Origin of the sequence: Variovorax boronicumulans (assembly GCF_019352895.1) — a bacterium.
Classification (GTDB): domain Bacteria; phylum Pseudomonadota; class Gammaproteobacteria; order Burkholderiales; family Burkholderiaceae_C; genus Variovorax; species Variovorax boronicumulans_A.
The window spans coordinates 56,219-274,607 of record NZ_JAAAFX010000004.1; the positions used below are offsets into that span (position 1 = coordinate 56,219).

The 218,389-nt window shown below is 68.5% G+C and carries 234 protein-coding genes and 1 other RNA gene (2 of these 235 cut by a window edge); 112 read left to right on the plus strand and 123 right to left on the minus strand.

Features of this window, described 5'->3' with window-relative positions:
- The 22 genes from K0H49_RS01820 to K0H49_RS01920 all read right to left on the minus strand — a co-directional run.
- On the minus strand, nucleotides 1-362 hold the 5' end (the start) of the coding sequence (locus K0H49_RS01820) for a hypothetical protein (protein ID WP_219209446.1). The gene continues 559 nt to the left of window position 1, outside the view; the window shows 362 of its 921 coding nt (coding positions 1-362); its start codon is at nucleotides 360-362; its stop codon lies beyond the left edge, outside the window.
- Nucleotides 359-2,854: a hypothetical protein gene (locus K0H49_RS01825; protein ID WP_219209447.1), complete on the minus strand. Its 2,496-nt coding sequence runs from the start codon at nucleotides 2,852-2,854 to the stop codon at nucleotides 359-361. Before K0H49_RS01825 ends, K0H49_RS01820 begins: the two co-directional genes overlap by 4 nt.
- On the minus strand, nucleotides 2,855-3,085 hold the full coding sequence (locus tag K0H49_RS01830; RefSeq protein WP_219209448.1) for a hypothetical protein: 231 nt from the start codon (nucleotides 3,083-3,085) through the stop codon (nucleotides 2,855-2,857).
- Nucleotides 3,086-3,162: 77 nt separating this feature from the next.
- Entirely contained in the window at nucleotides 3,163-3,507 is a 345-nt protein-coding gene (locus tag K0H49_RS01835) for a hypothetical protein (RefSeq protein ID WP_219209449.1), read from the minus strand.
- Nucleotides 3,504-4,163: a phage tail tube protein gene (locus tag K0H49_RS01840; protein WP_219209450.1), complete on the minus strand. Its 660-nt coding sequence runs from the start codon at nucleotides 4,161-4,163 to the stop codon at nucleotides 3,504-3,506. The genes K0H49_RS01835 and K0H49_RS01840 overlap by 4 nt, the downstream gene beginning before the upstream one ends.
- Before the next feature lie 67 nt (nucleotides 4,164-4,230).
- The gene (locus K0H49_RS01845) at nucleotides 4,231-4,623 is read right to left on the minus strand and encodes a DUF3168 domain-containing protein (RefSeq protein WP_219209451.1); all 393 of its coding nucleotides are present in this window, start codon (nucleotides 4,621-4,623) and stop codon (nucleotides 4,231-4,233) included.
- Nucleotides 4,620-5,051 (minus strand): HK97-gp10 family putative phage morphogenesis protein, encoded by a 432-nt coding sequence (locus tag K0H49_RS01850; RefSeq protein WP_219209452.1) that lies wholly within the window; start codon nucleotides 5,049-5,051, stop codon nucleotides 4,620-4,622. Before K0H49_RS01850 ends, K0H49_RS01845 begins: the two co-directional genes overlap by 4 nt.
- Nucleotides 5,044-5,370, minus strand: coding sequence for a phage head closure protein (locus K0H49_RS01855; RefSeq protein WP_219209453.1), 327 nt, complete (start codon nucleotides 5,368-5,370; stop codon nucleotides 5,044-5,046). The genes K0H49_RS01850 and K0H49_RS01855 overlap by 8 nt, the downstream gene beginning before the upstream one ends.
- Nucleotides 5,371-5,850 carry a head-tail connector protein gene (locus K0H49_RS01860; RefSeq protein WP_219209454.1) on the minus strand — a complete coding sequence of 160 codons (480 nt, stop codon included), beginning with the start codon at nucleotides 5,848-5,850 and terminating at the stop codon, nucleotides 5,371-5,373.
- A gap of 24 nt (nucleotides 5,851-5,874) precedes the next feature.
- The gene (locus K0H49_RS01865) at nucleotides 5,875-6,066 is read right to left on the minus strand and encodes a hypothetical protein (RefSeq protein WP_219209455.1); all 192 of its coding nucleotides are present in this window, start codon (nucleotides 6,064-6,066) and stop codon (nucleotides 5,875-5,877) included.
- A 44-nt stretch (nucleotides 6,067-6,110) separates the two neighbouring features.
- Complete coding sequence (locus tag K0H49_RS01870; RefSeq protein ID WP_219209456.1) at nucleotides 6,111-7,397, minus strand: phage major capsid protein; 1,287 nt, start codon at nucleotides 7,395-7,397, stop codon at nucleotides 6,111-6,113.
- Between the two features lie 64 nt (nucleotides 7,398-7,461).
- Nucleotides 7,462-8,127 (minus strand): HK97 family phage prohead protease, encoded by a 666-nt coding sequence (locus tag K0H49_RS01875; RefSeq protein ID WP_219209457.1) that lies wholly within the window; start codon nucleotides 8,125-8,127, stop codon nucleotides 7,462-7,464.
- Nucleotides 8,124-9,425 carry a phage portal protein gene (locus K0H49_RS01880; RefSeq protein WP_219209458.1) on the minus strand — a complete coding sequence of 434 codons (1,302 nt, stop codon included), beginning with the start codon at nucleotides 9,423-9,425 and terminating at the stop codon, nucleotides 8,124-8,126. The genes K0H49_RS01875 and K0H49_RS01880 overlap by 4 nt, the downstream gene beginning before the upstream one ends.
- Nucleotides 9,422-11,083, minus strand: a complete 1,662-nt coding sequence (locus K0H49_RS01885; RefSeq protein ID WP_374122295.1) for a terminase large subunit — start codon at nucleotides 11,081-11,083, stop codon at nucleotides 9,422-9,424. The genes K0H49_RS01880 and K0H49_RS01885 overlap by 4 nt, the downstream gene beginning before the upstream one ends.
- 44 nt (nucleotides 11,084-11,127) lie before the next feature.
- Nucleotides 11,128-11,613 (minus strand): hypothetical protein, encoded by a 486-nt coding sequence (locus K0H49_RS30445; protein ID WP_257624557.1) that lies wholly within the window; start codon nucleotides 11,611-11,613, stop codon nucleotides 11,128-11,130.
- A 212-nt stretch (nucleotides 11,614-11,825) separates the two neighbouring features.
- A complete protein-coding gene (locus K0H49_RS30880) occupies nucleotides 11,826-12,185 on the minus strand; it encodes an HNH endonuclease (RefSeq protein WP_219209460.1) in 360 nt (119 codons plus the stop codon).
- Nucleotides 12,186-12,363: 178 nt separating this feature from the next.
- Nucleotides 12,364-12,741: a hypothetical protein gene (locus K0H49_RS01895; RefSeq protein WP_219209461.1), complete on the minus strand. Its 378-nt coding sequence runs from the start codon at nucleotides 12,739-12,741 to the stop codon at nucleotides 12,364-12,366.
- Nucleotides 12,732-12,965: a hypothetical protein gene (locus tag K0H49_RS01900; RefSeq protein ID WP_219209462.1), complete on the minus strand. Its 234-nt coding sequence runs from the start codon at nucleotides 12,963-12,965 to the stop codon at nucleotides 12,732-12,734. Before K0H49_RS01900 ends, K0H49_RS01895 begins: the two co-directional genes overlap by 10 nt.
- Entirely contained in the window at nucleotides 12,962-13,873 is a 912-nt protein-coding gene (locus K0H49_RS01905) for a helix-turn-helix domain-containing protein (RefSeq protein WP_219209463.1), read from the minus strand. Before K0H49_RS01905 ends, K0H49_RS01900 begins: the two co-directional genes overlap by 4 nt.
- Entirely contained in the window at nucleotides 13,870-14,352 is a 483-nt protein-coding gene (locus tag K0H49_RS01910) for a phage regulatory CII family protein (RefSeq protein WP_219209464.1), read from the minus strand. Before K0H49_RS01910 ends, K0H49_RS01905 begins: the two co-directional genes overlap by 4 nt.
- Before the next feature lie 198 nt (nucleotides 14,353-14,550).
- Nucleotides 14,551-14,691, minus strand: a complete 141-nt coding sequence (locus K0H49_RS01915; RefSeq protein WP_219209465.1) for a hypothetical protein — start codon at nucleotides 14,689-14,691, stop codon at nucleotides 14,551-14,553.
- 3 nt (nucleotides 14,692-14,694) lie between these two features.
- Nucleotides 14,695-14,931: a helix-turn-helix domain-containing protein gene (locus tag K0H49_RS01920; protein ID WP_219209466.1), complete on the minus strand. Its 237-nt coding sequence runs from the start codon at nucleotides 14,929-14,931 to the stop codon at nucleotides 14,695-14,697.
- 83 nt (nucleotides 14,932-15,014) lie between these two features.
- Between K0H49_RS01920 and K0H49_RS01925 the strand changes: the two genes are divergently transcribed.
- Nucleotides 15,015-15,746, plus strand: a complete 732-nt coding sequence (locus K0H49_RS01925; protein ID WP_219209467.1) for a S24 family peptidase — start codon at nucleotides 15,015-15,017, stop codon at nucleotides 15,744-15,746.
- Between the two features lie 47 nt (nucleotides 15,747-15,793).
- Here the strand turns inward: K0H49_RS01925 and K0H49_RS01930 are convergent, their stop codons facing one another.
- Nucleotides 15,794-16,279 carry a pilin gene (locus K0H49_RS01930; protein WP_219209468.1) on the minus strand — a complete coding sequence of 162 codons (486 nt, stop codon included), beginning with the start codon at nucleotides 16,277-16,279 and terminating at the stop codon, nucleotides 15,794-15,796.
- Between the two features lie 167 nt (nucleotides 16,280-16,446).
- Between K0H49_RS01930 and K0H49_RS01935 the strand changes: the two genes are divergently transcribed.
- The 22 genes from K0H49_RS01935 (at nucleotide 16,447) to K0H49_RS02035 (ending at nucleotide 28,834) form a co-directional block, all read left to right on the plus strand.
- Complete coding sequence (locus K0H49_RS01935; protein ID WP_219209469.1) at nucleotides 16,447-16,932, plus strand: tetratricopeptide repeat protein; 486 nt, start codon at nucleotides 16,447-16,449, stop codon at nucleotides 16,930-16,932.
- Nucleotides 16,920-17,225 carry a hypothetical protein gene (locus K0H49_RS01940; protein WP_219209470.1) on the plus strand — a complete coding sequence of 102 codons (306 nt, stop codon included), beginning with the start codon at nucleotides 16,920-16,922 and terminating at the stop codon, nucleotides 17,223-17,225. Before K0H49_RS01935 ends, K0H49_RS01940 begins: the two co-directional genes overlap by 13 nt.
- Nucleotides 17,226-17,472: 247 nt before the next feature.
- On the plus strand, nucleotides 17,473-17,832 hold the full coding sequence (locus tag K0H49_RS01945) for a hypothetical protein (protein ID WP_219209471.1): 360 nt from the start codon (nucleotides 17,473-17,475) through the stop codon (nucleotides 17,830-17,832).
- Nucleotides 17,829-17,951 carry a hypothetical protein gene (locus K0H49_RS30455; RefSeq protein WP_257624559.1) on the plus strand — a complete coding sequence of 41 codons (123 nt, stop codon included), beginning with the start codon at nucleotides 17,829-17,831 and terminating at the stop codon, nucleotides 17,949-17,951. The genes K0H49_RS01945 and K0H49_RS30455 overlap by 4 nt, the downstream gene beginning before the upstream one ends.
- 363 nt (nucleotides 17,952-18,314) lie before the next feature.
- Complete coding sequence (locus K0H49_RS01950) at nucleotides 18,315-18,491, plus strand: hypothetical protein (RefSeq protein ID WP_219209472.1); 177 nt, start codon at nucleotides 18,315-18,317, stop codon at nucleotides 18,489-18,491.
- A complete protein-coding gene (locus tag K0H49_RS01955) occupies nucleotides 18,488-18,763 on the plus strand; it encodes a hypothetical protein (RefSeq protein ID WP_219209473.1) in 276 nt (91 codons plus the stop codon). Before K0H49_RS01950 ends, K0H49_RS01955 begins: the two co-directional genes overlap by 4 nt.
- A gap of 1 nt (nucleotide 18,764) precedes the next feature.
- Entirely contained in the window at nucleotides 18,765-19,118 is a 354-nt protein-coding gene (locus K0H49_RS01960) for a hypothetical protein (RefSeq protein ID WP_219209474.1), read from the plus strand.
- Nucleotides 19,119-19,122: 4 nt separating this feature from the next.
- Nucleotides 19,123-19,308, plus strand: a complete 186-nt coding sequence (locus K0H49_RS01965) for a hypothetical protein (RefSeq protein WP_219209475.1) — start codon at nucleotides 19,123-19,125, stop codon at nucleotides 19,306-19,308.
- Nucleotides 19,305-19,973 (plus strand): hypothetical protein, encoded by a 669-nt coding sequence (locus K0H49_RS01970; protein ID WP_219209476.1) that lies wholly within the window; start codon nucleotides 19,305-19,307, stop codon nucleotides 19,971-19,973. Before K0H49_RS01965 ends, K0H49_RS01970 begins: the two co-directional genes overlap by 4 nt.
- A complete protein-coding gene (locus K0H49_RS01975; protein WP_219209477.1) occupies nucleotides 19,970-20,395 on the plus strand; it encodes a hypothetical protein in 426 nt (141 codons plus the stop codon). Before K0H49_RS01970 ends, K0H49_RS01975 begins: the two co-directional genes overlap by 4 nt.
- Nucleotides 20,396-20,434: 39 nt before the next feature.
- Nucleotides 20,435-21,037, plus strand: a complete 603-nt coding sequence (locus K0H49_RS01980) for a DUF1566 domain-containing protein (protein ID WP_219209478.1) — start codon at nucleotides 20,435-20,437, stop codon at nucleotides 21,035-21,037.
- A 64-nt stretch (nucleotides 21,038-21,101) separates the two neighbouring features.
- A complete protein-coding gene (locus tag K0H49_RS01985; protein WP_219209479.1) occupies nucleotides 21,102-21,614 on the plus strand; it encodes a DUF1566 domain-containing protein in 513 nt (170 codons plus the stop codon).
- A 50-nt stretch (nucleotides 21,615-21,664) separates the two neighbouring features.
- The gene (locus tag K0H49_RS01990; protein ID WP_219209480.1) at nucleotides 21,665-22,336 is read left to right on the plus strand and encodes a DUF1566 domain-containing protein; all 672 of its coding nucleotides are present in this window, start codon (nucleotides 21,665-21,667) and stop codon (nucleotides 22,334-22,336) included.
- 52 nt (nucleotides 22,337-22,388) lie between these two features.
- Nucleotides 22,389-22,763, plus strand: a complete 375-nt coding sequence (locus K0H49_RS01995; RefSeq protein ID WP_219209481.1) for a four helix bundle protein — start codon at nucleotides 22,389-22,391, stop codon at nucleotides 22,761-22,763.
- Entirely contained in the window at nucleotides 22,760-24,175 is a 1,416-nt protein-coding gene (locus K0H49_RS02000) for an RNA-directed DNA polymerase (RefSeq protein WP_307885925.1), read from the plus strand. Before K0H49_RS01995 ends, K0H49_RS02000 begins: the two co-directional genes overlap by 4 nt.
- 16 nt (nucleotides 24,176-24,191) lie before the next feature.
- Nucleotides 24,192-25,646, plus strand: coding sequence for a hypothetical protein (locus K0H49_RS02005; protein WP_219209482.1), 1,455 nt, complete (start codon nucleotides 24,192-24,194; stop codon nucleotides 25,644-25,646).
- The gene (locus tag K0H49_RS02010; protein WP_219209483.1) at nucleotides 25,643-25,894 is read left to right on the plus strand and encodes a DUF7446 family protein; all 252 of its coding nucleotides are present in this window, start codon (nucleotides 25,643-25,645) and stop codon (nucleotides 25,892-25,894) included. Before K0H49_RS02005 ends, K0H49_RS02010 begins: the two co-directional genes overlap by 4 nt.
- Nucleotides 25,891-26,415: a hypothetical protein gene (locus tag K0H49_RS02015; protein ID WP_219209484.1), complete on the plus strand. Its 525-nt coding sequence runs from the start codon at nucleotides 25,891-25,893 to the stop codon at nucleotides 26,413-26,415. The genes K0H49_RS02010 and K0H49_RS02015 overlap by 4 nt, the downstream gene beginning before the upstream one ends.
- A gap of 47 nt (nucleotides 26,416-26,462) precedes the next feature.
- Nucleotides 26,463-27,164: a hypothetical protein gene (locus K0H49_RS02020; protein ID WP_219212963.1), complete on the plus strand. Its 702-nt coding sequence runs from the start codon at nucleotides 26,463-26,465 to the stop codon at nucleotides 27,162-27,164.
- A 35-nt stretch (nucleotides 27,165-27,199) separates the two neighbouring features.
- Nucleotides 27,200-27,385, plus strand: coding sequence for a helix-turn-helix transcriptional regulator (locus K0H49_RS02025; RefSeq protein WP_219209485.1), 186 nt, complete (start codon nucleotides 27,200-27,202; stop codon nucleotides 27,383-27,385).
- A gap of 131 nt (nucleotides 27,386-27,516) precedes the next feature.
- On the plus strand, nucleotides 27,517-28,302 hold the full coding sequence (gene xth, locus K0H49_RS02030) for an exodeoxyribonuclease III (protein WP_219209486.1): 786 nt from the start codon (nucleotides 27,517-27,519) through the stop codon (nucleotides 28,300-28,302).
- Nucleotides 28,303-28,306: 4 nt separating this feature from the next.
- Nucleotides 28,307-28,834 (plus strand): hypothetical protein, encoded by a 528-nt coding sequence (locus K0H49_RS02035; protein ID WP_219209487.1) that lies wholly within the window; start codon nucleotides 28,307-28,309, stop codon nucleotides 28,832-28,834.
- A 331-nt stretch (nucleotides 28,835-29,165) separates the two neighbouring features.
- Here K0H49_RS02035 and ntrC read toward each other — a convergent pair whose 3' ends face one another.
- The 12 genes from ntrC to K0H49_RS02095 form a co-directional block, all read right to left on the minus strand.
- Nucleotides 29,166-30,704: a nitrogen regulation protein NR(I) gene (gene ntrC / locus K0H49_RS02040; protein WP_219209488.1), complete on the minus strand. Its 1,539-nt coding sequence runs from the start codon at nucleotides 30,702-30,704 to the stop codon at nucleotides 29,166-29,168.
- A gap of 22 nt (nucleotides 30,705-30,726) precedes the next feature.
- A complete protein-coding gene (glnL, locus tag K0H49_RS02045; protein ID WP_219209489.1) occupies nucleotides 30,727-31,803 on the minus strand; it encodes a nitrogen regulation protein NR(II) in 1,077 nt (358 codons plus the stop codon).
- 1 nt (nucleotide 31,804) lies between these two features.
- Nucleotides 31,805-32,308, minus strand: coding sequence for a hypothetical protein (locus K0H49_RS02050; RefSeq protein WP_219209490.1), 504 nt, complete (start codon nucleotides 32,306-32,308; stop codon nucleotides 31,805-31,807).
- Nucleotides 32,309-32,556: 248 nt separating this feature from the next.
- Entirely contained in the window at nucleotides 32,557-33,972 is a 1,416-nt protein-coding gene (gene glnA / locus K0H49_RS02055; protein WP_219209491.1) for a type I glutamate--ammonia ligase, read from the minus strand.
- 150 nt (nucleotides 33,973-34,122) lie between these two features.
- Entirely contained in the window at nucleotides 34,123-34,923 is an 801-nt protein-coding gene (locus tag K0H49_RS02060; protein ID WP_219209492.1) for a competence/damage-inducible protein A, read from the minus strand.
- Between the two features lie 13 nt (nucleotides 34,924-34,936).
- Nucleotides 34,937-35,797, minus strand: coding sequence for an EI24 domain-containing protein (locus tag K0H49_RS02065; protein ID WP_219209493.1), 861 nt, complete (start codon nucleotides 35,795-35,797; stop codon nucleotides 34,937-34,939).
- Between the two features lie 58 nt (nucleotides 35,798-35,855).
- Entirely contained in the window at nucleotides 35,856-36,827 is a 972-nt protein-coding gene (locus tag K0H49_RS02070; protein ID WP_219209494.1) for a sterol desaturase family protein, read from the minus strand.
- A 28-nt stretch (nucleotides 36,828-36,855) separates the two neighbouring features.
- Nucleotides 36,856-37,662: a polysaccharide deacetylase family protein gene (locus K0H49_RS02075; RefSeq protein ID WP_219209495.1), complete on the minus strand. Its 807-nt coding sequence runs from the start codon at nucleotides 37,660-37,662 to the stop codon at nucleotides 36,856-36,858.
- The gene (locus tag K0H49_RS02080; protein ID WP_219209496.1) at nucleotides 37,649-38,647 is read right to left on the minus strand and encodes a YncE family protein; all 999 of its coding nucleotides are present in this window, start codon (nucleotides 38,645-38,647) and stop codon (nucleotides 37,649-37,651) included. The genes K0H49_RS02075 and K0H49_RS02080 overlap by 14 nt, the downstream gene beginning before the upstream one ends.
- A 110-nt stretch (nucleotides 38,648-38,757) precedes the next feature.
- Nucleotides 38,758-39,498: a pseudouridine synthase gene (locus K0H49_RS02085; RefSeq protein WP_219209497.1), complete on the minus strand. Its 741-nt coding sequence runs from the start codon at nucleotides 39,496-39,498 to the stop codon at nucleotides 38,758-38,760.
- Nucleotides 39,499-39,550: 52 nt separating this feature from the next.
- Entirely contained in the window at nucleotides 39,551-41,170 is a 1,620-nt protein-coding gene (gene ggt / locus K0H49_RS02090; RefSeq protein ID WP_257624701.1) for a gamma-glutamyltransferase, read from the minus strand.
- Nucleotides 41,171-41,327: 157 nt separating this feature from the next.
- Nucleotides 41,328-42,923 carry a methyltransferase regulatory domain-containing protein gene (locus K0H49_RS02095; RefSeq protein WP_219209499.1) on the minus strand — a complete coding sequence of 532 codons (1,596 nt, stop codon included), beginning with the start codon at nucleotides 42,921-42,923 and terminating at the stop codon, nucleotides 41,328-41,330.
- Between the two features lie 235 nt (nucleotides 42,924-43,158).
- Between K0H49_RS02095 and K0H49_RS30460 the strand changes: the two genes are divergently transcribed.
- Nucleotides 43,159-43,737: a hypothetical protein gene (locus K0H49_RS30460; RefSeq protein WP_257624561.1), complete on the plus strand. Its 579-nt coding sequence runs from the start codon at nucleotides 43,159-43,161 to the stop codon at nucleotides 43,735-43,737.
- 42 nt (nucleotides 43,738-43,779) lie between these two features.
- On the opposite strand, the gene K0H49_RS02105 is transcribed toward K0H49_RS30460, so the two are convergent.
- The 9 genes from K0H49_RS02105 to K0H49_RS02145 form a co-directional block, all read right to left on the minus strand.
- Nucleotides 43,780-44,283: a GNAT family N-acetyltransferase gene (locus K0H49_RS02105; RefSeq protein WP_219209500.1), complete on the minus strand. Its 504-nt coding sequence runs from the start codon at nucleotides 44,281-44,283 to the stop codon at nucleotides 43,780-43,782.
- Between the two features lie 32 nt (nucleotides 44,284-44,315).
- Entirely contained in the window at nucleotides 44,316-45,515 is a 1,200-nt protein-coding gene (locus K0H49_RS02110) for a PP2C family protein-serine/threonine phosphatase (RefSeq protein WP_219209501.1), read from the minus strand.
- A gap of 31 nt (nucleotides 45,516-45,546) precedes the next feature.
- Nucleotides 45,547-46,434 carry a patatin-like phospholipase family protein gene (locus K0H49_RS02115; RefSeq protein WP_219209502.1) on the minus strand — a complete coding sequence of 296 codons (888 nt, stop codon included), beginning with the start codon at nucleotides 46,432-46,434 and terminating at the stop codon, nucleotides 45,547-45,549.
- Nucleotides 46,431-46,775 carry an STAS domain-containing protein gene (locus K0H49_RS02120; RefSeq protein WP_219209503.1) on the minus strand — a complete coding sequence of 115 codons (345 nt, stop codon included), beginning with the start codon at nucleotides 46,773-46,775 and terminating at the stop codon, nucleotides 46,431-46,433. The genes K0H49_RS02115 and K0H49_RS02120 overlap by 4 nt, the downstream gene beginning before the upstream one ends.
- Nucleotides 46,776-46,801: 26 nt before the next feature.
- The gene (locus K0H49_RS02125) at nucleotides 46,802-47,272 is read right to left on the minus strand and encodes an ATP-binding protein (protein WP_219209504.1); all 471 of its coding nucleotides are present in this window, start codon (nucleotides 47,270-47,272) and stop codon (nucleotides 46,802-46,804) included.
- The gene (locus tag K0H49_RS02130; protein WP_219209505.1) at nucleotides 47,269-48,582 is read right to left on the minus strand and encodes an ATP-binding protein; all 1,314 of its coding nucleotides are present in this window, start codon (nucleotides 48,580-48,582) and stop codon (nucleotides 47,269-47,271) included. The genes K0H49_RS02125 and K0H49_RS02130 overlap by 4 nt, the downstream gene beginning before the upstream one ends.
- A 107-nt stretch (nucleotides 48,583-48,689) precedes the next feature.
- Nucleotides 48,690-49,049: a response regulator gene (locus K0H49_RS02135; protein WP_219209506.1), complete on the minus strand. Its 360-nt coding sequence runs from the start codon at nucleotides 49,047-49,049 to the stop codon at nucleotides 48,690-48,692.
- 1 nt (nucleotide 49,050) lies between these two features.
- Nucleotides 49,051-50,460 carry an ATP-binding protein gene (locus tag K0H49_RS02140; protein WP_219209507.1) on the minus strand — a complete coding sequence of 470 codons (1,410 nt, stop codon included), beginning with the start codon at nucleotides 50,458-50,460 and terminating at the stop codon, nucleotides 49,051-49,053.
- 390 nt (nucleotides 50,461-50,850) lie between these two features.
- The gene (locus K0H49_RS02145) at nucleotides 50,851-51,840 is read right to left on the minus strand and encodes a Bug family tripartite tricarboxylate transporter substrate binding protein (protein ID WP_219209508.1); all 990 of its coding nucleotides are present in this window, start codon (nucleotides 51,838-51,840) and stop codon (nucleotides 50,851-50,853) included.
- A gap of 94 nt (nucleotides 51,841-51,934) precedes the next feature.
- On the opposite strand from K0H49_RS02145, the gene K0H49_RS02150 reads away from it, so the two are divergent.
- Together K0H49_RS02150 and K0H49_RS02155 are read left to right on the plus strand one after the other, a co-directional pair.
- Nucleotides 51,935-53,029, plus strand: coding sequence for a LacI family DNA-binding transcriptional regulator (locus K0H49_RS02150; protein ID WP_219209509.1), 1,095 nt, complete (start codon nucleotides 51,935-51,937; stop codon nucleotides 53,027-53,029).
- A 193-nt stretch (nucleotides 53,030-53,222) separates the two neighbouring features.
- Nucleotides 53,223-53,687 (plus strand): hypothetical protein, encoded by a 465-nt coding sequence (locus K0H49_RS02155; RefSeq protein ID WP_219209510.1) that lies wholly within the window; start codon nucleotides 53,223-53,225, stop codon nucleotides 53,685-53,687.
- A 73-nt stretch (nucleotides 53,688-53,760) separates the two neighbouring features.
- On the opposite strand, the gene K0H49_RS02160 is transcribed toward K0H49_RS02155, so the two are convergent.
- Nucleotides 53,761-54,654 (minus strand): LysR substrate-binding domain-containing protein, encoded by an 894-nt coding sequence (locus K0H49_RS02160; protein ID WP_219209511.1) that lies wholly within the window; start codon nucleotides 54,652-54,654, stop codon nucleotides 53,761-53,763.
- 158 nt (nucleotides 54,655-54,812) lie between these two features.
- Here K0H49_RS02160 and argH point away from each other — a divergent pair, with 158 nt between their 5' ends.
- From argH to hmpA, 4 genes are all read left to right on the plus strand, one after another.
- Nucleotides 54,813-56,357 (plus strand): argininosuccinate lyase, encoded by a 1,545-nt coding sequence (argH, locus tag K0H49_RS02165; RefSeq protein ID WP_219209512.1) that lies wholly within the window; start codon nucleotides 54,813-54,815, stop codon nucleotides 56,355-56,357.
- Between the two features lie 16 nt (nucleotides 56,358-56,373).
- Nucleotides 56,374-57,336, plus strand: coding sequence for a Bug family tripartite tricarboxylate transporter substrate binding protein (locus K0H49_RS02170; RefSeq protein ID WP_219209513.1), 963 nt, complete (start codon nucleotides 56,374-56,376; stop codon nucleotides 57,334-57,336).
- 134 nt (nucleotides 57,337-57,470) lie between these two features.
- On the plus strand, nucleotides 57,471-58,601 hold the full coding sequence (locus tag K0H49_RS02175) for a porin (protein WP_219209514.1): 1,131 nt from the start codon (nucleotides 57,471-57,473) through the stop codon (nucleotides 58,599-58,601).
- 180 nt (nucleotides 58,602-58,781) lie between these two features.
- Complete coding sequence (gene hmpA, locus K0H49_RS02180) at nucleotides 58,782-59,969, plus strand: NO-inducible flavohemoprotein (protein WP_219209515.1); 1,188 nt, start codon at nucleotides 58,782-58,784, stop codon at nucleotides 59,967-59,969.
- 18 nt (nucleotides 59,970-59,987) lie between these two features.
- On the opposite strand, the gene norR is transcribed toward hmpA, so the two are convergent.
- Complete coding sequence (gene norR, locus K0H49_RS02185; protein WP_219209516.1) at nucleotides 59,988-61,550, minus strand: nitric oxide reductase transcriptional regulator NorR; 1,563 nt, start codon at nucleotides 61,548-61,550, stop codon at nucleotides 59,988-59,990.
- Between the two features lie 104 nt (nucleotides 61,551-61,654).
- Nucleotides 61,655-62,080: an ABC transporter substrate-binding protein gene (locus K0H49_RS02190; protein ID WP_219209517.1), complete on the minus strand. Its 426-nt coding sequence runs from the start codon at nucleotides 62,078-62,080 to the stop codon at nucleotides 61,655-61,657.
- Nucleotides 62,081-62,577: 497 nt separating this feature from the next.
- Between K0H49_RS02190 and K0H49_RS02195 the strand changes: the two genes are divergently transcribed.
- The 3 genes from K0H49_RS02195 (at nucleotide 62,578) to K0H49_RS02205 (ending at nucleotide 64,066) form a co-directional block, all read left to right on the plus strand.
- Nucleotides 62,578-63,267, plus strand: a complete 690-nt coding sequence (locus K0H49_RS02195) for a LexA family protein (RefSeq protein WP_219209518.1) — start codon at nucleotides 62,578-62,580, stop codon at nucleotides 63,265-63,267.
- Between the two features lie 193 nt (nucleotides 63,268-63,460).
- The gene (locus K0H49_RS02200; protein ID WP_219209519.1) at nucleotides 63,461-63,700 is read left to right on the plus strand and encodes a hypothetical protein; all 240 of its coding nucleotides are present in this window, start codon (nucleotides 63,461-63,463) and stop codon (nucleotides 63,698-63,700) included.
- A gap of 117 nt (nucleotides 63,701-63,817) precedes the next feature.
- Nucleotides 63,818-64,066, plus strand: a complete 249-nt coding sequence (locus K0H49_RS02205; RefSeq protein WP_219209520.1) for a hypothetical protein — start codon at nucleotides 63,818-63,820, stop codon at nucleotides 64,064-64,066.
- 91 nt (nucleotides 64,067-64,157) lie between these two features.
- On the opposite strand, the gene K0H49_RS02210 is transcribed toward K0H49_RS02205, so the two are convergent.
- Complete coding sequence (locus tag K0H49_RS02210; protein ID WP_219209521.1) at nucleotides 64,158-64,625, minus strand: GAF domain-containing protein; 468 nt, start codon at nucleotides 64,623-64,625, stop codon at nucleotides 64,158-64,160.
- Between the two features lie 261 nt (nucleotides 64,626-64,886).
- On the opposite strand from K0H49_RS02210, the gene K0H49_RS02215 reads away from it, so the two are divergent.
- Nucleotides 64,887-65,360 carry a hypothetical protein gene (locus K0H49_RS02215; protein WP_219209522.1) on the plus strand — a complete coding sequence of 158 codons (474 nt, stop codon included), beginning with the start codon at nucleotides 64,887-64,889 and terminating at the stop codon, nucleotides 65,358-65,360.
- Between the two features lie 401 nt (nucleotides 65,361-65,761).
- Here K0H49_RS02215 and ssrA read toward each other — a convergent pair.
- The 4 genes from ssrA to ompA all read right to left on the minus strand — a co-directional run bounded on the left by ssrA (nucleotide 65,762) and on the right by ompA (nucleotide 68,269).
- Nucleotides 65,762-66,148: a transfer-messenger RNA gene (ssrA, locus tag K0H49_RS02220) on the minus strand.
- Between the two features lie 12 nt (nucleotides 66,149-66,160).
- Nucleotides 66,161-66,829: a phosphoglycolate phosphatase gene (gph, locus tag K0H49_RS02225; protein ID WP_219209523.1), complete on the minus strand. Its 669-nt coding sequence runs from the start codon at nucleotides 66,827-66,829 to the stop codon at nucleotides 66,161-66,163.
- Entirely contained in the window at nucleotides 66,829-67,539 is a 711-nt protein-coding gene (ubiG, locus tag K0H49_RS02230; RefSeq protein WP_219209524.1) for a bifunctional 2-polyprenyl-6-hydroxyphenol methylase/3-demethylubiquinol 3-O-methyltransferase UbiG, read from the minus strand. Before ubiG ends, gph begins: the two co-directional genes overlap by 1 nt.
- Before the next feature lie 70 nt (nucleotides 67,540-67,609).
- A complete protein-coding gene (ompA, locus tag K0H49_RS02235) occupies nucleotides 67,610-68,269 on the minus strand; it encodes an outer membrane protein OmpA (RefSeq protein WP_219209525.1) in 660 nt (219 codons plus the stop codon).
- Between the two features lie 222 nt (nucleotides 68,270-68,491).
- Here ompA and gyrA point away from each other — a divergent pair, with 222 nt between their 5' ends.
- From gyrA to K0H49_RS02350, 23 genes are all read left to right on the plus strand, one after another.
- Complete coding sequence (gene gyrA, locus K0H49_RS02240) at nucleotides 68,492-71,143, plus strand: DNA gyrase subunit A (RefSeq protein ID WP_219209526.1); 2,652 nt, start codon at nucleotides 68,492-68,494, stop codon at nucleotides 71,141-71,143.
- The gene (locus tag K0H49_RS02245; protein ID WP_219209527.1) at nucleotides 71,140-71,730 is read left to right on the plus strand and encodes a DUF2059 domain-containing protein; all 591 of its coding nucleotides are present in this window, start codon (nucleotides 71,140-71,142) and stop codon (nucleotides 71,728-71,730) included. Before gyrA ends, K0H49_RS02245 begins: the two co-directional genes overlap by 4 nt.
- A gap of 50 nt (nucleotides 71,731-71,780) precedes the next feature.
- Nucleotides 71,781-72,848: a 3-phosphoserine/phosphohydroxythreonine transaminase gene (serC, locus tag K0H49_RS02250; RefSeq protein ID WP_219212965.1), complete on the plus strand. Its 1,068-nt coding sequence runs from the start codon at nucleotides 71,781-71,783 to the stop codon at nucleotides 72,846-72,848.
- 36 nt (nucleotides 72,849-72,884) lie between these two features.
- Entirely contained in the window at nucleotides 72,885-73,997 is a 1,113-nt protein-coding gene (pheA, locus tag K0H49_RS02255) for a prephenate dehydratase (protein WP_219209528.1), read from the plus strand.
- An 8-nt stretch (nucleotides 73,998-74,005) separates the two neighbouring features.
- Entirely contained in the window at nucleotides 74,006-74,872 is an 867-nt protein-coding gene (locus K0H49_RS02260; protein ID WP_219209529.1) for a prephenate dehydrogenase, read from the plus strand.
- A gap of 2 nt (nucleotides 74,873-74,874) precedes the next feature.
- Complete coding sequence (locus K0H49_RS02265) at nucleotides 74,875-76,872, plus strand: bifunctional 3-phosphoshikimate 1-carboxyvinyltransferase/cytidylate kinase (protein WP_219209530.1); 1,998 nt, start codon at nucleotides 74,875-74,877, stop codon at nucleotides 76,870-76,872.
- Nucleotides 76,873-77,031: 159 nt separating this feature from the next.
- Entirely contained in the window at nucleotides 77,032-78,717 is a 1,686-nt protein-coding gene (gene rpsA, locus K0H49_RS02270) for a 30S ribosomal protein S1 (protein ID WP_183026287.1), read from the plus strand.
- Between the two features lie 73 nt (nucleotides 78,718-78,790).
- The gene (locus tag K0H49_RS02275) at nucleotides 78,791-79,102 is read left to right on the plus strand and encodes an integration host factor subunit beta (protein WP_183026286.1); all 312 of its coding nucleotides are present in this window, start codon (nucleotides 78,791-78,793) and stop codon (nucleotides 79,100-79,102) included.
- 48 nt (nucleotides 79,103-79,150) lie between these two features.
- Nucleotides 79,151-79,468: a LapA family protein gene (locus K0H49_RS02280; protein WP_219209531.1), complete on the plus strand. Its 318-nt coding sequence runs from the start codon at nucleotides 79,151-79,153 to the stop codon at nucleotides 79,466-79,468.
- Nucleotides 79,458-80,636: a lipopolysaccharide assembly protein LapB gene (lapB, locus tag K0H49_RS02285; protein ID WP_219209532.1), complete on the plus strand. Its 1,179-nt coding sequence runs from the start codon at nucleotides 79,458-79,460 to the stop codon at nucleotides 80,634-80,636. Before K0H49_RS02280 ends, lapB begins: the two co-directional genes overlap by 11 nt.
- 149 nt (nucleotides 80,637-80,785) lie before the next feature.
- A complete protein-coding gene (locus K0H49_RS02290) occupies nucleotides 80,786-81,127 on the plus strand; it encodes a ComEA family DNA-binding protein (protein WP_219209533.1) in 342 nt (113 codons plus the stop codon).
- Between the two features lie 129 nt (nucleotides 81,128-81,256).
- On the plus strand, nucleotides 81,257-81,634 hold the full coding sequence (gene crcB / locus K0H49_RS02295; RefSeq protein WP_219209534.1) for a fluoride efflux transporter CrcB: 378 nt from the start codon (nucleotides 81,257-81,259) through the stop codon (nucleotides 81,632-81,634).
- Between the two features lie 40 nt (nucleotides 81,635-81,674).
- On the plus strand, nucleotides 81,675-84,632 hold the full coding sequence (locus tag K0H49_RS02300) for a monovalent cation/H+ antiporter subunit A (RefSeq protein WP_219209535.1): 2,958 nt from the start codon (nucleotides 81,675-81,677) through the stop codon (nucleotides 84,630-84,632).
- Nucleotides 84,632-84,985, plus strand: coding sequence for a Na+/H+ antiporter subunit C (locus K0H49_RS02305; protein WP_183026277.1), 354 nt, complete (start codon nucleotides 84,632-84,634; stop codon nucleotides 84,983-84,985). The genes K0H49_RS02300 and K0H49_RS02305 overlap by 1 nt, the downstream gene beginning before the upstream one ends.
- On the plus strand, nucleotides 84,982-86,679 hold the full coding sequence (locus K0H49_RS02310) for a monovalent cation/H+ antiporter subunit D (RefSeq protein WP_219209536.1): 1,698 nt from the start codon (nucleotides 84,982-84,984) through the stop codon (nucleotides 86,677-86,679). The genes K0H49_RS02305 and K0H49_RS02310 overlap by 4 nt, the downstream gene beginning before the upstream one ends.
- The gene (locus K0H49_RS02315; protein ID WP_219212967.1) at nucleotides 86,679-87,170 is read left to right on the plus strand and encodes a Na+/H+ antiporter subunit E; all 492 of its coding nucleotides are present in this window, start codon (nucleotides 86,679-86,681) and stop codon (nucleotides 87,168-87,170) included. Before K0H49_RS02310 ends, K0H49_RS02315 begins: the two co-directional genes overlap by 1 nt.
- Entirely contained in the window at nucleotides 87,167-87,445 is a 279-nt protein-coding gene (locus K0H49_RS02320) for a K+/H+ antiporter subunit F (protein WP_219209537.1), read from the plus strand. Before K0H49_RS02315 ends, K0H49_RS02320 begins: the two co-directional genes overlap by 4 nt.
- Nucleotides 87,442-87,798 carry a monovalent cation/H(+) antiporter subunit G gene (mnhG, locus tag K0H49_RS02325; RefSeq protein ID WP_219209538.1) on the plus strand — a complete coding sequence of 119 codons (357 nt, stop codon included), beginning with the start codon at nucleotides 87,442-87,444 and terminating at the stop codon, nucleotides 87,796-87,798. Before K0H49_RS02320 ends, mnhG begins: the two co-directional genes overlap by 4 nt.
- 176 nt (nucleotides 87,799-87,974) lie before the next feature.
- A complete protein-coding gene (locus K0H49_RS02330) occupies nucleotides 87,975-88,715 on the plus strand; it encodes an SDR family oxidoreductase (RefSeq protein WP_219209539.1) in 741 nt (246 codons plus the stop codon).
- A gap of 29 nt (nucleotides 88,716-88,744) precedes the next feature.
- Entirely contained in the window at nucleotides 88,745-89,644 is a 900-nt protein-coding gene (locus K0H49_RS02335) for an SDR family oxidoreductase (RefSeq protein ID WP_219209540.1), read from the plus strand.
- A gap of 61 nt (nucleotides 89,645-89,705) precedes the next feature.
- Nucleotides 89,706-90,617 (plus strand): CoA transferase, encoded by a 912-nt coding sequence (locus K0H49_RS02340; RefSeq protein ID WP_219209541.1) that lies wholly within the window; start codon nucleotides 89,706-89,708, stop codon nucleotides 90,615-90,617.
- Between the two features lie 15 nt (nucleotides 90,618-90,632).
- On the plus strand, nucleotides 90,633-91,259 hold the full coding sequence (locus tag K0H49_RS02345; RefSeq protein ID WP_219209542.1) for a DUF1294 domain-containing protein: 627 nt from the start codon (nucleotides 90,633-90,635) through the stop codon (nucleotides 91,257-91,259).
- 160 nt (nucleotides 91,260-91,419) lie between these two features.
- Entirely contained in the window at nucleotides 91,420-91,671 is a 252-nt protein-coding gene (locus K0H49_RS02350) for a hypothetical protein (RefSeq protein ID WP_183026271.1), read from the plus strand.
- A 31-nt stretch (nucleotides 91,672-91,702) separates the two neighbouring features.
- Here the strand turns inward: K0H49_RS02350 and K0H49_RS02355 are convergent, their stop codons facing one another.
- Entirely contained in the window at nucleotides 91,703-94,123 is a 2,421-nt protein-coding gene (locus tag K0H49_RS02355; protein WP_219209543.1) for a YgiQ family radical SAM protein, read from the minus strand.
- 164 nt (nucleotides 94,124-94,287) lie between these two features.
- On the opposite strand from K0H49_RS02355, the gene K0H49_RS02360 reads away from it, so the two are divergent.
- The gene (locus K0H49_RS02360; RefSeq protein WP_219209544.1) at nucleotides 94,288-95,217 is read left to right on the plus strand and encodes a bifunctional helix-turn-helix transcriptional regulator/GNAT family N-acetyltransferase; all 930 of its coding nucleotides are present in this window, start codon (nucleotides 94,288-94,290) and stop codon (nucleotides 95,215-95,217) included.
- Between the two features lie 106 nt (nucleotides 95,218-95,323).
- On the opposite strand, the gene K0H49_RS02365 is transcribed toward K0H49_RS02360, so the two are convergent.
- The 3 genes from K0H49_RS02365 to K0H49_RS02375 all read right to left on the minus strand — a co-directional run bounded on the left by K0H49_RS02365 (nucleotide 95,324) and on the right by K0H49_RS02375 (nucleotide 98,221).
- The gene (locus K0H49_RS02365) at nucleotides 95,324-96,106 is read right to left on the minus strand and encodes a 3-hydroxybutyrate dehydrogenase (RefSeq protein ID WP_116907322.1); all 783 of its coding nucleotides are present in this window, start codon (nucleotides 96,104-96,106) and stop codon (nucleotides 95,324-95,326) included.
- Between the two features lie 93 nt (nucleotides 96,107-96,199).
- Nucleotides 96,200-96,949: an acetoacetate decarboxylase gene (locus K0H49_RS02370; protein WP_219209545.1), complete on the minus strand. Its 750-nt coding sequence runs from the start codon at nucleotides 96,947-96,949 to the stop codon at nucleotides 96,200-96,202.
- Between the two features lie 75 nt (nucleotides 96,950-97,024).
- Nucleotides 97,025-98,221: a patatin-like phospholipase family protein gene (locus K0H49_RS02375; RefSeq protein ID WP_257624563.1), complete on the minus strand. Its 1,197-nt coding sequence runs from the start codon at nucleotides 98,219-98,221 to the stop codon at nucleotides 97,025-97,027.
- A gap of 109 nt (nucleotides 98,222-98,330) precedes the next feature.
- Here K0H49_RS02375 and K0H49_RS02380 point away from each other — a divergent pair, with 109 nt between their 5' ends.
- Nucleotides 98,331-98,888 (plus strand): DUF924 family protein, encoded by a 558-nt coding sequence (locus K0H49_RS02380; protein ID WP_219209546.1) that lies wholly within the window; start codon nucleotides 98,331-98,333, stop codon nucleotides 98,886-98,888.
- 7 nt (nucleotides 98,889-98,895) lie between these two features.
- Here K0H49_RS02380 and K0H49_RS02385 read toward each other — a convergent pair whose 3' ends face one another.
- Nucleotides 98,896-99,795: a YihY/virulence factor BrkB family protein gene (locus K0H49_RS02385; RefSeq protein ID WP_219209547.1), complete on the minus strand. Its 900-nt coding sequence runs from the start codon at nucleotides 99,793-99,795 to the stop codon at nucleotides 98,896-98,898.
- 100 nt (nucleotides 99,796-99,895) lie between these two features.
- Here K0H49_RS02385 and K0H49_RS02390 point away from each other — a divergent pair, with 100 nt between their 5' ends.
- The 4 genes from K0H49_RS02390 to K0H49_RS02405 all read left to right on the plus strand — a co-directional run bounded on the left by K0H49_RS02390 (nucleotide 99,896) and on the right by K0H49_RS02405 (nucleotide 102,338).
- Nucleotides 99,896-100,486, plus strand: coding sequence for a chromate transporter (locus K0H49_RS02390; RefSeq protein WP_219209548.1), 591 nt, complete (start codon nucleotides 99,896-99,898; stop codon nucleotides 100,484-100,486).
- Nucleotides 100,483-101,082, plus strand: coding sequence for a chromate transporter (locus K0H49_RS02395; RefSeq protein ID WP_219209549.1), 600 nt, complete (start codon nucleotides 100,483-100,485; stop codon nucleotides 101,080-101,082). The genes K0H49_RS02390 and K0H49_RS02395 overlap by 4 nt, the downstream gene beginning before the upstream one ends.
- 21 nt (nucleotides 101,083-101,103) lie before the next feature.
- Nucleotides 101,104-102,078: an aldo/keto reductase gene (locus K0H49_RS02400; protein ID WP_219209550.1), complete on the plus strand. Its 975-nt coding sequence runs from the start codon at nucleotides 101,104-101,106 to the stop codon at nucleotides 102,076-102,078.
- Nucleotides 102,079-102,167: 89 nt separating this feature from the next.
- Nucleotides 102,168-102,338, plus strand: a complete 171-nt coding sequence (locus K0H49_RS02405) for a hypothetical protein (protein WP_219209551.1) — start codon at nucleotides 102,168-102,170, stop codon at nucleotides 102,336-102,338.
- A 68-nt stretch (nucleotides 102,339-102,406) separates the two neighbouring features.
- Here the strand turns inward: K0H49_RS02405 and K0H49_RS02410 are convergent, their stop codons facing one another.
- From K0H49_RS02410 to K0H49_RS02420, 3 genes are all read right to left on the minus strand, one after another.
- Nucleotides 102,407-102,685 carry a hypothetical protein gene (locus K0H49_RS02410; RefSeq protein WP_219212971.1) on the minus strand — a complete coding sequence of 93 codons (279 nt, stop codon included), beginning with the start codon at nucleotides 102,683-102,685 and terminating at the stop codon, nucleotides 102,407-102,409.
- A gap of 75 nt (nucleotides 102,686-102,760) precedes the next feature.
- Nucleotides 102,761-103,255 (minus strand): hypothetical protein, encoded by a 495-nt coding sequence (locus K0H49_RS02415; protein ID WP_219209552.1) that lies wholly within the window; start codon nucleotides 103,253-103,255, stop codon nucleotides 102,761-102,763.
- A complete protein-coding gene (locus K0H49_RS02420) occupies nucleotides 103,245-104,375 on the minus strand; it encodes a JmjC domain-containing protein (RefSeq protein WP_219209553.1) in 1,131 nt (376 codons plus the stop codon). The genes K0H49_RS02415 and K0H49_RS02420 overlap by 11 nt, the downstream gene beginning before the upstream one ends.
- A 14-nt stretch (nucleotides 104,376-104,389) precedes the next feature.
- Between K0H49_RS02420 and K0H49_RS02425 the strand changes: the two genes are divergently transcribed.
- Nucleotides 104,390-104,914: an FKBP-type peptidyl-prolyl cis-trans isomerase gene (locus K0H49_RS02425; protein WP_219209554.1), complete on the plus strand. Its 525-nt coding sequence runs from the start codon at nucleotides 104,390-104,392 to the stop codon at nucleotides 104,912-104,914.
- Nucleotides 104,915-105,062: 148 nt separating this feature from the next.
- Here the strand turns inward: K0H49_RS02425 and K0H49_RS02430 are convergent, their stop codons facing one another.
- The 4 genes from K0H49_RS02430 to coaBC form a co-directional block, all read right to left on the minus strand.
- Nucleotides 105,063-105,563 carry an outer membrane lipoprotein gene (locus tag K0H49_RS02430; protein WP_219209555.1) on the minus strand — a complete coding sequence of 167 codons (501 nt, stop codon included), beginning with the start codon at nucleotides 105,561-105,563 and terminating at the stop codon, nucleotides 105,063-105,065.
- A gap of 211 nt (nucleotides 105,564-105,774) precedes the next feature.
- On the minus strand, nucleotides 105,775-106,221 hold the full coding sequence (gene dut, locus K0H49_RS02435) for a dUTP diphosphatase (protein ID WP_219209556.1): 447 nt from the start codon (nucleotides 106,219-106,221) through the stop codon (nucleotides 105,775-105,777).
- A 4-nt stretch (nucleotides 106,222-106,225) separates the two neighbouring features.
- A complete protein-coding gene (locus K0H49_RS02440) occupies nucleotides 106,226-106,717 on the minus strand; it encodes a hypothetical protein (protein ID WP_219209557.1) in 492 nt (163 codons plus the stop codon).
- The gene (coaBC, locus tag K0H49_RS02445; RefSeq protein ID WP_219209558.1) at nucleotides 106,714-107,940 is read right to left on the minus strand and encodes a bifunctional phosphopantothenoylcysteine decarboxylase/phosphopantothenate--cysteine ligase CoaBC; all 1,227 of its coding nucleotides are present in this window, start codon (nucleotides 107,938-107,940) and stop codon (nucleotides 106,714-106,716) included. Before coaBC ends, K0H49_RS02440 begins: the two co-directional genes overlap by 4 nt.
- A gap of 136 nt (nucleotides 107,941-108,076) precedes the next feature.
- Here coaBC and K0H49_RS02450 point away from each other — a divergent pair, with 136 nt between their 5' ends.
- The 7 genes from K0H49_RS02450 (at nucleotide 108,077) to K0H49_RS02480 (ending at nucleotide 114,119) form a co-directional block, all read left to right on the plus strand.
- Complete coding sequence (locus K0H49_RS02450; protein WP_219209559.1) at nucleotides 108,077-109,747, plus strand: CTP synthase; 1,671 nt, start codon at nucleotides 108,077-108,079, stop codon at nucleotides 109,745-109,747.
- Between the two features lie 14 nt (nucleotides 109,748-109,761).
- Nucleotides 109,762-110,619, plus strand: coding sequence for a 3-deoxy-8-phosphooctulonate synthase (gene kdsA / locus K0H49_RS02455; protein WP_219209560.1), 858 nt, complete (start codon nucleotides 109,762-109,764; stop codon nucleotides 110,617-110,619).
- The gene (locus tag K0H49_RS02460; protein ID WP_219212973.1) at nucleotides 110,613-110,906 is read left to right on the plus strand and encodes a DUF1330 domain-containing protein; all 294 of its coding nucleotides are present in this window, start codon (nucleotides 110,613-110,615) and stop codon (nucleotides 110,904-110,906) included. Before kdsA ends, K0H49_RS02460 begins: the two co-directional genes overlap by 7 nt.
- A gap of 90 nt (nucleotides 110,907-110,996) precedes the next feature.
- Nucleotides 110,997-112,280 (plus strand): phosphopyruvate hydratase, encoded by a 1,284-nt coding sequence (gene eno, locus K0H49_RS02465; RefSeq protein WP_219209561.1) that lies wholly within the window; start codon nucleotides 110,997-110,999, stop codon nucleotides 112,278-112,280.
- Nucleotides 112,281-112,301: 21 nt separating this feature from the next.
- The gene (locus K0H49_RS02470) at nucleotides 112,302-112,577 is read left to right on the plus strand and encodes a septum formation initiator family protein (RefSeq protein WP_219209562.1); all 276 of its coding nucleotides are present in this window, start codon (nucleotides 112,302-112,304) and stop codon (nucleotides 112,575-112,577) included.
- 256 nt (nucleotides 112,578-112,833) lie between these two features.
- Complete coding sequence (gene pnuC / locus K0H49_RS02475; protein ID WP_219209563.1) at nucleotides 112,834-113,451, plus strand: nicotinamide riboside transporter PnuC; 618 nt, start codon at nucleotides 112,834-112,836, stop codon at nucleotides 113,449-113,451.
- On the plus strand, nucleotides 113,448-114,119 hold the full coding sequence (locus K0H49_RS02480; protein ID WP_219209564.1) for an AAA family ATPase: 672 nt from the start codon (nucleotides 113,448-113,450) through the stop codon (nucleotides 114,117-114,119). The genes pnuC and K0H49_RS02480 overlap by 4 nt, the downstream gene beginning before the upstream one ends.
- Nucleotides 114,120-114,140: 21 nt before the next feature.
- On the opposite strand, the gene hslO is transcribed toward K0H49_RS02480, so the two are convergent.
- Both hslO and K0H49_RS02490 read right to left on the minus strand, forming a co-directional pair.
- The gene (gene hslO / locus K0H49_RS02485) at nucleotides 114,141-115,139 is read right to left on the minus strand and encodes an Hsp33 family molecular chaperone HslO (RefSeq protein WP_219209565.1); all 999 of its coding nucleotides are present in this window, start codon (nucleotides 115,137-115,139) and stop codon (nucleotides 114,141-114,143) included.
- Nucleotides 115,140-115,158: 19 nt separating this feature from the next.
- A complete protein-coding gene (locus tag K0H49_RS02490) occupies nucleotides 115,159-115,683 on the minus strand; it encodes a gamma carbonic anhydrase family protein (protein ID WP_219209566.1) in 525 nt (174 codons plus the stop codon).
- 43 nt (nucleotides 115,684-115,726) lie between these two features.
- On the opposite strand from K0H49_RS02490, the gene K0H49_RS02495 reads away from it, so the two are divergent.
- Nucleotides 115,727-116,530 (plus strand): ferritin-like domain-containing protein, encoded by an 804-nt coding sequence (locus tag K0H49_RS02495; RefSeq protein ID WP_219209567.1) that lies wholly within the window; start codon nucleotides 115,727-115,729, stop codon nucleotides 116,528-116,530.
- Nucleotides 116,531-116,536: 6 nt separating this feature from the next.
- Here the strand turns inward: K0H49_RS02495 and K0H49_RS02500 are convergent, their stop codons facing one another.
- The 8 genes from K0H49_RS02500 to K0H49_RS02535 form a co-directional block, all read right to left on the minus strand.
- Nucleotides 116,537-116,986 (minus strand): MaoC family dehydratase, encoded by a 450-nt coding sequence (locus K0H49_RS02500; protein ID WP_219209568.1) that lies wholly within the window; start codon nucleotides 116,984-116,986, stop codon nucleotides 116,537-116,539.
- A 47-nt stretch (nucleotides 116,987-117,033) separates the two neighbouring features.
- Nucleotides 117,034-118,167, minus strand: coding sequence for a thiolase family protein (locus tag K0H49_RS02505; RefSeq protein ID WP_219209569.1), 1,134 nt, complete (start codon nucleotides 118,165-118,167; stop codon nucleotides 117,034-117,036).
- Between the two features lie 94 nt (nucleotides 118,168-118,261).
- Nucleotides 118,262-118,837 (minus strand): TetR/AcrR family transcriptional regulator, encoded by a 576-nt coding sequence (locus K0H49_RS02510; protein ID WP_219209570.1) that lies wholly within the window; start codon nucleotides 118,835-118,837, stop codon nucleotides 118,262-118,264.
- A gap of 62 nt (nucleotides 118,838-118,899) precedes the next feature.
- Complete coding sequence (locus K0H49_RS02515) at nucleotides 118,900-119,892, minus strand: Bug family tripartite tricarboxylate transporter substrate binding protein (protein WP_219209571.1); 993 nt, start codon at nucleotides 119,890-119,892, stop codon at nucleotides 118,900-118,902.
- Nucleotides 119,893-119,923: 31 nt separating this feature from the next.
- Nucleotides 119,924-120,895, minus strand: coding sequence for a Bug family tripartite tricarboxylate transporter substrate binding protein (locus K0H49_RS02520; protein WP_219209572.1), 972 nt, complete (start codon nucleotides 120,893-120,895; stop codon nucleotides 119,924-119,926).
- Complete coding sequence (locus K0H49_RS02525; RefSeq protein WP_219209573.1) at nucleotides 120,892-121,674, minus strand: DUF72 domain-containing protein; 783 nt, start codon at nucleotides 121,672-121,674, stop codon at nucleotides 120,892-120,894. Before K0H49_RS02525 ends, K0H49_RS02520 begins: the two co-directional genes overlap by 4 nt.
- Nucleotides 121,671-122,612, minus strand: a complete 942-nt coding sequence (gene xerD, locus K0H49_RS02530) for a site-specific tyrosine recombinase XerD (protein ID WP_219209574.1) — start codon at nucleotides 122,610-122,612, stop codon at nucleotides 121,671-121,673. Before xerD ends, K0H49_RS02525 begins: the two co-directional genes overlap by 4 nt.
- 63 nt (nucleotides 122,613-122,675) lie before the next feature.
- Complete coding sequence (locus tag K0H49_RS02535) at nucleotides 122,676-123,650, minus strand: tripartite tricarboxylate transporter substrate binding protein BugE (protein WP_219209575.1); 975 nt, start codon at nucleotides 123,648-123,650, stop codon at nucleotides 122,676-122,678.
- 82 nt (nucleotides 123,651-123,732) lie between these two features.
- Here K0H49_RS02535 and K0H49_RS02540 point away from each other — a divergent pair, with 82 nt between their 5' ends.
- The gene (locus K0H49_RS02540) at nucleotides 123,733-124,665 is read left to right on the plus strand and encodes an AEC family transporter (RefSeq protein ID WP_219209576.1); all 933 of its coding nucleotides are present in this window, start codon (nucleotides 123,733-123,735) and stop codon (nucleotides 124,663-124,665) included.
- Nucleotides 124,666-124,791: 126 nt separating this feature from the next.
- Nucleotides 124,792-125,310 (plus strand): hypothetical protein, encoded by a 519-nt coding sequence (locus K0H49_RS02545; protein ID WP_219209577.1) that lies wholly within the window; start codon nucleotides 124,792-124,794, stop codon nucleotides 125,308-125,310.
- On the opposite strand, the gene K0H49_RS02550 is transcribed toward K0H49_RS02545, so the two are convergent.
- The 8 genes from K0H49_RS02550 to K0H49_RS02585 form a co-directional block, all read right to left on the minus strand.
- Nucleotides 125,307-126,335, minus strand: a complete 1,029-nt coding sequence (locus K0H49_RS02550) for an LLM class flavin-dependent oxidoreductase (RefSeq protein WP_219212975.1) — start codon at nucleotides 126,333-126,335, stop codon at nucleotides 125,307-125,309. The genes K0H49_RS02545 and K0H49_RS02550 overlap by 4 nt on opposite strands.
- Complete coding sequence (locus tag K0H49_RS02555; protein ID WP_219209578.1) at nucleotides 126,323-127,270, minus strand: ABC transporter substrate-binding protein; 948 nt, start codon at nucleotides 127,268-127,270, stop codon at nucleotides 126,323-126,325. Before K0H49_RS02555 ends, K0H49_RS02550 begins: the two co-directional genes overlap by 13 nt.
- Before the next feature lie 5 nt (nucleotides 127,271-127,275).
- On the minus strand, nucleotides 127,276-128,196 hold the full coding sequence (locus tag K0H49_RS02560) for an ABC transporter substrate-binding protein (RefSeq protein ID WP_219209579.1): 921 nt from the start codon (nucleotides 128,194-128,196) through the stop codon (nucleotides 127,276-127,278).
- 34 nt (nucleotides 128,197-128,230) lie between these two features.
- Nucleotides 128,231-130,039 (minus strand): amino acid ABC transporter permease/ATP-binding protein, encoded by a 1,809-nt coding sequence (locus K0H49_RS30885; protein ID WP_219209580.1) that lies wholly within the window; start codon nucleotides 130,037-130,039, stop codon nucleotides 128,231-128,233.
- Nucleotides 130,036-130,572, minus strand: a complete 537-nt coding sequence (locus K0H49_RS02570; RefSeq protein ID WP_219209581.1) for a GNAT family N-acetyltransferase — start codon at nucleotides 130,570-130,572, stop codon at nucleotides 130,036-130,038. The genes K0H49_RS30885 and K0H49_RS02570 overlap by 4 nt, the downstream gene beginning before the upstream one ends.
- Nucleotides 130,572-131,918, minus strand: coding sequence for an LLM class flavin-dependent oxidoreductase (locus tag K0H49_RS02575; RefSeq protein WP_219209582.1), 1,347 nt, complete (start codon nucleotides 131,916-131,918; stop codon nucleotides 130,572-130,574). The genes K0H49_RS02570 and K0H49_RS02575 overlap by 1 nt, the downstream gene beginning before the upstream one ends.
- A 38-nt stretch (nucleotides 131,919-131,956) precedes the next feature.
- Entirely contained in the window at nucleotides 131,957-132,961 is a 1,005-nt protein-coding gene (locus K0H49_RS02580) for an MsnO8 family LLM class oxidoreductase (RefSeq protein WP_219209583.1), read from the minus strand.
- A gap of 127 nt (nucleotides 132,962-133,088) precedes the next feature.
- On the minus strand, nucleotides 133,089-133,892 hold the full coding sequence (locus K0H49_RS02585; protein WP_219209584.1) for a hypothetical protein: 804 nt from the start codon (nucleotides 133,890-133,892) through the stop codon (nucleotides 133,089-133,091).
- 364 nt (nucleotides 133,893-134,256) lie between these two features.
- On the opposite strand from K0H49_RS02585, the gene K0H49_RS02590 reads away from it, so the two are divergent.
- The 3 genes from K0H49_RS02590 to K0H49_RS02600 are packed head-to-tail and all read left to right on the plus strand — an operon-like array spanning nucleotide 134,257 to nucleotide 136,558.
- Nucleotides 134,257-134,553 (plus strand): iron uptake protein, encoded by a 297-nt coding sequence (locus tag K0H49_RS02590; protein ID WP_219209585.1) that lies wholly within the window; start codon nucleotides 134,257-134,259, stop codon nucleotides 134,551-134,553.
- A gap of 12 nt (nucleotides 134,554-134,565) precedes the next feature.
- A complete protein-coding gene (locus K0H49_RS02595) occupies nucleotides 134,566-136,248 on the plus strand; it encodes a PepSY-associated TM helix domain-containing protein (RefSeq protein ID WP_219209586.1) in 1,683 nt (560 codons plus the stop codon).
- Complete coding sequence (locus K0H49_RS02600) at nucleotides 136,241-136,558, plus strand: DUF3325 domain-containing protein (protein WP_219209587.1); 318 nt, start codon at nucleotides 136,241-136,243, stop codon at nucleotides 136,556-136,558. The genes K0H49_RS02595 and K0H49_RS02600 overlap by 8 nt, the downstream gene beginning before the upstream one ends.
- Here the strand turns inward: K0H49_RS02600 and K0H49_RS02605 are convergent.
- Both K0H49_RS02605 and K0H49_RS02610 read right to left on the minus strand, forming a co-directional pair.
- Nucleotides 136,555-137,502: a succinylglutamate desuccinylase/aspartoacylase domain-containing protein gene (locus tag K0H49_RS02605; RefSeq protein WP_219209588.1), complete on the minus strand. Its 948-nt coding sequence runs from the start codon at nucleotides 137,500-137,502 to the stop codon at nucleotides 136,555-136,557. The genes K0H49_RS02600 and K0H49_RS02605 overlap by 4 nt on opposite strands.
- Before the next feature lie 4 nt (nucleotides 137,503-137,506).
- On the minus strand, nucleotides 137,507-138,502 hold the full coding sequence (locus tag K0H49_RS02610; RefSeq protein ID WP_219209589.1) for a Bug family tripartite tricarboxylate transporter substrate binding protein: 996 nt from the start codon (nucleotides 138,500-138,502) through the stop codon (nucleotides 137,507-137,509).
- 126 nt (nucleotides 138,503-138,628) lie between these two features.
- Here K0H49_RS02610 and K0H49_RS02615 point away from each other — a divergent pair, with 126 nt between their 5' ends.
- The 5 genes from K0H49_RS02615 (at nucleotide 138,629) to K0H49_RS02635 (ending at nucleotide 144,810) form a co-directional block, all read left to right on the plus strand.
- A complete protein-coding gene (locus K0H49_RS02615) occupies nucleotides 138,629-139,498 on the plus strand; it encodes a MurR/RpiR family transcriptional regulator (RefSeq protein WP_219209590.1) in 870 nt (289 codons plus the stop codon).
- A 323-nt stretch (nucleotides 139,499-139,821) separates the two neighbouring features.
- Nucleotides 139,822-142,419, plus strand: coding sequence for a DNA mismatch repair protein MutS (gene mutS, locus K0H49_RS02620; protein WP_219212977.1), 2,598 nt, complete (start codon nucleotides 139,822-139,824; stop codon nucleotides 142,417-142,419).
- 26 nt (nucleotides 142,420-142,445) lie between these two features.
- The gene (locus K0H49_RS02625) at nucleotides 142,446-143,285 is read left to right on the plus strand and encodes a proteasome-type protease (RefSeq protein ID WP_219209591.1); all 840 of its coding nucleotides are present in this window, start codon (nucleotides 142,446-142,448) and stop codon (nucleotides 143,283-143,285) included.
- A gap of 23 nt (nucleotides 143,286-143,308) precedes the next feature.
- Nucleotides 143,309-144,127, plus strand: a complete 819-nt coding sequence (locus K0H49_RS02630) for an alpha/beta hydrolase (protein WP_219209592.1) — start codon at nucleotides 143,309-143,311, stop codon at nucleotides 144,125-144,127.
- Nucleotides 144,128-144,198: 71 nt separating this feature from the next.
- Nucleotides 144,199-144,810: a GNAT family N-acetyltransferase gene (locus K0H49_RS02635; RefSeq protein ID WP_219209593.1), complete on the plus strand. Its 612-nt coding sequence runs from the start codon at nucleotides 144,199-144,201 to the stop codon at nucleotides 144,808-144,810.
- Here K0H49_RS02635 and K0H49_RS02640 read toward each other — a convergent pair.
- The gene (locus K0H49_RS02640) at nucleotides 144,800-147,826 is read right to left on the minus strand and encodes an autotransporter domain-containing protein (protein ID WP_219209594.1); all 3,027 of its coding nucleotides are present in this window, start codon (nucleotides 147,824-147,826) and stop codon (nucleotides 144,800-144,802) included. The genes K0H49_RS02635 and K0H49_RS02640 overlap by 11 nt on opposite strands.
- 138 nt (nucleotides 147,827-147,964) lie before the next feature.
- Here K0H49_RS02640 and K0H49_RS02645 point away from each other — a divergent pair, with 138 nt between their 5' ends.
- Nucleotides 147,965-148,672, plus strand: a complete 708-nt coding sequence (locus tag K0H49_RS02645; protein ID WP_219209595.1) for a response regulator — start codon at nucleotides 147,965-147,967, stop codon at nucleotides 148,670-148,672.
- A 5-nt stretch (nucleotides 148,673-148,677) separates the two neighbouring features.
- Entirely contained in the window at nucleotides 148,678-150,552 is a 1,875-nt protein-coding gene (locus K0H49_RS02650) for a sensor histidine kinase (RefSeq protein WP_219209596.1), read from the plus strand.
- 10 nt (nucleotides 150,553-150,562) lie between these two features.
- Here the strand turns inward: K0H49_RS02650 and K0H49_RS02655 are convergent, their stop codons facing one another.
- Together K0H49_RS02655 and K0H49_RS02660 are read right to left on the minus strand one after the other, a co-directional pair.
- Entirely contained in the window at nucleotides 150,563-152,911 is a 2,349-nt protein-coding gene (locus K0H49_RS02655; RefSeq protein WP_219209597.1) for a cytochrome P450/oxidoreductase, read from the minus strand.
- A gap of 10 nt (nucleotides 152,912-152,921) precedes the next feature.
- Nucleotides 152,922-153,890, minus strand: coding sequence for a Bug family tripartite tricarboxylate transporter substrate binding protein (locus tag K0H49_RS02660; protein ID WP_219209598.1), 969 nt, complete (start codon nucleotides 153,888-153,890; stop codon nucleotides 152,922-152,924).
- 130 nt (nucleotides 153,891-154,020) lie between these two features.
- On the opposite strand from K0H49_RS02660, the gene K0H49_RS02665 reads away from it, so the two are divergent.
- The gene (locus K0H49_RS02665) at nucleotides 154,021-154,830 is read left to right on the plus strand and encodes an IclR family transcriptional regulator (RefSeq protein ID WP_219209599.1); all 810 of its coding nucleotides are present in this window, start codon (nucleotides 154,021-154,023) and stop codon (nucleotides 154,828-154,830) included.
- Between the two features lie 12 nt (nucleotides 154,831-154,842).
- Here K0H49_RS02665 and K0H49_RS02670 read toward each other — a convergent pair whose 3' ends face one another.
- Genes K0H49_RS02670 through K0H49_RS02700 form a run of 7 tightly spaced genes read right to left on the minus strand, consistent with a single transcriptional unit; the run spans nucleotide 154,843 to nucleotide 162,531 of the window.
- On the minus strand, nucleotides 154,843-156,315 hold the full coding sequence (locus K0H49_RS02670) for an amidase (protein ID WP_219209600.1): 1,473 nt from the start codon (nucleotides 156,313-156,315) through the stop codon (nucleotides 154,843-154,845).
- Between the two features lie 39 nt (nucleotides 156,316-156,354).
- On the minus strand, nucleotides 156,355-156,699 hold the full coding sequence (locus tag K0H49_RS02675) for an AzlD domain-containing protein (protein WP_219209601.1): 345 nt from the start codon (nucleotides 156,697-156,699) through the stop codon (nucleotides 156,355-156,357).
- Nucleotides 156,699-157,439: an AzlC family ABC transporter permease gene (locus K0H49_RS02680; RefSeq protein WP_374122296.1), complete on the minus strand. Its 741-nt coding sequence runs from the start codon at nucleotides 157,437-157,439 to the stop codon at nucleotides 156,699-156,701. The genes K0H49_RS02675 and K0H49_RS02680 overlap by 1 nt, the downstream gene beginning before the upstream one ends.
- A complete protein-coding gene (locus tag K0H49_RS02685) occupies nucleotides 157,436-159,076 on the minus strand; it encodes a dipeptide ABC transporter ATP-binding protein (protein WP_219209602.1) in 1,641 nt (546 codons plus the stop codon). The genes K0H49_RS02680 and K0H49_RS02685 overlap by 4 nt, the downstream gene beginning before the upstream one ends.
- Before the next feature lie 12 nt (nucleotides 159,077-159,088).
- Entirely contained in the window at nucleotides 159,089-159,961 is an 873-nt protein-coding gene (locus K0H49_RS02690) for an ABC transporter permease (RefSeq protein ID WP_219209603.1), read from the minus strand.
- A 1-nt stretch (nucleotide 159,962) separates the two neighbouring features.
- Nucleotides 159,963-160,904 carry an ABC transporter permease gene (locus K0H49_RS02695; RefSeq protein ID WP_219209604.1) on the minus strand — a complete coding sequence of 314 codons (942 nt, stop codon included), beginning with the start codon at nucleotides 160,902-160,904 and terminating at the stop codon, nucleotides 159,963-159,965.
- Nucleotides 160,905-160,908: 4 nt separating this feature from the next.
- Nucleotides 160,909-162,531, minus strand: a complete 1,623-nt coding sequence (locus K0H49_RS02700) for an ABC transporter substrate-binding protein (RefSeq protein WP_219209605.1) — start codon at nucleotides 162,529-162,531, stop codon at nucleotides 160,909-160,911.
- Nucleotides 162,532-162,734: 203 nt separating this feature from the next.
- On the opposite strand from K0H49_RS02700, the gene K0H49_RS02705 reads away from it, so the two are divergent.
- A complete protein-coding gene (locus K0H49_RS02705) occupies nucleotides 162,735-164,153 on the plus strand; it encodes an aminotransferase-like domain-containing protein (protein WP_374122297.1) in 1,419 nt (472 codons plus the stop codon).
- A 7-nt stretch (nucleotides 164,154-164,160) separates the two neighbouring features.
- On the opposite strand, the gene K0H49_RS02710 is transcribed toward K0H49_RS02705, so the two are convergent.
- The 4 genes from K0H49_RS02710 to K0H49_RS02725 all read right to left on the minus strand — a co-directional run bounded on the left by K0H49_RS02710 (nucleotide 164,161) and on the right by K0H49_RS02725 (nucleotide 168,044).
- Nucleotides 164,161-164,985, minus strand: coding sequence for an undecaprenyl-diphosphate phosphatase (locus K0H49_RS02710; protein WP_219209607.1), 825 nt, complete (start codon nucleotides 164,983-164,985; stop codon nucleotides 164,161-164,163).
- An 80-nt stretch (nucleotides 164,986-165,065) separates the two neighbouring features.
- On the minus strand, nucleotides 165,066-165,707 hold the full coding sequence (locus tag K0H49_RS02715) for an aspartate/glutamate racemase family protein (protein WP_219209608.1): 642 nt from the start codon (nucleotides 165,705-165,707) through the stop codon (nucleotides 165,066-165,068).
- A gap of 23 nt (nucleotides 165,708-165,730) precedes the next feature.
- Complete coding sequence (locus K0H49_RS02720; RefSeq protein ID WP_219209609.1) at nucleotides 165,731-166,648, minus strand: transporter substrate-binding domain-containing protein; 918 nt, start codon at nucleotides 166,646-166,648, stop codon at nucleotides 165,731-165,733.
- A gap of 49 nt (nucleotides 166,649-166,697) precedes the next feature.
- Nucleotides 166,698-168,044 carry an aspartate aminotransferase family protein gene (locus K0H49_RS02725; RefSeq protein WP_219209610.1) on the minus strand — a complete coding sequence of 449 codons (1,347 nt, stop codon included), beginning with the start codon at nucleotides 168,042-168,044 and terminating at the stop codon, nucleotides 166,698-166,700.
- Between the two features lie 125 nt (nucleotides 168,045-168,169).
- On the opposite strand from K0H49_RS02725, the gene K0H49_RS02730 reads away from it, so the two are divergent.
- Nucleotides 168,170-169,036 carry a MurR/RpiR family transcriptional regulator gene (locus tag K0H49_RS02730; RefSeq protein WP_219209611.1) on the plus strand — a complete coding sequence of 289 codons (867 nt, stop codon included), beginning with the start codon at nucleotides 168,170-168,172 and terminating at the stop codon, nucleotides 169,034-169,036.
- Here the strand turns inward: K0H49_RS02730 and K0H49_RS02735 are convergent.
- The 8 genes from K0H49_RS02735 to K0H49_RS02770 form a co-directional block, all read right to left on the minus strand.
- Nucleotides 169,033-169,866, minus strand: coding sequence for an IclR family transcriptional regulator (locus K0H49_RS02735; RefSeq protein WP_219209612.1), 834 nt, complete (start codon nucleotides 169,864-169,866; stop codon nucleotides 169,033-169,035). The genes K0H49_RS02730 and K0H49_RS02735 overlap by 4 nt on opposite strands.
- A gap of 184 nt (nucleotides 169,867-170,050) precedes the next feature.
- Nucleotides 170,051-170,770 (minus strand): SDR family NAD(P)-dependent oxidoreductase, encoded by a 720-nt coding sequence (locus K0H49_RS02740; RefSeq protein WP_219209613.1) that lies wholly within the window; start codon nucleotides 170,768-170,770, stop codon nucleotides 170,051-170,053.
- 25 nt (nucleotides 170,771-170,795) lie between these two features.
- Nucleotides 170,796-171,530, minus strand: coding sequence for an SDR family NAD(P)-dependent oxidoreductase (locus K0H49_RS02745; protein WP_219209614.1), 735 nt, complete (start codon nucleotides 171,528-171,530; stop codon nucleotides 170,796-170,798).
- On the minus strand, nucleotides 171,527-172,054 hold the full coding sequence (locus K0H49_RS02750) for a 2,4'-dihydroxyacetophenone dioxygenase family protein (protein WP_219209615.1): 528 nt from the start codon (nucleotides 172,052-172,054) through the stop codon (nucleotides 171,527-171,529). Before K0H49_RS02750 ends, K0H49_RS02745 begins: the two co-directional genes overlap by 4 nt.
- Nucleotides 172,055-172,127: 73 nt before the next feature.
- Nucleotides 172,128-173,537, minus strand: coding sequence for an efflux transporter outer membrane subunit (locus K0H49_RS02755; protein WP_219209616.1), 1,410 nt, complete (start codon nucleotides 173,535-173,537; stop codon nucleotides 172,128-172,130).
- Nucleotides 173,538-173,557: 20 nt separating this feature from the next.
- Nucleotides 173,558-176,761: an efflux RND transporter permease subunit gene (locus K0H49_RS02760; RefSeq protein ID WP_219209617.1), complete on the minus strand. Its 3,204-nt coding sequence runs from the start codon at nucleotides 176,759-176,761 to the stop codon at nucleotides 173,558-173,560.
- Nucleotides 176,762-177,176: 415 nt separating this feature from the next.
- Entirely contained in the window at nucleotides 177,177-180,272 is a 3,096-nt protein-coding gene (locus K0H49_RS02765; RefSeq protein WP_219209618.1) for an efflux RND transporter permease subunit, read from the minus strand.
- A gap of 13 nt (nucleotides 180,273-180,285) precedes the next feature.
- Nucleotides 180,286-181,635 carry an efflux RND transporter periplasmic adaptor subunit gene (locus K0H49_RS02770; RefSeq protein WP_219209619.1) on the minus strand — a complete coding sequence of 450 codons (1,350 nt, stop codon included), beginning with the start codon at nucleotides 181,633-181,635 and terminating at the stop codon, nucleotides 180,286-180,288.
- Between the two features lie 303 nt (nucleotides 181,636-181,938).
- Here K0H49_RS02770 and K0H49_RS02775 point away from each other — a divergent pair, with 303 nt between their 5' ends.
- The 6 genes from K0H49_RS02775 (at nucleotide 181,939) to K0H49_RS02800 (ending at nucleotide 186,279) form a co-directional block, all read left to right on the plus strand.
- Nucleotides 181,939-182,460 (plus strand): DUF6622 family protein, encoded by a 522-nt coding sequence (locus tag K0H49_RS02775; RefSeq protein ID WP_219209620.1) that lies wholly within the window; start codon nucleotides 181,939-181,941, stop codon nucleotides 182,458-182,460.
- Between the two features lie 34 nt (nucleotides 182,461-182,494).
- Nucleotides 182,495-183,442: a sterol desaturase family protein gene (locus K0H49_RS02780; protein ID WP_257624568.1), complete on the plus strand. Its 948-nt coding sequence runs from the start codon at nucleotides 182,495-182,497 to the stop codon at nucleotides 183,440-183,442.
- 25 nt (nucleotides 183,443-183,467) lie between these two features.
- On the plus strand, nucleotides 183,468-184,061 hold the full coding sequence (locus K0H49_RS02785; protein ID WP_219209621.1) for a protein-S-isoprenylcysteine O-methyltransferase: 594 nt from the start codon (nucleotides 183,468-183,470) through the stop codon (nucleotides 184,059-184,061).
- A 24-nt stretch (nucleotides 184,062-184,085) separates the two neighbouring features.
- Nucleotides 184,086-184,382: a 2TM domain-containing protein gene (locus K0H49_RS02790; protein ID WP_219209622.1), complete on the plus strand. Its 297-nt coding sequence runs from the start codon at nucleotides 184,086-184,088 to the stop codon at nucleotides 184,380-184,382.
- Nucleotides 184,383-184,447: 65 nt separating this feature from the next.
- A complete protein-coding gene (locus K0H49_RS02795; protein WP_219209623.1) occupies nucleotides 184,448-185,464 on the plus strand; it encodes a sensor histidine kinase in 1,017 nt (338 codons plus the stop codon).
- A complete protein-coding gene (locus tag K0H49_RS02800; protein ID WP_219209624.1) occupies nucleotides 185,461-186,279 on the plus strand; it encodes a LytR/AlgR family response regulator transcription factor in 819 nt (272 codons plus the stop codon). Before K0H49_RS02795 ends, K0H49_RS02800 begins: the two co-directional genes overlap by 4 nt.
- Nucleotides 186,280-186,364: 85 nt before the next feature.
- On the opposite strand, the gene K0H49_RS02805 is transcribed toward K0H49_RS02800, so the two are convergent.
- Complete coding sequence (locus K0H49_RS02805; RefSeq protein ID WP_219209625.1) at nucleotides 186,365-186,709, minus strand: hypothetical protein; 345 nt, start codon at nucleotides 186,707-186,709, stop codon at nucleotides 186,365-186,367.
- Nucleotides 186,710-186,876: 167 nt separating this feature from the next.
- On the opposite strand from K0H49_RS02805, the gene K0H49_RS02810 reads away from it, so the two are divergent.
- From K0H49_RS02810 to K0H49_RS02820, 3 genes are all read left to right on the plus strand, one after another.
- Nucleotides 186,877-188,694, plus strand: coding sequence for a glutamine--tRNA ligase/YqeY domain fusion protein (locus K0H49_RS02810; protein ID WP_219209626.1), 1,818 nt, complete (start codon nucleotides 186,877-186,879; stop codon nucleotides 188,692-188,694).
- A gap of 69 nt (nucleotides 188,695-188,763) precedes the next feature.
- Nucleotides 188,764-189,072, plus strand: coding sequence for a nucleotidyltransferase family protein (locus tag K0H49_RS02815; RefSeq protein WP_219209627.1), 309 nt, complete (start codon nucleotides 188,764-188,766; stop codon nucleotides 189,070-189,072).
- A 43-nt stretch (nucleotides 189,073-189,115) separates the two neighbouring features.
- Nucleotides 189,116-189,415 carry a HepT-like ribonuclease domain-containing protein gene (locus K0H49_RS02820; protein WP_374122346.1) on the plus strand — a complete coding sequence of 100 codons (300 nt, stop codon included), beginning with the start codon at nucleotides 189,116-189,118 and terminating at the stop codon, nucleotides 189,413-189,415.
- A 42-nt stretch (nucleotides 189,416-189,457) separates the two neighbouring features.
- Here the strand turns inward: K0H49_RS02820 and K0H49_RS02825 are convergent, their stop codons facing one another.
- The 3 genes from K0H49_RS02825 to K0H49_RS02835 all read right to left on the minus strand — a co-directional run bounded on the left by K0H49_RS02825 (nucleotide 189,458) and on the right by K0H49_RS02835 (nucleotide 191,154).
- Complete coding sequence (locus tag K0H49_RS02825; protein ID WP_219209629.1) at nucleotides 189,458-190,087, minus strand: FMN-dependent NADH-azoreductase; 630 nt, start codon at nucleotides 190,085-190,087, stop codon at nucleotides 189,458-189,460.
- On the minus strand, nucleotides 190,084-190,575 hold the full coding sequence (locus K0H49_RS02830; protein WP_219209630.1) for a GNAT family N-acetyltransferase: 492 nt from the start codon (nucleotides 190,573-190,575) through the stop codon (nucleotides 190,084-190,086). Before K0H49_RS02830 ends, K0H49_RS02825 begins: the two co-directional genes overlap by 4 nt.
- A 168-nt stretch (nucleotides 190,576-190,743) precedes the next feature.
- Entirely contained in the window at nucleotides 190,744-191,154 is a 411-nt protein-coding gene (locus K0H49_RS02835) for a DUF1801 domain-containing protein (RefSeq protein WP_257624569.1), read from the minus strand.
- Nucleotides 191,155-191,369: 215 nt separating this feature from the next.
- Between K0H49_RS02835 and K0H49_RS02840 the strand changes: the two genes are divergently transcribed.
- Nucleotides 191,370-192,077 (plus strand): glutathione S-transferase N-terminal domain-containing protein, encoded by a 708-nt coding sequence (locus K0H49_RS02840; protein ID WP_219209632.1) that lies wholly within the window; start codon nucleotides 191,370-191,372, stop codon nucleotides 192,075-192,077.
- A 72-nt stretch (nucleotides 192,078-192,149) separates the two neighbouring features.
- Here K0H49_RS02840 and katE read toward each other — a convergent pair whose 3' ends face one another.
- Nucleotides 192,150-194,327, minus strand: a complete 2,178-nt coding sequence (gene katE, locus K0H49_RS02845; RefSeq protein WP_219209633.1) for a catalase HPII — start codon at nucleotides 194,325-194,327, stop codon at nucleotides 192,150-192,152.
- Nucleotides 194,328-194,374: 47 nt separating this feature from the next.
- The gene (locus tag K0H49_RS02850) at nucleotides 194,375-194,521 is read right to left on the minus strand and encodes a hypothetical protein (RefSeq protein ID WP_219209634.1); all 147 of its coding nucleotides are present in this window, start codon (nucleotides 194,519-194,521) and stop codon (nucleotides 194,375-194,377) included.
- 303 nt (nucleotides 194,522-194,824) lie between these two features.
- On the opposite strand from K0H49_RS02850, the gene K0H49_RS02855 reads away from it, so the two are divergent.
- Nucleotides 194,825-195,643 (plus strand): transglutaminase-like domain-containing protein, encoded by an 819-nt coding sequence (locus K0H49_RS02855; protein WP_219209635.1) that lies wholly within the window; start codon nucleotides 194,825-194,827, stop codon nucleotides 195,641-195,643.
- Between the two features lie 3 nt (nucleotides 195,644-195,646).
- On the opposite strand, the gene ligD is transcribed toward K0H49_RS02855, so the two are convergent.
- The 3 genes from ligD to K0H49_RS02870 form a co-directional block, all read right to left on the minus strand.
- On the minus strand, nucleotides 195,647-198,067 hold the full coding sequence (ligD, locus tag K0H49_RS02860; protein WP_219209636.1) for a DNA ligase D: 2,421 nt from the start codon (nucleotides 198,065-198,067) through the stop codon (nucleotides 195,647-195,649).
- A gap of 14 nt (nucleotides 198,068-198,081) precedes the next feature.
- Complete coding sequence (ku, locus tag K0H49_RS02865; protein WP_219209637.1) at nucleotides 198,082-199,035, minus strand: non-homologous end joining protein Ku; 954 nt, start codon at nucleotides 199,033-199,035, stop codon at nucleotides 198,082-198,084.
- 92 nt (nucleotides 199,036-199,127) lie between these two features.
- A complete protein-coding gene (locus tag K0H49_RS02870; RefSeq protein ID WP_257624712.1) occupies nucleotides 199,128-200,093 on the minus strand; it encodes a succinylglutamate desuccinylase/aspartoacylase family protein in 966 nt (321 codons plus the stop codon).
- Between the two features lie 91 nt (nucleotides 200,094-200,184).
- Here K0H49_RS02870 and K0H49_RS02875 point away from each other — a divergent pair, with 91 nt between their 5' ends.
- A complete protein-coding gene (locus K0H49_RS02875; protein ID WP_257624570.1) occupies nucleotides 200,185-200,427 on the plus strand; it encodes a hypothetical protein in 243 nt (80 codons plus the stop codon).
- On the opposite strand, the gene K0H49_RS02880 is transcribed toward K0H49_RS02875, so the two are convergent.
- Entirely contained in the window at nucleotides 200,417-201,229 is an 813-nt protein-coding gene (locus K0H49_RS02880; protein WP_219209639.1) for an SDR family NAD(P)-dependent oxidoreductase, read from the minus strand. The two genes, K0H49_RS02875 and K0H49_RS02880, sit on opposite strands and share 11 nt — an antisense overlap.
- A gap of 94 nt (nucleotides 201,230-201,323) precedes the next feature.
- Here K0H49_RS02880 and K0H49_RS02885 point away from each other — a divergent pair, with 94 nt between their 5' ends.
- Complete coding sequence (locus tag K0H49_RS02885; RefSeq protein WP_219209640.1) at nucleotides 201,324-202,268, plus strand: GlxA family transcriptional regulator; 945 nt, start codon at nucleotides 201,324-201,326, stop codon at nucleotides 202,266-202,268.
- 4 nt (nucleotides 202,269-202,272) lie between these two features.
- On the opposite strand, the gene rpe is transcribed toward K0H49_RS02885, so the two are convergent.
- Nucleotides 202,273-202,959, minus strand: coding sequence for a ribulose-phosphate 3-epimerase (gene rpe / locus K0H49_RS02890; protein ID WP_219209641.1), 687 nt, complete (start codon nucleotides 202,957-202,959; stop codon nucleotides 202,273-202,275).
- A 50-nt stretch (nucleotides 202,960-203,009) separates the two neighbouring features.
- Between rpe and apaG the strand changes: the two genes are divergently transcribed.
- From apaG to thiL, 5 genes are read left to right on the plus strand one after another with little or no spacing between them, the layout of a single operon-like run.
- Nucleotides 203,010-203,405: a Co2+/Mg2+ efflux protein ApaG gene (apaG, locus tag K0H49_RS02895; protein ID WP_183022932.1), complete on the plus strand. Its 396-nt coding sequence runs from the start codon at nucleotides 203,010-203,012 to the stop codon at nucleotides 203,403-203,405.
- A 21-nt stretch (nucleotides 203,406-203,426) separates the two neighbouring features.
- On the plus strand, nucleotides 203,427-205,406 hold the full coding sequence (locus K0H49_RS02900; protein ID WP_219209642.1) for a site-specific recombinase: 1,980 nt from the start codon (nucleotides 203,427-203,429) through the stop codon (nucleotides 205,404-205,406).
- A complete protein-coding gene (locus tag K0H49_RS02905) occupies nucleotides 205,403-206,686 on the plus strand; it encodes a cation:proton antiporter (RefSeq protein ID WP_219209643.1) in 1,284 nt (427 codons plus the stop codon). Before K0H49_RS02900 ends, K0H49_RS02905 begins: the two co-directional genes overlap by 4 nt.
- Complete coding sequence (locus tag K0H49_RS02910; RefSeq protein WP_219209644.1) at nucleotides 206,683-207,870, plus strand: YbdK family carboxylate-amine ligase; 1,188 nt, start codon at nucleotides 206,683-206,685, stop codon at nucleotides 207,868-207,870. The genes K0H49_RS02905 and K0H49_RS02910 overlap by 4 nt, the downstream gene beginning before the upstream one ends.
- Complete coding sequence (gene thiL / locus K0H49_RS02915; protein ID WP_219212980.1) at nucleotides 207,870-208,862, plus strand: thiamine-phosphate kinase; 993 nt, start codon at nucleotides 207,870-207,872, stop codon at nucleotides 208,860-208,862. The genes K0H49_RS02910 and thiL overlap by 1 nt, the downstream gene beginning before the upstream one ends.
- Here the strand turns inward: thiL and K0H49_RS02920 are convergent.
- Genes K0H49_RS02920 through K0H49_RS02930 form a run of 3 tightly spaced genes read right to left on the minus strand, consistent with a single transcriptional unit; the run spans nucleotide 208,850 to nucleotide 211,139 of the window.
- A complete protein-coding gene (locus K0H49_RS02920; RefSeq protein ID WP_219209645.1) occupies nucleotides 208,850-209,197 on the minus strand; it encodes a tetratricopeptide repeat protein in 348 nt (115 codons plus the stop codon). The genes thiL and K0H49_RS02920 overlap by 13 nt on opposite strands.
- Nucleotides 209,194-209,679: a DUF2165 family protein gene (locus tag K0H49_RS02925; protein WP_219209646.1), complete on the minus strand. Its 486-nt coding sequence runs from the start codon at nucleotides 209,677-209,679 to the stop codon at nucleotides 209,194-209,196. Before K0H49_RS02925 ends, K0H49_RS02920 begins: the two co-directional genes overlap by 4 nt.
- Nucleotides 209,676-211,139: an MFS transporter gene (locus K0H49_RS02930; protein WP_219209647.1), complete on the minus strand. Its 1,464-nt coding sequence runs from the start codon at nucleotides 211,137-211,139 to the stop codon at nucleotides 209,676-209,678. Before K0H49_RS02930 ends, K0H49_RS02925 begins: the two co-directional genes overlap by 4 nt.
- Before the next feature lie 93 nt (nucleotides 211,140-211,232).
- Here K0H49_RS02930 and K0H49_RS02935 point away from each other — a divergent pair, with 93 nt between their 5' ends.
- From K0H49_RS02935 to K0H49_RS02955, 5 genes are read left to right on the plus strand one after another with little or no spacing between them, the layout of a single operon-like run.
- Entirely contained in the window at nucleotides 211,233-211,919 is a 687-nt protein-coding gene (locus tag K0H49_RS02935) for a helix-turn-helix transcriptional regulator (RefSeq protein WP_219209648.1), read from the plus strand.
- Nucleotides 211,919-212,512 carry a phosphatidylglycerophosphatase A family protein gene (locus tag K0H49_RS02940; RefSeq protein ID WP_219209649.1) on the plus strand — a complete coding sequence of 198 codons (594 nt, stop codon included), beginning with the start codon at nucleotides 211,919-211,921 and terminating at the stop codon, nucleotides 212,510-212,512. The genes K0H49_RS02935 and K0H49_RS02940 overlap by 1 nt, the downstream gene beginning before the upstream one ends.
- Before the next feature lie 32 nt (nucleotides 212,513-212,544).
- A complete protein-coding gene (locus tag K0H49_RS02945; RefSeq protein ID WP_219209650.1) occupies nucleotides 212,545-213,057 on the plus strand; it encodes a CinA family protein in 513 nt (170 codons plus the stop codon).
- Nucleotides 213,054-213,545: a nuclear transport factor 2 family protein gene (locus tag K0H49_RS02950; protein WP_219209651.1), complete on the plus strand. Its 492-nt coding sequence runs from the start codon at nucleotides 213,054-213,056 to the stop codon at nucleotides 213,543-213,545. The genes K0H49_RS02945 and K0H49_RS02950 overlap by 4 nt, the downstream gene beginning before the upstream one ends.
- Before the next feature lie 19 nt (nucleotides 213,546-213,564).
- Entirely contained in the window at nucleotides 213,565-213,873 is a 309-nt protein-coding gene (locus K0H49_RS02955) for a GNAT family N-acetyltransferase (RefSeq protein WP_219209652.1), read from the plus strand.
- Between the two features lie 142 nt (nucleotides 213,874-214,015).
- Here the strand turns inward: K0H49_RS02955 and K0H49_RS02960 are convergent, their stop codons facing one another.
- Nucleotides 214,016-214,831, minus strand: coding sequence for a UPF0149 family protein (locus K0H49_RS02960; RefSeq protein ID WP_219209653.1), 816 nt, complete (start codon nucleotides 214,829-214,831; stop codon nucleotides 214,016-214,018).
- On the opposite strand from K0H49_RS02960, the gene K0H49_RS02965 reads away from it, so the two are divergent.
- Nucleotides 214,830-216,581, plus strand: coding sequence for an FMN-binding glutamate synthase family protein (locus K0H49_RS02965; RefSeq protein WP_219209654.1), 1,752 nt, complete (start codon nucleotides 214,830-214,832; stop codon nucleotides 216,579-216,581). The two genes, K0H49_RS02960 and K0H49_RS02965, sit on opposite strands and share 2 nt — an antisense overlap.
- Complete coding sequence (locus K0H49_RS02970; RefSeq protein ID WP_219209655.1) at nucleotides 216,578-217,483, plus strand: hypothetical protein; 906 nt, start codon at nucleotides 216,578-216,580, stop codon at nucleotides 217,481-217,483. Before K0H49_RS02965 ends, K0H49_RS02970 begins: the two co-directional genes overlap by 4 nt.
- A 57-nt stretch (nucleotides 217,484-217,540) precedes the next feature.
- Here K0H49_RS02970 and K0H49_RS02975 read toward each other — a convergent pair whose 3' ends face one another.
- Both K0H49_RS02975 and K0H49_RS02980 read right to left on the minus strand, forming a co-directional pair.
- Nucleotides 217,541-218,086, minus strand: a complete 546-nt coding sequence (locus K0H49_RS02975; protein WP_219209656.1) for a glutathione peroxidase — start codon at nucleotides 218,084-218,086, stop codon at nucleotides 217,541-217,543.
- Between the two features lie 66 nt (nucleotides 218,087-218,152).
- Nucleotides 218,153-218,389, minus strand: the 3' portion of a protein-coding gene (locus K0H49_RS02980; protein ID WP_374122298.1) for a PIN domain-containing protein. 213 nt of this gene lie beyond the right edge of the window; the window shows 237 of its 450 coding nt (coding positions 214-450); its start codon lies off the right edge, out of view; the stop codon is at nucleotides 218,153-218,155.

The window sequence follows — 218,389 nt, forward strand, 5'->3', positions numbered from 1 at the left end:
CGCAGGCCGTAGAGCGGCGTGCCATTGCCGAAGCCAGGCGCCCCAAACTCGACGCCGGACATATAGCCCTGTAGGCCGCTGTCGGCAACGGTCACGACCGAGTCCTTCGGGTCTTCGAGCAACATCCCGAACGCGCCTGCATCCGTGATCTCGTAGAGGCCTTCGATCTCGGACCAGTAGTTGAGCGGCATGGGTTTGATGCCGATCGCATACTCACGCATGGTGGCATCACGCACGACATTGGCGCTCGCGTACCCGCCTTGGTTCGACGTGCGATCGTTCTGCCGCGTTTGGCGTCCAGCGACGCCAGCCATGATCACGCAGTTGGGCACGATCACATCGTCTAGAACTTGGATGGTCATGCGTTCCTCTGCGCTCGCTGAATGACACGGCTTGCCTGTAGGGCCGCCTGATCGGTGGTCTTTCGATCCGTGCCCGCGGCGAAACTCTGCTGGATCACGACCGAGACGCCGCCGCCGCCCGTGCGCGGGTTCGGATCAATGTTTCCACGCTGCTTTCCCATCATGAGGAAGCTGCGCCCGTTCACATCAAGCATTTCAGGACGGTTCTCTGCGACCTCATAGAGGCCGCCTGCGTTTACACCACCGCCTATCGCTTTCCCGCCACCGAAGATGCCGGACAGCAGACCACCAACATTGAAACCACTTCCGCTTGCGCCACTGAAGAGCTGCTTGAACAGATCCTTGGCGATCAGATTGGTGAGCTCACTGAAGATGGTCGTCGTGAAGCTCTTGAACGCCTCCGATGCCGACTTGGTGCCAGTGATGAAGTCGGCGAAAGCGCCCCCCGCTGCATCCGAGAACATGTTGTTGAACTTGTCGGCCAGGGGGTCGGCGGACGCCGCTAGCGAGTCGAGGGCTAGCCGCGCCTGCTCCGCCTGAAGGATGAGCGCCGGGTTGCCGGAGGCGCGCGCAATGGCTTCCTGCGCCTCGACGATCGTCTTCATCTGAGCGACCGCTGCCTTGCGCGCTTCACCCAGCTTGGCGAGCGACTCGAGTTCGCCGGTAGCGCCGAGCTGGCGCGACAGACCGATGCGATCTTCCTCGATCTGCAAGCGGGCGGTGATCTGGCTCGCGGACGTCGCCTCCTGGTTGTACTTGGACTGGGCGATCGTCTGCTGCTTGAGCGTCTCGATCAGCTTCTGGCCGGCGGTGTCGTTCTGGGCGATGGACCTGGCCAGAAGGTCGCGATACTGGATCTCGACGCGCAGCGCGGCCGCGGCACCGCTGTCGCCGGACATCTCCAGCAGCGATGCACGCACGCCGTCGAGCGAGTCCTTGTACTGGCGCAGCGCCTGCGCCTTCTTGAACGACTGCTCGAGCGCCGTCTCGCCGGCCGCGCGCTGGAGCTTCGCCTCCTCGTCGATCAACGCATTGATCTTTCCCTGGGCATCCGCGCGCTCCGTGTCCTTCTTGGCCGCGGCCTTGTACTTCTCCAGCGCCTCGATCTGCTGGTCGATCAGCGCGACTTCCTTGGTCGTGGCTTCTTCCTGATTCGCCAGGCGCGCTGCGTAATAGTCCTCGATCGAAACGAGGTTCTCGCCGTAATACAGGTCGATGATCTTGTTGCGCGACTGCAGCAGCTCCTGCTCCTGCTTGATGGCGCGCTGGTACTCCTTGAGCTGGTTGTCGAGGAGCTTTTTGGTGGGGTCGTCCTTGGAGCCGCCCGACTTCGCAGCCTTCGGGTTGAACCCATCGAGCGAGGGTTTCGATGCCCCGGCATCCAGCCGCCGCGGATCGACGGCAGCGAAGCGCGCACGCTTGATGCCTGCCAGTTGCTCGTCGAACTTCTGCACGTAGGTCTTGCCGTCCGACTCGCCGATCTGAGCGACCTTACGCCCCATCGCATCGAGGCCATACCGGGAGCGGAAATCCTCCCCCACCTTCCGGCCGCCAGAGAAATCGCCGGAGGCATACTTCCCCAGCGCCTCAGCGCTTGAGCCGACGAAGTCGACCAGCACCTTCAACTCCTTGGTTGACTGCGTGATGTAGTCGATCAGGCCAGCGAGCGAACGACCAGCACCTTCAGCGAACCGCTCGACACCCGTGCTGGAGCCCAGATCCGACACGCCGCCGCCAAGGCTCACGACGTCATTGAGTGCCGTCTTCAGTACGCCGCTGAACGCGGTCATCGCGTCAATTGACTGGACTACAAAGAGCTGGATGACTGATTCGACCTCAGATCGGAGTCGAGCTTGCGCCTTCTGGTGTGCGTCGATGGCCGCGATCTGTTCGTTTGTCAGACGGATCTGCGTCTGCCCAGCATCGGCCAGATCGTTCAGGAACGGGATCAGATCGGCGCCGGATTTCCCTAGAAGAGCTACCGCTACAGCAGTCTTCCCAGCGCCGTTCTCGAAGCCTGCCAGGGCTTGGGCCACCTCCTCCAACTGCTTGGTCGGCGTGAGCGCCTTGAAGTCTTTGAGGTTCAAGCCGAGCGCCGCCAGCGCCTTCCCTGCGTTCTTGGTTTCGTCGCCGGTCCCGCTCAGGGTCGCAGTCAACTTCACTGAGGCCGCAGCCACCGAGTCCAAGGAAACGCCGCTCAAGTCGGATGCCAGCTTCAGGCCTTGAACAGCCGACGCTGTGTCGCCGATCTTCTCGCTCAGCCCCTGGAAGCTAGCGATCTGATCGACCTGGCGGCCCAGGTACGCAACTGCCTGGCCGGCAAGGTCCATCCCTTTGGTGAACGCTTCCACTTCAAGATAGGCCCTGCGCAGCGCGCCGCCAATGCGCTCACCGAACGCGCGCGCATCCTTCTCAGCCTTCGTCAGGCCACGGGTGTAGTCGGCAGCATCAAGCCCCAACATGACCGTCAACGCGCCCAGGTTTGCAGCCATTTATTTCTCTCGGGTCATGGTTGGGGCAAAGCCGAAGAAATCGGCCGCTTCGTCTTCGGGCACCTCGACCTCGTCGGCGTGCTCGAACAGGTAGTCGGTGAGCTGCACATTCTTTGCGCCGCCCATGGTCTGGTCGATCAGCATCGCGATCCGCGCCAGCTGCAGAGATGCGCGGCGGCTCGGCAGCAGGCGCTTCGCGGCGTAATGCTGGTAGAGCACCAGGTCGCGCATCGGCAGCCTGGCGGCCAGCTCATGGGCCGGCACGCCAAGCTCGAAAGACAGGTCAATCAGGAATTCCTGATGACCTGTCAGCCGTTTTTTGCTTCGTCTCGCGCCTTCTCGCTGGTGGCGTTGAACGCCTCAGAGCCCTCCAGCACATAGCGCAGCAGTGCCCAGGGCTGCGAGGCCAGCAAGTTCACCTCGTCCTGGTTGTCTGGGTCGATGAGGCGGTTGCCGTCGACGTCGCACATGACGCGCGCGGCGCCGCGCGCGATGCGGTGCTTGTCGTCCTTGTTCGCCGTGTCCTCGGCCTGGGCCTCGACTTCGGCCACCGTGATGGCGCGCACGTAGACGGTGGGCCAGCCCGGGACGTCGACCTCCTTCGGCTTGACTGCTGCGGTGGCCTGCAGCGCGGCGAGGAACTCGGCCTTCATGGCGCAACGGCAGCGATGTCGAAGCGCTCGCCGGTGTTCTTGATGGTCAGGGAGCCGGTCCACAGGCCACCCACGGATGCCTGCTCGCTGGTCTGCTGCACGGTGCCGAGTTGGACCATGTAGCCGCCGTCCTTCGGCAGCGTGACGCGCACCGGCAGGAGCGCGCCTGCGGCGTAGGCCGCCTTGATCGCGACCTGGATGGTGGTGCGCGGAGCGAAGTTGAAGTCGAGCTGCGTGGTGCCGTAGTCGGGCAGGCCAGTTTCAGACTCGGCCGCGGTCGAGCAGATGGTCGTCGCATCGATCTCCGGCGACGTGCCGCCCTGGCGGTTGTAGCCCGTCAGTTCGCACATGTTGGAGAAGGTCACAGGCGCCACGGTGCCGCCGCTGACGTAGGTGCCGTAGCCCGTCGAATCGACGCCTAGCAGCTCGAAGGTGTTGGCGGTCAGGACGTTGATGACGGCGGTCTGGCCATTCAGCTCGGTCATGCCGAGGATCGCCGCGGGCTTGACCACGTCGCCACTGGCGAGACCGTGGGCCGTGGCGGTCACGACGGCGGGGCTCGCCTTCGAGATCGCCGTGATGACTTTGGTGGCTCCGGTGCCGACGGCAACCTCGATCTTGGAACCTGCGAATTTGAAGCGAACGCCTCCGGCCATGATGTCTCTCCTTAGAAACGAAAAAACCGCCCGAAGGCGGCTTGATTGCAATGCCCAGAGGGCGGGGTTAAGAACTCGGGTAGCTGATGAAGTCCAAGCTGCAGCGATACAGCTTCAGCTCGGGGTCGTAGTCGTCGAAGCCGCCGGCGAACCGCGTCGGCGTTGCCAGCGAGCCCATGGCTGCAATGACCTGCAACCGCAGCGCGCGCGCCAGCGGAAAGGTCCGCTCGAGCAGATCGATCTGCGTGCGCGTGTTTGGCGTGTTGTCACCGTCATCGCCGCAGAGGTCTTCGATGACCTCGCTGCTGACGAAGACATATCGGATCGCCGGGACGTCTGGCACGGCCGGCGCCTGCGGGAAGGTAAGCGGGTAGACGCGCCACTGCGGCGGGTCGGGCGGCACCACAGGCACAGGCACCAATCCTTTCAGCGCGACGAAGATCTCTTTTTCCAGGCTCATTTGCCCCTCGCGATTCGGTCGCTGATGACGCTCTTCATCGTCTCGATTGCGCGCTGCACGTTCTCATCGAACGCTGGCCGCAGGAAGGGCTGTGGCGTGTTCCGGATGGACCCGAACTCCACGAACTGCCCGTAGTACGCTGACAGCTCGCCGCTTGCCTTCTGACCTTTCGTGCGCTTGCGGCGCACCGTCACGATGTGCTCGCTGGTCAAAGTGCTTTGCGACTTGCCCAGACGCTTGGTGATGATGTTCTTGGCCAGGTTGCCGGTGCGCTTCGGCGCTTTCTCTTGCGCCGACTTCTTCACAACGTTCGCCGCCGCACCCGTGGCGCCGCGGGCGATCTTCACAGTCATCTCCTCGCCCATTGCCTGCAGCTTCTGGCCGAGCGCCTGCAGCCCCTCGACCTTGAATCGGACGGCGTCAACCAAGGTTCGCTCCGGTCTCGCAGGCCAGGTCCAACCGCTCCCGGCTTTCTTCATCGGGCAGCACCGCCTTGATGTCGAAGATCGTCGACCCGAAAACGACGCGCATGTTCGCGGACACGTCGGTGCGCCGGCGGATCCGGATCGATGCGCGCGCCACGCTCACGGGCGCCTCGCTCTTCACCGTCTCAACGCCCGACAGATAGCGCACGTTCGCCCACACCGACGCGACATCAGCCCAGGCCTGCGAAGGCTGGCCAACGTCGTCCTGGCCGAGCTGGAGGCGCTGGATCGTGATGCGGCTGCTCAATGGACCGATCAGCATTTACACCCCCAGTCCGATGCGGTAAGGAAACAGGAGATGTTGTGCGCCGAGCTTCAGCTCAGCAACGATGGTGCCAACCACGTTCTCCTGCCTGTTCTCGAAGAGGTGGCCCAGGATCAGTAGGATGCCGGCCTGGATCATCGAGTTGACGACGATGCCGCAGCGCGTTTCCAGCGCCTTGGCTTGCGCCTCGGTGTAGACCCTGCACGCGAAGTCGCGGGCAGCGCAGCGCGCCACAGGGTTGCCAATCTCATTCGCGACCAGCATGGCGGCGTCGTAGACCTCGCCCGCGGCGATGAGCGCAGCAGGCACAGCGGCCACAGCCTCGTCGAGTTCACCCTGCGTGGCGAAGACCGCACGGTTGAGGAACGTCGAAGCGCTGAGCTCAGCGGCGTCGAGGTATGGCTGCACTTGGTCGTCCGGGTAGTCGTCGTCGAGCCGAAGGTGCGCCTTGGCCGCGGGAAGTTCGATCAGGGCCATCAAGGTTCCTTGGGCGCAGAGCGCTTACTTCTTGCTCTTGTTCTCGGGATCGGCGGCCTTCTTGTTCGACGCGGCGGGTGCCTTCTTGGCGCCCGCCTCCTCGACGAAGCCAGCCTTATGCAGATCCGAGGCGATGCCATCGGGGATCTCGCGCTCTTCGCCGCGGTGCATTGAATAGATGCCGTGGACGAAAGAGGTTTTCGCTTTGACTTTCATGTGATGCTCCTTGAGAGAGCCCCGGCCGAAGCCGGGGCGGAACGTTACGGTGCGGGAGTGATGTCGCCCTTGATGAAGGCTTCCGGCCGGTAGACGGCCAGGCCCAGGCGCTCTTCCGCCAGGATCGTGACCATGTTCTTGATGAAGTCGTCCTCGTTCTCGGTCGCGATCATCACGTTGGCCTGCATGCGGTCGAACAGCTGGGCGCCGAGCTTGAACGCACCCACCAGGAACGTGTCGACGGTCATTGCCTGCGTGCCCACCACCGGGCGGCCCCACAGCGTAGGCTGTGCCAGCGCTTGCGGGTTCGCGAAGATGTAGGCGCCGGTCGAGTCCTTGGTCAGCTCGATCGCAGCCCAGTCGGACGGATGCAGCACGATGCCGGTCGAGGGGTATTCGGCGAGCTCGGCCTGCAGCATGGCCAGGCGCAGCACGTCGATGCGCGTCGGCGCCGCCACGGTGATCGGGGCCGCGTAGGCAGTCGCCTGCGTGTAGATACCGTTCAGGTTGTTGCCCACGCCCGAGCCCTTGAGCAGCTGGCCCTCCTCGACGTACGACAGCATGTAGCGCAGGCGACCGTCGATGTACGACTGCAGCATGGCGGCATCGGCCAGGATTTCGGTCGAGGCCTTGACGTAGGTCGCGATCTTTACCACGGCGCTCGAGACCAGGTCAAAGGTGATGTCGGACTTGGGCTTCGCCGCACCTTCGGCGACGGTCGCCGCCATGTTCTGGAAACCCGTCTCCTTCACGTACTGGATCAGGTTCGAGCTCGTGCGGCCAGGCGTGAGCAGGTCGCGCACCGTCATGCGGCGATCCGGCGCGGCGACGATGCCCGCGAGACGATCAGGAGCCACCGTGTCGCCAGCGCTGGCCGGGTCGGACGTGATGCTGACGATGGCCTTGACGGGCATGTTGAAGCCCTTCTTGTAGTTGCCCTCGGCGACGTACTTCTTGAACTCTTCCGAGTTCACGACTTCGGCGCCGGCCGTCTTGATCTGCTCGGCATTGCCGCCGGCACGGCGGTCGAGCTTCTGTTCGGCTTCGGTGAGGCGCGCTTGCAGCTCGCCCTGCTTCACGAGCATCTCGTCGACCTTGCCCTTCGTCTCCAGCGACATGTCGCCCGACTTCCTGGCCTCGGCTAGGGCCTTCTCGCCGAGCTCCTTGGTCTGGTCGCTGATCTTGTCGAGAGCCTTCTTGATCTCGAACGGACTGTCGTCGGCCGCGCGCAGCACCATGCCCACGCGGGTCATGTGGCTGAAGAGGATGTCGTGCAGCATGGCACCGATGGCGGCCAGAGCGACGAAGAGGTTGTGCTTGATGCGGGTCATGGAATACCTTTCGGGAATAAAAAAACCGCCCGAAGGCGGCAGGAGAAAGAAGAGACGTGGACTGCTACAGCGTGAACTCGGTCAGCAGCTGCAGCGCTTCGCTGGTTTCGGCCACGCACTCCCGTGCCTGCCAGTTCTTGAAGCCGTGCACAGCGATATGCTCGGCGTCAGTCCGACTGAATCCCTTCTCCCGAAGGAACTCTTCGAATTCGCGGATGGTGGGCTTGTCGCCCGCCAGCAATTTGGACTTCACGGCATCGATCTGCGCCTCGGCGTTCGCCGGGAACGTGACGATGCTGATCTCCTGCAGGTCGAGCTTGGTCAGCGTGCGGATGCCGGTCTTCTCGTCCATCGAGGAGCCCTCGACGTAGTAGCCAATCGACAAGCCCTTCACGACGCGGCGCTTCATCAGCACGTGCGCCTCGGCCGCGCGCGGGATCTCGTTCTTGAGCAGCCAGCCCTCCACCTTCAGGCCGCGCGCATCCTCCTCGAGTACGTCGTATCCGCCGATTGGCTCGCTCGAGTTGTGCTGCCAGAGCGCCGGCAAAGGGTCGCCAGACGCCTTGATCAGCTTCAGGCTGTCAGTGAACGCGCCCGGCGCCACGATCTCGCGGTAGCTGTCGAGGTTGCCGAACACCGAGCCGTAGCCCTTGAACGTGCCGTCATCGGCGACGGTCTCGGCCTTGAAGGCGAACTGCTTGTGCTTCAGCGCCATGTCTTTGCGGTTCATTCGTTTTCCTTGTCGGTGATTCCCAAGAATGTCTTCAGTGCGTCCTGCGCTGTCACGGCAGCGCCGCCCTGGCCGAGCTTGTCGATCGGGAGCATGTTGGCCTGCACCGTGAGCTCGTCGGCATTTCCACCCTTCGGCTCGAGGTTCTCCAGCCGACGGCATTCGTCGCGCGTCATGATCCCGTTCTGGGTCATCGAGCTGTAGAACGAGGCGCGCGAGCCGCTGTCTCCGCGCAGCAGGCCCTCGAGGGCAAACTCCGCGGAGTAGGTCAGGCGTTCGACCGGCGTCAGCAGGCTCTTGCGGATCGACTGTTCGATGCGCACCGCCCAGGGCCGCAACACGAAGGTCACGAAGCCGATCATTTGCTGCTCGATGCCTGTGCCCCAGCTCGTCGACTTCTCCGAATGCCCGACCATGAAGGGCGGCACACGGAACCAGCGGCAGATCTCCTCCACGTTGAAGGCACGCGTCGAGAGCAACTCCGCGTCCTGCGGATTCATGGACAGCTGCTGGAAGCCCGCGCCCTTCTCCAGGACCATCACGCCGCCCTCGCGGGAGACCTTCCCGACGTGCCCACGGATCTCGTCGCGCTGGCCGGACTTGAGGATGGCATCCATCGTGATCAGACCGCTCGACTTCATGCCGTTCTTGAACGTCTCGGCGCTGGCCTCGTCCGCGGCCTGCGCACCGCCGAACACGTTGGCGCCCATGCGGATCGGGGACAACCCTTCGAAGCCGTCGACGGTAAAGGCAGGAGTGAACCACATCGACCGCTCGGCGATGGTGCGCAAGCGCTTGGTGATCGGATCGTTGTAGCGCCACAGCACTTCGCCGGTATCCGACACGGTCCAGTTGATGCAGTCGGGCTGCAGGAACTCCAAGGAGGTGATCACGCCGGCTGAGCGGTGGATCTCGACATAGGACGCACCCCAGAGCAGCATGCTCGCGAGGTAGGTCTGCCAAAACACCGCCGCCGACATCTTGTCGTTCGGCTGGCTGTGCAGCAGGCCGTAGAGGTTGTGCTGCTTCGCGAGCACCTTCGCGTCGCCGCGATCCTGGTACACGTTCATCGGCAGAGTCGAGAGCGTCTCGGAGATCAGCCGCACGCAGGCCCATGCGGTGCTCAGCTGCAGCGCCGAGTTGACCGTCACCGACTTGCCGCTGAAGTTGCTGGCGCCGTACCACGACGACCAGAACTTCCCGTCGCCGAGCGTGATGGGTCGACCCAGCCAGCCGGCAAACGCGCCAGCGAGGGCGGACTTGAACCGTCCCGGCTGCTCTTGCTTGCTTTGGGTCATACGATGATTGGCTCCTTCAAAAACTCGCCCATGTCCGGCTCTCCGTCGCTGTGCACGCAGCGGCTCAGCGCCATGACCGCGGCAACGACACCGTCGATGCGGCCATTCAAATTGCTCTTCTTCTTGTCCGGCCGGAAGTTGCCGTTCGTGTCGAACAGCAGCGCGACGTTCATCGCGCACCAGCGCAGCACCGGATTTCCGCCGTGCGCCAGTCTCTTGCCGTAGACCAGCTCTTCCAGCGTCTTCGATCCGGGGTACATCCCGCCAGTGTTCTGCGGCACCTCGACGAGTGGCACGCCCGCCTCCATCATTTCGTTGCACAGCTGCTGCGCGTTCCATCGGTCAAAGCCGATGTCGACCACATCGAAGTCTTCAAGCGCCTTCATCACGGCGCGCCGCACGGGCCCGTAGTCGGTCACGTCACCCTCAGTGCCATTCAGCCAGCCTTCGGTCTGCCAGCGCTTGTACGGCGCGGCATCGTCATGCTCCTGTGAATCGATCTTTCCTTGCGGGCACCAGAACTGCACAAGGACGTGCCACTTTTCCCCAACCTCGTCCGGCGGGAAGACCAATGCAAACGCAGTCAAGTCGCGTGTGCTGCCCAGGTCCAAGCCACCAAAGCAGCGACGGCCGCGCAGCGATTCGACGTCGAACTTCTTCGCACCCTTGTCCCAGACGTTCATGTCGAACCAGCCATCGGCGCTGTTGCACCAGATGTTCAGGTCCTTCGTCAGGAAATTGGCCATCGCACCAGGCAGCGCGGCGGCCTTTCGAGCCATACCGCGCATGTACTCGAGCGTCTTCGACTTCCCCAAGCCAGGGTTCGCCTTGATCCAGTTCTTCTCCAGAAAGGGATCGTCGTCCACGTCCAGCGTGTAGATGTAGCCGAAGAAGGCGTCATCGACGCGCTTCCCTTCCAGCACCGAGATCAGGTAGCCTCGCACCTCGGTGCAGATGCCATCGAGGATGAAGCCAGCCGTCGTGATCGCCGACAGCAGAGGCTGCGACCGCGCGCCGAGCGCCGACTCCATCACGTCCCACACGTCGCGCGTCTTCTGCGCGTGCAGCTCATCGAACAGGATCGCTGACGGGTTCCGACCGTCCTGGTTCTCTGCATTGCTGGGCAGCGGCTCGAAGACGCTGCCATCCATCTCTATCTTCTCCTGGTTCAACCCGGAGAACACCTTGAACGATCGCGCCACGCCAGCCGACCGCCGCACCCAACGCTTGATGTTGTCGAACGCCGGCTTGAACACCGTCATGGCCTGGGCACGCGTCGTGGCCACGGCATAGACCTCGGCCCCGATCTCCCCATCCATCGCGAACAGGTACGCGCCCTGCGGCCCCTTCCACGTGCTCTTGCCGTTTTTCCGCGCGACCTCTTCATAGCCGCGCGTGAAGCGCCTGAAGTTCGTCTCACGCCAACGCCAGCCGTACAGCACCGCCGTCCAGAACTTCTGCCACGGATCCAGCAGGATAGGCCTGCCTGCCAGCGGGCCCTTGATGTGCACGAAGAACTTCTCGATGAAGTCGATCACGTGCCAAGAATGTTCCACGCGAAACGCAAGGCCCCGCGCAGGCCCGTCTTTCAAGTCACGGTAGTGCCGCAGCACCGCCATGTAGACCAGCTTGCCGGCGACGATCTCGCCGCGCAGCACAGGCAGGCCGTAGCCCTCGTCCCACTCCTCCAGCTGTGGCGGCGTCAGTGCCGCGACTGCGGCCCTGGTAAGGACGTGCCGTGCTTTACGAGATCGCCGAACAGGTCGTCCTGCTTGCCCGCCTCGCCCGTGTCCTTTCGAACCCGAGCCAGCGACGGGATAGTGAGACATGCTTTTGGCAGCCATTGGCCTAACTCCATCTTCAGCCGCTTCTCGTCTTCAGCCCAAGGCGTCGACGCGACCCAGCCGTTCTTCGACGCCTGCGTGCGGCCCTCCCGCTCGCAGCGCTCATTCGCCGCGAGGTACTGCGCGACCGTGCGCACGATGAAGGAGATGGCCAGGCCCGACGTGGTGTGCTCGATGCCGGCCTTGCGCAGCGCTTCGCAGATTTCCTCGTAGAGGCCCTGCTCGACCTCCGTCAGCTGCATTGCTTTGGGCGGCGGCGGCGATTCGATCGCCTCGGCGTTGCCGACAACGTGAGCTCCGCCGACGGCGGGCAATGCTGCGGCGAAGTTGACTTTGTCGTTCATAGGCCTCATCGCTTACCCCCCAGGGGGGTAGTTTTCGCTCTCCATAAATTCGCAGGTAGGGCGTCGGTTTCCAGTGGGGCCGAACTCGACTTTTCGACCCCCCTCTCCCCTCAAATACGAATAATTCGCATTTGATGATGAAAATGAGAGAAATTCGCGTTTGGCGCCCCAAATCGAGACACATTCGCACTGACGCCGCCCAATGGCCGGCATCACACCGATCGGCCCCTTCCACGCCCTCTCATCGCCTCGGCCAGGGACTTCGATTCATGGCAAAGGTCGCACAGACCCTGCGTGTTGTCGTCGTCATCGCTGCCACCCTCGGCGAGTGGCACGATGTGATCACGTTGAGTGGCGAGCACCACCAGGCCGACTGCCTGGCAATGGACACACAGAGGCGCATGCGCAAAGAGCGCGGCCCTCATAGCTTGGAGGCGCCTGCCTGTGATCCGCTTCGTCGCCTTCGGGCTCTTGACCCATGCATCACGCTCGTGCTCAGCACAACGCCCACCGCTCACTGCGAGCGATCTACAGCAGGGGAAGTTGCAGGGACGCGGAGCAGCAGAGGGCATGATTCACATGCTGAGCCGATCCAGAAACAAGAAAGCCCTCCATTGCGGAGGGCTCGTTCTCTGAGCCTTACCGGCACCGCCGCCTCCGTCATGGATGGGCGACCCTTATGCCAGTGCTCAGTCGTTGCGTGGATTCTAGATGACAGTTTCCGAAACATGCAACAGAAACTTCAGCACATCAAACCTGGCGATTGATCAGCATCTGTCGTCCATCGCGGAGCAGCATGGCGAGGCCCTGCATCGAAGTCCCCAACGCAGAGCACGCGCGATGCGGGCTCACAGGCTTCACGTAGGCCCAGTTCACAGCAGCCCGGTGAGGCGCGGGAAGCGCGGCCACGGCCTTCGCCACAGTTGCTGCATCCATCCGATCTACTGCAACACCATTGGCATTGAGGTCACCGCGCACGCGCGGCGGCGATGGCGTGAGCCTGAACATTGGCGAGCATTGGGGCGACGCCGTGCCATTGCACCAGCGCGCCCAGTTGCTGAGCCTCAGGTCGATCGCGCGCTGATGCTCCTCGACCACGTGGAAATCGACCTTGACCTTCATGAGCATGTGGTGCCTTGCGTGTGAGTTTGTAGAACGGCGCGAGCGTCGATCGCTCGGCACCTATAGAAACGGAAGCCCGCGGCATTGATCCAGCTGACTTGCCTCGATGCGACCAGCGACTCCAGTTCGGACTTCAGTTCGTCGAAGGGCCAGCCGCAGATGTCGAACAGCTCAGGCAGGCGCAAGTCGCCGAGCGCGAGCAGCTTGAGCAGAGCTTCGGCGCGCGTCATGCAGCACATCTCTCGGACCAAACGCCATCACCAGCTGCGAGAAGGACTGCGCTCCGGTACTTGCGCCAATGCGCGGTGTGCTGGTCGTCGGTGTAGGCATTCCCCAATGCAGCGAGTGAGAACACCATGCCGAGCCTCTCACCCATAGCCTTGACTCCGTCCGTCGTGCCCCACCAATCCGCAGCGACCTGCGGACCCGTGTCATCGCGCCAACACGAGTTGCGCAGCCAGGTGGCAAGCTCAGGCACGAACTGCCCGTCGTCCTTCCGCCACTTCGGCGTGCGGCTCTGCGCCTCGATCGCAGCGAGCATGCGCTGCTGTAGCGCTTCGTCCGGCCGCAAGCGCATCCATCGGCGCTCTGCCTTGCCGCGGTTCGCCTTGTTCGGGTAGGCCGATGCGATCCGCTCAAACCCGACCGCCCCCCCATCGGGGGGTAGGGGGGAATTGGTTCTTGATGGTTCTGAAGATTCGGGTGTCATAGCTATGACACCCTTCTTGTCCTGGGTGACACCCTTCTTGTCGTAGATGACACCCTTTTGCGCTCCAAGAAGGGTGTCAATCTGACCTGCTTGTGGATAAGTGCAATCCACGTCTGTAACAAGCGTCGGGGCCAGCTGGGAAGGCAAAAGCTCACCCCGAATCCAGGCGGCAGAGATGCAGTATTCGTTCACGTAGCCGCGGCCGGTTTTCGAGCCGACACGCTCCAGCCAACCTATCGAGATCATCTTCGCGATCTGCCGCTGCACTGTGCTGCGGCTCTGCATCGTCTTGCTCGCGAGGGTATCCAGTGCCGGGTAAATGTGCGTCCCGTCGTCGTGCGCATGGTCGGCGATTGCCAACGCCAGCAGGCGCTCGCTGCCACCCACCGGGTAGCGGTCGAACACCATGGTCATGATCTTGATGCTCACGCGACCCTCAGTGCTGGCTTCGCTCCCACGTGCTTCGCCTTCAGTTCACAGAACGTCTGCACGCTGGCGGCGATACCTTCGATCAGCTCGCGCTGCAGGATCATCAGGCCGTTGTCCGAGAGACTGGGCGCCGAGTTGGCCGCGGACGCTGCCTGAAGCCACTCGCCGAGCTCCTTGAAGGTCGCAGAGAGGCTCGGTGCCAGGTCGCGCGTCGACGCGGTGTGCATCGGCATGGGCAGGTAGCCCAGTTCCATCGCCATGGCCAGGAACGCCGAGTGATCACCGGTGGTCTTGCACACCGTGACGAACTCGGCCGGGCTAAGGTGCGACACAGGGTCGTTGGGGCTGACCTTGCGGCTCAAGCTGCCGTTGGACAGCCCCATCAGCTTCGACAGGCCCAGAGAGCCATTCGAGCCGTTGCTGTCGGGACTGCGGTAGTTAGTCACTGCGGTCTGAAGGAGAGGTGTTAGGTCGTCCATGGAGGCTCCTGTCAATTCGGTTCAGCTGTTGACGTTGTTCGTCGCGTCCGAAGCGGCGACAGTCAAGTCATGCACAAGGGAGAAAGAAAAAGGGAGGACGGAGCGCAGGCCGCTGGGGGGCTGGCCTGCGCTACCGTTTTGTGCGGCGATTGCGACGGATGGAAGTCCTTGCATGAGCTGGCACTCGAGTGGCTGGCTTCAGCTGCGCAACAGCGAGCACAGCGCCGCGATGGCAGCACCGGCGAAGACCACCGCGGCAATGAGCGAGCCGGCGGCGAAGGCCTCTGCGGTGAACCACAGCAGGCCGACGATCAGCAGGACGCCAATGAGGGTGGACATGGGTCAGGCGCCGGCCTTGGCCTCGACCGCTTCGGGCAGCACGGCAGAGCCGTACACGTGATCAAAGGTGATGTGCACACCACGCCCGGCAGCGAAGTCGATCAGCTGCTTGGCGGCGTCCGGCGGGAGGGTCTGACCGTTCTCGTAGTGGTAGACATTCCCCTGCGTGCAGCCCATGCCATCAGCGAGGGCCTTCTGAGTCACACCGAGGAGTTTGCGGATGGCTTTGAGGTTGTGCATGACGAGATACTAGCGGCCCTAGTCATCTCGGTCAATAGGCGCCCTAGTTGCTCGTCCAACTAGCCGCGCTAATGATCGATGCTATGGAAAGCGCCGCGAAAAAGTCCAAGCAAGGCACCCTCACACCCGAGAACCTTGAGGAGTCGAAGAGGCTCAAGGCGCTCTACCTCTCGGCCCGGCACGGGCTGTCGCAAGAGAACTTCGGGCAGAAGTACGGCATCGGCAACCAGGGCGCCGTCTGGCAGTGCCTGAATGGCAAGGGGATGCCGATCAGCCTCAAGGCCGCTCGTGGGTTCGCGGAGGGCCTGCAGGTCGACATCGAAGCCTTCAGCCCGCGCCTGGCCGCCGAGGCTCTCAAGAACGCAGCGTTCGCTTCGACAGAGGATGAGTTCGCCCAGATCCCACGCGCCGACGTGACCTTCTCTCAGGGCCACGGGACGATCGTCTACGACGAGGGCCAGAAGGCGCCCCTCACGTTCCGCAAAGACTTCCTCCAGAAACTCGGCGTCACCGAGCGCTCAGCTGTGATCGTGGACTCGATCGGACGGAGCAACGAGCCAGAGATTCCTAGCGGTGCGGTGCTGCTGGTGCACACGGCCCACGCTGCCAAGGAGCGCATCCAGGACAGCAAGTTCTACGCGTTCCGCTGCGATGGGAAGCTGTTCGTGAAGAAGCTCTACCGAGGCACAGACGGCGCGCTGTTGGCTGTAAGCGCGAACCCAGACAAGTCGCTCTACCCCGACTCGCGCATCGATGAGAAGACTGACGACTTCGAGCTCATAGGTCGCGCCATGTGGATGGGCGCCGAGCTCTAGACGTGAAAAAGCCGCCCGAAGGCGGCCTTGATGGCGAAGGCGAATTCTTAAACGCCAGGACATCCTGCGGGAGCGTACTTGGACGGTGCAGTGGTGCCGCAGGTCCAGGCGCCAGTTGCGGTACGCGTCCACGTAAGAGTCTTGGCAGTGGCAGCCTTAAGGGTTTCAGCAGCGCCACCAGCAAAAGTCGCAACGATGGTGCCAGTCTCCGAAAGTGCCGCGGAATTGGTCGTTGTCGTCAGAGCGGTGCCGGCGGTCGACACGAAGGGCACCGAATAGCTGGCGATGCTGGAACTGGTAGCACCCAGATCACAAGCGCCTGCAATAGTCTTGCCTTCGTTCAAGCATGTCTCGTAGGCGGTTTTCAATGCGCCGGTTTCACCCATCACCCGAGCCACCTGCGACTTCGCCACGTAGGTTTGATACTGCGGAAGCGCCACTGCAGCCAGAATACCGATGATCGCGACAACGATCATCAGTTCGATGAGGGTGAAGCCGGCTTGTGCGCGGCGAGCGATGGAACGACGGTTCATGGAAAACTCCTGGGTTGTTGAACCGGAGACCCTCCCCGGCATGCCAATTTAACTGCAGCTTGCGTGCCAGTTCCTCGAACACCGAAAGTGTGCCGAATAGTTCACAATCACTTCAGTCCATGACATGCAACAACGTGTGACATGCCCTCATGTCACCCCTTCCAACCATGACAGTCACACCGCGCAGCACGACAACGGCGATCTCGCTCGACACCGCAGCCATAATCTCGGAACGCAGCAAGCGAACATGGCAGCGGCGCTTGGCTGAAGGCGAAGTCATACGACTCGCTGACGACGCTCGCGGACGATCAATGGTGTGCCTGACGGATGTCGCGGCATTGATCTGCATCCCGCTGCAGGGAGACGATGTCGATCTCCTACTTGAAGCTGACGCCGGCTCGGCCGCGGCGCAACGTGATCTTGGCCAGCTCTTCGCGTCTCATGAAAAGTACGAGATCGCAGTGCACTGGCTCCGCCAAGCTGCCGAGCAGGGAGATGCTGACGCGATGCAATGCCTCGGCGCCGCGCATGCTGCTGGCGAAGGGGTGGCCCAGGACAACGACCTTGCCCTCATGTGGGTGGCACGGTCGGCCGCCCAGGGCCACGTCATCGCGCGCGCGCAGACGCGGGGCCTGTTATCGTGCGGCAGCTGATCGTCGCATGCGCTCTGGCAGCCCCGTCGCTTGGCCTGGCGGTCGAGCCCCTGGAACTCGCGGGCAAGGAAGCCGCGTTGAAGTGCAAGGCTGCCGGCGTCGAAACCTTTGGCGATTGCGCCAATCTTCAGGGCAAGGGTGAGGCGCGCTCTGCAGCCCGAAAGGCCGTGATCCGCGCCCTAACCTTGCGGTCGTCGTTCATCCAAACATGCGAATCGAGATCCACTTCGCAGCAGTGCGCCCATGAGGCCGACTGGCTGCTCGCTTCTGGGCTCTCATCAGCATCGAATTGACACACCGCCGCTCTATCTAAGCCCGCCCTGCGCGGGCTTTTTTTGCGCCCGAGAACTCGCCGGGCCAGCCCGCCGACCCGACTGGAACCATCCCAAGCGACCCCTATGGGGATTTCCCGCTGCACTAGCGGCACTGTTACAAAATAGTTGTCATCTTCACTAGCGGCCCTATTTACATCAATCACTAGCGGCCCTATTATTCACTCCACACCGCAGCCACCCCGGCAGCGGATGAGGAGAGAACGACATGCCAGCAGGAACCCCAGCAGCCTCCGCTCAGGTGCTGCGCCCTCTCGATGGAGCCAAGGCCGCCCCCACTTGCGAGATCTGGATTCGCACGGTCGGCTCGCGCCGCCAGGCATTCGCCCGGCCGATACAGCCCACCGGCCAGCGCACCCGCAACTGGCACGGCATGCAGGTCGCGCACGCTGAGAAGGCGCTGCGCACCGGCAAGCTGACGGTGGGCGAGTTCGCCGGTTCAGCCGTTGTCGAACGCGCACCGTCCGCTGAGGACGAGCACCCGGCCGCCGCAGCGTTCCGCGAGAACGCGCAGTTGCTGAATCGCGACATCGACTCCCTCAACGCTGCCGCGCGAGGCGCGGCATGACGCGCCGTCAATCCCTTGACGCCCTGCTGCGGCGCGAAGCCACCACTGTGGTCATCACACTGGCGGGCATTGCCGCGGCCGGCGGCATCGTGATCCTGGCCTTGAGGGCTTGGGCATGAGCGCCGCGAAGCACACGCCGGGGCCCTGGGAGCCCGTGAGCCTTTTGCGCGGGCCTGGCGAAGCGCATGCGCGGCTGGTTGTGCGTCGGCTTGCCTGGGAAGGCGATACACCCAGGTCGGAATATTTGCCTGGAAGTTTCGATTCTCTGGACAGTGCGCGTGCTGCTATAGCCATGAGCAACGGAAGCATGACCTGCTGCCGCTTCAACCCATGCAAGCACCCCGGCATCGGGCCGTGCGACATGCCTGCCAAGGCCACCGGGACCGCATCGTGAGCACGCTCAAAACCTTCGCCATGCTGTCCGTGCCCGTGCTGCTGCCGGTCGTGTTCGCCGCAATGATCGCCTTCGGCTGGAGCACGCCATGACCATCGTCGTGCTCAAGCCCCAGCGCGTGCGCCGCGCGCCGCAGCAGATGCCCACTGGCCCTGTGGGCGGCCTCACCGACCCGCGCTTCCGCTACGTGCCTCAGCTCGAGACGGACATCGCCAAGACCTTCCGACGCGTGCGCGCCGAGATGGCCAGAGGAGAGCGCCTGTGAACACCGCCGACCGCGGCGCGCGCGGCCTGCGCGACAACTCGCCCGAGCAGCTCGAAGCCATGCTGCACGTCGCACGCGAGTGCAGCGACATGGAGCGCGCCCTGCGCCCCCTGCCGCCGCTCACGGCAGACGAAGCAGAAGAGCTGCTCATGGAGCAACTGCGCTCGCGAGTGCGCCCCCTCTCCCCCTGGGCGGTCGCAGCCGTATGGCTCGTCATCGTGGCGAGCGCTGTCGCGCTGGCCTTTGCGCCCGTCAGCTTCGTGAGGTTCTGACATGCCCACCACTGCAACCGGCCTCTTCTTCGTTGGCAAAGGCTCCGCGGCGCGCCCGGCCACCAGCACGCACAAGGACCCCGAGAAGGGCTTCATCCTGAAGATGCGCGTCGTCGACAACCAGGGCCAGCACGCCATCGAGCCATGGGTCGTGCGCTGGATCGGCCCCGAGGCCGAAGCCTGGTGGCGCACGCACGGCGAGCTCAAGGCCGGCGACGCCCTCTCGCTCGAACTGATCAATCCCCGCGCCTTCCCCGGCGTGCGCACCCACGAGATTCACGCCCAGGTGCGCGCTTGTCGCCTGCTGCCGCCCCGCTCCACAACGCAGCAGCAACCCGCTGCGCAAGCCTCCTGAGCCCATGTCTTTTCCCATCGTCTCCATCGACGCCGTGAAGGAGGCCGCCCACGCGGCAGCCGAGCGCGGCGAATCACTCAACGACTCCTGCCCTTGGCCCTTCTACAGCGATGCCGGCCGCCAGTTCAAGCAGTTCTTCATCCTCCGCAAGGCCGCACTCCAAGCAGCGGCCGCAGAAAGCCTCTCATGAGTTTCATGGTCACCGCCACCGGCATCGAGTACCACTTCACGGGCCCCGACTCGGTCACCGAGAAGGGCCGCCACTTCCGCATCGAAGACATCGCGCACCACCTGGCGCAGCTCAACCGCTTCACCGGCGCGTGCAAGCGCCCGTACAGCGTGGCCGAACACAGCCTGCTGTGCAGCGAGATCGCGCAACGCGGCAAGGCATCGGTTCACGTGCAGCTCGCCGCCCTGATGCACGACGCCCACGAGGCCTACACCGCCGACCTGAGCAGCCCAGCGAAGCGCGCCGTGAACCAGCGCAGCGTCGCTGCCGGCGGCACCAACGCATGGACCGTGTTCGAGACCGAGCACGAGAAGGCCCTGCGCTCGCACTTCGGCATCTCCACCGCCTTCACTTCGTATCGCGGCCTGCTGCGCGACATCGACCTGCGCGCGCTGGCAACCGAGCGCCGCGACCTGACCGCCTGGCGCGACCTGACGCATTCGGGGTGGGAGATCCTCGGCGACGGCGCTGTGCTCGCGAGCGACCGCATCGAATCCATCGACTGGCTCTCGCTGGACACGTCCGAGCGCGAGGCCATGACGTGGAAGGACTGGCGCGCGGCGTTCCTCGACCGCTTCGCACTGCTGACCGCCAGCATCGTGGCCAGCCGCGGGAGCCGCGCATGAAGGCCCGCGCTGACCGCTCGCCGCTCGCGCTGACCGAAGGCGCCGCCGCGGCAATCGCTCTGCTGGCCGCCACGCCGCTGCTCGATGGTGCATCGATCTTCAACCACAGCGGCCAGGCCAACGACGTGGTTTCGTCGCTGTGCGATCGCGGCCTGCTGAAGCAGCAAGGAGGGCAGCGCCGCGACGGCGTGCAGGCCACGCTGTACAGCGTCACTCGCAGAGGCTTCTCCGCGCTCGACCGCTACAAGAGCCGCCGCAGCGCGCGCCCTGCCACCCACGTCGAGTACGCGCCTGCGCCCACCACCAAGGGCTACACGTGCCCTGAGCTGGGCCGCACCTGTCACCGCCCGGGCGCCTACGACGCCTTCTCGCTTCCCAGCCGCTTCGGCAACGAGTGGCGCATGCCGCGCGGCGCTGCCTGACCGCCTTCCGCCCACCACCAGATCACCACAGGAGCCACCGTGCAAATCATCATCACCGGCGACACCCTTCACCTGCATCTGCCCACCGGCGGCACGCAGGGCGCCATCAGCATCGACACGCGCGCCGCGGCAGCAGCACCGCCCGCGCCCAGCCCCAAGGCCACTGCGCTGCAGCCGCCTGCGGCGGGCGAGTACTGGGCCGACCAGGGTGGCTACTTCATCTGCACGCAGCCCGCGCTGCTCGGACTGCCCGCGCGCCACCTGATCTTCGGCGACCTTGAGCACGACGAGCTTGCCTATGGCCCGTACGAGGACATCGAGGGCGCACGCAGCCAGCTCGACGGCGCAGCCAACACGCGCGCCCTGTTGGCCGCCAGCGATGAGCACCAGGCCGCCAAGTGGGCCGCCACGTACACCGCCGACGGCCACACCGATTTCCACCTGCCGAGCCGCGTCGATCTGCTGATGGCCTACGTGTGCGCACCGCAGCTTTTCAAGAAGAGCGGCTGGTATTGGTCAAGCACGCAGACCTCGCGCTACAACGCCTTCGTCCAGGCCTTCGAGGACGGCGGCAGCAACTGGGACGACAAGGACGACCGGCATCGTGCTCGGGCCTGCCGCTGGATTCCCTTGACCGCTTGAACCCTTCACCCCTTCACCGACGTGAGCGTCGGTCGACGAATTTTTTTACAGAACGGAGCTCCTCATGATCGCATCCACCTTCACGCTGCCGGCCTTCGGCACCGTCATCGCAGGCCAAGGCGGCATCTTCGCCGCCATCCTGCGCGCACCGCTGATCGACGGCGTCGAGCAGCCGCCCTTCGCCCTGATCGCGTCGGACGCAGCCGAAGGCGAGGTCAAGTGTGCATGGGGCGAGTACGGCAAGGACGTGCCGGGCACTAGCAGCCGCACCGATGGCCAAGCCAACACCGATGCGATGGTGAAGGCCGAATGCCCCGCTGCGCTGCAGCTGCGCGCGCTTGCCATCGGCGGCCACACCGATTGGTATCTGCCCAGCCTGGGCGAACTCAACTCTGCCGCAGCCAATGTGCCCGAGATCTTCAGCAAAGACGGCTGGTATTGGACCAGCACGCAGCGCTCGCGCTACGGCGCCTTCGTCCAGGACTTCGAGGACGGCGACAGCGGCTGGCTCGACAAGGACAGCCGGCATCGTGCTCGGGCCTGCCGCCGGATTCAGCTTGACGCCTTGAACGCTTGAACCCTTCACCGACGTGCGCGTCGGTCGACGAATTTTTTCAAAGGACCAACATGACCAGCCTGGCAACAACCTCCACAAGCCTCACCCTCCATCGCGCGACCGCAGCCTTCGAGAACTGGGAAAACAACTTCCGCGCCAACCCCGAGGTCTTCATGACCCAAGAGGAGACGGCAGCGATGGCCGTAGCCACCCTTTCCGAAGGCCGCGGCATCCACTTCATGGCACTGCTGCGCGACCTGCCTGCGCTGGAGCTGCCGCCTGCCGCCGGCGAGATCTGGCCCGGCCAAGGCGGCCGCTTCATCTGCACGATCGCAGCGTCCGCAGGCCTGCCAGCGCGCCACCTGGTGTTCGGCGTCGACGAGGCCGAGGAACTCGCCTTCGGCCCCTACGAAAGCATCGCAGGCGCCGACAGCCACCTCGACGGTTCCGCGAACACCAAGGCGCTGATCGCCAGCGGCAAGGAGCACCCCGCCGCGGCCTGGGCTGCTGCGTACACGGCCGACGGCCACAGCGACTTCCACCTGCCGAGCCGTCACGACCTCCTGCTCGCATACATCCACGCGAAGGAGCACTTCGACACGGATGACTGGTATTGGTCGAGCACGCAGGGCTCGCGCGGCCTCGCCTTCGTCCAGGACTTCGAGGACGGCAACAGCTACTGGGCCGACAAGGACTACCGGCATCGTGCTCGGGCCTGCCGCTGGATTCCCTTGACCGCTTGAACCCTTCACCCCTTCACCGGTGAGCAGCACCGGTCAAAGTTTTTTTTAAGCCATGGCCCTCTACAGCGATCTCCCCATCTACAAGCACGGTTGCGACCTGCTCTCGCTCTCTGTCGACGTGCAGACGCAGATGCCGCGCATGTTCAAGCGCTCGCTCGGCGAGAAGATTCACGACCTGTGCGTCGAGATGCTCGAGGCCATGGCCATGGCAAATGCCACCCGCGGCGAAGCGCGCATGGAGCAGATCGAGAAGCTGCTCAAGTACCTGCGCGCCGCCACCGCGATGCTGCGCATCAGCCATGACAAACGACTGATCTCGCCCAAGCTCTGGGCGCAGTCCGTCGAGCTGCTTGACGCTGTCGGCTCCCAAGCTGGCGGCTGGCGCAAGCACACGCTCGGTACCCTTTCCGCAGCGCCTGCTGCATGACGGTCAAGGCCATCATGCCCGTGCGTTTTATGAATCCGGTCAAGCCGCTGGGCCACAAGCCCACCGCTATGCGCACCACGGATACCGGCGAGCAGCAGCTCGATCTATGGTCCGGCGCAGTTCCCGAGCCGATCGGCGCAAGCCTTCGACCCGGCGACGTAGATAGCTCGACATCACGCAGAACTCGCGCAACAACGCCTTCGTCCAGGACTTCGAGAACGGCAACAGCAACTGGAACGACAAGGACAACCGGCATCGTGCTCGGGCCTGCCGCGGATTCATCCGCCTCCCTCGTGGAGGCCCCTTTTTCAATGGCCGAGCTGGTGCAAGCCTGGCTCGACTGCCGGCGCAACAAGCGCCAGAGCGCGAGCGCGCAGGCCTTCGAGGCCGACGCCGAGCGCAACCTCTGCGCACTGCGCGCCGAGATGCTCGGCGGCAGCTACCAGCCCGGCCGCAGCATCTGCTTCGTGGTCACGCGCCCGAAGCCACGCGAGGTGTGGGCCGCTGACTTCCGCGATCGCATCGTGCACCACCTGCTCTACAACAAGGTCGCACCGCGCTTTCACGCCAGCTTCATCGCTGCGAGCTGCGCGTGCATCCCCGGCCGCGGCACGCTCTACGCCGCGCAGCACCTGGCGCACGACATCCGCTCGATCACGCAGAACTGGAGCCGCCCGGCCTTCTACCTGAAGTGCGACCTCGCGAACTTCTTCGTCGCGATCGACAAGCAGGTGCTGGCCCAACAGCTGGCCGCGCGCATCACCGAGCCATGGTGGCTCGCCCTTGCGCGCCTGGTGCTGCTGCATGACCCCCGCGCGAATGTCGACGTGCGCAGCTCGCCCGCCCTGCTCGCACAGGTCGCGCCGCACAAGAGCCTATTCAACGCCCCGACAGACGTGGGCCTGCCGATCGGCAACCTGAGCAGCCAGTTCTTTGCCAACGTCTACCTCGACGCGCTCGACCAGTTCGCGAAGCATCAGATCCGCGCTCGGCGCTACGTGCGCTACGTCGATGACTTCATCCTGCTGCACGAGTCAGCGCAGTGGCTCAACGACGCGCACGCACGCATCAACGCCTTCCTGCCCGAGCGCCTGCATGCGCGCCTGAATCCGAAGAAGACCGTGCTGCAGCCCATCGCGCGCGGCATCGACTTTGTGGGCCACGTCATCAAGCCCTGGCAGCACACCACTCGACCGAGAACGATGCGCACCGCGCTGCGCCGCCTCGAGGTCATGCCCGCAGCCGACGTGCACACGGCCGGCAACAGCTATCTCGGGCTGGTGCGCCAGACCGAGAACAGCCACCAGGACCAGGTCGCCATCGCGCGCGCGCTTCTGAAGCGCGGGCATGCGGTAGATGGCGGCCTGACTCGCGCGTTTCGGAGCCGACAAGCAGCGCCCACGAGCAAATAGCAACCCGAGGATCACCATGCCCCAGACCAACCAACGAGATACGCTGATCGCGGCCGAACGCACGCCGCAGGACTACGCCCTTGAACACGCCGGCTATCTGGTCGACGCCGCCGAGCGGTTCATTGCTGCAGTCTGCGTCGACGCCCAGGCCGCGCTGGACCACGATGAGCAAGACGTCATGGAGACCGCCAAAGCTGCCGACAAGGCCAGGGAGGATTCGGGCAAACACATGACCAGCCTTCGGGCCGCCATTCACGACTTCCGCGTCCATCGCAACCGCGCTCTCGCTGCCACCGCCCCCAATGCCGGGGCTCCGCTGGCGGGAAAATATTTCGACGCCTTCCTGTGCCGCGCGTGGGGCGAAACCGATCTGCCGAGCGCCGAGATTGTTTCGGGCTGGGAGGGTGTGCGGCGCTTCATGGCGCGCGAGTGGTTGGGCGAAGAAGGCGCGACCGACGATGACGGCGAACCGACGCTGGACCGATTCAAGGCTGATTTCGATGAGCACGAAGAGGACAAGCGCGGCGGGCCCTACGTGTGCGAATTCGAGATTGGCGGCGTCAGCGTCGAGCGCATCACTGGCTGGTCCGCCGCACCCGCGCAACAGGCCGGGGCTCCGCTGCCACTGGCGCCCAGCGAGGCGGTGGCATGGGGCATCCGGCAGAAAGGTAGGACCCGGCCGCACATGATTACGCTGGTCAAGAAGACAGCCGAAGATGACATGCGAGCCAACGAGCGGCGCGCACTGCATACCGGCTTGGAAACCTGCTTTGAGCTGGTGCACCTGTTCGACCACCCCACCCCGCAGCAGGCGCTGCCACTGGCGCCCAGCGCCGAGCTGATGAAGCTGTCGCAGTTCGCGCACACCGCCGCGCACATGAGCGAGGACCACATGCGCAACAACCTGCTCACCATCGCCGACAAGCTGATCGCTCTCGCCACCCCACCCCAGGCGCTGCCACTGGCGCCCAGCGAGGCACCGGGGTTGGCGAGCGCTGACACGAAAGGCTGGCTTGCGGCTTTGTCGGATGCCCGCTACGCGGCAAAGGCCAACGGCAATTCCTGGCTTGTCACAAAGCTCGCAGAATTGCACGTTGCCCTTGCCACTCTCCCCGCCAGTGAGGCGGAAATGCGCGCCATCCTGCAAGAGCTGCACGACAAGTTCAACACGCGCGTTTACGGGACGGGCAGCTACATCAAGCGGGACATGCGCGACCGAATCGCCTCCATTCTCAACGCCACCCGCGCCCAGCCCCAGGCAGATGCGGCAGAGCCGGTGCCCTTTGCGGCGCGAGCAATGCAGCGCATGAGGGATATGGACGACGCAGCGCGGTATCGAATGGTTCGTCGCGGCCAGCACTGGAGCGTAATCGACGGCGCTGGGAACGACCTCAGGGCTGAGGCCCTCGACGCGGCTGTCAATGCGGTCATCGCTGCACAGGCACCGGGTCCGCGGGGAGAGCAGGCATGAGTACCCGAATCGCCTGCACCGCGCTCACCGGGCGCATCGTCCAGGGGCGTGTGAACGCCGCCGGCAACACCTTCACCGGCGTGAAGAAGGACATCACTAGCGACGTGCTCAAGGCCGTGATCGACAAGGCCGCATTTCATGGCGGCACGTTTGAAATCGTCGGCGACGGCAAGAAGTGGGACGTCACGGTCACAGAGGTCGCCGCCACTCAGGCACCCAGCGCAGCGAAGAAAGAAGGCCAGCCATGAGCGCAGCACACGACACCCAGGCGCTGATCGAAGAGCTTGACGCCGCAGCCGAGCGCATTACGCGCTACTCAAACAACCCGCTCGATGGCCTCCTCAGCGCGGCGGCTCGAAAGCTGGAGAAACTCGCCGCTATCGCCTCCCGCCTCCAGGAGCAGGAGGGGCAGCCCGCGCTGAGTGAGCGCGAGCAGTTCGAGGCGTGGGTCAAGGAGGACCGCGGCGACCTCAGAACGTTCGGCAGCGGCTCCAACATGCACTATCGCAACAGTGCCGTGAACCAGGCATGGACTGGCTGGCACCGCCGCGCCACCCTTGCCGCAGGCTCTCAAGCTGTGCATGTGCCCGGGTGGAAGAACGTCCCAACGAAGCCCACCGACGCAATGCTGATGGCCGGCCGAGCCGTGGACGTGGAGTCGCCGGGATGGGCCACGAACCTCAGCATCACCAACGTGGGCAACATCTACCGAGCAATGCTCGATGCCGCCCCTCTACAGCCTCTGGCTGGCGGGGAGGTGCAAGCATGATGCCGCCCGAGATCATCAGCACCACGCCCTTCCCTGCCGCGCCCGCGGTGCGCGAGCGGCCCATCCTCTTCAGCGCGCCGATGGTGGGCGCGCTGCTGGCCGGCACGAAGACGCAGACGCGGCGCGTGGTGAAGCACGCCGAACACATCGAGCAGTTCGAACGCAACGCGGACGGCAGCTTTTACTACGACTATCTGGACGAGCTGGACCCCGCCTATGTGCGGTCTCGCGAAGTACCTTGCCCCTACGGCCAGCCCGGCGACCGGCTGTGGGTGCGCGAGAACGGGTGGCAACGCCCGGCTGATCGCGCCGAGCAGGGCTGGCCCTACGCATATGACGCTGACGCTCCCTTCGGGATAGGTGCCGCTAACGAGGCCTATCGAGAAGAGGGCTGGAAGCGTCGTCCCAGCATCCACATGCCTCGCTGGGCCAGCCGCATCCTGCTGGAGGTGACCGACGTGCGCGTCGAGCGCCTGCAGGACATCAGCGAGACCGATGCGATCGCCGAAGGCATCGAACGCTCGCCCTCGATGGGCAAGCCTGGCGCATTTCAGTGGTGCGACTACCGCATCCCGCACGACGCTGCGGAGTGGTTCAACAGCCCCATCCATAGCTATGAAACGCTGTGGGACCAGATCAACGGCGCCGGCGCCTGGGCCGCCAACCCCTGGGTGTGGGCCGTTTCGTTCCGCCGCGTACCACCCACGGGTGGTATTTCCCAAACACCACCTGGAGGTAGTACGGCATGACCGAGACCACGACCCCACAACTTCAAGAACGCACCATGACGACCCAGACTGCCATCGCCTTCCAGATCAACCGCGTGGCGCAGATGCTCGACGTCTCACGGTCGACCGTCTACCGCCTGATCCGCGACAAGCACCTGACGCTGGTCAAGGTTGGCAAGCGCAGCAGCCGCATCACGGCGGCCAGCGTGAACGACTTCGTCAAGGCGCGCGAAACCGCCTAGGACCGCTACCATGACCGGGTGCCCCGCGCCCGCCTAGGCCTCGTATTTTGGGTAGCCAGGCGGGTAGCTAGGGTAGCTTTCGAGGTGTCATCCACCTCCAAGCCATTGATTTAAAACACCTTTTCTGTCACATGAAAATCGCCACCTGGAACGTCAATTCGCTCACCGCCCGCCTGCAGCACGTGCTCGACTGGCTGATCGCCAACCCTGTCGACGTGCTCTGCCTGCAGGAGCTCAAGATGAGCGACGACAAGTTCCCGCTCGACGTGCTGCAGTCGGCCGGCTACCAGGCCGCCTACTTCGGCCAGAAAACCTACAACGGCGTGGCGATCCTGAGCCGCGCGCCGGTGAGCAACGTGGCGAAGAACATCGGCGGCTTCACCGACGAGCATTCGCGCGTGATCAGCGCCACCGTCGACACCGCCCACGGCCCGCTGCGCGTCGTCAATGGCTACTTCGTCAACGGCCAGGCGCCGGGCAGCGACAAGTTCGCCTACAAGATGCGCTGGCTCAGCGCCCTGCGCGACTGGCTCGCCGCCGAGATGGCGGCGCATCCCGACCTCGTGCTGCTGGGCGACTTCAACATCGTGCTCGAGGACCGCGACAGCTTCGACCCGATCGGCCTGAAGGAAACCATCCACCACACGACCGAGGAACGCGATCATTTCCGCGCACTGCTCGCGCTCGGGCTGACCGATGCGTTCCGCCTGTTCGAGCAGCCCGAGAAGAGCTTCTCTTGGTGGGACTACCGCATGCTGGGCTACCAGAAGAACCGCGGCCTGCGCATCGATCACATCCTGGTGAGCGCGCCGCTGGTGCCGCGCGCCGTGGCCTGCAGCATCGACCGCGTGCCGCGCAAGTGGGAGAAGCCCAGCGACCATGCGCCGGTGGTACTGACGCTCGACCAGGCGGACTGACACCATGCGTGCCACGCACGGCCGGCACCTTGCAGCAGTCGTTGCGATCGTGGCCGCCTTGCTGGCCGGCTGCGCGCCGCTGAAGCCCACGGCGGCGCCCGATGCGACCGCCACGCCGGGCGCGGCCGCCGAGGCCGAGACACCCATCGCGCCGACCTCCGCGGTCGAGCCCGTGCGGCTGATCACCAACCAGACCCCGGCCGTGCGCGCCTACCGCAAGCTGGGCTCGGGCCAGATCTACAAGACCTATCCGACGCGCATCTACAAGGGCAAGATCCCGCCGCTGGTCTATGCGGTGGTGGTGGTCGAGACCGACATCGACGCCACGGGCAAGGTGATCAACGTGGGCTTCAGCCGCCGGCCCAGCCATGCGCCCGAGGTGCCGGACATGATCGCCGAGCTGATCCGCAAGGCCTCGCCCCTGCCCCCGCCGGGCCGGCTGGGTGCGCACACCTATGTCGACACCTGGCTCTGGGACAAGAGCGGCAACTTCCAGCTCGACTCGCGCACGCTGGGTCAGAGAAGCCGCTGACCTTGCCCCACCCCCCGAAGGCTTCGCGCACTGCGTGTCGCTTAGCCCTCCCCCCTCAAGGGGGCCACACCGGCGGACCGGCGGAGCCGGTTCCGCAGCATCGCCCCACCCCCGAAGGCTTCGCGCACTGCGTGTCGCTTCGCCCTTCCCCCTCAAGGGGGCAACACCGGCGGCCCGGCGAAGCCGGTTCCGCAGCATCGCCCCACCCCCGAAGGCTTCGCGCACTGCGTGTCGCTTCGCCCTTCCCCCTCAAGGGGGCAACACCGGCGGCCCGGCGAAGCCGGTTCCGCGGTGTTCCGCGCGCAGACAGAGGTGGCTAGGAGATAGCGGATTACTCCAGGCCCAGTTCCTGGATCTTGCGGGTGATGGTGTTGCGGCCGATGCCGAGCTTCTGCGCGGCCTCGATGCGGCGACCGCGCGTGCTGGCCAGCGCCGTGAGGATCAGGCGCGATTCGAAGCGGCGCGACAGCACCTCCCAGACATCGGTGCGACCCGCGGACAGCAGGCTCTGCGCCTCGCTCTCGAGGCCGTTTTCCCAGGCCGAGACCGCGCCCGACTCGCTCGTGGCGCCGGTCGCCATGCCCACCGACGTGGCGGCAGCGGTCGACAGAAAATCGGCCTCGCCCGGCTCGGCGGCGAGCGCTGGCGACGGCAGCACAGGCGCATGGGCCGACGCCGCCGCAGCCACTTCCACCTGCGGCCCCGCCATCACTTCCGGCGGCAGGTCCTTGGTTTCGATGACTTGCGCCGGCGCCATCACGGTCAGCCAGTGGCAGATGTTCTCGAGCTGGCGCACGTTGCCCGGAAAGCCGAAGGTCGCAAGCTGCGTCAGGGCGGCATCGGAGATGCGCTTGGGCTCGACGCCCAGCTGCTTGGCGCTCTGCTGCAGGAAATGGCGCGTGAGCGCGGGCACGTCCTCGCCGCGCTCGCGCAGCGCGGGCAGCCGCAAGCGGATCACGTTGAGCCGATGGAACAAGTCTTCGCGGAAGCCGCCGAGCTTGACGCGCTGCTCGAGGTCCTGGTGGGTGGCGGCGATCACGCGCACGTTGGCCTTGACCGAGTTGTGGCCGCCCACGCGATAGAAGTGCCCGTCGCTCAGCACGCGCAGCAGACGCGTCTGCAGGTCGAAGGGCATGTCGCCGATCTCGTCGAGGAACAGCGTGCCGCCCTCGGCCTGCTCGAAGCGGCCGCGGCGCATGGTCTGCGCGCCGGTGAACGCGCCGCGCTCGTGGCCGAAGAGTTCGCTCTCGAGCAGGTCCTTGGGGATCGCCGCGGTGTTGATGGCCACGAAGGGACCGCTGGCGCGCGGCGAGTGCTTGTGCAGCGCGCGTGCGACCAGTTCCTTGCCCGAGCCCGATTCGCCGGTGATCAGCACCGTCACGTTGCTCTGCGCCAGCCGGCCGATGGCGCGGAACACATCCTGCATTGCGGGCGCCTGCCCCAGCATCTCGGGGGCGGCCGCCATGCGCTCCTCGGCCACCTCCTCGCGCTGGCTCTCGCCGACAGCGCGGCGGATGAGTTCGACCGCGCGCGGCAGGTCGAAGGGCTTGGGCAGGTACTCGAAGGCACCGCCCTGGAAGGCCGAAACCGCACTGTCGAGGTCGGAGAAGGCCGTCATGATGATGACGGGCAGGCCGGGGTGCTTGGCCTTGATCTTGTCGAGCAGGTCGAGCCCCGAGCCGCCCGGCATGCGGATGTCGCTCACCAGCACCTGCGGGCCCTGCTGTTCGTCGTCGTCGGCGAGCTCGAGCGCGGCCAGCACTTCGCGTGCGTTGGTGAAGCTGCGCGTGGGCAGGTCTTCGCGCAGCAATGCCTTCTCCAGCACGAAGCGGATCGATTGGTCGTCATCTACTATCCAGATCGGCTTCATGCAACTCCTTGTCGTCTTGCTGCTACGGCAGCGGTATCAATATCTTGAAATCGGTCCGGCCGGGCACGCTGTCGCACTCGATGACCCCATGGTGCTGTTGCACGAAGGTCTGCGCCAGCGTCAATCCGAGGCCTGTTCCGCCATCCCTGCCCGACACCAGCGGATAGAAGATGCGGTCCTTGATGGCATCGGGTACACCCGGTCCGTTGTCGATGACATGCAATTCCAATGCCAGTCGATACCACTGCTTGTTGAAGATGACCTGGCGCGCGATCCGGGTCTTGAAAGTGATGCACGCATCGCCGGCCGCGCGGCGCTCGACCAGGGCCTGCGCGGCGTTGTGGACGATGTTGAGCGTGGCCTGGATCAGTTGCTCGCGGTCGCCTCGGAACTCGGGGATCGACACGTCGAAATCCCGCTCGATGTGCAGGTCGCGCGGGAACTCCGCCAGGATCACCGAGCGCACGCGCTCGCAGACCTCGTGAATGTTGACGTCGCCCACCACGTGCGGGCGGCGGTGCGGCGCGAGCAGCCGGTCGACCAGCGTCTGGAGCCGGTCGGCCTCGTGGATGATGACCTGCGTGTATTCGATGAGGTCGCGCGACTCGACCTCCATCTGCAGCAGCTGCGCCGCGCCGCGGATGCCGCCCAGCGGGTTCTTGATCTCGTGGGCCAGGTTGCGGATCAGTTCCTTGTTGGCCTGCGCCTGGTCGATCAGCCGCTCCTCGCGGTCCTGGCGGACCTGCTGCTCGAGCGGCGAAAGTTCGATGATCAGCTCGCCCGGCTTGTCGCCCTGCGCAAGCGTGACCTGCACCGGCATCAGCTCATGGTTGACGCGCCGCAGGAAGGCTTCGTAGCGCAAGGTCGCGAAGTCGTTGCTGCGGGCGCCGTCGATGGCGGTGCGCAGCACCTGCGGCTCCTGGAAGCAGGCGCCGAACTGCGAGCCCTCGAGCGTGCGGCGCGAGGTGCCCAGCGCATCCTCGAGCGCGGCGTTGGCGAACAGCACCGAGCCGTCGTCCTTGACCACCGCGATGAGCGTGGCCAGCAGGTCGAAGGGCTGGAAGCGCTTGAGCGAAGAGGCTGTCTTGCCGAAAGCCATGTCAGTTGGCCGCCGCGGGCAGACGCCCGATCTCGCGGCGGATGCCGGCGATGTCACTCTCGTTGCGGGCGATCTCGGCCTTCATCTCGGCCACGCGGTCGAGGTACTTCTGATAGTTGCGCGCCTCGCCACCCTGCTTCTCGGGCTCGCCGTTGTTGTAGTCCTTGAGCAGTTCGGCCTGGCGCGACTCCGCCTTGCGCAGCTCCGACTGGAGCACCGAGCGGGCCTCGCCATCGCGCGCGCGCTGCTCCGTGCCTTCCACGCGCGGGCTGCCGGCCGGGGCACGGGCGGCACCGCCGCCACCCGACGAAGCGGCTGCGCCCGGGGGCCGCGCCCCCTGAACGATGGTGACGTTGCCGCCTTCCATGACCTTGCAGCCGCGCTTCTGCGCATCGGCGGCGTTGTTGGTGTATTCGTTGCCGCAGCGCCAGACGCGCTCCTGGGCCTGGGCCGGCAACAGGGCGGGCGGAAGAATCAACAGCAGTGGGAAAAGTAGTTTCTTCATGGTCCTGGGAAGTCTGGGCGCGAAGCAAAGGGCATTTTGATGCAATTCGAGCAAGGCCCTGCCCTGGTGTTCCCCTCCAATGAAAAAGGACGGCCGGGGCCGTCCTTTCAAATCACCAGCGCTGCGTCCACCTGGCGCAAGCTCCCTTCGTGAAACACCGAGGAACCGGCTACGCCGGTCCTCAGGTGTCGCCCCCGGCAGGGGGCGGGAGAAGCGACACGCAGCGCGCGAAGCCTGGGGCGAGCCTCTTACAGCGAGTAGTACATGTCGAATTCGACCGGGTGCGTGGCCATGCGCAGGCGCGTGACTTCCTGCATCTTCAGGTCGATGTAGGCATCGATGTACGAGTCGGTGAACACGCCACCCTTGGTCAGGAAGGCGCGGTCCTTGTCGAGTGCTTCCAGCGCCTGGTCGAGGCTGTGGCAGACGGTCGGGATCAGCGCGTCTTCTTCCGGCGGCAGATGGTACAGGTCCTTGGTGGCGGCTTCGCCCGGATCGATCTTGTTCTCGACGCCGTCGAGACCGGCCATCAGCAGCGCGGCGAAACCGAGGTACGGGTTCATCAGCGGATCGGGGAAGCGTGCCTCGACGCGACGGCCCTTGGGGTTGGCCACGAACGGGATGCGGATCGATGCCGAACGGTTCTTGGCCGAGTAGGCCAGCTTCACCGGGGCTTCGAAGCCGGGCACCAGGCGCTTGTAGCTGTTGGTGCCGGGGTTCGTGATGGCGTTCAGGGCACGGGCGTGCTTGATGATGCCGCCGATGTAGTGCAGCGCGAATTCCGACAGGCCTGCGTAGCCGTCACCGGCGAACAGGTTCTTGCCGTCCTTCCAGACCGACTGGTGCACGTGCATGCCCGAGCCGTTGTCGCCGACGATGGGCTTGGGCATGAAGGTGGCGGTCTTGCCGTAGGCATGGGCCACGTTCTGGATCACGTACTTCTGCAGCTGGACCCAGTCGGCGCGCTGGACCAGCGTGCTGAACTTGGTGCCGAGTTCCATCTGGCCGGCGTTGGCCACTTCGTGGTGATGCACTTCGACCGGGATGCCCAGGGCTTCGAGCACCAGGCACATTTCCGAGCGCATGTCCTGGAAGCTGTCGACCGGCGGCACCGGGAAGTAGCCGCCCTTGACGGCCGGGCGATGACCCGTGTTGCCGTGCTCGTATTCCTTGTCGGTGTTCCAGGAGGCTTCTTCGGAGTCGATCTTGACGAAGCAACCCGACATGTCGTTCTTCCAGCGAACGCTGTCGAACACGAAGAATTCGGGTTCCGGTCCGAAGAAGGCGGTGTCGCCCAGGCCCGAGGCCTTCATGTACGCCTCGGCGCGCTTGGCCAGCGAGCGCGGATCGCGATCGTAGGCCTTGCCGTCGGCGGGATCGATCACGTCGCAGGTCAGGATCAGCGTCGTCTCTTCAAAGAAGGGATCGATGTTGGCGGTGTTCGGGTCGGGCATGAGCTGCATGTCCGAAGCCTCGATGCCCTTCCAACCTGCGATCGACGAACCGTCGAACGCATGACCCGAAGTGAACTTGTCTTCATCGAAATGCGACACCGGCACAGTCACGTGCTGCTCTTTGCCGCGGGTGTCGGTGAATCGGAAGTCGATGAACTTGACCTCGTTTTCCTTGACGAGCTTCAGTACATCGGCGACGGTCTTTGCCATCAATTTCTCCTGGTTGAAAGGGTAGGGGTTGGAAATACGTACGCAAGGGAATGCAGGTTCTGTGCCATTGCGGGGCATCCCGAATGCGGCTCTTTCGGGCCTTGCGCCCCGTCAGAGAGAGAAAAACACGCTAATTTGGTGCAAGGCATCCTAACGCACCATTTCAGGGCCAAGCCGTGCATCAAAAGCGTGCAGGCCGTCGATCAGCTGGCGATAGGCCGCCTCGAGGCGCACCGATTCGCCCTTGACGCCCAGTTCGATGTGCCGCCCGTACTCGGGATGGTCGACGCTCGGCAGGCTGAACACCTTGACGCCCGCATGGGTCGCCTCGATGGCCAGCATCAGCGGCGTGAGGGTCGCCTCCATGGCGCCGAACACGATCACCGACTTCTCGGCCGCCTGGCCCTGTGCGAACAGCGGCGCATAGCGCTCGTCGAGCACCGATTCGATCATCGGCCAGGCCATGACCGGAAAACCCGGCACGAAGTGCACGTCGCCCACGCTGAAGCCCGGGATCTTGTTGTAGGGGTTGCGGATGATCTCGGCGGTGGCCGGGAACACGCCCATGTTCAGGCGATGGATGTTGTCCGGGCGCTCGGGTTCGTAGACCGTGCCCTGCTCGCGCGCCGTGTCCTGCATGCGCTCGCGGATCAGCTGCTCGGCCTCGGGATGCAGCACCAGCGGCACGCCCAGCGCGGCGGCCGCGCACTGGCGCGTGTGGTCGTCGGGCGTCGCGCCGATGCCGCCGGTCGAGAACACGATGTCGCCCGAGGCGAAGGCCCGCGCCAGCGCGGCCGTGATGCGCTCGGGCACATCGCCGACGTACTCGGCCCAGGCCAGCGAGAGGCCGCGTGCGGCCAGCAGCTCGATGACCTTGGGCATGTGCTTGTCCAGGCGCTTGCCGGAGAGGATTTCGTCGCCGACGACGATCAGGCCGAAATTGCGGCTCATGGTGGGTGTCCGATCAGGAAGAAGGGCCGGGCACTGGCGCGGCCTCTTCGGAGGAAAGAAGGGGCGCCGCGGCGCTCGCGCGCTCGAGCCGCAGCTGGGCCAGCGCGTCGAGGCTGTAGTGCGCGAACCACAGGGCGGAGAAGGCGAACACCAGCGTGTAGATCCAGATCGCCAGCGGCACCAGCACGAAGAAGGCGGCGGCGAACAGCAGGCCCGACGCCCAGACGATGCTGGGCGCCGCGCCCAGGTAGCCGCACAGCACGCCGATGGTCAGCAGCGGCAGCCGGTGCCGGCTCAGCAGTGCCTGGCGTTCCTCGGGATTGGCATGCTCGGCCAGCGCATCGAAGCTCATCACGCGGTAGGTGAGCCAGCCCCAGATCAGCGGCGGCAGGATCAGCACCAGCGGCGGGATCAGCCACAGCGGCATCGACACCACCAGTGCCAGCAGCGCCAGCACGGTGAAGGCCAGCGAGCGCAGCACGCTGCCGATGAAGGACGCGCCCTTCTTGCGCTCCAGGGTCGGGAAGCGGCGCTCGGCCACCAGCCGCGTGAGCGGCCCGGCCATCATGCCGGCGACGATCAGCAGCGACACCAGCACGATCAGCGGCGTGGCGGCGAAGATCACCACCAGCGGCGCCAGCATCGACGGCACGTCGCTGGAGAACAGTCCGCCGATCCAGCCCCAGAAACTCGACAGCATCGGCCAGGCGTCGAGCGCCTCGCGCGTCCAGGCCACGCTGGCGCTCCAGAAGAAGTAGCCGAAACCCGCCGCCAGCAGCACCATCAGGGCCAGCGGCAGCAGCGACAGCAGGATCACCCGGGGCCGCATGCAGTAGGCGACGGCACGCCAGAAGGAGTCGAGAAGAAGTGGCATGGGGTGCCGAGGATAACGCCGTCGCGCGACGGCGTGTCGAACGCGGGCCGGCGTGGCCTCAGCCGCGCCCGACCAGCCGGCGCAAGCCGTGCCACTGCTGCGACCAGAAGCCGCTGCCGTAGTCGCGCAGGCGCCCCTGCGCATCGGGCTCGACCTGGTCGCGGATGCCGGTGGCGTCGTAGCGCGGCTCGAAGTTCACGGTGCGAAACAGCATGTCCCACCAGGGCAGCAGCACGCCGAAGTTGTGGCCCCCGAGCGTCTGCGGGCCCTTCGATTCGTGGCCGATGCCGATCGCATGGTGCAGCCGATGGAAGCGCGGGCTGATCCACAGCCGCTCGCCGATCGCGCCGAAGCTCCAGCGCAGGTTGGCATGCTGCAGGCTTTCGCTGAGCTGGGTGAAGGCCACGATGGCGATGAACTGCCCGGGCGCCACGCCGATCAGCTGCGCGACGATGACGATGATCACGTCGTGGATCACGTCGTCGAGCAGGTGGTTGCGGTTGTCGCTCCACATGGTCATCTGGCGCTGCGAATGGTGCAGCGAATGCAGGCTCCACCACCAGTTGAAGCGATGCTGGCCGCGGTGGATCAGGTACTCGACGAAGTCCAGCACCACCAGGTACACCGCGAACGCGACCCAGGGCACGTCGGTGATGCCGGGCCAGAGCTCGTCCAGGTGCAGCGAGCCCCAGCCGGCGCCGCGCAGCAGCCCCAGGCCGTCGTCGAACACCGGCTGCAGCAAGAAGAAGATGCCCAGGCGGAACAGCCCGAGCCGATGGACCAGCGTGTAGAGCACGTCGGTGCGGATCGCGCGCCGGTCCACCACCGGCTCGACCGGCTTCCAGCGCTGCAGCGGCCCGATCACCGCGATCAGGATGGCGACCTGGATCAGGCCGACCAGCAGCCAGCCGGTGGCGTCGAAGGCGTCCTCGACCCAGCCACCCAGCCCGACCGCATAGACCAGCGGCTGCACCACGGCCTCGAAAAGCCATTGCTGGCAGCCGGCAAAAAGATCAGTCAACCATTCCATACCGTGTCCACGCGGGCGTTCAGGGGCGTCAGGGGTGGGAGGCGATCCAGGCAGCGTACTGCGGATGCTGGCGCAGCGTCTGGAAGCAGAAGCCCTTGGCCTTGAGGCCGACGATCAGCGGTTCCAGCACGGCCGGCGCCCAGGGGTCCTTGCGCGACCAGATGCCCAGGTGCGCCAGCAGGATGTCGCCGCTGCGGATCTTGTCGAGCGCCTGCTGCAGCAGTTTGTCGTTGCTGAAGGTCTCGCTGGGCAGTTCGTCGCCCAGGAAGCCCGCGGGCGCCCAGCCCACGTATGCGTAACCGCAGGCCTTGGCGGCCGCCAGCAGCTTGGGCGAGGTCTTGCCGCCCGGCGCGCGGAACAGCGGCAGCGGCTTCTTGCCCGTGATGTGCTGCAGCCGCTCGCTGGCCTTGGCGATGTTCTCGCAGTACTTGGCTGCGCTCCAGGTGAACTCGCGCCCGGCCAGGGCGCCCGCCGAGGGCCGGACGCGGAACTGGGGCTCGGTGCCGCGCACGTCGCCGCGCCAGTAGACGTGGTCGTAGGTGTGCGAGGCGAATTCGTTGCCCTCGGCCGCCCTCGCCTTCCACCAGGGCGCCCAGTGGTTGTCGAGGCTGTCGCCGTCGGTCTGCGTGCGCTCGGCCGCGCCGAAGAAGGTCACGCGCACGTCCTGGCGCTTGAGCACCTCGGCAATCAGCGGCGCCACGCCCATGTGGCCGGTGTCGAAGGTCAGGTACAGCGGCTTTTCGCACCTGGCCTGGGCCACCGCGCCACCCGCCACGCTCAGGGCCAGCAGCCCGGCGACGAGACGGCGGCGCGCCAGGCGCTCAGCGCTTGGCATGGTCCAGGGTCCACACGCCATGCGGCGAGCGCCCGACATTGACCTGCCGCACGACCTTTCGACTCACCAGGTCGATCACGCTGAGCTTCTTGGCCCAGCGCGAGGTGACGTAGAGCGTCTTGCCGTCGGCCGACAGGTCCATGCAGTCGGGGCCGCCGGGCACGGCGTAGCTCTCGATCACCTGCAGGGTCTTGAGGTCGATGCGGCTCACGGTGTTGGCCACGCGGTTGCTCACGAACACGCTCAGGCCGTCGCCGGCCGAGCGGAAGGCATGCGCGCCCTTGCCGGTCGGGATCTTGCCGACGATCTTGGGCTGCGGGCCGGCCACGTCGAACACCTGGACGCCGTCGCTGCCGGTCAGGCCGACCAGCAGCGTGCGGTCGTTGTGGACGCCGAAGATGTCCGCCGGCATCGGGCCGGTGGCGGTGCGCCACTTGATGGTCTGCGTGGGCAGGTCGACCGCGATGAGCTCGTCGCTGTCCTGCATGGTCACGTAGGCGATGGTGCTGGTGGCGTCGATCCAGATGTGGCTGGGCGTCTTGCCGGTGACGATGCGCTTGGCGAGCTTGAGGTCCTTGCCGTCCCAGCGGTAGATGTCGACGTGGTTCAGGCGGTTGGCCGCCGTGACGAACCACTTCATGTCGCGCGAGAACTGCAGCTGGTACGGATCGATGATGCCGTAGACCACGCGCTGCACTTCGGCCGTGCGCGGGTTCAGGAAGGTCAGCGAGTCGCCGGCGGAATTGGCCACGATGACCGACTTCTCGTCGGGCGTCATGTAGATGTGGTGCGGCTCCTTGCCGGTCGGGATGCGCTGCTTCTCGGTCCAGGTGAGCGGATCCACCACGCTGACCGTGGCGTCCAGCGAATTCAGGACGAACAGCGGGGGCGGCGATGGCGGGGCGGCCGCGGCGGGCAGCACCTGGAAGGCGCAGGCCAGGAAAAAGGCCGCGAGGCGGCCGGTCGGGGGTGCAATGAATCGCAAGGGAAAGCTTCCGTGACAGCAGTCTGAACGATAACGTACCAGCCTTGCCTGTGGCTGACCGCGCGCACGCAAAAAGCTGCCGCGCCCCCTATTCCGTCACCCTTTGCGCGTCACCCTTTGGATCGGGCGGTGCGCAGGGCCTCCACTTCCTCGGCCGTGAGCCAGCGCCACTGGCCCGGCGCCATGGCCTCGGGCAGCGCCAGGCCGCCGATGCGCGAACGGTGCAGCGCCTCGACCCGGTTGCCCACGGCCGCGACCATGCGCTTGACCTGGTGGTACTTGCCTTCGGTCAGGGTCAGGCGCAGGTGCAGCGGCCCGACCGCCTCGCAGGCCGCGGCGCGCACCGGCTTCGGATCGTCGTCGAGCACCACGCCGTCGAGCAGCTTCTGCACCTGGGCCTCGTCCAGCGGATGCTTGACCGTGACCTCGTACACCTTGGGCACATGGTGCTTGGGCGATCCCATGCGGTGGATGAACTGGCCGTCGTCGGTCAGCAGCAGCAGGCCGGTGGTGTCCTGGTCGAGCCGGCCGATGGCCTGCACGCCCTGCACCGCGCCCTTGTTGGGGCGCAGCCGCAGCGGCGAGGGCAGCAGGGTGTAGATGCTGGGCCAGGTCGAGGGCTTCTGCGAGCACTCGGTGCCGGCCGGCTTGTGCAGCAGCACATAGGCCTTGTCGTGGTATTCCCAGGCCGTGCCCTGTACGGTGAAGGGCATGCCCTCGGTCACGGCGATGTCCTGGCCGGCGTCGGTGACGGGTTCGCCCGCCACCGTCACGAAACCTTGCTGGACCAGGCCGGCGCAGACGCGTCGCGTGCCGAAGCCCTGGGTGTAGAGGATGTCCTGCAGATGCATCGAAAGAAAAGCGGCCGCGCGGGGCGGCCGTCGAGAAGTTGAAAAAGAAGGGTCAGTAACCGAGCGCCAGGCCCGAATTGCGCCGCGGATCGTTGGCGCCGTAGAAGCGATTGTTGCCGACCGGCTTGCCGCCCAGCGAGGGCGCCCCCACGATGATCGCCGCCAGATGGTTGGCCGGCTGCGGCACGCCCAGGTTGTGGCCCATGTCGACCAGGATCTTGCGCGTATCGGGCGACAGCGCAAAGGTCTCGACGTTGGTCACGTCGGGCAGCCATTGCTGGTGGAAGCGCGGCGCGTCGACCGCCTCCTGCACGTTCATGCCGTAGTCGACCACGTTCAGGATGGTGTGCAGCACCGCCGTGATGATCCGGCTGCCGCCCGGCGTGCCGACCACGAACACCGGCTTGCCGTCCTTGCTCACGATGGTCGGGCTCATCGAGCTCAGCGGGCGCTTGCCCGGGGCGATGGCGTTGGCCTCGCCCTGCACCAGGCCGTACATGTTGGGCACGCCGATCTTCGAGGTGAAGTCGTCCATCTCGTTGTTGAGCAGCACGCCGGTCTTGGCCGCCGTGACCTTGGCGCCGAACCAGTCGTTGAGCGTGTAGGTCACCGAGGCCGCGTTGCCCCACTGGTCGGTGATCGAGTAGTGGGTGGTGTTGCTGCCTTCATGCGGCGCGACGCCCGGCTTGATGTCCTTCGACACGCCGGCCTTGTTCGGATCGATCACGGCGCGGATCTTCTCGGCGTAGCCCTTGTCGAGCAGGCGGTCGAGCGGGTTCTTCACGAAATCGGGGTCGCCCAGGTAGCTGTTGCGATCGACGTAGGCATGGCGCATGGCCTCGATCTGGTAGTGCACCGACTGCGCCGAGCGGAAGCCCAGGTCCTTGAGCGGGTAGCCCTCGAGGATGTTGAGCATCTCGCAGATCACCACGCCGCCCGAGCTCGGCGGCGGCGCCGAGACCACGCGGTAGCCGCGGTAGTCGCATTCCACCGGCGCCAGCTCGCGCGTCTTGTACTGGTCGAGGTCGGCCTGTGTGAGGATGCCCTTGCCGGCCTGGCTCGACGCCACGATGGCGCTGCCGACCCAGCCCTTGTAGAAGCCGTCGGTGCCCTTGGCGCTGATCGCCTTCAAGGTCTTGGCCAGGTCCTTCTGCACCAGCTTCTGGCCGACCGCGAAGGGCTGGCCCTTGTTGAGGAAGATCGCCCCCGACACCGGATCCTTCTGAAAATCGGCGGTGGCGGTCTGGAACATGTCGATGTCGCCCTGGTCGAGCGCGAAGCCCTTCTCGGCCAGTGCGATCGAGGGCGCGATCAGCGCGGCGCGCGACAGGGTGCCGTATTTCTCGCGTGCGTACTCCATGCCCGACACCGTGCCGGGCACGCCCACGGCCAGGTGGCCATTGGTGCTCAGGCCCTTGATGACGTTGCCCTCCTTGTCGAGGTACATGTTGGCCGTGGCCGCCAGCGGTGCCTTCTCGCGGAAATCGAGGAAGGTCTTGCGGCCGTCGGCCAACTGCAGCGTCATGAAGCCGCCGCCGCCGAGGTTGCCCGCGGCCGGGTAGACCACGGCCAGCGCGTAGCCCACGGCGACCGCCGCGTCGACCGCGTTGCCGCCCTTTCGGAGCACATCGACACCGACCTGCGAGGCCAGGTGCTGCGCCGTCACGACCATGCCGTTGGGCGCCGCGACCGGCGCGACCGAGGCGGCATGCAGGGGCGCCGCGGCGGCCAGCACGACCGCGGCCGCAACCGTGAGGCGCAGCGGGGAAGTCCATAGGCGTGTCGTCATGTTGTCTCTTCCTTCTGGTTGGATCAAAAAAACGGGGACTTCAGGCGGTGAGCAGGCCCTTGCGCCGCAGTTCCTCGAGCGCGCGCGCCACCTGCTCATCGGCGAAGGGGCGCAGGGCACCGGGGTCGCGCAGCGGCGCGCCGTCCGCATGGAAGCTCAGGCGGTCCGCCCTCGCCTCGCCGACCAGGTGCTCGGCCAGCGCCGCATGGTCGTGCGCGCCGTCGAGCAGCGGCAGCAGACAGCGTTCGACCGGCGACAGCGCGACCTGCTCGTGCCAGAGGTTGCAGACGATGGCCGAGGGCCCCGCCGCGAGCGGCAGGCCCGGGTCCAGCCGCACCGCGGGCAGCGCGCGCGGCCGCGCCGAGACCTGCGCCGCCAGTTCGATCGGGCTGAGCCGAATGCGCACCGCGCCCAGGATCAGCAGCTCCTCGAGCAGCGCCATCACCAGCGCCTCGACCTGGGCCGCCGGCGCACCGGTGTGGCGGCACGCCTCGGCGACCAGCACTTCGGGCGGCACCGCAGCGGGATAGTGCCGGTCGAGCACCTGCGCCACGACCTTGTGCAGCGGCACCCGCAAGCTGACCTTGATGTTGCGGATCGCGGTGCAGCGCTGCTCGGGCCCGTCGAGCGCGATGGCCGCGCCGTCGTCGGGCCGGAACACGCCCGCATAGGACAGCGCACGCAGGCGCGCGGCGTCGATGCCGTAGCGGATGCCGCCGGCGCGCGCCTGCTTGACCAGCAGCGTCTGGCGGAAGGTGCGGTTGACCAGGAAGTCGAGGTACTGCTCGATCATGAGCTGGCTGCCGCCGCATTCGCGCAGCAAGGGCTCGCGCACCTTCTCTGCGTAGTTCTGCACGAACATGGTCGAGGGCTCGGCATCGGCAAGGTAGGCCAGTCCGTGGTGCTCGGCGCGCTCGACGAACTGCTTGAAGTAGCACGGCGCGTTGCAGGGCTCGAGGAACTCGTGAATGAGATAGGAGCTGTTCTGCGTGCGCACGATCGGCATCGTCTCCTCGAGCGTCTTCTTGAGCACGCTGTCGGGGCGCGCCGATGCCTCGAGGAAGTCGAGCATGCCGCGTGCGTAGGCCAGCTTCTCCGCCGGCAGTTCGCGCGGCCCGCCGCGCAGGATCATCGCGTCGCGCACGATCTCGCGCGCCTTCCAGCCCGGGTAGACGTTGTAGCTGACGTAGGCCACGCCGTGGGGTGCGAGGTTCTCGGAGCACACGCGCAGGATCGCGTCCTGCACCGACGGCGGCACCCAGCTGTAGACGCCATGGCAGATGATGTAGTCGAACTGGCCGAAGGAGGCATCGATCTCGGAGATGTCGAAGGCCCGCAACTCGACATTGCCGAGCCGAGCCCGGCCGATCGCCTGCACGCCCTGGGCCACCTGCACGCTGGAGAGGTCCACGCCCAGGGCACTGCTTTGTGGATGGCGCGCGGCGAAGGGCAGCAGATTGCCGCCCGACGCACAGCCCAGCTCCAGCACCCGCGCCTGCGCCGGCGGCCGGCTCTCGAGCCCGAACAGGAAGGCCAGCGCTTCCAGATGCTCCGCCGCGGTCTGCGGAAACGGATGGGAGTCGTAGGGCACCGCATCGTAGTAGTCGGTGAGCACGGTGGTCAGGTCGTCCGGCATGGGTCTCCTCCGTTGAATGAATCAATCTGGAATCCGCGCACTATAGCGGCAGCCCCCCGCCGTCGCGAGGCCCGCTGCGTCACCAACCGATGCTTTCGTTTACAGCCCATTTACCGCGCGGACAACTTCAGGCGCCCGCCCGGTGGCCCACTCTCTGCATGCACGAAAGCCCACACGCGCCCCGTGCCCTGGCGGGGTGGCCCGACGCATTCCGACACCGCCTTGCGAGCCGGCCATGCTGAGCAGCACGAACGCCACCATCTTCACGGAGTTCCGCTTCTGGGCGCTCGTCTCGTTCTCGCTCGTGCTGCCGAGCGCCATCTTCTTCACGCTGTTCGTGCGGCGCGCGTTCTCGAAGACGACCGTGCTCGTCTTCGGCCTGCTGCTGGTGGCGATGGCCAGCGTGGACCTGGTGCTGCTGCGCGCGCTGTCGAGCGCCGCCCTGGCCACGCCCTCGCTGGCCGACGATCGGGTCTTCGCATCGGAACTCTCGATTGCGCTCTACATCCTGCCGGCCGCCTTCGGCACCCTGGGCATCAACATGGCCTCGCATGTGCTCATGCACTACCTGCGCAAGAAGGAACAGCGCTTCGAGGCGGCGCATCCCGCTGCGGCCCTGCCGATCGTCGTGCGGGCGGTGCGCCGCGGGAGCCGACCGATCGGCACGGCTCTGGCGGCCGAGGCCCGAAGCCAGGCCTTGCAGGTCGGCCTGCGCGACACACCGCGGCTCAGGACAGGCGTGACGCCCTCCCCTCGTCCGCCACAGCGGGCCGGCGTCACGAGGCGGGCCGGAAGACGCGCACGGCGCTGGTAGGCGGGCCACTGCGGCGCGTTGCCAGCGGGCGTCCATGGCCGCTCAGTTCAGCCGGCAACTGACCCGCTCGACACCCCGGTCGGGCGGCTCGTCGAATCCGGCCTCCAGCCCGTGCTTGCGCATGAAGGCCAGCATCCGCAGGTTGACGTCGAGCACGTCGCCGTAGAGATGGCGCAGGCCGGCATTGCGCGCGCCGGCCACGAGCACCGCCATCAAGCGGTTCGCGACCCCCGAGCCCTGCCATCCGTCGAGCACGCTCAGGGCCAGTTCGGCGCTGCCGCGCTCGGGGTCCGCGACGAACCAGCCGGCCTCGCCGACGATCTCCTCGCCGTGGCGGCCCCAGGTGCAGGCCACCCAGGCCGCATGCCGGATGCCATCGGCGTTGACCAGGTAGGCCACCAGCTTGGGCGACGCGCCGCTCACGCCGCCATGGAAGCGATTTCGCCGCGACGGCGCGCTCAGCCCCAGCAGGAATTCCTGCATGGTCTGCGCGTCTTCCGAGCGCACGCGACGGACGAAGACGATGGGTCGAACGGGTGATTTCATGGTGGCGCACTCGGGGTGAATTCTCGAAAAGGTCAGGGCCCGGCAACGCCAGGCGGTTCATGCACCAGGCAGAGCAGCGTCACGTCGTCGTGCGGCTCGAACACGCCCACATGCACCGCCAGCTGCGTGCACACGGCGTCGACCACGGCCTGCGCGGACGCGGCCGGCCGCGCCAGCGCCTGCCCGAGCGCCTCTTCGCCATACGGCCCCGAAGCGCCCTGCGCCTCGGTCACGCCGTCGGTGTACAGCAGCAGCCGGGCGCCCGGCGGCAGCGTCAGGGTCTGCACGGCGCAACGCTTGCCGGGCAGCAGGCCCACGGCCGGCCCGGTGATGCCGAGCCGCAGCGCGCCGCCGCCGTCCGCCGCCTGGACAAAGGGTGCTTCATGGCCGGCATTGAGGTAGTGCATGCGCCCGCTTCCGGGTGCCAGGATGGCGAAGAACAAGGTGGCGAACATGTTTTCATGGCCGTGCACCGTGGCGATGTAGTCGTTGACGAAAGCCACGCTGCGCACCAGCGTGGCGGGCAGCGCCTCGTCGGGCGTCGCCTGGCTGGCCATGGCCCGCAGCAGCGTACGGAACAGCGCCATGTAGAGCGCCGCGCCGACCCCCTTGTCGCAGACGTCGGCGACCACGAAGGCCAGCGCCCCGCCCGGCAAGGCATAGGCGTCGTAGAAGTCGCCGCCGACCTGCCGGGCCGGCGTGCAGCAGGCGCCCAGCGACCACCCCGCCAGGCTCGGCAACGCGGCCGGCAGGAAGCCCTGCTGGATGCGCTGGCCGATCTGCAGTTCGCGCGACAACGCCTGCAGCAGCTGGCTCTTGTGGTCCTGCAGCCGTTTCTTCGCCAGCGACGATTCGATGCGCGCCTGCAGCACCACCGGGTTGAAGGGCTTGGGCAGGTAGTCGTCGGCGCCGAGTTCCAGACAACGCACCACGCTGTCGCTCTCGTCGATGGCCGAGACCATCACCACCGGCAGTTGCGCCGACGCGGGCGCAGCGCGGATGTGCCGCAGCGTCTCGTAGCCGTCCATCTCGGGCATGGTGATGTCGAGCAGCACCAGGTCCCAAGCCTGCTCGCGCAGCTTCTCCAGCGCATCGCGTCCGTTGACGGCCAGGCCGGCCTCGTGGCCCAGACGCTGGACGCGGCGCGACAGCAGATCGCGATTGATCTCCAGATCGTCCACCACCAGGATGCGCATCGGGCGCTCTGCAGGCGCCATGGGCGTGGGCATCATGCGATGGGTCCCCTCGTTGCCGGCCACGCGCTCACGCCGCGACCGCGTTGAGGCGTTCGCGGTCCGCGTCGAGCAGCGCGCGCAGGTAGGGCAGCTGCTGCAGGGCGGCCTGCTCGCCTTCCTCGATGATGTAGGGCACCTTGTCGGTGTCGAACAGGCGCACGCGCTGCTTGAACTGCGGCAGGATCAGGATCATCTCGGAATGGTGTGCCGCGCTCTGGAAAGCCAGGCGCGAGTGCAGCAGGTTGTTCGCCAGGATCGCGCTGAGCTGGGCCGCGAAGCGACCGGCACTGCGGATGTTCTCCTGGTAAGGGCTGTCGAAGCCGACCGCGACGATCACGCGGCTGCCGTTCTTCATCGCCACGCTGACCGGCAGCGGGTCGGCCATGTAGCCGTCGACCAGCAGCCGGCCGCCCAGCTTCACCGGCGCGAAGGCCAGCGGCAGCGAGACGCTGGCGCGGATCGCATCGACCATGTCGCCGCGCGTGATGTCGACCAGCTCGCCGTTCATGAAGTCGGTGGCCGTGATGTGCAGCGGAATCGGTGTGTCCTCGATGCGCCGCTGCCCGAAGACCTCGTGGAAGGCGGCGACCATCGGCGCATCGTCGCGCAGGCCGAAGTTGTCCGCGCGCAAACCGAACAGCCGGGGCGCCAGCAGCCGCAGGAAGCCCATGTGGTTGCGCTTCGAGGTCATCTTGCGGGTCCAGGTGCGCAGCGTGATGTCCGTCATCCGGGGCGCGTCGAAGCCGAGCGCGACGCCGGCCGCGAACAGCGCACCGCCGCTGCAACCGACCACGCGATCGATGCCGATGCCGGCCTCGGTCAGCGCCTTGACCACGCCGATGGAGGCCGCGCACTTGACACTGCCCGAGCCGATCACCAGCGTCACCGCCGGCCCCTGGAGCGGTTCGCGCTTCATGCGAGCTCCGTGAAGCTCTCCACCGCGTGGCGCACGTCGGGGAAGAGCTGGAGGATGCTGGTGAAGCCCGCGATCTCGAGCACGCGCCGGACCTGCGGCTGCACCGCGGCGATGCGCAGATCGCCCCCGGCCAGACGGCAGCTCTTGACGGTGCCCAGCAAGGACCGCAGCCCGGCGCTGCTGGTGTAGTTCACCAGCGCGAAGTCGGCGACCAGGCGCACCTGGCCCTGGGCGATCGATTCCGCGAAGCGTTGGGTCAGCTCGTCGGCGTTGAGGCTGTCCACGCTGCCGGTGATGGCCAGGACGAGGATGGTGCCGTGGGGGGTGGTGGCGATTTGCAAGCGCGTTCTCCTGGAGTCCATGGGTGTCAACGGGATGCCGGCGGCATCAGGTATTTCTCGACGGTGAGGACGTTGCCGCGCAGCGGATGGCGCTGGTAGTGCTGGCGGTCGGACAGCTGCCGGATCAGGTGCACGCCCAGGCCGCCCGGCACCCTTGCCTCGGCCGCCGCGGCGGTCTCGACCGGGGCGACCGACAGCGGGTCGAAGGGTCGTCCCTGGTCCTCGACGCTCAGCACGATGCGGCGCGGGCCGCCGTCGCGCACCATGCGGACCTCGAGCGCCATCGGGCCGCCCTGACCTGCCGGATAGGCGTGGTGCATGACGTTGACGCAGGCTTCCTCGGCGATGAGCCGAAGGTCGTGGCGCGCCGGCTCGTCGATCTGCTCGCGACGGCACACGGCGGCCACCAGGCCCAGCAGCAAGGGCAGCCTGGCCAGCGTCGCGTCGCAGGCGATGCGATCGGACGCGCCCGCGGGTCCGGTGCGGGGGGCCGTCATGCGACGCCTCCGGATCGGGGGCCGGACGCGTCGTCTCTCGGCCTGCCGGGCTGCGGCAGCCAGACGCTGAAGCAGGAGCCCGCGCCGGGCGTGCTGCGGACCGTGATGTCGCCGCCCATCAGGCGGCACAGGCGGCGGCTGATCGCCAGGCCCAGGCCGCTGCCGCCGAAGGCACGCGTGCTGCCCTCGTCGGCCTGCAGGAAGGGCTGGAACAGCCGGTCGATCTCCCCGGACGTGAGGCCGATGCCGGTGTCCTCGACATCGAAGCGCACGTCCCGATCGCCGGCTGGCCGCTCATGCACCGACACATGCAGCCGCACGTGGCCGTGGGTCGTGAACTTGGCCGCGTTCGACACCAGCGCGATCAGCACCTGCCGCAGGCGCTGCGCATCCACATGGATCAGCGCCAGGCCCGGCGCCACGTCGACCTGCAGGCGATTGCCGTTGGCGCCCAGCAGCGGCTGCACGGCGGCCTCGACCGAGGCCAGCAGGCCGCGCAGGTCGCAGTCCTCGGGGTGGAGCTGGAGCTTGTCGGCGTCGAGCCGGGTCAGGTCCAGCACGGCGTTGATCATCGACAGCAGTTCCTTCGCCGCATGCTTGATGCGCCCCAGATCGGCCCGCGCCGCCGGGGGCGTGCTGTCGGCCAGTTCCTCGTCGAGCAGTTCGGCATAGCCGATCACGGCATTGAGCGGCGTTCGCAGCTCGTGGCTCATGTTCGCCAGGAAGGCGCTCTTGGCCTTGTGGGCCTGCTCCGCCAGCTGCCGCGCCTGTTCGAGATGCACGGCCTGGGCCTCGATCTCGCGGTTGCGCTCCTCCAATGCGGCGCGCGCCCTGGCGGTGCGCAGCGATTCGGAGTGCACCGCGTGGCCGAAGAGCGACAGGTAGAGCATCGCCGCCGCGGCCGACAGCGCGATGGTCAGCAGCGAGGTGTCGGGTCGCACTTCGAAGCCGGTGGCGGCGGCCCCCGCCACCACCCCCAGGCCCATGGCCAGCAGGCCGCGCAACGCATGCCGCACACCACCCGACCCGACGTTGGAGGCGTGCATCGCGCCGCCCAGCGCGACGATGATCCAGAGATTGAAGCCCGAGAGGCCGCCGTAGGCACCGATGAGGAATGAATCGACGAGCAGCGCGCGCATCTCGCTGCGCCGGCTGTCGACGGCCCGGCAGCTCAGCCGGTAGGCCACATGCGGCCAGGCCAGCATGACCACCAGCGCACACCACAGCGCCGCCGGCGGGCGCGTGGTGAAGACCGAGCCGAGCAGCAGCGCGGCGGCCAGGTGGGCGCCGATGCGCACCGGGTAGTTCACCCGGACCCCGCCGTAGAGATGTCGTTGCCTGGGTGACGCCCTGCCGTCCGCGCCCGGCGCTTCCGGCACCCTGTCGACGCCCGCCACAGGCAGGCCAGGCGACGCCGTCACAGCAGTCCTTCGATCTTCGCCACCAGGCGCTCGAGGTCGATCGGCTTGGTGTCGAAATCGTCGCAGCCTGCGTCCAGCGCGCGCTGGCGGTCGCCCTCCATCGCGTGGGCGGTGAGCGCGATCACCGGGATCGATCGCAGATCCGGGATGGCCTTCAACCGGCGCGTGGCCTCCCAGCCGTCCATGATCGGCAGGCTCATGTCCATCAGGATCAGTGCCGGCCCGGCGCTCGCGGCCAGGCTCAGGGCTTGCGCGCCGTCGAGTGCCATCACCACCTCGTAGCCGCGCCGCCACAGCCGGCGGGACAGCATGTCCCGGTTGAGTTCGTTGTCCTCGACCAGCAGGATCTTCGGCATGTCAATCCACGCGCTCTCTGGCGACGACCGGCAGTTGCGCGCGCACCGTCGCGCAGAACAGGCTGCCCGTGCCCGGCGTGCTGATGGCGCTCACGTCGCCGCCCAGCAGCCGACACAGGCGCCGGCTGATGGCCAGTCCCAACCCCGTGCCGCCGTACTTGCGCGTCGTCTCGGCATCGGCCTGCACGAAAGGCTGGAACAGCCGGCCCAGCTGCGAGGGCGTCATGCCGATCCCGGTGTCGCTGACCTCGAAGACCACCGTGGGCTCGCCACGCGCGTCGAGACCGCCGGCGGCCGCGATCACGATCGCGCCGTCGCTGGTGAACTTGGCCGCATTCGACACCAGGTTGATCAGCACCTGGCGCAGCTTCGTCAGGTCGGACTGCAGCGGGCCCAGGCCCGGCGCGCGGTAGACCTGCAGGCTGTTGCGGTTGACGGCCACCAGCGGCTGGGTGGTCGAGACCACCTGGTCCAGCAGTTCGGCCAGGTCGAAGGACTCGACGTGCAGCTCCATCCTGTCGGCCTCGATCTTTGAGAGGTCGAGCACGTCGTTGATCATCTGCAGCAGATGCCGCGCGGCCCCCTTGATGCGGCCCAGGTCGGCCAGCGGGGCGGCGTGGTCGCCGCGCGCCGCGAAGTCCTCCTCCAGCATCTCGGTGTAGCCGATCACCGCATTGAGCGGCGTGCGCAACTCGTGACTCATGTTGGCCAGAAAGGTGCTTTTGGTGAGGTTGGCCGTCTCGGCCTGCTCACGGGCCCGCTCGGCGATCGTCCGGGCCTGCTCCGCGGCGACCCTGGCCAGCTCGAGGTCGGCCTTCTGCTGCTCGATGACCTGGTTGCGCGCGTGAACGGCGCGCTTGGCGCGGATGGCCTGGCGCGTCTGGAAATGGGAGGCCAGGCCGAAGGCGGCCGTGTAGGTGACGACGGCCAGCGCCGTCATCGCCTGCGCCAGCAGCGGAACCGGCAACACCTCGAAGCCGGTGTGCAGTCCCGCGCCCAGGATGCCCAGCACGAAGCACCCGGCCCCCATCAGGCCCAGCCGCAGCCCGCCGATGCTCAGATTGGCGGCGTTGATGGCGGTGAAGGACACCACGCAGATCCACGGGTCCAGGCCGGTCAGCGACGTGAACACGCCCATGAGGACGCTGTCGACCAGCAGGTTGCGCCGCTCGGCCGCCTTGCTGTCGCGCGCACGGCTCGCGACCTGATAGGCCAGGTGCGGCCACAGCAAGGCGATGCCGCACATCAGCACCACGACGCCGATGGGCATGGCCCGCAGTTGCAGCACCGCCAGCGCCACGGCGCCGAAGAATCCGTGCCCGACCACGCGCAGCCCGTAGTCCAGGCGCACGGTCGGGTGCACGCGCTGCGGTGCGCGCGGGAAAGGCAGGTCGTGCGAGGCGGTGTTCAAGAAAAAACTCTGTGCGGATCGGCGGGATGGCGTCTTGGGGGTGCCGCTCAGAACCTGCGAATGCGGTTCGTCCGGCGCTCACTCTCCCCTCGAGCCCACGCAATTGCGACCCGGCATGGCCCTGGGCGTGTGGTGGGGCGGCCGGATTTTAATACGTATTACTTTTGGTTGGCAAAGTTGTTTTTTTCGGCTTGAAGCACGCGGGAAGGGCTGGCGCAAAACGCGCCGGACAAGACCGGTCGGCCGCATGCATCGGCTCTCGGGGGGCGCGCAGCGCAAGGGGTATCGGCTGGAGCGCGGACACGCGGACATAGGGGCGTCGCAGGCCGCGAAAAGCGGCATGCGATGGCGGCTGCGGTGGCCCCGACAGCGCCGAGCCTGGCCCGTCGCCTACAGCGGCTCGATGCGCGCGGCCGCTGCCAAGGCCTGCAGCTTCACGACGTCCGTCGCGTAGAAGCGTGCAGCGTCGGCGAGGGACATCGGTGACGGGACGCTCCCCCCCGCGACATCGATGGCCTTGCGGACGTCCGGGTGATCCAGCGCGTCCGCGACCACCTTGTGCAGCTGCTGGCTGACACCTTCGCTCGTTACAGCCGGGATCAGCAGGCCGACCCAGATGCCGGGCCGGCCGAAGGCGGGGGCCGACCGGCTTTCGTCGAAGGTCGGGGCGACAGGGAAGCGCCCGAGGCGCCGCGCGGACGTGACGCCCAGCACCTTCATCCGGCCGCCGGCGACCATGCTGCCCAGCAGCGCATCCACGGGCAGCATGGTGAAGTCGATCACCCCGCCCTGCAGGTCCGTCAGCAGCGGCACGCCGCCGCGGTAGGGCACGTGCATGGCCCGCGCACCCGTGGCCCAGAGCAGCTTCTGCGTCACCAGGTGGAACAGGGAACCCTGCCCCGTGCTGCCGTAGCTCAGCGGCCGGCCGACGCCCTCGCGCGACAAGGCGACGAGTTCGTCCAGGTTGTCGGCGGGCAGGTCGCTGCGCGCATACAGCGCCAGCGGCGAATCGTTGAGCAAACCCAGGAGCCGGAAATCGCTGGCCTTGTACCGGACCGCGCGCAGGGTCAGCGGCGCCAGCACGGTCTCGGAGGGCGATCCGACGAAGAGCGTGGAACCATCGGGCGCGGCCGCCAGCAGCCGATGGGCGGCAATGGAGCCGCTGGCCCCGGCGATGTTCTCGACCACCGCGACGCGCCCCAAGCCGCGCCCGAGCGCGGGCGCGACGGCGCGCGCAAAGACATCCGTGATGCCACCGGCGGGCTGCGCGACAAGAAGGGTGAGGTGGCCGGCACGGGATTGGGCATGAAGGGACGGCGTGGCCACGAGCGACGATGCGCTCAGCCCCGACAGGGTGAACGCACGACGTGAGATGTTCATGGAGAAATCCTCGTTCTTGCGGGCATCATCCCATCCGAGGCCACGACGCTCACATCGAGCGCACCATAATGCGAATTATGGATTGATATTCAGCATGAAGAATCCAAAAACCAGCACCCCCAAGGCCGCCGCGCCCCCTGCTGCGCCGGCCGCTACCGGCGGCAAGCCCAAGCCGCCGCGCACGCCGACCCGACGTCCCACGCAGCGCGACATCGCCGTCGCCACGGGCATGTCGCAGACCGCCGTGTCCCTGGTGCTCAATCGCGTGGAGCCCTGCACGGTGTCCGAAGACGCGCGCCAACGCATCCTGCAGGCCGCGCAACGGCTCGGCTATGTGCCCAACCGGATGGCCCGCAATCTGCAGTCCGCGCGCACGCACACGCTGGCCTGCATCGTGCCGGACATCACGAACCCGACCTATCCGGCGCTGATACGGGGCTTCCAGTCCGCCGCCGATGCGGCCGGATACGACACCATGATCTTCGACACCGACGGCACGCCCGAGCGCGAACGCCGGGCGCTCCAGTGGCTCGCGCAGGGACATGTCGACGGCGTGCTGGCGACGTTCTTCCACGTCGACGAAGCCGAGTTGCTCGAGACCGTGCGCGGCGGCATGGCCATCGTCCAGGTGGTGAGCCAGGCCTACAAGCCGTCGGGCGAGATCGACAAGGTCTACATCGACAACGCGGCGGCGGCGAAGGCCATGACGCAGGTGCTGATCGACAAGGGGCACGAGCGCATCGCCATGCTGTCCTGCCCGATGGGGCCGGGTGCGGAGCGCCAACGCGGCTTCCAGGCAGCGATGCGAAAGGCCAGGCTGTCCCCCTGCTTCATCGCGGTCGACGATTTCACGCAGGCCGCGGGCGCGCGCGCCATGGCGGCCGAACTCGCCGGCGACTTTCCCTACAGCGCGGTGTTCGCGGCCAACGACCTGCTGGCCATCGGTGCCATGGCCGCGCTGCGCACGGCGGGACGACGCATTCCCGAGGACGTCGCGGTGGCCGGCTTCGACGACATCCCGGCCGCGCAGTTGCTGCTTCCGGCACTGACCACCGTGCGCCGATCCGAGCAGGCCATGGGCCGCTTCGCGGCCGATCTGCTGATCGCCCGCCTGGACGGCCCCGATGCGAACCGGCCCGGCCGTGGCTTCGAACAGCCGTTCCAGCTGGTCCTGCGCGATTCAGCCTGAGCCTCCGCCGCGTCGCCTGGCGACGGAGGCGGCGTGGCAGCGCCTTCGTCCCCGCAACACATCCGATTGCGTAAAGTCACCGAGGCTTTACAGCGCTGTCATCAAGACGGCCGCCTTGCCGGGCGAACATCTGTCGTCATCCTCGGTATTCGGCCGGCACGCGCCGGCGGATGTCGCAAGAACAGGAGAGCGCATGACATCCATTGCAACACCCCTGGGGGCCCCATCGCCTGCAGGCCAGGCGCCGGCGTCCGACATGGCGATTCCCGCGCTGGTGGCGCAGGTCTATGAATCGGCGCCGATGGAAGCGCGCTGCCACCTGCTCGAAACGCTGCTCAAGCCGCTGGGCATCCTGTCTCTGGTGGCGATCGCCAACGGCGTCTTCGCGAAGATCCGCTTTCGCACGGCGGGGCACGAGCTCCGCGTGCGCGCCGACGACCTTCAGAACGTCCATCCGGCCGACCTGGTGGCGCTGGTCCATCATGCCCAGCAGGTCAGCGTCGAGACCGTCGACAGCCTGGTGTCCCTGCTCACCAGCTCGGGCAGCGTGGCGAGCTCCTCGGCGGCAGCGCTGCTGATCGGTCTGCTGGTGCAACGCGCCTGGTCGCGGCGCAACGGGCGCGCCACATCGCTCGATACCTCCCTCGACCCGGAGTGAGCGGGCCGCGTCACGCCGAGCTGGCCCGGCGCCGGCTTCGCGCGCGCGTCCCCGTACCTTCCTGCTTGCATCTTCAGCGTCGCAATGCACCGAGTGTTTTGAAGGCGTCCCGCACGCAGTCCGCCATCCGGTTCGCAAGGAAGCCGGCCGGAAAATGGTCGGACTTCACGCAGTAGCTGTGGAACTCCGTCTTCGCGGAGAACGCGATCTCACGCACGCCCGGCATGCGAAGCGAGCGTGACACCAGCGGGTTCACGATCGAGACGCCAAGCCCCTTCCCCACCATGGCGCAGATGGTCGCGGCGTAGGGCGTCTCGATGGAAAGAACCCGCGTGTCGTTGACGAAATGGCGATCGATCGTGGCCCGGTTGAAGCTGCCCGAGGGCAGGGAGATGAAGTTCTCGCCGTCGAAATCGGCGGGCTTGAGCGTCTTGCGCGCGGCCAGCCGGTGCGCGCTGCCGACGATCGCCACGCCGCGCGCGGTGTGGATGCGTTCGTAGCGCAGGCCCGGCAGATCGGTGGGGATCGAGCAGAAGCCGATGTCGCAGAAGCCGCTCGCCGACCATTTGGCAACCACGTCGGAGCCGCCCATCTTGACCACGATCCGCACGTCCGGGAACGCGGCCCTGAACAGCCGGATGGCCTCCGGCAGCACGAACTCGGTGATCGACCCCACGGCCCCCACCCGCAGCAGCCCCGTGCCGCGCTGCAGGATCGACTCCGCGCTGCTGCCCAGCGACTCCAGGCCGATGAAGGCGCGCTCCACCTCTGTGTAGAAGGCCTCCGCCTCGGGGGTCGGGATCAGCCGGGTCCCGTTGCGCTGGAACAGCCCGAAGCCCACCTGGCGCTCCAGCAGTGCGATCCAGCGGCTCACGTTGGGCTGCGAGGTGTGAAGAAGACCCGCCGCCGTGGTCATGGAACGCGTCTTCATGACCGCACGGAAGGCCTCGACCTGCTTGAAGTTCATCTCTGTCTCTCTGTGCCGGGGCGTTGGCTCGAACGCCGACCGATGGGCTTTCTCGATGCCCGACCAGCATATCAAAAATGCATCCGTCAAAGAGAAATGCTGATTTGACGCATGGCAGGCCCGGCAGGAGACTGAGGCCTTCTATACGAGACATAGCCATGGAATCCAAGATCAGCCGACGCCTGAAGCAGCCTCTTGCCAAAGAGGTCATCCAACACATTTTCCTGCCGCGCTTGAACCGGGAGTTCTTCGCCAACTTCGATCTGCTCAATGAGATCAACCTGGCGCACCTGCTCATGCTCCACGAGCAGGAGATTCTCGATGCGCGTGCTTCACTGCCTCTGGCCGAAGCCCTGCTCCAGATGCAGGCGGACGGGCCCCACGCGGTGGAACTCGACCCCGCGCGCGAAGAGGCCTACTTCAACTATGAAGCGCATCTCATCAGGATGGTCGGTCCGGACCTCGGTGGCCGCCTGCACACGGCCCGCAGCCGCAACGACATCGGCGCCACCATCGACCGCATGCGGGCACGGGATTTCACGACGCGCATCGGCCAGGCCCTGATCGGTCTGGCCGACGCCGCCCTGACCCGGGCCGGCGAATTCGCGAACTGCGTGATGCCCGGCTACACCCACATGCAGGCCGCGCAGCCCATCACCTATGGCTACTACCTGTCGGCGCTGGCCGATGCCTGGACGCGCGACGTCGACCGGCTGCTGCATGTGCTCGACAGCACGGACGGCTCGCCGCTCGGCGCCTGTGCGCTTGCGGGCACGTCCTTTCCCATCGATCGCGTCGGCCCCAGTGCATGGCTGGGTTTCACGCGGCCGCTGGCCAATGCGCTGGACGGCGTCGCCTCGCGCGACTTCGCATTGGAGCTGAGCGCCACGCTCTCGATCATGATGATCACCTGCAGCCGGATGGTGCAGGACTTCTACATCTGGTCGACGGCGGAGTTCGGCTACCTGTCCTTTCCCGACAGCGTCGCGAGCACTTCGAGCATCATGCCGCAGAAGAAGAATCCGGTCGTGCTGGAGTACCTGCGCGGCAAGACCGGCCACCTGATCGGCCTGACCTCGGCCGCCTTCTCGACCGTCAAGTCGACCCATTTCACCCACTCGGGCGACAGCAGCCGCGAAAGCACCCGGACCTGCTGGGAAAGCTGCGAGGAAGCGTTGAAGGCGCTCGAACTCATGCGGCTGCTGGTGGAACAGGTCGAGCCCGACCGCCAGCGCATGCTGTCGCGCGCCGCGCAGGACTTCTCGGCCGTCACGGACCTGGCCGACCTGCTGGTGCGCAAGGGCGACATCTCGTTTCGCGATGCGCACCACGTGATCGGCGCGGTGGTGCGCCATGCGCTCGATCTCGGCATCCCTGCGCATGAGATCAGCGCCGAGACGATCAACGCGATGGCTTCCGAGCAGCTCGGCCGGCCGGTGCGGCTGCAGCAGGCGGACGTGAGCCAATGCCTGGACCCGGCGTCGAACGTCGCCGCGCGCCAGTCGTACGGCGGGCCGGCGCCACAGCAGGTGCTGCGGCATGTCGAAGCGCAACGGCTTGCACTGGCCGAGAAGGCCAGGCGCTTCGATGCCACCGCGCAGCGCGTGAGCGAAGCCCGCCAGGCCCTGCAGCGGCGCATCCAAGCGCTCGTCTCGCCCGCCACCGGATCGGCCACACCCACCGCCGGCGCCCTTGCCGGCTGAACCCAGGAGTAAAGCGATGCTGAAATATGTCGCGGCCCTTGCCGTCACCCTCGGATCCTGCCTGGGCGCCAGTGCCCAGACCTACCCCACCAGGCCCATCACGCTGGTCGTGCCCTTCGCGCCCGGCGGCACCGTCAACCTGATGGGCCGCATCCTGGCGACCCGCATGTCCGAGCTGCTGGGCCAGACCGTCATCGTTGACAACAAGGCCGGCGCAGGCGGGAGCATCGGGGCATCGTTCGTGGCCAAGGCGCCGGCGGACGGGTACACGCTGATCTTCGCGACCCAAGGCCAGCAATCGATCCAGCCCCTGCTGTCGAAGAAGCTGCCTTACGACGCGCTCAAGGACTTCGCGCCGATCGCGCTGTTCTCGACGGTGCCGAACGTGCTGGCCGTGTCGCCGGACACCCCGGCGAAGAACGTGGCCGAGCTGCTGCAATACGCCAAGGCCCATCCCGGCGAACTGAACATGGCCTCGGCCGGCATCGGCTCGGTGAACCACCTGACGGGCGAGCTGTTCATGCTGCGCACCGGCGTCAACTTCACGCACACGCCCTACCGCGGCGCGGGGCCCGCCACGGCCGACCTGCTCGCGGGCCAGGCGCAAGTCATGTTCGCCAACCTGCCGAACGTGCTGCCGTACATCGCATCCGGCCGGGTCAGGGTGCTGGCGATCGCCAGCGACAAGCGCAACGCGGCGATACCGGACGTGCCCACGCTGGCCGAAGCGGGGATCAAGGACGCGACGGTCGAGTCGTGGTACGGGGTCATGGCGCCTGCGCGCACCGACCCGAAGATCATCAAGAAGCTGCAGGACACGGTGATCGCGATCGCCAACGAGAAACCCATGATTGCGCATCTGGCCGACCAGGGCGCACGCCCCTTTCCTGGCACCAGCGAGGACATGGCGAAGCTTTCCAACGACGAGACCCGGCGCTGGGCCGATGTCATCAAGCACGCCAGGATCCAGCTGAACTGAGCGCAGGCGAGACACCTGCGCCCCGGGGCGCCACCGCAGCGCCCACCCCCTCCCCTCACCGCGCCAAAGGATGCGGATCGCCGAGCGATCCACGCAAGCGCCGCCCTGCGCCCCAAGAATCTCGGAGACACACGATGAAAAACAAGATCCTCTCGGCCGTTTCACTGCTGGCCTGCGGCGTGGCAGGCGCCCAATCCTCTTCCGCGACGCTGTTCGGCGTGATCGATGCCGGCATCGCCCGATTCAGCGCCTCGGGCGGTGCGCATGCCACCGGCCTGGGATCGGGCGGCAACGGCACCTCCCGCCTGGGATTTCGCGGCATCGAGGATCTGGGCGGCGGCTTCAGCGCGGGCTTCTGGCTCGAGGGCCAGCTGAACAACGACGTGGGAGCGGGTGCCACGCAGAACACGGGGCTCGACTTCGCGCGCCGCGCCACGGTGAGCCTCGGCGGCAGCTTCGGCGAGTTGCGGCTGGGCCGCGACTACGCGCCCACCTACCTCAACATGAACCAGTTCGACGCCTGGGGCCAGCGCGGCCTGGGCACGGTGGAAACCACCGGTTCCTCACGCGGCGGTGTGGGCAGCTACACGCGAAGCTCCAACGGCATCGCCTATTTCCTGCCCGCCGACCTGGGCGGGCTGTACGGCACGGTGCAATACGCCTTCGGCGAGCAGCTGTCGAACAAGACCGCGGTCGCCAATGCGGCGGGCCTCTCGAACAGCGCCGCCAACGCAAGCACCGAACGCACCGGCAGCTACCGCGGCGGGCGCATCGGCTATGCCCGCGGTCCCTTCGACGTGTCGGCCTCGTACGGCGTGTTCCAGGACGCGGTGCGCAACGCGGGGGCGGCCTTCTACGCCGGCGACTACCGGATCGCCAACCTCGGTGCGTCCTTCGATGCCGGCTTCGTCAAGGCGCTCTTCCTCTACCAGCGCGAGACGATCGGGGGTCGCGACGCGGTTCCGGATTTCGGCTTCCAGACCGTGGCGCTCGGCGCCACCGCACCGGTGGGCGCCGGTCTGTGGCGGGCCCAGGTGGCGCGCTACAGCCAGTCGAACAGCCGCAACGACTTCGACAAGTACAGCGTGGGCTATGTGCACTACCTGTCGAAACGGACCCAGCTCTACGGCGACCTGGCCCGGCTGCGCAACAAGGGCGCAGGCACCGTGGCGTTGACGAACCTCAGCGCATCGGTCAACGCGCCGGTGCCGACCGCGGGCGGCAGCTCGACGGGCTACATGCTCGGCGTCAAGCACAGCTTCTGAGCCCCCCGCAGGCGCAGGTCGATTCGACCCGACACAAGTCGAATCGACAACAACACAGGCAATGTCGATTCGACCCGATCCACCCCCAAGTCGTTGATTTCAATCAGCTCGCCGCGCGGCACGGCCATTGCGATGGACAAGACCTCCATTCCATCGGCCTCAGCGCCCCATCGAGCTTTCATGATCACTCCCGCCCAACGCGCCATCGTCTCGTCCACCGTGCCCCTTCTCGAACGGGGCGGCGAGGCGCTGACCACGCATTTCTACCGGCTGCTGCTGGCCGAGCACCCCGAGCTTCGCCCCTTCTTCAACGAGGCCCATCAGGCCAGCGGCGAGCAGCCGCGCGCGCTGGCCAACGGCGTGCTGATGTACGCGAAGAACATCGACCGCCTGGAAGCCATGGGCGCGCTGGCCACGCAGATCGTCCACAAGCATGTGGCGCTGCAGGTGATGCCCGCCCACTACCCGATCGTCGGTGCCTGCCTGCTGCGTGCGATCCGCGAGGTGCTGGGTGCCGAGCTCGCGACCGACGAGGTGATCGACGCCTGGGCCGCGGCCTACGGACAACTCGCCGAGATCCTCATCGGCGCCGAGAAGCAGCTGTACGACGCACAGGCCGCCGCCCCCGGCGGCTGGCACGGCACGCGCGAATTCACCGTGCTGCGCAAGGTGCCCGAAAGCGCCGAGATCACTTCGTTCCATCTGGCGCCCACCGACGGCGGCGCGCTGATGGACTTCGCGCCCGGCCAGTACATCGGCCTGCGGCTCGAGGTCGGCGGCAAAAGCCTTCGCCGCCACTACTCGCTGTCGGCTGCGCCCAACGGCAAGAGCTACCGCATCAGCGTGAAGCGCGAGCCGGGCGGCGTGGCGTCCAACCATCTGCACGACCAGGTGCAGGTGAGCGACACGCTGCAATTGCTGCCGCCGTCGGGCGAATTCGTGCTGGCCGAGAGCGAACGTCCGCTGGTGCTGATCAGCGGCGGCGTCGGCATCACGCCCACGCTGGCGATGCTCGAGCAGGCGCTGGCAGGCGGCCGGGAGGTGGTGTTCATCCACTGTGCGCGCCATGCCGAGGTGCATGCCTTCCGCGAGCAGGTCGAATCGGCCGCTGCGCGGCATCCACGGCTGCAGCGCTTCTACTGCTACGACGAACCGAGCATCGGCGCCGCGCCGGCGCCTCACGCGACCGGCCGGCTCGACGTCGAACGCCTGAACGCCTGGCTGCCCGCGCACACGCGCGACATCGACGCCTACTTTCTGGGGCCCAAGCCCTTCATGCAACTGGTGCGACGCGGGCTGCGTGCCTGGGGCGTGCCGGATGCGCAGTCGCGCTTCGAGTTCTTCGGGCCGGCTTCGGCGCTGGAGTGAAGAAAGAAAGCGCGGGCTTCAGCCGCGCGCAATGCCCAGCCGCTTCGCCATGCGCGCGAGGTTGGCCGGATCGATGCGCAAGGCACGCGCTGCAGCGGCCCATTGCTGGCCATGCTGCTCCAGCGCCTGCAGCACCATGCGGCGCTCCAGGTCGGCCACGGCGTCGCGCAGGCCAAGGCCTGGAAGCGACGCGTCGGCGGCAAGGTCGCGGGCGAAGACCTGCGCGGGTGCAGCGGCCACGGTGCCGAGCCCGAGATCGTCGGCACCCAGCGTCAGGATGCGCGGGCGCTGCGCATGCCGCCCGAGGGCCTTGACCACGCTGCGGCCCAGCAGGTGCTCGAGTTCGCGCACGTTGCCGGGCCAGTCGTAGGCCAGCAACGCAGCCTGGGCACCGGCGTCGAGCCGTACCGCGCCCAGGCCCATGCGCGAGCGTGCCTCCTCCAGAAAGAAGCCGCCGATCGGCAGCACGTCGCGCCCACGCTCGCGCAGCGTCGGCACCTGCAGCGGGTACACGCTGAGCCGGTGGTAGAAGTCGGCGCGCAGCCGGCCCGCGCGCACTTCCTCGGCCAGGTCGCGATTGCTCGCCGCGATCACGCGCACGTCGACGCGGTGCTCGCGATCGGAGCCCAGGCGCTGCAAGTGGCCGCCCTGCAGCACGCGCAAGAGCTTGGCCTGCACCTGCAGCGGCAGCTCGGCCACTTCGTCGAGGAACAACGTGCCGCCGTCGGCCAGTTCGAACTTGCCGCGCCGGTCGCCGACCGCACCGGTGAACGCGCCTCGCACGTGGCCGAACAGTTCGCTCTCGACCAGGCTGTCGGGCAGCGCCGCGCAGTTGATGCTGACCAGCGGCCGCTTCGCGCGCGCCGAGGCTGCATGCAGCGCCTGCGCCACCAGTTCCTTGCCGGTGCCGGTCTCGCCCTGGATCAGCACACAGAGTTCGGTCGGCCCGGCCAGCGCGATGTCCTTCATCAAGCGTTTGTGCGCCGCGCTGTGGCCGATCAACTGGCGCGGCCCGTGTGCCGGGGACTGCGCGTAGCTGTCGGCACGCAGCCGCTCGTCTTCGGCGCGCTCGGCCAGGCCCTGCATGCGCCCGGCCGCCGCAACCGTTGCAGCGGCCAGGCTCGCAAAGGCTTGCAGCACCTGGAGGTCCGCGCGCGAGAAGCGCCCGACATCGAGTGCATCGAGCGTGAGCACGCCCCAGGGCCGGCCATCGACACGCAGCGCGCAACCCATGCAGTCGTGCACCGGCAGGTGGCCCTGCACCGCCTCCACCAGACCGTCGAAGGGATCGGGCAGACCGCAATCGGCCGCAAAGCGCACCGGTGCGCTCGCCTCGAGCAGTTGCACGAAACGCGGATGCTCGGTCACGCGAAAGCGTCGGCCCAGCGTGTCGCGGCTCAGCCCGTCGACGGCCAGCGGGACCAGCCAGTCGCCGTCGAGTCGCAGCATGGCGGCAGCGTCGCAGGGCAACAGAACGCGCAGCGTTTCCAGAAGCCGTCGATGGCGCTCGGCCTCGGGCAGATCCTGCGCGAGGTCGGCCATCAAGGGGAGCAGAGCGGTCAGCAGGCTGGGCGGGTTCATGGGGTCGGTCATTCTGACCGGAGGCCCAATCCCGCACACGGGGACGGTGCTCGCCAGGGCGGCACGCACGCCGCGCCCACGCGGTGGCCGCAGCCCCGGGCGCCTTACCTGGCGGAAGCGCGCGCGGCGTCTGCCTTCGCCTTCGCCGCATCGGCCTTCTTCTGCAGGTCGGCGGCTTCCTTCTCGGCGGCCTTGGCTTCGGCCTCCTTCGCGTCCTTGTTCGGCGACGCCATGGCGTTGCCGGCCATGGAGCCCACCGCGCCGCCGACCACCGCCGCGCCAGCGATGCCCATCAGGCCGGGGCCGCGCGCGGCCGGCGCGGCAGCCGCTGCCGGTGCCGCCGCCGCGGGTGCCGCCGCTGCGGGCGCAGGCGTTGCCGGTCGTGCCGCCGGCGCGGCCGGTGTGGTGCGCCCGAAGCTCTTGCCGCCGCCCATGCGCTTGGCATGCGCCAGGTTCGGAACGGCCAGTGAGGCGAAGGTCAAGGCGATGACGGCTGCAGCGGTGGAACGAAGGGAAATGGAACGGCGCATGGGTGGTCCTGGGGAATTCTTTCGCCGCGCACACCGCGCGACGTTGGACCGATCCTAGAACGGCACCTTCCGCGCGGTTCTGGAAATACGCACTTTCTGGACGGGATTGCGGCGAGCGAGACAGCGCACCGCGGGTTCTCATCGACCGCACCGGCGTCGGGCCCACCATCGGAAAGCCGTTCAAGCCGCGGCGCAGCGGCTCGACACGGGGCACTGAACGACCTCTTCCCCGTGCGAATTCCCTCGAGCCAGGAGCAAGCGCGTGGCGGATCGCCTCGCCAACGCGATCCTTCGGGCCCGAAGAACGAAAGGCTTGCCGAAGGTCTCGCACGGCAGGCGCCGCCATCCGGGGTGGTGCTCGGTAAATCCAAGCTCCAAGCGCCGACGCGAATCTCAAGAGGGGCTTTGTCCATGCGGTTTCAAAGGCTCACCCAGGCAAAGGCGTGAGCAGCGAGTGAAGGCAAAACCCGGCGCAGCGGCAAAGCGCACAATGGCCAATGAATATTCTGGCCGACGACTTCATTTGCCCTGCATGCTTTGCGCGCGTGGAGTGGGGTGCGCCGGGCACGGTGGACATGCGAACGCTGATCACCGTGGGCCGAAAGCGGCTCGGTCTTTCCGTCACGGCTTTTGCGCTGGCCCTGGGCGTGACCCGGGGCGCCGTGCAGCAATGGGAGCGTCCCGACGGCACCGCGCCAAAGCGCTCTCGAATGGCACGCATCGCGGCGCTGCTGAGCATCTCAGCGGGGGAATTGCAGTTCGGAGGGCCGCCGGATCGACCCCTCATCTCGAGCCGGCAGCGCGTCCGGGTGACCTCCGAAGTCGAGGCCGGAGGCTTCTCCAACATCGACAACTTCGCGGATGGCAAGCCGTTCGAGACAGTGGCCGTGACCGTCGAGGTCAAGCGCCACACCTTCGCGCTCAAGGTTCACGGCAACAGCATGTGCAGCCCTATCGGCGAGTCGTTTCCCGAGGGAACCTTGATTGTGGTGGAGCCTGAGATGACCGCAGAGCCGGGCGATTACGTCATCGCCCTGAACCACAACGACCAGGGGACCTTCAAACAGCTGCTGCTGCGGGACGGCGTGCTGTATTTGCACCCGCTGAACAAGCGCTTCAAACCGGTTCCGCTGGGCACCTCCAAGATCATCGGCGTGGTACGCGAGGCGATCCGGCGATTCCGCTGAGACCCAGCATCCGCCCACTCGAGTGCCTCCGGCCGACACGAAGCGCTAGTCAATCTAGCGGATAGAGTGCCTGCTCAAATTCCCGTCGGGCAGATGTTCTGTCTACCATGAGGGCTGGTTCTCCTCTTCCTCGCTTTCGTCGTGCACGCCTTTTGGCTGCCCCATGCCATGGAAAGAGGACTGGAGGGCGCGCATGAAATTTGTCATCATCCCCGAGCTGAAGGGCTGCTGGATCTGGGAACTCAGAGGGCCCGACGGCGTCCCTGTATCGAGGAGCCCGCGGCGCTTCACCGACAAGGCAGAGGTCATCTCCGAGATCAGGAAGGTGCGGCTCGCAGCAGGACGCGCCCAGATCTTCGACCTTGTCGGCGAACTCCAGGAAGAGGTTCTGGCGCCGACCCCAATCGGCCTGGCGCGCCCCCTGCCCAAATAGAAGGCGCCGGACACACCCGGCGCGAGATCAGGGCCGTCGCGGCTTCTTTACGCTTTCGATCGTAGGACGTCGACTCCTGTGCGCGGCGGCCTGTCAGCAGGACTTCAGAATCTCTGCATGATCGAGCCGACCCAACTGCAAGACGAAGAGTTGAGCCAACTGGCCACACTGTGGCGCAGCCATGCGCTCCGGGGGGACCTGAATGCACGCGGCATCGCGCACCAACTGGAGACCGAGCTGCGGCGGCGCAACGGAGCGCCCTTCCCGGCATTCGACACCCTCGACATGCGCTCGCTGGAGAGCCGACAGAGGCGCCCGATGCAGTGGCGATTCTGGCGGCGCGCCAACGACCAGCACCTGGGATAGATGCGCCGGGTCGCCAGGCCAAAGGCTCCGCCTCCAACACCGTTCGGCCCAGCGCTTCCGATCTGGCGCAGTGCCCGGCGAGCACGCCGAATCAACCCCTGATCATGGCGGGGCGAATCAGCTTGGCGGCTTGCTGAAGAAGCTCAAACTCCGCTGCTTCCAACCGCTGGGAACACGAATCGAAATGGCACAAGGTCCCGATGACCTCGCCCGCGCCAAATTGTTCGGTGATCGGCACACCCGTGTATGCCACCACCACGCCCTGGTAGGGATGACCGGCGAGTCGACCGTCGGACCCACTGTCTGAAGTGCTGAACACCCCGTCTCGCAGTACAAATTGGCAGAAGCTGATGCCCAACGGAACCGAGGCCAGATCATCCGGCAGCACGGCTCCGAGCTTGTCGAAGAGCGAGTGGTTGTGCAGCATCGCGTCTTCGAGCCGGTACACAGCGGTGTACCGATGGGGAACATTCCGGTTCAACACTGCAAGTGCCTGCGAGAGCCCCTCATCGGCCAGAGCGGCATAGAACGCGTCGAAACGGGCGGAGCGGGTGGGCATGGCGCACTCACTCTATCCCTCTTCCAGAAAAAAGATAGATTTACTATCTATTTGCGGAATTTCATCCGGCGGCCCCGCCATCGCACACTTTGAACCCTCCGCGCCGAACACCTGCGCACCCGAGCACGCCCCTGATAGAGAGCGAGGAGGAACGGCTCCCCCGACCCAGGCCGCGCCGACGAGAGCGGCCCAGGGCCTGCTCATTTGCGACGTTACGTGCGCTTCGCTCTCGCCTGCGAGACATCGTGTGCAGAATGGGAGATGACCACCGCACCCTTTGCTCCCCTTGCCCCAGACCATCTGGCCGTTCTTCGCACCGTTGCACGCATGGACCTGTCGCTTGGCGCATCCATCGGCCAGAACCTGGGCAGACCGGTGTCGGACGATCTGGCGGCGTTGCGCGCACAAGGCTACATCCGGGAGATTTCCAGCCCTCGGACAGACGGAACGCCAAACCATCTGCACACGATCACCGACAAGGGGAACGAGGCGCTGCAGCGGCAGGCGGAGCAGAGCCCTTCCGCGCCCGTGCCGACGATCGGCCCGAGGGCTCCGCTGCGCCGCGAAACGTACACCGGCACCGAGATGCATCCCTTCACGGGGCGAGCGGGCTCGATGGATGCACTGAAGTATCCGAGCCGAGTCGGCGACCAACTCCGCTATCGCGACGATGCCAGCGCACCTGCCGCAGAGCAGGCAGCACCGGCTGCAGCCAAGGCACCCAAGCGACGCTGAAGGCGGGCTCGACTCCAAGCATGCTTCGATCGAAGGCATGGCAGCCCCCTGTTGCCGGGACGCGCAATTCGGTTGCAGGCTCGCGCAACGGTGCGCTGACCGCCCGGTCGTGGACAGGTCAAGAGTTGCAAGACCGAGGGCGTGCATCGCGCCATCGAGGAGCAGGAGATGGCCACCAGGACCGGCATCCGCGACCCGATGCCGCGGCGGCGAACCCTGTCATCGAAGCGCGACGCCGCATACAGGCTGCTCAGGGCCGGGCGTGAGGCGCCTCTGCCGCGTGCGAATTTCCCCCGTTCCACGAGCGAAAACGGTGCGAATCGCCTGCCAAAACGTGACCCTCCGGGCCCGGAAAACACAACGCCTGCCAGTGGTCTCCCATTGGCAGGCGTCGTCATGAGTGGTGGAGCTGGGGGGATTTGAACCCCCGTCCGCAAGCCTTCATCGCACAGATCTACATGTTTAGCGGTCTGATTTAGATCTCGCTTCCGGAGTCGCGCAGTCGCACGCTACACCGGACGCCAGTACCCTATTTTCTTGCCTCGACCCAAGGTACCCGGATCGAGACCAGCCCATGTAATTATCCTTGCAGCCGGGAGGCGTCAGATTGCTCTGTCACCCCCTTGCCCAGCCCATCGGCCAACTGTTGCAAGGCTCACTGGCAATTAAGCAGCGAGTGCGAAACGTTCGTCGTTTGCAGTTAGTTTTTTTGAATCTGTTTTACGAGCGCATTCAGCTCGACATGCACCGCTGCGATTCCGAACCCACGTCGAAACCAGTGCAGCCCCAAGCGGCCTATTTTAGGCCCTATTCAGCCATTGCAAGAGCGCCATCGGAGAATCGATGGCGCCATCGGCCTGCCACAGCGCGGCATCGGCCTGTGCGCCCATGTAGCCGTAGGTGGCGGCCACCGTCCGCATGCCCGCGGCGCGCCCGGCCACGATGTCGCGTTCGTCATCGCCCACGTAGATGCACTGCGCCGGCGCCAGCCCCAGCCGGCGCGCGGCCTCGAACAAGGGTTCGGGATGCGGCTTGGCGTGCGGCGTGGTGTCGCCGCTCACCACCGCACCGGCGCTGGCGAAGACCGGGATCGAACGGGCCAGGGGATCGGTGAAACGTTTCGACTTGTTGGTCACGATGCCCCAGGCCAGCCCGCGCCGGGTCAGGCTGTCGATCAGTTCCGCCACCCCGTCGAAGACATGGGTGTTGAGCAGCATCCGGGCTTCGTAGTTCACGAAAAACTCTTCGCGCAACGCCTCGAAGCCGGGGGATTGCGGCGTGATGTCGAACGCGATGCCCAGCATGCCGCGCGCGCCGGCACCGGCCATCGGTCGGTAGCGCGCCAGCGGGAGCGAGGGCAGACCGCGGTCGGTGCGCATCTTGTCGGCCGCGGCGCCCAGTTCGGGCGCACTGTCGACCAGCGTGCCGTCGAGATCGAAGAGCACGGCGCGGAGCATGTCGTCGGCCATCAACCCGGCTTCCTGGTGGCGAACATGTAGTTGACGCTGGTGTCGGCGCTGAGCCAGTAGCGCCGCGTCAGCGGATTGTGTTCGAGCCCCCGCGTGTGCCGCAGGTCCAGGCCCGCCGCGCGGCAATGCGCGGCCAACTCGCTCGGGCGGATCATCTTCTGGTATTCATGGGTGCCGCGTGGCAGCATGCCCAGCACGTACTCGGCGCCGACGATCGCAAGCAGGAAGGCCTTGGCGTTCCTGTTGATGGTGGAAAAGAACACCCAGCCCCCCGGCTTGACCAGCTCCGCGCAGGCGCGGACCACCGATGCAGGCTGCGGCACGTGCTCCAGCATCTCCATGCAGGTCACCACATCGAAACTGCCCGGCTGTTCGGCGGCCAGCGTCTCGACGCTGACCTCGCGGTACTTCACCCCTTGGGTGGACGCTTCGAGCGCGTGCAATTGCGCGACCTTGAGCGCCTTGTCGGCCAGGTCGATCCCCAGAACCTCGGCGCCCTTGCGCGCCATCGAATCGGCCAGGATGCCGCCGCCGCAGCCCACATCCAGCACCCGCTTGCCGGCGATGGGCGCCAGGCCCTCGATCCACTCGAGGCGCAGCGGGTTGATTTCGTGCAGGGGGCGGAACTCGCTTTCCAGGTCCCACCAGCGGTGGGCCAGCTCGGAGAATTTGGCGAGTTCGGCCGGGTCGGCGTTCACTTGATCTGTCATGGCAGCCATTATGGAAGAGCCCATAAAAAAACCCCGCCGAGGCGGGGTTTCATTCGAAGATTCTTTCGAATCAACGGTTGGCGCGGGTGCCGACCACTTCGATTTCCACGCGACGGTTCTTCGCGCGGCCTTCCTTGGTGCGGTTGTCAGCCACTGGCTGCTTCTCGCCCTTGCCTTCGGTGTAGACGCGATTGCGTTCGATACCCTTGGTCACCAGGTAGGCCTTGACGGCTTCTGCACGGCGAACCGACAGGCGCTGGTTGTAGGCATCGGTGCCGACCGAGTCGGTGTGACCCACGGCGATGATGACTTCCAGGTTCACGTCACGGATCTTCGACACGAGGTCGTCGAGCTTGGCGCGGCCTTCAGGCTTCAGAACCGACTTGTCGAAGTCGAAGAAAGCGTCAGCAGCGAAGGTCACCTTCGAAGCCACGGGCGGTGCCGGGGGTGCCACAGGCACGACCGGAGCGGGCGTAGCAACGGGAGCGACAGGAGCAGCAGCCGGAACCAGAGCACCGTCGCAACCCGCAGCAGCGGTAGCAGGCGTCCAGTTGGCATCGCGCCAGCACAGTTCGTTGGTGCCGTTCTTCCAGACCAGCTCGCCAGTACCGTTTTGCCAGTTGTCGATCACGGGACCGCCATTTGCTGCGGTGACACGGTTCTGCGCGCCGGCGGCAGTGGCGAGCGCAGCGACTGCAAACATCATCGCCACTTTATTCAGTTTCTTCATGGTTCTCCTCTTGGGGAAAAAGCCGCAGCCGCGCTGCGAATCAAGGACGCTTTAAGTGACCACCACCCAAAACGTTGAGGCGATTGTGCCATAGGGTCTTTGGCAAACAGCCCGCCAGAGGGGTACGAAGCGTAGGACGGCGGCGGAATACGGGCCTTGTGTTGCTGTGGCACGACACCGCCAGAAGCGTAAAATTCGCTCCTTGCCGTCTCCCTGCTGCCCATGACCTCGTTCGCCAAAGAAACACTCCCCATCAGCCTCGAAGAGGAAATGCGTCGCAGTTATCTCGACTACGCCATGAGCGTGATCGTGGGCCGCGCGCTGCCGGACGCGCGTGACGGGCTCAAGCCCGTGCATCGCCGCGTGCTGTTCGCGATGCACGAACTGAACAACGACTGGAACCGGCCGTACAAGAAGTCGGCCCGTATCGTGGGCGACGTGATCGGCAAGTACCACCCGCACGGCGACCAGTCGGTCTACGACACGATCGTGCGGCTGGCGCAGAACTTCTCGATGCGTCACATGCTCGTCGACGGGCAGGGCAATTTCGGCTCGGTCGACGGCGATATGGCCGCAGCAATGCGGTATACCGAAATTCGACTGTCGAAAATCGCCCACGAAATGCTTGGTGATATCGACAAGGAAACAGTCGATTTTCAAGACAATTACGACGGCTCGGAAAGAGAGCCCGCCGTGCTGCCGAGCAAATTGCCGAATTTGCTGGTGAATGGCTCCGGCGGCATTGCCGTCGGGATGGCCACCAACATCCCGCCGCACAACCTGAACGAAGTCGTCGACGCCTGCCTGCACCTGCTGCGGCACCCCGAGGCCAGCATCGATGAGCTGATGGAGATCATCCCGGCGCCCGACTTCCCCACGGCCGGCATCATCTACGGCATCAACGGCATCAAGGACGGCTACCGCACCGGGCGCGGCAAGGTCGTGATGCGCGCGCGCTGCCACTTCGAGGACATCGACCGCGGCCAGCGCCAGGCGATCATCGTCGACGAGCTGCCCTACCAGGTCAACAAGAAGACGCTCCAGGAGCGCATGGCCGAGCTGGTGCACGAGAAGAAGATCGAGGGCATCAGCCACATCCAGGACGAGTCCGACAAGTCGGGCATGCGCCTGGTGATCGAGCTCAAGCGCGGCGAAGTGCCCGAGGTCGTGCTCAACAACCTCTACAAGCAGACGCAGCTGCAGGACACCTTCGGCATCAACATGGTGGCGCTGGTCAACGGCCAGCCGAAGCTGTGCAACCTGAAGGACCTGATCCAGGTCTTCCTGCAGCATCGCCGCGAAGTCGTGACGCGCCGCACCGTTTACACGCTGCGCAAGGCGCGCGAACGCGGCCACGTGCTCGAAGGCCTGGCCGTCGCGCTGGCGAACATCGACGAGTTCATCCGGATCATCCGTGAATCGCCCACGCCGCCGGTAGCCAAGGCCGAGCTCATGACCCGCCCCTGGGACAGCAAGCTGGTGCGCGAGATGCTCACCCGCACGCGCGCCGACGGCGGCGTGATCAATGCCGACGACTACCGTCCCGACGGGCTCGAGCGCGAGTACGGCATGGGCTCCGACGGCCTCTATCGCCTGTCCGAAACGCAGGCCCAGGAAATCCTGCAGATGCGCCTGCAGCGCCTGACCGGCCTGGAGCAGGACAAGATCGTCGCCGAGTACAAGGAAGTGATGGCGGAGATCGACGACCTGCTCGACATCCTCGCCAAGCCCGAGCGCGTCTCGGTGATCATCGGCGACGAACTTGGCGTCATCAAGCAGGAATTCGGCCAGACCAAGCTCGGCGCCCGTCGCAGCCAGGTCGAGCACAGCGCCTTCGACCTGTCGACCGAGGACCTGATCACGCCCACCGACATGGTGGTCACGCTCTCGCACAGCGGCTACATCAAGAGCCAGCCGCTCGGCGAGTACCGCGCACAGAAGCGCGGCGGACGCGGCAAGCAGGCCACGTCCACCAAGGACGACGACTGGATCGACCAGCTCTTCATCGCCAACACGCACGACTACATCCTGTGCTTCTCCAACCGCGGCCGGCTCTACTGGCTCAAGGTGTGGGAAGTGCCCGCGGGTTCGCGTGGTTCGCGTGGCCGGCCGATCGTCAACATGTTCCCGCTGCAGGAAGGCGAGAAGATCAACGTCGTGCTGGCGCTGACCGGCGAGAAGCGCACCTTCCCGGCCGACCAGTACATCTTCATGGCGACCTCGATGGGCACCGTCAAGAAAACCGCGCTCGACGAGTTCAGCAACCCGCGCAAGGGCGGCATCATCGCCGTCAACCTGGACGACGGCGACTACCTGGTGGGCGCGGCGCTGACCGACGGCAAGCACGATGTGATGCTGTTCAGCGACGGCGGCAAGGCCGTGCGCTTCGACGAGGAAGACGTGCGTCCGCTGGGCCGCAATGCGCGCGGCGTGCGCGGCATGTCGCTCGAGGCCGGCCAGGGCGTGATCGCCATGCTGGTGGCCGAAGACGAACTGCAGAGCGTGCTGACCGCCACCGAAAACGGTTACGGAAAACGCACCAGCATTACCGAGTACACCCGCCATGGCCGGGGAACCAAAGGCATGATTGCCATTCAACAGAGTGAGCGCAACGGCAAGGTCGTCGCGGCGACGCTGGTGCATGCCGATGACGAGATCATGCTGATCACCGACAAGGGCGTGCTCGTGCGCACCCGAGTCGCCGAAATTCGCGAGCTGGGTCGCGCCACGCAGGGCGTCACGCTCATCGGGCTCGATGAAGGCGCCAAGCTCAGCGGGCTGCAACGCATTGTCGAGAACGACGCGATCGTCGAGAGCGAGCCGGAGTCCGGCGCCGACGATACTTCCACACCTTCAACGGAGAATCCTCAGTGAAAAAATTCAAGCTTGCGGTCCTGACGGTCGCACTGGCAGCCAGTTCGATCGCCATGGCCCAGGACAAGGCCGCGCTGGTCAAGCAACTGCTCGAAGTCCAGCGTCCGGCCATCGACGGCATGGCCCGCATCCTGGTCAACGACTCCGTGGCACCGATTCTCCAGGCCGGCGGCGAATACCTGCAGACGCAGGTCCCGCCAGAAAAGCGCGAAGCGCTGGGCAAGGCAGCCGAAGCCGAAGTGCAGAAGTACGTGCAGGAAGCCTTCCCCATCGTGCGCGACAAGGCCGTACAACTGGCACCCAGCACCGTGGGCCCACTGCTGGAGCAGAACTTCAATGAAGACGAACTGCGCCAGCTCATCACCTGGCTCAGCTCGCCGCTGAACAAGAAGTTCGCCGAACTGAACCCGCAGCTGGGCTCGGCGCTCACGCAGAAGCTGGTGACCGACGTTCGCCCGACCATCGATCCGAAGCTGCAGGCGCTCAACGTGAGCGTGGCCAAGGCCCTCGGCGCTCCCACCGACGGCCAGCCGCCGGCAGCGCAACCGGCGGCCAAGCCCGCAGCCAAAGCCCCTGCCAAGAAGTGACCCGGCCGGCGGGCGCGCGCCCTTACAACTTCTCCGCCGGTCCGGCCGCGATGCCGGAGGCGGTGCTGCGCGAAGCAGCGGCCGAAATGCTCGACTGGCACGGCAGCGGCATGAGCGTGATGGAGATGAGCCACCGCGGCAAGGAATTCGGCGCCATCTACGCGAAGGCCGAAGCCGACCTGCGCGCGCTGCTCGCCGTCCCGTCGAACTTCCAGATCCTGTTCATGCAGGGCGGCGGCCTCGGCGAGAACGCCATCGTGCCGATGAACCTGTCGCGCGGCGGCGTGGCCGACTTCGTCGTGACCGGCAGCTGGAGCATCAAGTCGCACAAGGAAGCCAAGCGCTACTGCGATGCGCGCATCGTGGCGAGCAACGCCGACGACCAGCACACGCAGCTGCCCGACCCGTCGAGCTGGCAGCTGACGCCCGGCGCCGCCTACGTGCACGTGTGCACCAACGAGACCATCAACGGCATCGAGTTCCAGACGCTGCCCGACCTGGCCGCGCTGGGTTCGGACGCGCCGCTGGTGATCGATTTCTCGTCGCATGTGGCGTCGCGCAGCGTCGACTGGTCGCGCGTGGGCCTGGCCTTCGGCGGCGCGCAGAAAAACCTCGGCCCGGCCGGCCTGACGATCGTGGTGGTGCGCGACGATCTGCTGGGCCATGCGCTCGAGATCTGCCCGAGCGCCTTCAACTACAAGACGGTGGCCGACAACCAGTCGATGTACAACACCCCGCCGACCTGGGGCATCTACATGGCCGGCCTGACCTTCGACTGGCTGCGCAAGCAGACCGAGGGCGAACTGACCGGCGTGGCGGCGATGGAGCAGCGCAACATCGCGAAGGCGAAACTGCTCTACGACTTCATCGACGCCTCCGACTTCTATGCCAACCGGATCAGCGCCGACTGCCGCTCGCGCATGAACGTGCCCTTCTTCCTGGCCGACGAGGGCCGCAACGAGGCGTTCCTGGCCGGCGCACGCGAGGCGGGCCTGCTGCAGCTCAAGGGCCACAAGTCGGTCGGCGGCATGCGCGCGAGCATCTACAACGCCATGCCGTTGGAAGGCGTGCAGGCGCTGGTGGGCTACATGCGAGAATTCGAGCGATCGCGCGCCTAGCGTAGTGCCAGGGCCGCCCGCTTTTTTTCTCGCACGATGTCCGACCTCCCCACCTCGCCTTCCGACAATTCCGCCAGCCTGGCCGATCTGCGCGTGCAGATCGACTCGCTCGACCAACGCCTGATCGACCTGCTGAACCAGCGCGCCCATGTGGCCGAACTGGTCGGCGAGGTCAAGAAGCGCGAAGGCACGCCCTTCTTCCGGCCGGACCGGGTGGCGCAGGTCATCGACAAGATGCAGAAGGCCAACGCCGGCCCGCTCAAGGGCCTGCATATCGCGGCCATCTGGCGCGAGATCATGTCGGCCTGCCTGGCGCTCGAGTCGCCTCAGCGCGTGGCCGTGCTCGGCCCCGAAGGCACCTTCTGCGAGCAGGCCGCGGTCGAGTATTTCGGCGGCGCCGCCGACCTGGTCTACTGCGCCAGCTTCGACGAAGTCTTCCATGCCACCGCCGCGGGCAGCGCGCAATACGGCGTGGTGGGCGTCGAGAACTCGACCGAAGGCGTGGTCACGCGCTCGCTCGACCTGTTCCTGCATTCGCCGACCCATGTGGTGGGCGAGGTCAGCCTGCTGGTGCGCCACCACCTGCTGCGCACCACCAATTCGCTGGGCGAGATCGAGGCCGTGCTGGCCCACCCGCAGGCGCTGGCCCAGTGCCAGACCTGGCTGTCCAAGCACCTGCCGAACGCCGAGCGCCGCGCGGTCTCGAGCAACGCCGAAGGCGCACGCCTGGCCGCCGGCAACCCGGCCTGGGCGGCATTGGCCAGCGACCGTGCCGCGACCCGCTTCGGCCTGCACATCGTGGCGCACGCGATCCAGGACGACTCCTACAACCGCACGCGCTTCGCCATCATCTGCCTGCCGCAGACGCTGGCCATGCCGCCGGCGTCGGGCCGCGACTGCACCAGCCTGGTGGTCTCGGTGCCGAACCAGCCGGGCGCGGTGCACGACCTGCTGATGCCGCTCAAGGCCAACAACGTCTCGATGACGCGCTTCGAGTCGCGTCCCGCGCGCACCGGTCAGTGGGAGTACTACTTCTACATCGACCTCGACGGCCATCCGTCGCAGCCCAACGTGGCGGCCGCGCTGGCCGAGCTCCGGACGCTGTGCGCCTTCTACAAGGTGCTGGGCGCCTACCCCGTCACCGCGTGAGCGGCCCGATGTTCGAGCAGCTCGGCCTGATCGGCTGCGGCCTGATCGGTGGCTCCTTCGCACTCGCGCTCAAGCGCGCCAAGCTGGTCAAGCGCGTGGTGGGCTACAGCAAGTCGCCCTCCACCACCGAGCGCGCACGCCAGCTGGGCGTGATCGACGTGGCGGCGCCCTCGGCGCTGCTGGCCGTCTCGGGCGCCGACCTGGTGCTGGTGGCGGTGCCCGTGGCCGCCTCGGAAGCCACCTTCAAGGCGATCCGCCACGGCGTCTCGGCCGACACGCTGGTGATGGACGTCGGCTCGACCAAGGGCGACGTGATCGAGGCCGCGCGCCGCGGCCTGCAGACGCAGTTCGCGAGCTTCGTGCCGGCCCATCCGATCGCCGGCAAGGAAGTCGCGGGCGTGGAGCATGCCGAGGCCGCGCTGTTCGACGGCCGCCAGGTGATCCTGACCCCCACCAAGACGACGCTGCGCTCCAACGTGCAGCGCGCCTCGCAGCTCTGGTCGGCCGTCGGCGCGCAGGTGCTGACCATGACGCCCGAGGCCCACGACAGCGCCTTCGCCGCCGTGAGCCACCTGCCGCACATGCTGGCCTTCGCCTTCATCAACGGTCTCGCGGGGCAGCCCGACGGCGCCCGTTTCCTCGAGCTCGCGGGGCCGGGCTTTCGCGACTTCACCCGCATCGCCGCCAGCGACCCGGCCGTCTGGCGCGATGTGCTGCTGGCCAACCGCGAGCAGGTGCTCCACCAGTCGCAGGCCTTCCGCGACCAGCTGCTCGCCTTCGAGGCGATGTTGAGCGCCGGTGACGCACAGGCGCTGGAAAACGCCATCGCGCAGGCACGACAGACCCGCTCCGAGTGGCGCAAGCCGGCCAACTGAACATGTTCGCTTCACCCTTCCTCGACCTCCCGTCCTTCGTTTCCGCGGCCGGCACGGTCAGCCTGCCCGGCTCCAAGAGCATCTCGAACCGCGTGCTGCTGCTGGCCGCACTGGCCGAAGGCCGCACCACGGTCCACGACCTGCTCGACTCCGACGACACCCGCGTCATGCTCGACGCCCTGCGCGCGCTGGGCTGCGGCGTCGAAACCGCGGGCGCCGCGCTGCGCATCGACGGGCTGGGCGGCCGCCTGCGCACACCGCAGGCCGCGCTCTTCCTCGGCAATGCCGGCACCGCCATGCGGCCGCTCACCGCCGCGCTGGCGCTGCTGGGCGGCGACTTCGAACTCAGCGGCGTGCCGCGCATGCACGAGCGCCCGATCGGTGACCTGGTCGACGCGCTCACGCAGCTCGGCTGCCGCATCGACTACCTGGGCAACCCCGGCTATCCGCCGCTGCGCATCCACCCGGTGCCGGCCGACACGCTCACGCTCGACACGCCGATCCGCGTGCGCGGCGACGTGTCCAGCCAGTTCCTGACCGCGCTGCTGCTGGCGCTGCCGCTGGTGGCCACGCGCGACATCACGATCGACGTGGTCGGCGAACTGATCTCCAAGCCCTACATCGAGATCACGCTCAACCTGCTCGCACGCTTCGGCATCGCGGTGCAACGCGAAGGCTGGCAGCGCTTCACGATTCCGGCCGGCAGCCGCTACCGCTCGCCCGGCGACATCCACGTCGAGGCCGATGCCTCCTCGGCCAGCTACTTCATCGCGCTGGGCGCGCTGGCGGCCACCGGCGACGGCCTGCGCATCGAAGGCGTCGGTGCCGACTCGATCCAGGGCGACATCCGCTTCATCGAGGCTGCGCGCGAGATGGGCGCAGAGGTCGAGAGCGGCCCCAACTGGCTGCGCGTGGCGCGTGGCGCGTGGCCGCTCAAGGCCATCGACCTCGATGCCAACCACATCCCCGATGCGGCGATGGTGCTGGCCGTGATGGCGCTCTACGCTGACGGCCCGAGCACGCTGCGCAACATCGCCAGCTGGCGCGTCAAGGAAACCGACCGCATCGACGCCATGGCCTGCGAACTGCGCAAACTGGGCGCCACGGTGGAAGACGGCCCCGACTTCATCCGCGTGCATCCGCTGGCCCAGGCCGGCTGGCGCGCCGCCAGCATCAAGACCTACGACGACCATCGCATCGCGATGTGCTTCTCGCTGGCCGCTTTCAACCCGGCCCGCCTGCCGGTGCGCATCCTCGATCCGCACTGCGTCGCCAAGACCTTCCCCGACTACTTCGAGACGCTGTTCGAGGTGATCGAGCCGACCGCAATCCCGGTGATCTGCATCGACGGCCCGACGGCCTCGGGCAAGGGCACGCTGGCCGTGGAAGTCGCACATGCGCTGGGCTACCACTACCTCGACTCCGGCACGCTGTACCGCGTGACCGGCCTGGTCACGCGCCGCGCCGGGCTGGAGCCCGTGCCGGCCCACGAGGCACAGATCGCGGCCCTGGCCCGCGACCTGCCGCTGCAGTTCGTCAAGGGCAAGGTGATGCTGGCCGGCGAAGACGTCAGCGATGCGATCCGCACCGAAGCGGCCGGCATGGACGCCTCGCGCGTCTCGGCGCTGCCGGGCGTGCGGACCGCCCTGCTGGCGCTCCAGCAGCGCTTCCGCCAGCTGCCCGGCTTGGTGGCCGACGGCCGCGACATGGGCACCGTGATCTTCCCCGACGCCCCCCTGAAAGTCTTCCTCACGGCCAGTGCCGCGCAGCGTGCCGAGCGCCGGCATAAGCAGTTGATTTCAAAGGGTATTTCGACTACACTCGACAGTCTTCGCTCCGACCTGGAAGCACGTGACGCCCGGGACTCCTCCCGCAGTGTCGCGCCTTTGAAGCCGGCGAAGGATGCCCGCCACCTGGACAACTCCCAGCTGTCGATCGCGCAATCGATCGATCAGGTGCTGGACTGGTGGCAGGTCCTACAGCCCTTCAAGAAGTCTTGAGGGGTGTTTTCCGTCCGGCAGGTCCCCGCCGCGCGTCAGCGCACCGATCTGCTGGTTTTTGCAACCAACCGGGCCCCAAGCCCACAACCGCCGTCGCCAGACCCCAGTGCAGTCGCAATCGTGCCGCTGCCAACCCTGCGTGACGGAAGGAAATGACACATGTCTGAATCTTTTGCCGACCTATTCGAAGAGTCCCTGAAGCGTTCCGAAATGCGCACCGGCGAGGTCATCACGGCCGAAGTCGTGCGCGTCGAGCACAACCACGTGGTGGTCAACGCCGGTCTGAAGTCCGAAGCGTATGTGCCAATCGAAGAGTTCAAGAACGACAAGGGCGAACTCGAAGTTCAGGCCGGCGATTTCGTTTCCGTTGCCATCGGCAGCGTTGAAAACGGCTACGGCGACACCATCCTCTCGCGCGACACCGCCAAGCGTCTGGCTTCGTGGCTCGCTCTGGAGAAGGCCCTGGAATCGGGCGACTTCGTCACCGGCACCACCAGCGGCAAGGTCAAGGGCGGCCTGACCGTTCTGGTCAACGGCATCCGCGCGTTCCTGCCGGGTTCGCTGATCGACACGCGTCCGATCAAGGACCTGACCCCGTACGAAAACAAGACCCTGGAATTCAAGGTCATCAAGCTCGACCGCAAGCGCAACAACGTCGTGCTGTCGCGTCGTGCCGTGGTCGAAGCCAGCATGGGCGAAGAACGCGCCAAGCTGATGGAAACCCTGAAGGAAGGCGCTGTTGTCCGTGGCGTGGTCAAGAACATCACCGAATACGGTGCGTTCGTGGACCTCGGCGGCATCGACGGTCTGCTGCACATCACCGACATGGCATGGCGCCGTGTCCGCCACCCGAGCGAAGTCGTTCAGGCCGGCCAGGAAATCACCGCCAAGATCCTCAAGTTCGACACCGAAAAGAACCGTGTCTCGCTGGGTCTCAAGCAAATGGGTGACGACCCGTGGATGGGCGTTTCGCGCCGCTACCCGCAATCGACCCGCCTGTTCGGCAAGGTCACGAACATCGCCGACTACGGCGCGTTCGTCGAACTCGAACCCGGCATCGAAGGCCTGGTGCACGTCTCCGAAATGGACTGGACCAACAAGAACATCGCTCCGAACAAGATCGTCTCGCTGGGCGACGAAGTCGAAGTCATGGTCCTGGAAATCGACGAAGACAAGCGCCGCATCAGCCTGGGCATGAAGCAGTGCAAGGCCAACCCGTGGCAAGAGTTCGCTCAGAACACGAAGCGTGGCGACCGCGTCAAGGGCCCGATCAAGTCGATCACCGACTTCGGCGTGTTCGTGGGTCTGGCTGCCGGCATCGACGGCCTGGTTCACCTGTCCGACCTCTCGTGGAACGAAACCGGCGAAGCCGCGGTTCGCAACTACAAGAAGGGCCAGGAAGTCGAGGCTCTGGTGCTCGCAGTCGACGTCGACCGCGAACGCATCAGCCTGGGCATCAAGCAGCTCGACAGCGATCCTTTCACCACGTTCACCACCGTGAACGACAAGGGCCAGATCGTGACCGGCAAGGTCAAGACCGTGGACGCCCGTGGTGCTGAGATCGACCTCGGCGAAGACATCATCGGCTACCTGCGTGCTTCGGAAATCTCGCGCGACCGCGTCGAAGATGCCCGCAACGTGCTCAAGGAAGGCGACGAAGTCACGGCAGTGGTGGTGAACGTGGATCGCAAGACCCGCAACATCCAGCTGTCGATCAAGCAGAAGGACATGGTCGACGAACAAGGCGCCATGGCCAGCCTGAGCCAGCAGTCGGCACGCGAGAACGCGGGCACGACGAGCCTGGGCGCCCTGCTGCGCGCCAAGCTGGACAACAGCGACAAGTAAGCTGTCCCAGGAGACAGAGCCGGCCTTCGGGCCGCTCTGTCTTTTTTTTCGTCTTCGTTTTTTTCGCAGGCCCATGACACGTTCCGACCTCGTTGAAGAACTCGCAGCCCGCTTCTCGCAGCTGACGCACCGCGATGCCGAGTACGCCGTCAAGACCATCCTCGATGCGATGGGCGACGCGCTGGTGCGTGGTCACCGCATCGAGATCCGCGGTTTCGGCAGCTTCTCGGTCAACCGGCGGCCGCCGCGCATCGGACGCAATCCGCGTTCGGGCGAAAGCGTTCAGATTCCGGAAAAGCGCGTGCCGCATTTCAAGCCGGGCAAGGCCCTGCGCGAAGCGGTCGACGCACGCACCGCCGAACTGGATGCCGCCGACAAGGCCTGAAACCGGGCCCGACGACGCCCTAGAATCGTCCCGCCACCGGTGACGATCATGAAATACCTCCTGTGGCTGCTCAAGGCAGCCATTTTTTTTACCCTCTTCGCCTTCGCGCTGAACAACCAGCACGACGCGACCGTCTACTTCTTCTTCGGCACCTCGTGGCGCGCGCCGCTGGTGCTGGTGGTACTGGCCGCCTTCGCGGGCGGCCTGGTGGTGGGCGCGCTGGGCATGCTGCCCGGCTGGTGGAAGCACCGTGCAGCCGCCGCGCAACGGCCGGCCGTTGCGCCTGAAGACCTCGCCATCCCCGCTGCGCCCGTCCCGGCCGCGCCTCCGACCGACCTGCCCGCCGTCAGACAACATGGACTTTGATTTCAGCTGGCTGCTGTTCAGCCTGCCCGTGGCCTTCGTGCTGGGATGGCTGGCCTCGCGCTTCGACATCCGTCAGCTGAAGCTGGAGAACCGGCAGGCACCCAAGGCCTACTTCCGCGGCCTGAACTTCCTGCTCAACGAACAGCAGGACCAAGCCATCGACGCCTTCATCGAGGCCGTACAGAACGATCCCGACACGCAGGAACTGCACTTCGCGCTGGGCAACCTGTTCCGCCGCCGTGGGGAGTACCAGCGCGCGGTGCGCGTGCACGAGCACCTGCTGGGCCGCGGCGACCTGTCGCGCACCGACCGTGAACGGGCGCAGCATGCGCTGGCACAGGATTTCCTGCGCGCCGGCCTGCTCGACCGCGCCGAAGCCGCGCTGCAGAAGCTCGAGGGCACGCGCTACGAGAACGAATCGCGGCTGGCCCTGCTGGCCATCTACGAACGCTCGCGCGAATGGACGCAGGCCGCGGCCGTCGCGCAGAAGCTCGATGACGCCGAGCAAGCCAGCTACAGCACACGGCGCGCGCACCACCTCTGCGAGCAGGCCGCCGAGCAGGTGGCCATGGGCGACGCCGCAGCGGCCGGCGCGCTGCTGCGCCAGGCCGTGACGCTCGCGCCCGACGCGCCACGCCCGGCCATCGACACGGCGACGCTGCAACTGCGCAATGGCGACGCGGCCAGCGCCTTCGACACGCTGGTCGCGCTCAGCGAGCACGCCCCGCTGGCCCTGCCGCTCTACGCCGCCACGCTGCAGCAGGCGGCCGTGGGTGCACAGCGCACCGGTGAAGCGCTGGCCCTGCTGCAGGCGCGCTATGCCCAGACGCCGTCGATCGACGTGCTCGAGGCCATCATCGCGCTCGGCGGCACGCCGGTGCCGCGGGCCGAGGCGACCGGCGATGCGCCCGCCGAGCCACGCGATGGCTACATCGCCCATCTGTCCAAGCAGCCCTCGCTGGTGGCCGCCTCGCGCTGGCTGGCGGGCGAGACCTTCGCCCACGAGCAGTTCCACCCGCAGGTGCAACGCGCGCTCGACCTGGCCACCCGGCCGCTGATGCGCTACCGCTGCGCGGCCTGCGGCTTCGAGGCGCATCAGTACTTCTGGCACTGCCCGGGCTGCCAGGCCTGGGACAGCTATCCGCCGCGCCGCGTCGAAGAACTCTGAACGCCTTCGGTCGTGCGCCGTAGGCCATTCGCATTGCGGGGAATCCCTGCCTTGCCCCCGAGCTTGAAGAGCACCTAAGCTGTGTCCGCACGCCCCGCCTGCGCGGGACGTGCTGTGCTTCTTCACATCCAAAAACTCAGGGAGAGTTCATGTTCAAGAAAATTCTGGCCGTCACGGCCTTGCTGTACGCCTGCGCGTCCTTTGCCGCCGTCGATGCCAACAAAGGCAGCCCGGCCGATCTCGATGCACTCAAGGGGGTCGGCCCCGCCATGTCCAAACGCATCGTCGACGCGCGACAGCAAGGCGCGTTCAAGGACTGGCCCGACTTCATGCAACGCGTGAAGGGCGTGAAAGAGAAGACGGCCGCCAAGCTCTCGGGGCAGGGCCTGACCGTCAACGGCGAGGCCTTCACGGGAGCGCCCGCTGCCCCTGTCGCGCGTGTGTCGGGCCAGCCCAAGCCGGCCAAGACACCGGCCACCGCAACGAAGTGACGCACACCCGCCATCCTGTTTCGCACGCGGCGTGAACCGCCGCAGCGACAGTCGACACCGAATGCCCGCCAGGCCTCGCCGCGGCGGGCATTCCTTCTTGGCGCGACGGTGAACCGCTAAAGTCACGCCATGCTGATGAACGTACTCGCCATCTGTGCCGCGGCCTGTGTCGGCGCCCTGCTGCGCTGGGGCTTCGCCCTCTGGCTCAATCCGGGCGGGCTGCTGCCCTGGGGCACGCTGGCGGTCAACCTGATCGGCGGCTACCTGATCGGCATCGCGATCGGCGTGTTCGACGGCCTGCCCGCCATCGATCCGGTCTGGCGGCTGATGGTGATCACCGGCTTCCTGGGCACCTTCACCACCTTCTCGAGCTTCTCGGCCGAGACGGTCGGCATGCTGCTGAACGGCCGCGCGGCACTGGCCTTCGGCACCATCGCACTGCACCTGTGCGGATCGCTGTGCCTGACCTGGCTCGGCTTCAAAACGGTCCAGGCGTTTACGGGTTAATAGGCCATCAGTCAAGGGACGGCCGATAGAATCGCCGGCAATGTCCCTTGTACTCCTCGTCGCACTCCCTTTCGTTGCCAGCGTTCTTGCGGCCCTGTTGCCGGCCAACGCGCGAAATCGGGAGTCGACGCTTGCGGGTCTGGTGGCGCTGGGCTGCGCCGTGCAGGCCGGCTGGATGTTTCCGCAGCTGGCCAACGGCAATGTGATCCGCCAGGAGTTCGAGTGGCTGCCCGCCCTGGGTCTCGATCTCTCGTTCCGCATGGACGGCTTCGCCTGGCTGTTCTGCATGCTGGTGCTGGGCATCGGCGCGCTGGTGGTGCTGTACGCGCGCTACTACATGTCGGCCTCCGATCCGGTGCCGCGCTTCTTCTCCTTCTTCCTCGCCTTCATGGGCGCGATGATGGGCGTGGTGCTCTCGGGCAATCTGATCCAGATGGTGCTGTTCTGGGAACTCACCAGCCTGTTCTCCTTCCTGCTGATCGGCTACTGGCACCACCGCCGTGATGCGCGCCGCGGCGCGCGCATGGCACTCACCGTGACCGGCGCGGGCGGGCTGTGCCTGCTGGCCGGCGTGCTGGTGCTGGGCCGCATCGTCGGCAGCTACGAGCTCGACGTGGTGCTGGCCTCGGGCGACATCATCCGCGCGCATGCGCTGTACCCGACGGTGCTGGTGCTGGTGCTGCTCGGCGCCTTCACCAAGAGCGCGCAGTTTCCCTTCCACTTCTGGCTGCCGCGCGCCATGGCCGCGCCCACGCCGGTGTCGGCCTACCTGCACTCGGCCACCATGGTGAAGCTGGGCGTGTTCCTGATGGCACGCCTGTGGCCCGCGCTGTCGGGCACCGAGCAATGGTTCTGGCTGGTCGGGGGCGCCGGCGCGATCACGCTGCTGCTGGGCGGCTTCATCGCGATGTTCCAGCGCGACCTCAAGGGCCTGCTGGCCTATTCCACGATCTCGCACCTCGGCCTGATCACGCTGCTGCTGGGTCTCAACAGCCCCCTGGCCGCGGTCGCGGCGGTCTTCCACATCATGAACCACGCGACCTTCAAGGCCTCGCTGTTCATGGCCGCCGGCATCATCGACCACGAGACCGGCACGCGCGACATCCGCAAGCTCAGCGGCCTGATGCGGCTGATGCCCATCACGGGCACGCTGGCCATCATCGCCAGCGCCTCGATGGCCGGCGTGCCCCTGCTCAACGGCTTCCTCTCGAAGGAAATGTTCTTCGCCGAGACGGTGTTCATCCAGGCCACGCCCTGGATCGACTTCAGCCTGCCGGTGATCGCCACCGTGGCCGGCATCTTCAGCGTGGCCTATTCGGCGCGCTTCGTGTTCGACGTGTTCTTCGGCCCGCCCTGCGGCAACGATGTGCCCAAGACACCGCACGAGCCGCCGCACTGGATGCGCGTGCCGGTCGAACTGCTGGTGCTGATCTGCCTGGTGGTGGGTGTGGCACCGGCCTGGTCGGTCGGTCCCTTGCTGGCCGCAGCAGCGATGCCGGTGGTGGGCGGCGTGCTGCCCGAGTACAGCCTGGCGGTGTGGCACGGCTTCAACCTGCCCTTGCTGATGAGCTTCGTCGCGCTCGCGGGCGGGGCCGGGCTCTACCTGCTGCAACGCCGCGCCCGTGCACACGGACGGCTCGAACACACGCCGCTGCTGCATCGTTTCGACGGCCAGCGCATCTTCGAGAACCTGCTGGCGCGCCTGAGCGAAGCCGGCCGGCGCAGCCGCCGCCTGTTCGGCACGCGCCGCCTGCAGACGCAACTGCTGATCCTGGTGCTGGTGGCGGTCGCGGGCGCCGCGGCCTCGCTGTGGTTCACGCCCAGCGAGCGCGGCACGCGCGCGCTCACGCCCTTCTCGCCGATGTTCGCCATGACCTGGCTGATCGGCGCGGTCTGCGCGCTCGCTGCGGCCTGGCAGGCCAAATTCCACCGGCTGGCGTCCATGATGCTGGCGGCCGCCGCGGGCCTGGTTTGCTGCATCACCTACATCTGGTTCTCGGCGCCCGACCTGGCGCTCACGCAACTGGTGGTGGAGGCCATCACCACGGTGCTGATCCTGCTGGGCCTGCGCTGGCTGCCGATGCGCAGCAAGGATGCGGTGCAGCCGGCCTCGGCGCGCATCCGTCCCTGGGGTCGGCGCGGGCGCGACCTGCTGGTCGCCGCCACCGCCGGCACCGGCATGGCCGCATTGGCCTGGACCATGATGACGCGCGACTTCCCGCAGAGCATCTCGCCCTTCTTCCTCGACCGCGCACTCAGCGAAGGCGGCGGCACCAACGTCGTCAACGTGATGCTGGTGGACTTCCGCGGCTTCGACACCTTTGGCGAGATCACCGTGCTGGGCGTGGTGGCACTCACCGTCTACGCACTGTTGCGACGCTTCCGGCCCGCGCCCGAATCGATGGCCCTGCCGGCCCAGCAGCGCCAGCAGAAGGACGACGGCAGCAGCGACCTGCTCAACCCGCGCCGCGCCACCGACAGCGCCATCGGCTACCTGATGGTGCCGGCCGTGCTGGTGCGCCTGCTGCTGCCGCTGGCGGTGCTGGTCTCGATCTACTTCTTCATGCGCGGCCACAACGCGCCCGGCGGCGGCTTCGTCGCGGGCCTGGTGATGTCGGTGGCGCTGGTGCTGCAGTTCATCGTCTCGGGCACCGAGTGGGTGGAAGAGCACCTGCGCATCTACCCGCGCCGCTGGATCGCGATCGGCCTGCTGCTGGCGCTCGCCACCGGCGGCGGCGCGGTCGCGCTGGGCTACCCCTTCATGACCACCCACACCGCCCACCTGCACCTGCCGCTGCTCGGCGAGATCCACGTCCCGAGCGCGCTCTTCTTCGACATGGGCGTGTTCGCCCTGGTGCTGGGCGCCACCATGCTGATCCTCACGGCGCTGGCCCACCAGTCGGTGCGCAGCCATCGCTGGTCCGACGAGCAGCGTGAAAAGGAAAACGAGGCCGAGGCCGCGGCCGCCTCGACCGTGGTGCTGGGGGGCGCGCGCTGATGGAAGCCGTTCTCGCCATCGCCATCGGCATCCTGACGGGCTCGGGCGTCTACCTGCTGCTGCGTCCCCGCACCTTCCAGGTCATCATGGGCCTGACGCTGATCTCCTACGCGGTCAACCTGTTCATCTTCAGCATGGGCCGGCTCACCGTCGACAGCGAACCCGTGCTGATCCCCGGCTTCGAGGCCACGCTGGCCAACACCGCCGACCCGATGCCGCAGGCCCTGGTGCTGACCGCCATCGTGATCGGCTTCGCCATGACCGCGCTGTTCCTGGTCGTGATGCTGGCTTCGCGCGGCCTGAGCGGCACCGACCATGTGGACGGTGAAGAGCGCAAGGAGGCTGCGGAATGAACGAGTTCGTCCGCTTCCTCGACCGCCTGCTCGAGTTCACCATGCCGCACCTGGTGGCGGTGCCCATCCTGGTGCCCATGCTGACGGCCGCGCTGATGCTGCTGCTCGACGAGAAGCAGCGCCGGCTCAAGTCCACGCTCAGCGTGATCTCCGGCCTGATCGGCCTGCTGGCCGCGCTGGCGCTGCTGCGCTGGGTCAATGCGGCCGACACCGGCAGCGGGCCGGGCTCCATCGGCGTTTACCTGGCCGGCAACTGGCGCGCGCCCTTCGGCATTGTGCTGGTGGCCGACCGGCTGTCGACGCTGATGCTCGCGCTCACCGGCGTGGTGGCCTTTGCGGCATCGATCTATTCCACCTCGCGCTGGGACAAGGCCGGCGTGCATTTCCATCCGCTGCTGCAGTTGCAGCTGATGGGGCTCAATGGTGCCTTCCTCACCGGCGACCTGTTCAACCTGTTCGTGTTCTTCGAGGTCATGCTGGCCGCGTCCTATGGCCTGCTGCTGCACGGCTCGGGCCGGCTGCGGGTCTCGGCCGGGCTGCACTACATCGCGATCAACCTCGCGGCCTCCTCGCTGTTCCTGATCGGCGCCGCCCTGCTCTACGGCGTGACCGGCACGCTCAACATGGCCGACCTGGGCGCGCGCATCGCGCAGCTCGACGCAGGCGACCGCGGCCTGGTGCATGCGGCCGCCGCCATCCTCGCCACCGCCTTTTTCGCCAAGGCCGGCGCTTGGCCGCTCAACTTCTGGCTGGTGCCGGCCTACAGCGCGGCGGTGTCGCCGGTCAGCGCCGTGTTCGCGCTGCTGACCAAGCTGGGCATCTACACGATCCTGCGCCTGTGGACCGTGCTGTTCGCGCCCGACACCGGGATGTCGGCCCAGTTCGGCCAGGGCGTGCTGATCGCCATCGGCCTGTCGACGCTGTTCGTGGGCGCGATCGGTATCGTGGGCACGCAGCGGCTGTCGAACCTGGCCGGCTTCACCGTGCTGATCTCGGCCGGCACGCTGCTCACCGCCATCGGCCTGGGCCAGCCCGCGATCTGGGCCGGCGCGCTGTACTACATGCTGAGCTCGACGCTGGCCGTCAGCGCCTTCTTCCTGCTGATCGACATGATCGAGCGCTGGCGCAATGCCGGTGCCAGCATCGCGCCGCACGAGAGCGCGGGCAACGCGCCCTTCCTGTCGGAAGACCTGACCGCGCTCGACGACGTGAACCTCGACGACGAACAGCAGGCCCTCTACGGCCGCGCGATTCCCGCGGGCGTGGCCTTCCTCGGCCTGGGCTTCCTGGGTTGCACGTTGCTGCTCGCCGGCCTGCCGCCCCTGTCGGGCTTCGTCGGCAAGTTCGCGATGCTCAGCGGCCTGCTCGACGCGCCCGTGCTGAGCAACGCCAGCTGGGCCTTCCTCGCATTGCTGCTGGTCTCGGGCTTTCTCACGCTGGTGGCGCTGAGCCGCACCGGCATCCGCCATTTCTGGACCCAGCCGCTGAGCGCGATGCCCAGCCTGCGCGCCGTGGAGGTGCTGCCCGTGGCGGCGCTGCTCGCGGCCTGCGTCGCGCTCACCATCGAGGCCGGGCCCGTGATGCAGCACGCCAGCGCGACCGCCGAGGGCCTGTTCGCACCCACCGCCTACCGCGATGCCGTGTTCGGAGCGCAGCAGATTCCCAACCCTGCCGCCAAGGGAGCGCTGCCATGATCAAGCGCTGGATGCCCTCGCCGCCTCTGTCGCTGGCGCTCTTCGTGGTGTGGCTGCTGCTCAACCAGTCGCTGCACCTCGCCACCGTGCTGTTCGCGGCGGTGCTCGCGATCGTGGTGCCGTTGATCACCAAGGGTCTGCGCCCGGCCACGGTGCGCATGCGCAAGCCCGGCGTGGCCCTGCGCCTGACGGGTGTGGCGCTGCGCGACATGCTGCACTCGGCCCTGACCGTCGGCAGGCTGCTGCTGACCCGGCGCAACAGCGCCATGGCACCGGCCTTCGTCACAGTGCCGCTCGACGTGCGCGACCCCAACGCCCTCGCAGTGCTGTCGATGATCTGCTGCCTGACGCCCGGCACGGCCTGGGCCGAAGTGGCCTTCGACCGTTCCGCGCTGCTGATCCACGTGTTCGACCTGATCGACGAGCAGGCCTTCATCGACCTCATCAAGAACCGCTACGAGAAGCCGCTGATGGAGATCTTCGAGTCATGACCCCGATCCTGTTCTGGGCCCTCAAGGGCGCCCTCTTCCTGCTGGCAGTGGCCATGCTGTGCGCCGTGTGGCGCCTGCTGATCGGCCCTTCCGCGCAGGACCGCGTGATGGCCCTCGACTGCCTCTACATCAACGGCATGCTGATGATGCTGGTGCTGGGCATCAACTACAGCAGCAACGTCTACTTCGAGGCCGCGATGCTGATCGCGCTGTTCGGCTTCGTGAGCTCGACGGCGCTGGCCAAGTTCCTGCTGCGCGGGGAGGTGATCGAATGACGCCCGATTTCATCGTCGGCCCGCTGCCGATCTGGGCCGAGATCCTGACCGGCTTCTTCGCGGTGCTGGGCGCCGCCTTCGCGGCCGTGGGCTCCTTCGGCCTGGTGCGGCTGCCCACCTTCTTCAGCCGCATCCATGCGCCCACGCTGGGCGCGACGGCGGGCGTCTGGTGCCTGACCATCGCCACCATCGTCTACTTCTCGGTGCAGGGCTACAGCCTGTTCCTGCACGCGGTACTGATCACGCTGTTCGTCGCGCTCACCGCACCGGTCACCACCATCTTCCTGATGCGTGCCGCCTTGTTCCGCGAGCGGCAAAAGGGTGGCGACGTGCCGCCGGCCGCCGACGACTGAGCACTCCCGCACGGGCCGCGTTGCCCGTTTTATTGTTAGCGGCTGTTGCACAGTGATGGCCGATTCACCTCATTTATCGCGGGCACGATCAATAGAACAATTCATGCACTGAGCCGCGAAGCCCTCGACGGACCCACGGTTCAGACCTTCGTCCCATTTTTCTCGAGGAACCCAGCATGAACACATCCCCCGTCGCCATCGTCACCGGCGCATCCCGCGGCATCGGTGCCGCCATCGCCACCCGCCTGGCGCAGGACGGCCACGCGGTCGTCGTCAACTACGCAGGCAACGCCGCCGAAGCCGCCAAGGTGGTCGACGCCATCACCGCGGCCGGTGGCCGGGCGCTCGCGGTGCAGGCCGACGTGGCCGACCCGGCCGCGGTGCGCCGCCTGTTCGACGAAACCGTCGCGGCCTTCGGCCATGTCGACGTGCTGGTGAACAACGCCGGCATCATGCCGCCGGCCTTGCCCATGCTGGCCGACACCGACGACCGCACCTTCGACGCGCTGTTCTCGGTCAACGTCAAGGGCAGCTTCAACACCATGCGCGAAGCCGCGACCCGGCTGCGCAGCGGCGGCCACATCGTCAACTTCTCGACCAGCGTGATCGGCCTCGCGCTGCCCGGCTACGCGGTGTATGCGGCCACCAAGGGCGCGATCGAGGTGATGACCAACATCCTGGCCAAGGAGCTGCGCGGCCGGAACATCACGGTCAATGCCGTCGCCCCCGGCCCCACGGCCACCGCGCTGTTCCTCGACGGCAAGACGCCCGAACTGATCGAACGCATGTCGAAGATGGCGCCGCTGGAGCGCCTGGGCCAGCCCGAGGACATCGCCAGCACGGTCGCGATGCTGGTGGGCAAGGACGCGGGCTGGGTCAACGGCCAGACGCTGCGCGCCAACGGCGGGCTGGTCTGAACCGCGTGACGACACTGAAGGACACCGCCATGCCATCCGTCATCCTCGTCACCGGTGCCGCCACCGGCATCGGCCACCTCACGGCCCGCACGCTGGCAGCCGCCGGCCACACCGTCTACGCGAGCATGCGCGACATCGCGGGCCGCAACGCCGGGCGCGTGCGCGAACTGCGCGCGTGGAGCGCAGCCCACGGGCACAACCTGCGCGCGGTCGAACTCGACGTGCTGTCGCAGGCCTCGGCCGATGCGGCGGTGCAGACCGTCCTCGCCGACCACGGCCGGCTCGACGTCATCGTGCACAACGCGGGCCACCTGGTGGTCGGCCCGACCGAAGCCTTCACGCCCGAGGAGATCGCGCGCGTGTTCGACACCAACGTGCTGGGCACGCAGCGCGTCAACAAGGCGGTGCTGCCGGTGATGCGCGCGCAGCAGTCGGGCCTGGTGCTGTGGGTCGGCAGCACCACCACACGCGGCGGCTTCCCGCCCTTCATCGGTCCGTACGCGGCGGCCAAGGCCGCGATGGATTCGCTGGCGGTCACGCTGTCGTACGAGCTCGCGCGCTTCGGCATCGAGACCTCCATCGTGGTGCCGGGCGCCTTCACGCAGGGCACCGCGCACTTCCCCAACGCGGGCCGGCCCGCGGACGCCACGACCGTCGCCGCCTATGCGCGCTACAACGGCCTGATGGACCAGATCGGGGCGAAGCTCGGCGCGCTGATGCCGCCCGATGCCGACCCGCAGGCGGTGGCCGACGACATCGCGCGCATCGTCGGCCTGCCGACGGGCACGCGGCCCTTCCGCTCGGTCACCGACTTCCTCGACGATGGCGCCGGCGCCGTGACCGAGGTGGCGGAACGCGTGCGCGAGGAATTCGCGGCCCGCATCGGCATCGCGGACCTGCTCAAGCCCTCGCTGCCCGCGCTGGCCTGAGCCGATCGCCCGCACGGGCGGCAGACGAGAATGTGGCGCTTCGCCTTCACCTTCTCACGCCATGCCGAGTCCTGCCGCCCCCGTGTTCTCACCCCTCGCCGGCACGCGCGTGCTGAGCCTGGCCCTCAACCTGCCGGGCCCGGCCGCGCTGATGCGCTGCCATGCGATGGGCGCGCAGTGCGTGAAGTTCGAGCCGCTGGCACCGCGGGGCGGGTCGGCCGACCCGATGAGCGTCTACGCGCCCGAGGCCTATGACGCGATGCATGACGGCATCGGCTGTCTGCAGGGCGACCTCAAGACCGATGAAGGCCAGGCGCTGCTGCAGATCGAACTCGCCTGTGCGGACGTGCTGATCACCTCGTTCCGGCCGTCGGCGCTGGCCAAGCTGGGTCTGGGCTGGGATGCGCTGCATGCGCGCTACCCACGGCTGTCGATGGTGGCCATCGTCGGCGCGCCCGGCGCGCAGGCCGAAGCGCCAGGCCATGACCTCAGCTACATGGCCGAAAGCGGACTGGTCACGGGCGCCGAACTGCCGCCCACGCTGTATGCCGACATGGGCGGCTCGCTGATGGCCAGCGAAGCCGTGCTGCAGGCCCTGCTGCACCGTGCCACGCACGGCAGCGGCGTGCGCATCGAGGTGGCGCTGTCCGAGGCTGCGCATTACCTCGCGCTGCCGCGGCACTGGGGCCTGACCACGCCCGGCGGCACGGTCGGCGGTGCGCATGCGGGCTACCGCGTCTATCCCTGCCGCGACGGACGCGTGGCACTGGCCGCGCTCGAGCCGCACTTCGCGCAGCGCCTGTGTGCCGCGGCCGGGCTCGACGCCGAAGCGGCCCAGGCCATGTTCCGCTCGTCGACCCACGCGGCCATCGCCGCCTTCGTGGCCACCCAGGACTGCGCCGCGCTCGAGGCGCTCGCGCTCGCGCACGACGTGCCCCTGCATGCGATGCGCGACGCGGTCTCGGCCGACTGAGACCCGGAGACGCGCATGAAGAAGACAGGTGTGGTGCGCCGCTGGGACGCGGCGCGCGGCTTCGGCTTCATCCACAGTCCCGGCCAGGCCGACGTGTTCTTTCACATCCGCGATTTCCGCGGCACGGGCGCCCCGAGCGAAGGGATGGCCGTGGGCTTCGACGAGATCCACGTGGGCGGCAAGGGGCCGCGCGGGATGGCCGTGCATCCGGTCGCCAGCGCAGGCACGGCACGCGCTGCATCGCCGCGTCGTCCCGCGGCGCGCCGCGCCTCAGCGCCCGCCGGCGCGCCATGGGTGCTGTGGCTGCTGCCCCTCTGGATCGGATTGCTCGGCCTCGGCCTGTGGCTGCAGCGCCTGCCCTGGTGGGGCCTCGCGGCCATCGTGGCGCTCAACGCGGTGACGCTGTTCGCCTACGCCTTCGACAAGGACGCGGCGCAGAACGGCCGCTGGCGCACCCAGGAACAGACGCTGCACCTGTTCGCACTGCTGGGCGGCTGGCCCGCGGCCGGACTGGCGCAACGGATGCTGCGACACAAGTCCAGCAAGGCGGCTTTTCTGCAGGTCTACGCCGCCACCGCGGTGCTCCATTGCATCGCCCTGGGCGGCTGGCTATTCTGGGTGGCACCGCGTATCGGCCTCTGAGACACGGTGGACCCCAGGCCGGCAAGGACTGTCACAAATTTGTCATATGAAGGTTGCGACAATCCCCGTGCAGACTCGGATTTCAGCCTTGCGCATCCGGGTTGACCCGTATGCCACGGGCCCGGCCACCGCCCCTCCCAGAGGCACCCAAAGGACCATCGTGAACGCCATCAAATCAGCCCGCAAATTCATCGTCGCCAATCCGGCGAGCGAATCGGCTCGAACGCTTGCACAACTGGTGCTGGCACTCGAGTCCGACACGCATTTCAACGTCGCGGAACTCTACAAGCTGGAGCTCGAGACCTTCGAGATCGCCATCGACATCCTCAAGGAATGGCGCATCGACCGCTACTACGCCGGCAAGGCCAAGCTGTTCGACCTGTCGGTGCAGGTGAGCGGCCTGCCGGCCTGAGAGCCGACTGAGCGGCCGGCTTCCGAGGCGCTCAGCGCGCCTTGCGGAAGCCCTTGCCCGGCACGCCCGCCGGGCCACGCGCCGCACCGCCGCTGCCCGTCTCGCGCGGCGGCAGGCCGGTGTGCTGCGTGAGGATGCGGCCCTTGGAGGGCTTCACGGGCGCCAGCCGCACCGGTGCCGAGGCCTTCGCGGTCTTGACCGCCGGCACCACGGTCGAGTTCTTGCGCCGCGCACTGGTGTATCCGCCATCGGTCAGCGGCTGCCACGTGGGGATCAGGTGGTGCTTGCCATTGCCGATCAGGTCGGCGCGGCCCATGTTCTTCAAGGCCTCGCGCAGCAGCGGCCAGTTGTTGGCATCGTGGTAGCGCAGGAAGGCCTTGTGCAAGCGGCGGCGCTTGTCGCCGCGCACGATGTCCACCGTCTCGCTCTCGCGCGTGATCTTGCGCAGCGGGTTCCTGTTGGTGTGGTACATCGTCGTGGCCGTGGCCATGGGCGATGGGTAGAAGGTCTGCACCTGGTCGGCGCGGAAGCCGTTCTTCTTGAGCCAGATCGCGAGGTTCATCATGTCCTCGTCGCTGGTGCCCGGATGCGCGGCGATGAAGTATGGAATCAGGTACTGCTTCTTGCCCGCTTCGGCGCTGAACTTCTCGAACATCTGCTTGAACTTGTCATAGCTGCCGATGCCCGGCTTCATCATCTTGGTGAGCGGGCCCTGCTCGGTGTGCTCGGGCGCGATCTTGAGGTAGCCGCCCACGTGGTGCTGCACCAGTTCCTTGACGTACTCGGGCGATTGCACCGCCAGGTCGTAGCGCAGGCCGGAGCCGATCAGGATCTTCTTGATGCCCTTGAGCGCCCGCGCGCGGCGGTAGATCTTGATCAGCGGATCGTGGTTGGTGCCCAGGTTCGAGCAGATGCCCGGGTACACGCAGCTGGGCTTGCGGCACGCCGCCTCGATCTCGGGGCTCTTGCAGCCCAGGCGGTACATGTTGGCCGTGGGGCCGCCCAGGTCGGAGATGGTGCCGGTGAAGCCGCTCACGCTGTCGCGGATGGCCTCGACCTCCTTGATGATCGAATCTTCCGAGCGGCTCTGGATGATCCGGCCTTCATGCTCGGTGATCGAGCAGAAGGTGCAGCCGCCGAAGCAGCCGCGCATGATGTTCACGCTGAATCGGATCATCTCCCAGGCCGGGATCTTGGTCGCGCCGTCGTGGCTGCCGTTTTCGTCGGCATAGCGCGGATGCGGGCTGCGCGCATAGGCCAGGTCGAACACATGGTCCATCTCGGCCGTGGTCAACGGGATGGGCGGCGGGTTGATCCACACATCGCGCGCGGTCGTGCCTTCGCCATGCGCCTGCACCAGCGCGCGTGCGTTGCCGGGATTGGTCTCGAGGTGCAGCACGCGGTTGGCGTGGGCGTAGAGCACCGGGTCGCTGCGCACCTGCTCGTACGAAGGCAGGCGGATCACGCTGCGGTCGCGCGGCGGCACCTTGAGCTTGACCGAGGGGTTGGCCACGAAGGTGATCGGCTTGATCGCCGGGTTCACGTCGGCCGAGCGCGCGCGCACCGCCGCCAGGGCCTTGGCGCCGGCCGCTTCGGCCGTCGACGCCACGACCTGGGCTTCGTCTTCCTTGGCGCAGGTGGCGCCGTTGGCCTTGGCCTGGTCCGAGACCATCAGGTAGGGATTGACGTGGGCCTCGACGCGGCCGGGCTCGTCGACGCTGGTCGAGTTGATCTCGAACCAGGCCTCGGGCGTTTCGCGGCGCACGAAGGCCGTGCCGCGCACGTCGGTGATCTGCTGCACCGGCTCCTTGGCGGCCAGACGGTGCGCGATCTCGACGATGGCGCGCTCGGCGTTGCCGTACAGCAGCAGGTCGCACTTCGAGTCGACCACCACCGAGCGGCGCACCTTGTCCGACCAGTAGTCGTAGTGCGCGATGCGGCGCAGGCTGCCTTCGATGCCGCCCAGGATGATCGGCACATCGCTCCAGGCTTCCTTGCAGCGCTGCGAGTAGACGATGGCCGCGCGGTCGGGGCGCGAGCCGCCGACGTCGCCGGGCGTGTAGGCGTCGTCGCTGCGGATCTTGCGATCGGCCGTGTAGCGGTTGATCATCGAATCCATGTTGCCGGCGGTCACGCCGAAGAACAGGTTCGGCTTGCCCAGCACCTTGAACGGGTCGGCGCTCTGCCAGTCGGGCTGGGCGATGATGCCCACGCGGAAGCCCTGCGCCTCGAGCATGCGGCCGATCACCGCCATGCCGAAGCTCGGGTGGTCCACATAGGCATCGCCCGTGACCACGATGATGTCGCAGCTGTCCCAGCCGAGCGCGGCCATCTCCTCGCGCGAGGTCGGCAGGAACTTGGCCGTGCCGAAGCGGGCCGCCCAGTACTTGCGGTAGCTGGTCAGCGGCTTGGCGGCGCGCGCGAAAAAGGAGACGTCGACGGGGGCGTTCATCGGGGGAATGTTGGAGGCCGGGCCTGGCCGTGGGCCCGTGGCGGGCAACCCGCGATTGTAGGTGCTGCGCCTCTTCCTGTCGCCCCTGCGTCCCAGTGACCTGTGCAGCCCCAGGTCTTGGGTTTTGTTGACTTAGTCAACTACTTGGCGGCAAAATTCTGGCCATGCCCTTTTCTCCCGCCGTCTCGCCCGAGGCCGTCAAGGCCCTGCGCCGTTTCAACCGCTTCTTCACGCAGCGCATCGGCGTGCTCGATCCCTACCTGGGCAGCGACCTGTCGCTGACCGACGTGCGCGTGCTCTACGAACTCGCGCACCGGCAGGCGCCGGTGGCGCGCGACCTGCAGCAGGACCTGGGACTGGACGCGGGCTACCTCAGCCGCATCCTCAAGCGCTTCGAGGCCGCCGGCTGGCTCGCGCGCACGCCCGATCCGCAGGATGCCCGGCAGAGCCGGCTCGCGCTGACCGACGCCGGCCACACGATGTTCGCGCCGCTGCAGCAGGCCTCGCGCGACCACGCGGCCACCCTGCTCGCGCCCCTGGCTGCGGCGCAACAACAACAGCTGGTGGCAGCCATGGCCCGCATCGAGACGCTGATGGATGCGCGGGCGCCGGCCCCTCCGGTCGTTCTGCGCGACCCGGCGCCCGGCGACATGGGCTGGGTGATACAGCAGCACGGCGAGGTCTATGCGCGCGAGTACGGCTGGAACCAGGACTTTGAAGTGCTGGTCGCGGGCATCGCGGCCGACTTCATCCGCAAGTTCCAGCCCGGCCGCGAGAAGGGCTGGATCGCCGAACGCGAGGGCGAACGCCTGGGCGCGATCTTCCTGGTGCGCAAGTCGGCGACCGTCGCGCAGCTGCGCATGCTGATCGTCTCGCCGGCAGCGCGCGGCCTGGGCCTGGGCGCGCGCCTGAGCGACGAATGCCTGGCCTTCGCGCGCGCCGCGGGCTACAAGAAGGTGGTGCTGTGGACCAACAGCTGCCTCACGGCGGCACGCGACATCTATGCGAAGCGCGGCTTCGTTCTCAAGCAGTCGGAGCCGCATCAGAGCTATGGCGCCTCGCTCGTGGGCGAGACCTGGGAACTCAAGCTCTGACCCCTTCCCCCTCTGGGGGAAGGCGGGGATGGGGGCCTGCACCCCAACGCGCGTTTCGCCAGAACAAAGGCCGCCGAGCCCACACCCCGACCCTCCCGATGCAGCGTTACTGCATGAACCAGCCGTGGCTCACGACCAGCGACTGGCCCGTGAGCGCATTGGTCGGGAAACCCGCGAACAGCAATGCCACGCGCGCCACGTCCTCGGTGGTCGTGAACTCGCCATCCACCGTCTCCTTGAGCATCACGTTCTTGATGACTTCCTCTTCGCTGATGCCCAGCGTCTTGGCCTGCTCAGGAATCTGTTTCTCGACCAGCGGCGTGCGCACGAAGCCCGGGCAGATCACGTTGGCGCGCACGCCGTGCTTGGCGCCTTCCTTGGCGACCGTCTTGGCCAGGCCGATCAGGCCATGCTTGGCCGTCACGTAGGGCGCCTTGAGCAGCGAAGCTTCCTTGGAATGCACCGAGCCCATGTAGATCACGCTGCCGCCGCGGCCCTGCGCGTACATGTGCTTGAGGCAGGCCTTGGTGGTGAGGAAGGCGCCGTCGAGGTGGATCGCGAGCATCTTCTTCCAGTCGGCGAAGCTGAACTCCTCGACCGGATGCACGATCTGGATGCCGGCGTTGCTGATCAGGATGTCGATGCCGCCGAAGGCCTTGGCGCCCTCTTCGACCGAGGCGTTGACCTGGTCTTCGTTGGTCACGTCGACCGCCACGCCGATGGCCTGTGCGCCCGTGGCCTTGAGTTCGGCGGCCGTCGCATCGGCCGCTTCCTTGTTGAGGTCGGCAATGATGATCTTCGCGCCTTCCTGCGCGAACAGGATGGCGATTTCCTTGCCGATGCCGCTGGCCGAGCCGGTGATGTAGGCGACCTTGTCCTTGAGTTGCATGGTGAGTCCTTGAGGTTGTGAGAAAAGGGAGCGATCCGGGCTACGCCGGGATCCGTTCGGGGAACGTGGCACGCGCGCTGCCTGGCGGCGTGCTCATTTCAGGTAATCGTGTTCGACCGTGCCCAGCGCCAGCGTCATGTCCGCGACGTAGTGCACCGCCGATTCGATCTTCAGCACCGGCAGGTCGGCCACCGGCGCCAGCGCATGCGGGTGCAGTTCGAGCGAGGTCGGCCCGGTCCAGGCGCCATGCAGCGTCACGTCGACCATGTGGTAGCGCACCAGTTCGCAGATGCGCGCCGTGCCATCGACATGGGGAATGATCTTGAGCAGGAAATTGGGTTGCGCGATGCCCGCGAGGATCGGCCCCGGGTCGAGCGCGCGGTGCTTGAAGCCCATCGTGGCCTGCGCCACGCGCACCTTGCCGTAATCGAGCGTGCCCACCACCACGTCGGTCTCGTAGTCGAGCACCGGCGAGGCCAGCTTCTTCGGAAAGCCCCAGAGCTCGCGCCCGCCGGCGATGGGCGGATGGTCGTTGAGGTACATCGCATGCGTGTAGCTGCCCTGCTCCAGGCCCTTGTCGGTGCGGATCTGCACCGGGATCACCTGGCCCGACTCGGTGTAGTCGCCGAAGCCGGTGGAGTCGGGCATGCGGATGAACTCGTACTTGACCAGCGGCTCGACCACTTCGAGCGGCTCGGGCACCACGGCGCGCAGCGCCTCCATGTCGGTGCGGTAGGTGACGATCAGGAATTCCCGTCGCATGAACCGGTAGGGCCCCGGAGGAAAGGCCGGGCTGGTGAGCGGCATGGCGAAGGCCCGGCGCCGTACTTCTTCGATGTTCATGAGCAAGTCCTGCGGTTGAAGTGACTGACGCCCCCAGTCTCACGCTGCTTTCTTAGTCCAGGCTGAGGCGCGGCTTCATGCCGTCAGGCCCGGGCGCTTGATGCGCTCCGCGCCGTGCTCGCCCAGGTCGAAGGTGGTCACGCCGTTGACCGTGGCGTCGGCGCGCAGCGTCTCGGGGTGCGCCAGGGTCGTGCGCATGTCGCGCGCGCCCGAATCCCAGTGCTCCTCGACCGCCGCACGCGAGAACTCGTAGTCCTTCGACTCGAGCTCGTAGGGCTTGTCGCGGTAGATCAGGTGAAAGATGTCGATGGGCTCGTGCGTGAGCTGCGACTGCACCGCCAGCACGCTCGGGTCCTTGCGCAGGCTGGGCGGCAGCTTGGAGATCAGGTCGGCGATGGCCTGCTGCAGGTTCATGTTGGCGGCCAGCGCATCGGTGTTCATGCGCGTGCGGCTCGAGTAGGTGATGTCCTTCTGCCGCTCGGTCACGCCGGCCAGCGTGTGCGGCATCTCGCCGCGTGCGTTGAACAGGTCGACCTGCAGCACCACCAGCGGCTCGTTGCGCGGGTGCTGGTCGAGCACGTACTGCAGCGGCGTGTTCGACACGATGCCGCCGTCCCAGTAGTCCTCGCCCTCGATGGACACCGGCGCGAAGCCCGGCGGCAAGGCGCCGCTGGCCATGATGTGCTCGGGGCCGATGCGCTGCTGCGTGTTGTCGAAGTACACCGAGTTGCCGGAGCGCACGTTGACCGCGCCCACGCTGAAACGCGCCTCGCAATCGTTGATGCGGTCGAAGTCGATGAGCCGCTCGAGCGTGGCCTTGAGCGGCGCGGTGTCGTAGTAGCTCAGCAGCGGCGCGGCACCCCCCATCAGCAGGGCCGGCGAATGGCGCGGCTCGAAGAAGCCCGGGATGCCGACCAGCGCGGCCATGGTGGCGCTCCACTGGTTCTGCTGGGCCCGATCGCCGAACCATGCGGGCAGCTGCTGCGCGGGCGCGGAGGACACCAGGTGCCAGAACTCGCGCAGGCGATCGACCCGCTGGCCGGGTGCATTGCCCGCGATCAGCGCGGCATTGATGGCGCCGATCGACACGCCGGCGATCCAGTCCGGTTTCATGCGGGTCTCGCTGAGCGCGGCGTACACGCCGGCCTGGTAGGCGCCGAGCGCGCCGCCGCCCTGCAGCACCAGCGCCTTGCGCGCATTGCGCATGTCTTCACGACGGGCCTCGAAAGGATGAAGAGCGGGCGGGGCCGCGCGGGGTTTCTTCGTCGTCATGGATTCATTGGACACCAGCCCCGCGACAGCCGCCGGACAGGGGCTTTGATCGCCGGGAAAAAATCACGGTCTCGGTGGCAGCGGCGGCAGGGGCTGCAAGAATGGCGCGATGACCTCTCAGCCTCTTTCCACCCCCACCGCCCGCGAGGTGGTCGACTTCTGGCGCGATGCCGGTCCCGCCCGCTGGTTTGCCAAGAGCGACGACTTCGACGCCGCCTTCATCGCGCTCTGCGCGGACGCCCACCAGGCCGCGGCCCGCTGCGAACGCGATGCCTGGGCGAACGATGCCGAAGGCGCGCTGGCCCTGCTGATCCTGCTCGACCAGTTCCCGCGCAACGCCTGGCGCCACAACCCGCACATGCTGGCCACCGACGGGCAGGCGCTGGTGATCGCGAAGCGTGCGGTGGCGGCGGGCTTCGACCGGCAGGTCGACGCCGCACTGCGGCCCTTCTTCTATCTGCCCTTCATGCATTCCGAGCTGCCGGCCGACCAGGAGCGTTCGGTCGAGCTGAATGCGGCGCTCGATGCGAATACCCAGCGCTTCGCCAGGCTGCATCAGGACATCGTGCTGCGCTTCGGCCGCTTCCCGCACCGCAACCGCTTGCTGGGCCGCGCATCGACGGCGCAGGAGCAGGCCTTTCTCGACAGCGGCGGCTTCGCCGGCTGAGCATCGCTCAGGCGTCGTCGCGCGTGGGCGTGGCCGGCGCCGCATCGACGCCCGGCAGGTTCTTCATCGAGCCGTAGCGGCGCGCATAGACCCAGGTGAACTCGGCGCCGAGCAGGAAGATCTGCGCCGAGTAATAGACCCAGACCAGCACCACCACCAGCGAGCCCGCGGCGCCGTAGCCCGACGCCACGCTGCTCTTGCCGATGTACAGGCCGATCAGGTGCTTGCCCACAGTGAACAGCAGCGCCGTGACGCCCGCCCCCACCCACACGTCGCGCCACTCGACGTTCACGCGTGGCATGAGCTTGTAGATCATCGCGAAGATGACGGTCACCATGCCGAAGCTGAAGACGAAGTTCACGCCCTGCGCCAGCGTGGCCCAGCCGCCGAACACCGGCGACCACCACTTGCCCAGGGCCGCCAGGGCCGCACTGGCCACCAGCGACACCATCAGCAGGAAGCCGATGCCCATGATCATGCTGAAGGACAGCAGCCGCACCCGCAGCAGGCTCAGCACGCCACCGCGCTTGTCGCGCGCCGGGGCGCGCCAGATGCGGTCCATCGCGTCCTGCAGTTCGCCGAACACCGTGGTCGCGCCCACCACCAGCAGGCCGATGCCGATCACGGTGGCGATGATGCCTTCGCGCGGCTTGTTGACGGCCTCCAGCATGCCCTGCACCGCCAGCGCGCCCTGTGCGCCCATCAGCCCCGAGAGCTGCGCGAAGATCTCGCCGCGCGCCGCCTCCTGGCCGAACACCAGGCCGGCCACCGAGATCACGATCAGCAGCAGCGGCGCCACCGAAAACACCGTGTAGTAGGCCAGGGCCGCGCCCATGCTCGGGGCGTAGTCGCTCTTCCACGAGAGGAAGGCCTGCTTGGAGAGCTCGAGGAGTGCGCGCAGTTGCATGGCGTCAGTATTGCAGGCCGCCGGCCCGCGGCGTGTCGGTGCAAAGCCTGAGATGGCGCCTCGCCTGCAGCATCCCGCGCCCGCGCAGATAATCGCCGCCATGCACCCGCCCTCACCGGTCGCGGCCACGGCACCCGACCGCCCCCGACCGCACTCTCCGCGCGACCTCTTCCTGTCCTTCACCTGGCTGGCGCTGCAAGGCTTCGGCGGCGTGCTGACCATCGTGCAGCGCGAACTGGTGGAGAAGAAGCAGTGGCTCACGCCCGACGAGTTCCTCGAGGACTGGGCCGTGGCCCAGGTGCTGCCGGGCCCCAACGTGATCAACCTGGCGGTGATGATCGGCGACCGCTACTTCGGCCTGCGCGGTGCCGCCGCGGCGCTGGCGGGCATGCTGGCCGTGCCGCTGTGCGTGATCCTCACGCTCGCCGTGCTCTATGCGCACTTCGCGGGCAACCCGCAGGTCGCGGGTGCGCTGCGCGGCATGGGCGCGGTGGCCGGCGGGCTGATCGCGGCCACCGGCATCAAGCTGATCGCCCCGCTGCGCCGCAACCCGCTGGGCTTCGGCCTGTGCCTGGCCATCGTCGGCATCGTGTTCGCGGCCATCGCGCTGGCACGCATCCCGCTGGGCTGGGTGCTGATCGTCGTGGGCGGCATCGCCTGCGGCGAAACCTGGCGGCGGATCGGCAGATGACCATCGCGATGCAATGGCACGACTGGCTCGCGCTGTTCGCGCAGTACCTGATGCTGTCGATGCTCTCGATCAGCGGCGCCATCACCACGGTGCCCGACATGCACCGCTACCTGGTCGAGCAGCACCGCTGGCTCACCGATGCGCAGTTCACCTCGTCGGTCGCCATCGCGCAGGCCGCGCCCGGCCCCAACGTGCTCTTCGTCGCCCTCATGGGCTGGAACGTCGGCCTCAACGCGGCCGGCGGCATCGAGGCCGGCCTGCACGCCTGGGTGCTGGGCCTGTTCGGGCTGGCCGTGACGATGCTGGGCATCATGCTGCCCAGCACGACACTGACCTACTTCGCCACACGCTGGGGCCATCGCAACCGCGACCGGCGTGCGGTACGGGCCTTCAAGCAGGGCATGGCACCGGTGGTGGTGGGCCTGCTGATCGCCACCGGCTGGGTGCTGGCCTCGGGCAACAGCTCCGGCGCGGTACCGGCCTGGCACCTCTGGCTGCTCGCCGGTGTCGCGGCCTTGATCGTCTGGCGCACGCGCCTTCATCTGCTGTGGCTGCTGGGCGCGGGTGCGCTGCTCGGTGCCATCGGCTTCGTTTGATTCCACTCCAGGAGAAATCCCATGCAACTTCGCCCACTCGGCCGCTCCGGCCTGCAGGTTTCGCCGCTGGCCTTCGGCGGCAACGTCTTCGGCTGGACCGTGGACGAGACCCAGTCCTTCCGCCTGCTCGACGCCTGGCTCGACGCCGGCTTCAACTTCGTCGACACCGCCGACGTGTATTCGCGCTGGGTGCCGGGCCACACCGGCGGCGAGTCCGAGACGATCATCGGCAAGTGGTTCCGCCAGAGCGGCAAGCGCAACCGCGTGGTGCTCGCGACCAAGGTCGGCAAGCCGATGGGCGACGACAAGGTGGGCCTGTCGGCCGCCTACATCCGCGAGGCGGTCGACGCGTCGCTGCTGCGGCTCAAGACCGACCACATCGACCTCTACCAGTCGCACGACGACGATGCGGACACGCCGCTGGAAGAAACACTCGAGGCCTTCGCCGCGCTGATCAAGGCCGGCAAGGTGCGCGCGATCGGCGCCTCGAACTTCACGGCGCCGCGCCTGGCCGAGGCACTGGACGTGTCCGAGCGGCTCGGCCTGCCACGCTACGAGAGCCTGCAGCCGCTCTACAACCTCTACGACCGCGCGGTGTTCGAAGAGGCGCTGGAGCCGCTGTGCCTCGAGCGCGGCGTGGGCGTGATCAACTTCTACGCGCTCGCGGCCGGCTTCCTCACCGGCAAGTACCGCAGCGAGGCCGATGCGGCCAAGAGCGCGCGCGGCGCCAACACGACCAAGAAGTACCTCAACGAACGCGGCCTGCGCATCCTGGCCGCGCTCGATGGCGTGGCCAAGACGCACGGCGTCACGCCGGCGCAGGCGGCCGTCGCCTGGCAGATCGCACGCCCGGGCATCACGGCGCCGATCGCCAGCGCGACCTCGGTCGCACAGCTCGACGAGCTCACGCGCGCGGCCACCCTGAGGCTCGATGCGGCCTCGATCGCGCTGCTCGACGCGGCCAGCGAGGAAGCCGGCGCGACGGCTTCGCGGTAAGCAGGCTCCCACACGGATTGGCGACGATGGCGCCGGTCCGTGGCAGGCCGCGGCAGGCAGGCTGGCTCACCTATTAAGGAGAGAGAACCATGTCCTTCGCGCTCTACATGATCGGGTTTCTGATCTTCATGGCCGGCCTCATCTGGGGTGCCTCGGTGGCCGGCGTGCCCACGCTGTACATCGGCATCGGCGCCCTCATCGTGCTGGGGATCGGCATCTTCAGCGCGGTCGGCCGCACGCGGGGCAAGGACCCGTCCTGAGCCACCTTCGGCGCCCATGAAAAAGCCCGCCCGGTTCGCACCGGGCGGGCTTTTTCATGCGAGGTGGATCACTTGGGCGCGGAGGCGGCGTTGCGTGCGGCTTCGGTCGCGGCGTTGGCGGCATCGAGGGCCGAGGACGCCGACGGCGACGGCGTGGCGGCGGCCGGGTCGGAGGGCGCGGGGGCCATCGTGCCGGCAGGCGGCTCGCTGGGCGATGCCGGTGCGGGCGTCACGGCTGCGGGCGGTGGGGTCACGACCGCGGGCGCCGGCTCCTCTTTCTTGCCGCAGGCGCTGAGGGCCGCGGCAGCGATCACGGCGGCGAGCAGGACGGACTTGTTCATTGCTATCTCCTTTGGAACGATGGACAGGAATAAAAATTCTAGGCCTGCATCGGTGCTTCCAAATGTGAGCGCGGCCTCGGCTTACAAGCCCAGCGTCGAGGCGGCGAAGGCCGGCCGCGCCTGCCGCAGGCACTCGTCGAGGCGCTCGCGCAGCGCGCGCCGGCTCTCGGCTTGGTGGCTGCACACGCCCCGGCTGCGCTCGGGGTCGATGCGGTGCAGCGACCAGCTCGGCGTCCAGACCGCACTGGGCACCGCGGGCGCAGCGCTGCCGCTGCAGGCCCGGGCCTCGACGATGTGGCTCCAGAGCCGGCGCCATTCGACGAATCGCGCATGCGCGCGATCGAAGACGCCGAAGCCTTCGGCCAACAGGATCAGGCTGCGCCCGCTCGCGGCCCAGGCCTGCAGCGCGGCGATGCTGGTGCGCTCGCCCAGGGGCCAGTCGGCGAAGTCGGGATCGCTCAAGACGATCTCGCGCCAGCCCTTGCGGGCGGCCGCGTCCAGCGCCGCCCTCAGCGCCGCGTCGAAGGCCAGCCGGCCATCGAACGGCCCCTCGGGCAAGGCGGTTTCAGACGGCATGGGCCCACCCGGCTTCGCACCAGTCGCCGAGCAGCGCCAACGCATCCTCGCTGGCACGCGCCAGATCGCGCGCATCGAGCCCGCGCTGGTCGGCCAGCCGGCGCATCAGCGTCGCATCGCGCCCGCCCGCTCGGAAGCTCTCGCCGTTGATGTACAGGTGGCGCGTGTCGTAGAGCATGCGCGTGCGCCGGTCGAGCCGCACGCCTTCGAGCCGCTCGGGCAGTTCGCCCGCATCGAACCACACGTTGGACTTGGGCTCGGTCATCGACTCGCCCAGTGCGCGGTCGATCGCATCGGGGTCGCGCAGCGCGGCCTCGACGGCCTTGCGCGCGAAGGTCTGCAGGTCGGCCGGCATCGCCGCGGGGCGCTCGACCGCTTCCTGCGAGGGGTCGCGGTAGTGCACCGCCGGGATGTCCTGCAGTTCGTCGGCCTGGGCCTCGGCGATGCGCGCCAGCAGGTCGGCGCCCAGCGGCGCGGCGGCCGGCGAGCGCAGGCCGATGGAGCAGGTCATGCAGTCGTCGCCCACGGCCACGCCGTCGTGCGCATAGCGCGGCGGCAGGTAGAGCATGTCGCCGACCTCGAGCACGAAGCTCTGCTCGGGCTCGAAGTTCTGCAGGATCTTCAGCGGCACGCCGGGCTGCAGTTCGAGGTCGCGCTGGCGGCCGATCGACCAGCGGCGCCGGCCGCTGGCCTGCAGCAGGAACACGTCGTAGCTGTCGAAGTGCGGGCCCACGCCGCCGGTGTCGCTGGCGTAGCTGATCATCAGGTCGTCGAGCCGCGCGTCGGGCAGGAAGCCGAACCGGCGCATCAGCGCATGCGCGCCCTCGTGATGCAGGTCGACGCCCTGGACCAGCAGCGACCAGCCCGGCTGCTGCAGCGGCGGCAGCGCGCGCCGCGGGAACGGGCCGTGGCGCAGTGACCAGCCCTTGGCGGTCTGGCGCACCAGCCGCGACTCGACGTCTTCCGAGCCGGCCAGCGCGAACAGCGCGCCGCGTTCGACCGGTGGCAGCATGCCGGGCACGGCCTGGCGCACCAGCAAGGGTTTTTTCTGCCAATGGCGGCGCATGAATTGCGCCGGCGTGAGGCCGCCCAGGAGCGGCAGAGGGGAATGAAGGTCCATGGGAGAATTCTGCAATGGAAATTTCAGAACAATGCGTGGTCGGCCTCACATGGACGATCAAGGACACCCTCGGCGACGTACTGGACGTGCTCGACGAGCCGGTGGAGTTCCTGGTGGGCGGCGACGATCTCTTCGATGCGATCGAAGCCGTGCTCCAGGGCCATGAGCCGGGCGCCCGCGTCCAGGTGCAGATCGAGCCAGAACAGGGTTTCGGCGACTTCAACGACCAACTGCTGTTCCTGGAGCCGCGCGCGCTGTTCCCGGAAGGCACCGAGGAAGGCATGACCTTCGACGGCGCGGCCCTGCCCGACGGCGTCAACCCGGACATCGTGAAAGACGCGATCTACACCGTCGCGGAGATCTACCCCGACCATCTGGTGCTCGACGGCAACCACCCCCTGGCCGGCATCGCGCTGCGCCTGGACCTCACGGTGCGCTCGGTGCGCGAAGCCACCGAAGAAGAAATCGGCCGCGGCTCCGCCGGCACCGGCTTCTTCAAGCTGGCCAGCACCACCCCCGGCAACGACACCTTGCACTGAGAAACAACCAGCAGCCCCCAAAGAAAATGCCCCGCATGCGGGGCATTTTCATGTTCCAGGGATACCGCGGAACCGGCTTCGCCGGGCCGCTGGTATCGCCCCCTTGAGGGGGAGGCGGCGACACGCAGTGCGCCGCATCGGGGGTGGGTCAATACCTCGAGATCTGCCCGTTGTTGATCACCACCCGGTCCCCCACCCGCAGCTCGCCGGGCGTGGGCACGTCGAAGGCACGGTAGCCGCCGCGCTCGGTCTGGACCGAGATGCGGTAGCTCTGGTAGGCACGCGGTGCATTGGCGTTCGCCTCGACGGTGTTGCCCAGCAACGCGCCGCCCACGATGCCCAGCGCCGTCGCGGCCGCGCGGCCGCCGCCGTGGCCGAACTGGTTGCCGACCACGCCGCCAATCAGGCCACCGGCGACTGCACCACCGCCCGAAGGGGCTGCACCGGAGGACTCGCTGCGCACCACCTCGATGTTGACGATGCGGCCGTACTCGCCATAAGGCTGCGGCGCTGCGTAGGCGGGCTGGACATGGGGCTGGTAGGGGTAGCGGCTGGTCTCGTAGACCGGCTGCGGTGCCACACAGGCGGTCAGCGTGGCCAGGGCCAGCACGCCGGCTGTGAGGGAAAGGAAGCGAAGTTGTTTCTTCATGTTTCGTGCTCCACGCATGTGGTTATGAGCTCTTGCTGCGGGCCGATGAGGGCCTTCTGTTCAACGCGCCACGACCAACCAGGATGACCGCAGTCGCTGTTTCCATTCAACCATCATCTGGAAACTTCGAGGGCCGGGCCGTGCCGCGAGTTCCGATCTTTACGAGAGTGAAACGAAGCGACAGGCGCAGGTCCGCGCCTACAGCCCGGCCTCAGGCGCGCCCGGTGGAACCGTAGCCGCCCTCGCCGCGCGCGCTGGCTTCGAAGCTGCCCACCACGTTGAATTTGGCCTGCATCACCGGCACGATCACCAGCTGCGCCAGCCGCTCCATGGGCTGCAGCACGAAGGCGGTGTTGCTGCGGTTCCAGGCGCTGATCTTGAGCTCGCCCTGGTAGTCGCTGTCGATCAGGCCGACCAGGTTGCCCAGCACGATGCCGTGCTTGTGGCCCAGGCCGGAGCGCGGCAGGATCAGTGCCGCATAGCCCGGATCGGCCAGGTGCACCGCGATGCCGGTGCCCACCAGCTGCCACCCGTTGGGCTCCAGCGTGATGGGCGCATCGAGGCAGGCGCGCAGGTCCAGCCCTGCACTGCCGGGGGTGGCGTAAGCCGGGAGTTGGTCCGCCATGCGCGGATCGAGGATACGGACGTCGACGTTCACTTCTTCACTTGCCTTGTTGTTGTCGTTGTTTCTCGGCCGCGTTGCGGGCCGCTTCCTGGGCCCACTGGCTCCAGCTGGTCACGCCGGCCGGCAGCAGGCGATGGCGCATCTGCTTGGCGACCCAGAAGCCCCCGGCCAGCACCAGCAGGATCATGCCGAAGGGCGCGTCGAACAAGAACATGCCGACCAGCGCCAGCAGCCAGACCGCGGCCACGGCGCGCACCACCTTGAAAGGCAGCGCCGCGCCACCCGCGGTGCTCGCGGCACTGGCCTGCGCAGGCACGGGCGGGCGTGTCGCCGCCCGGCCGCGCGGCGCCACCGCGCCCGGCGACAGTCCGGCGTGCGGTTCGGACGAGGGCGGCATGCCGACATCGAGCGCGTGCGAGCCATCGACCGAAGCGGTTCGCAGCGCCAGCGCGGCACGCGCCGACAGCTGGTCCACATAGCGGGCGAAGTCGCCGTTCGGCGGCGTGTTCGATTGCGTGTTCAGGTTCATGCGGAAGTCCTCGTCGGGAGGCGCGCCGCGATCTCTGCGATCAGCTCGCGCGCCAGTTGCAATTTGGGGGCGCGCGGCAATTCGCGCACGCCATCGGCATCGACCAGCAGCAGGCTGTTGTCGTCCTGGCCGAAGGTCAGCGGGCCGATGTTGCCGACCAGCAGCGGAATGCCCTTGCGCTCGCGCTTGGCCTTGGCGTGCGCGGCGAGGTTCTCGCTTTCGGCCGCGAAGCCCACGCAGAACAGCGCGCCGCTGGCCGCGCGCGGGCTGCGCGCCACGGTGGCCAGGATGTCGGGGTTCTCGACGAAGTTCAGCACCGGCGGCAGGCCGCTGCCGTCCTTCTTGATCTTCTGATCGCTGTGCGAGGCCGGCCGCCAGTCGGCCACCGCGGCCGTGGCGACGAAGACCGACGCCCTCGCCGCCTCGCGCTCGGCGGCCTCGAGCATCTCGAGCGCCGACAGCACGTCGATCCGGCGCACGCCGCGCGGCGTGGGCAGGTGCACCGGGCCGGCGATCAGCGTGACCTCGGCGCCGGCCTCGCGGGCGGCGCGCGCGATGGCGAAGCCCATCTTGCCGGAGGAATGGTTGGTGATGCCGCGGATCGGGTCCAGCGCCTCGAAGGTCGGGCCGGCCGTGACCAGCACCTGCTGGCCCACCAGCAGCTTGGCATGGAAGAAGGCCGTGATGTCCTCGAGCAGCTGGGCCGGCTCCAGCATGCGGCCGTCGCCGGTCTCGCCGCAGGCCTGCCAGCCGCTGCCCACGCCGAGCATGGTGGCGCCGTCGGCCGCCACCTGCTGCAGGTTGCGCTGGGTCGCGGGGTGGGCCCACATCTCGCGGTTCATGGCCGGCGCGATCAGCAGGGGCACCTGCTCGATGGGGCGCGCCAGGCACATCAGGCTGAGGAGTTCGTCGCTGCGGCCTTCGGCCAGCCGTGCGATGAAATCGGCGCTGCACGGCGCCAGCACGATCGCATCGGCCTCGCGGCTCAGGTTGATGTGCGGCATGTTGTTGTCTTCGCGCACATCCCATTGCGAGACATAGACCGGCCGGCCCGACAGGGCCTGCATCGTGACCGGCGTCATGAACTGCGTGGCCGCCTCGGTCATGACCACCTGCACGGTGGCGCCGGCCTTCACGAACAGCCGGCACAGCTCGGCGGATTTGTAGCAGGCGATGCCGCCCGTGAGCCCGAGAACGATGTGTTTGCCAAGGAGGTCTTGCATATCGCTGGGAGTGTAATGACGTGGCGCATCGCCGGAGAACAGCGAAGGACACTTGGTGCCCGGACCGAAATCGCGTCCCGCAGCCACCTATAATCCTCATTTCCCACTGACCGGACCTGAAAAGTCTGGAAATGGCATGACCAAATTCGTCTTCGTCACCGGCGGTGTGGTGTCTTCCCTGGGCAAGGGAATCGCCTCCGCCTCCCTCGCTGCGCTGCTTGAATCGCGCGGCCTCAAAGTCACCCTCATCAAGCTGGATCCGTACATCAACGTCGATCCCGGCACGATGTCGCCGTTCCAGCACGGCGAAGTGTTCGTCACCGACGACGGGGCCGAAACCGACCTCGACCTCGGCCACTACGAGCGCTTCATCAACACCCGGATGCGCAAGGCCAACAACTTCACGACCGGCCAGATCTACAAGTCGGTGCTCGAGAAGGAACGCCGCGGCGACTACCTCGGCAAGACCGTGCAGGTGATTCCGCACATCACCAACGAAATCCAGGATTACATCAAGCGCGGCGCCGGCATCGACACCGCACACGAGGTGGATGTCGCGATCGTCGAGATCGGCGGCACGGTGGGCGACATCGAGTCGCTGCCCTTCCTCGAAGCCGTGCGCCAGATGAGCCTGCGCTCGGGCCCCAACAACGCGGCCTTCGTCCACCTGTCGTACGTGCCCTGGATCGCCGCGGCCGGCGAGCTCAAGACCAAGCCGACCCAGCACACCGCCAAGGAACTGCGCGCCATCGGCATCCAGGCCGACGTGCTGCTGTGCCGCGCCGACCGCCCGATCCCCGACGACGAGCGCGCCAAGATCTCGCTGTTCTCGAACGTGCCCGAATGGGGCGTGATCTCGATGTGGGACGTGGACACGATCTACAAGGTGCCGCGCATGCTGCACGAGCAGGGCCTCGACGGCCTGATCTGCGACAAGCTGCGCATCAACACGCCGCCGGCCAAGCTCAAGCGCTGGGACGACCTGGTGTACGAGGTCGAGCACCCGCAGCGCGAAGTGACCATCGCGATGGTCGGCAAGTACGTCGACCTGTCGGACAGCTACAAGTCGGTCAACGAGGCGCTGCGCCACGCGGGCATGAAGAACCATGCGCGCGTGAAGATCGACTACATCGATTCCGAGACCATCACGCCGCAGGACGTCTCGCGCCTGGCCAAGTACGACGCGATCCTGGTGCCCGGCGGCTTCGGCCAGCGCGGCGTCGAAGGCAAGATCTCCGCCGCCCGCTTCGCTCGCGAGAACAAGGTGCCCTACCTCGGCATCTGCCTAGGCATGCAGGTCGCGACCATCGAGTACGCGCGCAACGTCGCCGGCCTCAAGAACGCCAACAGCACCGAATTCGACCCCGAGACGCCCACCCCCGTGATCGCACTGATCACCGAGTGGAAGGACGCCGACGGCACGGTCAAGAAGCGCAACGAGAAGTCCGACCTCGGCGGCACCATGCGCCTGGGCGCACAGAGCTCCGACGTGTCGCCCGACACCCTGGCCCACGGCATCTACGGCGACGTGGTGACCGAGCGCCATCGCCACCGCTACGAAGCCAACGTCAACTACCTCGACCAGCTGCGCGACGCCGGCCTGGTGATCTCGGCACTCACGCAGCGCGAGCACCTGACCGAAATCGTCGAGCTGCCGGTCGACGTGCATCCCTGGTTCATCGGCGTGCAGTTCCATCCGGAATTCAAGTCCACGCCCTGGAGCGGTCATCCGTTGTTCAATGCATTCATCAAGGCCGCGCTCGACCATCAGGGCACGGACAAGAAGGCCTTGAAGGTCGTGGCCTGAAGGAAAAACCCACCATGAAGCTTTGCGGATTCGACATCGGGCTGAACCAGCCCTTCTTCCTGATCGCCGGACCCTGCGTGGTCGAGTCCGAGCAATTGCAGATGGACACCGCCGGCACGCTGAAGGAAATCACTTCGGCGCTCGGCATTCCCTTCATCTTCAAGAGCAGCTTCGACAAGGCCAACCGCTCCTCGGGCACCAGCTTCCGCGGCCCGGGCCGCGAGAAGGGCCTGGAGATCCTGGCCAAGGTCAAGCGCGAGCTGAACCTGCCGGTGCTGACCGACGTGCACACGCTCGAGGACATCACCGAGGCCGCCAAGGTGGTCGACGTGCTGCAGACGCCCGCCTTCCTGTGCCGCCAGACCGACTTCATCTACGCCGCGGCGCAGTCGGGCAAGCCGGTCAACATCAAGAAGGGCCAGTTCCTCGCACCGCACGACATGAAGAACGTGATCGACAAGGCGCGTGCGGCGGCGCGCGAGGCCGGCCTCGACGAAGACAGCTTCATGGCCTGCGAGCGCGGCGCGAGCTTCGGCTACAACAACCTGGTGTCGGACATGCGCTCGCTCGCGATCATGCGCGAGACCCGCGCGCCGGTCGTGTTCGACGCGACCCATTCGGTGCAGTTGCCCGGCGGCCAGGGCACGACCTCGGGCGGCCAGCGCGAGATGGTGCCGGTGCTGTCGCGCGCGGCCGTGGCGGTCGGCGTCGCGGGCCTGTTCATGGAAACGCACCCCGACCCATCGAAGGCCATGAGCGACGGCCCCAATGCCGTGCCGCTCAAGCACATGAAGGCGCTGCTCGAGACGCTCGTCGCGCTCGACCGGGTCACCAAGCAGAACGCATTCCTCGAGGACATCTTTCAATCATGAGTGCTTACATCATCGCCCACGTCGAGGTGACGAATCCGACCCAGTACGAGGAGTACAAGAAGTGGTCGACGGCGGCTATGCAGGTGCACGGCGCCGAAGTGTGCGTGCGCGGCGGCAAGGTGGAAGTGCTCGAAGGCGACTGGGCGCCCGAACGCCTGGTGATCCTCAAGTTCCCCAACGTCGAAGTCGCCAAGAAGTTCGACAGCTCCCCCGAATACGGCAAGGCGCGTGCCGCGCGCCAGGGTGCCGCGGTCATGCGGATGATCGTGGTCGAAGGCGTGGCCTGAGGCCCCCCTTGCGGTGCCCTGCACCCGCCCTTCCCCAGCCCTTCCCTCACGGGGTGGGCGCGAGATGAATCTGTTTAAATTGGAGAAAAAATGAGTGCAATCGTTGACATCGTCGGGCGCGAAATTCTCGACAGCCGCGGCAACCCCACCGTCGAGTGCGACGTGCTGCTCGAATCGGGCACCATGGGCCGCGCGGCCGTGCCTTCGGGCGCATCGACCGGCTCGCGCGAAGCGATCGAACTGCGCGACGGCGATGCCAAGCGCTACCTCGGCAAGGGCGTGCTCAAGGCCGTCGAGAACATCAACACCGAGATCTCCGAATCGGTGCTGGGCCTCGACGCCTCGGAACAGGCCTTCCTGGACCGCACGCTGAACGACCTCGACGGCACCGAGAACAAGGCTCGCCTGGGCGCCAACGCCACGCTGGCCGTGTCGATGGCCGTGGCACGCGCCGCGGCCGAGGAATCGGGCCTGCCGCTGTACCGCTACTTCGGCGGCATGGGCGGCATGCAGCTGCCGGTGCCGATGATGAACGTCATCAACGGCGGCGCGCACGCCAACAACAGCCTGGACCTGCAGGAATTCATGATCATCCCCGTGGGCGCCAAGAGCTTCCGCGAGGCGGTGCGCTACGGTGCGGAAACCTTCCACGCGCTCAAGAAGATCCTGAGCGACCGCGGCATCAGCACGGCCGTCGGCGACGAAGGCGGCTTCGCACCCAGCGTGGCCAGCCATGAAGAAGCCATCCAGCTGATCCTCGAGGCGATCGACAAGGCCGGCTATGTGGCCGGCGAGCAGATCGCCCTGGGCCTGGACTGCGCCGCCAGCGAGTTCTACAAGGACGGCAAGTACGTGCTGTCGGGCGAATACCTGTCGCTGTCGGCCGAAAGCTGGACCGACATGCTTGAGACCTGGGTCGACAAGTACCCGATCATCAGCATCGAGGACGGCATGCACGAAGGCGACTGGGACGGCTGGAAGCACCTGACCGAACGCCTGGGCAAGCGCGTGCAGCTGGTGGGCGACGACCTGTTCGTCACCAACACCAAGATCCTGCAGGAGGGCATCGACAAGGGCATCGCCAACTCGATCCTGATCAAGATCAACCAGATCGGCACGCTGACCGAGACCTTCGCCGCCATCGAGATGGCCAAGCGCGCGGGCTACACGGCCGTGATCTCGCACCGTTCGGGCGAGACCGAGGACAGCACCATCGCCGACATCGCGGTGGGCACCAACGCCGGCCAGATCAAGACCGGCTCGCTGTCGCGCTCGGACCGCACGGCCAAGTACAACCAGCTGCTGCGCATCGAGGAAGACCTCGGCGACGTCGCCAGCTACCCCGGCCGCGCCGCGTTCTACAACCTCCGCTAAGCCAAAGCGTCTCGACGCCGCATGCGCTCGCGCATCGCTCCCCTCATCCTGGCCGTGCTGCTGCTGATCCTTCAGTGGCAACTGTGGACCGGGCGCGGGAGCGTGCCCGAGGTGGCGCGGCTCGAATCCAAGCTGGTCGCCCAGAAAGAAGCCAACGCCCGCTCGGCGCTGGCCAACGAGCGGCTCGGCTCCGAGGTCAACGACCTCAAGGAAGGCCTCGAGATGGTGGAAGAACGTGCGCGGCAGGAGCTGGGCATGGTCAAGCCGGACGAAGTCTTCGTACAGATCACGAAGTAGGCTCGCCCCCGAGGGCTGCGGCGCACTGCGTGTCGCCTGGCCTTCCCCCTTCCGGGGGCAACACCGGCAGCCCGGCTGAGCCGGTTGCGCGGTAGCACTGGGCTCTCCCCCCGGGGCTGCGCGCACTTCGTGTCGCTTGCCTTCCCCCTTCCGGGGGCAACACCTGCGGCCCGGCAAAGCCGGTTCCGCGGTGTTTCACGAACAGACTTCGCTTGCTGCGAGCCCTAGGCCGACGCAACGCCACGAGAATGTGTTGATGCCTGAATTCTTCTCCGCGCCCGCCTTCGTGCTCTGGGGCGCCCCGACCAGTTGGCTCGAGGTGCTGGCGGCGTCGCTGGCGCTGGTCATGGTGGGCTGCAACATGCGCGAGATCCACTGGGGCTGGCCGCTGGCGATCGTGAGTTCGCTGTTGTACTTCGGCGTGTTCGCGCAGGCGCGCATCTACGGCGACGCCTTGCTGCAGATCTTCTTCGCCGTCGTGGCGTTCTGGGGCTGGTTCCAGTGGCTGCGCGGGCATCGCGCCGACGGCAGCGCGCTGCAGGTCACGCGCCTGTCGCCACGCGGCATCGCGCTCGTGCTGCTCGCCTGCGCCGTGGCCTGGCCTGCGGTCGCGCTCTTCCTGCGCCGCTTCACCAACACCGACGTGCCCTGGTGGGACGGCTTCGCCACCGGGCTGAGCCTGGTCGGCCAGTTCCTGCTGGGACGCAAGTACATCGAGAACTGGCTGGTGTGGCTGGCGGTCAATGCAGTGAGCATCGGGCTGTTCGTGCACAAGGGCCTGTGGCTCACGGTGGGCCTCTATGCGGTGTTCGCGGCGCTCAGCGTGGCAGGCTACCTGGCCTGGCACCGGCGCCTGCCGAGGGCCATCGCATGACGCCAGCGCTGTCGGCGGGTTGCGTGATCGCGGTGCTCGGGGCCGAGAGCACCGGCAAGACCGCGCTCGCGGGCGCGCTGGCCGAGCGGCTGACGCAGCGCGGCATCGTGGCCACGCAGGTGCCCGAGTACCTGCGCGAATGGTGCGAGCGCGAAGGCCGCACGCCGCGGCCCGAAGAGCAGGCCGCCATCGCCGCGGAGCAGAGCCGGCGCATCGCGCTGGCTGCGCGGCACGGCGTGGCGGTGGCCGACACCACGGCGCTCATGACCGCGGTCTACAGCGAGTGGCTGTTCGACGACCGATCGCTCTATGCCGAGGCGCTGGCTGCACAGGCCGGCTACACGATGACGCTGCTCACCGCGCTCGACCTGCCCTGGGTGGCCGACGGCATGCAGCGCGACGGCCCGCACGTGCGCGAACCCGTCGACGCGCTGGTGCGCGCCGCGCTGGGCCGGGCCGGCGTGTCGTACGCGGTGGTGCACGGCAGCGGCGGCGAACGATTGGGCAACGCCTGGAACGCGCTGAACCTCGCGGCGCAGTTCGAGGCACCCGCCTCGCGCCGCGCGGCCGGGCGCGCCAGCGAAGGCTGGCAGTGGTCGTGCGAGAAATGCTCCGACCCGGTGTGCGAGCACCGGCTGTTCACCGAACTGGTGGCGCGGCGCTCCTGAAGCGCGCAGCACCCTCGCGCGTCACTGAACCGTCGGGCTGCCGGGCAACTGGTTGCCCGGCGGGCGGAAGATCTGGGCCGCATCGACCGCGTCGAAACGGTACTGCTTGCCGCAGAAATCGCAGCCGACCTCGATGTCGCTGCGCTCCGCGAGGATGCCCTCGGCCTCTTCGACGCCCAGGCCGCGGATCATCTGCGCCACGCGTTCACGGCTGCAGTTGCAGGCGAAATGCGGACCCAGCGCGCCGACCTGCGGCTGGAAGCGCAGTACCTTCTCCTCCCAGAACAGGCGCCGCAGGATGGTCTCGACGTCGAGCGTCAGCAGCTCGTCGCGTGTCAGCGTCGAGGCCAGGATCGAGATCCGGTTGTAGTCCTCGTTGCGTCCGATCTCGTCCTGGTTGGCCAGGTTCAGGTCGATGCCCGCCGTGCCTTCGAGGTTGCCCTCGCCCTTGACCGGCAGGCGCTGGATCAGCAGCCCGGCCGCGACCTTGTCGTCGGCCGCCAGCACCAGCGTGGTGTCGAGCTGTTCGCTCTGCAGCATGTAGTGCTGCAGCACTTCGCTGAGCTTGCCCAGCTTCTGGCCGTCGTCGCCGAACAGCGGCACCACGCCCTGGTAGGGCTGCTGGCCGGGCACGCGGCCCTTGGGCTCGAGCGTGATCGCACAGCGGCCCTTGTTCTGGACGTTGACCATGTCGGGGAAACGCGCATCGGCCGGCAGTTCGCCGACCATGGTGGCGGTCGAGCGCAGGCCCAGGTCGGCCTGGACCTCGGCCACCGCGACCTTGACCGGTCCGTCGCCGAAGATCTGCAGGATCAGCGAGCCGTTGAACTTGATGTTCGACTGCATCAGCGTGGCCGCGGCGGTCATTTCGCCCAGCAGCTCGGCCACCGGCGCCGGGTAGGGCCCGGTGGTGGTGTTGGCGGCGCGGCGCGCCAGGATCTCCTGCCACGCGTCGGTCAGGCGCACGATCATGCCGCGCACCGGCATGCCGTCGAACAGGAATTTGTGCAGCTCGCTCAAAACAGTCCTTCTCTCTCCCTCAGGAGATTCTCTTGAGGCCCTTCGCGAAGCGATGGGCGTTTTCCACATAGTGTTCGGCGCTCGCGCGCAGCTTGGCGGCCGCCGCATCGTCGAGCGTGCGCACCACCTTGGCCGGTGCGCCGATGATCAGGGAGTTGTCCGGAAACTCCTTGCCCTCGGTCACCACGCTGCCGGCGCCAACGATCGAGTTGCGGCCGATCTTCGCGTTATTCAAGACCACGGCCTGGATGCCGATCAGCGTGTTGTCGCCGATGGTGCAGCCGTGCAGCATGACCTGATGGCCGACCGTCACGTTCTCGCCGATGGTCAGCGGACAGCCGATGTCGGCGTGCAGCACCGACAGGTCCTGCACGTTGCTGTTGCGGCCGATGGTCAGGGTTTCGGTGTCGCCACGCAGCACCGCGCCGAACCAGACGCTGGCGTTCTCGGCCAGCGTCACCGCGCCCATCACCTGCGCGCTGTCGGCCACCCAGGCGCCGTCTGCGAGTTGCGGCGCCACGCCATCGAGTTCATACAGGGCCATCGCGGTGTCTCCTTGTTCTGGGGCTAAAACTAGAATTGTAGGGATGCACCCTCGTCTCGGCGCCCTCGCCGCCCTGCGCCTGACCGACCCCGAGGCCAAGGTGGCCGCCACGCGCACCCTTGCAGCCGACGCCGCCAGCGTCCCCCTGCCCCCGATCGCGCTGCAGGACAGCATCGACGAACAGGACGTTCCGGGCCGGCCCGAGCGGCCGCTGCGGGTGTCGGCGACCGAGGTCGGCAAGCGCTCGCCCTTCACGCCCGAGGGCCGCGCCGCGCTGATCCATTCGATCTGCCACATCGAGTTCAATGCGATCAACCTGGCGCTCGATGCGGTCTGGCGCTTCGACGGCATGCCCGAGGCCTACTACCGCGACTGGCTGCGTGTCGCCGGCGAGGAAGCCCTGCACTTCGAGTTGCTGCATGCGCACCTGCAGACCCTGGGCTTTTGCTATGGCGACTTCACGGGCCACGACGGCCTGTGGTCGATGTGCGAGAAGACCGCGCACGACGTGCTGGCGCGCATGGCGCTGGTGCCGCGCACGCTCGAGGCACGCGGGCTCGACGCCACGCCGCTGATCCAGGCGAAGTTGAAGCGCGTGGGCACGCCCGATGCGATCGCGGCCATCGCGATCCTCGACATCATCCTGCGCGACGAGGTCGGCCATGTGGCGGTGGGCAACCGCTGGTACCGCTGGGCCTGCGAGCGCGACGGCTTCGACCCGATCGCGCACTACCGCGTGCTGTACCGCCGGCACGACGCGCCACGGCTGCGCGCGCCCTTCAACCTCGAGGCGCGCGCGCTGGCCGGTTTCACCGACGAAGAACTGAGCGAGCTGGCCAGCGGCTGAGCCCGCTCAGGCGGGCCGGCTCGCCACCACCAACTTGGGCCCGAAGCGCTGCAGCACCTCGCCGCGCTGGTTCTTGGTCTCGCAGCGCATCTGCACCATGGCGCGACCGGGCTTGGAGCGCGAAGGGATGATCTCCACCACCTCGCCCTCGACGTGCAGCACGTCGTCGGGACGGGTCGGTTGCGGCCACTGGATCTCGCCGCCGGACCCGATCACGCCGTCGGCCAGCGGCAGGCCGCTTTCCACCAGCAGCTTCATCGTGAGCGCCGCCGTGTGCCAGCCGCTCGCGGCCAGGCCGCGAAAGAAGGTCGACTGCGCCGCCTCGGGATCGGTGTGGAAGGGCTGCGGGTCGAACTGCCGCGCGAAGGCGATGATCTGCGCCGCATCGAGCGCGTGCTCGCCGCTGGTGAAGCGGTCACCGACCGAGAGGTCGTCGAGATAGAGTTTTTTCGACATCGGAGTCTCCTGGGAAATCTGGTGCGGCGATCTTGTCATGCCACCCCTCAGACCCGTTCGAGCACCGTGGCGATGCCCTGCCCGCCGCCGATGCACTGGGTCGACAGCGCATAGCGCCCGTTCTCGCGCACCAGCAGCGCAGCGGCCTTGCCCGTGATGCGCGCGCCGGTCGCGCCCAGCGGATGGCCGATGGCCAGGCCGCCGCCGTCGAGGTTGACCGTGGCCGGGTCGAGCCCGAGGTCGCGGATGCAGGCCAGCGCCTGCGAGGAGAAGGCCTCGTTGATCTCGACCACGTCGAGGTCGGCGACCGTGAGGCCGGCCCGCGCCAATGCCTTGCGCGTGGCCGGGATCGGGCCGATGCCCATCACGGCCGGATCGACGCCAACCGAGGCGAAGGAACGGATGCGCGCCATCGGCTTCAGGCCGTGCTTCTCGGCAAAGGCATCGCTGGTGACCAGCACCACGGCTGCGCCGTCGGTCAGCGGCGACGAGGTGCCGGCCGTGACCGAACCGTCGGGCCGGAAAGCCAGCTTGAGCCCGGCCAGCGCCTCGGCCGAGGTGCCGGGCCGGATGCAGCCGTCGGCATCGACGACATCGCCGTTGGCCAGGCGCACCGCCACGATCTCGTCGGCCAGCCGGCCTTCGGCGCGCGCGGCGGCGGCCTTGCGGTGCGATTCGACCGCCAGCGCCTCCTGGTCGGCGCGGCTCACGTTCCAGCGCGTGGCCACGTTCTCGGCCGTCTCGCCCATCGAGATGTAGGCCTGCGTGTTCGCCAGCAACTCCGGGCTGGGCGAGAAATTGAAGCCGCCCTGCGGCACCATGGTCATCGACTCGACGCCCACGCAGAGGAAGGCCTCGCCCATGCCGGCCTCGATCTGCGCGGCCGCGATGTGCACCGCCTGCATCGAGGAACCGCAGAAGCGGTTGACCGTCATGCCGCCCACTTCCAGCGGCAGGCCCGCGAGCAGGCCGACGATGCGCGCCAGGTTGTTGCCCTGCGAGGCCTCGGGATAGGCGCAGCCGAGGATCACGTCCTCGATCAGCGCCGGGTCGAGGTCGGTGCGCGCCAGCAGGCCGCTCACGGCCTGCGCGGCCAGCGTGTCGGGGCGGACCTCGGCCAGCGCGCCCTTGCGCGCGAAGTGGAAGGGGGTGCGCGCATAGGCGGCGATGACGGCTTTCATGTTGCTTCCTTTCGATGTCTAACTACCAACCGATCGGTAGTTTTTCGGGGCTGAAAAAAGGCACGCAGAGGCGTGCCAGGGGCAATCGGATGTCTCAGGTCGGCAGCATGGCCTTGAGCTGGTCGACGACCAGGTCGAAATCTTCGGGCCGGCCGCTCATGCGGGCCGACAGCAGCGCGCCCTGGCTGGTCGCGAACACGCAGGCGGCCAGTGCGCCGGCCGACACCGGCTTCGCGGCGCCGTGCACCAGCGCGCCGAGCACGCCGGTGAGCCACATGAGCTGGGTGTCGCGCAGCTCGCGCACGGTCTGGCGCAACTCGTCCTCGATGCAGTCCCAACCCGGCGCCAGTGCCCCGGCAGGACAGACCGCCGAGCCGGCCTGCAGGCCATTGCGGTACATGAGGAAGTAGGCGTCCAGCGCCTCGGCCGGCGCCCGCGGCCTGGCGGCCCAGGCCTTGAAGGACTGGTTCGATTCGCGCATCACCTCGATGCCCAGCGCTTCCTTGCTCGGGAAGTGGTGGTAGAGGCTGGCCTTGCGGATGCCGATCTCGTCGGCCACGTCCTGGAAGCTGAAGCCCAGGTAGGAGCGCGTGCGGATCAGCCGGCGCGCCACGCGCACGATCTGCTCGCGGGTGGAGGGGGCGGGAGCGGCAAGGGCATCGGCGGACATGCGCCTACTATAAGGTAGGCTGGCGGGGCATGCCAGCCCGCCCCGCCCGATGACCCTGTCGCTCAGTCGGCCTTGATGCCGGCCGCCTTGATGGCCCGGCCGTTGCTCTCGTACTCGGCCGCGATGGACTTGGCGAAGTCGGCCGCGGCCCCGCCGGTCGGCACGTTGTCGGTCGCGACCAGCTTGGCGCGCAGTTCCGGCGTGGCCAGCGCCTTGTTGATCTCGGCGTTGTAGCGCGCGGCCAGCGCCTGCGGCAAGCCGGCCGGCGCGAACACGCCGAACAGCGAGGACAGGTTGGCCGCCGGGTAGCCCAGCTCGGCCAGCGTCGGCACCTCGGGCAGACTCTCGAGCCGCGCCGGCGCACCCACGGCCAGCGGCCGCAGCTTGCCGGCCTTGATGTACTGCGACAGCGCGCCGCCCGCGTTGGTCGACAGCACCTCGAACTGCCCGCTGATCGCATCGTTCATCTGCTGGCCGCCGCCCTTGTAGGGCACGTGCGTGACCTCGATGCGCGCGCCGGCGTGCAGCTGCTCCAGCATGATGTGGCCCAGCGAGGCCTGGCCCGAGGTGGCCCAGCGGATCGCGCCGGGCTTCGCTTTCGCCTCGGCCAGCAGGCCGGCGAAGTCCTTGCTCGTGCTGGCCGAGGTGGCCATCAGCAGCACCGGCGAATACATCACGCTGGCGATCGGCTGGATGTCCTTCAGCGGATCGAAGGGCGACTTGCCCAGGTGCGGGTTGAGCACCAGCGGGCTGATCGCCGAGAAGCCCAGCGTGGCGCCGTCGGGCGCGGCCTTGGCCACCGCGTCCATGCCGATGCTGCCGCTGGCGCCGGCCTTGTTGTCGATCACCACCGGGATGTTCATCTGGGCCGCGAGCCGGTCGGCCAGCGCGCGCGCCACGGTGTCGCTCACGCCGCCGGCGGGGTACGCCACGATGATGCGCAAGGTCTTGGGCAGGGTCTGCGCGGAGGCGGCCGCGCCGCCGAGCGTGCCGGCGGCAGCCAGAGCCAGGGCGGACAGGGCCAGCGCGGCGCGCCGCGAAATTCGGGAATCCATTCGATCGTTCTCGTTGAAGGTTGTGGGGGACTCAGTCCAATTGCAATTTGCGTTCCCGGATCAGCTTGGCCCATTTCTCGTTGTCGGCCTTCACGAAGGCAGAGAACGCCGTCGGGCCCAGCGAATGCACTTCCGCACCCGCGACCGCGAACTTGGCCTGGATGTCGGGCTGCGCCAGCACCTTGGCCAGCTCGTTCGACAGCCGGTCGACCACGTCCTTGGGCATGCCCGCCGGCCCGACCAGGCCCTGGAAGCCCACCGACTCCATGCCGGCCAGGCCCAGCTCGGCCACCGTGGGCACGTCGGGCAGTTGCGGATCGCGCTTCGGGCCGGTCACGGCCAGCGCCTTGAGCTTGCCGCCCTTGACCTGCGGCAGCAGCACGCTGCCGGCGTCGATCAGGATCTGCGTCTGCCCGCCGATCAGGTCCTGCACCGCCGGGGCGCTGCCCTTGTACGGCACGTGCGTCATGTCCAGCCCGGTGACCTGGTTCATGAGTTCGCCGTTGAGATGGGTCGAGGTGCCGGCGCCGCCCGAGGCGAAGTTGACCTTGCCCGGCTGCCCCTTGGCCCAGGCCACGAAGGCCTTGAGGTCCTTGGCCGGATGGTCGTTGCGCGTGACGGCGATATAGCTGCCCTGGCTGATCTGGCCGATGTAGGTGAACTGCTTCACCGGGTCGTAGGGCGGCTTGGACTGCAGGTAGGGCGCGATGGCAAAGGGACCGGTGTTGGCCAGCAGCAGCGTGTAGCCGTCGGGCGCCTGGCGGGTCAGTTCGGTCGCAGCGATCATGCCGCTGGCGCCGGGCTTGTAGTCGACCACCATCTGCTGCTTGAGCGCCTCCTGCATCGGCACCTGCACCGTGCGGGCCGCGAAGTCGATGCCGCCGCCGGGCGGGTAGCCGACGATCAGGCGGATCGGCTTGGTGCTCGGGTAGCCCTGCGCCGAGGCCAGGCCCGCGGCGGCGGCGAGCGCGAGGGCGGTCCAGAAGTTCTTGCGAGCGGTCATGGTGATGCGGTCTCCGTGTTGTTGTGTTCCGGCGCCGATTCTGCCGCCTGCCGGGCGAGGCTCAGCGCATTGCCGACCGCCGCGCCGCCGGCCGTGTTGTCGAGCACGCACCAGCATTCGGCTCCCTCGGCCTGCGCCTGGCGCAGCCGTTGCGCGACGCTGGCCAGCAGGGCCTCGTCGTAGGCCGACCAGTAGACCCGCGGCGTGCCGTGCATGCGCACATAGACCAGGCCGGGCCAGCCGCCGGGCGCGGTGGCTCCGTCGTGCAGCACCGGGTCGGCCAGCACCCGGCCGACCTCGAAGCGCGCCAGCAGCGCATCGGCCTCGGGCGTGAACCAGCTCGCATGGCGCGGCTCGAGCGCGAGTCGGCCCGCGTGGCGCTCGCGCACATCCGCGAGAAAGCGCTGGACGACATCGGCATCGAAAGCCAGCCGCGGCGCGAGCTGCACCAGCAGGCAACCCAGCCGGTCGCCCAGGCCCGCGACCTGCGCGAGGAACGCGTCGAAGGGCTGCATCGCATCGACCAGCTGGCGCTCGTGCGTGACGGTCTTGGGCAGTTTGACAGCGAAGCGGAAGTGCGCGGGCGTGCTGGCCGCCCAGCGCGCATAGGTCTCCAGGCGGTGCGGCCGGTAGAACGACGTGTCGATCTCCACCGCGTCGAAGCGCTGCGCATAGCGAGCGAGATGCGAGCCCTCCGCCGGGAAGTTCGGCCACTGCGCGCGCGGCAGGCTCCAGCCGGCACAGCCGAAGCGCAGCGGAGGCAGGCCAGGGTTCGTCATCCGCGGGGATGGTGCTGCGCGTGCAGCTGCTTGAGCCGCTCGCGCGCCACGTGGGTGTAGATGGTCGTCGTCGAGATGTCCGCATGGCCGAGCAGCAGCTGCACCGCGCGCAGGTCGGCGCCGTGGTTGAGCAGGTGCGTCGCGAAGGCATGGCGCAGCGTGTGCGGCGACAGCGGCGAGCGGATGCCCGCGGCCTCGGCCTGCTTCTTCACGATGATCCAGAACATCACGCGCGTCATGCCCGCGCCGCGCGCGGTCACGAACAGGTCGGGCGTCTGCTGGCCGGCCAGGATTTCCGGGCGGGCCTCGTCCATGTAGCGCTCGATCCAGCGGCGCGCCTCGCCGCCGAAGGGCACGAGACGCTCCTTGTCGCCCTTGCCCGTCACGCGCAGCACGCCGTCGTTGAGGCTCAGCTCGATCACCTTGATCGCCACCAGCTCGCTCACGCGCAGGCCGCTTGCGTACATCAGCTCGAGCATCGCGCGGTCGCGCAGGCCCAGCGGCGTGTTCACGTCGGGCGCGTTGAGGAGGTCGTCGACCTGCTGTTCCGACAGCAGCTTGATCGCGCGCGGCGCCTGGCGCGCGGGCGCGAGCCGCAGCGTCGGGTCGGCCGTGATGCGGTTCTCGCGCAGGGCCCAGCGGTAGTAGCGCTTGAACACCGTGAGCCGCCGGTTGGCCGAGGTCGCCTTGCCGGTCCGGCCTTCGCGCCCGCCGTTCACCAGGCGCTCGCCCATGTAGGCCTGCAGGTCGCCCTCGGCCGCGCGATCGAGCGCGGTGGCGCGCTCGGCGTGCAGCCAGTGGGCGAACAGCGCGAGGTCCTGGCGGTAGGCCGCCAGCGTGTTCTTCGACAGGCCGTCCTCCAGCCACAGGGCGTCGACGAAGTCATCGATCTCCGGAACGGAAGCGGGGGCGGCAGGCGTTTTCACAGGGCGGGGCATGGCCCGCAAGATAGCAAACAAAAAGCCGCCCGAAGGCGGCTTTCGAGGCGAAGGCGCGGCGGCCTACTCGAGCGTGAGCTTCTGCTTGACCACGACCTGCTTGTAGACCTCGAACTCGGCCTTGATCTGGGCCGCGAACTGCTCGGGCGTGTTGGCCACGATGATCGAGTCGGTGTCCTCGATGCGCTTGCGCACCGCCGGGTCGGCCAGCGCCTTGCGCGTGCCTTCGCTGATCTTGTCGACCACTTCCTTCGGCAGGCCCTTGGGGCCCAGGATGCCGTAGTAGGCCATGCGGTTGACCGGCTCCAGCCCGACTTCCTTGAAGGTCGGCACGTTGGGCAGCGCGGCCACGCGGTTGGGCGCGCTCACCACGATCGGGATCAGCCGGCCGGCCTTGATGAAGGGCAGCGCCGAGGGCAGGTTGTCGAAGATGATCGGCACCTGGCCGGCCACCGTGTCGTTGAGCGCCGGGCCCGCCCCGCGGTACGGGATGTGCGTGACGAAGGTGTTGGTCAGGCTCTTGTACAGCTCCATCAGCAGGTGGCCGATGCCGCCCGTGCCCGAGGACGAGTACGAGTACTTGCCCGGATTCTTCTTGAGCTCGGCCACGAACTCGGCGTAGTTCTTGGCCGGGAAGTTCGGGTTGACCGCGATGATGTTCGGCGTGGCCGCGATGTTGATGATCGGCGTGAAGTCGTTGATCGGGTCGTAGGGCGTCTTGGGGTTGATCGCCGGGTTGGCGGCCGTGCTCGACACCGTGGCGATGCCCAGCTTGTAGCCGTCGGGTGCCGCGCGCGCGGTCTCGGAAGCGCCCACCACGCCGCCGCCGCCGGCCTTGTTGATCACGATCACGCTCTGCCCCAGCGTCCGGCCCAGCGGATCGGCGATCACGCGGGCGACGATGTCGGTGGTGCCGCCCGGTGCGAAGGGCACCTGAAGCTCGATGGCCCTGTTCGGATAACCCTGGGCCAGCGCCGGCCCGGCGATGGCGACCATTGCCGCTGCACCTGCGAGAGCGCTCCATTGACGACGTTGCATCAGCAAACTCCTTGTGAAAGTCGTGAAAACGAAAACGGCCATGCTAGCGGCTCGCACCCCATCGCGGTGCCCAGGATTACCCATGGAATGCACGGTTTATCCTCGACCGGTGAACTACGCGCAGCTCCTTTTCCCCGACTTCTCCCTGATCGCCTGCGGCTGGCTGCTGTGTCGCTACACCGCCCTCGACCGCCGCGTGTGGGACCAGGTAGAGAGCCTGGTCTATTACTTCCTGTTCCCGGTGCTGCTGTTCCATTCGATCGTGCGCAGCCCGATCGACTTCGGCGAGACCTCGCACCTGCTGGCCGCGGGCCTGGGCGTCTGCGCGAGCGGTGTCGCGCTGGCCTATGTGCTGCCCTACCTGCCCGGCATCGGCCCGCACATCGACCGGCGCGAACATGCGGGCAGCGTGCAGGTCGCGTTCCGCTTCAACTCCTTCATCTGCCTGGCGCTGGCCGACCGCCTCGGCGGCGCGCAGGGCCTGCTGATGATCGCGGTGCTGATCGGCGTGGGCGTGCCGCTGATGAACGTGGCGGCGGTCTGGCCGATGGCGCGCCATGCGCAGACCGGCTTCCTGCGCCAGCTGCTGCGCAACCCGCTGATCGTCGCGACCGCCACCGGCCTGGTGGTCAACCTGCTCGGGCTCGGCGTGCCGACCTGGATGGAGCCCACGCTGAGCCGCATCGGCGCCGCGTCGCTGGCGCTGGGCCTGATGGCGGCCGGCGCCGGCATGCAGTTCGCGACGCTGGCGCGCGCCAAGGTGCTCGCAGTGTCGCTGCTGTCGATCCGCCACCTGCTGCTGCCGCTGATCGGCTGGGGCCTGGCGCTGGCCTTGCGGCTGGACCCGGTGCAGGCCAGCGTGCTCATGACCTTTGCCGCCGTGCCCACGGCTTCGAGCGCTTACGTGCTCGCCGCGCGCATGGGCTACAACGGGCCGTACGTGGCCGGCCTGGTCACGCTGTCCACCTTGCTGGGCGTGGCGAGCCTGCCCTTCGCGCTCGCACTGCTGCACTGACAGACAAGCGGCCGGGGCGCCATCCCCCATTTGGTGGACTGTTCAAATGAATACCAAAGATTTAGCATTCCTGGCCTGAACGCGCACGGTGCTGTCGCGCGGTCCGTTCGGCAAAGGAGCTTTCACATGGGCTTCGGACTCGACCTCTTCGACAACGCGCAATTGCGGCTCGCGAGCGGGCTGCTGCTGTTGCTGGCCCTCGGTGGATGGGGCTGGCGCTGGATCGCGATGCGGCGTTCGGCGCGGCGGCGCATCGAGGCCGCGCGGGTGCGCGCGGGCCACCTGCCCAACGAAATCCCCACGGTGCGCGACGGCCTGGGCCGCCCACAGAGCGCCGCCCCCGACACCCTTCCCGAGTGGTTCATCCAGGGCAAGGGCGGGCACGCGGTGGTCGACGAGCGGCCGCGCATCCATCTGCGCTACCGCGACCCGCAGGGGCACAAGGCCGAATGCACGCTGCAGATCGAACAGGTCGACCTGCGACGGCGCTTCATCGTGGGCCACGGCGACCTGCCCGGCCAGGCGCGTGTGGTGCCGCTGCATGCGATCCAGAGCGCCCGCATGGCGACCACCGGCCAGCGCTTCAATGTCGACTTCTGGTTCGATGCGGTGAAGGTGGCGCGTCGGCGGCGCGGCGACAGCTAGGACGCATTCACGCCGCCCCGCCATCCCAACGCCGGTGCGACGCGCAGCGACAGGTCGCTCAGGATCTGCGCGTACTCCTCGCCGCTGAAGTTGTAGGGCAGCTCCACGCGCAGCTCGTCCACCTGCGGCAGCACCGGGTCGCGGTGCAGGCGCTCCAGGATCTCGTCCGACGTGCCCACCAGGTCGGCCGCGAACAACGTGCGCCGCTCGCCCTGCGGCGCCAGCGTGCGCTCCACACGCCCGGCCGCGAAGGCGCGGTAGCGCCAGCGGGTGGCGGCATCGGCACCGTCGAGCGGCACGATCACGCGGCCCAGCGCCACCCGGCCCTTGCGCTCGCCGGTCTCGCTGGCGCGGTAGCGCGCGACCAGGCCGCCTTGCGCGGTGAGGAAGTCGTCGGTGGTCTCGCCCGTCAGCACGTTGCCCTGCAGCAGGTTGAAGCCGTTGCGCCCCGCCCACTCGGCCGAGCGCAGCGAGCCGCCGCCGTACCAGAGCCGGTCGATCAGCCCCGGCGCATGCGGCTGCACCTGCGGCCGCACGCGCCCGCCGGCCGACTCCACGAAGGTCTGGGCGTCGCCGAGCAGCGTGTCTTCGAGGTTGGCCTTGAAGCGGCCCACGCGCTTGTGGCTGAAGTCGACTGTGTTCGGCGGCGCGTCGTAGAAACGCTGGCCCAGCAGCGCGCCATGCGGCGGCGCGCCCGCGCTCAGGCCCACCTGCAGCCGGCCGCGCGACAGGATGTCGACCGTGGCCATGTCCTCGGCCAGGCGGAAGGGATTCTCGTAGCCCATCTGGATCACGGCCACGCCCAGTTCGATGCGGCGGGTGCGCTGCGTGGCGGCGGCGAGGAAGGTCGCGGCCGAGGACACGCCGCGCTCCAGGTGCCGCTGCCGCACCCAGGCGCCGTCGAAGCCCAGCCGCTCGCCGAGCTCGAACAGGCCCAGCGCGGTCTCCAGGCCCGCCAGCGGGTCGGCCTCGGCATAGTTGCCGGGCGTGAGGAAGGCCAGGTGCCGGATGCTCACGGCGCGAATTTCGGCAGGCCGGGCGGGTTGGTCTCCGACTTCGGCAGCGCCTCTTCCGCGAGGCTCCAGCGCGCCAGCGTCTTCGCGTAGCTTCCGTTGCGGATCAGCTGGTTGGTGGCCGCGGTCAGCGCCACGGCCAGGCCGCTGCCCTTGCGCGTGGCGATCGCCACGTCGGACTTCAACGGCCAGCCCGCGTTGACCGTGCCGACCAGCCGGATCTGGCCGTTCTTCGCGGCCTCGTAGGCCTGCGGCGCGTTGGGGTTGAAGTTGGCCTCCACCCGCTGCGTGACCACCGCCAGCGTGCGCGTCACATCGTCATCGTAGTACTGGATGATGGCGGGCTTGAGGCCGGCCGCGGCGTTCTGCCGGTTCCACTCGAGCAGGATGCGCTCCTGGTTGGTGCCCGCGCCGGTCGTGAGCTTCAGGCCCGCGATGTCCTTCGGTTCCTTGATGCTCTGGATGGCGCTGTCGGCCTTGACGTAGAAGCCGTGCAGGCCCAGCCGGTAGGTCGAGAAATCGAACTTCTCCTTGCGCTGCTCGGTCACGCCCACGTTGGAGATCACCGCGTCGTACTTGCCCGAACTCAGGCCCAGCGGCCAGTCGGCCCAGGCGATGGGCAGCAGCTCGAGTTTCAGGCCCAGGGTGTCGGCCACGAGCAGCGCGAAGTCGGCGTCGAAGCCCACCACGGTCCGGGCGTCGGTGGCATAGGTCGAGATGGGCGGCGCGAAGGGCGCGATGGCGACGGTCAGCACGCCTGGCTTCACGAACTTGAAGTCGGCCGGGATCGCCTTCACGGCCTCGGCGTCCTTGGCCGTGCGCAGTCGACCCGGCTGCTCGGGACTGAAGTCGAACTTGTCGGCGGCCTGCGCCGCGCCGGTGATCAGCGCAAGCGCCACGAGGCCGCGGGCGAACCACGCCACGGGAGTGCTCCGGAGGAATGCCATGGTCATCAGTTCTTCGGCAGGCCGGGCGGGTTGGTGCGCGAGGTCTGGATGGCTTCCGACTCCAGGCTCCAGCGCGACAGCGTCCTGGCATAGTTGCCGTTCCTGATCTGCGTGTTCAGCGCCAGCGTCACCGCCTCGGCGATGCCCGAGCCCTTGCGCGAGGTGACGGCGATCTCGGCGTTCAGCGGCCAGCCGCCGGAGAACACGCCGGCCAGCCGGGTCTTGCCGTCGCGCGCCTCGTAGGCCGCGATGGCGTTCGGCCCCACGTAGATGTCGGCGCGGCCCGACTGGATTGCCAGGCGCTGCACCACATCGTCGTCGTAGTACTGGAGCTCGATGGGCTTGAGCCCGGCCGCCACGTTCTGCTTGTTCCAGCGCAGGATGATCTGCTCCTGGTTGGTGCTGGCCTGCACGATGGTGCGCAGGCCCGCGATGTCCTTGGGTTCCTTGATCGCGCCCAGCTTGCTGTCGGACTTCACGTAGATGCCGATCTGGTCGTTGCGGTAGGTCGAGAAGTCGAACTTCTCCTTGCGCTCCTCGGTCACGGTCACGTTGGACACCACCAGGTCGAACTTGCCCGACTGCAGGCCCAGCGGCCAGTCGCCCCAGGTGGTGGACACCAGCTCCAGCCGGCGTCCCAGGCTGTCGGCCACCAGTTGCGCGATGTCGGGCGCGTTGCCCACGGGCGTCCTGGTGTCGGTGGCATAGGCCGCGAAAGGCAGGCGGCCGGTGGTGGTGCCGACGACGAGCACGCCCTCCTTCTGGAACTTGAAGTCCCTGGCCAGGGCCACCGCCTCCTCGTTCTTCTGCGCGCGCGGGCGGCCCGCCTGCTCGGGGCTCAGGTCGGGTGCGGTCTGGGCGGCGGCGGCCAGCGGCAGCAGCAGCGCCGCCAGCAGAACGGACAGGATGTTTCGTCGAGGGGTCATGGGTGCGATGCAGTGAAGAAGGAAAAGAAAAGGATCAGAGAACCTTGGCCAGGAACTCGGCCGTGCGCGGATGCTTCGGCGCGTTGAACACCTGCTCGGGCGTGCCGGTCTCGAGGATGCGGCCGCGCTCCATGAAGACGATGGTGCCGGCCACCTCGCGCGCGAAGCCGATCTCGTGCGTGACGATGAGCAGCGTGGTGCCCGAGCGCGCCAGCTCCTTGATGACGGCCAGCACCTCGCCCACCAGCTCGGGGTCGAGCGCCGAGGTGGGCTCGTCGAACAGCAGCACCTTGGGCTTGAGCGCCAGCGCGCGCGCGATGGCCACCCGCTGCTGCTGGCCGCCGGAGAGCTGGCGCGGGTAGGCATGCGTCTTGTCGGCCAGGCCCACGCGCCGCAGCAGCTCGGAGGCCAGCGCCTCGGCGTCGGGGCGCGACAGGCCGCGCACCGAGACCGGCGCCTCGACGATGTTCTCCAGCACCGTGAGGTGCGGGAACAGGTTGAAGTTCTGGAACACCATGCCCACGTCGACCCGGCGCCTGAGGATCTCCTTCTCGTGCAGCTCGTAGAGCGTGTCGGCATCGCGGCGGTAGCCGATCAGCTCGCCGTCGATGGCGATGAAGCCGTCGTCCACGCGCTCCAGGTGGTTGATGGCGCGCAGCAGCGTCGACTTGCCCGAGCCCGACTGGCCGAGGATCACCGTCACGCTGCCCTGCCCCACCGTGAGCGTCACGTCGTCGAGCACCTGGAGCGCGCCGAAGCGCTTCGAGACGCCGTGGATCGTGACCTCGCCGCCCTGCGTGAGCGGATCGGTCCAGCGCGGCAGCTGCGCGGGTGCCGCGGCGGGCGGCGCCGCGGGCTCGCTCGCCGCCGCCTTCGAAGGCCACAGCCCGCGCAGCACACCGCCGAGCCACGAGCGCGGCGGGTTGCGCAAGGCACCGCGCGAGAAATGCCGCTCCACATAGTGCTGCACCACCGACAGCGCCGTGAGGATCACCAGGTACCAAACGGTCGCCACCATCAGCAGCGGGATCACTTCCAGGTTGCGCCGGTAGATGATCTGGATCGTGTAGAACAGCTCGGGCAGCGCCAGGATGTAGAGGTTGGACGTGCCCTTGGCCAGCCCGATGATGTCGTTGAAGGCCGTGGGCAGGATGGTGCGCATCGCCTGCGGCAGCACGATGCGAAACGACTGCCGGCTGCGCGACAGGCCCAGCGCCGCCGCGGCCTCGAGCTGGCCCTGTTCCACCGACAGGATGCCGCCGCGCACGATCTCCGACGCGAAGGCCGCCTGGTTCAGCGTGAGGCCCAGCAGCGCCGCCACGAAAGGGCTGATCAGCTGCGTGGTCGGGTACGAGAAGAAGGTGACATCGGTGCCCGGAATGCCCAGCGTCACCGTCTCGTAGAGATAGCCGAGGTTGTTGATGATCAGCAGCAGCACGATCACCGGGATCGAGCGGAAGATCCAGGTGAACACCCACGACAGCTTCGACAGCAGCGGCGAGCGCGACACGCGGGCCAGCGCCAGCCCGGTGCCGAAGAAGAAGCCGAGCACCGCGCCCAGCGCCGTCAGCAGCAGCGTGCGGCCCAGGCCCTCGAGCACCGGCTCGGCGAAGAACCATTGCGCGAACACGCCCCAGCCCCAGCGCGGGTTGGTCAGGGTCGAATACAGCACCACCGCGATGACCGCCGCCGCGAACACCGTGCCCACGGTGCGCGCCGGGTAGCGGGCCGGCACGATGCGGAAGTGCGAGTAGTCGCCTTTTTCCGGCGCGGCGGGTGCGGCACGCGGCGCTGGCGGCACGCGCGCCGGTGCGGCCTCGCCGTCGAGGACGGTGGTGTTCATCGCTGCACCGCCTCGGCCTGCTGCGGCGCGATCCGGGCCGACGGGCGCGCCACCTGCAGCTGTTTCTCGAAGGGCAGCTTGCGCGGCGTTTCCGGGTCCTCGGGCGGATCGAACAGCGCGGTGTAGCCGTGGCCCAGGTACAGGCCCACGGCCTCCGGCTGTCGAAAGCCGGTGGTCAGGTAGATGCGCTCATAACCCTGGCGCCGCACCTGCGCCTCCAGTTCGAGCAGCACCTTGCTCGCCAGGCCCTGGCGCCGCAGCGCGCTGTGGGTCCACATGCGCTTGAGCTCGGCGGTGCGTTCGTCGTGGCGCATGAACGCGCCGCCGCCCACCGCCACGCCATCGCGCAGCAGCAGCACGAAGTTGCCATGGGGCGGCGCGAACAGATGCGCCGGGTAGCGCTCCATCTCGCGCGGCTCGCCGGGCTCGCGCAGCACGTCGCCGTAGCGGCTGTCGTACTCGAAGGCCAGCTCGTCGAGCAGCGGCTGTGCGCGCGGATCGAGCGGCGTGGTGTAGACGAAGGCTTCGTGCATCAGGCGGCCCTCCGTGCCGGCGCCGTCGGAATCGCGGGGTCCGCGGCCGCATGGCGGCTCGCCTTGCGCGGCAGGCCCAGGTGGTCGCGCAGCGTCTGCCCGGGCAGCGTGCGGCTGTAGCGCCCGCGCGCCTCCAGCACCGGCAGCACGAATTCGATGAAGTCGTCCAGGCCCTGGCCCAGCACCGCAAAACCCAGGATGAAGCCATCGGCCGCGCCCTCGTCCACCCAGCGGATGATCTCGTCGGCGATGCGTTCGCCGGTGCCCACGAACTGGGTGCGCGGCGTCGCCACTTCGAGTGCCACTTCGCGCAGCGTCAGGCCCTTGCCCCTGGCGTTGGCCTTGATGCGGTCGGTGGTCGAGCGGAAGCTGTTGCGGCCGAGCTCGCCGAGTTCGGGAAAGGCCTCGTCGAGCGCGTACTGGCCGAAGTCGTGGTGGTCGAAGAAGCGGCCCAGGTAGGCCAGTGCCTCCTCGATGGTCAGCAGTTCGCGGATCCGCCGGTACTTGGCCTCGGCCTCTTCCTCGGTGGCCGCGACCACCGGGCCGATGCCGGGGAAGATCTTCACGTCGCCGGCCTGGCGGCCTTGCGCCACCGCGCTGGCCTTGACCTGGCGCAGGAAGCCGCGCGTCTCGTCGAGCGAGGGCGAATGGGTGAACACCGCGTCGGCGTACTTGCCGGCCAGGCCGATGCCCGCGTCGGAGGAGCCGGCCTGGAAGATCACCGGCTGGCCCTGCGGCGAGCGCTGGATGTTGAGCGGCCCCGCCACCTCGAAGAAACGCCCCTTGTGGTCGAGCGTGTGCAGCTTGTCGCGGTCGAAGAACTGGCCGCTCTGGCGATTGCGCACGAAGGCATCGTCGTCCCAGCTGTCCCACAGGCCCTGCGCCACGGCCAGGTATTCGTCGGCGATCTCGTAGCGCAAGGCATGTTCGGGGTGCGCGCGGCTGTAGTTCTTCGCGCTGCCTTCCAGCGGCGTGGTCACCACGTTCCAGCCCGCGCGGCCGCCGCTGATGAGGTCGAGCGAGGCGAACTGACGCGCCACGGTGAACGGGTCGCTGTACGAGCTGGACACCGTGCCGGCCAGGCCGATCTTCGAGGTCGTCACGGCCAGCGCCGAGAGGATCGAGATTGGCTCGAAGCGGTTGAGGAAGTGCGGGATCGACTTCTCGTTGATGTAGAGCCCGTCGGCCACGAAGGCGAAGGCGATGCCGGCTGCCTCGGCCTTGCGCGCCGTGCCGATGAAGAAGTCGAGGTTGACGCTGGCGTCGGCCGGCCCGCCCGGATGCTTCCAGGAATTCATGTGGCTGCCCGCGCCTTGCAGCATGACGCCGAAGGGAATGTTGCTCATGGCGAACTTTCCTTTTGTCTCGTGTATGGGGGTACGGCTCAGGCCGGCACGCGGTCGCGCGCCGCGGCCAGCAGTTCGATCGACGCGTGGCGCGCCGCGAAGTCCGCGACCGGGATGTCGATGACGAACTCCTCGATGCCGTGCTGCTCGCTCAACGCATCGAGCGCATCGCGCACTTCTTCGCCGGTGCCTGCGATGACGTGGGGGCGCCGCTCTTCGGTGCGGTAGTCGGCCACGCCGGCCTGGCGCGCGAACTCGGCGGCGGCCTCGAGGCTGGGCAGGTTGACCGTCTGGCCGGTGGACAGGTACACGCGGAAGCTGCGCAATGCACCGACCGCTGCCGCGGCCTGCGCGTGCGTCGGCGCGGCAAAGGCGAAGAGCGCGAGCCACGGGGCGCGGCCGGTCTCGGCGCGGTAGGCCGCGATCGACTGCGCGAGGTTCACCGGGTCGCCGTTGAAGTGCCCCGCATAGACGAACTGCCAGCCCAGGCGCGCGGCCAGCACCGCGCTGTCGGGGCTGCCGCCCAGCAGCACGCGTTGCGGCGGCTGCGGGGGCTCGGGCCGGGCGAGCGCGCCGGCCAGCGCGTGGTCGGGCGCGACACCGTCGTACAGGAAGGCATCGAGCTCGGCCAGGCGAAGCGCGAAGTCTTCCTTCTTCCTGAGCGGATCGTGCAGCCATTGCAGCGCCTTGCTGGTCAGGGGCAGGCCGCCCGGTGCCTTGCCGATGCCCAGGTCCACGCGGCCCGGCGCCAGCGAGGCCAGCACGCGGAAGGTCTCGGCCACCTTGAAGGGGCTGTAGTGCTGCAGCATCACGCCGCCGGTGCCGACGCGGATGCGCGAAGTCCTGGCCAGCACATGCGCGGCCAGCACCTCGGGCGCCGAGCCTGCATAGCTGCTGTTGCCGTGGTGCTCGGCCAGCCAGTAGCGCCGGTAGCCCAGCCGCTCCGCGCTTTGCGCCAGCGCCACGGTGTGCTGGAAAGCCTGCGCGGCTTCGGCGCCTTCAGGGATCAGGCTCTTGTCAAGCAGGGACAGCGAATAGGACACGGTGTGCGGCGAAAGACGCCCCGGAGAGAATTGCTGCGAATTCTCTGGGGCCTTGCGCGCACCGCTTGCGCTGAATTCCTCTATCGATAGTTGCGGATTGCAGGGTCGAGGCCTGCGGGGGACCGGATCAGAAGCGGGCCTTGAGGAAGGCGCTCGGCCCTTGCAGCTTCACGCGCAGCCGCGTGTCGATGGTGTCGTCGCGCTTCAGGTCGATGTCGGTCACGCCGTACGACAGCACCAGGCCGACGTTCTTGATCGGGAACCACTCGACGCCCACGGCCGCGTTGTAGATGCTGCCGTGCACCTTGCCGCCGTTCTTCCAGACGCCCGAGGCATCGGCGAACAGGCGGAAGTCGGGCGTGAGCGCATGCCGCACGCCGACCTCCAGCAGCGGCGCGATCGCGTCCTCGCTCTGGCTGGTGCTGAAGGCCGCGGTCGTGCCGTTGACCGTGGCATTGGCGCGCGCGTCGAGCCCGACCCGGTAGTACGCGGCACCGGCACCGAGGCCGACCACCGTGTTGCCCGAACCGATCCACCACTTGTAGGCCAGCTTGGCGAACTCGATCTTGGTGTCGAGCGTGGCATCGGCCGACGCCGCGACCTGGTTTGGCCCCACCGTGAAGTTGCCGCCGACGCTCTGCGAGTAGCTGCGCGAATAGCGGTAGTAGTCGAAGGACAGGCCCTGGCTGTCGAACAGCAGCAGGTCGGCCGAGATCCGCGGCATGGTCACGGCATCGCGCTTGACGTCGCCGGAATCGAGCCGGCCGTAGGGCGTGTCGAAGCGCGCGCCAAAAGTCGGCTCGGCATGAAAGGCGCCCACCGACAGGCTGAAGCGATCGAGTGCGGGCGAGACCTGGGCGGCGGCCGGTGTGGCGGCGAACCAGGCGGTGCCGAGCAACACGGCCAGCGTACAGAGACGACCGATGGGCATCGAGGATGGCGGGGACGACAGGGACAGGGGCATGACGGCGTGAGCTTTCTCTGGGGGTCGTCAGGGTCTGCGGAATTCGCATCCCTGTGCATGGTGGAGGTATTCCCTGGGGAGATGTCGATCCTCGGGCCGCCAGGCTGTCGACCGCATGCGCGCATGCCGATGCGACGTGTAGGACTTTCACGACGATGACGCGGGACCCGCGCGCACGCTGCCCCTACGAAGCGCATGCATACCGCGCGCTGTGCGCCGAGGGTCGGGGATAATCACGCCGCTTCCGCAGATCACAGGTCAGCCACGCTTCCCAAGCCAGCCTGTCGCAGCGACCGCCCGCGCCTGCCGCGCCCGTTCCTGAACAACGACCATGACCGCTTCGACCCTGTCCCGCGTCCACCTCGCCTCGCGCATCGCCGCGGGCATGCTGGGCGGCTACGCCTTCACCTGGGGCTTCATCGCCCTGCTGATCGGCCTGCTGTTCGCCGCGAAGATGGAATTCCATGACGCCGAAGCGCTGGGCTACATCCTCGGCTTCATCGTCTTCCTGGGGGTGTTCCTCTGGGCCTTCAGCGCGCGCAGCCTGGCCCGCGTGTGGCTGGTGCTGGCCGGCGGCGGCGCCCTCATGACCGGCGCGGCCTGGCTCGTGCAGCGCGCCCTGCTCTAAGGACATCCCACCATGTTCCAGAATTTCCGCCTCACCATGGCCTGGCTGCACACCTGGTTCGGCCTGGTGCTGGGCTTCGTGCTGATGGTCGTGTTCTTCTTCGGCTCGCTGTCGGTGTTCGACCGCGAGATCGACCGCTGGGCGATTCCCGAATCGCGCTTCGCGCCGCAGCCCATGCCCTCCTTCGACAAGGTGCTGCTGCCCGTGTTCCAGGACATGAAGGCCAGCCCGGAGAGCATCGCGCAGGCGCGCAGCCGCGTGAATGGCCCGATGGCCGAGAGCTTCCCGGTCATCAAGAGCTGGGGCGCCTACACCACCCACCGCGATCCGGTGCTGGGCCTGTTCTCGAGCTATGAACTGCCCAACGCCAAGGACCCCGAAGACGGCGTCTTCGGCACCCGCACCATCGACCCGCGCAGCGGCAAGTCGCTGCCCGACGACCATCTCAAGATCGGCAGCCAGTTCTTCTACCCGCTGCACTACAGCCTGCACCTCGAGTGGAAGAACCTGGGCTACTGGATCGTCGGCTTCGCGGCGCTGATCATGCTGGTGGCACTGGTCAGCGGCGTGGTGATGCACCGCAAGATCTTCCGCGAGCTCTTCACCTTCAGGCCGAAGAAGCACACGCAGCGCAGCGCGCTCGACCTGCACAACCTCACGGGCGTGGTGGCCCTGCCCTTCCATTTCATCTTCGCCTTCTCGGGCCTGGTGATCTTCGGCGGCATCTACTTCCCGGTGACCCACACGCAACTCGAGCCGCTGCACGAGATGCACGAAAAGCACGAGGCGCTCGAGACCGGCCTGCCGCACGATCGCGCGGGCGTGGCCGGGCCGCTGGCCTCGGTCGATGCGATGGTGGCCGAGGCCCAGCGCCGCTGGGCCGCCAAGGACATGGCGGGCGACGTCGGCTTCCTGAGCGTGCAGCACGTGGGCGATGCCAACAGCTACGTGAGTGTGTACCGCGCCGGCACCGACCGCATCGCGCTCACCGGCGAGGGCATGCACTTCAAGGCCGCGACCGGCGAGCTGCTGCGCGAAGACCCGCCGCTCACGCCCGTGGCCAGCATCAACACCTTCCTGACCGGCCTGCACCTGCAGCACTTCCGCCACTGGCTGCTGCGCTGGCTCTACGTGCTGGGCGGCCTCGCGGGCTGCGCCTGCATCGCGACCGGCTTCATCTTCTTCGTCGAGAAGCGCAAGCGCCAGCACGCCAAGCAGGGCAAGGGCGGCGCGCGCTGGGTCGACGGCTTCGCCGTGACCACGGTCACCGGCATGCTGGTCGCCGCGCTCGCCATGCTGATCGGCAACCGCCTGCTGCCCGACGTGATGCCCGCGGGCTGGCCCGGCAAGGGCGATGCCGAGAAGTACATCTTCTGGGGCGCCTGGGTGCTGGCCGGCCTGCACGGCCTGTGGCGCACCGCGCCCGTGGCCGAGGCGCGCATGGCGCCGGCCTGGGCCGAGCAATGCGGGGCCATCGCCGCGCTGGCCGTCACGGCCGTGCTGCTGAACTGGGCCACCACCGGCGACCACCTGCTGCGCACGCTCGGCGAGCGCTACTGGCCCGTGGCCGGCGTCGACCTGTTCCTGCTGGCCAGCGCCGCCATCGCGATCGCCGTGGCACGCAAGCTCGGCCGACGCGCCGGCGCGCCGGTGGCCTCGAGCGCCGCGCTGGCGCGGGAGCGCGCCCGTGCCTGATGCCGTGCTGCTGTTGCTGGCCCTGGCGGCCAACCTCGCGGGCCTGGGCTGGCTGGCCCTGGCGATGGACGTTCACTGGGAACAGGTCTTCGGGCCGCGGCCGGCCTCGCCCGGCGTGGTGAAGCTGCTGCGCGTGGGGGGCGTGGCGGGCCTGGCCGTGTCGCTGGCGCTGTGCCTGCGCGTCGACCACGCGTCGATGGCCTTCCTGGTCTGGTTCATGACGCTGGCCGGCTCCGCGCTGGCAATCGCCTTCACGCTGAGCTGGCGGGCGCGGTGGCTGGGGCTGCTGACCGGCCGACGGACTTCCTAGATCTGCACCGTGAGGTAAACGCCCTCGCGCCCCACCACCGGGTCGCGCGTGGGCATGAAGATCGTGCAGTCGTCGCAGGGCGAGCGAATCTCCTGGCCCGCATCCACCGCGATCAGTTCGCCCTTGGCGAAGGTCTCGAAGCCGATCACCGGCCGCACAAAGGCGAAGCCCGGGGTCTTCACCATGTGCACCGCGAGCAGCCGGAAGCGCCGCGCGGGCGCGCCGGCCGAAGCTGCGGGCCGCGCATCGATGAGCCCGTGGTGCGCGAGGAAGCGCAGCGTCACGTCCGTCGCGAGATCGGCCGCCGACTGGCTGAAATGCTGGCCGCACTCCACCACCACGGCGCCGAGGCTGTCACCGGCCGCATCGCCATGGCGCGCATAGGACATCACGCCCGTGCCCGGCGCAGCGCCCGGCGGCATGACCAGGTGCACCAGCGGGCTGCCCACTGCCAGCGTCAGCGCGGCATTGCGTTCGAACTCCGGGTAGACCCAGAAGGGCTGCACCGGCGCGCGCGTGGAGTGGATGTCGAGGATGCTGTCGGCCGCGGCCAGCACCGGGCGCAGTTCGCGCGCGCGGCGCAGCTCGGGGCTCTGCTCGGCACCGTCGAGCATCGCGGGCGACCAGATGCGGTTGAGGTTGTGCACCAGCTGGCGGTTCTCGTAGGGCCGCTCGAGGTCGAAGGCCTCGTAGGCCTCCACGTTCGCAAAGCTCACCGTGAGGGTGCCGACCTGGGGGCGCACGCCGGTGTCGAGCAGATGCGTGGCAGCCACCATGCCGCAGATCTCGTTGCCGTGGGTCAGCGCGTTGACCAGCACATGGGGGCCGGGCCGACCCGATGCGAAGCGGTGCACATAGTCGATGCCGGTGTTGCCCTGCCGGTAGGCCGACAGGTCGCGCGGCAGCACCTCCAGCGGCGAGCTGTCGGGAACGAAGGTCGTCATAGCCTCACTCCCCCTTGATGCCGGCGCGCTTGACCAGCTCGCCGTACACCGCGAGGCGCTCCGACATCATGGCGGTGAACTGCGCCGACGACAGCGCCTCGGGCGCCAATGCGCCGCGCGACTGCAGCGCCTCCAGCATGGCCGGCTGCTCCGCCACGGTGCGCACGGCCTTGTAGAGCACGGCCAGCACCTCGGGCGGCGTCCTGGCCGGTGCCGCCAGGCCGATCCACGAGGTGGCGTTGACCACCGGGTAGCCCAGCTCCTCGAAGGTGGGCACATCGGGCAGCACCGACAGGCGCGTGGGCGCGGCCACCGCCAGCGCGCGCAGCTTGCCGGCCTGGATCTGCGGCAGGAAGGGCGCGAGGTTGTCGAGGCCGAACTGCACCTCGTTGGCCATCAGCGCCGCGACCAGCGGGCCGCCGCCGCGGTAGGGCACGTGCACCGCGTTGAACTGCGCCGCGTTCCTGAGCAGTTCCACATTGAGCTGCCCCATGCTGCCCGGCCCCGCGCTGCAGAAATTGAGCTGGCCGGGGTTCGCCTTCAGATGGGCCAGGAACTCCTTGAAGGTCTTGCCCGGCACCGCCGGGTTGACCACCAGCACGTTGGGCGTGCGGGCCAGCTGCGCGATCGAGGCGAAGTCCTTGATCGGGTCGTAGCCCGTGTTGGCCTGCGTGAGCGGATTGGCCAGGTGCGAGCTTTGCGAGGAGACCACCAGCGTGTAGCCGTCGGCCTTGGCGCGCGCCACCTGGGCGCTGGCGATCGAGCCGCCGGCGCCCGCGCGGTTGTCCACCACCACCGAGGTGCCCAGCGCCTTGGCCAGCGGCTCGGCGTAGAGCCGCGCGATCAGGTCGACCGAGCCGCCCGCGGGGAAAGGCACCACCAGCGTGACCGGCCGGGACGGGAAAGACTGCGCATGCGCCCCCAGGGGCAGCGCGGCGGCCAGGCCCATGCCCAGAAGGCTGCGGCGGCGCAGCGTGAAAGCGTCGGAGAAGGAGCGCATGGCGTGGTGTCCAGAAAGAGTGGAAAGAGAGCAAGAAGATTATTTGAAGAGATTTTTTCATTTTATTTTTCAAATTGCAATGAAGTCTTCAAAATCGGAAGGCAGGCAGTTTGCTCACAATCCCCCATGGCCACCCAGAACCTCAACCAACGCATCGCCGGCTACGACCGGAAGCTCACCAAGAGCGAGCAGCGGCTGATCGCCGAACTGCAGGCCCGCCACCCGCAGGGCCTGCTCGAATCGGCCAGCCAGCTGGCAAGGCAGGTCGACACCAGCGCCTCCACCGTGGTGCGGCTGCTCGCCAAGCTGGGCTATGCGAGCTATGCCGAAGCGCAGATGGAAGCGCGTTCGGAGGTCACGGCCCTGCTCGCCACGCCCGGCACCCGCGCCAGCGCCGTGATCGGCGACGACACCTCCATCCGCTCCTGCCTGGACAACGTGCTGCTGCACGACCAGCACAACCTGGCCGCCACCTTCGCCGCGCTCGACGTGGCCGCCTTCGAGGCCACGGTGCGCCTGCTCACGCAGCGCAAGGCGCGCGTCCACGTGCTGGGGCAGCGCCACGGCGCCCCGATCGCCAGCCACCTGGCCCTGCACCTGAACCTGTGCCTGCCCGACGTGCGGCTGATGTCGTCGACCGGCCCGCTGTTCATCGAGGACGAGATGCTGTGGATCGGCGAGCACGACGTGCTGCTGGCCCCGACCTTCCGCCGTCACTCGCTGGCGATCACGCGCGCCGCGAAGTACTTCCGGGACCACGGCGCCAGGGTGGTGGTGATCACCGACGTGCCCACCGCCCCACCCGTGGCCTCGGCCGACCATGTGCTGCTGGTGCGCACCTCGAGCGCCTCGCCCTTCGACTCCTACACCGCCGCGCTCTCGGTGGCCAACGCGCTGGTCATGGCCGTGGCGCAGCGGCGCAAGAAGGAACTGGGCGCGGCGCTGGAGCGCGGCGAGGCACTGTGGGCCAAGCACTGGAAGGAAGCGGACATTTGAGCGCCCGCGCTCTCGGAAGGCCTGGCCCCCGTCCACCATAATGTGTGGCCGGGCTACCGCCGCTCTGCGGCGCGGGCATGGCACCGCAGCAAGAGCGCTCCGGTGCTGCACTCCACAGGTCGGAAGCAACCCGGTACCCCCTTTCAAATCGACAGGCCAAGCGCCGACGCCGCAAGCGCGAACGTCGCGCGGCGCGGACCAGTGAAGACAAGCGAACAATGACCGAGGCGAGTGCAATGAACTCCAATGGGATCCGCGGTGCGGGCAAGAAAAGCCTGCCGGACCCGACGCTGGCGAAGGACGACTTCGCGCAGCACACGCCCATGATGGCGCAGTATTTCCGCCTCAAGGCGGACCATCCCGACACCCTGCTGTTCTACCGGATGGGCGACTTCTACGAGCTGTTCTACGCCGACGCCGAGAAGGCCGCGCGCCTGCTCGACATCACGCTCACGCAGCGCGGCCAGTCGGGTGGCCAGCCGGTCATGATGGCCGGCGTACCCTTCCATGCGGTCGATGCCTACCTCGGGCGGCTGATCAAGCTGGGCGAGTCGGTCGCGATCTGCGAGCAGGTGGGCGAGGTCGGCGCCACCAAGGGCCCGGTCGAGCGCAAGGTGATGCGCGTGGTCACGCCCGGCACGCTGACCGATGCCGAGCTGCTCAACGACAAGAGCGAATCGCTGCTGCTGGCCGTGCATGCGGGCAGCCGCAATTTCTGCGGCCTGGCCTGGCTCAGCGTGACCGGCGCCGAGCTGCGCCTGGCCGAATGCCCGGCCGATGCGCTGGAAGCCTGGATCGCGCGCATCGCGCCCAGCGAACTGCTCTACAGCGCCGAGGTCACGCCGGCCTTCGAGAACCGCCTCAAGGCCGCGCGCGCGGCCCAGCCCTTCACGCTGTCGGTGCGCCCGGCCTGGCAGTTCGACGGCGCGCTGGGCGAACGCAAGCTCTGCGAGCAGCTCGCGAGCGCCAGCCTGTCGGCCTGGAACGCCGAGGCGCTGGGCAACGCGCATGCCGCGGCCTCGGCGCTGCTGGGCTATGCCGAGCACACACAGGGCCGCGCGCTGCCGCACCTGCAGCGCCTCACGGTGGAGCGCGACGGCGACCTGATCGAGCTGCCGCCCGCCACGCGGCGCAACCTCGAACTGGTGCAGACATTGCGCGGCGAGGATTCGCCCACCCTGTTCTCGCTGCTCGACACCTGCATGACCGGCATGGGCAGCCGCCTGCTCAAGCGCTGGCTGCTGTCGCCGCGGCGCGAGCGCGGCGAGGCGCAGGCGCGGCTCGATGCGATCGGCGCGCTGCAGGCGCCGGCGCTCGGCGGCAGCAGCGCGCCCTGGCGCACGCTGCGCGAACAGCTCAAGAACACCAGCGACGTCGAGCGCATCGCGGCGCGCATCGCGCTGCGCCAAGTGCGTCCGCGCGAACTGGTGGCGCTGCGCCTGGCGCTGGCCAAGGCCGAGCAGCTCGCGCCCGCCCTGCCTGGCGCGGCTGCGCTGCTGCAGCAGATCGCGCAGCGCCTGTCGCCGCCCGCGGGTTGCGCCGAGCTGCTGGTCGCGGCGCTCAAGCCCGACCCGGCCGCGCTGGTGCGCGACGGCGGCGTGATCGCGACCGGCCACGATGCCGACCTCGACGAGCTGCGCGCGATCAGCGAGAACTGCGACGAGTTCCTGCTCAAGCTCGAAGCGAGCGAACGCGAGCGCACCGGCATCAGCAACCTTCGGGTGCAGTTCAACCGCGTGCACGGCTTCTACATCGAGGTCACGCAGAGCGCGCTGTCGAAGGTGCCCGACAACTACCGCCGCCGCCAGACGCTGAAGAACGCCGAGCGCTTCATCACGCCCGAGCTCAAGACCTTCGAGGACAAGGCGCTGAGCGCGCAGGACCGCGCCCTGGCACGCGAGAAGTGGCTCTACGAGCAGCTGCTCGACGCGCTGCAGCCGCATGTGAACGCGCTCACCGCCCTGGCCGCAGGCATCGCCACGCTCGACGCGCTGTGCGCGCTGGCCGAGCGTTCGCACACGCTGCACTGGAAGGCGCCGAGCTTCGTCTCGCACCCCTGCATCGAGATCGCGCAGGGCCGCCATCCGGTGGTCGAGGCGCGGCTGGCCGAGAAGTCGGCCGGCGCCTTCATCGCCAACGACACCCAGCTCGGGCCGCAGCAGCGCATGCAGGTCATCACCGGCCCCAACATGGGCGGCAAGTCGACCTACATGCGGCAGATCGCGATCGTGGTGCTGCTGGCCTCCATCGGCTCGCACGTGCCCGCGGCGGCCTGCCGGCTCGGACCGATCGACGCGATCCATACCCGCATCGGCGCGGCCGACGACCTGGCCAACGCGCAGTCGACCTTCATGCTCGAGATGACCGAGGCCGCGCAGATCCTGCACGGTGCCACCGCGCAGTCGCTGGTGCTGATGGACGAGATCGGCCGCGGCACCAGCACCTTCGACGGCCTCGCGCTGGCCGCGGGCATCGCCGCGCAGCTGCACGACCGCACCAAGGCCTTCACGCTGTTCGCCACCCACTACTTCGAGCTCACCGAGTTCCCGGCCACGCACCACGGCGCGGTCAACATGCATGTGAGCGCGACCGAATCGGGCCGCGACATCGTGTTCCTGCACGAGATGCAGCCCGGGCCGGCAAGCAAGAGCTACGGGATCCAGGTGGCGCGGCTGGCCGGCATGCCGGCCGCGGTGGTCAACCATGCGCGCCAGGCCTTGGAGGCGCTCGAGGCCCAGCAGACCCAGACCCGGGCCCAGGTCGATCTGTTCGCGCCGCCGCCCGTGGCCGAGACGCCCGAGGACAGCGCCGTAGAATCCGCCCTGGCTGCGCTCGACCTCGATGCGATGAGCCCCCGCGAGGCGCTCGAGGCGCTGTACGCCCTTCAAAAACTCAATGCGCGCGAAGGAGGCCGAAGCTGAGCCGGCCTGTTTTGCGCGAAGACCTCATGACTTATTGCGTAGGCATCAAACTCAACGCCGGCCTGGTGTTCCTCTCGGACTCGCGCACCAACGCGGGCGTGGACCACATCAGCACCTTCCGCAAGATGATCGTCTACGAGCAGCCCGACGACCGCGTCATGGTGCTGCTGTCGGCCGGCAACCTGAGCATCTCGCAGTCGGTGCGCGAGATCCTGCAGATCGAGGAGGTGCGCGAGGTCCAGGAAAACGGCGAGCCCGGCGCGCCGATCACCATCTGGAACGCCAAGAGCATGTTCGACGCCGCGCGCGTGCTCGGCTCGGCGGTGCGCCATGTGTACGACCGCGACGCCGAAGCGCTCAAGCATGCGGGCGTGGACTTCAACGTGTCCTTCATCTTCGGCGGCCAGGTCAAGGGCGAAGGCATGCGCCTGTTCCTGGTCTACTCGGCCGGCAACTTCATCGAGGCCACCAACGAGACGCCCTACTTCCAGGTCGGCGAATCGAAGTACGGCAAGCCGGTGCTCGACCGCGTGCTCGCGCCCGACACCCCGCTCGACGAGGCCGCCAAGTGCGCGCTGGTGTCGATGGACTCGACCATGAAGTCCAACCTCTCGGTGGGCCTGCCGCTGGACCTGGTGGTGTATGAAGCCGGCCGGCTGCGCACCGACAAGATCGTCTGCCTCGACGCCAACAACCCCTACTACCAGATGATGCACAACAGCTGGGGCCAGAAGCTGCGCGAGGTGTTCGACAGCATCGAGGACCCGGTGTGGGACGGCAGCTTCACCGAGCACCCGCTGATGATGCCGGCCACGCGCCACGCGCCGCTGCGCAAGATCTCCACGCCCGACGAAAAGCTGATCTAGGTCCGGGCCCGCATCCGATGGCCATGCCTCCGATCGTCTTCTCGCACGGCAACAGCTTCCCGGCGAGCACCTACCGCGTGATGCTCGACAGCCTGCGCAACCGCGGCTTCGACGTGCACGCGATCGAGAAGTTCGGGCACGACCCGAAGTACCCGGTGACCAACAACTGGCCGCACCTGGTCGCGCAGCTGGCCGACTTCACGCGCGGCGTGGTCAAGGAAGCGGGCCAGCCGGCGCTGCTGGTGGGCCATTCGCTGGGCGGCTTCCTGAGCCTGATGTGCGCCTCGGGCCACCCGACGCTCGCGCGCGGCGTGGTCATGCTCGACTCGCCGCTGGTGGGCGGCTGGCGCGCCAACACGCTGGGCCTGGTCAAGCGCACCGCGCTGATGAAGACCGTCTCGCCCGGCGCGGTGAGCCGCAAGCGGCGCAACCGCTGGGACGACCGCGAGGCCGCCTTCTCCCACTTCCGCGCCAAGAAGGCGTTCGCGCGCTGGGACGAGCAGGTATTGCGCGACTACATCGAGCACGGCATGCTCGATGCGCCCGCTGCCGCAGACCCGGCCGAGGCGCTGACCCTGAGCTTCGACCGCGACGTCGAGACCGCGATCTACGACACCCTGCCCCACAACCTCGGTGCGCTGCTGCGCGCCAACCCGCTGCAATGCCGCGTGGCCTTCGTGGGCGGACGCCAGTCGGTCGAGATGCGGCGCGTGGGCATGGCCATGACCGACCGCATCACGCGCGGGCGCATCGCGATGCTCGACGGCACGCACCTGTTCCCGATGGAGAAGCCGATCGCGTCGGCCGCGGCGGTGGAAGCCTCGCTGCGCAACCTGCTCTGACCGTCGGCATGGCGGCGGGCGGCTGCCTAGAATCGCGCGGCCCCTTCCAGAGACCGACCCGCCGAATCCGCATGCTCCCGCCCGAATCCCTGTCCGCGCCCGCCCTGGCCGATGCCCTGATCATCGACCCCTTCTACCTGGCGATCTCCGTCGATTTCGAACACGACATGCCCCGCCGCAAGGCCGTGCTCGCGTCCTACTTCGCGTATTCGATGGGCGAAGCCGAACGCAGCGGGCGCTGCCTCACGCTCGAAGATCGCGCATCGGGCGCGGCCGCATGGCTGCTGCCGCGCGCGGACGCAGCCGAGGCGGCGGAGTCGGCCGCGAAGCACGCCTTCCTCGCCCGCACGCTGGGCCCGCGGGGCCTGGCCCACTACCACCGCATCGTCGAATTCATGGCCGCGCAGTCACCGGCCGTGGTGCCGGCGGGCGCGTGGTACCTGTCGATCCTGGGCATCGCGCCGGCCGCGCAAGGCCAGGGCCTCGGCGCGAAGCTGCTGGCACCGACGCTGGCCGAGGCCGATGCGGCGGGCGTGCCCTGCTTCCTCGAGACCTTCACGCCGCGCAGCGTGGGCTTCTACGAGCGGCGGGGCTTCCGCGCCGCGGCCACACACCGCGAACCGGTCACGGGTGCGGACTACCTGATCATGTGCCGCGCGCCGCGCAGCCCGCTCACCACCTGACGCGCAGGCCCACCGAGCCCTGCACCGACGACGCCACGCGGCTCGCGCCGCCCGAGGCCCACAGCTTGCCGATCTCGCCGTAGACGCTGGTGCGCGCGCCCAGCGCCAGCGAGGCCCCGGTCGCCAGTTCCGTCGAGGCATGGCCGGTGCGGCTCGCGATGTCGGTGCTGGCCGCCGGGCTGACGAAGCGCGCCACGTCGGTGCCGCCCGCGGCCCGGTACAGGTTGAGCCGCGCATAGGGCTGCAGCGTGCCCAGTCCTGTGCGCAGTTCGCCCTTCACGCGCACGCCGGCACGCAGCAGCCAGCCATCGTCCGGCCGCTGCTGCACGCGGGCGCCGGCGATGCCGGTGTCGTCCAGCCGCAGGCGCTGGTGGACCAGCTGCAATTGCGGCTCGACCTGCCAACCCGGCACCACGGCAAAAGCCTGGCCCACCTCGACCGAGGCCAGCAGGCTGCGGCCCTTGCCCGGCGCGCCGTCGCCGCCCAGCGGGCCCACGGTGTAGCGATGCCGCCCGGCCTGCAGCACTGCGTCGACGTAGAGGTCGCGAACGCCGGCCCACGTCGCATAGCCGCCGAGGTACTGGTTGCGCAGGTCGTTGCCGCCCACGCCCAGGCCCAGCAGGCCGCGCGCGTCGCCGCGCACCGCCATGTCGCCGTCGAGTTGACCGACGTAGAGGCCGGCGCGCCATCGGGTGTCGGTGAACAGGTCGGTGCCGACCTGGAAGCCGGTGAGCCGGCCCTCGCTGTGCGGGCGCACGGTGCCCTGCTGGCCCAGGCGGACCTCGGTGGACAGCACGCGGCCCCAGGCGCTGCGCGGCGCGTCCTGGCCGGCGCCGGACTTCAGCTCGTCGTCGCCCTGGCGCTGGTGCAGGTTGCCCAGCAGCGCGAGGTTGGCCTGGCGCAGTTGCTCGGGCAGCGCGGCGAACAGCGGCACCTCGCCGCGGTAGACGGGCCGTTCCACGACCGGTTCGCCGGGCTGGATCGGCCCGCCCGGCTGGGCAGGGTCGACCGGCGTGGCCACGATGGTCGAACGCAGGTACCAGTTCTCGCCCGCGCCGTCGGCATCGGCCGCGTGCAGCCGGTACTCGTAGGCGCCCGCGTCCACATGGCCGCCGGCCAGCACGAAGGCGTCCTTCGTAGTCTGCGCGGTGGTGGTCGCGCCGTTCAGCGCGCTGACCACCTCGATGCCGTTGCCCGTGGTCAGCGCGCCCAGGCCGCCGAGGTTGCTCACCTGCACCGTGGTCCGGCCGCGCGCCGAGGCGCCGGCGCCGTCGAGCACCAGGCGGTCGCTCAGGCTGGCGCTGTCGCCCAGCGCGGTGCCCAGGCGCAGCAGGCCGTTGCTGCCGATGTAGGCGCCGGTGACGGTGAGCGTGGTGCCGGGCGCCGCGCCCTGCAGCGAGACGGTGCCGCCGTTGTCGAGTGCGGACAGGGTCTGGTTGAAACCGGACAGGTCGAGCATGGCGCCTGCCGTCACGCTGTGCGCCGAAGCGCCGCTGAGGCTGCCGGCCGCGCCGGCACGCAGCGTGCCCTGGGCCACCGTGGTGGCGCCGGTGTAGCCGTTGGCGCCGCTGAGCACCAGCGTGCCGCTGCCGGTCTTGGTGAGCGCGCCCGCGCCGCTGATCGCGCCGGCGAGCGTGCCGGTGAAGGCGCCGGTGTCGATGGTCGGGTCGGCGATGCCGGTGAAGCGCAGCGCGTTGGCCAGCACCAGGCCATCGGCCGCGAAGCCGAGCGTGGTGCCGTCGTCCATGGCCAGCGCCCCCGCGCCCAGCGCGCCGTTGCTGGCCACGTCGAGCCGGCCCGCGCGCAGGGTGGTGCCACCGGCGTGGGTGAAGTGGCCGCTCAGCGTCCAGCGTGCGTTGGCCGCGTTCACGTCGAGGCTGTCGAAGCCCGTGAGCTGTGCGCCGTCGAGCGTGCCCGATGCGGCCGCGCCGTTCTCGCTGCCGCTCAGCACCACGGCCTTGACCACGGTCGGCGCGCCGGTGCGGATGCCCGCGTCGGCCTTGCCGTTGAAGCGGCCGTCGGCACCCAGCGTGAGCACGGCGTTGCCGCTGCCCAGGTAGACATCGCCGTTGAGCGTGCCGTGGTTGGTGACGCTGGCCGACTGCGTGTAGTCGGTGATGGCGATGGCGATCGGGGCGGTGATGGTCGCGCCGTGTGCATTGAGCACGGTGCCGTTCTCCATCTGGATGCCGATGCCCGCCGCGGACTCGATCAGGCCGCCCGCGAGGTTCTTCGCCACGTTGACGGTGCCGCCCGAGACGCGCACGGCCGCGGCGTTGGCGTTCGCCGCGGTCGCGCGGATGGTGCCCGCGTTCTCCAGGCTGGCGAGGCTGCCGCCCGACAGCTTGACGCCCGACAACCCGCCGCTGATCTCGCCACCCGCCTGGTTCACCAGCGTGGCGATGGCCGCGTAGTTGATGCTGACCCCGGCCGAGCCCGCGCGGTCGGCCGAGATGAGGCCCGAGTTGACGACGCTGCCGTCGCCGAAGATGAGTGCGCCCGAGCCGTGGCCGATCAAGGTGCCGGCATTCGTGAGCGTGCCGCCGCTCGTGAGGAAGACCGCTTCGCCGTTGACGCTGCTGGTCGAGATGGTGCCGCCGGCCAGGTTGGTCACGCCGGCCCTGGCGCCGCGGATCATCACGGCCGCGGCGTCGGCGTTGCTGGCGATGGTGCCGCTGTTGGTCACCGTCACGCCCGCGAAGCCGGCCAGCCCTTCGACCGCGGTCGCACCGGCCTGCGCGGTGGTGTCGAGCGTGCCGTTGTTCGTCAGTCGTGCGTTGGGGCCCGTGAGCTGCACGAGGTTGTTGTGCGTGGTGCCGCTGTCGATGACGAGGTCGGTGCTGGCGCCCAGCGCGGCCGGCGCCAGCGCGGCCGACAAGGCCATTGCGAGCACACCGCGCAACCACACCGGCGCCCGGCTCACGGTGGTGCCGCCATGGGCCGCCCGGGCCACTTCGGAGACGACCTGACGCACCCCTGTCGCGCGATTGAAAACGAGTCTGTAGATAAGGTTCACGCGCTGTACTTCTCTGGTTGCAAAAGACCTGCCCGGACACGGACAACCCGCAGAAGATACAAATGGCAATATCCTGGAACAATCCCCGAAAACAGGTAAACACGTCGCCGGCAACAGCCAGCGACCCGCTCCGCGCCCATGTCCCATTCCCCGCTGGAAGACGTTGAAGCCGTCTCGTTGAGTCCCGCCCTGGTGGTCGAAGACGATCCCGCGATGCGCGAGCGCCTGAGCGGCGTGCTGGCCACGCTGGGGGACAGCGCGCCGCAGATCGCCTGGGCCGACAGCGTGGCCGCGGCCAGGGAACTGCTCGCGACGCAGCGTTTCGGCATCGCCCTGGTCGACATCGGCCTGCCGGACGGCAGCGGCGTCGAATTGATCGAGTGGATGCGCACCCACCACCCGCAGCTGCCCGCGGTGGTGATCTCGGCCTGGCGCACCGAGGACATCATCTTCGCGGCGCTGCGTGCCGGCGCCATCGGCTACCTGCTCAAGGAGCGCGACGATCTCGAACTGAGCCTGGCGCTGCGCAGCATTGCGCAGGGCGGCGCGCCCATCGATCCGGCCATCGCGCGCCGGATCCTGGGCTGGCTCTCGGCGCAACAGCCCGCGCGGCCCGCGGTGCCGATCGCCGACGAGCCGGCGCCCCTGCCGGTCGCGCTGACGCCACGCGAACGCCGGATCCTCGAACTGGTCGCGCAGGGCCTGAGCAACCGCGACATGGCCGAGTCGCTGTCGATCTCCAGGCTCACGGTGGAATGCCACACCAAGAACATCTACCGCAAGCTGGCCGTCGGCTCGCGCACCGAGGCCGTCTACCAGGGCCGAAGGCACGGCTTGCTGCACTGAGCACGATGCGCTCTCCGCTCCGCAGCCGACTGACACGGGCCTGGGCCTGGCTCGCCGCGCGGATCGGCCTGTGCCTTGTCCTCGTGCTGGCCGCCGGCACGGCGCTGGCGCAGCCCGTGCCCGAACTGCGTGCCGAGGCCGTGCGTGCCACCAGCTGGGACGACACCGCCCCGCCCGCCGAAGGCTGGCTGCCCGTCACCCTGCCCGACAGCTGGGGCCCGCGCTGGCCCGGCTTCGACGGCGTGGTCTGGTACCGGCTGACTTGGGAACAACCCGCGCCGGTGCGCGACACCGGCCTGCTGCTGCACTACCTCAACATGGCCGGCGAGGTGTCGCTCAACGGCACGCCGATCTCGCGCGACGACAGCCTGGTCGAGCCGCTCACCCGCGCCTGGAACACGCCGCGCTACTGGCTGCTGGCGCCGCCGCTGCTGCGGCCCGGCAGCAACACGCTGCTGGTGCGCGTCTCGGGCCTGTCCGCCTACCAGGCGGGACTGGGACCGGTCGACCTGGGCCCGCCGGCCGCGCTGCAGGCCGCGTTCGAACACGAGCGCATCGTGCGCCGCGACCTGCAGGTGCTGGGCCTGGCGCTGAGCGCGGCGGTGTCGGCCTTCTTCGCGGCACTCTGGCTGCTGCGCAGGCGCGAGACGGCCTACGGCTGGTTCGCGCTGATGTCGGTGCTGTGGCTGCTGTTCGGCTACAACCAGATCGCGACCAGCCCCTGGCCCTTTGCCGACAACCACGGCTGGCAGGCGCTGAACACCTCGCTGCTGCTGCTCTTCGACGTGGCCTACCTGGTCTTCGCGTTGCGTTTCTGCCAGACACGCATGCCGCGCCTCGAAGCGCTCGCGCTGCTGGTCGCTGCGGCTGGCGTGCTCGACCTGTGGCTCGCCAGCGGCCCTGATTTGCCTGCGCATCGCGCCTTCTGGACGCTGGTGGGCGGCCTCACGGCGATGGCTGTGAACATGGGCGCGATCGTCCACGCGCTGCGTCACCGCGCCAGCCCGATGCGCTCGCTGGCCCCCTTCATGGCGGTGTCGGCCATCGCGGCCGGACATGACCTGCTGGTGTTCACGCAGGTGATCGACAGCAACACCTACTACACGACGATGTCCTCGTACGTGCTGCTGCTGGGCATGGCGATGACCCAGGCCGCGCGCTTCGTGCAGAGCCTCGACCGCATCGAGAACTTCAACGCCGAGCTGATCGAGGAGGTGAACCACGCCAAGGCGGAACTGGCGGCCACGCTCGCGCAACAGCATGCGCTGGCGCTCGCGCATGCGCGCATCGGCGAGCGCGTCAACCTCGTGAGCGACCTGCATGACGGACTCGGCGGGATGCTGCTGGGCAGCATCGCAACGCTGGAACGCCGGCCCGAGGCGCTGTCGACGCCGCAGCTGCTCGCGATGCTCAAGAGCCTGCGCGACGACCTGCGGCTGATCATCGAGGCCACCGGCCAAAGCGACGGCCCGCTCGCCTTCGGCGAATTGCTGGCGCCGCTGCGCCACCGGATCTCGCAGTCGCTCGACGCCCACGGGATCGACTGCCGCTGGCAGGTCACCGGCCTCGAGACGCTGGAGCTTCCACCGTCGCACAGCCTGGAACTGCTGCGCTTCCTGCAGGAGGCGCTGACCAACGTGCTCAAGCACAGCGCGAGCCGGCGCGTGGACGTGAGCGTGCAGTGTGCGGACGGCGCGCTGGAGCTGAGCGTGCGCGACGATGGACGCGGCTTCGTGGTCGAGGCGGCGGCCAAGGGCCAGGGCGCAGGCCTTCGCAGCCTCCATGCACGCGCCCGGCGGCTCAAGGCCGAACTGCGGCTCGAATCCCGGCCGGGCGAAACGCAGGTGGTGCTGCGCATGCCGCTCGGGCCGGTCGCCTGAGCGGAAGGCCCTACAGCGCCAGCACCAGCCGCCCGTCGCAGGCCCGCGAACAACAGGCCATCATCCTGGTGTTCGCATCGCGCTCCATGCGCGTCAGCACCACGTCGCGGTGGTCGACCCTGCCGGCCAGCACCTGCACCTCGCAGGAACCGCACAGGCCTTCCTCGCAGTCGCTCTGCACGTCGACGTTGGCGGCGCGCAGCGCGGTCAGCAGCGTCTGGTCGGGCGGCACGGTGAGCACCAGGCCCGAGTCCTTGAGCTCGACCTCGAAGGCCTGCTCCTTCGACGGATCGAGCGTCGCCAGCGTCGACTCGAAATGCTCGACACGCAAGGCGCCCTCGGGCCAGGCGGCGCAGCAGGCTTCGAGCGCTTCGAGCATGCGCAAGGGACCGCAGGCGTAGACCTGCGCGCCCGGCACGGGCTGCGCGAGCAGGGCCCGCAGGTCGTTGCGGCCGCCCTCGTCGGCAATGTGCAGGTGCAGGCGCTCGCCATGCAGCGCACGCAGCTCCTCGACCATCGCCATGCTCGCGCGGCTGCGGCCGCTGTAGTGCAGTTGGTAGTCCATGCCCAGCGCCTTCGCCCGCCGCGCCATCGCGCTCACCGGCGTGATGCCGATGCCGCCGGCAATGAAGACCGCCTTCTGCAGCGACTCGTCGAGCCGGAAGTGGTTGCGCGGGCCGCGGATGCGCAGCCGGTCGCCGGCCTTCAGCTGGCCATGCACCCAGGCCGAGCCGCCCCGGCCTTCGGGCTCGTGCAGCACCGCGATCTCGAACACGCCCGCTTCGTCGGGGTCGCCGCACAGCGAGTACTGGCGCGACAGCTCGGGCGTGCCGCATTCGACGTCGATGTGCGAGCCCGGCGTCCAGCGCGGCAGCGGCTTGCCATCGGGCGAGGCCAGGCGCAGCCGGACGATGCCGTCGGCCGCGCGCGTCACGCGCTCGACCACCACCGGCCGCGCGATCGCGCCGCGTGACGGCTCGCCGATGCGCACCGGCACCTGCACCTCGCGCAGGCCGGCGTTGCTTCGTTCGGGGTTGGCGGCCGGGTCCCATTCGACGAGCAGGTGCTCGGGGCCGCGGAACGAGGTGTTGGGCACGTAGCTGAAGCGCTGCGCACTCAGCGTCATGTGCGGCAGCCGGCGCGTGAACTCCTCCAGGAAGATCTGCATCTCCATGCGCGCCAGGTTCTTGCCCATGCACTGGTGCGAGCCGTAGCCGAAGGTCAGGTGGTCGCTGGCGTTGTCGCGGCGGATGTCGAACAGGTCGGCATCGGCGAAGTGGCCTTCGTCGTGGTTGGCCGACGAGGTCACGATCAGCAGCCGCGAGCCCGCCGGCAGGTCCACACCATCGATCTGCGTGTCGGCCGTGACCAGGCGGCGCCAGGCGGCCACCGAACCGTTGTGGCGCAGGCACTCTTCCACCGCATTGGGAATCAGGCCCGGGTCTTCGCAGAGCTCGCGCCACACCTGCGGATGCTGCAGCAGCAGCTTCATCGCATTGGCCGTGGCGTTGGCCGTGGTCTCGTGCGCGGCCACGATGCCGGCCATCATCATCGAGTGCAGGTACGAATCGGTCACCACCTCGGGCTGCAGCATCTGCTTGCGGATGCCGTACTGCATCCAGCCGGGCGCGTCGGGGTCCTGGCGCATCTTGTCGAGCACCTTGCCCGCGTACTGCCAGAAGTTGCCCACGGCATGGGCCACCGCCACCTGCTCCTCGGGCTTGGGGCGGCCCCAGGTGTTGACGGTGTGCGCGATCGAGTACTTGCGCAGCGTGTCCATGTCCTCCTCGGGCACGCCGAGGAAGTGCAGCGCCACGGTGAGCGGGATCTCCCACAGCATCTGGTCGACCAGGTCGGCGCGGCCGTCGTCGATGAAGCGGTCGACATAGCTGCGGGCCAGCTCGCGCACCATGGGTTCGTGGTGCTTGAGTTCCTCGGGCGTGAACGGGTCCATCAGCGCGCGGCGGCGCGGCATGTGGGCCGGTTCGTCCTCGTTCACCAGCGTGCGGTTGAGCGCGAAGCCGTAGCTCGCCAGCACGGCATTGGCTTCGTCGCCCGTGGGCGTGATCTTCTCCAGCGCGTTCGACGGGCTGAAGGTGATGTTGTCGCGGAACACCGCCTTGATGTCGGCATAGCGCGTGATCACCCAGTAGCCCAGCTTGGGGCTGTAGAAGATCGGCTCCCGCTCGCGCGCCCAGCGCACGTACTCGGGCGGGTCCTGCTGGTAGCCGTCCTCGAAGGGATCGAAGCCGGCGGCGCGCTGGCTCACCGGGCAACCGGTGGGCGTGCGCTCGGCGGAGAGCGGACCGTGCGCGACAGGGCAACCGGAAGCGCGCGAAGGGGTGGCGGTGTCGGGCATGGCGGTCGGGTCAGTCGAGCGTGATCTTCAGGTCGCGGATCAGCTTGTGCCAACGCGTGGTTTCGTTCTTGAGCAGCTCGGTGTACTGCGCGGGCGTGTTGCCCACGGGCTCGACGCCAAAGTCGATCATGCGGGTGCGCACCGCGGGTTCGTGGATGGCCGCGACGATCTGGCGGTTGAGCGTGTTCACCACCTCCGTCGGCGTGGCCGCGGGCACCACCACGCCGACCAGCGCAGCGGCTTCGACGTTCTTGTAGCCCAGCTCGGCGAAGGTCGGCACGTCGGGCAGTTGCGGCAGGCGCGTGGGGTTGGCCACGGCCAGCGCGCGCACCTTGTTGCCCTTGATGAAGCCGGCACCCGCGGCCAGGTCGACCATCATGGCCGGCAGCTGCCCGCCCACCACGTCGGCCAGCGCCGGTGCCGCGCCGCGGTAGGGCACGTGGACCATGAACAGGCCCGCTTCGACCTTGAGCAGTTCCATCGCCAGGTGGTGCGGGCTGCCCGCGCCGGCCGAGGCGTAGTTGATGCCGCCGGGCTTGGCCTTGGCCTGCGCGATGAAGTCCTTGGCGGTGGCGAAGCCCGAGTTGGCGCCGACCACCAGGATCATCGGGAACTTGCCCATCAGCGTGACCGGGGCTAGGTCCTTGGTGGCGTTGTAGCTCAGCGACTTGTAGAGCGCGGGATTGAACACCAGCGTGCCGTTGTCGGCCGAGAGGATGGTGTAGCCGTCGGCCGGCGCACGCGCGGTTTCGGCGGCGCCCAGCGCGGTGTTGCCGCCGGGCTTGTTGTCCACCAGCACGGGCTGGCCGACCTGCGTCGACAGGGTCTGGCCCACGGTGCGCGCCAGGAAGTCGGAGCCGCCGCCGGCCGCATAGGGAACGATCCAGCGGATCGGCTTGGTCGGGTAGCCCTGCGCGCTGGCGCCCGCTGCGACGACGAGGGACAGCAGCGCGAGGCTGCTGGCGAGGTGCTTCTTCATGGGGTGTCTCCGGATGGGATGTTGTGTATTGCGTAAGTATCATCCGCATTGCGTAATCTCAAATTGCGGGTTTACCCGCCCTCCTGCGCACCCAAGCTCGACCGATGCCAGCCCCTAACATCCAGGCGACATGACTTCCTCCTCTCCCGACTCCCCGGCGCCCGCGCGCGAACGGCGCCAGCGCGTCCAGGCCGCCGAGACCGGCATGGCCGTGCTCAAGGGGCTGGCCCACCTGGGCGGCCGCAGCAGCCTGACCGCGCTCTCCACCCACGTCGCCGAGAGCCCGGCCAAGGTGCACCGCTACCTCGCGAGCCTGATGGAGGAAGGGCTGGTGTCGCAGGACGCCGCGTCGCAGCACTACTACCTGGGCACCGAGGCGATCCAGATCGGGTTGGCGGCCATGCGGCAGGCCGACCCGATCCGCGCGGCCGAGCCCTGCCTGATCCGGCTGCGCGAATCGCTGGAGGTGACCTGCTTCATCGCGGTGATGGGCAACAAGGGCCCGACCATCGTGCGCTTCGAGGAGCCGGGCCTGCCGGTCACGGTGAACGTGCGCGCCGGCTCGGTGATGTCGATGCTGTGGTCGGCCACCGGCCGCGCCTTCCTCGGGCTGCTCGACGAGTCGCGCGTGGTGGCGCTGGCCGAGCAGGAACTGGCCGCGGCCACGCCCGAGATGCGGGCCACGCTCGATGCCACCGACCCCATCGGCCAGTTGCGCCGCGAGGTGCAGCAGGCGCGCTGCGCCAGCGTGAAGGACACCTACCTGCGCGGCATCAGCGCCGTGGCGGCGCCGGTCTACGACTACGCGGGCCGCGTGTGCGCGGTGCTCACCGCCCTGGGGGCCACCGGGGGCTTCGACCCGGCACTCGGCGGACCGATCGCGCTGGCCGTGCAGCGCGAGGCGCAGGCCACGAGCACCCTGCTCGGCGCGCGCGGCTAGGACCTGTTCGGCTCAGGCCTGGGTGACGTGCACGCCCGGCCGCCGGCCCGCGTTCCATTTCCCGTCCAGCGCGCGTTCGATCTGCGCGGCCAGCTGCAGCAGCAGGCCGTCGTTGGCCTGCGCGGCCTGCGCCTGGATGCCCAGCGGCAGGCCGTTCTCCTGCGCCGCCATCGGCAGCGAGATGCCCGGCATGCCGCAGAGGTTGGCCAGCGGCGTGTACGCGAAGTTCTGCCAGAGGTTGGCGAACCAGTCGTGCACCGAGGGGTTGGTGCTGGTCGTCAGGTATTCGCTGGTGCCGACCCGGGGCGTGGGCAGCGCGGTGATCGGCGTGAGGATGATGTCCCAGTCCTGGAAGAACTGGCCGAAGGCGCGCGAGGTGGTGTTGAACACCGCCTGCATCTTCGAACGCTCGGAGAACGAGGTGTGCACCCCCGCTTCCCAGATCTTGATGTTGATCGGCTCGAGCAGCTCGGCCGGCGGGCGCTCCAGCCCCAGGCGGTGCAGGTGGCCGTCGATGACCTGCGCGAAGTTGCTGATGTAGCAGGTGGTCTGCGCCGCGAAGGCGCCCTGGAAATCGACCGCAGGCAGCGCCCATTCGACATGGTGGCCCAGTCCTTCGAGGAATTGCCCCACGCGCGTCAGCTCGGCCACGAAATGCGGCGTGGCGCGGAAGTCGCCCCATTCGTGCGACAGCGCGATGCGCAGGCGGGCCGGGTCCTTCTTGATCAGCGCGCTGTAGGGCTCGGCCGGCGACCAGAAGGGCATGAACTCGCCCGGCGCGCCGCCGCGGCAATGGTCGACGAAGGCCGCGGTGTCGCGCACGGTGCGGCTGTGGCAGCCCTGAATGGACACCAGGCCCGACAGGTCCGACAGGTTCGGCGCCAGCGAGAACACGCCGCGCGACACCTTGAGGCCGATGTTGCCGTTCACGCCCGCGGGGATGCGAATCGACCCGCCGCCGTCGGTGGCATGCGACAGCGGCAGCACGCCGGCCGCCACCACCGCCGCCGTGCCGGCCGAGGAACCGCAGGTGGTGTAGTCGAGGTCCCACGGATTGCGCGTGAGGTGCAGCGCGTTCTCGACCGAGCTGCAGACGCCGAACTCGGGCGTGGTGCTGCGGCCCACGATGTTGAGGCCGGCCCGGCGCAGCTGCTGCGTGAGGAAGCTGTCGGCCGCTGGGCGATGGCCCTGCATGATCATCGAGCCGAATTCCTGCAGCCGGCCCTTGAGCGTGGGCCCCAGGTCTTTCATGAGGTAGGGCAGGCCCGCGAACACGCCTTCGAGGTTCATGCCGTCCTTGAGCGGATCGGCCACCACGTCGTCGAACACCTCGACCACCGCGTCGAGTTGCGGGTTCACTTTCGCGATGCCGGCCGCGGCCTGCGCCGCCAGTTCGGCGGCCGACACCTCGCCCTTGCGGACCCGTTCGGCCAACCCGATCCCGTCGTGTGCGGACCATTCTTCCCAGCGCATTGCCAGCGTCATCTGTCGTTCTCCATATCGCTTCAAAAAAAACTGTGCGTGTCAGGGCCAGCCGAAGCCGAGCCGCAAGAGCATCAGCGTACCCGTGCCGACCAGGATCGTCCCGGCCACGTCGTTTCGCCGAACAAGGTAGTAGGCCAATGCGGCGCCCACGGCAAAAAGCCGTGCATCGTGCCAGTCGGTCAGCAGGCGCCCGTTGCTCAGGAACACGTCGGGCACCACCATCGCGAGCAGGGCCGCCACCGGCGCATGGCGCAGCCCGCGCCACAGCCAGCCGGGCAGTTTGGGCTCGCTGTCGGGCAGCAGGAAGAAGCTGCGCGTGAGCACCGTCACGACCACCAGCGCGCCCACCGCCAGCCACACATACACGCCATGCCCGCCGTGCATCAGCGCGGGCTCCACAGGCGGTCGGCCCAGGTGCCGGCCACGACGGCGGTGGCGATGGCCGCCACCACGTTGAGTCCCATCGGCCACGAGGCCGTGGCCAGCGCCACCGCGCCGGCCGCCAGTGCCGAGCAGCGCACCGCGCGGTCGGTGAGCATGGGCAGCGCGAGCGCCAGCAGGGCCAGCACGCCGATGAAGCGCAGGCCCCAGGCGGCGGGAATGGTGTCGGCCAGGAAGATGCCGGCCAGCGACGCGAGATGCCAGGCCGCCCAGTTGGTCAGCGCCAGGCCGAGGAAGTAGCCCTGCTGCGGCGGCGTGGCCTGCCCCGTGGCCGGCGGCTGCGGATGCCGGTGCACGAACTGCGCATACACCGGGTCGCCCGCCAGGTAGGCCAGCAGCATGCGCTGCGCGCGGCGGTGGTGCCCGAAGTAGCGCCGCCAGTTGGCGCTGAACACCACGAAGCGCAGGTTGAGCACGCAGGCGGTCGCGACGATCACCCACAACGGCGCGCCGGCCGCGATCAGCGGCAGGCAGGCCAGCTGCGAGGCGCTGGCGAAGACCAGCAGCGACATCGCGAGGATCACGCCCAGCCCGACGCCGCTCTTGGCCATCGCCACGCCCGCCACCAGGCCCATGGCCAGGGTGCCGAGCGCCGCGCCCGCGATGTCGCGCCGGCCCTGCGCGAAGGCATGGCGCCATGCCGGGTCGCCGACCGCCGCGCGCCAGGCGCTCCATGCGGTCACCGCGCGCTCGTCGCGAGTTCCGCGCGCGGCGCGGCCGCCAGCAGCCGCCGCGTGTAGTCGTTGCGCGGTGCGTTGAACACCTGCCCCGTCGGCCCCTGCTCGACGATGCGGCCCTGGCTCATCACGATCACGCGGTCGCACAGCTGCGCCGCCACGCGCAGGTCGTGCGTGATGAACAAAATGCCCAGCCCCAGGTCGCGCTGGATCTCGCGCAGCAGGTCGAGGATCTGCGCCTGCACCGACACGTCGAGCGCCGACACCGCCTCGTCGGCCACCAACACCTGCGGCTGGCAGGCGATGGCGCGCGCGATCGCCAGGCGCTGGCGCTGGCCGCCCGAGAACTGGTGCGGGTAGCGCGCGAGCGCGGTGCGCGGCAGCTGGATGCGGTCCATCAGCTCCTCGGCCGTCTGGCGCGCCTGCCGCGGGCTCATGCCGAAATTCATCGCACCCTCGACCATCGACGAGCCCACGGTGCGCCGAGGGTTGAGCGAACGGTTCGGGTCCTGGAACACCACCTGCACGCGCGAGCGCAGCGGTCGCAGCCGGCCTTCGGACAGGTCGCGCACCTCGGCGTCGCCCCAGAGGATGCTGCCCGCGCTGGGCGCGATCAGCCGGATCATGCAGCGCGCGAAGGTCGACTTGCCCGAGCCCGACTCGCCCACCACGCCCACGGTCTCGCCGCGGTGCACGGCCACGCTCGCGTCCTGCAGCGCGGTGTTGTGCTTCGCGCGGCCGAGCCAGTCGCGCCGCGTGTAGACCTTGCCCACGCCCGTGCCGGCGAGCAGCGGCTTGCCGCCGGGCAGCGCGCGCGGGGGCGGCGGCGTCATGCCGGGCACGGCGTCGAGCAGCATGCGGGTGTAGGCCTCGCGCGGGGCACGCAGCACCTGCGCGCACGGGCCCTGCTCCACCAGCGCGCCGCGGTGCATCACCATCACGTCGTCGGCGATCTCGGCCACAACGCCCATGTCGTGCGTGATGAAGAGCACGGCACTGCCCTGCTCGGCCTGCAGCTCGGCGATGAGCTTCAGGATCTCGGCCTGCGTGGTCACGTCCAGCGCGGTGGTCGGCTCGTCGCAGATCAGGAGGCGTGGCTTCAGGATGATGGCCATCGCGATCACGATGCGCTGGCGCTGCCCGCCTGAGAGCTGGTGCGGGTAGCTCGCATGGATGCGCGCCGGGTCCGGCAGCCGCACGCGCTCGAAGATCGCGAGGATCTGCGCCTTGCGCTCGGCCGCGCCCCACGCGGTGTGCGTGCGCAGCAGCTCGTCGACCTGCTCGCCGCAGCTCAGCACCGGGTTGAGCGCTGTCATCGGCTCCTGGAACACCATGCCCATGCCGGTGCCGCGCAACTGGCGCAGCCGCTTGTCGGCGGTGAAGCGGCCGTCGTCGACCAGCTTTTCGCCCGACAGCAGCACGTCGCCGGCCGTCACCGTGAGGCCCTTGGCCAGCAGCCCCATCACGGTGGTGGCCAGCACCGACTTGCCCGAGCCGGACTCGCCCACGATGCACAGCGTGCGGCCGGCGGCTATGCGCAGGTCGAGCTGTTCGATGGCATGCGGCCGGTCGGCGTCGGCGGGCAGCGCGACCTGCAGGCCGCGCACCTCGAGGATGGCGGCGCCTGGATTGGAATCAGTCATGGAATCGGCGCCTCACACACGTTTGGAGAACTTGGGGTCGAGCACGTCGCGCAGGCCGTCGCCCAGCAGGTTGATGGCCAGCACCGTGGGCACCAGGAACAGCGCGGGGAACAGCACGTTGCCGGGGCTCTGCGAGAACTGCACGCGGCCTTCGGCCATGATGTTTCCCCAGGTCGGCACGTCCGAGGGCAGGCCCAGGCCGAGGAAGCTCAGGATCGCCTCGGTCAGCACGGCCGAGGCCGCGATGAAGGTGCCCTGCACGATCAGCGGCGCCAGCGCGTTGGGCAGGATGTCGCGCCACAGGATCGTGATGTCGGGCGTGGCCAGCGCGCGCGCCGCCTCCACGAAGGGCTCGTCGCGCAGGCTCATCACCAGCGCGCGCACCAGCCGGGTCACGCGCGGCACTTCGGGCACCGCGATGGCCAGGATCACGGTCGGCAGGCTCGCGCCCAGCACCGCCACCAGCGTGATCGCCAGCAGCACGGCGGGGATGGCCATCACGCCGTCCATCACGCGCATCAGCACCGCATCGACCGCGCGGAAGTAGCCCGCCAGCATGCCCAGCAGGCAGCCGAAGGCGATGGCGACGAAGGCGGTGAACAGGCCCACGGTCATCGAGATGCGGGTGCCGTAGAGCACGCGGCTCCACACGTCGCGGCCCACGCTGTCGCTGCCCATCCAGAAGGTGTGGGCGAACTGCGCGCCATCGGGCATGGTCACCTGCCCCGCGGTGCCGGCGCCGACCGAGACGAAGCCCGGGTCCATCACCGAAGGATCGAAGGTGCCGAGCCAGGGCGCGAACACGCCCAGCAGCGCCAGCCCTACCAGCACGAGGACGCCGCCGCGCACGGCGGCGTTGCGCCAGAGTCTTTTCAAGGTGCTCATGTCAGTATCGGATGCGGGGGTCGATGAAGAGATAGCTCAGATCCACCAGTAGGTTCACGGCCACATACACCACGGCGAAGAACAGCACCACGCCCTGCAGCACCGGGAAGTCGCGGTTGAGCACCGCGTCGACCGTGAGCTGGCCCAGGCCCGGAATCGCGAACACCGTCTCGGTGACCACCACGCCGCCCAGCAGCAGTGCCGCGCTCACGCCGATCACCGTGACCACCGGCACCGCCGCGTTGCGCAGCGCATGGTGCGACAGCACCTGCAGCTCGGTGATGCCCTTGGCGCGCGCGGTGCGGATGAAATCCTCGGTCAGCGCCTCGCTGACGGCTGCCCGCGTCACGCGCGAGAGCAGCGCCACGTAGGTGATGGCCAGCGTGAGGCAGGGCAGCACCAGCTGGTGGAGCCACGGCCCCAGGCCGTCACCGATGCGCCGGTAGCCCTGCACCGGGAACCACTGCAGCTTCATTGCCAGCAGGTAGATCAGCACATAGCCGACCACGAACACCGGCACCGAGAAGCCGGCGACCGAGAAGGCCATCACGGCCTTGTCGAGCCAGCCGCCCATGCGCCACGCGGCCAGCGTGCCCAGCGGCAGCGCGATGATCACCGCCAGCAGCAGCGTGCCGCCGGCCAGCGAGAGCGTGGGCTCCATACGCTGGCCGATGAGTTCGGTCACCGGCTTGTTCAGGAAGAAGGAGAAGCCCAGGTCGCCGTGCAGCACGCCCCGGCCCCAGATCGCGAACTGCTCCCACAGCGGGCGGGTCAGGCCCAGCTGCACGCGGATGCGGTCCAGGTCTTCGTTGGTGGCGCTGTTGCCGCCGATGACGGCCGCCGGGTCGCCGGGCGTGAGGCGCACGATCATGAAGATCGCGATCGCCACCACCAGCAGAACCGGCAGGGTGGCGAGCAGGCGCTTGCCGAGGAAGGTCAGCATAGGCTTATTGCTTCCGGATGTTCCAGTACACCTGCGCGCCGGCCGGCACCAGGCCGCTCACGTTCTTGCGCACCGCGGCGGGCTGGTTGTACTGGCCCACGGGCACGTGCGAGGCGGTCTCGAAGGCGCGCAGCTGCGCGGCCTGGGCGAACTTCTTCTTCTCGGCCTCGGTCTTGGCCTGCGCGAACTGGACCTTGATCTCTTCCAGCTTCGGATCGTTCTGCCAGCCGAACCAGCCCTTGTCGCCGGTGGCGTTCATCATCGCCATGGTGATCGGGTTGAGGATGTCCGAGGCGGTCCACGAGGTCATGAATGCGCTCCAGCCGCCGGCCGCGGGCGCGTCCTTCTTGGCGCGGCGCGCCACCAGCGTGGACCAGTCCATCGACTGCATGTCGACTTTGAAGCCAGCCTGCTCCAGCTGCTGCTTGGCCACCAGCGGCAGCTTGCCGATGGTCGGGTTGTCGGTGGGCCGCATCAGCACCACGGGCTCGCCCTTGTAGCCGGCCTCCTCGAGCAATGCCTTGGCCTTCTGCGGGTTGGCGATGCCGGTGTAGTCGCCGGTCTGCTCCGACTCGAAGGGCGTGCCGCAGGGGAACATGCTCTTGCAGTAGCGCGTGAGGCCGGGCGTGCCCACCTGGGTGCGCAGGAAGGCTTCCTGGCCCAGCGCCAGCAGCGCGGCGCGGCGCACCTTCTCGTTGTTGAAGGGCGGCTGCAGGAAGTTGAAGCGCAGGATGAACTGGTTGCCCGCGGGCTGTGCATCCACCAGCTGGATGTCGGGGTTCGTGCGCAGCGTGGCGTACTGCTCGAAGGCCGGCTGCTCGAGGATGTCGGCCTCGCCGTTGAGCAGCGCGTTCATCTGCGTCTGCGCGTCGCGGATGATGAGCCACTCGACGCGGTCCACGTACACCTTCTTGCCGCCGGCCGTGCCCGAGGGCGCCTCGGTGCGCGGCTTGTAGCGCATATTCTTGGTGAACACCACGCGTTCGCCGGGGCGGAACTCGTCGGCCTTGAAGACGTAGGGGCCGGAACCGATCGACTCCTTGACCTGCACGTCGCCCGAGGTGTCGGCCATGCGCTTGGGCATGATGAAGGGCACGTTCGACGACGGCTTGCCCAGCGCTTCGAGCACCAGGCCGAAGGGCTCCTTGAGCACGATGGAGAAGGTTTTGGCGTCGGGCGTGTCGTAGCGCTCGGTCACCTTGGCGAGCTGGGCGCCGAAGGTGTCGCGGCTGGCCCAGCGCTTGAGCGAGGCGACCACGTCCTCGCTGGTGACGGGCTTGCCGTCATGGAACTCCAGGCCCTCGCGCAGCGTGAAGGTCCAGGTCTTGTTGTCGCCGGAGACCTTCCACTTGTCGACCATCTGCGGCTTGATGTGGCCTTCGAGGTCGGTGGCGAACAGCGTGTCGTACACCATGTAGCCGAAGTTGCGCGTCACGTAGGCCGTGGTCCAGATCGGGTCGAGCACCGTGATGTTGCTGCTCGGGATGATCTTGAGCGTGGTGGTCTGCGCCATGACGGGCGCGATGGCGGCACCGGCCAGCAGCGCGGCGGCGCCCCATCGGGCAAGGCGGCGCGACAAGGTGGCTGCCGGGCGGGCCGGCGAAGGCGAGAAGAGCTGCGATGGCATGTGACTTCCTGGAAAGGATGGAACAGGGAACGCGATGCCGGCACCTGAAAGGCTTTGCGGCGGCGAGGGCTCCATTGGGTCATCCACCAGGTCAAATGCATATATACAGTTAGATTCTTCTGTAGTAGAACAGTCGCAGTCCTTCCACTTTCTCGGCCCCGTGTTGGGGCCTTTTCATGCACACGAAGCGTGCATGCCCTGCCGTGATCACCGTCAATCCCTCGCTGCCCATCCCGCTGGTTCGCCAGGTCTACGAGGCGCTGCTGGCGCAGATCGCCGCCAGCGCGATGAAGCCCGGCGACCGCCTGCCTTCGGTGCGTGCGCTCTCCGCCGACTGTGGCGTGAGCACCATGACCATCACCAATGCCTACCAGCGCCTGGTGGCGGAAGGCCATGTCGAGGCGCGCCGCGCCAGCGGCTACTACGTGGCCGAGGCCGAGCGCTCGACCGCCACGCGGCGCAAGCCCTTCCTGGGCCGCACCTCGGTCGACTCGCTGTGGCTGCTCAAGCACGTCTACGAGGACGACCGCACACTGCTGAACGCCGGCTGCGGCTGGGTACCGCCCGAGATGCTGCATATAGACGGCGTGCGGCGCGCGCTGGCCGCGCTGTCACGCAAGTCGGCGGCAGGGCTGGCCAACTACGGCACGCCCTACGGTTACCTGCCGCTGCGCCAGCAGATCCAGCTGCTGCTCGCACAGCAGGACATCGAGACCGAACCCCATCAGATCGTGCTGACCCACGGCGCCTCGCAGGCGCTGAACCTGGTGGCGCGCTGCCTGCTGCAGCCGCGCGACGTGGTGCTGGTCGACGAGCCCGGCTCGACCAATCTCTACGCCATGCTGCGCTCGCTCGACCTCAAGCTGGTGGGCGTGGAGCGCACCGTGAACGGCCCCGACCTGGCGGCGCTGCAGGCGCTGGCGCAGCGCCACGGCGCCAAGGCTTTCTTCACCACCACCAACCTGCACAACCCCACGGGCAGCCAGTGCACGCCGGCCGTGGCCTACCAGATGCTGCGCCTGGCCGAGCAACTGGACTTCCACATCGTCGACAACGACGTGATGGCCGGGCTGGAGCCGCCCGGTGCCGCCACCCGGCTCGCGAGCCTCGACCGCCTGCGGCGGGTGATCCACGTCGGCAGCTTCTCCAAGACGGTATCACCCGCGCTGCGCGTGGGCTTCGTGGCCTGCAGCGAGGAATTCGCCGAGAAGATGATCCTGCAGAAGATGGTCAACAGCCTCACCTCCTCCGAACTCACCGAGCGGCTGTTGCACAGCGTGCTGGTCGAGGGGCGCTACCGCGCGCACGTGGCGCGGCTCGCCGAGCGCCTGCAGGCGGCGCAGCACACGGTGTGCGACCGGCTGGAGGCGGCCGGCATGCAGCTGTTCACGCGACCGGCCGGCGGCCCCTTCCTGTGGGCGCGCTTCGAGCGCGACGACGTCGACATGCGCGCGCTGGCGCAGCGCGCCATCGCCGAGAGCTTCCTGCTGGCGCCAGGCGACCTGTTCCGCACCGACCTGCGGCCCACGCCCTGGCTGCGCTTCAACGTGGGCTATGCGGACGACCCGAAGCTCTACCGTTTCCTGGCGCAGGAGGCGAAGCGGCAGCGCGCGGGGCGCTGAGCCCTCGTCAGTCGGCCCAGACCACCACGCCGCTCCACGCGGTCGCCAGCACCACGATGCCGAAGGCGATGCGGTACCAGGCGAAGGGCACGAAGTTGTGGGTGCTGATGTACTTGAGCAGCCAGCGCACGCACAGCCAGGCGCTGAGGAAGGAGAACAGCAGGCCGACCGCGAACAGCGGGATGTCGGCCGTGGACAGCAGCGCGCGCTCCTTGTAGAGGCTGTAGACGCCCGCGCCGATCAGCGTGGGAATGGCCAGGAAGAAGGAGAAGTCGGTCGCGGCCTTGCGGCTCAGGCCCAGCAGCATGCCGCCGATGATGGTCGAGCCGCTGCGGCTGGTGCCCGGGATCATCGCGAAGCACTGGACCAGGCCCACCTTGAGCGCGTCCCAGGGCGTCATGTCGTCGACGCTCTCGATGCGGATCGAGCCCGGCGGCCGCTTCTCGGCCCACAGGATGATGAAGCCGCCCACGATGAAGGTGGTGGCCACCACGGTCGGGATGAACAGGTGCGCCTTGATGACCTTGCCGAACAGCAGGCCCAGCACCACCGCCGGCAGGAAGCCGATGAACACGTTGAGCGCGAAGCGGCGTGCCTTGGCCTGGCGCGGCAGCGCCACGACGGTGGAATGGATCTTCTGCCAATAGACCAGGATCACCGCGAAGATGGCGCCGGTCTGGATCGCGATGTCGAAGACCTTGAACTTGTCGCCGTGCAGATCCAGCAGCGAGCCGGCGAGGATCAGGTGACCGGTCGACGAGATCGGCAGGAACTCGGTCAGCCCCTCGACGATTCCCATGATGGCGGCCTTGACCAGCAAAACAATGTCCACGCGTACTCCTGTTGGCAAAGAGCAGGATTATCGCGACCCCTCAAGTCAGCTGGCGTTCAGACAGCCGCCCACGGGGGCGATCAGGCCAGTCGTGCCCGCAAAGCCCGCACCGCGCTGTCGACGGTGGTCAGCACCGGCAGGCCCGTCGCGGCCTCGCAGGCCGCACGCGCGCGCGCCATGCTGAACTGGGCCAGCGCGATGCGCCGGCAGCCGCGCGCCTTCAGGGCCAGGGCCTGGGCCACGACCAGCGCGTCGTGGGCCGGCCCGTCGCCGCGGTTGAGCGCCTCGAGCGCGCCCTCGGCCAGCGCCGTGTCGAGTTCGACCCACGCCGGGAATTCCTGCGGCATCGATACCAGCGTGGGTGCGAAGCTGGAGATCAGGCCCAGCCGGCCCTCGCCCGCCGCCGCCTCCTCGACCATGGCCTCGTTGGGCTTGAGCACCGGCAGCGCCGCATGCCGCCGCGCCACCGCCTCGATGCACGGCCCGAAGGCCGAGCAGGTGAAGAGGATGGCTTGCGCGCCGGTGTCGACCGCGTACTGCGCGAGCCGCTGGAAGCGCTCGTGCATCGCCGCGTCCAGGCCCTGCCCGCCACGCACCAGGTCGGCCGACAGGCTGTCGTCCAGCAGGTTCATGCGCACAGCTGCCGGCCAGTCGTGCGCGAACGCGGCGTTGATGGGTTCGACGGAATGGGCGAGCGCGTGGATCAGGGCGATGCGGGTCATGAAGTGAAGCGAGGCGGGAAGACTCAGATGCCCTTGGACGACGGGTTGGCGAAGGCCTCCTTCGTCTCGGCATTGAGCGGGTAGTTGATGTTGATGTTCTTCGGCGGGATGGGCGAGATGAACCACTTGTTGTAGAGCTTCTCCATCTCGCCGGATTTCATCATGCCGCCGACCACGCGGTCCACCAGCGCCTTGAATTCCGGATCGTCCTTGCGCAGCATCAACGCCTGGTTCTCGGTGCGCAGGCTCTCGCCGGTGATGACGAAGTCCTTGGGGTTGCGCGCATTGGCGATCTGGCCCGCCAGCAGGATGTCGTCGAGCACGAAGGCCTGGGCACGGCCGCTCTCCACCAGCAGGAAGGAATCGGAATGGTCCTTGCCGCCCAGGTTGTTGACCTCGAGGTTGCGCCCCTTGTCGGCCTCGCGCAGCAGCCGGAACGAGGTGGTGCCGGTGGTCGTGACCACCGTCTTGCCCTGCAGGTCGGCGATGCTCCGGATGCCCGAATCGGCGCGCACCAGCATGCGCACGTTGTAGCGGAAGATGTCCGGCGAGAAGGCCACCTGCTTCTGCCGCTCGACCAGGTTGGTGGTCGAGCCGCACTCGATGTCCACCGTGCCGTTGGCCACCAGCGGGATGCGGTTGGCCGAGGTGACGGCCTGGTACTTGATGTCAATCGCGGGCAGTTGCAGCTCGGTCTTCACGGCCTCGACGATGCGGTTGCAGATCTCGATGCTGTAGCCCACGGGCTTGAGGCTCGCGTCGAGGTAGGAGAAGCCGAAGGACGATTCGCGGTAGCCGTAAGTGATGGCACCGGTGGCCTTGATCTTGGCCAGCGTGCCGCCCTCCTGGGCCTGGACCGCGGCGACGGGCCACAGCGCGGCGGCGCCGAGCAGCAGCAAAGCATTCAGGACCGACAGGCGAAACACCGACGGGACGCGCATGGCGAAGCTCCTCGAGGAAGGTTGAAGAAGAAAAGGCGAAAGGGAAAACTCAGCGCGCGGCCGGCACGTCGGGCGAACGCATGACCGCGGCGATCGACGACGCGAGCAGCTCGGCGATGCGTGCGAGCTCGGCGCGCTGCGCGACGAAGGGGGGCGCCAGCAGTACGTGATCACCGCGGCGGCCGTCCACGGTGCCGCCGAAGGGGTAGCACAGCAGGCCCTGGGCCATCGCCTCCTGCTTGATGCGTGCGTGCAGCTTCAACGCCGGGTCGAAAGGCGTCTTCGCGGCGCGATCGGCCACCAGCTCGACGCCCCAGAAGAAGCCGCGGCCGCGGATGTCGCCCACGTACGCCTGGGCACCCAGCGCCTCGCGCAGCAGGCCGCCGAAGACCTCACTCTCCGCGCACACTTTGGCCAGCAGGCCGTCGCGGTGGATCACGCGCTGCACCGCCAGCGCCGCCGCGCAGGCCACGGGATGGCCGAGGTAGGTGTGGCCGTGCTGGAAGAAGCCGCTGCCGCCGGACATCGCCTCGACGATGCGGCGCTGCGCCAGCACCGCGCCCACGGGCTGGTAGCCGCCGCCCAGGCCCTTGGCGATGGTCACCAGGTCGGGCACCACCTGCTCCTGTTCGCAGGCGTAGAGCGTGCCGGTGCGGCCCATGCCGCACATCACCTCGTCGAGGATCAGCAGCACGCCATGGCGGTCGCACACCTCGCGCACCGCCTTGAAGTAGCCGGGCACCGGCGTCAGCACGCCGGCGGTGGCGCCGCCGACCGTCTCGGCCACGAAGGCGATCACGCGTTCGGGCCCCTGCGCCACGATGGCCGCCTCGAGCTCCTCGGCCAGGCGCTGGCCGTAGGCCGCGGGCGTCTCGTCGTCACGCTGCTCGCGGTAGGGATAGCAGGGCGCGACATGCGTGGCGGGCACCAGCAGCGGCGCGAAGGGCGCGCGCCGCCAGGCGTTGCCGCCCACCGCCAGCGCGCCCAGCGTGTTGCCGTGGTAGCTCTGGCGGCGCGCGATGAAGTGGGTGCGCTGCGGCTGGCCGATCTCGACGAAGTACTGGCGCGCCATCTTGAGCGCCGCCTCGACCGCCTCCGAGCCGCCGCTCACCAGGTAGACGTGCTCCATGCCCGCGGGCGCGGTGCGCACCAGTTCGTCGGCCAGCTGCTCGGCCACCTCGGTGGTGAAGAAGCTGGTGTGGGCATAGGCCAGCGCATCGACCTGCGCGTGCATGGCCGCGATCACGTCGGGATGGCCGTGGCCCAGCGAGGACACGGCCGCGCCACCCGAGGCATCGAGATAGCTGCGACCGGCCGCGTCGCGGATCTGCAGGCCCTGGGCCGACACGGCGACCGGCGGCGTCTGGTGGAGATGGCGATGGAAGACGTGCGTCAAGACAGGAAACTCCGTTGGAACCAATGTGCCGGCCGATTCTGATTTGGAACAAATGTTCCGTCAAGCACAATCTGGAACAGCCGTGTTCCAGCCGGCACATTCGTTCCAAGCACAAGGGAAAGACCATGGGCGTGAAAGCCGACCTCCTCCAGCGATTCGCCGACCTCAGCCCCGCGCTGCAGCAGGTCGCGCGCCATGTGCTGGACCACCCCAACGACGTGGTGACCAGTTCGATGCGCACCGTGGGCACGCGCGCCGGCAGCACGCCGGCCACGCTGGTGCGCTTCGCCCAGCACCTGGGCTATGCGGGCTGGCCGCAGTTCAAGGAGGCGGTGGCCTCGGACATGGGCCTGGGCTCCGATGCCTACGGCGCGCGCGCCAAGGCGCTGGTGGGCCGCGCGGCCGACCACACGCTGGCCGGCGAGATGTTCGAGGTGCAGCGCCGCAACCTCGACGCCACGCACCGCCAGAGCGGTGCCGCGCTGGAGAAGGCCTGTGCATTGCTGGAGAAGGCCGGCGCGGTGCATGCCACGGGCTTCCGGGCCTGCTTCCCGATCGCCTTCTCCTTCGTCTACGTCTATCGGCTGTTCCGCAACAGCGTGCACCTGGTCGATGGCCAGGGCGGCTCGCTCGAGATGCAGCAGCGCGCTTTCGCCAAGGGTGACGCGCTGGTGGTGGCCAGCTTCGCGCCCTACTCGCGCGAGGCGTTGCAGGTGGCGCAGGCGGCCAAGGCCGCGGGCTGCAAGCTGGTGGCGATCACCGACAGCCTGGCCTCGCCGCTCGCGCTGATGGCCGACGAGACCCTGCTCTTCGCGATCCAGAGTCCGTCGTTCTTTCCCTCGATCGCGGCCGGCGTGGCGGTGGCCGAGGCGCTGGTGGAGATGCTGGCCAGCCGCGCGGGCAAGCCGGTGGTCAGGCGCATCGACCAGGCCGAGGCGCAGCTGTTCGAGTCGGGCGCCTACCTCTCGGCGCCGCGTTCGCGCAACGGTTAGAGGATGTCGGCCGCCGACAGCGCCGGCGTCTGCGCGATGCGCTCCGAGATCGCGCGGCAGGCCTCGAGCAACGGCGCGACATAGGCCTGCTCGGGGTCGTCCTTCTGGCGGAACACCAGCGTGCTCACACTGATGGCGGCCACCGGCGCGCCCGTGCCGCCGCGGATCACGGCGCCGAAGCAGAAGATGCCGGCCTCGTTCTCCTCGTTGTCGACCGACCAGCCGCGCGTGCGCGTGAGCGCCACCTGCGCGCGCAGCGCGTCGAGGTCGGTGGCGGTGTTCGCGGTATAGCGCGGCAGTGGCAGGCCCTGCAGCAGCGGCGCCAGCGCGGCTTCGTCGAGGGCCGCCAGGTAGGCCTTGCCCACGGCCGTGGCGTGCAGCGACACGCTGGTGCCGATGCGCGAGGTCATGCGCACCGCGCTCGGGCTCTCGAGCTTCTCGATGTAGACCATGCTGCTGCCGTTGGGCACCGCGAGGTGCACGGTCTCGCCCGTGAGGTCGCGCAGGCGCTTGAGCTCGTCGACCGCGGCCAGCCGCAGTTCGGAGCGGCCCCAGCTGCGGCTCGCGAGCTGGATCAGCCGCGGGCCCAGCGCGAGCATGCCGCTGCGCTCGTTCTCCACCAGCAGCCGCTCGGCGATCAGCGCCGCGACGATGCGGTGCACGGTCGGCCGCGGGTAGCCGCTGGCGCGCATCAGCGCTGCGACGTTGACCGGTTCCTGTGCATCGGCCACCAGTTGCAGCACATGCATGAACTTGGAGAACGATGCGGTGCCCGCGACCTGCGCCGTGACGGGCGTGGCAGTGGCGGTGGGAGACCTGAGGGCGGGCATGCGAAGAATGAAGAAGGGAGGTGAGCGAAGGGCCGCGCGATTATCTGCGCATGCCTGGGCGCTCAGAACGTGCGAAGGAACCGTCGCGAGCGCCCCGAGCCCGCATCGAGGACCGGAGCCGCACTCCCGTGCGGTGAGGACCGCAGGTGCGGGATCGGGGTGCGCAGCAGGTTCATTCGTGCGCTCAGGCCACCATGTAGCCGCCGTCGACCGGCAGGATCACGCCGGTCATGAAGGCCGCGGCTGGCGTGCAGAGGAATACCGCCGCGCGCGCCACGTCGTCGGGCGTGCCCCAGCGGCCCAGCGGCGTGCGCGCGAGGATCGGGCCGGCGCGGGCCGGGTCGTCCTGCAGCGCCTGCGTGAGCGGCGTCGCGATCCAGCCCGGTGCCACTGCGTTCACGCGGATGCCGTCGGCCGCATAGGCGATGGCCAGCGACTTGGTGAGCTGGGCCACGCCGCCCTTGCTGGCCGCATAGCCCGGCACCAGCCCGCCGCCGAAGAAGCTCAGCATCGAGGCCGTGTTGACGATGCAGCCGCCGCTGGCCTTGAGCCGCGCGCGCGTCGCGCCGCACACGCGCATGGTGCCGGTGAGGTTCACCGCCAGCACGCGCTCGAAGACTTCGAGGTCGTGCTCGGCGCCGCGCTGGATGATGCCCGCGCAGTTGAAGACGATGTCGAGCCGCTCGATGGGCGCGAGCGCCGCCTCGACGCTCTCGGCCGAGGTCACGTCGGCCTGCTTGACTTCGACCGCCGCGTGCAGCGTGCCGTCGCCGTTGCCCAGGCCGATGGCCGTGACCTGCGCGCCCAGCGCGGCCAGGTGGTTGGCGATGACGGCGCCGATGCCCTGCGTCGCGCCCGACACCAGCGCGCGCTTGCCCTTGAAGAGATCTGCCTGATAGGTCATGAGAAAAAGAAAAAGAGAGTCGGGATCAATAGGTCGCGCGGCCGCCCGACAGGTCGAACACCGCGCCGGTGCTGAAGCTGCAGGAGCCCGAGCACAGCCAGGCCACCATCTCGGCGACCTCGAAGGGCTCGCCCAGCCGCGCCATCGGGCTCTTGTCGACCATGGCCTGCACATGCGCGATCGACATCTGCGACAGGATCGGCGTGCGCACCGCGGCCGGCGCGATGGCGTTCACCAGGATGCCGGTGGTCGCGAGCTCCTTGCCCAGCGACTTGGTCAGCGCCAGCACGCCGGCCTTGGCCGCGCTGTAGGCCGAGGCGTTGGCCGTGCCCTCCTTGCCGGCCAGCGAGGCGATGTTGACGATGCGGCCCGCGCCCGCGGCGCGCATGGTGGGCACCACCGCGCGGCAGACGTGGAAGGTGCCGACCAGGTTGACCTCGACGATGCGCGCCCAGAGCGCGGGGTCGTAGTCCTCCAGCGGCAGGGTCGGCCCGGTGAAGCCCGCGCTGTTGACCAGGAAGTCGATGCGCCCGAAGCGCGCCAGCACTTCCTGCGCAGCGTTGTCCACGCCCGCGCGATCGCTCACGTCGACCTGCCAGGCCTCGGCGTCGACGCTCTCGGCCACGTCCCACAGCGCCACCCGCGCCCCGCTCTCGCGCAGCCGGCTCGCCACCTCGGCGCCGATGCCGCTCGCGCCGCCGGTGACGATCGCCACGCTGCCCGCGAAGTCGTAGCGCGCGGTGCCGTAGCCCTGGCTCATCGGATGAACTGCTTGGTGAAGTCCGCGCCCAGGCCCACGGCCTCGAAGTGCTTGCGGCACATGTCGATCTTGGTGAACACGTCCTCGTAGCCGATGCCCTTGCCCCAGGGGTCGGTGTAGTACATGACACCGTTGACCTGGAAGTAGGTGATCATTTCCTCGACGTCTTCCGGCACGTAGAGCGTGTGGGTCTCGCCCGGCGGCTCGAACACGTAGCTGCCCTCGGTGGCTTCCCAGTCGTGCTCGAGGTAGCGCCAGCGGCCCTTGAGCACGAAGCCGTGCACCGCCTGCGGGTGGCGATGGCGGCTCAGCACGCCCGACTTGCGCACCCGCAGCAGGTTCATCCAGTAGCCCTGGCTCGCGTTGAGGCACAGCGGCCGGAACCACACGTTCTCGGCCTGCGGCACCCACAGGCGCTCGTCCTGCGGGATCGCGTGGTTGATCACTATCTCGGGCAGCGCGTCCGGCGGGTTCGGGTACTGGTAGGGCGTCTTGGGGTTGGGGTCGTGGTCGTCGACGGGCATTTCATCTGTCCATAATGTGGATGGGTGTCCATATTGTAGATAACTGCTGTTATTGCCCGTGCCGGAGTAACCCTCAATCCGGTGCGGTCCACCCGCCGCCGAGTCCCTGGATGAGCGTGACAGCCGCGTTCTGCCGGTTGACCTGCAACTGCAGCACGGTGCGGCGCGCGCTCAGCGCCGAGGCCTGGGCCGTGACCACGTCGGTGTAGCTGACCTGCCCCGCGCGGTAGCGGTTGAGCAGCTGCTGCTCGGTCAGGTCGGCCGCGGCCGAGGCCTCGCGGCGCAGCGCCTCCTGCTGGGCCAGGCTGGCGGTGGCGGTGAGCTGGTCCTCGACGCCCTGGAAGGCGGTGAGCACGGTCTGGCGGTAGCGCGCCACCGCCGCCTCGCGCGCGGCCTTGGCCGAATCGACACGTGCGTCGATGGCGCCACCGTCGAAGATCACCTGCGCGGCTGACAGGCCCAGCGCCCACAGCGTGTTCGAGGCGCTGAACAGGTCCGACACGCGGCTCGACGAACGGCCCAGCGATGCGCTCAGGCTCAGGCTCGGGTAGTAGGCCGCGCGCTCGACGCCGATCTGCGCATTGGCCGCGGCCACGGCGCGCTCGGCCGACGCGATGTCGGGCCGGCGCTGCAGCAAGGTCGAGGGCACGCCCAGCGGCACCGAAGGCACGGTCGGCGTCCAGGTGGCGGCCACCGGGATGCGGAAGTCGGCCGGCGCCGCGCCCACCAGCACCGCGATCGCATGCTCCAGCGTGTCGCGCGTGCGCTGCAGCGCGACGCGCTCGGCGCGCGTGTTGACCAGCGTGGTCTGGGCCTGCAGCACATCGCTCTGCGCCGCGATGCCGGCCTCGTAGCGGTTGCGCGCGATGGTCAGTGCGCGTTCGTAGCCGTCCAGCGTTTCGGCCAGCAGCGCCAGCTCGGCATCGGCCTCGCGCAGCGAGAAGTAGTTGCTGGCCAGCGTGCCCAACGCCGAGAGCCGGGCCGACGCGAGATCGGCTTCGCTGGCCTGGGCCTGCGCCTGCGCGCTGTCCACCGCCTGGCCGAGCCGGCCCCAGACGTCGGGCGCCCAGTCGGCGCCCAGCGTCGCGTTGGCGCTGCCGCTGGCCGTGCCGGCGTCGCGGTTGCCGTTGCGCGAGGCGCCGCCCGTCAGCGACACGCTGGGCAGCAGCCCGGCGCGCTGCTGGCGCACCAGCGCGCTCGCCTGCGCATAGCTGGCCACGGCCGCGGCGATGTTCTGGTTGGACACCTGCACCCGATCGGCCAGGGCGTTCAGCTCGGCGTCGCCGAACAGCTGCCACCACGGGCCGCGTTCCAGCGCATCGGCCGGGGCCGCAGGGAGCCAGCCTTCGGCCGCCGGCGCCTCCTTCCAGGCGCTCGGGGCGTCCAGCGCCGGGCGTTCGTAGCGTGGCCCGACCGCGCAGGCGCTGAGCGCGGCCGCGGCGGCCAGCACGGTCAGGGTGGACAGGAAGCGTCGGGAGGTCATGTCAGGTCGTTTTCTTCTCTTCAGGCCGCGGTGGTGGCCGCATCGGGCCGGGCCAGATGGCGTTCATTGGGGGAGCGGCGGCGCAGCTTGTCCATCAGCACATAGACCACCGGCGTGGTCAGCAGCGTCAGCAGCTGGCTCGCGATCAGGCCGCCGACGATGGCCACGCCCAGCGGCTGGCGCAGCTCGGCGCCCTGGCCGAAGCCGATGGCCAGCGGCAGCGCGCCCAGCGCCGCGGCCAGCGTGGTCATGAGGATCGGACGGAAGCGCAGCATGCAGGCCTCGCGCACCGCCTCGGTCGCACTCAGGCCGCGCGCGCGTTCGGCATCGAGCGCGAAGTCGATGATCAGGATGGCGTTCTTCTTGACGATGCCGATCAGCAGGAACACGCCGATCAGCGCGATCAGCGAGAACTCCATGCGCAGCACCATCAGCGCCAGCACCGCGCCCACGCCGGCCGAGGGCAGCGTGGTCAGCACGGTGATCGGATGGATCAGGCTCTCGTAGAGCACGCCCAGCACGATGTAGATCACCACCAGCGCCGCCAGCACCAGGAACAGCTGCTGGCCCTGCGACTGCTGGAAGGTGGCGGCCGTGCCGCCGAAGCTGCCGCGCACGTTGATCGGCATCGCGATGTCGGCCGTGGCCTGGTCGATGATCGCCTGCGCCTGGCCCAGCGTGGCGCCGGTCTCGAGGTTGAAGGAGATGGTGCTCGACAGCTCGCCGCCGTCGTGCGAGATCGAGGTCGGGATCGCACGCTCGGACAGCTTCGAGATCACGCTGAGCGGCACCATGGTGGTGACGCTGGTGCTCAGCGGCGAACCGGTCGACGCGCCGCGCTGGCCCGGGTTGGCGGAGGTGGTCGTCACCGACACGCCGCTCGCCGTGACGGCCGAGGCCGGCACGTACAGGTCCTTGAGCGCCACCGGGCCCTGCATGAACTTCGGCGACCACTCCATGATCACCGCGTACTGGTTGAGCTCGTCGTAGATGGTCGCGACCGAGCGCTGGCCGAAGGCGTTGTAGAGCGCGCTGTCGATGCTGCTCGAGGTGATGCCCATGCGCGAGGCCGTCTCGCGGTCGACTGTGACATAGGTCTCGACGCCGTTGTCCGACTGGTCGCTGTCGATGTCGGTCAGCGCCGTCTCCTGCTTGAGCCGGTCGGCCAGCTTGCCGATCCACAGGCGCAGGTCGGCGATGTTGTCGGCCTTGAGCGTGTACTGGTAGGTCGAGTTGCTCGAGCGCCCGCCGCCGCGCAGGTCCTGCACCTGGCCCAGGAACACGCGCAGGCCGGTGAGCTTGTCGAGCTGCGGGCGCAGGCGCGTGATCACGGCCTGGCTGCTCACCTGGCGTTCGCCCACCGGCTTGAGGTTGACGAACATGAAGCCGCCGCCCGCGCGGCTGCCGCCCGAGAAGCCGACCACGGTGTCGACCGCCGGGTCCTTGCGGATGATGTCGACCGCCTCGCGCAGCTTGTTGCCAAGCGCCTCCGACGAGATGCTCTGGTCGGCGCGCAGGCCGCCGTTGAGCTGGCCGTTGTCGGTCTGCGGGAAGAAGCCCTTGGGCACCTTGGCGAACAGGTAGACGTTGAGCCCGACCACGGCCAGCAGGATGAAGATCACCAGCCCCTTGCTCGCCAGCGCCCAGTCGAGCGAGTGCTCGTAGCCGCGCAGCACGCGGTCGTAGCCGCGCTCCGCCCAGCGCGCGGGCCACGACGGCCGGCGCGGCGGGCCTTCGAGCTTGGGCTCGGGGCGCAGCAGCAGCGCGCACATCATGGGCGTGGTGGTCAGCGAGATCACCAGCGAGATCAGCACCGCGGCCGACAGCGTGATCGCGAACTCTCGGAACAGCCGGCCCACCTGCCCGTCCATGAACAGCAGCGGGATGAACACCGCCACCAGCGACAGGCTGATCGACAGCACCGTGAAGCCGACCTCGCGCGCGCCGCGCAGCGCGGCCTCGACGCGGCCCATGCCGGCCTCGATGTGGCGCATGGTGTTCTCGAGCACCACGATGGCGTCGTCGACCACGAAGCCGGTGGCCACGGTCAGCGCCATCAGGCTCAGGTTGTTGAGGCTGAAGCCCAGCAGGTACATCACGCCGAAGGTGCCCAGCAGCGACACCACGGTCGCCACGGCCGGCACGATGGTGGCGCGTGCCTTGCGCAGGAACAGCCCGACCACCAGCACCACCAGCACGATCGAGACCACCAGCGTGAGCTCGATCTCCTTGAGCGAGGCGCGGATCGAGTTGGTGCTGTCCGACGCCACCTGTACGTCGATGTCCTGCGGCAGCTGCGCGCGCAACTCGGGGATCAGCGCGCGCACGCGGTCGACCGTCTCGATGATGTTGGCGCTGGGCTCGCGCGTGATCAGCACGATGATCGCGGGCTCGCCGTTGAACAGCCCCAGCGTGCGCCGGTTCTCGACGCCGTCGATCACGTTGGCCACGTCCGACAGCCGCACCGCCGCGCCGTTGCGCCAGGCCACGATCATCGAGCGGTACTCGCTGGCCTTGCGCGCCGGCGAGGGCGTGTAGATCTGCAGCCGCCGGCCCTCGCCTTCGATCGCGCCCTTGGGCCGGTTGGCATTGGTGGCCTGGATGGCGGCGCGCACGTCCTCGGTGCTGATGCCGTAGCGGTTGAGCGCGAAGGGCAGCAGCTCGACCCGCACCGCCGGCAGCGAGCCGCCGCCGATCTCGACATCGCCCACGCCCTCGACCTGCGACAGGCGCTGGCTCACGATGTTGGACACCGCGTCGTAGATCTGGCCCGGCGTCTTGGTCTTGGAGGTCAGCGCCAGGATCACCACCGGCGCCGACGCCGGGTTGGCCTTGCGGTAGGTCGGGTTGCTGCGCAGCGAGGCCGGCAGGTCGACGCGCGCGGCGTTGATCGCCGCCTGCACCTCGCGCGCCGCGCCGTCGATGTTGCGGTCGAGGTCGAACTGCAGCGTGACGCGGGCCGAGCCGGTCGAGCTGTTCGAGGTCATCTCGTTGACGCCCGCGATGGTGCCCAGCCGCCGCTCGAGCGGCGTGGCCACGCTGCTGGCCATGGTGTCGGGGCTCGCGCCGGCCATCGAGGCGCTGACCGAGATGATGGGGAAGTCGACCTTGGGCAGCGGCGACACCGGCAGCACGAAGAAGGCCGCGATGCCCGCGAGCGCGATGCCGATGGTCAGCAGGATGGTGGCGATCGGGCGCTCGACGAAGGGTTTGGAGAGGTTCATGCCATCTCCTCTGTCTTGCGCCTTCCCCCTCTGGGGGAAGGCGGGGATGGGGGCAGCCACGCGCCCCGTGGCTCAGGCCGCGGGCCCCCACCCCAGCCCTCCCCCAGGGGGGGAGGGAGCGGATGCAGGGGAGCACTCATGCCGCGCACCCCCGAGCCCGGCAGGCGGTGCGGGTTGCGCGAGCCCTCCGGGCCGCCGAGGCGCGCAGCGCCATCGGCTGCGCGCGCAGCGCGCTTCGTGATCTGACCCGTCGCAGCTGTTTGAGCGCAGTGAACGAAGTGAACGCAGCGAGTTCTGCGACGCAGCCGATGACGCGAGCACCGCAGGGCAGCCGCGAAGCGGCCGGCACGGCGGGATCGTGCGGCCCGCGCCGCCTGCCGGGCGCCCCCGCCATGGGACGCATCGGCAATGCACCTCACGCGATCACCTCTTCACGCCGCCTGCCGAAGCGCCGACCCAGCCGGTCGAAGGCCAGGTAGATCACGGGCGTGGTGAACAGGGTCAGCACCTGGCTCACGATCAGCCCGCCGAAGATCGCCAGGCCCAGCGGCCGGCGCAGTTCGGCGCCTTCGCCGAAGCCCAGCATCAGCGGCACCGCGGCGAACAGCGCGGCCAGCGTGGTCATCAGGATCGGGCGGAAGCGCAGCAGCGCGGCCTGGTGGATCGCCTCGAGGGCGGTCTTGCCCTGCTGCCGCTCGGCCTCGATCGCGAAGTCGATCATCATGATCGCGTTCTTCTTGACGATGCCGATCAACAGGATGATGCCGATGATCCCGATCACCCCGAGGTCGTTGCCCGTGACCATCAGCGCCAGCAAGGCACCCACGCCGGCCGAGGGCAAGGTCGACAGGATGGTCAGCGGATGGATGTAGCTCTCGTAGAGCACGCCCAGCACGATGTAGACGCAGACCACCGCCGCCAGGATCAGCCAGAGCTGGTTCGACAGCGACTTCTCGTAGGCGCCCGAGGCGCCCAGGAAGGTCATGGTCACGCCGGTCGGCAGGCCGATGTCCTTGGCGGCCTGGCGGATCGCGTCGACCGCGCGGCCCAGCGACACGCCGTCGGCGGTGTCGAAGCCCACCGTCGCGGCCGGGTACTGCGCCACGTGCGTGATCTGCAGCGGCGCGAGCTGCTCGCGGATGGTGGCGATGGAGGCCAGCGAGGTCGGCGCGCCCGAACCGGTCGTGAGGTTCAACGTGCCCAGCTGCTGCGGGGTCTCGATCGAATCGACCTTGGCCTCGAGGATCACGCGGTACTGGTTGGTCTCGGTGAAGATGGTCGAGACGATGCGCTGGCCGAAGGCGCTGTAGAGCACGTCGTCGACCGCGCTGGCCGTGACCGCCAGCCGCGAGGCGGTGGCACGGTCGATGTCGACGTAGGCCGACAGGCCCTGCGCGCCGGCGTCGCTGGTCACGTTGCGCACCTGCTTCACGTCCTGCAGCCGCGTGCGCAGCTTGTTGACCCATTCGGTGACCGTGGCCGAGTCCACGCCCTCGATCGAGAAGCGGTACTCGGTCGGGCCGGTCTCGGCGTCGATGGTCAGGTCCTGCGTGGGCTGCAGGTACAGCTTCACGCCCGCCACCTGCGCCACCCGCTCGCGCAGCCGGTTCATCGTGGCCTCCTGCGAACCGCGGTCGGCCTTGAGGTTGATCAGCATGCGGCCGGTGTTGAGCATGGTGTTGTTGGCCGCGTCCACGCCGGTGAAGGAGCTCAGGCTCTCCACCTCGGGGTCGGCCAGCACGGCGCGCGCGGCCGCCTGCTGCAGCTCGGCCATGCGCGCATAGGACACGTCCTGCGCGGCCTCGATGCGGCCCTGCAGCTGCCCGGTGTCCTGCGTCGGGAACAGGCCCTTGGGAATGAACACGTAGAGCAGCACCGTGAGCGCCAGCGTGGCCAGCGCCACGACCAGCGTCAGGCCCTGGCGGCGGAACACCCATTGCAGCATCAGGTCGTAGCGCGCGATCACGCGGTCGAAGAAGGCCTGCACCTTGCCGGCCAGCCCGCGCGTGGCGTTGTGCGGCTCGCTCTTCAGCATGCGCGCCGACATCATCGGCACCAGCGTGAGCGAGACCACGGCCGAGATCAGGATGGTGATCGCCAGCGTGACCGCGAACTCGCGGAACAGCCGCCCCACCACGTCGCCCATGAACAGCAGCGGGATCAGCACCGCGATCAGCGAGACCGTGAGCGAGATGATGGTGAAGCCGATCTGCGTCGCGCCCTTGATGGCGGCGGCGAACGGCGCCTCGCCCTCCTCCAGGTAGCGCGCGATGTTCTCGATCATCACGATCGCGTCGTCGACCACGAAGCCGGTCGCGATGGTCAGCGCCATCAGGCTCAGGTTGTTGAGGCTGTAGCCCATCAGGTACATCACGCCGCAGGTGCCGATCAGCGAGATCGGCACCGACAGGCTGGCGATCAGCGTGGCGCGCCAGCTGTGCAGGAAGAAGAAGATCACCAGCACCACCATCACCACCGCCAGCACCAGCTCGATCTCGACGTGCTTGACCGAAGCGCGGATGCCGGTGGTGCGGTCGCTCAGCACGCGCACGTCCAGCGTGGGCGGCAGGCCGGCCTGCAGCTCGGGCAGCTGGCGCTTGATCGCATCGACCGTGGCGATCACGTTGGCGCCGGGCTGGCGCTGCACGTTCAGGATGATGCTGGGCGTGAGCTGCCCGTCGATGCCCGACCAGGCGCCGAGCCGCGTGTTCTCGGCGCTGTCGACCACGCCCGCCACGTCGGACATGCGCACCGGCGCGCCGTTGCGGAAGGCCACGATCAGGTCGAGGTAGTCCTTGGCCGTAACCAGCTGGTCGTTGGCGTTGATGCTGTACGAGCGCTTGGGGCCGTCGAAGCTGCCCTTGGCGCTGTTGGAGTTGGCCGCCGAGATGGCGGTGCGCAGCGTGTCGAGGCCGATGCCGTACGAGGCCAGCGCCTTGGTGTCGGCCTGGATGCGCACGGCCGGCCGCTGGCCGCCCGAGAGCGTGACCAGGCCCACGCCCGAGACCTGGCTGATCTTCTGCGCCAGCCGCGTGTTGACGATGTTCTGCACCTCGGTCAGCGGCATGGTGCCCGAGCTGATCGCGAGCGTGAGCACCGGCGCGTCGGCCGGGTTGACCTTGGCATACACCGGCGGCGCGGGCAGGTCGGCCGGCAGCAGCGAATTGCTGGCGTTGATGGCGGCCTGCACCTCCTGCTCGGCCACGTCCAGCGTCTCGGCCAGGCCGAATTGCAGCGTGATGATCGACACGCCCGAGGCGCTGGTCGAGCTCATGCGGTTCAGGCCCGACATCTGGCCGAACTGGCGCTCCAGCGGCGCCGTCACGGTGCGGCTCATGACCTCGGGGCTCGCGCCCGGGTAGAGCGTCTGCACCTGGATCGTCGGGTAGTCGACCTGCGGCAGCGCCGACAGCGGCAGGAAGCGGAAGCCGACGAAGCCCGCGAGCACGATGGCGAGCATGAGCAGCGCGGTAGCGACCGGCCGCTCGATGAAGGGGCGCGACGGACTCATGGCTGGCGCGTCCTCATTCCGGGCGGCGGCGCGGGCCGGAGGCACCGCCGCGCGGCCCCGAGGCGCCATGGCGCGCGCCCGAGGCGCCGCCGCGCGCACGCGGCGCGGCCGGTGCGTCGGTGGGCAGCTGCACGGTGGTGCCGTCCTTCAGGCGGTCGCCGCCCTCGGTCACCACGCGCTCGCCGTCCTTGAGGCCCTCGGTGATGACCACCGACTCGACCGTCGACTCGCCGCGCTTCACGTTGCGCATCGACACCGTGCGGTCCTCGTTGATCACGTACACGTAGTTGCCGGTGCCCGCGGTGCGCAGCGCCGTGACCGGCACCACCACGGCGCCCTCGACCGTGCGCAGCAGCAGCTGCACGTTGACGAACTGGCTCGGGAACAGCGTGCTGCCCGCGTTGCCGAAGCGGGCCTTGGCCTTGACCGTGCCGGTCTGCACGTCGACCACGTTGTCGAGCGTGGAGAAGACGCCGGTGTCCAGCGTGCTGGCCTTGGTGCGGTCGAGCGCCGTCACGCTGAGCTTCGCGCCCTGCGCCACGCGGCGCTCGATGTCGGGCACGCGGTCCTGCGGTACCGAGAACTGCACGTCGATGGGCGTCATCTGCGTGATCACGGCGATGCCGGTGGTGGCGCCGCCCGCCACGTAGTTGCCGGGGTCGACCGTGCGCAGGCCGACGCGGCCGCTGACCGGCGAGGTCACGCGGGTGTACTCGAGGTTGAGCCGCGCCGCGCCCTCGGCCGCCTTGTCGGTGGTCACCGTGCCTTCGAGCTGCTTGACCAGCGCGGCCTGGGTGTCGACGTCCTGGCGGGCGATGGAGTCCTGGCCCAGCAGCGTGCGGAAACGCGCGAGCGTGACCCGCGCCGCCTCGAGCTGCGCCTCGTCGCGCACGCGCGTGCCCTGGGCCTGCATCAGCGCCTGTTCATAGGGGCGCGGGTCGATGCGGGCCAGCACGTCGCCCTTCTTGACGGTCTGGCCTTCGGTGAACAGCACGTCGGTCATGACGCCCGAGACCTGCGGGCGCAGCGTGATGGTCGTGACCGGCGTGACCGTGCCCAGCGCATCGAGATAGACCGGGATGTCGGCGCGCTTGGCCACCGCCATGCCCACGGTCACCAGCGGCCCGGAACCACCGCCGCCGGCCCGCGGGCCCCCGGGCCCACCCGGTCCGCGCGCGCCGCCGCCTGGCCGCCCCCCGGGCGCGGCGTCGGCCGGCGGCCGGTTGACCAGATACCAGGCGGTGCCGATCAGCGCCGCCAGCACCAGCAGGGCGATCGTGCCGCCGAGCCAGCGCCGCCGCGGGCGCGGCGGTACTTCGGTGGCCGGGGGGGATGGGGGTGCTTCGGCGGGACGGTTGTCCATGGAGAGTCCTGAAGAGAGCCGCCGGTCGGACCGACGCGCGGAAATTTGCATCGAATCGTAGCCTGCGCCCGGCCGTGGATTGCGACGCTTGCTCTGCCTGTCCGTAAACGGTGGGTAAAGCGCCGGACCGCCGCCACGCCCTGCCGCCTCCGAGCGCATCTGGCGCCGCGGAACCACCGGTCGCGCCGCCCCCCGTCGTTCCGTCGCATGCCGGTGGCGGGCGCAGGCGCTTCCCGGCACAGTCCACCCCATCGCTTCCCCGCCCCTCCATTCCACCGTCCCAACCTTCCACGGAGTGCCATCATGCTGATGCAAATCATCCTCCATACCCCCAAGTGGGTGTTCGCCGTCTTCGCGCTGCTCATCTGGCTCGGCGCGAAGCAGATGCTCACCAACAGCGTGGGCCTGAACCGCGTCACCTTGATGCCCCTCGTCATGGGCGCCCTGTCGCTCTACGGCGTGGTCTCGGCCTTCGGCGACGCCGTCGGTGCGCTGCTCGGCTGGGCGGTGGCCGTGGCCGCGATGCTGGCCCTGCTGCTGCAACGTCCGCTGCCCGCCACCACCCGCTACGACGCGGCGGCGCGCCGTTTCCACCTGGCCGGCAGCCCCGTGCCGCTGATGCTCATGATGGGCATCTTCCTGACCAAGTACCTGGTGGCCATCGCCCTGGCCATGCACCCCGAGCTGAAGCAGCAGGCCACCTTCGCCGTGCTGCTGCCCATGCTCTACGGCGCCTTCACCGGCGTCTTCGCGGCCCGCGCCGTGCGCCTGTGGAAGCTGGCCATCGCGACCGATTCGATCACCGCCGGCGCCCGCACGGCCTGACAATCCCGCCACCGTCCCACTGCCAGGAAGTGCCATGAGCGTGCTCTTGCTGATCCTCAAGCTGGCCATCACCGTGGTGCTGGTGGCCTCGATCGCCGAGGCCCTGGTGCTGTCCTGGCGCCATGGCTGGCGCAGCTACGACTGGAAGGCGTCCGCCATCTCGGTGGTCGACTTCCTGGTGCGCGAGTACCCGCTGCGCTGGCTGCTGCCGCTGGCCTTCTGGACCGGCGCCATGGACTGGTTCTACGCCCACCGCCTGCTCACGCTGCCGATGGACCACTGGACCGGCTGGGCCGCCTGCTTCATCGGCCAGGAGTTCTGCTACTACTGGTACCACCGGTCGGCGCACCGGGTGCGCTGGTTCTGGTGCACCCATGCCATCCACCATTCGCCCAACCAGCTCAACCTGTCGGCCGCCTACCGCTTCGGCTGGACCGGCAAGCTCACCGGCACGCTGGCCTTCTTCATGCTGGCGCCCCTGCTGGGCATGCCGCCGCGCGTGGTGCTGCTGATGTTCACGCTGAACCTGCTCTACCAGTTCTGGATCCACGCGACGTGGATCCCGCGCCTCGGGCCGCTCGAATGGGTGTTCAACACGGCCTCGGCGCACCGCGTGCACCACGCCTCGAACCTCGAGTACCTCGACGGCAACTACGGCGGCGTGCTGATCGTGTTCGACCGCCTGTTCGGCACCTACATCCCCGAGCGCGCCGACCTGCCCTGCCGCTACGGGCTGGTGCAGCCGATCACCTCGCACAACCTGCTGGAGATCGAGTTCTCGCAATGGCGCGCACTGTGGCGCGACCTGGCGTCGGCGCGCTCGGTGCGCGCCTTCCTGGGCTACCTGGTCCAGCCGCCGGGCTGGCGGCCCGAGGGCCCGGGCGAGACGACGGAGGAACTGCGGCAACGCGCGGCGAGCCCGCACGAGGCCCTGCCCACTGACGCACCGCTCGAAACCGGGCTGGGCATCGAGCGCAGCTGAGTCCAGACACCTGAAAACGCCTCCCATGATCTTCCAACCCGCCCACCTGATATTTGCCGCCGGCACCGCCGTCTACCTCGTGATCCGCGCCGTGTTCCAGCGCCGGGCCGCGTCGGGGCACAAGGCGGTCAGCCACGCCGACCTGCGCGACCGCCTGCTGGTCGTGCTCGTCGGCGCCTGTCAGGTCGGCCTCCCCGCCGTGCTGATGCTGACGCCGTGGCTCGACACGGCCCACTACGCACGGCCGCCAGCCCTGACCTGGTTCGGCGCCCCCCTGCTCGCAGGCGCACTGTGGCTGTTCTGGCGCTCGCACGCGGACCTGGGCGTCAACTGGTCGGTGACGCTTGAGCTGGACCGGGACCACGCCCTGGTCACTCGCGGCGTCTACGGCCGCATACGGCATCCCATGTATGCGTCGTTCTTCGCGATGGCCCTGGCTCAAGCGCTGCTGCTGGACAACTGGATCGCCGGCTGGGGCGCGCTGCTGGCAGTCGGCCTGCTCTATCGGATCCGCACGCCGCGTGAGGAGCAAATGATGCTCGAGTCCTTCGGCGACGCGTACCGCGCCTACATGCAGCGCACCGGCGGCGTCGTGCCGCGTGCCATCCCCCGTTCCTGACCCCTTATGCTGAGGAGCATCGCCATGGTCCACACCGCTTTGAACCCCGCCCGTCCCGACATCGAACGCGCCGCCCGCCGCCGCGCCGGCGCCAAGATGGGCTGGTACATCCACGCCTTCGTCTACGTGCTGGTCAACCTGGGCCTGGTCACGCTGTCGGCCGCCAACGGCCACACCTGGGCGGTCTATCCGCTGATGGGCTGGGGCCTGGGCCTGCTGGCCCACGGCGCGGTGGTCTGGCTGCTCGCGCCGGGCGGCGGCCTCTACGACCGGCTGCTGGAACGCGAACGCCGCGCGCTGCGCGCCAGGGATCGCGGATGAGCCTGGCGCCGCTCCCGCCCACGCCCACGCCGCCTTCGCCGGTCCCTGGCGAAGACCTCCGGGACATGCTGCGGCATGGCCTGATCACCGCCGTCTTCTGCTGCCTGATCGCCAGCGCGCTGACCCTCACCAAAGGCGGCGGCTGGGCCGATCACCTGGTCTATTCGCTGGCGATAGGCACCATCAGCTGGTTGTTCATCGACGGCTGCCGGCTGCTGCTCACACGGGGCCGCGCCATCCGGTGGCCGTTTGGCGCCAGAGGCTATGTGGTGGTGGTCGTCGGCGTGACGCTGGGCTTCCTGGGCGGCAACCTGATCGGCGACGCCTGGGTCGGCGCGCCGACCTTCGACTTCCTGGACTTCGCCGGCCACAAGCTGGCCACCGCGATCGTCATCACGATCACCGCCACCGTCGGCATGTGCTTCTATTTCTACAGCCTGGGCAAGAGCAAGCACCTGCAAGGCCAGATCGACCTGGCCCAGCGCGCGGCCACCGAGGCCCGGCTCAAGCTGCTCGAGACGCAGCTCGAGCCGCACATGCTCTTCAACACGCTGGCCAACCTGCGGGTGCTGATCACGCTCGACCCGCCGCGCGCCGTGACCATGCTCGACCGGCTCAACAGCTACCTGCGCGTGACCCTGTCGGGCTCGCGCGCGCTGTCGCACCCGCTGGCGGCCGAGTTCGACCGGCTGGGCGACTACCTCGAGCTGATGGCCGTGCGCATGGGCCCGCGGCTGCGCTACACCCTCGACCTGCCCGACGACCTGCGCGACGTGCCCGTGCCGCCGCTGCTGCTGCAGCCGCTGGTGGAGAACGCCATCCGGCACGGCCTGGAGCCGCAGGTCGAAGGCGGCGAGATCACCGTGCGCGCGCGGCACGAAGGCGGGCGGTTGGTGCTCGACGTCTGCGACACCGGCCAGGGCCAAGCGCCGGACGAAGCCCCTTCGGAGGGCGGCGGTTTCGGCCTGACGCAGGTCCGGGAACGGCTGGCGACCCTGCACGGCGACACCGCCGCCTTGAAGCTGACCCCCTTGCGCGAGGGTGGAACCTGCGCAAGCATCTCCTTTCCCCTGACGCCATGAACCCCACCGCGCTGATCGCCGAAGACGAGCCCCTGCTGGCGCAAGCCCTCCAGGCCGAACTGGCCCTGGCCTGGCCCGAACTGCAGGTCATCGCGCGGGTCGGCGACGGCCTCAGTGCGGTGCGCGAAGCGCTGCGCCTGCTGCCGCAGATCCTGTTCCTCGACATCCGCATGCCCGGCCTCGACGGCCTGGCCGCGGCCGACGAACTCGCCGACCAGTGGCCGACCGACGAGGCCCCGCTTCCGGAACTGGTGTTCGTGACCGCCTACGACGAGTACGCGACGCGCGCCTTCGACGCGCAGGCCATCGACTACGTCCTCAAACCGGTCCAGCCCGAGCGGCTCAAGCGGACCGTGGCGCGCCTGAAGAAAAGCATGGTCTTGCGCCGTTCGACGGTCGTGGCCGGCGACGACGTGCTGGCCAGCACGCTGGCGCAGTGGCGCAAGCTGCTGAACGTGGCCGGCGGCCCGGCCGAGACGCCGCTCAAGTTCATCACCGCCAGCGAGGCCGGTTCCTCGGGCGCGACGCTGCACATGGTGCCGATCGACGAGGTCCAGTACTTCGAGGCCGCCGACAAGTACGTGCGCGTGCTCACTGCGACGCGCGAGTACCTGATCCGCACGCCCCTCAAGCAGTTGCTGCCGCAACTCGACGCCAACGCCTTCCGCCAGGTGCACCGCGCGGTCGCCGTGCGCACCGACGCGATCGCCTCGGTGCACCGCGACGACGCCGGCAAGCTCTCGCTCACCTTGCGCGGGCGCAGCGAGAACATCCCGGTGAGCCGGCTCTACGCCCACCTGTTCCGCGCCATGTGAGGCCCATGAAAAAGCCGGCCGCCAGGCCGGCTCGTGAAGGCAAAGGGCTCAGGGCGCGCGATGGGCGCGCCCCTTGCGCCTCAGCTCAGCGCCAGTCGCGACGACCGTGGTCGTGGCGGTAGTAGCCCGGGCCCGGCCGGTAGTAGCCAGGCGCCGGACGGTAATACACCGGCGGCGGTGCGTAATAGACCGGAGCCGGCCGGTAATACACCGGCGGCGGTGCGTAATAGGTCGGCGGCGGCGCGTAGTAGGTCGGTGGCGGCACGTAGTACGTGGGTGCGGCAGCGCCGAACACCACGCCCGGCGTGTTGATGCCGATGGACCAGCTGACGTCGCCACGGGCGCTGGCGGCCGAGGCGCCGAACAGCGCGGCAGCGGCCACCGCACCGGCGGCGGCCCATTTGAAGAAGGTAGAACGTGTGAGGCTCATGACGGAACTCCTGTGAAAACTCGGTCGTGGGCGAGATCGCCACATTATCGACGGGGCGAAAACCGCCCATGCCTGTATTGAACGCGGCAGTTGTGAATCAGGTTCACCCAGCCCTGTGAAGTTCGTACCCAAAGGTAACGCCCGGACCCGCCGCCTAGAATGAACCCATGACCTCCCCTGTAGACAAAAGCGGCAACAAAACGCCCGCGGCCCCCAGCAATTTCCTGCGCCATGTCATCGAAAACGACCTTGAGCAGAAGACCTATGCCCAGCGCCAATGGGGCGGTTCGCCCGGCGACGCCGCCCACCATGCCCAGGGCATGGCCGACCCGGCCCAGGTGCGCATGCGCTTCCCGCCCGAGCCCAACGGCTACCTGCACATCGGCCACGCCAAGAGCATCTGGCTCAATTTCGAGATGGCCAAGGAATACGGCGGCGTGTGCCACCTGCGCTTCGACGATACCAATCCTGAGAAGGAAGAGCAGGAATACGTCGACTCGATCCGCGACGCCGTGCAATGGCTGGGCTACGAAACCTACCTGGCCGACCGCCCCAGCGCGCCCGGCACGCTCCAGCCCCACGAGTACTTCGCCAGCAACTACTTCGACTTCATGTACCGCGCCGCCGAGTACCTGATCGAAGCCGGCCTGGCCTATGTCGACGAGCAGACGCCCGACGAGATGCGCGCGAACCGCGGCGACTTCGTCACGCCCGGCACCGACAGCCCCTTCCGCAGCCGCACGCCGGCCGAGAACCTGGCGCGCTTCCGCGCCATGCGCGACGGCCAGCTCGCGGACGGCGCCGCGGTGCTGCGCGCGAAGATCGACATGGCGAGCCCCAACATCAACATGCGCGACCCGGCGCTCTACCGCATCCGCCGGGCCACGCACCACAACACCGGCGACACCTGGTGCATCTACCCGATGTACACCTTCGCGCATCCCATCGAGGACGCGCTCGAGCAGATCACGCACTCGATCTGCACGCTGGAATTCGAGGACCAGCGCCCCTTCTACGACTGGCTGCTCGACCGCCTGGCCGAAGGCGGCCTGATCGCCAGCCCGCACCCGCGCCAGTACGAGTTCGCGCGCCTCAACGTGACCCACGTCATCACCAGCAAGCGCAAGTTGCGCCAGCTGGTCGAGGAAGGCCATGTCGACGGCTGGGCCGACCCGCGCATGCCCACGCTGGCCGGCCTGCGCCGCCGCGGCTACACGCCGGAAGCCCTGAAGCTGTTCTGCGAACGCAGCGGCGTGACCAAGTCCGGCGGCTGGATCGACTACGCGAGCCTCGAGGCCGCGCTGCGCGACACGCTGGACCCGATCGCCCCGCGTGCCATGGCGGTGCTCGACCCGGTCAAGCTGGTGATCACCAACTGGGGCGAACTCATGGGCGGCGACCAGGTGCTCGACGACTGCACCGCGCCCCTGAACCCGCGCGACGCCGACGCCGGCCTGCGCCACTTCAAGATCGGCCGCGAGGTCTGGGTCGAGCGCACCGACTACGAGGACGTGCAGCCCAAGGGCTTCTTCCGCCTGTTCCCGGGCAACAAGGTGCGCCTGAAGTACGGCCACACCATCGAATGCACCGGCGCCACGCGCGATGCCGGCGGCAAGCTGCTCGAAATCCAGGCCACGCTGGTGCACGACACCAAGAGCGGCACGCCGGGCGCCGACGCGGTCAAGGTCAAGGGCAACATCACCTGGGTCGCCGTTGCCGATGCGGTGCCGGCCGAGGTGCGCCTGTACGACCGCCTGTTCGCGGCCGAGAAGCCGGGCAGCGGCGAACTGCTGGAAGAGCTCAACAAGAACAGCCTGAGCACCATCGCTGCCTTCGTCGAGCCCTCGCTGGCCGGCGCCGAGGCGGGTGGCGCGGGCTTCCAGTTCGAGCGGCACGGCTACTTCGTCGTCGACTCGAAGGCCAGCGCCAGCGGCGCGCGCGTGTTCAATCGCGCGGCGGGGATGCGGGACGGCTGGGGGAAGTGAACGCCATGCGGTGACACGTGCCTTGCGGCCGTGTCACCGACGTCAGGTTCGGCGCACTAAACTTGCGCCATGCACCCCGCCATCGCCAGACACCGAGCAGGCATCTCCGCCATCTGCCAGCGTTATCGGATTCGTCGACTCGACATCTTTGGCTCCGCAGCGCGTGCCGATGACTTCGATGCGGCCCACAGCGATGCAGATTTTCTGGTGGAGTTCGCACCCGGCACGGCCGTGGGCCTGGACGCCTTCTTTGGCGCCAAGGCGGATCTGGAGAAGCTACTGGGACGTGGCGTCGACCTGGTCGAGCCCGGTGCCATCCGCAATCCCTTCGTGCTGGCCAGCATCAACCGCAGCCGCGAGTCCGTCTATGCAGCGTGATCCACGCGCATTTCTGTGGGATGTGCAGGAATAAGCCCAACTGATTCAGACCTTCACCGCCGGCATGGATTCATCGGCTTACGCCGGCAACGCGATGGCTCAAGCAGCCGTCGAACGCAAGTTCGAAATCATCGGCGAGGCATTGGCTCAGTTGGCCAAGGCGGATGCGCCTCTGGCTGCGCGCATATCCGGCCTGCCGAAGATCGTGGCATTTCGCAATCAGCTCATTCACGGCTATGCAAGCGTCGACATCAGCACGGTCTGGACAGTGGTGCAGACCTCGCTGCCCTTGTTGCTCGCGCAGGCCAGCGCCCTTCTGGAAGAACTCGGCACGTCCAACTGACATCCGAAGAGCTCACGGGCCAATGCGCGGAGCACTCGCCTCTCAATCCGCCAGCGCGATCGCCCGTAAAGGCAGCTGCCGCTCCAGCAAGGCCATGGCACCGCGCCACTCTGCCGCCACAGCCTCCTCCCCCCGCACCATCCCCTGCAGCGCAAAGAAATGCAGGGTCCGCAAACCGACCGTGCCCAGCGCAGCCTTCAGATAGGGCGTGAGGAAATCCGGCTGGCGCGCGTGCTCGCCCAGGTAGAGGCCACCCGAGGCCACCGCCACGTACACCGGACGGTCGGGCAGCAGCCCCTGCTTGCCTTCGGGCGTGGGCACGAAAGTGCGGCCGATGCGCAGCACGTGGTCGATCCAGGCCTTGAGCGAGGACGGCACGGTGTAGTTGTGCATCGGCGTGCCGATCACGACGGCGTCGGCCTGTTCGAGCTCGGCGATCAGGTGGTCGGAGCGCGCCAGCGAGCCCGGCGCCGCCACGTCGGGCCGGGCACCGGCGAGGGTGTAGGCGTAGTCGCTGTCGACCTGCGGCAGCGGCACGCTGGCGAGGTCGCGCACGAGCACCTCGGCCTCGGGGTGGCTCGCCATCAGGCGCTCGACGATCCGCGAAGAGAAACGCGTGCTGTAGGAGCCCTCGGCGCGCGGGCTGCAGACGATGTGGAGGATCTTCTTCATGCCGCGGCTCCGGCCGTGCCCAGCGTGCGGCCGAAGCGGATCGCCTCGGTCAGCAGGCCCTGGCGGAAATAGAAGCGCTGGGCCAGCGCGTTCGACAGGCCGGTGTCGAGCACGAAGCGGACGCAGCCGGCCTCGTCCGCGATGCGCGTGGTGGCCTCGATCAGGCGTGCGCCCCATTGCGTGCCGCGCGCCGCTTCGTCGGTCACCAGGTCGTCGACGTAGAGGAAACGGCCGCCATAGACCAGGTTCTCTTGCAGCCGGTAGCCGGCCAGCGCCAGCGCGGTGTCGCCCTGCCATACGGCGAGCAGGCGGTAGCTGTCGCGCTGCATGCGGCGCACGCGCGCGATGAAGTCGTCGGCGCCTTCTTCGAGATGCGGGCGCAGCTGCTGCATCACGGGCCAGCAGGCCCGCAGTTCGGCGTCGGTCTCGGCATGGCGCAGGGTGGCGCTGCTCGGTTCGGAGAAGAGTGGGGGCTTGGCTTCAGTCATGCAGCGACTCTAGGCAGCGGGCCAAGGTCGCGGTAGAGCCAAGAAATCGCTTTCCGACTGAGCCATTGCACGGCGGAGGCTCGAGGAAAAGCACGGCGACGTCCGTCGGCCTCCGGCACCGGTCGCGGCCGGCCCCGAGGGCGCGGCGTGTGCGCCCGGCGAGCGCGCCTACTTCGATGGTTTCGCTTTGCGGGGGGCCGCATTGAGCGCCACCGCCGCACCGATGAGCGCCCGGAAGGCCGCCGCATCGACTTCCTCGCCTTCCGCGATGTCGATCGCGCGGCGCACGTTGCCGTCGAGGCTCGCATTGAACAGCTGCGCGGGGTCCTCGAGCGAGGCCCCCTTGGCGAAGGTGAGCTTCACCACCTTCTGGTACGACTCCCCGGTGCAGAGGATGCCGCCGTGCGACCACACCGGCGTGCCCCGCCACTTCCACTCCTCGACGACCGCGGGGTCGGCGTCGTGGATGAGCCGGCGCATGCGGGCCAGCGTCGCGCCGCGCCAGTCGCCGAGTTCCTCGATGCGTTGCGAGATGCGTTCCGATGCCGACACGGTCGGCGCCTCGTCCGGATGTTTCATGGGGCCTCCTGCAGGCAATGCGCGCCTGCATGCACCGCGATGGTAAGGCGCCCGCCCACGCGGAGGAACCGCTCCGGCGGCTGCGGTCCGGAGAAAACCCGAGGCCGGACGAAATCCTGGCCGCCGTGCAGAATTCAAGAACGGCGGCAGCCTCGGCGGCTGCATCCTGCCCCCTCTCCTTCTCCTTCTCGTCCTCTTCGCCCCGAGCGCACACCATGACCATCGACCTCTCCACCTTCCCCATCACGCAGAAGTGGCCCGCCCAGCACCCCGAGCGCCTGCAGCTCTACTCGCTGCCCACGCCCAACGGCGTGAAGGTCTCGATCCTGCTGGAGGAACTGGGCCTGCCCTACGAGCCGCACCTGGTGAGCTTCGAGACCAACGACCAGCTGTCGCCGGCCTTCCTCTCGCTGAACCCGAACAACAAGATCCCCGCGATCATCGATCCCAACGGGCCCGGCGGCCAGCCGCTGGCCTTGTTCGAGTCCGGTGCGATCCTGTTCTATCTGGCGGAGAAGACCGGCCGCTTCATGCCGACGGACGCCGCCGGCCGCTACGAAGCGCTGCAGTGGGTGATGTTCCAGGTGGGCGGGATCGGTCCGATGTTCGGCCAGCTCGGCTTCTTCCACAAGTTCGCCGGCAAGGCCTACGAGGACAAGCGCCCGCGCGACCGCTACGTGGCCGAATCGAAGCGGCTGCTCGGCGTGCTGGAACAACGCCTGGCCGGCCGCGACTGGCTCCTGGGCACCGACTACAGCATCGCCGACATCGCTACCTTCCCCTGGGTGCGAAACCTGATCGGCTTCTACGAGGCGCGCGAACTGGTGGGCTTCGAGGACTTCCCCAACGTGAACCGCGTGCTCGAGGCCTTCGTGGCCCGGCCGGCGGTGGTCAAGGGCCTGGGGATTCCGGCCCGCGGCTGAGCGCGGACGGCCGCTGAAACGACAAGGGACGCCATCCGGCGTCCCTTTTTTTTTACTCCAGAGACCGGCCGCTCAGGCCGGCACTGCGTCCACGCCTGGCCGATCCCAATGCCGGTGCTTGGCGATCGCCGCGATGAAGGCGGTGGCGATGTCGGTGGCGGCCGTGGTGTCGCCCAGGTTGGTGACCGGCGTCGGCGCCACGACCACCCCCACGGGCGCATCCGAATCCGCCGTCACGCCCAGCGTCGACAGCAGCTGCACGCCCTCGCCCACTGCGCAGATCGCCTTGCAGTGCTTGAAGGCCTCGAGCACGAAGTGCACCGCGTCGCCGTTCTGTGCCATGGCGGTCGCGCCGTCCTTGCCGGCCGGCAGCAGCACCGCATCGAACATGACCGAGGGCATGTTGGCGAAGGTGGCGTCGACGTCGATCTGGCGCTTCGATGCGCTGGCCACCGTGCCCAGCCGGGGGCCGACCACCTTGCAGACCGCGCCGGCGCTTTCCAGCGCGTCGCGGATCGGCTTGAGCGATGCGGAGTCCACGCCGTCGGCCACCAGGATCGCGATCTTGCGGGTCTTGATGGAGCCGTCGCCGGTGTCGACCATGCGCAGCACGGGCGACTCCTCGATGGCCGAGGCGATGCGGTGGTCGCGAAAGCCCGGCCGGCCGGCCGCGGCCTTGGCGTCGGGGGCACCGATGCCCAGCGGCTCGGCCACGCGCCGCGCCAGCTTCTCGTCGACGTGCGCGAGGTTGTCCACCATGCGCTGGCGGATCGCCGGCACCTCGAGCTTCGACAGCTCGAAGCGGAAGGCCGCGACGATGTGTTCCTTCTCGGCCGTGCTCTGGCTGTTGAAGAACAGCCGCGCCTGCGTGAAGTGGTCGTCGAACGACGCACTGCGGCGCCGCACCTTGGGCGCGTCGATGGCCTCGGGGTACGACTGGAAGCCGCCGCTCTCGCCGTCGACGCGGTACTCCGCGCCCGTGGCCAGCGTGTTGGGCTCGTAGGCCACCTGGCCGCGCGCGATGGTCTGGCGGTGCATGCCGTCGCGCTGGAAGTTGTGGAAGGGGCACACCGCCTTGTTGATCGGCAGCTCGTGGAAGTTCGCGCCGCCCAGGCGCGAGATCTGCGTGTCGGTGTACGAGAACAGCCGGCCCTGCAGCAGCGGGTCGTTCGAGAAGTCGATGCCGGGCACCACATGGCCCGGATGGAAGGCCACCTGCTCGGTCTCGGCGAAGAAGTTGTCGGGGTTGCGGTCGAGCACCAGCCGGCCGATCTTCTGCACCGGCACCAGCTCTTCGGGGATCAGCTTGGTCGGATCGAGCAGGTCGAAGCCCAGCGAGTGCTCCTTGTCCTGCGGGATCATCTGCACGCCCAGCTCCCAGACCGGGAAGTCGCCGTTCTCGATCGCGTCCCAGAGGTCGCGGCGATGGAAGTCGGCGTCCTTGCCTGCAATCTTCTGTGCCTCGTCCCAGGCCAGGCCGTGCACGCCCAGCTTGGGCTTCCAGTGGAACTTGACGAAGTGCGACTCGCCGCGCGCATTGACGAAGCGGAAGGTGTGGACGCCGAAGCCTTCCATCATCCGGTAGCTGCGCGGAATGGCGCGGTCGCTCATGGCCCACATCAGCATGTGGGTGGTCTCGGGCATCAGCGAGGCGAAGTCCCAGAAGGTGTCGTGCGCGCTCGCGGCCTGCGGCATCGCATGGTGCGGCTCGGGCTTGACCGCATGGATCAGGTCGGGGAACTTCATCGCGTCCTGGATGAAGAACACCGGCACGTTGTTGCCCACCAGATCGTAGTTGCCTTCGCGGGTGTAGAACTTGACTGCGAAGCCGCGCACGTCGCGCACCGTGTCGGCCGAACCGCGCTCGCCGGCGACGGTCGAGAAGCGCACGAAAACGGGCGTCTTCTGCGCCGGGTCCTGCAGGAAGTCGGCGCAGGTGAACTGCGACATCGACTTGTAGACCTCGAAGTAGCCGTGGGCCGCCGAGCCGCGCGCATGCACGGCGCGCTCGGGGATGCGCTCGTGGTCGAAGTGCGTGATCTTCTCGCGGAGGATGAAGTCCTCCAGCAGCGTCGGGCCGCGAACACCCGCCTTGAGCGAGTTGTGGTTGTCGGGGATGTGCAGACCCTGGTTGGTCGTGAGCTGCGCCGTGCCCTCCTGGGTGAAGCCCGCCAGCTGCATCTGCTTGCCGTTCGGGCCGTCGCCGGCCTTTGGGCGGCGGTTGGCCGCGGCCCTGTTTCGTGGGGTCATTCCGAATCCTCGGGATCGTGGGTGAGGCGCCTCGCGGCGCGGGAAACTCAGTGGGCCTCTGCGTCGAGGACGATGTCCAGCGCGTTCACCAATGCAACGAGACCGATGGTGCCGGCCACCGCAGCGACCGACCAGATCAGGAATTCATCCATGAAAGGGCTGTTCAGCAGATCGACCAGAGTGGAAAGCACCATGTTTTGCCTCGTTGGAAAAGAAAGTTGGCGTCGTGACAGCAGGGTGGAGTGCTGCAGTCCGACGCATCGATCGCGTCGACCGAAAGAGCCTAGGGCCTGGCAGCGCGCGCCCCCGTAGTGGCCGCGCGCTCGGGTCTGTAAGCGGGCAGAGGTTGTTCCGGTAGGCGCGGGCCGACGCAGCGTCTTCGGCCTACGCAATGACGGGCTGCAATGCGGCGCACGGACGCGTCCGCAGCTACGATGGGCCAAAGCGGGCACCGAACATGCTTCAGCATTTCCACTCCACTCTTGCGAAGCGACGCCATGCTCATCCAGATCGGCTATGACATCGAAATCGGCGTCAGCGCACCCACGGCGCTCGTCTACATGCTGCAGGTGCATCCCTCGCGCGCGGCCGACATTCCTCAGGGCGAACACATCACCATCAGCCCGCCGCTGCCGACCGACCACTACCGCGACAGCTTCGACAACCACTGCGCGCGCGTGCATGTGCCCTACGGCGTGACCAGCGTGCGGCTGCGCAACGAAGCCGTGGTGTACGACGCGGGCTGGCACGACCCGGTCGACTACGGCGCCATCGAACACGGGCCGGCGGACCTGCCCGTGGCCACCCTGCCCTTCGTGCTGCCCAGCCGCTACTGCGAGGTCGACAGCGAACTGCTGGCCTTTGCCTGGGCGCAGTTCGGCGGCGTCACACCCGGCTGGCACCGCGTGCAGGCGATCTGCGACTTCGTGCACAACCACCTGCGCTTCGACTACCAGCAGGCGCGCGCCACGCGCACCGCGCTGGAGGGCTTTCGCGAGCGCGTGGGCGTGTGCCGCGACTTCACGCACCTGGCGATCACGCTGTGCCGCTGCATGAACATCCCGGCGCGCTACGTCACCGGCTACCTCGGCGACATCGGCATCCCGCCGGTGCCCTACCCGATGGACTTCAGCGCCTGGTTCGAGGTCTACCTGGGCGAGCGCTGGCACACCTTCGACGCGCGCCACAACACGCCGCGCATCGGCCGCATCGTGATCGCACGCGGCCGCGACGCCGCCGACGTGCCGATCACGATGGTGTTCGGCGCCAACACGCTGCAGCGCTTCGAGGTCACGACCTTCGACGTGACGAACTGAGGTTCAGCGGGAGGACGAAGCGTCGGGCACGAAGCCGACCACCTTCATCGGCGCCGCCAGCCCCTTGCGCCCGCGCTCCCAGTCGGCCCAAGGCATGTTGCCGACGGCGAAGCGCTCCGGCGCGGTGCGCAGATCCCAGTGCGCGCCCGAGCGCAGCGTGGGCAATTCGTTCCAGGCGACGGGCACCGACACGCCCATCCCCGGGCGCGCGCGCACCGACCACGCGCTCACCGTGGTGGCGCCGAAGCCGTTGCGCAGGTAGTCGACGAAGATCTTGCCCACCCGGTTGCGCGGGCCGCTCTTGGCCACGAAGCGATCCGGGATGGTCCGGGCCAGGTGCACCACCAGCGCCTGCGAGAAGGACTTGACCGTATCCCAGCCGAAGTGGCGGCGGATCGGCACCACCACGTGCAGCCCCTTGCCGCCGCTGGTCTTGAGGAAGCCGACCAGGCCGACCTCCTCGAGCAGCGTGCGCGTCAGCAAGGCGGCCTCCTGCACGCGCTCCCAGGGCACGCCCTCGCCGGGGTCGAGGTCGAAGGTCATGCGGTCGGGCTGGTCGATGGCCTTCGACACCGCGTTCCAGGTGTGGAACTCCACCACGTTGAGCTGCGTGGCCGACAACAGGCCTTCGCTTCGGTCGATCTGCAGCAGTGGGTCGTGGTCGCGGTCGAGCGCCGGGTCGAGCAGCGTGATACCCGGCATCTCGCTGCCCTTGGCATGCTTCTGGAAGAACAGTTCGCCACCGATGCCCTCGGGCGCGCGCACCAGCGACACCGGACGCCCCTGGAGGTGCGGCAGGATCAGCGGCGCGGCCTGGGCGTAGTAGTCGACCAGTTCGCCCTTGGTCACGCCGCTCTGGGCATCGATCACGCGCTCGGCGTTGGTGATGTGCGGCATCCCGGCCGCGGCGCCTTTCTTCTTCGTCATGGCAGTGTCCTTGGCGGGCGCCACGGCGACCGCCTGTTCCCGCGTGATCTGGTGCGCCGGCTTGTCGCTGCGCAGCCCCTGGAAGACGCTGTGGCGCACCCGATGCTCGCGCGTCCATTCACCGAAGGACACCTCGGCGACCAGTCGCGGCTTGACCCAGTGCGCTTTCACCGTGCGCGGCACGCCGTGCGCACCCTCGGCGAAAGGGGAGTGCGCGGTCGCGAGTGCATCGAGCTTCGCCTTGATGTCGGCCAGCCGCGCGCCGTCGAAACCGGTGCCCACGTTGCCGCAGTAGCGCAGCGCGCCGTCCGCATCGTGCACGCCCAGCAGCAGCGCACCGAAGCCCGCACGCGACCCCTTGGGCGCGGTGTAGCCGCCGATCACGAACTCCTGGCGCTGCTGGCTCTTGAGCTTGATCCAGTCGGGCGAGCGGCGCGACACATAGCCCGAGCCCCGCCGCTTGCCGATCAGCCCCTCGAAACCGAGCGCGCTGACCGAGGCCAGCAGGTCGCGCGGATGCGCATCGAAGGCCTCACTGAAGCGCAGGCGCGGTGCCATGTCCTCGGTCAGCAACGGGGCCAGGCGCTCGCGCCGCTGCTCGACGGGCAGCGCGCGCAGGTCCTCGCCGTCGAGCCAGGCCGAGCGCACGTCGAGCCGACCCAGCGCCTGCACCAGTTCGGGCAGCTTGGCGCTCCAGTCGTGGCCGTTGCGGGTGAAGCAGCGCACCTTGCCCTTCTCGATCCGGGTCAGCAGCCGGTAGCCATCGAACTTGAGTTCCCAGAGCCATTCCTGCGGCGTGGGCGGGGGCGCCGTGGCCAGCGTGGCGAGCTGGGGGGCAAAGCTTTCGGGCAGCGCAGCCGGCGCCGCACGGCGGCGGGTGGGGGCCTTCTTCGCGGCGGGGGCTGCCTTCGTCTTCACCGGCGCGGCGGCAGTGGGCTTCGACGGCGCCGACGCGATCACGCTGTCGGGCAGCGCCTCGGTCACGTCGTAGTCGTCGAGCGGCCGCACCGCATCGTCCTTCTCCTTGATCAGCAGCCAGGCCTCCTGCTTCTCCCCTTTGCCCTTCATGCGCACCAGCGTCCAGTGACCCTGCAGCTTCTCGCCGTACAGCGCGAACTTGAGCTTGCCCGCGGCCAGCGCTGCGCGCGCATCTCCTTCGGCCTGCCATGTGCCCCGGTCCCAGACGATCACGGTGCCGGCGCCGTACTGGCCGGGCGGGATCGTGCCCTCGAAGCCGCCATACGACAGCGGATGGTCCTCGACCCGCACCGCCATGCGCTTGACGTGCGGGTCCAGGCAAGGGCCCTTGGGCACGGCCCAGCTCTTGAGCGTGCCGTCGAGCTCGAGCCGGAAGTCGTAGTGCAGATGGCTTGCGTGGTGCTTCTGGATCACGAAGGACAGCGTGCCCTTGCCGGCCTTGCCGCCGGTGCGCGGCTCGGGCGTCTTGGTGAAGTCGCGCTTGCGGTGGTAGTGCGCGAGCGCCTCCTTCGCACCCATGGCGGCTCCGCGTCTCAGGCCGCGCGGCGGCGGGCCGGGGCCTTCTTGGCCGCGGCGGTCTTGCGCGCGGGCTTCTTGCGCGCGGCCGACTTCGCGGCAGGCGCTTCTTCCTCGTCGTCCTCGGGTGGCGCGGCCGCCGCCTTGGCACCCTTGCGCAGGCTGCGCTGCAGCAGCTCGGTCAGGTCGATGATCTTGGCGCCGCTGCGGCCTTCTTCCTCCGCGGCCTCGGGCTGGGTCACCGACTCGGTGTCGCCGGCCGCCACCTTGCGGTCGACCAGCCGCATGATCTCGTCCTTGAACGAGTCCTTGAATTCGTCGGGATCCCAGTCCGAGCTCATGTCCTCGACCAGTTCGCCCGCCATCTTGAGCTCGCGCTCCGACAGGCCCGCGGCCTTGGCACCCTCCGCGGGCAGCGGCAGGTCCTTCCAGGAGCGGATGTCGGCGCCCCAGCGCAGCAGGTTGAGCACCAGGCCCGGGCCGCTGGGCACCAGCACCGCCAGGTGCTGCTTGGTCTGGATCACCACCCGCGCGATACCCACCCGCCCCGTGCGCTGGAGCGTCTCGCGCAGCAGCGCATAGACCTTGGCGCCACGGTTGATCGGCGCCATGTAATAGGGGCGCTCCAGGTAGACGAAGGGGATGCTGTCGGCCGGCACGAAGGTCTCGATCTCCACCGTCTGCGTGGTCTTGGGGTAGGCGGCGGCGATCTCGGCATCGGTCAGCACCACGTACTGGCCGTCCTCGTAGGCGATGCCCTTGACGATCTGCTCGCGCGCGATTTCCTTGCCGGTCTTCTTGTTGACCCGCTTGTAGCCCACCGGATCCATGGTTCGCTTGTCGAGCCAGTCGAAGTCGATGCTGTGGTCGGTGGTGGCCGAATAGAGCGCAACCGGGATGTGCACCAGCCCAAAGCTGATTGCGCCTTTCCAGAGCACGCGGGGGGTCGAAGATTTGGCAGCAGCAGGCATGGCGGGATTCCTCCAGCCTGCAACCTAGCCCTGCGCCTCGGCCGCTGTTGTAGGAACCCGGCCTTCCCCTTCGTGGGGTGGCGCCGATGCGCTCAGAGGCTCCGGTCGCTCGCCACCGCGAAGTAGAACCACTCGGTGTCCGGCAGCGCCTCGGTGTTGGGAAACACCAGGAAGCCGTCGCGCTCGGCGCGCAGCACGCTGCCGTCGGCGCGCACGCCGATGGCCTCGCCCTGCGCGACCGCGTCGAAGGTGGCCCATTCGCGCACGAACTGGTCGTCTTCGTGGGTGCGGTCGGTCACGCTCACCAAGCGCAGCAGCGCGGGCTGCTGCGGTGCGGCCGGGGCCGGCGCGTCGACCATGCCGAGCAGGCGCAGCGCCGAGTGGATGGCCGCATGGGCCACCGCGGGCGCGGCCGGATCGGTGTGCTGGCCGCATTCGAGCGTGACGCCGTAGCCACCCTGGCTGCGCATGTACTCGTTGGTGCCCCAGCCGAAGGCCAGCGCCGCCTCGTCGGCCGGCTGGCCGCCCGCGCGCTGCGCCAGGCCCGCGGCATAGATGTCGAGCCAGCCCTCGACCACGCGGGGCGTGCCGATGTGCAGCGCCAGCTGGCCCTCCTCGAAGGCACGGGCGAAGGGCTCGAGCGTGCCGGCGTTGTCGCGCGGGCCGATCATCGAGAACGCCTCGCCCGCGCTCTGGAAGGAATGCAGGTCGAGCAGCACCTCGTGGCGCGCGAGCAGCGGGCACAGCAGGTTGGTGAGCCGCGCCTCGTGGTCGGCCGGGGCCTCGCTGGGCCGGAACGAGCGATTGAGGTTGCGCTCGCCTTCGCGCCGCAGCAGCCGGCGCGCCAGCGGATTGGCCACCGGCACCAGCGTGAGTTCGCCCCGCGCCAGCCGCAACGCGCCGCCGTCGAGCTCGGCCCGCAGGCGCTCGATGCCCATGGTGCCGCAGGTCTCGTCGCCATGCACGCCGCCGAGCACGATCAGCCGGGGGCCGGGCTCGGTCGAGACGAAGCTGTGGATGCGAAGAAGGTCGTCGGACGGAAATGAAGGCATCGCCAGCGATCCTACAGCGCGCGGCTGGGCGGTCCTACCGGGCTTTTCCGAAGGTGCGGCCATAACCGAGCCACAGGCGAAAGCCCAAGGAGCCCCCATGACCGCAGCCAAGAAAACCTCGCAGAAGCCCAACGATGGCAAGACCCGCGCCGCGCAGGACGGCGAGTCCTCGCCGCGCCTGCCGCACGAGCGCGACGAGTCCTCCGACAGCCAGCGCAACAGCGACGGCACCGCCACCGACGTGGGCAAGCGTGCGCACGACGACGTGGAGCGCGGCGCGGTCGACACCGACCGCGGCCCGGTGACGGACCGCGTCTACAACGACAAGGTCAAGCGCTGAGCGCCACGCCGTAGCGCTCGGCGGGCTTGGGGCGCGACAGGTTCGGGCCCAGCGCGCGGCGGGCCGCATCGGCGCGTTCCCAGTCCCCCACATCGGGCAGCGAGGGAATGGTGATCAGCTCGCGCCGGTCGAAACCGACCAGGGCGGCATCGACCATGTCCTCGGCCGACATCACGATGCCTTGCGGCAGGTGCTCCACCGGCACGCCCGCGAGGCGCCAGAAGTCGGTGTGCGTGGCGCCGGGCAGCACGGCCTGCACCTGCACACCCTTGTCGCCCACCTCGTGGTGCAGCGACTGGCTCAGGTTGACCACGAAGGCCTTGCTGCCGCTGTAGACGCCGTTGAGGAGTTCGGGCGCGAGCGCCACGATCGACGCGATGTTGATCACCGCGCCCTGGCCGCGCGCCACGAAGCCCGGCACGGCGGCGCGCGTGAGCCGCGTCAGCGCCAGCACGTTGAGCAGCAGCATCGCATCGAGCGACTCGGGCGTCGATTGCACCAGCGGCGCGGTCGCGCCCACACCGGCGTTGTTGACCAGCAGCGAGATGGCGGCGTCGCTTTCGAGCCTGGCCTCGACGCGGCGCAGGTCGGCCGTCTGCGTGAGGTCGGCCACCAGCACCTCGACTTCGACGCCGTGCGCGGCCTTCATGCGCGCGGCGAGTTCGGCCAGGCGCCGCGCATCGCGCGCCACCAGCACCAGCGGATGGCCGCGGCGGGCGAGCCGGTCAGCGTAGACGGCGCCGATGCCCGACGAGGCACCGGTGATCAGGGCCTTGCCCAGCGGGGTTGCGGAAGTGTTCATGAGAGATTTCCTTGAGCGGTCGGGATTGACAAGGCTCTATTGGCTCATTTAGGCTCATGTCCTGAAAGTCATTTAACCCTCGTTTCAGGACATCATGCGCCGCATCGCCATCGTCGTTTTTCCGGGCTTCCAGATCCTCGATCTGGTGGTGGTGTCGGTGTTCGAGCTGGCCAACCAGCAGCTGGCGCGCCCGGCCTACGAAGTGGGCGTGGTGTCGGAGCACGGCGGCCCGGTGCTCAGTTCCTCGGGCGTGCGCGTCGAGAGCGCGCCCTTCGGCCGCGCCCGTTTCGACACCGTGATGGTCACCGGCGCGATGACGCCCGAGCCCTCCCCGCCCGGCCTGCTGGCCTTCCTGCAACGCGCGCTGGCCTCGTCGCGCCGGCTGGCGAGCATCTGCACCGGCGCCTTCATCCTGGCCGAGGCCGGCGTGCTCGACGGCCGCCGCGCGACCACGCACTGGCATTTCGCGCAGGCGCTGCAGCGCGCCCATCCGGCCATCCACCTCGAGCCCGACCGGATCTTCGTCAACGACGGCTCGGTCTGGACCTCGGCCGGCATGACGGCCTGCATCGACCTCTCGCTCGCGCTGGTCGAGGAGGACCTGGGGGTGGAGGTGGCGCGCGCGGTGGCGCGCAAGATGGTGGTCTACCACCGGCGCACCGGCGGGCAGTCGCAGTTCTCGGCGCTGCTGGACATGGCGCCGGCATCCGACCGCATCCAGACCGCGCTGGCCTATGCGAAGAAGAACCTGCGCCAACGCCTGTCGGTCGACGACCTGGCGGCCGCGGCCAACCTGAGCCCGCGCCAGTTCAGCCGGGCCTTCAGCGCGGAGACCGGCCAGTCGCCCGCGCGCGCGGTCGAGAAGCTGCGCGTCGAGACCGCGCGCGAACTGCTGGAAGAAGGCCGGCACCCGATCGAGTCGGTCGCCGCGATGGCCGGCTTCGGCGACCCGGAGCGCATGCGCCGGGCCTTCCTGCGCACCATGGGGCAGCCGCCGCAGGCCGTGCGGCGCACCGCCCGGCGGCACGCCGCGGCCTGAAGGCTCAGCCTGCCAGGTTGGCGCGCATCGTGGAAATCACGCCGGCGTAGTCCTTGGCGTTGAAGATCGCGCTGCCGGCCACGAAGGTGTCGGCGCCGGCCGAGGCCACGCGCGCGATGTTGTCGGCCTTGATGCCGCCGTCGACCTCGAGCCGGATGTCGCGCCCGCTCTGCTCGATGCGCTTGCGCGCCAGCTCGATCTTGCGCAGCGCCGAATCGATGAAGCTCTGGCCGCCGAAACCGGGGTTCACGCTCATGATCAGGATCAGGTCGATGTCGTCGATCGCCCAGTCGAGCGCTTCGAGGCCGGCGCCCGGGTTGAACACCAGGCCCGGCTTGCAGCCCGCGGCGCGGATCGCCTGGATGCTGCGGTGCACGTGCGGCGAGGCATCGGGGTGGAAGCTGATGTAGTCGGCGCCCGCCTGCGCGAAGGCCGCGGCCAGCGCGTCGACCGGCTGGATCATCAGGTGCACGTCGATGGGCACGGGCGTGCCGTCGGCGGTCTTGGCGTAGGGCTTGAGTGCCTGGCAGATCATCGGGCCGAAGCTCAGGTTCGGCACGTAGTGGTTGTCCATCACGTCGAAATGGATCCAGTCGGCGCCGGCCGCGATCACGTCGGTCAGTTCTTTGCCGAGGTGCGCGAAGTCGGCGGACAGGATGGAAGGCGCGATGCGGTAGGTGGGGCTGCTCATGCTTCGGATTGTCGCAGCGTGTCGCCGGAGCCAACAGTTACCATTCGCGCATGTCCCAGTCCCCCATGAGCGTCCAGGTCGATCCGCGCTACCTCCCCGAGCAATCCTCGCCGGACGACCACGTCTACACCTTCTCTTACACCATCACCGTGACCAACGTCGGCAAGGTCGCGGCCCAGCTGATCGCGCGCCACTGGCTGATCAACGACACCTCGGGCCATGCCCAGGAGGTCAAGGGCCTGGGCGTGATCGGCCAGCAGCCGCTGCTGGCGCCCGGCGAATCCTTCCGCTACACCAGCGGCTGCCGCCTGCAGGCGGCCAGCGGCACCATGCATGGCAGCTTCTTCGTGGTGGACGAGCACGGCGGGCGCCACGACGTGCCGGTGCCGCTGTTCCTGCTCGAAGCCAACACCGACGGCGCGCCCGCGGCGCGCGTGCTGCACTAAGCCCGGCGCCCCGCCTCCAGGATGCGCGCCCAGAGCGATCTGTCGACGCTGCTCGCCCGACTCGATCCGGCGGCGGGCACCCCTGAGCGCCACGTCTGGCTGATCGACCTGTTCGACTGGCTGCGCGGCGAGCGCGGCACGCCCCAGGCCGCCGCCGCGCGCGTGCGCCTGCTGCTCGACGCCGTCGACGGCCGACCCGCACTGCGCGAACGCGTGCGAGCCTGGTGGTCGGCCTTCACGCGCGACGTCGACCTCACGGCCCTGCTGGCCGACCACGGCTTCGCGCCGCGCACCGCCTTCCTCAGCGAACTCAGCGAGCGCCTGCGCCGCAAGCTGCTGCCCGGCACGCCCGAGACCACCGATGCCTCGGAACTGTTCCGCATGGTGCTGCCCGGCGACTTCGATGCGCGCTGGATCGCGCTGCTCGACGAGGCCACGCTGACCCGCGTGGGCGAACTGCTGGCCGATGGGCCAGGCGCCCCGGTGGATGAAGACATCCCGCGCTGGCGCCACACCGTGATGGACGCCATCACCTACTGCAGCAGCCAGGTGGTCGCGGCCGGTTTCTCGCCCGAGCTGCGCCTGCGCATGAGCGACCCGGTGCGCCAGTCGCGCCCCTTCCACACGCTGATGTCCAGCCTGGACGACCTGCGCGACGAGATGTTCCACACGCCGCGCGACGAGGCCGCGCTGCAGGCCGCCTACCTCGCCTTCCGCGACCGGCTCGACGCCTGCCGGCTGGGCGCGTCCTCGGTCTACACCCATCTCGAGGACCACGGCATCTCGGTGGGCCTGGTGTTCCGGCTGCGGCAATTGCGCGAGCGTGTGCTGCGCATCCGCGAGCTGCTCGACTGCCTGATGATGCCCGCGCCGCAGGCCAGCGTGGCCCGGCTGGTCGGCAAGCTGGTCACGGCCGGCGGCGAGCGCAGCAGCATCCGCGCGCTGATCGCCTCCAACTCCTCGATGCTCGCGGCCAAGGTCACCGAGCGCAGCGCCGAGGCCGGCGAGCACTACATCACGCGCGACCGCAGCGCCTACGCGCAGATGGTGCGCAAGGCCGCGGGCGGCGGCGCGCTGACCTCGGTCACGGTGCTGCTCAAGTTCGCCATCCTGGCGCTCGGGCTCTCGGCGTTCTGGGGCGGACTCGCGGCCGGCCTGATGTATGCGGCCAGCTTCGTCGCGATCCAGCTGCTGCACCTGACGCTGGCCACCAAGCAGCCCGCGATGACCGCACCGGCCATGGCCGCCAAGCTGCGCGACCTCAAGTCCGAGGGCGCGGTCGATGCCTTCGTCGACGAGGTCACGCACCTGGTGCGCTCGCAGGTGGCGGCGGTGCTGGGCAACGTGCTGGTCGTGGTGCCGGTGGTGCTGGCGATCGTGGTGGCGGCGCAGCAGCTGCTCGGCGCCGCGCCGCTCGATGCGGTGCATGCGGTCGACGTGCTGCACGGCCTGTCGCTCGCAGGGCCGACCGCGCTGTACGCGGCCTTCACCGGGCTGCTGCTGTTCGCGGCCAGCATCGTGGCCGGCTGGACGGAAAACGCCTTTGTCCTGCATCGTCTGGACTCGGCCATGCGTTACAACCCCCGCATCGGCGCCTTCCTCGGCGCCGCCCGGGCCCGTCGCTGGGCCGACTTCATGCGCACACACATCTCCGGCTTCGCTTCCAACATCTCGCTGGGCCTCATGCTGGGCTTGGTGCCCGCGTTCGCGGCCTTCTTCGGCGTGGGGCTGGACGTGCGCCACGTCACGCTCTCGGCCGGCCAGATCGCGGCCGCGGCCGGTGCGCTCGGCCCGGCCGCGCTGCAGCTGCCCGCGCTGTGGTGGGCGGTCGCGGCCGTGCCGCTGATCGGCGCGCTCAACGTGAGCGTGAGCTTCTACTTCGCCTTCCGCCTCGCCCTGCGCGCCCACAGCGTGAACGCCATCGACCGCGCGCGCATCCGTTCCGCGATCTGGGCCCGGTGGCGCAGCCGGCCTGCCACCTTCTTCGTGCCTGCCCGATGACCTCCTTCATTCCCGCCGATCTCCTGGGTTTCTGGGCCGAATGGGTGCGCCCCTCGGCCGGCCTTCCGACCGTGTTGTGGTCGCTGCTGATCGCAGCCGCCGCGGCTTCGGGCCACCTGGTGCAACGCTACATGGGCCTGCCCAAGGTGGTGGGCTATGCCATCGTCGGCACGCTGGTCGGCCTGGCCGGCTTCGAAGGCGCGGTCTGGCCGCTGCAGGGCATCAGCCTGTTCCTGCTCGAGCTGGGCGTGGCCATCGTGCTGTTCGAGGCCGGCGGCCGGCTGCCGCTGCGCTGGTTCCGCCACAACCCGATGCTGCTGCTGCAGAGCCTGCTCGAATCGGCGCTGACCTACTTCGGCGTGTTCTGGACGCTGCAATGGCTGGGCGTGCCCGAGCCGGTGGCCAACCCGGTCGCGCTGATCGCCATCGTCGCCTCGCCCGCGGTGCTGAGCCGCGTGGTGATGGACACCGGCGCCTCCGGCCCGGTGACCGAGCGCGCGCTCACGCTGGCCACGCTCAACACCTTCTATGCGCTGGCCCTGGGCTATGCGCAGGCCGGCCTGCTCGAACGCGGCCCGGCCGGCCTGATCAGCAAGCTCTACCCGGTGCTGGTGGTGCTGGGCGTGTCCTTCGTGGTGGGTGCGGTGCTGGCCCTGGCCATGCGCTCGGCGCTGCGGGTCATGAGCCCGACCAGCGAGAACACCTCGATCCTGCTGCTCGCGCTGATCGGCGCGGGCGCCGCGCTGGCCGCCCACTTCGGCGGTGCCGCGCCGCTGGCCGCGCTGATCGGCGGCATCCTGCTCAAGCAGCTCAATCCCAAGCCCTGGGCCTGGCCGCGCCAGCTGGGCACCGCCGCCTCGCTGCTGACCATGCTGATGTTCGTGCTGGTGTCGATCGTCGCCGCGCAGGGCGACTGGAGCATGCCCGTGGCCAGCCTGGTGCTGGCCGTCATCGGCGTGCGCCTGGTGGCCAAGATCGCCGGCGTGGCGATCGCCAACAAGGGCAGCGGCACCAGCTGGAAGCAGGCCTTCTGGGTCGGCTGCGCGATGTCGCCGCTGTCGTCGATCGCGCTGCTGATCGCCTCGAACTTCGCCAGCGCCTCGCCGCTGCTGGGCGCGATGATCACGCAGATCACGCTGCCCGCGATCCTGCTGATGGAGGTGCTGGGCGCGGTGCTCGCCACCGTGGCGGTGCATGCCTCGGGCGAGAGCCACCGGCCCTGGGCGCCCGAGGCCTTCGCCCGCCCCGAGGAACGTGAAAGCAGAGACACCCAACGATGAGCACGCAGAACCCTTCGCCCGGTGCGGCACCTTCGCTGCCCGCCGACCGCAGCGTCAAGCTCGAGCGCTTCAACAAGTCCGAAGCGCTGTCGCTGGGCGTGGAGCTCGAGCTGCAGCTGGTCAACACCAACGACTACGACCTCGCGCCCTATGCCGAGGACATGCTGCGCCTGATGGCGCAGACGCCGCTGCCCGGCAGCGTGGTGCCCGAGATGACCTCGAGCATGATCGAGATCTCGACCGACATCTGCCATTCGGCGCAGGACGTGATCGACCAGCTCACGCCGATCCGCGATGCGCTGGTCAAGAGCGCCGACAAGCTCAACATCGCGGTGCTGGGCGGCGGCACGCATGCCTTCCAGCAATGGCACGAGCAGCGCATCTACGACAAGCCGCGCTTTCGCGAGCTGTCGGAGCTCTACGGCTACCTGAGCAAGCAGTTCACCATCTTCGGCCAGCACGTGCACATCGGCTGCCCCGATGCCGACGCCGCGCTGCTGATGCTGCACCGCATGTCGCGCTACATCCCGCACTTCATCGCGTTGTCGGCCTCCTCGCCCTATGTGCAGGGGCAGGACACGCAGTTCGATTCGGCCCGGCTCAACTCGGTGTTCGCCTTCCCGCTGTCGGGCCGCGCGCCCTTCACGCTGTCCTGGAAGGAGTTCGAGAACTACTTTGAGCGCATGACCCGCACCGGCGTGGTCCGCAGCATGAAGGACTTCTACTGGGACATCCGGCCCAAGCCCGAGTTCGGCACCATCGAGATCCGCGTGTTCGACACGCCGCTGACGGTCGAGCGCGCGGCCGCGCTGGCGGGCTACGTGCAGTCGCTGGGCGCCTGGTTCCTGCAGGAACAGCCCTTCATGCCGACCGAGGACGACTACCTGGTCTACACCTACAACCGTTTCCAGGCCTGCCGCTTCGGGCTCGACGCGGTCTACGTCGACCCGGCCACCGGCCAGCACATGCCGTTGCGCGAACACATCCTGATGACCATGACGCAGCTCGAGTGGCACAGCGAGGCGATCAACGCGAGCCGCTCGATCGCGCAGCTGCGCACCGACGTCGAAGCCAGCCAGAACGACGCGCGCTGGCTGCGCGAGAAGCAGTCGAAGGAAAAGCTGCTGGCCGAAGTGGTACGGCAGGCCGCGCTGCGTTTCCGCAACCCGCCGAAGTGGCCATGATGGGCGAGTTCGACCTGATCGCGCGCTACTTCACGCGCCCGGCGCAGGGCCGCATGGCGACCGGCGCGGCGGGCGCGGTGGTGCTCGGCGTGGGCGACGACTGCGCGCTGCTGCAGCCCGCGCCCGGCATGCAGCTGGCCGTGTCGACCGACATGCTGGTCGAGGGCCGGCACTTCCTCTCGACCGTCGACCCGGTGCGGCTGGGCCACAAGTCGCTGGCCGTGAACCTCAGCGACCTGGCCGCCTGCGGCGCGCGGCCGCTGGCCTTCACGCTGGCGCTGTCGCTGCCGTCGGTCGATGAAAGCTGGCTCGACGGTTTCTCGCGCGGCCTTTTCGCGCTGGCCGACGAACACGGCTGCGCGCTCGTCGGTGGCGACACCACGCGCGGCCCGCTCAACATCTGCATCACGGTCTTTGGCGAGGTGCCCCAAGGGGGCGCGCTGCTGCGCTCGGGCGCCAAGGCCGGCGACGACCTCTGGGTCAGCGGCACGCTGGGCGATGCGCGGCTGGCGCTCGAAGTGTTCCGCGGCACGCTCGAACTGCCGGCCGAACTGTTCGCGCTGGCGCGCGCGCGCATGGAAACGCCCGCGCCCCGCGTGGCGCTGGGCCAGGCGCTGCGCGGCATCGCCAGCGCGGCGGCCGACGTGAGCGACGGCCTGCTGGGCGACCTGTCGCACATCCTTCGCGCCAGCGGCGTGGGCGCGGTGGTCGATGCCGACGCCGCGGCCGGCTGCATCGCGGCCCGGGCCCATCCGGCCTTCGACCTCGGCGACGAACTGCAGCGCCTGTGCGCGCTCTCGGGCGGCGACGATTACGAGCTGGTGTTCACCGCGCCGGCAACGGCACGCGAAGCCGTGGCCCAGGCCGGCCGCGCGAGCGCCACCGCGGTGACGCGCATCGGCCGCACCGAGGCCGCGCCCGGCGTGCGCATCGTCGACGCGGCGCGCGCGCCGGTCGAACAGCGCTTCACCTCATTCGATCACTTCGTGTGATCCGTTGAAGCAGGCGGCTGCAGGCGCTTGAGCCGCACCGCGAGCTCGCGTTCCAGCTGACGCTCGCCCTGCCTTCGGGCCGCCTCCAGCGCCTGCGCAAAGGCCTCGGCCGCCACGGCGGGCTCGCCCTCTTCCAACGCGATCAGGCCCCGCAGACGGCCCGCGGCCGCGAAGCCCGGCTGGTGCGCCAGCGCCTGTTCGACGTGGCCGCGCGCGCGCTCGAGTTCGCCGCGCCGGTGGTAGGCCAGCGCCAGGCCCATGCGCAGCAGCGCGTTGTCGGTGCCCTTGGCCAGCAGCTTTTCGAGAGCCTCCGGCGCGGGGCCGCTGGCGGTCATGCGGCCACGCCCCAATGCAGTACGCCGAAGGTCGCGAGGATCCACAGCAAGAGCAGGAAGTGGGTCTGCTGCAGCGCCTCCTGCCGGATCCAGTAGGCCGTCGCCAGGCCGCCCAGCAGCATCGCCAGCACCGCGGCCGAGAGCGCAGCCAGGCCGAGGTCGAACCAGGGCAAGGCCGGCACGCGCGTGCCATGCGTGGCCCACAGCGCGCAGCCGGTCCAGAGCGCGGCCGCGGCGACGAACTGCAGCAGCACCACGCCGAGCAGGCCTAGCCGGTGCAGCAAGGGCGAGCGGATCGCGCGGCGGCGCAGGGGCGTGTCGATGGCCGGCGCCTCGGCCAGCGGCGCCATCGACAGCGTGCGGCCGACCGCGGCCGCTGCGCCCTGGAAATCCTGGACGTTGTTGAGCACCGCGAGGCTGGCCCAGAGCGCGAGCCCCAGCGCCTGTGTGGCGGCGAACAGCGCAGTGGCGTCGAGGCTCATGCGGGGCGCCGCGTCGCGCGCCGGGCCAGCAGGGCGGCCGCCAGCGGTGCCAGTGCAAAGCTGGCGAACAGCCACAGCGCCGCCGACTGCGCACCGGCCACGCCGCCGGGCGAGGTCAGGCCCGCCGCATTGGCCACCAGGCCCGCGATGGCCGCACCCACCGCCATGCCGTAGAGCTGCACCGTGGTGATCGAGGCCGAGGCGATGCCCTCCTCGCCCTTGGGCGCCAGCGCCATCACGCGCGTCAGCAGGTGCGGCCAGCCGATGCCCACGCCCAGGCCGACGGCGCTGAGCGCCAGCGCCATCAGCGCCAGCGTCGGGCCGGCGGCCAGCGCGCCGCTGGTGGGCACGGCCCAGGCCAGCACGCCCAGGCCCAGCGCCGACAACACCGGCCCGAGGCGCAGCAGGCGGTCGGCGGCCGCGCCATGACGGCCCGACGAGCCCAGCGAGCCCACGCTCCAGCCTGCCGCCATCGCGGCCGTGAGGTAGCCCGCGGCCAGCGGACTGTGGCCCTGCAGCAGCTGCAGGAAATAGGGCACGAAGATTTCGGTGGTGGTGCCGACCAGCAGCAGCGCGATGGCCGCGTAGATCGCGCCCAGCGGCCGGCCCAGCGCATAGGCGCCGGTGGGCAGCAGGCGCACCGTGGCGCGCCGGTCTTGGCGGCTGGCCAGCCAGCCCAGCCCCAGGCCGACCGCCACCGCGACCGCCTGCGCCACCAGCGAGTCCAGCAGCCCGCCCGCAGCGATCGACAGCACCGACAGCGCCAGCAGCGCGATCTGCGGCGCGGGCACGCGCGGCAGGGTGTCGGGCCGTCGATGCTGCACGCCGGCCCTGGGCGACAGCTGCCAGCTCACCAGCAGCCCCTGCAGCAGGGCCAGCGGCAGCAGCGCCCAGAAGGCCCAGCGCCAGTGGCCGGCCTGGGCGAACAGGCCGCCCACCGCCGGGCCGCACAGCGTCGCCACGCCCCACATGCCCGAGACCAGCGCCACCGCACGCGGCCACAGCCGCGGCGCGAACACCCGGCTGATCAGCGCGTAGCTCAGCGCCGCGAGGATGCCCCCGCCCAGGCCCTGCACGGTGCGGCCGGTGAGCAGCCAGGGCATGGACAGCGCCAGCGCGCAGCCCGCCGAGCCTGCGGCGAACACCGCCAGCGCGGCCAGGCAGGCACCGCGCGGCCCGAGCGCAGCCAGCAGGCGCACCGACAGGGCCGCGCCGACGATCGAGCCGACCACGAACAGCGTGGTGCTCCAGGCATACCAGTCGAGCCCGCCGATCTCGCGCACCACCGAGGGCAGCACCGTGGTCACGATGTGCACGTTGACCGCATGCAGCGCGACGCCGCCGGTCAGCGCCAGCGCGCGCCAGCCGTTGCGGCCGGTGAAGAGTTCGGACCAGCCGGCGGTGCTGTCGGAGGCGGAGGGCGATGGGGCGGCATCCACCGGGGAGGCTTGTGAGGTCATGCGTCGATCGCCGGACGGGCCGGCGTTATTATCCAAGTCAGATCTTGGATATTAGACTTGCACCACAAATTAAACAAGTAAATACTTGCATAAATGGAAGCCGACGCCGCCACAGCCACCGCCGACCGCCTGCTGTTCGCCCTGAAGACGAACGGGCCGACCGCGACCGCCGCTCTCGCCGCAGAACTCACGATCACCGGCGAGGCCGCGCGCCAGCAGCTGCAGAAGCTGCTGGCCGCGGGGCTGGTCGAAGGCCGGCTGCAGCCGCAGGCCGGTGCGGGCCGCCCGCGCAGCCACTGGGCCTTGACGGCCGCGGGCCATGCGCGCTTTCCGGACGCGCACGCGCAGCTCACGGTGCAACTGCTCGCCACGGTGCGCGAGGTGTTCGGCGAAGAAGGCCTGGACCGGCTCATCGCCACCCGCGAACAGGCCGCGCGCACGGCCTACCTGCAGGCCTGCAACGGGATCGAGGCGCTCGAGCCGAGGCTGCGCCGGCTGGCCGCGCTGCGCGACGGCGAGGGCTACATGGCGCGCGTCGAACGCGACGGCGCCGACTGGCTGCTGATCGAGGACCACTGCCCGATCTGCGCCGCCGCCGCCAGCTGCCTGGGCTTCTGCCGCTCCGAGCTCGAGGTGTTCCGCGAGGTCACGGGGCCGCGCGGTGCGCTGCGGCGCGAGGAGCACCTGATCGCCGGCGCGCGGCGCTGCGTCTACCGCATCACGCCGATCACCCCGGTCGAGGCGCAGCCGGCGCCCAAGATGCGCGACACTGCGGGGTGATGTCCACCGCACCCGAATTCGGCGCCCTGTCGCCCTCCGTTTCATCCGGCCCCGCTCCCCGTCCGCTCGCCACCTCGATGCGCCCGACCTTCCGCTTCATGCTCGCGCACCCGGCGCACGTCATCGCGCTGGGCTTCGGCTCGGGCCTGCCGCGCCGGGCGCCCGGCACCGTCGGCACGCTCTGGGCCTGGGTCGCCTTCCTCGTGATGCAGCTCTGGTTCTCGCCGGCCACCATCGGCTGGGTGATCCTGGCCTCGCTGCCGATCGGCTGGTGGGCCTGCACCGTGACCGCGCGCCACATGAACGTGTCCGACCCGGGCGCCATCGTCTGGGACGAGATCGTGGCCTTCTGGCTGATCCTCTGGCTGGTCACGCCGGCCGGCTTCTGGGGCCAGTTCATCGCCTTTGCCCTGTTCCGCTTCTTCGACGCCGCCAAGCCCGGCCCGGTGGGCTGGGCCGACGCGCTGTGCAAGCAGAAGAGCGCCACGGCCGACAGCATGCGCTGGAGCATGGCCGGCTTCGGCATCATTTTCGACGACCTGGTGGCCGCCTTCTGCACGCTGCTGGTGATCGCGCTGTGGCGCGCCTGGTGAACGGCCGCTGAGGCATTGCATACTCGGCGGCCATGCACGAAGCCTATTCCCCCCTTCCCGCCCTGGCCGCCGAGGTCGCCGCGCTGCTGCAGCGCCGCGGCTGGATGCTGGCCACCGCCGAGAGCTGCACCGGCGGCCTGATCGCCGCGGCCTGTACCGAACTCGCCGGCTCCAGCGTCTGGTTCGAGCGCGGCTTCGTCACCTACTCCAATGCCGCCAAGCATGAATCGATCGGCGTCGACGCGGCACTGATCGAAGCGCACGGCGCGGTCAGCGAACCCGTGGTGCGCGCGATGGCCGCAGGCGCCGTCGCCCATGCGCACGCGCAGGTGTCGCTGGCCGTCACCGGCGTGGCCGGCCCGACCGGCGGCACGCCCGACAAGCCGGTGGGCACCGTGTGGTTCGGCTGGTCGGTCGACGGCGTGCTGCGCAGCGAGCGCCGCCGCTTCGACGGCGACCGCGCCACCGTGCGCGGCGCCACCGCCCACCATGCCCTGCAGACGCTGGCCCTGCTCCTGGCCGACGCCCCTCCTCCCGCACCATGACCACCACACCCGAACAGACGATCCGCCGCTTTTACGACGCCTTCGCCCGGCTCGACGCCGACACCATGGCCGCCTGCTATGCGCCCGACGCGACCTTCAAGGACGAGGTGTTCGACCTGCGCGGCGCACGCGAGATCGGCGGCATGTGGAAGCTGCTGGGCAGCAGCACCAAGGCCAAGGGCGCGGACATCTGGAAGCTTACGTACCGCGACGTGAAGGCCGACGGCACCCGCGGCCAGGCCCACTGGGACGCGCACTACCGCTTCAGCGCCACCGGCCGCACCGTGGACAACGCCGTCGATGCGCGCTTCACCTTCACGCCCGAGGGCCTGATCGCCACGCACCGCGACAGCTTCTCCTTCTGGACCTGGGCCCGCCAGGCACTGGGCCTGCCGGGCCTGCTGCTGGGCTGGTCGCCGAGCCTGCGCCGCAAGGTGCGCGGCACAGCGGCCGCCAACCTCAAGGCCTTCCTGGCCCGCCAACCCTGATTTCCTGGAGCCGCATCCGATGGCCGACATCCGCATCACCAACAACGCCGAACTGCACCGCTACGAGGCCTACGCCGGCGACGCACTCGCGGGCTACTGCGAATACAACTTGCTGACCGACGCCATCATGTTCACGCACACCGAAGTGCTGCCGGAGAACGAAGGCAAGGGCGTGGGTTCGGCGCTCGCGAAGCACGTGCTCGACGCCGCGCGCAGCGAGGGCAAGCACGTGATCCCGGTGTGCCAGTTCATCGCGGGCTACATCCGCAAGCACCGCGACTACGCGGACCTGGTGCGGCCGGACATCCAGCGCGCGTTCAAGATCTGAAAACGGGGAAATGAACCTGCTGCGCCCGCCGATCCCGCACCTGCGGTCCTCACCGCACCTGAGTGCGGCTCCGGTCCTCGATGCAGGCTCGGCGCGCTCGCGACGGTTCCTTCCCCCGTTTTGAGGGATCTGCCTCAGGCCCTCAGGCGCCGTGGCACTTCTTGAACTTCTTCCCGCTGCCGCAAGGGCACGGGTCGTTGCGTCCCGGCGTGGCTTCCTTGCGCACCGTTTCGACGCGCGGGCCCATGCTCTTCCAGAGCTGGCGCAGGTCGTAGACGGCCCAGATGGCCTCGCCGAACTCGTCGAGGCGGCGCTGGCTCACGCTCGGCGGGCCGTCCTCGCTGAACATCGAGAGCTCGGGCTTGCCGGTGTCGTCCTCGGTCAGCGCGACGATGGAATTGAGCGCGTCGTCGAGCATGCCCGCGGCTTCCTTGTCGCGCGGCGCGGCCCAGTCCTCGGGCCAGTTCTCGACCGCGAACATGAAGCCCAGCGCATAGACCTGCGCGAACGAGGGAATCGCCTCGCCGGCCACTTCCTCGCGTTCTTCCTCGGGCAGCGAGGCGATGGCGCCGCGGGTGTCGAGCACCTCGGGCTGGTAGCTGCGGTCGTCGTCGAGCGCCTCGACGTCGGCGTCGAGCGCCTGCTCGACCTCGCGCCAACGGCGTTTCCAGTGCCAGACGAATTCCATCTGCTGCGCGGCGACGAAGCTGTCGCCCAGCAGCACGGGCCAGTACTCCGAAGGCGGAATGGCGCGGCGCGAGCAGACCAGCGCGGCCAGGAAGCCTTCGCAGAATTCCCACTGCGGAATCTCGTCGTCCTTCTCGCGCATCGCGTCGAGCAGGGTGTCGAGCAGGTCGAAATCTTCGGGGCCGAGGGCCTTGTCGGCGCTCGGGTTCACCGAGGTCGCAGGGGTGTCGTCGGAGGGCGGGGAAGCGGGGGTATCGGGTGTCGTGGTCATGAAAAGGCCGGATAGAGCCCTCTATGATGCAGCAGGCTCCCGGAGAGACACCATTTCATCCCCCACGTTTTCCATCTTTCCGGCCCGCTACACCGCCTTTGCGCTGTGCGTGGCGGGCCTCGTCGCCAGTGTCGTCGCCTCGGTCCTGCTGCCGCAGGCCTGGCTGGCCTGGCTTTCACTGGCCGTGTTCGCCGTGCTCACCGGCGTGGGCGTGCACGACCTGCGCCAGGAACCGCATGCGATCCTGCGCAACTACCCGGTGATCGGACACCTGCGTTTCCTGCTGGAATTCATCCGGCCGGAGATGCGCCAGTACTTCATCGAGAGCGACAGCGAAGCCGCGCCCTTCTCGCGCGCGCAGCGTTCGCTGGTCTACCAGCGCGCCAAGGGCGAGCCCGACAACCGGCCCTTCGGCACGCAGCTCAACGTCACGCTCTCGGGCTACGAGTGGATCAACCATTCGATGCAGCCGACGAAGCTGGCCGACCACGACTTCCGCATCGTGATCGGCGGCACGCCCAACCCGGCCACGCCCTCGGGCTTCACCTGCACCCAGCCCTACAGCGCCAGCGTGTTCAACATCTCGGCCATGAGCTTCGGCGCGCTGTCGGCCAACGCGATCCTGGCGCTCAACCAGGGCGCCAAGATGGGCGGCTTCGCGCACGACACCGGCGAGGGCTCGATCTCGCAGCACCACCGGGTGCACGGCGGCGACCTGATCTGGGAGATCGGCTCGGGCTACTTCGGCTGCCGCAACGACGACGGCAGCTTCAGCGAGGACCGCTTCATCGTGAACGCGCGCGACCCGCAGGTGAAGATGATCGAGATCAAGCTGAGCCAGGGCGCCAAGCCCGGCCACGGCGGCGTGCTGCCGGCCCCCAAGGTCACGGCCGAGATCGCGGCCGCGCGCGGCGTGCCGATCGGGGTCGACTGCATCTCGCCCTCCTCGCACGGCGCCTTCTCCACGCCGATCGAGATGATGCATTTCGTCGCGCGGCTGCGCGAGCTGTCGGGCGGCAAGCCGACCGGCTTCAAGTTCTGCCTGGGCCACCCGTGGGAGTGGTTCGCGATCGTCAAGGCCATGCTCGAGACCGGCATCACGCCCGACTTCATCGTGGTCGACGGCGCCGAGGGCGGCACCGGTGCAGCGCCGGTGGAGTTCAGCGACCACGTGGGCGCGCCGCTGCAGGAAGGCCTGCTGCTGGTGCACAACACGCTGGTGGGCGTGGGCCTGCGCAGCCGCGTCAAGGTCGGTTGCGCGGGCAAGGTGATCACCGCCTTCGACTTGGCCCGCATGATGGCGCTGGGCGCCGACTGGTGCAACGCGGGCCGCGGCTTCATGCTCGCGCTGGGCTGTATCCAGGCTCAGAGCTGCCACACCGGCCACTGCCCGACCGGCGTGACCACCCAGGACCCGGTGCGCCAGCAGGCGCTGGTGGTGCCGGCCAAGGCCGAGCGGGTGCGCAACTTCCATCGCAGCACGCTGCATGCGCTGCAGGAACTGGTGCAGGCCGCGGGCCTCGACCACCCGCAGCAGATCACCGCGCACCACATCGTGCGCCGCATCTCCGACACCGAGGTCCGCCTGCTGAGCAACCTGGTGATGCAGGTGCAGCCCGGCGCGCTGCTCGGCCCGCTGGACCAGCAGCACACCGTGTTCCGCATGTACTGGCCGCTGGCCAGTGCGCAGAGCTTCCAGCCCATGGTCCAGGACATGCCCGAACCCCAAGACCAGGCCCTCGCCGCATGACCCCCCTGCAACGCGGCCGCGGCAGCACATCGACGCGCGTGCAGATGCGCAAGGGCGCAGCCTCCGCGCCGGCCCCGCTCACCGTCCAGGACACGCCGCGCGACGGCTACGCCGAGTTCCTGCGCACCACGCTGCCCCGGCAGGCCGACACCGTCGCCAGCCACCGGCTGGGCCAGGAGCGCGTCTGGCTCAAGAAGGCCGGCCCGCGGCATGGCAAATGGGGCTACCGCGTGATGGCCCTGTTCGCCCACGCGCTGCGGCTGGACATCATCAAGCCCGTGCCCAACCCGGGTGGCGAGGCGGCCGTGGCCATCGAGGCCCGGCGGCTGCGCGAACTGGGCGCGGCCGGGCTGCGCGTGCCCCAGGTGCTGGCGCAGGAGGCGGGCGGCCTGCTGCTGTCGGACCTGGGCCAGAGCCATGCCACCGTGACCGTGCAGGAGCGCATCGAGCAGGCCGCCGCAGCCGGCCCGGCGTCGCTGCTGGCGGTGTGGCGTGAGGGGCTCGAAGCCATCGCCGCGGTGCATGCGCGCGGCGTCTACCTGAGCCAGGCCTTCGACCGCAACCTGGTGCAATGCCCCGACGGCGTGATCGGCTACATCGACTTCGAGGACGACCCGGGCGAGACCCTGGACCTGGTCGACTGCCAGGTGCGCGACTGGCTCAGCTACCTGCACTCCACCGCCATGCTGGTGCGCGCCGCCGCGCCGCAGGCCGCGGGCGAGCACTGGCACGCGATGCAGCAGACCGGCGCCAGCGACGCCGTGCGCACGCGCATCGCGGAGGCTTCGCGCCGCATGCGCTGGCTGCGCAAGCTGCCCGCGAGCCGCCGCTGGGGCCGCGATACGCAGCGCGTGCGCGCGGTGGCGCGGCTGCTGGGGCGCTGGTACCCGGACCCGAATTAGGGTCGGTTCACGCCGGGATCGCTCGAGCGGCCCGACGCATACGCCGAATGGGCGGCCTCAAGCCCGCGCGAGCTGCTCGTCGATGGCGGCCAGAAGGGCCGGATCCTCGGCGGTCCGGTCGGGTGCGAAGCGCGCAACCACCCGCCCTTCGCGGTTGACCAGGAATTTCTCGAAATTCCACAGCACGTCGCCCGGCTGCCCGTCGGCGATGCCCATGCCCGTGAGGCGCTCGCGCAGCGGCCCGTCGCCGATGGCCTCGGGCTGCGCGGCCGTGAGCTCGGCGTACAGCGGATGCCGGTCCTCGCCCTTGACGGAGAGCTTGGAGAACAAGGGAAAGTGGACGTCGTAGTTCAGGGTGCAGAAGCCGCTGATCTCGGCGTCCGTGCCCGGCTCCTGTCCGGCGAAGTTGTTGGCCGGAAAACCCAGCACCTGCAGGCCCTGCGCCTTCTTCTGCTGGTACAGCTTCTCGAGCCCCTCGTACTGCGGCGTCAGGCCGCACTTGGAGGCCACGTTGACGATCAGCAGCACCTCGCCGCGGAAGGGGGCGAGCGTCGTGGGGGTGCCGTCGATCTGGCGGAGGGGGATGTCATAGATGTTGGACATGGGGCATCTTCCTTTCAGGGGCGCCATCGTATAGCCGCTGCCCGCATCGCGCAGGCCTGCGCGCGACTAGCCTGCAGGCGGGCCTTCGTAACTCGGCCCGACCGCCACGCCCAGCGTCGCCAGCCGCTTGCGCATCGACAGCACCGCCTGGTCCTTGCTCAGCAGGCGCGCGCGGTGCACCACCGCGAGGTCGATGAAGATCTGGTCGTCGGGGTCCTTGCACACGAAGCAGGCGCGCGGTGGCGTGCCCGCCACGATGCGCACCTGCGCATCGAAGGCGGCCAGCACCGCCTCGGGCGCACG

Bases quoted from the DNA above. Each gene is read 5' to 3' on its own strand.
- K0H49_RS01825 (WP_219209447.1), bottom strand. From the start codon at position 2,854: ATGGCTGCAAACCTGGGCGCGTTGACGGTCATGTTGGGGCTTGATGCT.
- K0H49_RS01830 (WP_219209448.1), bottom strand. From the start codon at position 3,085: ATGCGCGACCTGGTGCTCTACCAGCATTACGCCGCGAAGCGCCTGCTG.
- K0H49_RS01835 (WP_219209449.1), bottom strand. From the start codon at position 3,507: ATGAAGGCCGAGTTCCTCGCCGCGCTGCAGGCCACCGCAGCAGTCAAG.
- K0H49_RS01840 (WP_219209450.1), bottom strand. From the start codon at position 4,163: ATGGCCGGAGGCGTTCGCTTCAAATTCGCAGGTTCCAAGATCGAGGTT.
- K0H49_RS01845 (WP_219209451.1), bottom strand. From the start codon at position 4,623: ATGAGCCTGGAAAAAGAGATCTTCGTCGCGCTGAAAGGATTGGTGCCT.
- K0H49_RS01855 (WP_219209453.1), bottom strand. From the start codon at position 5,370: ATGCTGATCGGTCCATTGAGCAGCCGCATCACGATCCAGCGCCTCCAG.
- K0H49_RS01860 (WP_219209454.1), bottom strand. From the start codon at position 5,850: ATGGCCCTGATCGAACTTCCCGCGGCCAAGGCGCACCTTCGGCTCGAC.
- K0H49_RS01865 (WP_219209455.1), bottom strand. From the start codon at position 6,066: ATGAAAGTCAAAGCGAAAACCTCTTTCGTCCACGGCATCTATTCAATG.
- K0H49_RS01870 (WP_219209456.1), bottom strand. From the start codon at position 7,397: ATGACCCGCATCAAGCACAACCTCTTCGTCGCTCTGGCCGCCATCGGT.
- K0H49_RS01875 (WP_219209457.1), bottom strand. From the start codon at position 8,127: ATGAACCGCAAAGACATGGCGCTGAAGCACAAGCAGTTCGCCTTCAAG.
- K0H49_RS01880 (WP_219209458.1), bottom strand. From the start codon at position 9,425: ATGACCCAAAGCAAGCAAGAGCAGCCGGGACGGTTCAAGTCCGCCCTC.
- K0H49_RS30445 (WP_257624557.1), bottom strand. From the start codon at position 11,613: ATGAACGACAAAGTCAACTTCGCCGCAGCATTGCCCGCCGTCGGCGGA.
- K0H49_RS30880 (WP_219209460.1), bottom strand. From the start codon at position 12,185: ATGCCCTCTGCTGCTCCGCGTCCCTGCAACTTCCCCTGCTGTAGATCG.
- K0H49_RS01895 (WP_219209461.1), bottom strand. From the start codon at position 12,741: ATGCTCATGAAGGTCAAGGTCGATTTCCACGTGGTCGAGGAGCATCAG.
- K0H49_RS01900 (WP_219209462.1), bottom strand. From the start codon at position 12,965: ATGACGCGCGCCGAAGCTCTGCTCAAGCTGCTCGCGCTCGGCGACTTG.
- K0H49_RS01910 (WP_219209464.1), bottom strand. From the start codon at position 14,352: ATGGACGACCTAACACCTCTCCTTCAGACCGCAGTGACTAACTACCGC.
- K0H49_RS01915 (WP_219209465.1), bottom strand. From the start codon at position 14,691: ATGTCCACCCTCATTGGCGTCCTGCTGATCGTCGGCCTGCTGTGGTTC.
- K0H49_RS01920 (WP_219209466.1), bottom strand. From the start codon at position 14,931: ATGCACAACCTCAAAGCCATCCGCAAACTCCTCGGTGTGACTCAGAAG.
- K0H49_RS01925 (WP_219209467.1), top strand. From the start codon at position 15,015: ATGGAAAGCGCCGCGAAAAAGTCCAAGCAAGGCACCCTCACACCCGAG.
- K0H49_RS01930 (WP_219209468.1), bottom strand. From the start codon at position 16,279: ATGAACCGTCGTTCCATCGCTCGCCGCGCACAAGCCGGCTTCACCCTC.
- K0H49_RS01935 (WP_219209469.1), top strand. From the start codon at position 16,447: ATGACAGTCACACCGCGCAGCACGACAACGGCGATCTCGCTCGACACC.
- K0H49_RS01945 (WP_219209471.1), top strand. From the start codon at position 17,473: ATGCCAGCAGGAACCCCAGCAGCCTCCGCTCAGGTGCTGCGCCCTCTC.
- K0H49_RS30455 (WP_257624559.1), top strand. From the start codon at position 17,829: ATGACGCGCCGTCAATCCCTTGACGCCCTGCTGCGGCGCGAAGCCACC.
- K0H49_RS01950 (WP_219209472.1), top strand. From the start codon at position 18,315: ATGACCATCGTCGTGCTCAAGCCCCAGCGCGTGCGCCGCGCGCCGCAG.
- K0H49_RS01960 (WP_219209474.1), top strand. From the start codon at position 18,765: ATGCCCACCACTGCAACCGGCCTCTTCTTCGTTGGCAAAGGCTCCGCG.
- K0H49_RS01965 (WP_219209475.1), top strand. From the start codon at position 19,123: ATGTCTTTTCCCATCGTCTCCATCGACGCCGTGAAGGAGGCCGCCCAC.
- K0H49_RS01970 (WP_219209476.1), top strand. From the start codon at position 19,305: ATGAGTTTCATGGTCACCGCCACCGGCATCGAGTACCACTTCACGGGC.
- K0H49_RS01975 (WP_219209477.1), top strand. From the start codon at position 19,970: ATGAAGGCCCGCGCTGACCGCTCGCCGCTCGCGCTGACCGAAGGCGCC.
- K0H49_RS01985 (WP_219209479.1), top strand. From the start codon at position 21,102: ATGATCGCATCCACCTTCACGCTGCCGGCCTTCGGCACCGTCATCGCA.
- K0H49_RS01990 (WP_219209480.1), top strand. From the start codon at position 21,665: ATGACCAGCCTGGCAACAACCTCCACAAGCCTCACCCTCCATCGCGCG.
- K0H49_RS01995 (WP_219209481.1), top strand. From the start codon at position 22,389: ATGGCCCTCTACAGCGATCTCCCCATCTACAAGCACGGTTGCGACCTG.
- K0H49_RS02000 (WP_307885925.1), top strand. From the start codon at position 22,760: ATGACGGTCAAGGCCATCATGCCCGTGCGTTTTATGAATCCGGTCAAG.
- K0H49_RS02005 (WP_219209482.1), top strand. From the start codon at position 24,192: ATGCCCCAGACCAACCAACGAGATACGCTGATCGCGGCCGAACGCACG.
- K0H49_RS02010 (WP_219209483.1), top strand. From the start codon at position 25,643: ATGAGTACCCGAATCGCCTGCACCGCGCTCACCGGGCGCATCGTCCAG.
- K0H49_RS02015 (WP_219209484.1), top strand. From the start codon at position 25,891: ATGAGCGCAGCACACGACACCCAGGCGCTGATCGAAGAGCTTGACGCC.
- K0H49_RS02025 (WP_219209485.1), top strand. From the start codon at position 27,200: ATGACGACCCAGACTGCCATCGCCTTCCAGATCAACCGCGTGGCGCAG.
- xth (WP_219209486.1), top strand. From the start codon at position 27,517: ATGAAAATCGCCACCTGGAACGTCAATTCGCTCACCGCCCGCCTGCAG.
- K0H49_RS02035 (WP_219209487.1), top strand. From the start codon at position 28,307: ATGCGTGCCACGCACGGCCGGCACCTTGCAGCAGTCGTTGCGATCGTG.
- ntrC (WP_219209488.1), bottom strand. From the start codon at position 30,704: ATGAAGCCGATCTGGATAGTAGATGACGACCAATCGATCCGCTTCGTG.
- glnL (WP_219209489.1), bottom strand. From the start codon at position 31,803: ATGGCTTTCGGCAAGACAGCCTCTTCGCTCAAGCGCTTCCAGCCCTTC.
- K0H49_RS02050 (WP_219209490.1), bottom strand. From the start codon at position 32,308: ATGAAGAAACTACTTTTCCCACTGCTGTTGATTCTTCCGCCCGCCCTG.
- glnA (WP_219209491.1), bottom strand. From the start codon at position 33,972: ATGGCAAAGACCGTCGCCGATGTACTGAAGCTCGTCAAGGAAAACGAG.
- K0H49_RS02060 (WP_219209492.1), bottom strand. From the start codon at position 34,923: ATGAGCCGCAATTTCGGCCTGATCGTCGTCGGCGACGAAATCCTCTCC.
- K0H49_RS02065 (WP_219209493.1), bottom strand. From the start codon at position 35,797: ATGCCACTTCTTCTCGACTCCTTCTGGCGTGCCGTCGCCTACTGCATG.
- K0H49_RS02070 (WP_219209494.1), bottom strand. From the start codon at position 36,827: ATGGAATGGTTGACTGATCTTTTTGCCGGCTGCCAGCAATGGCTTTTC.
- K0H49_RS02075 (WP_219209495.1), bottom strand. From the start codon at position 37,662: ATGCCAAGCGCTGAGCGCCTGGCGCGCCGCCGTCTCGTCGCCGGGCTG.
- K0H49_RS02085 (WP_219209497.1), bottom strand. From the start codon at position 39,498: ATGCATCTGCAGGACATCCTCTACACCCAGGGCTTCGGCACGCGACGC.
- ggt (WP_257624701.1), bottom strand. From the start codon at position 41,170: ATGGTCGTGACGGCGCAGCACCTGGCCTCGCAGGTCGGTGTCGATGTG.
- K0H49_RS02095 (WP_219209499.1), bottom strand. From the start codon at position 42,923: ATGCCGGACGACCTGACCACCGTGCTCACCGACTACTACGATGCGGTG.
- K0H49_RS30460 (WP_257624561.1), top strand. From the start codon at position 43,159: ATGCTGAGCAGCACGAACGCCACCATCTTCACGGAGTTCCGCTTCTGG.
- K0H49_RS02105 (WP_219209500.1), bottom strand. From the start codon at position 44,283: ATGAAATCACCCGTTCGACCCATCGTCTTCGTCCGTCGCGTGCGCTCG.
- K0H49_RS02110 (WP_219209501.1), bottom strand. From the start codon at position 45,515: ATGATGCCCACGCCCATGGCGCCTGCAGAGCGCCCGATGCGCATCCTG.
- K0H49_RS02115 (WP_219209502.1), bottom strand. From the start codon at position 46,434: ATGAAGCGCGAACCGCTCCAGGGGCCGGCGGTGACGCTGGTGATCGGC.
- K0H49_RS02125 (WP_219209504.1), bottom strand. From the start codon at position 47,272: ATGACGGCCCCCCGCACCGGACCCGCGGGCGCGTCCGATCGCATCGCC.
- K0H49_RS02135 (WP_219209506.1), bottom strand. From the start codon at position 49,049: ATGCCGAAGATCCTGCTGGTCGAGGACAACGAACTCAACCGGGACATG.
- K0H49_RS02145 (WP_219209508.1), bottom strand. From the start codon at position 51,840: ATGAACATCTCACGTCGTGCGTTCACCCTGTCGGGGCTGAGCGCATCG.
- K0H49_RS02150 (WP_219209509.1), top strand. From the start codon at position 51,935: ATGAAGAATCCAAAAACCAGCACCCCCAAGGCCGCCGCGCCCCCTGCT.
- K0H49_RS02155 (WP_219209510.1), top strand. From the start codon at position 53,223: ATGACATCCATTGCAACACCCCTGGGGGCCCCATCGCCTGCAGGCCAG.
- K0H49_RS02160 (WP_219209511.1), bottom strand. From the start codon at position 54,654: ATGAACTTCAAGCAGGTCGAGGCCTTCCGTGCGGTCATGAAGACGCGT.
- argH (WP_219209512.1), top strand. From the start codon at position 54,813: ATGGAATCCAAGATCAGCCGACGCCTGAAGCAGCCTCTTGCCAAAGAG.
- K0H49_RS02170 (WP_219209513.1), top strand. From the start codon at position 56,374: ATGCTGAAATATGTCGCGGCCCTTGCCGTCACCCTCGGATCCTGCCTG.
- K0H49_RS02175 (WP_219209514.1), top strand. From the start codon at position 57,471: ATGAAAAACAAGATCCTCTCGGCCGTTTCACTGCTGGCCTGCGGCGTG.
- hmpA (WP_219209515.1), top strand. From the start codon at position 58,782: ATGATCACTCCCGCCCAACGCGCCATCGTCTCGTCCACCGTGCCCCTT.
- norR (WP_219209516.1), bottom strand. From the start codon at position 61,550: ATGAACCCGCCCAGCCTGCTGACCGCTCTGCTCCCCTTGATGGCCGAC.
- K0H49_RS02190 (WP_219209517.1), bottom strand. From the start codon at position 62,080: ATGCGCCGTTCCATTTCCCTTCGTTCCACCGCTGCAGCCGTCATCGCC.
- K0H49_RS02195 (WP_219209518.1), top strand. From the start codon at position 62,578: ATGAATATTCTGGCCGACGACTTCATTTGCCCTGCATGCTTTGCGCGC.
- K0H49_RS02200 (WP_219209519.1), top strand. From the start codon at position 63,461: ATGAAATTTGTCATCATCCCCGAGCTGAAGGGCTGCTGGATCTGGGAA.
- K0H49_RS02205 (WP_219209520.1), top strand. From the start codon at position 63,818: ATGATCGAGCCGACCCAACTGCAAGACGAAGAGTTGAGCCAACTGGCC.
- K0H49_RS02210 (WP_219209521.1), bottom strand. From the start codon at position 64,625: ATGCCCACCCGCTCCGCCCGTTTCGACGCGTTCTATGCCGCTCTGGCC.
- K0H49_RS02215 (WP_219209522.1), top strand. From the start codon at position 64,887: ATGACCACCGCACCCTTTGCTCCCCTTGCCCCAGACCATCTGGCCGTT.
- gph (WP_219209523.1), bottom strand. From the start codon at position 66,829: ATGGCCGACGACATGCTCCGCGCCGTGCTCTTCGATCTCGACGGCACG.
- ubiG (WP_219209524.1), bottom strand. From the start codon at position 67,539: ATGACAGATCAAGTGAACGCCGACCCGGCCGAACTCGCCAAATTCTCC.
- ompA (WP_219209525.1), bottom strand. From the start codon at position 68,269: ATGAAGAAACTGAATAAAGTGGCGATGATGTTTGCAGTCGCTGCGCTC.
- gyrA (WP_219209526.1), top strand. From the start codon at position 68,492: ATGACCTCGTTCGCCAAAGAAACACTCCCCATCAGCCTCGAAGAGGAA.
- serC (WP_219212965.1), top strand. From the start codon at position 71,781: ATGCCGGAGGCGGTGCTGCGCGAAGCAGCGGCCGAAATGCTCGACTGG.
- pheA (WP_219209528.1), top strand. From the start codon at position 72,885: ATGTCCGACCTCCCCACCTCGCCTTCCGACAATTCCGCCAGCCTGGCC.
- K0H49_RS02260 (WP_219209529.1), top strand. From the start codon at position 74,006: ATGTTCGAGCAGCTCGGCCTGATCGGCTGCGGCCTGATCGGTGGCTCC.
- K0H49_RS02265 (WP_219209530.1), top strand. From the start codon at position 74,875: ATGTTCGCTTCACCCTTCCTCGACCTCCCGTCCTTCGTTTCCGCGGCC.
- rpsA (WP_183026287.1), top strand. From the start codon at position 77,032: ATGTCTGAATCTTTTGCCGACCTATTCGAAGAGTCCCTGAAGCGTTCC.
- K0H49_RS02275 (WP_183026286.1), top strand. From the start codon at position 78,791: ATGACACGTTCCGACCTCGTTGAAGAACTCGCAGCCCGCTTCTCGCAG.
- K0H49_RS02280 (WP_219209531.1), top strand. From the start codon at position 79,151: ATGAAATACCTCCTGTGGCTGCTCAAGGCAGCCATTTTTTTTACCCTC.
- lapB (WP_219209532.1), top strand. From the start codon at position 79,458: ATGGACTTTGATTTCAGCTGGCTGCTGTTCAGCCTGCCCGTGGCCTTC.
- K0H49_RS02290 (WP_219209533.1), top strand. From the start codon at position 80,786: ATGTTCAAGAAAATTCTGGCCGTCACGGCCTTGCTGTACGCCTGCGCG.
- crcB (WP_219209534.1), top strand. From the start codon at position 81,257: ATGCTGATGAACGTACTCGCCATCTGTGCCGCGGCCTGTGTCGGCGCC.
- K0H49_RS02300 (WP_219209535.1), top strand. From the start codon at position 81,675: ATGTCCCTTGTACTCCTCGTCGCACTCCCTTTCGTTGCCAGCGTTCTT.
- K0H49_RS02305 (WP_183026277.1), top strand. From the start codon at position 84,632: ATGGAAGCCGTTCTCGCCATCGCCATCGGCATCCTGACGGGCTCGGGC.
- K0H49_RS02310 (WP_219209536.1), top strand. From the start codon at position 84,982: ATGAACGAGTTCGTCCGCTTCCTCGACCGCCTGCTCGAGTTCACCATG.
- K0H49_RS02320 (WP_219209537.1), top strand. From the start codon at position 87,167: ATGACCCCGATCCTGTTCTGGGCCCTCAAGGGCGCCCTCTTCCTGCTG.
- mnhG (WP_219209538.1), top strand. From the start codon at position 87,442: ATGACGCCCGATTTCATCGTCGGCCCGCTGCCGATCTGGGCCGAGATC.
- K0H49_RS02330 (WP_219209539.1), top strand. From the start codon at position 87,975: ATGAACACATCCCCCGTCGCCATCGTCACCGGCGCATCCCGCGGCATC.
- K0H49_RS02335 (WP_219209540.1), top strand. From the start codon at position 88,745: ATGCCATCCGTCATCCTCGTCACCGGTGCCGCCACCGGCATCGGCCAC.
- K0H49_RS02340 (WP_219209541.1), top strand. From the start codon at position 89,706: ATGCCGAGTCCTGCCGCCCCCGTGTTCTCACCCCTCGCCGGCACGCGC.
- K0H49_RS02345 (WP_219209542.1), top strand. From the start codon at position 90,633: ATGAAGAAGACAGGTGTGGTGCGCCGCTGGGACGCGGCGCGCGGCTTC.
- K0H49_RS02355 (WP_219209543.1), bottom strand. From the start codon at position 94,123: ATGAACGCCCCCGTCGACGTCTCCTTTTTCGCGCGCGCCGCCAAGCCG.
- K0H49_RS02360 (WP_219209544.1), top strand. From the start codon at position 94,288: ATGCCCTTTTCTCCCGCCGTCTCGCCCGAGGCCGTCAAGGCCCTGCGC.
- K0H49_RS02365 (WP_116907322.1), bottom strand. From the start codon at position 96,106: ATGCAACTCAAGGACAAGGTCGCCTACATCACCGGCTCGGCCAGCGGC.
- K0H49_RS02370 (WP_219209545.1), bottom strand. From the start codon at position 96,949: ATGAACATCGAAGAAGTACGGCGCCGGGCCTTCGCCATGCCGCTCACC.
- K0H49_RS02375 (WP_257624563.1), bottom strand. From the start codon at position 98,221: ATGACGACGAAGAAACCCCGCGCGGCCCCGCCCGCTCTTCATCCTTTC.
- K0H49_RS02380 (WP_219209546.1), top strand. From the start codon at position 98,331: ATGACCTCTCAGCCTCTTTCCACCCCCACCGCCCGCGAGGTGGTCGAC.
- K0H49_RS02385 (WP_219209547.1), bottom strand. From the start codon at position 99,795: ATGCAACTGCGCGCACTCCTCGAGCTCTCCAAGCAGGCCTTCCTCTCG.
- K0H49_RS02390 (WP_219209548.1), top strand. From the start codon at position 99,896: ATGCACCCGCCCTCACCGGTCGCGGCCACGGCACCCGACCGCCCCCGA.
- K0H49_RS02395 (WP_219209549.1), top strand. From the start codon at position 100,483: ATGACCATCGCGATGCAATGGCACGACTGGCTCGCGCTGTTCGCGCAG.
- K0H49_RS02400 (WP_219209550.1), top strand. From the start codon at position 101,104: ATGCAACTTCGCCCACTCGGCCGCTCCGGCCTGCAGGTTTCGCCGCTG.
- K0H49_RS02405 (WP_219209551.1), top strand. From the start codon at position 102,168: ATGTCCTTCGCGCTCTACATGATCGGGTTTCTGATCTTCATGGCCGGC.
- K0H49_RS02415 (WP_219209552.1), bottom strand. From the start codon at position 103,255: ATGCCGTCTGAAACCGCCTTGCCCGAGGGGCCGTTCGATGGCCGGCTG.
- K0H49_RS02420 (WP_219209553.1), bottom strand. From the start codon at position 104,375: ATGGACCTTCATTCCCCTCTGCCGCTCCTGGGCGGCCTCACGCCGGCG.
- K0H49_RS02425 (WP_219209554.1), top strand. From the start codon at position 104,390: ATGGAAATTTCAGAACAATGCGTGGTCGGCCTCACATGGACGATCAAG.
- K0H49_RS02430 (WP_219209555.1), bottom strand. From the start codon at position 105,563: ATGAAGAAACAACTTCGCTTCCTTTCCCTCACAGCCGGCGTGCTGGCC.
- K0H49_RS02440 (WP_219209557.1), bottom strand. From the start codon at position 106,717: ATGAACCTGAACACGCAATCGAACACGCCGCCGAACGGCGACTTCGCC.
- coaBC (WP_219209558.1), bottom strand. From the start codon at position 107,940: ATGCAAGACCTCCTTGGCAAACACATCGTTCTCGGGCTCACGGGCGGC.
- K0H49_RS02450 (WP_219209559.1), top strand. From the start codon at position 108,077: ATGACCAAATTCGTCTTCGTCACCGGCGGTGTGGTGTCTTCCCTGGGC.
- kdsA (WP_219209560.1), top strand. From the start codon at position 109,762: ATGAAGCTTTGCGGATTCGACATCGGGCTGAACCAGCCCTTCTTCCTG.
- eno (WP_219209561.1), top strand. From the start codon at position 110,997: ATGAGTGCAATCGTTGACATCGTCGGGCGCGAAATTCTCGACAGCCGC.
- K0H49_RS02470 (WP_219209562.1), top strand. From the start codon at position 112,302: ATGCGCTCGCGCATCGCTCCCCTCATCCTGGCCGTGCTGCTGCTGATC.
- pnuC (WP_219209563.1), top strand. From the start codon at position 112,834: ATGCCTGAATTCTTCTCCGCGCCCGCCTTCGTGCTCTGGGGCGCCCCG.
- K0H49_RS02480 (WP_219209564.1), top strand. From the start codon at position 113,448: ATGACGCCAGCGCTGTCGGCGGGTTGCGTGATCGCGGTGCTCGGGGCC.
- K0H49_RS02490 (WP_219209566.1), bottom strand. From the start codon at position 115,683: ATGGCCCTGTATGAACTCGATGGCGTGGCGCCGCAACTCGCAGACGGC.
- K0H49_RS02495 (WP_219209567.1), top strand. From the start codon at position 115,727: ATGCACCCTCGTCTCGGCGCCCTCGCCGCCCTGCGCCTGACCGACCCC.
- K0H49_RS02500 (WP_219209568.1), bottom strand. From the start codon at position 116,986: ATGTCGAAAAAACTCTATCTCGACGACCTCTCGGTCGGTGACCGCTTC.
- K0H49_RS02505 (WP_219209569.1), bottom strand. From the start codon at position 118,167: ATGAAAGCCGTCATCGCCGCCTATGCGCGCACCCCCTTCCACTTCGCG.
- K0H49_RS02510 (WP_219209570.1), bottom strand. From the start codon at position 118,837: ATGTCCGCCGATGCCCTTGCCGCTCCCGCCCCCTCCACCCGCGAGCAG.
- K0H49_RS02515 (WP_219209571.1), bottom strand. From the start codon at position 119,892: ATGGATTCCCGAATTTCGCGGCGCGCCGCGCTGGCCCTGTCCGCCCTG.
- K0H49_RS02520 (WP_219209572.1), bottom strand. From the start codon at position 120,895: ATGACCGCTCGCAAGAACTTCTGGACCGCCCTCGCGCTCGCCGCCGCC.
- K0H49_RS02525 (WP_219209573.1), bottom strand. From the start codon at position 121,674: ATGACGAACCCTGGCCTGCCTCCGCTGCGCTTCGGCTGTGCCGGCTGG.
- xerD (WP_219209574.1), bottom strand. From the start codon at position 122,612: ATGCCCCGCCCTGTGAAAACGCCTGCCGCCCCCGCTTCCGTTCCGGAG.
- K0H49_RS02535 (WP_219209575.1), bottom strand. From the start codon at position 123,650: ATGCAACGTCGTCAATGGAGCGCTCTCGCAGGTGCAGCGGCAATGGTC.
- K0H49_RS02540 (WP_219209576.1), top strand. From the start codon at position 123,733: ATGGAATGCACGGTTTATCCTCGACCGGTGAACTACGCGCAGCTCCTT.
- K0H49_RS02545 (WP_219209577.1), top strand. From the start codon at position 124,792: ATGGGCTTCGGACTCGACCTCTTCGACAACGCGCAATTGCGGCTCGCG.
- K0H49_RS02555 (WP_219209578.1), bottom strand. From the start codon at position 127,270: ATGGCATTCCTCCGGAGCACTCCCGTGGCGTGGTTCGCCCGCGGCCTC.
- K0H49_RS02560 (WP_219209579.1), bottom strand. From the start codon at position 128,196: ATGACCCCTCGACGAAACATCCTGTCCGTTCTGCTGGCGGCGCTGCTG.
- K0H49_RS30885 (WP_219209580.1), bottom strand. From the start codon at position 130,039: ATGAACACCACCGTCCTCGACGGCGAGGCCGCACCGGCGCGCGTGCCG.
- K0H49_RS02570 (WP_219209581.1), bottom strand. From the start codon at position 130,572: ATGCACGAAGCCTTCGTCTACACCACGCCGCTCGATCCGCGCGCACAG.
- K0H49_RS02575 (WP_219209582.1), bottom strand. From the start codon at position 131,918: ATGAGCAACATTCCCTTCGGCGTCATGCTGCAAGGCGCGGGCAGCCAC.
- K0H49_RS02585 (WP_219209584.1), bottom strand. From the start codon at position 133,892: ATGCCCATCGGTCGTCTCTGTACGCTGGCCGTGTTGCTCGGCACCGCC.
- K0H49_RS02590 (WP_219209585.1), top strand. From the start codon at position 134,257: ATGACCGCTTCGACCCTGTCCCGCGTCCACCTCGCCTCGCGCATCGCC.
- K0H49_RS02595 (WP_219209586.1), top strand. From the start codon at position 134,566: ATGTTCCAGAATTTCCGCCTCACCATGGCCTGGCTGCACACCTGGTTC.
- K0H49_RS02605 (WP_219209588.1), bottom strand. From the start codon at position 137,502: ATGACGACCTTCGTTCCCGACAGCTCGCCGCTGGAGGTGCTGCCGCGC.
- K0H49_RS02610 (WP_219209589.1), bottom strand. From the start codon at position 138,502: ATGCGCTCCTTCTCCGACGCTTTCACGCTGCGCCGCCGCAGCCTTCTG.
- K0H49_RS02615 (WP_219209590.1), top strand. From the start codon at position 138,629: ATGGCCACCCAGAACCTCAACCAACGCATCGCCGGCTACGACCGGAAG.
- mutS (WP_219212977.1), top strand. From the start codon at position 139,822: ATGATGGCGCAGTATTTCCGCCTCAAGGCGGACCATCCCGACACCCTG.
- K0H49_RS02625 (WP_219209591.1), top strand. From the start codon at position 142,446: ATGACTTATTGCGTAGGCATCAAACTCAACGCCGGCCTGGTGTTCCTC.
- K0H49_RS02630 (WP_219209592.1), top strand. From the start codon at position 143,309: ATGCCTCCGATCGTCTTCTCGCACGGCAACAGCTTCCCGGCGAGCACC.
- K0H49_RS02635 (WP_219209593.1), top strand. From the start codon at position 144,199: ATGCTCCCGCCCGAATCCCTGTCCGCGCCCGCCCTGGCCGATGCCCTG.
- K0H49_RS02645 (WP_219209595.1), top strand. From the start codon at position 147,965: ATGTCCCATTCCCCGCTGGAAGACGTTGAAGCCGTCTCGTTGAGTCCC.
- K0H49_RS02650 (WP_219209596.1), top strand. From the start codon at position 148,678: ATGCGCTCTCCGCTCCGCAGCCGACTGACACGGGCCTGGGCCTGGCTC.
- K0H49_RS02655 (WP_219209597.1), bottom strand. From the start codon at position 152,911: ATGCCCGACACCGCCACCCCTTCGCGCGCTTCCGGTTGCCCTGTCGCG.
- K0H49_RS02660 (WP_219209598.1), bottom strand. From the start codon at position 153,890: ATGAAGAAGCACCTCGCCAGCAGCCTCGCGCTGCTGTCCCTCGTCGTC.
- K0H49_RS02665 (WP_219209599.1), top strand. From the start codon at position 154,021: ATGACTTCCTCCTCTCCCGACTCCCCGGCGCCCGCGCGCGAACGGCGC.
- K0H49_RS02670 (WP_219209600.1), bottom strand. From the start codon at position 156,315: ATGACGCTGGCAATGCGCTGGGAAGAATGGTCCGCACACGACGGGATC.
- K0H49_RS02675 (WP_219209601.1), bottom strand. From the start codon at position 156,699: ATGCACGGCGGGCATGGCGTGTATGTGTGGCTGGCGGTGGGCGCGCTG.
- K0H49_RS02685 (WP_219209602.1), bottom strand. From the start codon at position 159,076: ATGACTGATTCCAATCCAGGCGCCGCCATCCTCGAGGTGCGCGGCCTG.
- K0H49_RS02690 (WP_219209603.1), bottom strand. From the start codon at position 159,961: ATGAGCACCTTGAAAAGACTCTGGCGCAACGCCGCCGTGCGCGGCGGC.
- K0H49_RS02695 (WP_219209604.1), bottom strand. From the start codon at position 160,904: ATGCTGACCTTCCTCGGCAAGCGCCTGCTCGCCACCCTGCCGGTTCTG.
- K0H49_RS02700 (WP_219209605.1), bottom strand. From the start codon at position 162,531: ATGCCATCGCAGCTCTTCTCGCCTTCGCCGGCCCGCCCGGCAGCCACC.
- K0H49_RS02715 (WP_219209608.1), bottom strand. From the start codon at position 165,707: ATGACCCGCATCGCCCTGATCCACGCGCTCGCCCATTCCGTCGAACCC.
- K0H49_RS02720 (WP_219209609.1), bottom strand. From the start codon at position 166,648: ATGCGCGTCCCGTCGGTGTTTCGCCTGTCGGTCCTGAATGCTTTGCTG.
- K0H49_RS02730 (WP_219209611.1), top strand. From the start codon at position 168,170: ATGGGCGTGAAAGCCGACCTCCTCCAGCGATTCGCCGACCTCAGCCCC.
- K0H49_RS02735 (WP_219209612.1), bottom strand. From the start codon at position 169,866: ATGCCCGCCCTCAGGTCTCCCACCGCCACTGCCACGCCCGTCACGGCG.
- K0H49_RS02740 (WP_219209613.1), bottom strand. From the start codon at position 170,770: ATGACCTATCAGGCAGATCTCTTCAAGGGCAAGCGCGCGCTGGTGTCG.
- K0H49_RS02745 (WP_219209614.1), bottom strand. From the start codon at position 171,530: ATGAGCCAGGGCTACGGCACCGCGCGCTACGACTTCGCGGGCAGCGTG.
- K0H49_RS02750 (WP_219209615.1), bottom strand. From the start codon at position 172,054: ATGCCCGTCGACGACCACGACCCCAACCCCAAGACGCCCTACCAGTAC.
- K0H49_RS02755 (WP_219209616.1), bottom strand. From the start codon at position 173,537: ATGACCTCCCGACGCTTCCTGTCCACCCTGACCGTGCTGGCCGCCGCG.
- K0H49_RS02760 (WP_219209617.1), bottom strand. From the start codon at position 176,761: ATGAACCTCTCCAAACCCTTCGTCGAGCGCCCGATCGCCACCATCCTG.
- K0H49_RS02765 (WP_219209618.1), bottom strand. From the start codon at position 180,272: ATGAGTCCGTCGCGCCCCTTCATCGAGCGGCCGGTCGCTACCGCGCTG.
- K0H49_RS02770 (WP_219209619.1), bottom strand. From the start codon at position 181,635: ATGGACAACCGTCCCGCCGAAGCACCCCCATCCCCCCCGGCCACCGAA.
- K0H49_RS02775 (WP_219209620.1), top strand. From the start codon at position 181,939: ATGCTGATGCAAATCATCCTCCATACCCCCAAGTGGGTGTTCGCCGTC.
- K0H49_RS02780 (WP_257624568.1), top strand. From the start codon at position 182,495: ATGAGCGTGCTCTTGCTGATCCTCAAGCTGGCCATCACCGTGGTGCTG.
- K0H49_RS02785 (WP_219209621.1), top strand. From the start codon at position 183,468: ATGATCTTCCAACCCGCCCACCTGATATTTGCCGCCGGCACCGCCGTC.
- K0H49_RS02790 (WP_219209622.1), top strand. From the start codon at position 184,086: ATGGTCCACACCGCTTTGAACCCCGCCCGTCCCGACATCGAACGCGCC.
- K0H49_RS02795 (WP_219209623.1), top strand. From the start codon at position 184,448: ATGCTGCGGCATGGCCTGATCACCGCCGTCTTCTGCTGCCTGATCGCC.
- K0H49_RS02800 (WP_219209624.1), top strand. From the start codon at position 185,461: ATGAACCCCACCGCGCTGATCGCCGAAGACGAGCCCCTGCTGGCGCAA.
- K0H49_RS02805 (WP_219209625.1), bottom strand. From the start codon at position 186,709: ATGAGCCTCACACGTTCTACCTTCTTCAAATGGGCCGCCGCCGGTGCG.
- K0H49_RS02810 (WP_219209626.1), top strand. From the start codon at position 186,877: ATGACCTCCCCTGTAGACAAAAGCGGCAACAAAACGCCCGCGGCCCCC.
- K0H49_RS02815 (WP_219209627.1), top strand. From the start codon at position 188,764: ATGCACCCCGCCATCGCCAGACACCGAGCAGGCATCTCCGCCATCTGC.
- K0H49_RS02825 (WP_219209629.1), bottom strand. From the start codon at position 190,087: ATGAAGAAGATCCTCCACATCGTCTGCAGCCCGCGCGCCGAGGGCTCC.
- K0H49_RS02830 (WP_219209630.1), bottom strand. From the start codon at position 190,575: ATGACTGAAGCCAAGCCCCCACTCTTCTCCGAACCGAGCAGCGCCACC.
- K0H49_RS02835 (WP_257624569.1), bottom strand. From the start codon at position 191,154: ATGAAACATCCGGACGAGGCGCCGACCGTGTCGGCATCGGAACGCATC.
- K0H49_RS02840 (WP_219209632.1), top strand. From the start codon at position 191,370: ATGACCATCGACCTCTCCACCTTCCCCATCACGCAGAAGTGGCCCGCC.
- katE (WP_219209633.1), bottom strand. From the start codon at position 194,327: ATGACCCCACGAAACAGGGCCGCGGCCAACCGCCGCCCAAAGGCCGGC.
- K0H49_RS02850 (WP_219209634.1), bottom strand. From the start codon at position 194,521: ATGGTGCTTTCCACTCTGGTCGATCTGCTGAACAGCCCTTTCATGGAT.
- K0H49_RS02855 (WP_219209635.1), top strand. From the start codon at position 194,825: ATGCTCATCCAGATCGGCTATGACATCGAAATCGGCGTCAGCGCACCC.
- ligD (WP_219209636.1), bottom strand. From the start codon at position 198,067: ATGGGTGCGAAGGAGGCGCTCGCGCACTACCACCGCAAGCGCGACTTC.
- ku (WP_219209637.1), bottom strand. From the start codon at position 199,035: ATGCCTGCTGCTGCCAAATCTTCGACCCCCCGCGTGCTCTGGAAAGGC.
- K0H49_RS02875 (WP_257624570.1), top strand. From the start codon at position 200,185: ATGACCGCAGCCAAGAAAACCTCGCAGAAGCCCAACGATGGCAAGACC.
- K0H49_RS02880 (WP_219209639.1), bottom strand. From the start codon at position 201,229: ATGAACACTTCCGCAACCCCGCTGGGCAAGGCCCTGATCACCGGTGCC.
- K0H49_RS02885 (WP_219209640.1), top strand. From the start codon at position 201,324: ATGCGCCGCATCGCCATCGTCGTTTTTCCGGGCTTCCAGATCCTCGAT.
- rpe (WP_219209641.1), bottom strand. From the start codon at position 202,959: ATGAGCAGCCCCACCTACCGCATCGCGCCTTCCATCCTGTCCGCCGAC.
- apaG (WP_183022932.1), top strand. From the start codon at position 203,010: ATGTCCCAGTCCCCCATGAGCGTCCAGGTCGATCCGCGCTACCTCCCC.
- K0H49_RS02900 (WP_219209642.1), top strand. From the start codon at position 203,427: ATGCGCGCCCAGAGCGATCTGTCGACGCTGCTCGCCCGACTCGATCCG.
- K0H49_RS02905 (WP_219209643.1), top strand. From the start codon at position 205,403: ATGACCTCCTTCATTCCCGCCGATCTCCTGGGTTTCTGGGCCGAATGG.
- K0H49_RS02910 (WP_219209644.1), top strand. From the start codon at position 206,683: ATGAGCACGCAGAACCCTTCGCCCGGTGCGGCACCTTCGCTGCCCGCC.
- thiL (WP_219212980.1), top strand. From the start codon at position 207,870: ATGGGCGAGTTCGACCTGATCGCGCGCTACTTCACGCGCCCGGCGCAG.
- K0H49_RS02920 (WP_219209645.1), bottom strand. From the start codon at position 209,197: ATGACCGCCAGCGGCCCCGCGCCGGAGGCTCTCGAAAAGCTGCTGGCC.
- K0H49_RS02925 (WP_219209646.1), bottom strand. From the start codon at position 209,679: ATGAGCCTCGACGCCACTGCGCTGTTCGCCGCCACACAGGCGCTGGGG.
- K0H49_RS02930 (WP_219209647.1), bottom strand. From the start codon at position 211,139: ATGACCTCACAAGCCTCCCCGGTGGATGCCGCCCCATCGCCCTCCGCC.
- K0H49_RS02935 (WP_219209648.1), top strand. From the start codon at position 211,233: ATGGAAGCCGACGCCGCCACAGCCACCGCCGACCGCCTGCTGTTCGCC.
- K0H49_RS02940 (WP_219209649.1), top strand. From the start codon at position 211,919: ATGTCCACCGCACCCGAATTCGGCGCCCTGTCGCCCTCCGTTTCATCC.
- K0H49_RS02945 (WP_219209650.1), top strand. From the start codon at position 212,545: ATGCACGAAGCCTATTCCCCCCTTCCCGCCCTGGCCGCCGAGGTCGCC.
- K0H49_RS02950 (WP_219209651.1), top strand. From the start codon at position 213,054: ATGACCACCACACCCGAACAGACGATCCGCCGCTTTTACGACGCCTTC.
- K0H49_RS02955 (WP_219209652.1), top strand. From the start codon at position 213,565: ATGGCCGACATCCGCATCACCAACAACGCCGAACTGCACCGCTACGAG.
- K0H49_RS02965 (WP_219209654.1), top strand. From the start codon at position 214,830: ATGAAAAGGCCGGATAGAGCCCTCTATGATGCAGCAGGCTCCCGGAGA.
- K0H49_RS02960 (WP_219209653.1), bottom strand. From the start codon at position 214,831: ATGACCACGACACCCGATACCCCCGCTTCCCCGCCCTCCGACGACACC.
- K0H49_RS02970 (WP_219209655.1), top strand. From the start codon at position 216,578: ATGACCCCCCTGCAACGCGGCCGCGGCAGCACATCGACGCGCGTGCAG.
- K0H49_RS02975 (WP_219209656.1), bottom strand. From the start codon at position 218,086: ATGTCCAACATCTATGACATCCCCCTCCGCCAGATCGACGGCACCCCC.